Genomic DNA, 230,686 nt, shown 5'->3' on the forward strand with positions numbered 1-230,686 from the left:
AGGGAAAGCGAAGAAAGTGGTACTCACCGCCTGCATGCGCAAGTTGCTGACGATTCTCAATGCGATGCTGAAACATCGGACGCCCTGGCAAGAAGTGGGGGCACACCATGCCTAAATCTCAAGACAGTTGCTGACACCGTTTCTTCGCCTAGCTTATTTCTCCAGACAGCCACTTCTCCAGACCAGACAGACAAGACAGACCATTTCAACCTGCCTCCGTCGCACGCACGACTAATGATCCCCTCTTCAACGACCCTCTATTGGGCTGATTCACGGTCTTGGGTTTGGATGTTTGACGACCTATTTTGTTACGCAGGGAGAATCGTAAGGCTTGAAAAGTACCGGCGGAAGAATCCACGATCGCGGGTAAGGAGTCGATCAGCTTCATGAAAGGCATGTGCACCAATAAGAAAATCGGCCAAAATGCGCTGGCGCTTGCCACCAGCCTTGCGATAGGCCGCATGCGCAACCCCGGCTGTGTACGCATGGTCAGCTGTAAATGGAGAAACACGAATGCGGACCTGCTGTAGCCAGCCATCAAGCTCATCACGATTTCGAGCCTGAGGAACCAGCTCAGCATAGACTGCAGGAGAAATAATCAAGGAACCTTGCTGGTAGGCTTGAAGGAGTAGCGCTTCTGATCGATCGACATGTTTGGGATCGTTGGCCAGGACATCCAATAAGACACTGGTATCTAGGGCCGTGATCATCGCCCTCGTATGGAGTCGAGGTAGCGATCCACGTCGACGGGGTGCGCGGCAACGCCCCTCAGCTTGCGAAACGGGTTGGCCTGTTCCTTGTTCCGCGCTGCGGTCTTCAATCCAACGCGGCGGCGGGTAGGCGGAACTGTCGCTCGTTTTTTCTCAGCGCTCCGCATGGATAGCCCTTCTCCAATAGTGACTCTCCGAAAAGAGTATCTCGTACCACGCACCGAGTGTCAATCTTTCCCCAGCCGCCTCAACCTTCCTTATGCCTCCAACTTTCCTCCCCGCAACTTGAGCCCTGAACCTTGAAACCTGAAATGTGGAACATGAAACTCGCCACCCTATCCTCCAACATTCTTCTCCTCACTCACCACTTGCCACTGACCACTGACTACTCACCAATTTTGAGCCCTTCAGCCTGTACCCCTTACCCCCATATCCTCTACCCCTGCTACCCCCGACTTGCCTCCTCCGCCCTCCAACGTTCCTCCCGCTCCCCCCCCACTTCCTACTTCCTACTCACCACTTACTACTCTCAACCTCAACCTTCCCCAATCCACCTTCGGCCTTCAGCCTTCAGCCTTTCTCCATGCCTCACCCTCAACCTCAACCTCTCTTCCTGCCTCCCCCCTCAACCTTCCCCCAGTCGCCTCCAACCTCTAACCTCCAACATTCTGTCCCCCCACTCACCACCGCCCCTTACCCCTCACCCCTAACCCCTCACGTCTGCCCCCCTTCCCCGCTCAACCTTAACCTCAACCTCAACCTTTCTTCTTGCCTCCACCCTCCAACGCTCTTTGCCCCTCAACCGCAACCTGAACCTTGTGGGCTCATCCTTTCCGTCAACCAACAAGGATTACTCCTGGGCGCATGCCAAGATTCTCCGTTGCACGACCTTGCTGAGGTGAAAACCCAACCGTGATAATTCGTCAAGAACAGGTTTCACCGCAGGAAGATACCCCTCACTTTTAGCCCGTAAGAGGACACCTGCAGTTCCTGTCAATCGTATATTCCGCTGGATCGCGATCTCGCGCGCATAGCGATCATCCAGGATCACCAAGCTATCTGGCTCCTCAAGAGCCAGAGTTAGGACTTCTGTTTCACCAGAGCCTAGATCGGAAATCAGCGGGAGTACATTCTGGGTGCGAACGCGGTGAACTTCGATCCAATCGTATTGAGTAAGAACGGGCACATCTTCCCCCTGGTCGCGCCCCGCGAGTAACTCGGTGATCACAGCTTCCGGCACCAGGATACGGCGATACAGTTTTTGGAGGAGTGCGAGATGTCTGAGTCGGTGGAGGTAGAAGAGGGGAGACGTATCGCAAATGACCCGATCAGGCATGACGGAGGTCCTGCTTCAACTCCTCCTCTGTTTCATCGAACAGAGAGACGCCATAACGGGCGAGTGCTTGGAGGAAACTGACTCGGGAAACACCGGCGAGTTCAGCCGCTCGTCCAGAAGAAAGCTTGCCCAATTCATAGAGCTTAGCCGCCGCCGCCATTCGGATCTCACGGGAGAATTCCTCCGGCGTTTCCTTCAACGCCGCCAGCACTTCTTCCGGCATCTCGATAGAAATAGTCTTCATGGGGTGCCTCGCAGTCCTCGCTCATTTTTGGGAGCACAACGTGACTGTGAGCCTAGCAAGACAACTCCCGCTGGTCAAGTCGCGTGACATCACCAGTCCCGCCTCGAACCTCCAACCTCACACCTCTAACCTCCAACATTCCTCCCCCTCAACCTCAACCTTAGCCTCAACCTTTCCTCTAGCCTCCAACACTCTTTCCTCCCACCCCCTCCAACCTCGAACCTCCAGCCTCCAACACTCTTTGCCCCAAACACCCAATCAGTTGTGGAAACTGGCAGAATCAGATAAGTTTTCCCCATCTGGTTCATCTGGTTTCTTTCGTTTATTTGGTTTGTTTCGTTCATCTAGTTGGTCTGGTTTGACCTTCCCCCCGAAAACTAGGCCATTGGCTTGGAAGTGCCACTATGCTGAGATGGGGCCCACAGGAGGGGGCCATGACACGGAAACGGCACACGGAGGAACAGATTATTGCAGTGCTCAAGGATGCCCAGGCGGGCATTGGAGTCCAAGAGCTCTGTCGCAAGCACGGCATCTCGGATGCGACGTTCTATAAATGGCGAACGAAATATGCCGGGCTCGAAGTCAGCGACGTGAAGAAACTCCGCCAGCTGGAGGATGAAAACCGGCGCTTGAAGCAGATGGTGGCCGAGCAAGCGCTGGACATCCAGGCGCTGAAGGCCATTACCGCAAAAAACTGGTAAGGCCCAAGGCGAAGAGGGCGGCAGCTCAGGAGGTTGTCGCACGCTTTGGGCTCAGTCAACGACGGGTGTGCCAGTTGGTGGACGTCGATCGGAATACGCTACGCTACCAGAGCCGCCGATCAGACGACCAGAAACTTCGGGCGAGGGTGCGAGAGATGGCCGAGGCCAAGCGCCGATATGGCTGTCCACGGATCTATGTGTGGCTACGCCGGGAGGGGTGGCCCGTCAATCACAAGAAGGTCGAGCGGCTCTATCGGGAAGAAGGGCTCTCGCTGCGGCGCCGGGCGCGAAAGAAAGCCACGGCGGTCCCCCGCATCGAGCGCCCGCTGCCCACCGAGCCGGGACGCTGGTATGCGATGGACTTTGTGCATGACCGGCTCGTCAATGGTCGGCGCTTCAAATGTTTGACGATGACCGATCCGTACTCGAAAGAGGTGCCGGTGATTGAAGTGGATATCTCCATTGGGGGTGCCCGGGTGTGTCGGGTTCTGGATCGGCTGTTTCTCACGCGACCATTGCCGGAGACCGTGATGCTCGACAACGGCCCTGAATTCGCTGGCACCGCCTTGGCTGCGTGGGCCACTCAGCACGGCGTGCACCTGCAGTTCATCCAGCCGGGAAAGCCGGTGCAGAATGCATTTATCGAGAGCTTCAACGGTAAGTTTCGGGATGAATGTTTGAACGAGCACTGGTTTCTGACGCTGCAGGAAGCCCAGCTCGTGATTGAAGCCTGGCGACAGGAATACAATGAAGAGCGGACGCACAGCTCCATCGGGGATGTAACGCCCATGGAATTCATCAACCACCATCATAACCGGCCCCAGGCAGTACAGGAGTCAACTTCGTTGGCCGTGGTGTAACAAACGGGGGAAGGTCAGGTTCAACTAAACAAACGAGACAAACCAAATAAACCAAACAAACAAGCTTGGACAAGACCAGAGCATTTCCAAGGAAGACCCCTTTCGGTCTTCTTGGTTAAGATTTTACAGGGCGAGTGAGTAATAGGGGAGGGTTGGTATGCGGGTTCAACTGTCTGCTGGGAGAACGCATATTGAATCATTCGTAAAACGTGCGGCGGTCTCGATCACACCCAAGGCACGGATACTCGATGCGGGAGCGGGAGACTCTCCTTACAGGAGCCTATTCTCGCATTGCGTCTATGAAGCCACTGACCATTGCTTGAGGACAGAGAAAGCCTACGATAACGTGACGATAAGATGCGACATCTCCTCTATTCCTGTCGAGGATGATCGTTACGACGCTGTCTTATGCACCCAGGTTCTCGAGCATGTTCCGGAACCACTGAAGGCGCTTAAGGAACTGCATCGCGTGCTCATCCCAGGCGGAACTCTCTGGCTTAGCACACCATTCTATTTTGAGGAGCATGAAACGCCCCACGATTATTTCCGTTATACACAGTTCGGTCTACGATACTTGCTTGAGCAAGCTGGATTTCAAGAATGCCGAATTGAGTGGTTGGGGGGATATTACGGCACACTCTCTCATCAGTTGAATCTTGCACGCCACTTTTTATCACTCAAACCAAGAGATTATGGCGGAGGTGTGGTTGGGATGGCCTTCGCGCTATTGGCATTCTTGCTTAAGCCGATCTTCTTGTTTCTGGCAGTGATGTTCACGGCCTTGGACTCCCGTTACCAGTACACCGATGGTGGGCACTGCATTGACTATTCCGTGGTGGCTAAGAAACCATGCCTTGGATAGCCAGTAGCGGAGGTGGTCTACTCTATAGATGGGGTAAGGGAAGTGGATCGGTCAGAGAAACCCAAGTCCGAGACCACCATTCACGCACGCGAAGTTGCAATGCTTTGCAAGGGCGACGACGGCTATGGTGTTGCCGCTGTACTGAAACAGTATGCACAGAATGTCCCAGAATTCCACTTTGTGTGCCTTGGTCCAGGAGCCATGTATGACTGGCTTAAACAAAACGGGAATCATGTCCATCTTGTTGAGGGGCTTGCCGGCTTCACTGCAACGAGCTCTATTCAAACCCTTAGCCGATTCCCTCGTGCCATGTTTCTTGCGCGCCGAGACGCGTTGCGGCTTCACAGGCTGCTTCAAAGCCTAGGCGTAAGAATTATCCATGCTCACTGGTTGCCACAACACATGATAGCCGGTCATATGCGTAGACTAGGCTATTCATCTGTCTGGCATATCCATGGAAACATGACTTCCAGCCGGTTGTTCGGGTATGGCGTTAAGTTGAATCATTCTCTTGCACGATGGGGTGCCGACCTCCTGATTCCAGTCAGCGATTTTATTGCATCAAACTGGCGTGGGGCAGGCGTTCCGATACATACGATTCATAATGCTGCAAATGTGATTTTCGACGGGCCGAATGACCTGGAACTTAATCCGATTCGATGCGTCATCGCCGGACGCTTAATCGAAGATAAAGGTCACCATTTGGCGGTGCAAGCTGTGCTTTCGGCTAGAGCGGCAGGACATGATGTGCAGTTAGATGTATTTGGAGGACCGCTGGACAATAATTCGTACTTCGATCGGCTGAGAACATTAGCCGAACAATCCAGGCCACAAGAGTGTATCCGTTTCATGGGTTTTTCTAAAGACCTCCGGCTGCTTCACCAGTCTTATGCCCTGGGTCTTCAATGCCGAATCAGCCCCGAACCTTGCAGCGTATGGGTGTGCGAAACGCTTCTGGACGGTCTTCCATTGATTGCGTCAGATTCCGGCGGAACGTCCGAACTGGTCGAGGAGGGCATCACCGGTTTCATGTTTCGGAGTGGCGATGTAGAAGATTTGACCTCCAAGCTTATCAAAATGGCTGCTGACCTGAGTGGCCTAAAAGCGATGAGGCGGCATGCGTATGCCCGTGGTCAAAAACATTTCAGGCTTAACCGCTTTCTTGCGCAAACGTTTGAGGCGTATGAGACCTTAAGAGCAAGCCCTACGGTTGGGACAATTATGCGAATCGGCAACCACAAAGAGTCCTTACATCAGTGAAGTAAGTTAAGGGCGCTGTTTTTCCACAGTCATCAGAGTACAGATTGAGAACAGTCACGGCCTGAAGCAATAGAGCTGGATTTGGTCGATCACCGATTCCAAGAAAAAGCTACGTCAATCTCATGATCTCTTACAATACTCCTATAGAACAGTCCGACACGAAACCTTCTATACGCCTGGGCAAGGTGGCCGCAGGGGGAATGCTGTGGTCGCTTCTCGGGGCGGCAATAAGTAAAGGAGCAAGCTTTGGAGCGCAGCTGGTCCTTGGATGGCTGCTCTCGAAAGAAGACTTTGCGCTGTATGCGATCACCATTTCTTGGTCAACCGTTGTCATGGCATTGAGAAATGGCGGGACTCAGCGTCTCTTAATTCAAAAAGGCGCTCAATATGCCGATCTCGCGGCGATCTACCTGAAAATCGCTCTCATCTTTAACCTAGTCGGTTTCATGCTTCTGGCCATAGCCGCTCCGTTTCTGTCATCGTTCTATCAAAGTCCTCCCCTGACTCAAATGGTCTGGATCCTTGCTCTCACCCTCCCCCTTGGATCGGCATCGATGATTTTTCAGGCTAAGCTCTCTTCAAGCCTCGAGTTTGCCAAGATCGCGAAGCTGGCGATGTCTTCTGCAGCCCTTCGTTATACCGCGATGGTCGGATTTGCTTTGGCAGGTTTTGGCCCGATCAGCTTCGTGCTTCCGATGATTCTCGTTGCAGTATTTGAAACGGGTCTCGGATGGTATTGGGCGGGTGGATTGCCGGCTAGTCAGGCACTCACCTGGCCGATCATCCGTGGCATCTTGCGAGACGCTCGGTGGATAATGCTGACTGCATTAGCCGGCGCATTAGCTCTGAACGGGGACTACCTTGCGATAAGCCTTCTGCAGAGCAAAGAAGTTCTTGGTGTATACTTTTTTGGATTCCAGCTTAGCTTGGCACTGGTGGCACTGATTACCAGCAGCCTCGATGCAGTCCTGTTGCCCTCGTTCTCGCTCCTCAGTGGGAATTCTGTACGGCAAGAAGCCATCTTTCATAGGGGAGTCCGGTTGATGACAATCGGTGCTACGTTTGCCTGCTTTGCTCTCCTAATCGGTGCGGAGCCGCTCATTCATTATCTGTGGGCAGGGAAATGGGATAGCGCCATTCCAGTCGTTCAACTTCTTTCTTTGACCATGCCGGTCCGATTAATTATTCCCATATGCAGATCCATCTTGGAGGCACGAGGAGAGTGGAGAGTAGTGTCGTTGCTGTTCATGTCGGATGGAATAGGGATAATCGTAGCTGGGGCAGTCGGTGCATGGTGGGGCAGCCTGTTTTCAATTGCCGCGGTCGTCAGCGGCTATAATTTGATCTTCACATTGTTCTACTGCGGATCTGCTGCATTCCGGCTTAGGACTCCAATAAAGAATGTCTTTGCGCCGATCGGGCAAACTTTTGGAATTGGGCTCATAGCGGTGATGATGTGTTTCATGCTTGGGAGCTTGGGAAGGTTCGACATGACGAATCCATGGCAGGGGGCCTTGCTGCTGGCCGTCTATTGCGTTGTGTATGCGGGACTTACACGATTGTTTCTGCGAGAGAGCTTTTCAGATCTCATCAGCTTAGCCAGTGGACGTATTTCTGAGTCGCTCCATTAAGTGGATAAGCAGCTATGATCGGGTTGATTAGTTATTTAGCCATTGTGGGGAGCCTGCTTCTTGCTCTCTGGAAGTATCCCGCAGTTGCATTGGCAGGAGTACTGTGCATGTTCGGCCTAGAGCAATGGGGTCAAGCAACGCATCCTTTTTTTGCACAGAATCAGACATTTACAAATTATGCGGTAGGGGGGATTCTCCTCCTTGCGCTAACCTTCAAGCTTCTTAAGGGGCAGAATTTATTTGCAAATTACACGGCGGCTGGTTGGCTCGTGCTCGGCCTATTCAGTTATACCTTTGTCACAGCGATTTGGGCACCCCGAGCAGATTTGAGTCTGAACGTCTTGTTAAGCCGATGGCCCTACGTTTTCACAATTGTCGTCTTAACCCCAGTGATTATTTCCTCTAGAAATGATCTCCAAACATCGTTCAAAGCATTTATTCTTACGGGTTCTTTATTGACTCTGCTATTACTGATCTTCGTCCCTTGGGAGGCCCGCACGATCGTGCTCGAATACGGGCGGGGTAACCCTCTAGCAGTCTCAGGAATGGCCGGTATGGTGGCCCTGTCAGCAATACTAGCGGACCCATGGCCCTCTTCACGTATCTGGAAAATTACGAAGTGGATCGTTGCTGCACTCTGCGTGATCCTTGTTATTCGATCAGGTTCTCGGGGTCAACTATTGGGGCTGATTTGTCTTTCTGCATTGTGTTGGCCTATTAGTCGCAGAATGAAGGATGTCAAACAGTTTGTCTTTTGGATCGCCCTGGTCTTGTTCCTGACTATCATCACTACCTGGGCGCTACAAGAATTCTGGGCCAAGCAAGAAAGATACTACGCCGGAGGAAATCGATGGAGCGAGCAGGCAATGGAAGGCGCACTGTCCGGCCGTTTTGACCAGGGTTTATATCTCGTCCGTCTATGGTTCAACTCGCCTGAAACTGTTGTTTTCGGGCTCGGAAATTCAGCGTCTTATGATCCCCGTATCTTGGGGATCTATCCGCATTTTGTCCCCTTGGAAATATTGGCAGAAGAAGGGCTGATCGGATTCGCCATTTTTTTGGCGATTCTCTATGTGGCGGCACGGAATGCACTCCAATGTTCTCGGCTTGTACGCCTTGATCCCAAAGAGCGATCAATCTTTGCCGCACTTTTGGCGATGTTTCTGTATACGTTATTGCTCGCGTTTAAACAGGGCAGTTTGTTGGGGAATCTTGAGCCGTTCATGTTTGCGATCATACTGGGGAAATACGCTAAATTATGTTTATCGGACACGTCACAGGTGTATACAACCGAATTTGCAGAAGAATCTTCTCCTCAAACATTCGGCAAGTATCCAGTCCTGAGATAATGGACTGTTAACCAATATCCAGTGAACACATAGGTCGACAGCGTTTGCCCGAATCAGAGAGACAAAACACGCGCGAGGAACCAAGGGTGCTGAACATTCAAATAATCCAGCCGCTCGTTCCTGAGTACCGCGTGCCGTTCTTTGAAGCGCTCGCGCGGGACGGCCGTTACGACATCCAGGTATTCGCCAGCGCAACACTTCCTGGAACACAGAGTTTGCGATCGGCTCATATCCACCATTCATTTATTCATTTAAATCATCCCTGCAAGGCCTTCTTCGGAGATCGCGCCTTATGGCAAAAAGGGCTGATACTAGAAAGTCGCTTGACCGCGGGTGATGTATTGGTAGTGTGCGGGAATCCAAGATTCTTGAGCAACTACCCCTTGCTCTGGAATGCCAAACGCCGTGGAGTTGCAACAGTCTGGTGGGGAATCGGAACGATGCCGGGGCAGAGTTCTCTCAATGGGGTCCTGCGCCGGCAAATAATGAAATGGGCGGATGTTGTGTTGCTCTATACGGACCGAGAACGAGACGAATTCTTAAATATAGGGTTTCCTGGCAAACGTCTATTTGCCATCAATAATGCGATCGATCAAGAACCGATTCAAGGAGCGATAAAACAGTGGACGACCGAGCGCTTGCGTGAATTTCAATGGCAGGAAAATCTCCTGGATAAACGTGTGTTCCTATTCTGCGGGAGAGTCACGCCCAAAGCGCGCGTCGATTTGGCCATCCAAGCCCTCTCGCTCCTTCTGCGTGAGAACACCAAGACTCTTTTAATCATAATTGGAGATGGAGAAGAGCGATTCCACCTACAAGAACTCGCAAGACAATTGGGCGTTACAGAGTCTATCCGTTGGCTCGGTACTCTATACGATCAATCTGTGATAGCGCCATGGTTTCTTACCGCCAAGGCTTTCGTGTATCCCGGCTATATCGGGTTAAGTAATATGCATGCCATGGGGTATGGCCTACCCGTTATCACTCATCGAAACATGTCGAACCAGTCTCCCGAAGTGGCTGCACTACATGAAGGTATGAACGGTCTGCTATTTGAGGAAGGCAACGCTGAACACCTGGCAAGAATGATGCATAGGCTAGGTTCATGCGAAGAGGTGCGATTGTCAATGTCCAGACAGGCAAGTCAAACGGTGGCTGTTGAATTTACCTTGCATGAAATGGTGCGACGATTTTTGTCAGCACTAGAGGCTGCGAGTGAGAAAGTAAAATCGGGGGGTGCTTAAGAATTTTCGGTGCCATGTAGCTCTGTACTCAGGCAGGTATCATCGTGACCTAGTGATGGGGAGATTAGGAGAAGATTAGTCGCCCCTTTACGTGAATCGGAAATTGCCAGAGTTATCAAATGAAACTAGGGGTCCTTACAACTTCTGTGTCAAACAATGCTGGAGGCATTTTTGGAGCTATGGTTGGGCAGAATAAAGCTTTGCAGAGTCTCTTCGGTATGAACATTGAAGTATTCGGCCTAGAAGATGACCTTTCTGAGCGAGACGTCGTCGACTGGTATCCCGTATCGGTAAAAACCTGCATGGTAAAAGGTCCCAAGAGCTTCGGGTACGCGCCAAAACTTGTTGATACTTTGCGAGAAGCTAAACTTGATCTTGTACATGCCCACGGTTTGTGGATGTATCCGTCGGTTGCTTGCAGCAGGTGGGCTCGATTCCATCACAAGCCCTATGTTTTGACAACTCATGGCATGCTGGCTGCTTGGGCGGTAGACAAAGGACGAGCAAAAAAGTGGCTGGCTGGATGGCTTTACCAGAATGCCCAACTTCGTGACGCAGCTTGCTTTCAGGCCGTCACGATGTCGGAAGTGCGAGCAATTCGGGCCTACGGACTCTGGAACCCAATCTGCTTGATCCCGCATGGAGTAGAAGTGCCGAGCGAATCAAGCCATCTCGCAGAGCATATGGGCAGGCCGAAAGAACTTCTCTACCTGGGAAGGCTTCACCCACACAAAGGTCTTGTAAATCTTCTTCGAGGTTGGCATGCCCTTCGCAAATCAGAGAGCTCACATCTTAAAGATTGGATTTTGACCATTGCCGGATGGGGCCAGGATGGTCATGAAATCGAGTTACGAACACTTTCTAGTGATTTGGGAATTCAGGAGAACGTGCGGTTCATTGGCCCTAAGTTCGGAAGCGAGAAGACAGAAACCTTCTGCTCGGCAGATGCTTTCATCCTGCCTTCCCTTGGAGAAGCTCTTCCTGTTGCAGCATTGGAGGCATGGGCATATAAGCTCCCGGCCCTGCTCACCCCTGAATGTAATATTCCGGAAGGATATGAGACTGGAGCTGCCATACGCATCGGAACAGACCCACAGACGATTGCAGCAGGGATCGGGCAACTTATCACCATGAGCCAGACAGAGCGGCAGTCAATGGGGCTGCGCGGAAGGGACCTGGTGGAGAAAAGGTTTTCATGGCCCACGATTGCAGGACAAATCTATTCCGTTTATCGATGGGTGCTTGGAGGGGGAGTGAAGCCCGATTGTATAGTTGACTGATTAAGAGTGGTCCACTGCCGGACTCAAAGACATCCAGTTAGGTCTATGAATGAAACCGGTTCGTCACACCAGCGAACTGATCCTCCGCAAATGGGGTGGTGTTGAAGTTGTCCTGCTCCTCTCGAAATTAAGACCACCACTAAGACATTTGGACCTAAGAGATGGACATGGCAGCCACTCCACTGAGGACGGCTGAGTGATAAGACCAGGAGCCGCTTGAAAGCGTTTCGAGGGAGAACTTGCAAACCTCCATGGTTCACGGTAATGAATAAACCAAGGATAAAATAGGCCTTTTATGATGAACCGCTCCTCCGCGAAGCTAATGGAAGATCTTGAGAGAGAGTCATACCGCACCACGTAACTACGCTGAAGAACTGTATCTGCTTCTCACTGGGCACTATGTCAGATGAGCTTTCTTGTAACCAATCCAAACGCCTGCAAGCGCAAGCCATATCCACCATGGACCTATGTTGTCCGTGGTGTCTGGAACATGATTCAGACTACTGTCTGGAGGCTAGCGTGGCAAAGAATCACGTTTCTGCGACCAGGGATTCTGAAAATGTTTGGCGCGAAACTTCCATGGAGATGTCAGATTGCCGGATCTGTACGGGTTTATTTTCCCTGGGCCTTATGTGTTGGCAAACATGTTGCCATCAGCCATGGAGTCGTCTTGTACAATCTTGGCGGAATCAGCATAGGTAGTCGTGTCGTTATCTCACAGGATGTTTATTTTTGCGGTGGGACACACGACTACACCAATCCAACCTTTCCTCTAGTTCAAATGCCGATAGTCATTGGGGATGATGTATGGATTGGCGCCGGAGCATTTATAGGTCCTGGGGTGACGGTGGGCCAAGGAGCAGTAGTTGGGGCAAGGGCAGTGGTTACAAAGGATGTATTGCCTTGGAAGGTGGTTGCTGGAAACCCGGCATCAATAATCAAGGATCGACTTATTCCTCACCCTCAGAATGATTTGTCATGATCTCGGTGCTCCACATTTGCACAGATTTTTGGCCAAGCACAGGCGGGATAGAGGAGTTTGTTCTACAGTTGGCCAAGCGCTCGGACTCAGTAGGCATTAAAGCGTCAGTCTTGTGTTTTAACAGAATGAGAGGACATCATGAAAATTTGCCTGTAAAGGAAACGATCCAAGGTGTGCCCATAACAAGAATCCCTTTTCTCAACTTTAAGTATTACAAACCGACGCTGCTACCGTTGAAGCTACTCAAGGAATGCAACCTCCTCCATGTACACGGTATAGGGGCGCCATTGGATTACGTGGGTATGACAAAGTGGCTCCACAAGAAACCAATAATTCTCTCTACTCATGGTGGAATATTTCACACCAATTCCCTTCTTAGTATAAAGCGAATCTATTTTCATGGAATTGAGTCATTTATCCTCAATGGAGTAAACGTTGTAGTGGCGTGCAGCGAAAGTGATAGGGCCCTATTTAAACAGATATCTGAACGGGTTATTCTTCTGGAAAATGCTGCCGATGTCACTGTCCTACTTCAATTGTGCATGGATGCCAAAGAAAATGGGCGCTGCCTATATGTTGGGAGACTTTCAGAGAATAAGGGTATCCCCGCCCTCTTGAACGCCTTTGCCGTCGCTAAGAACCTGGGAGCCCAGTTCAGTTTGCGATTAGCAGGACCGGATGAGAATGGTCATGGTAGGAAATTTGGCGAATTAGCTCACACACTTGGAATCTCCGAAAATGTTGTATTCCTTGGTAAGGTGAACCAGGATGAACTATTAGAAGAATACCATCTTGCGGAGAATTTTGTCTCAGCTTCAAATTATGAAGGTTTTGGCATTTCGGCTATTGAAGCGAAAGCCGCTGGATGTCGGTTAATCCTAAACAGCAATGATGCATTCAGAAGTCTTTTCCAACATGACCCAGCGGCTGACCTCGTAGATTTTTCCGATTTTAGCACGACAGGAAAGAAAATATCTTTGGCCCTGTCAAATAGGCCTAATCCTGTGGTGATCAGCAAAAGAAATGATGCTATGAGGTTTTCTTGGGAAACTAAAATTATGGAATGGAGAGACCTGTATTTCAAATACCATCAATAAGTCGAAGAGTCATGTGAAACGTTCCATGGGGGACAAAACGGCCGCTAAGCAAAAAGACTGAACCGACCAAGACATAAAGGTATATATGATCACAAGTATGCAGGAAGTAATAGCAAGGCCTCCTGGGATGAGCAGGTTCCCGTTCTATGTTCATAAGGAAAATGACGTTTTTATCTCTGAAAAGATCCGTCGGTCCGGTATGTGGGAGCCGTTCGAGACCATTCTTATTCTCTCATTGCTATCCCCAGGTGACCAGTTTATCGATATTGGCGCAAATATCGGATGGTACACGATTCTAGCAGCATTACGAGTCGGTGAGCGAGGTCATGTATTTGCTTTTGAACCTGACAAGGCGAACTTTGAGATCCTCTGTGCCAATGTTAGGGGCCAACAACTTAATTGCGTATCCCCTGAAAATAGAGCTCTAGGTAGGAATATCGGGAGGGGGATGATAATACGATCAGCGATTAACCAGGGAGATCATAGAATTAGGGAATTCGCGAGTTTCGGTGCGGGAAAGAACTCGGTAGAGGAAGTCGGCATTGTTCCTTTGGATGACTATCTTGCCCAGGCAAATATTTTCAACATTGCGAGACTTCGGGTAGTAAAGTTAGACGTTCAAGGTTTCGAGCATGAAGTATTAGCTGGAGGAAGACAATTGTTCTCAAACCTACCTCATCGCACACTTTGTTTTATCGAATTCGACCCGGTACTCCTTTCTGATCATTGTTCGGGCAGCTGTTCCGAGTTTGTTGAAATGCTGGAAAACATGCAACGTGATATTTTTGCGATTCGCCGTCCGCTGTGGCGGCTACAAAAGCTTTCCATCAAAGATTTGCATCAAGAATGTTTGAAAACCAATTCAAAGAGCCAGGATTTGCTCATTGCCCATCGAGATTGCGCGTCAGACTTGCACAGGGCTCTACCATTAATTCCCAGATTTCTAACATGGTGGAATTACTAGCCTGCAGATCGCTCTGAGACGGTTCGTGTGTCTCATAAACATCGGCAGTTCGTTCTGGCAGGATTCTACATTTCGCTAAGTCGATTATTGTGCGCTCGCAGGGAAGGGTGACGGATGAGTGTTTCGGTCATGATTCTTACGTACAACGAAGAAATGAACCTGCCCTTATGTCTTTCTTCGCTTGAATGGAGTGACGATATCGTTGTCATCGATTCATTTAGCACTGACCAAACTGAGCACATCGTAAAGGAGGCTGGTGCCCGCTTTTACCAAAACAGATTTGACAGTTTTGCCAGCCAAAGGAATTATGGATTGCAAGAGATTTTCTACAAACACCCCTGGGTACTCATGATCGATGCAGATGAGTTTGTGCCCAATAACTTGGCAGAAGAAATTAGGTCAAAGGTTTCGCAGTGCGATGCTACAACCCATCTCTTCAAAATGCGTCGCAAGGATTACTTGCTAGGGAAATGGATCAAGCGGAGCAGCGGCTACCCTACCTGGTTTGAACGACTAGCAAGAATAGGACACGTTTCAGGGGTCCGACGAGGTCATGGAGAGGAATATTATACGGATGGGACTGTGGGCTTTCTAGATAACTGTCTTCACCATTACCCATTCAATAAAGGCTTTCATTCATGGATGGAAAAACATAATCGCTATTCCACTGCTGAAGCGGAATTGGCAATTAAGAATGGGCCTTCGAATTGGAGACTCTCGGACCTCGTAGCTTCCGATGCCGTTCAAAAGAGGAAAGCATTGAAAGCATTGGCCTATTCTCTGCCCGCCAGACCTCTATTTATATTTAGTGCGTTGTACTTTGTTCGCGGGGGTATCCTTGAGGGGCGTGCGGGGTTAACGTTTTGTTTGCTGCGAGCCTTCTACGAGTTCATGATTGATTGCAAATATTATGAACTTAGACGTCGACAGCAATGCCTTCCACTCTAGCCGCAACAAAATCCAACCGTGACCAAACTCATTTTCACCAATAGGTTTTTTTACCCTGATCATTCGGCCACCAGCCAACTGTTGAGCGATCTTGCTTTTTATTTAGCCAAGACCGGGATAGCAGTTCACGTGATTACAAGCAGACAGGTCCACGACGATCCTAATGTAACTCTCCCAAGCCAAGACTTTGTTCACGGGGTGCAAGTCACACGCCTGTGGGCCACACAGTTTGGGCGTCAGAACTTGCCTGGACGCACCTTGGATTATCTGACTTTTTATCTCAGTGCTGCCTGGAGCCTGTTCACCTTGGTCAAGTCGGGAGACGTGGTCGTTGTCAAAACTGATCCGCCGTTGATCTCAGTCGTGGCAACCGTAGTCGTAAAAATTCATAGAGCGAAGTTGATCAATTGGATCCAGGACCTGTTCCCTGAAGTCGCCCGAGCGTTTGGGGTAGGGGGATTAAATGGGCTTGAGGGCCTGTTGCAGTCTTTACGGAATTGGTCTCTTCGAGCAGCCTATAAGAATGTGGTCATTGGCGATGGAATGGCGGGCAAGCTGACTGAGGAGGGCATTGAACCTAATACCATACAGGTCATCCATAATTGGGCCGATGGCTCTGGGATTCGACCAGTTGATCGAGAGAAGAATGACCTCAGAAAAGCCTGGAATCTTGGGAACAGATTTGTTGTAGGCTATTCGGGAAACATGGGGCGCGTACATGAATTTGGCACGATTCTTGATGCTGCCGAGCGACTAAACCCGTTAGCCAACGTCCTGTTCCTTTTTATTGGGGATGGTGCACAGCGACATCGGCTAGAGGAGGAGACAAGGCGGAGGGGGCTTAGGAATATGATGTTCAAAGCCTATCAGCCAAGGGAGCTACTGGGGCTCAGTCTTACGGTACCAGACATTCACCTCATCTCGCTGGAACCCTCGATGGAAGGGTTAATTGTCCCTAGCAAGTTCTATGGCATCGCAGCGGCAGGGCGGCCGACTATCTTTATTGGCAGCAAGAACGGTGAAATCCCGCGTATACTTGAACAAGGACAATGTGGCTTTTCAGTTAAGAAGGGGCAAGCTGAAGAACTCAGTCACGTTATCCGCGATCTTGCCGATCACCTTGATAGATGTGTGAGTCTAGGTGAACGTGCACGTACTCTGTTTGATCAACGGTTTGATATGAGACATGCCATGTCCGCGTGGGAAGCCGTTCTTGATGGAGTAACAAGGCCTGTATCGGCACGACCGTAATCTACTGACGATGAAGTAACAGGAGTGACGAATATGCGACCATTCACGATAGGCTTCTCTATAGCAGGTGTAGTGATAGGTTTTGCATTAACTGCTTCGATTGCTTTGGGTCAGTCTCCTCCTAACTCCAAGCCCTTTGTTATATTCGATGCTATGGGCTATTTGAATAAACCGGATCTCTCAGTCTATGGGATTAAACCCATCACACTCCACGGCGGAGCCTCGCTCGGACCTGACTGGTATAAACAGGCTGACCGTCTTCCACTTATTGAGTTCGTGCAGGCTGCGGCACAAAGAGCCCACCAGAAAGGTGCTCCCGTCGTCCTCGATATTGAGCATTGGCCGCTCCAGGGCCCACCGGATATCGTGCAATCCAGTCTCCAGAAATATATGACTGTACTGACATGGTTTCAGAATGCGGCGCCTGGCTTATCAGTCGGCTACTACGGAGCACCACCAATCAGGGACTATTGGCGCGCCGTCAAGGGACTAACCAGCCCAGAGTATCAGGCTTGGATGGGTGAAAACGATCAGCTCCGCCCTCTCGCTAACGCAGTGCATGTGCTCTACCCCTCCCTCTATACGTTTTATCCAGATCGAGCAGGCTGGAGAACCTACGCTATAGCCCAGATTGCGGAGGCGCGGCGCTATGCAGGAGGGAAGCCAGTCTATGTCTTTCTATGGCCGCAATACCACGACTCCAATGCGACACTTAGAGGCACTTATTTGCCGGCGGCTTATTGGTTGCTTGAGTTACAAACAGCCAAGCAATATGCTGACGGCATAGTCATCTGGGGTGGATGGCAGATGAATTGGGATGAAGAAGCTGAGTGGTGGAGGATCACGAAAGATTTTATGACGGCTGCACCTAATGCACAGCCTGCTGCACCGCTTTCGCCTGTAGTACGCTGAGCCTGTAGGCGGGGCCGTTGGAGGTGTGAGGTTCGAGGTTCGAGGTTGGAGGCATGGGGAAGGTTGAGGCTAAGGTTAAGGTTGAGCAGGGAGGGGGATGAAGAAGGTTGGAGGTGGGAGGTTGGAGGTGGGAGGCGGTTTGGGAAGGTTGAGGTTGAGGTCGCGAGTGGCAAGTGGTGAGTAGTCAGTGGTGAGTGGTCATAAATTAGTGAGTGGTAAGTTGTGAGTAGCGAGTGGGGGGCTGGAAGAAAGGTTGAGGTTAAGGTTGAGGGGGGAAGAATATTGGAGGTGGACAATTGCGATGGAGGTGATGCGGCTAGAATCCCAGCGCGAAGAGGCACGCGGAGCGAAGCTCCGACATCTTTCGCGGACTCAAGGTGGTAATCACTGGACCAATTTTGCCCTTGGGGACCGTTTGGATGTGATCGAGGTTTACCGCGCAGTCACGAGACATGCCATCCGCCTCGGTTAAGAGGACCTCGCCTGCTCTTCTTCCCAGACGCTGAACTCCCCTTTCACGACGGGCTTTCGCCTATATCCCTCCCGGTGTTTCTTTTCCATTTCTTTCACCTGAACCTTTCCGAGGGCGGCTCGAAGCGCTTCTCGGGCGAACGCTGACCGGGTGGTTCCTCCCAAGTCATAGCTATTACAATAGTCATTATCCTATACATGCAGAGAAGATGCAATTAATGGTGAGTGGCCAGTGGTGAGTAGGGGGGGGACGTGAGGGGTTAGGCGTGAGGCGTAAGGGGGCAGTAGTCAGTGGAAAGTAGGAAGTGGGAAGTGGGGGGAAGGGGGTTGGGGGAGGTTCTGAGTTATGGGTTGGAAATTAGGAATTAGGAATGTGGAATTATGAATGAGGGGTTGGAGGATGAAGAGCGGAGTTTCAAGTTGAGGCTAGTGCTACATAAACCGGACAAGTTAACTTGTTATCGACAGCCACGTGGTTAACACACACCCGAAAAGCCTGGATATACAGCGTCAGGGGTTTGCAGATGGAGGGAGTGTTCCACGAATCACTTGGCGGACCTTCTCCGCTATGAGAACGGCCTCTCGTGCCGTCGGCTGAGGTGGCCAGAACTCTGCATCGTATCGGAGCTCAACGGCGTAGGCCGTCAGCTCTGTGAGATCGAGCATGGATAATTCAGGCATGGACTCCATTCCCACACAGAGACGCTGGAGTTCTTCAAGGTCGTGCGTACGCGGGATGGCCTGCTCATGCCAGGCTAGATACGCTTTCAAGTATTTTTCGCAAGCCTGCTGCGCATGGAAACACGCAGTGTCATAAGGTCCTTCGCTCACGAGTGTGCGCCGGGCATCGGCCAGATCACTATCACCTTTTCGGATCAAGCCTTGGACCAGCGTCGCTCTATCTTTCATAGAGAACTTTACCTTCAGCGAGCGCGGACGAAATAAACGCATTGGGCACAGCCTTCCATTCCCGCACTTCCTCAGGAGTCCAGACGACGATGTCTTTCGCAGGGAAAAGCCCACACAAGGCGCGACGGTATCGAGCTGACCTCGCATACCGCGGAAGATCGGAGTCTTCGACGATCAGAAGGTCGAGGTCGCTGTCCGGCCGAGCCGTGCCTTTCGCACGGGAACCAAAGAGCACAATTTTTTGAGGGAAGCCTACTGAAAGAATGCGCTGGACCACGACTGTCAGCAATGCTTCAGTGACAGGGGGGAATGCAAGGCTCGGCGGCATGCCTCTCAAGCTAGCATAGCCACGCACGGGTCACAAGCGGAAGATCAGGCGCGGGATGTAGATCGGCTAGGAGTTCCACAGGCTGAAGGGCTCAAAATTGATGAGTGGTAAGTGGGCAGTGGTGAGTAGCGAGTGGGGGAAAGAAAGTTGGAGGCGGCATGCGCGCGAGACGGGCGGGACAAGCGAGAAAGGCGCGACGCGAGGGAGTCCGGTTGGAGGTTTGAGGTGGGAGACGCTCGGGAAAATACCGGCCTCCGACCTGTCATCAAGCTGAAACCAGGGTTTCCGTTACGCGTTTGACCTTGATGGTTCCAGCCTTTTTCTCCATCTGCGCCAGATCATACGCGGCCTGTAATCGCAACCATGTCTCGGCTCCACCGCCAAAGGCTTTATCCAGCCGGATCGCCATTTCTGCTGAAATGGCAGCACTGCCCCTGACGAGGTTATTAAGAGCCTGGCGGGTTACGCCCAAGGCTTTCGCTCCTGCGGCTACCGACAGGCCGAGAGGCTCCAGGCAGTCATGCAACACCGAACGCCCAGGATGAGGGGGATTTTTCATACGCATCGGGTATCTCCTGCTAGTGATAATCAATCAAATCCACGTCATATGCCATGCCCATTTCAAACCTGAAAATGATCCGCCAGTTTCCCGACACAGTGACCGACCAACACCCAGCGAGGTTCCCTTTCAGGGGATGCAGTCTATATCCCGGCAGGGCCATGTCCTGTACAGTCATGGCTTCATTTAGCCGCGCCAGTATTCGAACTACCTTAAAGATTGAGGAGGAAAGTTTCGGGTTGGGTAGGTGAACATCGAGGCATGGCTTCGATTGTGATAAGAGTTACTGGGACTCGATCGGGAGTCCCTCGATGAGTTCAAAGTGTCGGCGATTATTTGTGAGGACGGTCAGACCATGGCGTAAACCGGTCGCGCCAATAAGCAGATCGAAATCACCCACCATTTTCCCCTTGGCCCGAAGACGACCACGGTGCTGACCGAAAATCTTGCAGGTCTCTGCATCGATTCCCAAAACGCTCGCGCCGCGAAGAAAATCGTCGAGGGCCTGCTCGTTGCCCGTCGGATTGGATGAAAAATATACACCTTCATAAAGCTCCGCGAGTGAGACAACGGACAAGGCGCATCCCTGTTCAGTCAGACTGTTGAGGCGCACAACGATTGAGGGATGGCCGTTTAGGTAATGAATGACCCAATCTGTGTCGATGAGATAGCGGAGGGTCATAGAGCAGGAGCGGGGCGATTGGAAAGTAAGCGATTAGTATAAATGTTACGAATGAGCGTGTCGGCATCCACGGTGCCCTGCCACCGACCCGCACTCTTTCGAAAGGTTTCTGAGTCCTGATCTGAGGGGGAAGTGACAATTGTGACCATGATGTCCTGACCGTCCGGCAAGTCTATCTGCTCTAGGAGTTCGATCTTTCCATCTTTTATACGGGCACGTATTGTTGCGCTCATTGCGTCACTCCCGCAAGCAACATGGGGGATGAATGGCTAGCGGTCTTCATGATATCGCCCCCTATTCTCAGTCTATTCATGCCCATACGATAACCTGTACCTAAATGGCTGTCAACGGAAGAGGTACCCGTATCGAAGATGGGGTTACGAATTAGGAATGTGGAATGATGAATGAGATGGGGGGGGGGCGAGGAAACATACTGGCGATGAAGATCAAGAGGGGCGGGGACGATGAGGGCTAGAATCCCAGCGCCTGCGCTTCTTCCCAGACGCTGAACTCCCCTTTCACGACGGGCTTTCGCCTATATCCCTCCCGGTGTTTCTTTTCCATTTCTTTCACCTGAACCTTTCCGAGGGCGGCTCGAAGCGCTTCTCGGGCGAACGCTGACCGGGTGGTTCCTATACATGCAGAGAAGATGCAATTAATGGTGAGTGGTCATAAATTAGTGAGTGGTCAGTGGTTAGTAGGAAGTGGGGGGGAGTCCGGGCAGAAGTTCTGAGTTTTGAGTTCTGAGTGTTGAGTTAGAAATTGTGAATGAGGAATCGGGATTGGAGGCGAGAAAACAGGTCGAGGTTCAGGTTGAGACTGAAGGGGGAATAGGCTGAAGGCAGATAGCCGCGTGTGATAGGCGAGACAGGAGCCGAGTTGCAGATTGCAACGAAATTCCCTATGCCGTGCGACGCACCATCTTCATGGTAGGGAGCGTCCGAATGATTTTCTCTGCTTTATACTGCGCAAGTTTCACATCGTATAATCCCTGGAGATTCATCCAGAATTGCGAACTCGTGCCGAAGAAGTGTGCGAGACGCAAAGCAGTATCCCCGGAGATTGCGCGACGACCGTTCAGAATTTGTGTAATGCGGCTGGCAGGCACCTGCAAATGACGAGCAAAGGCCGCGGCAGTCATCTCCAACTCACGCAGTTCTTCAGCCAAGTGTTCGCCTGGATGAATGGGTCTCGATGTCATCATCTTGCCCCTTCAGTGGTAATCGACAATTTCCACATTGACGGGACCTGTTGACCCTTTGGGCCACTGGAAGCAGATCCGCCACTGGTCGTTAATCCGAATGCTGTACTGCCCCTTACGATCACCCTTCAGGGCTTCAAAGCGGTTGCCTGGCAAAACGGCAAGATCGTGCAGGCTCATGGCTACTTCAAGCCGATCTAATTTAAGTCGGGCCGCATGTTCAAACCTTGTAAATGCCTTGACCCATTTCCCTTGTGCAAAGTCTGCGGTACGGCGATCGGCGTAACTCAGAATCACGCTGTATTGTAAGAACTGCTATGTGTGGCGTCAATAAGAGAAGCTCCGGTGGCGGGAGGGGAAGAATGTTGGAGGAGGAGGGAGGGTGGGGGTGGAGGCTGAAAATTGGTGAGTAGTAAGTGGCGAGTGGCAAGTGGGGAAGATAGGTTGAGGTTAAGGGGGGAGTGATCACTTGTAAGTGGTAAGTAGGAAGTGGTGAGTGGGCAGTGGGGGAAAGAAGGTTGGAGGTTGGAGGCGGGCATGCTCGCGAGACTGGCGGGACGAGCGAGAAAGGCGCGACAGGCGAGACAGGTAGCAAGTTTCAAGTTGCAAGGTTCAGGTTGAGACTGAAGGGGGAATAGGCTGAAGGAAGGTTGATGCGTAAAGTTTCGAGTCTCGAGTTTCAGGTTTCGAGTTGGGAGGGCTTGGGGGTTCTGAGCTGGAATGAGGAATTAGGTCTGCCGGTCACTGTTACACATGCTTCAGCTTGACGAGATCTCCAAGAACCTTGAATTCGGGATCGCTGGTGAGCAGCGTGGCGTGCGCGGCTATAGCGAGCGCTGCGGCGAAACAATCAGCATAGGACATGGGATACCGGGCTTTTAACTCCACGGCGCGCCAGAACAGGTCTTCCGAGAAGGGGATCACGGTGAGAGGCAGAAGACTGATTTCGCTTCGTGTGCGGAGCGCGTACTCCCAGCCACGAGCTTTCCCGATGGTGTAGATAACCTCACCCAGGTTGACAATATGGATGAGTGCGCGAGCATGTCCTGTCTGTGCGTCACGCAGGACGCGGTCGACGTCTTCGGCGCCTGGTTCATCCTGGAGCAACCGGAGGAGCGCGCAGGCATCGAGCACGACTTCACGCACGTCGTCGCGCACGCCTCACGTCCTCCCGATGTTCGGTCATGAGTTGCTTTGCCAGGGAGGGACCGCCCTTGAGAGACCCTCGAATCGCAGCAATTGGATCATCTGGGAGCGTTCGAAGTTGAAGGTGTCCCTGCTCGGGGATCAGTTCGATAGTCGTGCCCGGTTTGATCCCCAGTCGGTCACGCAGTGGCTTCGGGATCACGATCTGTCCCTTGATGGAAGTTTTAGCAGTGTACATGTGGTATCCCATTTATGAGTTGTACTGGTATGCGACAAGTATAACTGAATGACGTGAGTAAGACAATTTAACATGGCTGGGGTTCAGCTCGTGAGTGGTTAGTAGCAAGTAGGAAGTGGGGAGTGGGGTGGGACTGTTGGAGGTTAGAGGCGGTACCAAGAGAGGTTGAGGCTGCAACTAGCAAGTGGTGAGTAGTCAGTGGTGAGTGGTCATAAATTAGTGAGTGGTAAGTTGTGAGTAGCGAGTGGGGGGCTGGAAGAAAGGTTAAGGTTAAGGTTGAGGTTGAGTGGGGGAACGAAGAAGGTTGAGGCTAAGGTTCAGGTTGAGACTGAAGGGGGAATAGGCTGAAGGCTGAAGGGGGATCGGGAAAGGTTGGAGGGGGGAGCGAGCGTTCGCTTGAATGATCCGTTATACCTTGACCGCTATTCGCAAATATGAGAACATACTGCGCGGACAAACGGAGAGGCTGCATGCGGAGGACGCTCGTTGTCTTTTACAAGGATCGTAAGGGCAACGTGCCGGCTCTGGAATGGATGGACGCGCTTCCGGCGAAGGTGCAGGACAAATGCGTGGTGAAGATCGAGCGGCTCCGCGAGCTTGGGCATGCACTCAGGCGGCCTGAAGCCGATCTGCTCAGGAATGGGATCTACGAATTGCGGGTTGGGTGGGAAGGAATGAACTACAGGATTCTGTATTTCTTTTATGGCCAGGTGGCCGCAGTGCTTGCCCACGGCATCGTCAAAGAACGGGAAGTCCCGGCAAAAGATATTGAACGGGCGCTGGAACGTAAACGGCTCTTCGAGCAAGACCCTGAGGGGCACACGTATCGGGAGGGATAGTTATGGCCAAACGTCAGAAGCGGAGGACGGCCGATGCGGTCCAGATTCTTTATCGTCGCTATTATGAGGGGAGGCCAGGACGCGTCCGAGGACTGGAGGAAGCTCGGGCGAACGACAGCGTCGCCCGCAAGTTGACCGCTCTGCGTCTGCAAGCGGGTATGACTCAGCGACAACTGGCAAAACTAGTGGGGACGACCGCCTCGGCAATCTGCCGGTTGGAAAATGCGGACTACGAAGGGCACTCTCTCGCCATGTTGAATCGCATCGCTGCGGCGCTGGACCAACGGGTGGAACTTCAGTTTGTGCCGCTCGCTGGGTGACTGATCGCTGAACTCTCCTGTAAGTGGTGAGTGGGGCTGAGTTAGTAGTTCTGAGTTTTGAGTTATGAGTTCTGAGTTAGGGGTTCTGAGTTGGAATGCTGAATAAGAAATGTGGAATGAGGAATTAGATGGTGGGGGATGAAGCGCAAGTGGCAAGGTTCAGGTTAAGGTTGAGACTGAATGGGGAATAGGCTGCAGGGCTCAAAATTGGTGAGTAGTAAGTGGTGAGTGGTCAGTGGCAAGTGGTGAAGATAGGTTGAGGAGAAGGCTGAAGGGGACTAGGCTGAAGGCTGAAGGTAGGAGGGTGGAGGCGGGTCGGAAGGATAAGAAGGTTGAGGTTGAGCGAAGAAGGAAAGGTTGAGGTGCTAGGGTCATTGCTCTTTTGCCGAGGCTCTGGCCTGGAGGACGGTAACTCCGACCAGTTCTTGGCCATCATAGTGGTAGATGCAGCGGCCTTCCATTTCGCTGTCAGTCGCGTGTTGAGGTTTTCTTAGGCTGATATAGAGGACATCGGCTTCCTCATCGTAATCAAGCCAGAGATGCCTGGACCTGAGATTCAGAGCCGGTGGTACCAAACTCAGGATGTCGATGACCTCTGCCATTGGAGCCCTCTCTTTGTCACCTTCTCGGCTTTGGATGTCATGAACGCGGTCACAATGAATCCATCCGCGTGGCTTTCCCGATACACGACCACAACATGTTTCCGACCGAGCGCTGTGTCCGGGTACAACTTTAATGTTATGAGTTCGTCCCTTATTCCTGACGCGATACAATCCGGATCGGCCAGGGTGTCTACGACCAGATCGAGATAGCCGGCCATATAGTCGTGCGATTCGACGATGTGGCTCCACCGTTCGTGAGTGAGCCGCACCGGAATACCTTCTCGAGAGTTGACTGTAGCAAGAATAGCCACATCTACTGGTCGCGGGAGCATTGTCCTTGAATTACCCGCCGCTGCCGATCAATACACAGTATCGGCAGCATATTACGTTGGTCCGTGGAGCATTACAAGCCAATGTCACGGGGAAAAGATTAAGAGAGGTTGAGGCTGCAACTAGCAAGTGGTGAGTGGTCATAAATTAGTGAGTGGTAAGTTGTGAGTAGCGAGTGGGGTGGGACTGTTGGAGGTTAGAGGTGTAAGGTTGGAGGCGGGCATGCGCGCGAGACTGGCGGGACGAGCGAGAAAGGCGCGACGCGGGGGAGTCCGGTTGGAGGTGTGAGGCTTGAGGTCGGAGGCGGTCTGAAGAGATGTTGAGGTTGAGGTTAAGGCTAAGGTTGAGCGGGGATGGGCGTGGGTGTTCTGAGTTTTGAGTTCTGGGTTCTGAGTTAGGAATGTGGAATTAGATGGTGGAGGACGGTTGATGCGCGAAGTTTCTAGTTTCACGTTTCGAGTTGGGGAATGGAGCAAGGGCAAAGGTGCAGGTTGCAAGGGTCAGGGTTCAGATGTGAACCGGGCGGCCACGGCCTTTGCAAAGGTACGGAAATCGCCAAGGTTGTCTCTGCAGATGTGGAATACAATCTTCCAATCGATGTCCTGGTAGCTATGGACGGCGATATTACGGAACCCCACCGCTTTGGTTAGACGTGCGGCTAGCTCGGCACTGATCACCTTGAGGTCTTTCAATATCTCGAAGTTCTCCGCCATGGTCGAAGGCGCTCTGACTTCCGTGTCAGCGATGACATGGGCAGCCAGGTCGACGCACAATTGAATGGCGCGCTGGAGATTCAGCGCGATGATATCCTGCAAATCTGGTTCTTGGCTGAGTGGTTCAACCGAGGACGGTGTTTTGGCTGCGATCCGGTCGATGCATCGCCGCAGCGACTCGAGTTTGCTCTCGACTATGTCCCGATCCATGCGTTCCTTCTGGCGGTAAGGATTCTTCGATAGTACGGCATGACATCGGCTTCCTCAGCAAGCATGCGCAGGATGAGTTCGGCATACTGCGTGCGATCTTTGCAGAGGATCAGTTTTCCCTGCGTCAGGATCCGATGCAGGAGTGGGCCATGGAGGCAGTTGAGATCGATCAGGTCAACTGGCCGGCCAAACATCAATGCCAGATCTTCGACCAGGTGAATCCGAGCCTGCCTGTCAAGCGGCGTTGTCCCGGCTACAGCAAGATCGAGGTCACTCTCGAATCGGGCGGCACCTTCGGCCAGTGAGCCAAAAAGGATCGCCAAGGTCACAGCAGGGTGGCCAGCGAGAACCTCTTGGAGTTTCTGCTGGACATTGGCGGAGTCTCGATCGATTGCGTCTCTCATGACCAGAGCCTTTGGATGTCACTTATCATGATTCGCATGATGGTGCAAGGACACGACGGGAAAATCAGGTTGAGGCTGAGTGGGGAAGGGGAACGTTGGAGGTTGGAGGCGCAAGTCGGGGGTAGCGAGGATAGAGGGATATGGGGGTAAGGGGGTAGTAGGAAGTGGCGAGTGGCCAGTGGTGAGTAGCGAGTGGGGAAGACTGTTGGAGGGGTGAGGGTGGAGGCGCTCGGGAAAATACAGGCCTCCGACCTGTCTTCAAGCTGAAACCAGGGTTTCCGTCACGCGTTTGACCTTGATGGTTCCAGCCTTTTTCTCCATCTGTGCCAGATCATACGCGGCCTGTAATCGCAACCAGGTCTCGGCTCCACCGCCAAAGGCTTTATCCAGCCGGATCGCCATTTCTGCTGAAATGGCAGCACTGCCCCTCACGAGGTTATTAAGAGCCTGGCGGGTTACGCCCAAGGCTTTCGCTCCTGCGGCTACCGACAGGCCGAGAGGCTCCAGGCAGTCATGCAACACCGAACGCCCAGGATGAGGGGGATTTTTCATACGCATCAGGTATCTCCTGCTAGTGATAATCAATCAAATCCACGTCATATGCCATACCCATTTCAAACCTGAAAATGATCCGCCAGTTTCCCGACACAGTGACCGACCAACACCCAGCGAGGTTCCCTTTCAGGGGATGCAGTTTATATCCCGGCAGGGCCATGTCCTGTACAGTCATGGCTTCATTCAGCCGCGCCAGTATCCGGACTATCTTGTCGGCCTGCGAAGCAGGTACCTTATACATTTATCTTCGCTGTAAAGTGAAGCTTTACGATGTCGAGGTCGCGAGGGGTGAGTGGGGAAGACTGTTAGAGGGGGGAGGCGGGCAATTGCACGCGAGACTGGCGGGACGAGCGAGAAAGGCGCGACAGGTGGCAAGTTTAAAGGGTCAGGGTTCAAGTTTGGGGTCTAGAATGTCCTATTTGACCTGTTTGGTCAGATTGGCTACAATGTCCATCATGAAGAAATACCAAACAGCTCACTCTTTGAATACGGTCACGGCAACCAAAGCGAAAGCCAGCTTCTCAGCCGTGTTGGCTCAAGCCGGCTATCAAGGGCAGCGGATCATCGTCAAAAAGGGGAGGCGCCCGACTGCCGTGATCCTCGGGTACGAAGATTTCCAGCGCCTTGCTGATCTCGAAGATCGGTACGAGTCAGCGCTTCTTACCAAGAGTCTGAAGGACGATCGATTCCTCCCTCTCGATGAAGTAATCCCCCGTCTCGGCCTGTGAGTTATTCACTCGAATTCTCAGAGGCGGTCTTCGACACACTGGAAGATCTCGGACATACAGATGCGAAACGCCTTCGCCAAGTCTTTCTCAAGATCATAAGCCTTCGCCGTACTCCTCGCCCCTCAGACTCTGAACAGCTTTCTCATTTCACCTACCGGGGTCTTACCGGCTTTCGTGTTACACAGGGCGAATATCGCATTGTCTATGCGATCGACGAGAAGGCCAAAGTGGTGAAGCTTGCGCGGATTCTGCACCGTGATCGAGACTATCGTGAACTGGACCAGATCTAGGAGCCTGTCGGTTGAGGTTAAGGTTGAGCGGGGAGGGGAGTCCTGAATTCGGAATGTGGAATGAGGAATTATGAATGAGGGAGAGGGAGGGCTGAAGACTGGTGAGTAGTCAGTGGTCAGTGGCAAGTGGTAAAGAGAGAGGGATCAGGCACCATTTGCTGATCCTGTTATGAGTGTGTATATTAGGCGACAGTATACACCTGACTGAAAGGGCATTCATCATGCGGACCAACATTGTCATCAACGACAGGCTCATGCGCCAAGCGATGAAGGCGTCGGGCTTGCGGACCAAGCGGGAGACGGTGGAGGCGGGGCTAAAGCTACTCGTGCAGATTCAGGCGCAGACTGTCATTCGTCGCCTCAAGGGCGCCGTTCGATGGGAGGGGAACCTTGAGGAATCTCGAACAAGCCGGGTTCCACTTGCCTCATGACGGTGGTCGACACCACCGTGTAACGACCGAAACTTAGATAACCTCTTCAGGCCTCCTACCTTCAGCCTTCTCCTTAACCTCAACCTCTCTTCCCCACTTGCCACTTACTACTCACGAATTTTTACGACTCACCAATTTTGAGCCCTTCAGCCTTCGCCTCAACGTTCCGATAAGACTCAGTGATCCCCCCCCCTTCGGGGGGCTTGATTATCTTATGGGGGATTGGTCATAAGTGTGCGCGAGAAGGTCTGTCTCGTCTGTCTGGTTTATGTGGTTTGTTAGTTTATTTAGTTTGTTTCGTTCATCTGATCGGGCTTGTTCAACCAAATGAACCAAACAAACCAAACAAACAAACAAAATGAACCAAACAAACCCTCTGTCGCGCTACTCCCGTAGCCTCGGATTCACCGCTGCCCTTCTGCTCTGTGCCGGCATCGCCACGGCGCCGGCCATGGCGTCATCCGTTCCGATCACGTTCACATTCACCGGAAAGGTGACCGAGGTCGGTTACGAAATGGGTGAACACTTCGGTGGGCCCTTCAGGCTCGACAAGCCAGTGACCGGCTCCTATACATTTAATCCGGATACCCCCAATACCGGATCAGGCTCCATCGGACAATATAACGGTGCTCTCAATGACCCCCTCAACAATTACCCATCCACGAACCTGCATGTTGAAATAGAGACCTATAATGGAACCTATGTGGCGTCGCTGGGCTCTGGTGACAATAAGATTGTCGTGAAGAACCCGGATAACTTTAATTATGAATCGTATCAGGTGAAAGGAGCATTTTCAGGTGATCCAGTGACCGGGCATAATCCCGAATCCTTTGCACTTGAATTAGCGCATCCTGGCTCTAATCAGTTCGATAATGTGTCGTTACCCACTACTCCCCCGACCATCTCCGGATTTGCTGTGAAGGAATTCCGTCTGGTGTTCGCACATAGTGCATCCCCCGACCGCCATACCGTCGTCGTGACGTTGGAGACGCTGACGGCAGTGCCTTTGCCACCAGCCGTAATTCTCTTCGGCGCCGGGCTCGTAGCCCTGATCGGTCTTGGAGTGAGAAGAAAGGTTAAGGTTGAGGCTAAGGTTGAGTAGAACCCAAGCGGTCAGGCACCATTTGTCGCGGGGTCAGACACCCTTCCAATACCGCTGCGGGTGGTGTCTGACCCCTTGCAGGGAAGGGGTCAGGTCCCACGCGAAGCGCGAATAAGGGGGCCAGACCCCTGGCGCTGCGCGCAGATAGTGGCTGACTCGCGCTCAACCTAAATTTTTCCTAAAACCGCTCTTTTCCCTACTTTAGAGGAATAGAAGGGCTCGATCCCCCCAGTGTAAGGTGTGTCCTCAACCCGCAAGGAACATTGAGCTTTCGGCAGAAGTGCCGTCAGTCAAACCGTGATTGGGTCATTAACAAGGAGCGAGCACCATGCAACATATCCATTCCGGTTTTCTGAAGCTGGCTTTGACGGCAAGCATCCTGCTTGGCGCAGGCCTCGCGGTCACTCCGGTCATGGCTGCGTCAACGACGTTCCAATTTACGGGATTAGTGGATACCACTGTTGGAATAGTGTCTCAAACAGCTCAAACCAGTGTTTCCAACATCGGCAGCAATCTTCTCGACGACGGCAATCCCATTAATGGCACATCGCCCTTTGGCAGTAGCGGCCTTACGCCTATCGGTAATCCATTCTTGCTGTCAGGGTCCTTTACGTTTAGCGATGCCACCCCAAATTCGGGCAACTCGACAATCGGAGTTTACAACAATACGCTTTCACAACTGACTTTTAATCTTAGTAATTCGTCCGGTGTTATCTACACTGGTACCTATAACAATCCACCGGGCCTAAGCACTCCCAATTCCATTGTCGTCTTCAACGACTTTCTCGCAACGCCTCCTCCTTTTTTCTCTCCTGGATTAGATGGGTTATCCTTGACTACGCCCATCTTAGGACCACAAGTGAACGGACTCGGCCCTCTCACCTTTGAGTTAGAACTTTTAAGCCCCTTTGCCCCATTTACGAATAATTCATTGCCGACAACGACACTGCTTTCTCCACCGAGCGTGAACCCCTTTTTATCACCGAACTTTCGTGTTGTGTTCGCTGGTGGAGGAACGCCGAACACACTTCGCGGCGATCTTACCTCTTTGACGGCAGTGCCCTTGCCGCCGGCGGTGATTCTCTTCGGCGCAGGGCTGGTGGCGTTGATCGGTCTAGGAGCCAGGAACTGGCAGCGGGCTAGAACGGAAGGTTAAGGTTGAGGCTAAGGTTGAGCGGGGAAGAATGCTGGAGGTGTTTAGAGGCGAACGGAGAGAATAGCGGTCTGTTTGGTCTATCTGGTCTATTCGGTCTGTCTGGTCTGTCTTGTTTGTTGAGTCGAACGAGACAGACCAGATTTTTTTGTCTCTAATCTCTATCTCCCACCATCTTTCCCCTTAGCCTTAGCCTCTCTTCAGACCTCACACGTCCAACACTCTTCCACACTCAACCTCAACCTTAACCTCAGCCTCTCCTAAGACTGCCTCCAACATTCCCATCCCTGCTCAACCTTAACCTTTCTTTCCGCCTCCAACATCTAATTCTTCATTCCTAATTCCTAATTCAACGTTCCAACTCAGAGCCCAGAACTTACCCCCCCCCTTACCCCTCACCCCTAACCCCTCACGTCTGCCCCCCTTTCCCTCAACCTCAACCTTCTTCATTCCACTCCCTGCTCAACCTTAACCTTAACCTCAACCTCTCCGGGAACCCCCTCCTTCGAACTATAGACGCCCCTTAAGACCGATAGACGACCTACATCAGTACAGTGATAGGGTGTGTCCACGATCATGAACGGAATTCGGTGTCTTGAGGATTGTCTTCAGACAAATGTACTTGCCATAGGATGGGAAAGCAGCATGTATAACATCCACTCCGGCTTTCTGAAGCTGGCTTTCACGGTAAGCCTATTGCTCTGCACAAGCATCGCAGTCAATCCAGCCAACGCTTCGCTGGTGGATTTTAACTTTGCGGGCTCGGTGGCTTCATTCAGTTCAGGGCTGCCAAACTTCAGTGTGGGCCAAGCGATGTCGGGTCTAATTAGGTACGACGATACGACTTCTGACAGCAATGGCCTTGACGGTATTGGACAGTACACCGCCGCAATCACGGGTGGATCTATTCAGTTCAATGGTGTTGGTGGGTACAGCGCAACGCTAGATTCCACAGGCAGCTTTATAAATATTGAGCAAGTCGGGACTATGGATGTGTATAAGTTGCATGCCCCTGTCGCTGGGTCGCTATCCGATTACTTTGAAATTACGATTATCCACTCCCCAAGCGCCTTCACAAACACATTGTTTCCACCGAGTCTCGGTATGATAGCTTCTGCTCAGTTTCGCCTTGTGTTCGGGGATGGCGGCCCCAAAGAAGTCAAGGGCCCTTTGACAGCAGTGCCCTTGCCACCGGCCATGATTCTCTTCGGGGCGGGACTTGTGGCGTTGATCGGTCTCGGAGCCAGGAACTGGCAGCGGGCGCAAGCAGAAGGTTAAGGTTGAGGCTAAGGTTGAGTGGGGAAGAATGCTGGAGGTGTGAGGCTGGAGGTTAGAGGCGAACGGAGAGAAGCTGAAGGTTTGAGGTACGAGGTTGGAGGCAGGAATGGCTTCCAACCTCGAACTTTTTCTGGGCTCTATTAGAAGTCCTGCAATATCATCATTCTTTCCTCCCTGTAATTCATAATTCCAAATTCATCATTCTTAATTCCTAACCCAAAACCTCCCTGCTCAACCTTAGCCTTAACCTCAGCCTCTCTTCAGACCTCAACCTCTCCTCGGAGCCCCCCCTAAAGAGGGGGTAGACACACTACTTATGTGGGTTGTACACTGCGGCGCAAGATTATAAACGGGCTTCTCTGATTTGAAAATCTATTTTGGAAAAATTGCACTTTAGCTAGTAAATCTTTGGGAATTGGGGAGGTGTATTATGCAACGTATCCGTAAGAGTTTCCTCACACTTGCTGTCACGGCAAGTGTGCTGCTTGGAGCAAGCATCGCGGTCACTCCCGCAAGCGCTGCAACTATAAACTTCAGCTTCACCGGCACTGCGCTGGTGACAAACGTTCTATTGTCGTCCCAAGGAATTAGCGGGGGGGGTGGATCAGCCTCTGGCTCATTCAATTACGACAGCATCACGGGTCTTATTTCGGCTCCGTCACTCTCCATTTCCATCCCTGCCATTGCTCCATCCCCTAGCCCCTATGTGTTGACAGGCGTCCCCAGTGCATCGAATCTCGTGCAAATTTTTAATGATCAAGTCATTGGGCCAAATGTCAGAGATCGATGGTTGGCTGCGAGCGACGTCACTGGTGCTCTGCTCCCCAACGGATACCAAGCGTATCGCTTTGACCTTAATTTGGATCAGTTGGTAGCATCTCCATCGGTACCGAACCTTTTTCCCCCAACCAGCCCGCTCAATCCACCGAGCTTAAGTGATATATCGAAGCCGATCACAACGAAGCAATGGCGTGTTCTCTTTCAGAATGCCACGGGTGATACGGTCTCTGTTGTAGGGGCTGTGTCAAGCATAACAGCCGTGCCACTGCCGCCAGCCGTCATCTTATTCGGAGCTGGCCTCGTAGCGTTGATTGGGCTTGGAGCGAGGAACTGGCAGCGGGCGCAAGCATAAGGTTGAGGTTAAGGTTGAGCGGGGAGGGGAGATAGCCGCGCGCGACTAGCGGGACAGGCGAGACCAGCAAGTTGCTTGAGGTTTGAGGTACGAGGTTGGAGGCGGGAAGGCTTCCAACCTCGAACTTTTTTCAGGCTCTCTTAGAAGTTCTGTCCCCCTGTCTTTCCCTCCGACACCTCCAGCAGACGCCGGGCCATCAAGCCCCCATACTCTCTTGCTTTAAGTTGTGCTGAACAAAAGCTTCAGCTATAGTCGCGCCATCCTACCTGATGAAAACGCTAGACGACATTCGCCGACTGCTATCCACGATTCTGACCTGCTGAAGATCATTACGGTCTATGAGCCGGACCCAGCAGAGTGGTATGATTACGCCAGACGGAGGTAGCTATGTTTCGCTGTCATGTGTGCGGGAAAACGGAGAGCCGTCAACAACTGGTCAGCGAGGTCTTCGATATCGAGGGTAAACCCGTGCAGGTTGAGCAGATTCCCGCGATGGTCTGCATTCACTGTGGAGAGCCAGTATTCAGCCGCGAGACAACCGAGCGAGTTCGGCGCATGGTGCATGGGGAAGCGAAGCCAATCAAGTCGATTCAGATGGACGTGTTTGCCTACCGGTAGTCCTTCTTCCTCTCCCGATCAACCTCTCCTAGGACTGCCTCCAACCTCTAACCCCCAACCTTCTTCCCTCTCCCCCCACTTACCCCTTGCCCCTCACCCCTAACCCCTCACGTCTGCCCCCCTTCCCCGCTCAACCTCAACCTCTCTTCAGACCTCCCACCTCCAACATTATTCTTTCCCGCTCAACCTTAACCTCAACCTTAACCTCTCTCTATCCGCCTCAACCTTCCTCCCAGGTAGGGCTGCAAACTTCGTCTGTAGGGTTGATCAAGCCTACTTAGTAGGGCATGATCTATGCCACGACCATGGATACAACCACGCGATTGACGCTATCCGACGGGCCCAGCCGGATGCTGTGGGGTTTGCTCACCACCGGCATCGCTATCGCCCTTCTGGGATACATCTATGCCGACAGCCTCCCCAGATTGTTCGGCCACTGGATCACCAGCGAAGATTATGGCTATGGGTTATTTGTCCCACCGATCAGCCTGCTCTTAATCTGGCAGGCCCGCCATCGCATCGCTGCAGCCGGTAGTGGGAACTCATGGTGGGGCATCGTTGTTGTTTTAGCCGGACTCTTACTTTATGTGATTGGTGAGTTCGCCACTTTGTTCGTCCTGCAGCATCTGTCGCTCTGGATGGTCATTGTCGGGCTGGTCGTTGCACTAATCGGAGTACCCGGGGCAAAGGCGATTGGCTTCCCGGTCGCCTATTTATTGACCAGCATCCCATTGCCGGCTTTTTTGTATGCAAGTCTGTCCAGTAAATTACAATTGTGGTCCTCGGCTCTCGGAGTAGGCAGCTTACAGCTTGTCGGGGTGACTGCCTTCCGTGAAGGCAATGTGATCGATCTGGGGCCAGTTCAACTTCAAGTGGTCGAGGCCTGCAGCGGCATCAGATATTTGTTTCCGCTCACCTCCCTTGCTCTGCTCTGCGCCTATCTCTTCAAGGATCGGATGTGGAAACGAGTGCTGCTCGTTCTTTCGTCGATTCCGATCTCCGTTCTCGTGAACGGTTTTCGCATCGGGATGATCGGCGTGCTAGTCGAATGGTACGGACAGGAGGCATCCGAGGGTTTCTCCCATCTCTTCGAAGGCTGGGTCCTCTTCATGGCAAGCCTAGGTCTCCTGATTCTAGAGATGTGGCTCTTAGCCAAAATCGGCCCGAGTCAGGACCGATCCTCCTTTCTCAGCAAATTCACCTGGTCCGATCCCGACCCCAACCTTCCTCATCCCACTCAACCTCAGCCTCAACCTTCTTCGTTCCCTCGCTCAACCTCAACCTTAACCTCAACCTTCCCCCCCCCCGCCTACCTCCTCGGCGTCGCTCTTCTCGTTCCTGTCGCCTTCGCTTCGACATTCATGGTCGAGCGCGAAGAGGTTCCACCGGAGCGAGCCATCTTTGTCGATTTCCCCATGCAGTTCGAAGGATGGGCCGGTACATCGAGCACATTAGAAACAAAGTACATCGATGCACTGCGTTTCGACGATTATCTGTTGGCCGACTATCGTTCAGAAGATGGGCATCCAGTCAATTTGTACGCAGCCTACTATCGATCACAAAGAAAGGGACAATCGGCCCACTCTCCGCAAAGTTGTCTTCCAGGCGGTGGCTGGGAAATCTCCTCATTAGATACGGTGGATTTATCGGCTGACTCAGGCATGGCTCGATCGCTGCACGTCAATCGGGCCTTGATTCAAAAAGGCGGCCAGAAACAAATCGTGCTGTACTGGTTCAAACAGCGTGAGCGGATCATCAGCAATGAATATCTCGTCAAATTATTTTTGTTCTGGGATGGCCTGACGCGAGGGCGGACCGATGGGGCACTTGTGCGAATCGCCTCAATCGTCGGCCCGGGGGAAACCGAGGATGTTGTGGACGAACGGCTCCGCAAGTTTGTGGCAACGATTGAGCCGGAGTTGCTCAGGTATGTCCCAGATTAGTGGTGAGTAGGAAGTAGTGAGTAGTAAGTGAGCAGTGGCAAGTGGGGACGAAGAATGTTGGAGGGTGGAGGCGTTCCAGAAGGTTGAGCGGAAAGCAACTGGGTAAGGGCGGGATTGAGGCGGAGATGGAGTCAAAAGATTCGGGGCAAAGAGGGTAGTGTTTCTATGTTCTTTGTCCGCCCCTCAACCTTAACCTCAACCTCAACCTTCCTTTGAGTCCAAGACCATGGCTAACGAGATCTTCTACAGTTTCATGACGGCGCTGCTCATTTGTATGGCGTTGGTGCAGCCGTTGCGCCTGCTGGCTGGTCGATTCCACGTCATGATGGACCAACCGGGGGAACGCAAAGTCCACCAGTCTCCTATCCCGAAGGTCGGAGGCATTGCGTTCGGGGTTGGAGCCTTGGCCAGCATTCTCTGGTGGGCTCCCAAAGACGGGAGCACGATCGCGATCCTTGTTGGCGGGGCAATAATCCTCGGATTCGGCCTGTGGGACGATCGTGTCAACCTCAACTACCGGATCAAGTTACTCGGGCAGGTTTTGGCCGCCCTTGCGGTCGTGGTCGTTGGAGGAATCAGGTTCGAAAGCATTCCATTCCTACCGACTGCTGATCTACCTGTGTGGATCGGAATTCCCGTCACTGTGTTCTTCCTTGTGGCAGCTTCGAATGCGGTGAACCTCTCCGATGGCCTCGACGGCCTGGCAGGCGGGCTTTCCTTCTTGACCCTTTGCGGGATTGGCTACCTGGCGTACCTCTCCGACAATCAAGCTCTCCTGTTGCTGACGGTCCCGTTCCTGGGTGGCCTGTTGGGATTCTTGCGCTATAACACCTATCCGGCCAGGATTTTCATGGGAGACAGTGGCAGTCAGTTACTTGGCCTCATCATGGGGATACTGGCCATCCTCCTGACCGATTCGACCAGAGGGCCCTATAGCCCGGCCTTGTCTCTTTTCCTATTAGGGCTGCCATTCCTGGATACGCTTGGCGTGGCAGGACAAAGGCTGGCCGAAGGCCATTCTCCCTTTACCGGAGATCGCAAACATTTCCACCACAAACTGATGACCGCCGGCTTGTCCCACTATGAAGCAGTCACAGTGATTTATACGATTCAAGCAGGGATGGTGGGGCTGGCTTTCCTGCTTCAATGGCGGTCTGATACGCTGATTGTACCCCTCTATCTCATTCTCGCCTGCACGGTCCTCGCCCTCTTTATCGCAGCAGGGCAGGGGCTGATTGCGAATCCTATCCCGCAAGCTGTGAGGCTCCGTTCGAACAAGTGGCTTTCGAACATTCGTAATGGCCCCTGGCTGTCCGACCTGCCGATCAGATTCCTGGCCGTGGTAGTCCCCCTCTTTCTGATTGCCTCGGTCTTTCTTCCTGCCTCCATCCCGGATGATGTCAGATACATCTCCATCGCCCTGTTCGCCGCTGTGCTATTCGGCCTGACAGTTCTGCCAAAGCTGGCTCCCTACTTCGTGCGTGGCGGGCTCTATATAGGCAGCACGTTTCTCTTGTATGCAAGTGATGCCTCCTGGATGCAAGCGGTGGCTCCAATCCCCATGACCTACCATGTCTTGTTCGGCATACTGGCTATTATGGTTTTGCTCTGCATGAGATTCGATCGTCAGAACCGGTTTCAGACGACGCCGCTGGACTATCTGATGGTCTGTCTGGCCGTCATCTTCCCGTTCCTTCCGGAAGTGAGTACAGACATCTCATCACTCGGTCTCTTTGCCGCCAAGCTGATCGTCTTGTTCCTCTCATTCGAACTGCTGATGCAGGAGTTCTCAAATCGCATGAGGCAACTAGGACTGGTTTCCCTCTGGGTCCTGCTGGGGCTGGCAGTCCGAGGATGGCTCTAAGGCTGGTGAGTAGTAAGTGGCCAGATGGGAAGTGGTTAGTCGTGAGTGGGGAGTAGCGAGTAGGAAGTAGTAAGTGGTGAGTGGAAAGTAGGAAGTAGGGAATAGGGAGTGGCTAATGGGAAGTGGTCAGTGGCAAGTCGAAAGGATCTAAGACGGATGGGAAAGGTTCTGAGTTTTGCCCCCTAACTCACCCACTTCCTACTCACTACTGACCACTCACAACTTACCCCTTCCAAGTTCGCCACTCCCTACTTACTACTGACCACTCACCACTTACTACTCACCACTTCCTACTTACTACATTTCGCTGGCATGATCCTCGCTCGGCTGTTACTGTAACCGCATGAAATTTCAGAACATCATTATAATGGTGGTGGTGTTTTCGCTTTTTGCCTGTGGAGGGCCGGAGGAGCGGAAGGCTACGTACCTCGCGCGGGCGAAAGAGTTCATTGAAGCAGGCAACTATCCAAAAGCCCGGGTCTCCCTACGTAATGTCCTCAAGATTGATCCGAAGGATGCGAATGCCCATTTTCTGTTTGCTCAAGTAGAAGAAAAGGAAAAAAACTGGCGGAACGCCGTCGCTCTGTATCAGGAGGTCGTCTCGATCAATCCTGATCACACCGGCGCTCAGATCATGTTGGCGAAGTATTACCTTGAAGCCAGACTGACCGAACATGTCGTCTCAGCGGCGGACAAGGTGCTGGCAAAAGATCCTCAGCAGCCCCAAGCGCAGGCCCTCAAAATTGCGGTGCTGGCTGTGGAGGGAAACCTCTCTGATGCCAGAACCAAAGCCGAGGCTTTGAGGTCGCAATTTCCAACCGAGCCTGATGTAGCCATCTTACTGGCCACGCTCTACAGCCAGGAGCAGCACTATCGCGACGCGGAGGCGACGCTGCAGCAGGCGCTGGAGGCCCATCCGAAAGACATGGATCTCCTGAACAATCTGAATCAGATCCTGATCCAGGCCAAAGATATGGCAGGTGCGGAGAGAGTCGCGCGCCGTATGATTGAAGCGGAACCGACCCTATTTGATCACCGGCTCAGGCTGGCCCGGTTCTTCAATGAGCAGGGGGCCCATGACAAGGCAGAGGCAGTATTGCGCGAAGCCATCGCCCTCGATCCGAATAGCGAGGAACGCCGTCTCCTGTTGGCAGATTTTTTCAGTGGGAGGAAAGATCATCGTGCCGCTGAACAGGCGCTCCTGGAAGCAGCAAATAAATTGTCCCATTCGACAAAGATCCAATTCGCCCTTGCAGCTCTGTATCTTAAGAGTGGACAGGATGCCAAGGCACGTGAGCTCTATGCTTCAATGGTCAAGGAGCACAAGGAGAAGCCACCGGGCCTCGAAGCCAAGGTGAAATTAGCGGAGCTGGATCTTCTTGCAGGCAAACAGGCTGAGGCAGAACGGCAAGTAGCAGAAGTCTTAAAGGAAAATCCCCGTTCGTCCGACGGGCTGGTGCTCTCAGGCCGGATAGCCCTCGCGAGAAGGAACGGGAAAGAGGCGGTCCAGGCCTTTCGAACCGTGTTGCATGACCAGCCGGAGCTGGCGACGGTACATTTTCTGCTCGGCCAGGCCTATGTCCTGACCGGGGAGAGCAGTCTGGCGAAAGAAAGTTTCGAGCGAGCCGTGGCGCTCTATCCCGGACAAATCGATGCGAGGCGGGCACTGGTCGCATTGGAGAGCCAGAGCGGTCAGTACCAGAAGGCCCGTGCCAGACTCGACGATTTGTTGAAGCAGCGGCCGGATGATGTGGCAGCGCTCGAGATGTTGATGCGGGTGGATCTCATCACAAAAAATTGGGTGGAAGCAGAGCAGACACTGGAGCGTCTCCGTACCGCATCGAAGAATAGTGTCGTCGCCATCATGGCTGAGGGACGGTTGCGGCAGGCGCAGGGGCAACTCGACAAGGCTGTCATTGCTTATGACCGTGCCGTGACCCTCGCTCCGAACGATCCTGAACCCCTGGTCACTCTGGTGAAGCTTGATGTTGCCCAAGGCCATGCGGATCGCGCGAGGACTCGCCTCGATGCATTGCTCGCTACGAAGCCGGACCATCCATTCGGCCATGGGCTCCTGGGTGAGGTGCTGGCTCTTACCGGTCATCCGCAGGAAGCCGATATCCAGTTTCGAGAGGCTACCAGGGTGAACCCCAAATGGCTCACGCCTTGGCTCGATTGGGGAGAATTGTGGATCGGGCAGAAACGGCCGGAGCAGGCCTTGCAAGTCATTCAGGCAGGCCTGAAGGCCAACCCCGAGAGCGAGGAATTGCAGATGCTTCTGGCATCGGTGTATTCCACGCAAGGCCAAATTGATCAAGCCATCACAGCCTATGAGGGAGCCCTGCGACTGAATCCCCGTAACGTGCTGGTGGCGAACAATCTTGCGGTCCTGCTCGTCGATTACAAAGGAGATCCCCAGAGTTTACAAAAAGCCTTTGCCTTGAGCCGCGACTTCGAGAAGGAGGCGCCACATCCGCTCTTTCTGGATACGTTGGGATGGGTCCAGTTCAAGATGGGGCAACAGGAAGAGGCCCTTCGTCTCATGAAGGGGGCCGTGGCCAAATTGCCAGAAGCCCCCACGTTGAACTATCATCTTGGCATGGCCTTCTATCAGTCAGGAAAGACCGCTGAGGCCAAAGTCTATCTTTCCAAGGCTCTGAAAAGTCCGGAAACCTTTGAAGGGCGTCAGGAAGCGGCGAAAATTTTGGCGCAGCTCAAAGGATAGTAAGTGGTGAGTAGGGAGTAGTGAGTGGGGGTGAGTGGGGAGGTGAGGGGTAAAACTGGTAAGTGGCGAGTGGTGAGTAGCGAGTAGCAAGTGGGGGTACGGGGTGAGTAGGGAGCGTTGGAGGCCTGAGGTTTGAGGTTGGAGGCAGGAAGAAAGGTTGAGGCTGAGGTTAAGGTTAAGTCGGGAAGGCATGAAGAGGGGATGCAACTGATATGAGGAAATTCAAATCTTCGCTCAACCTTAACCTTAACCTCAACCTTCCCTGCCTGGCCTTGTTTTTTGCCTTGATGGCAGGTGGCGGGGTGGCATGTAGTTCCAATGTGATAGGAGCAACTGCGACGACGCCGGCGGTTGATGCCGGCTATCGACTTGGAGCGGAAGATGTCATGTCGATTTCCGTGTGGAAGGACGAGCAGCTTACCAAGGAAGTCGTCGTACGACCGGACGGGATGGTGTCCTTCCCCCTGGTTGGCGACATACAGGCGGAAGATCGCACGGTTGAGGAGATTCGTGTCGACATCGTCAAGAGGCTGAATAAATACATCCCCAATCCCAATGTCTCGGTGGCAGTCTTGAAGGTGCTGAGCTACAAGGTCTATATCGTCGGCCGAGTCAACAAACCGGGAGAGTACTTGATCGGCCACTATACAGACGTGCTCCAGGCCTTGAGTTTAGCCGGAGGCTTAACACCCTTTGCCGCAGAGAATGACATTAAGGTGATCCGGCGCGTGAAAGGCCAGCAGCAGGTCTTTCCCTTCAGATATGGTGACGTCCGAAAGGGGCAGGATCTGGATAAGAACATTCTATTGCAGCGCGGCGATGTGGTGATGGTCCCCTAGAGAAAGGTTGAGGTTAAGGTTAAGGTTGAGTGGGGAGGGAAGGAAGAAGGTTAAGGTTAAGGTTGAGCACGGAGAATTAAGAAGGTTGAGGTGAGCGGGCTCAAGAGAGGTTGAGGTTCAGGTTAAGGTTGAGTGGGGAAGATTTAGGTTAAGGACACAAGACTTGGTATTTTCTTCACTTAACCTTAACCTCAACCTCAACCTTCTGAGCAGGGCTCTTTGTCTAGCCCTGCTACTCGGAGGAATGCCGCTCTCCCTCGTTTGGGCTGCTGAGTGGACGGTCCTGCCGTCGATTGGAGTGACCGGCATGTACAACGATAACTTACTTATGACCACGCAGCCGCACGATGCGACCTATGGGTTCTGGGTGTCACCAGCAGCAGAGCTTACGGGAAAAACAGAAAACCTACGTGTAAGTAGTCAGGCCAAAGTCTCCTTTGCGTCATACTATGGAGGGGACCCGTTCAATTTTACCAATTATTTCCTGCCATTATCTGTTCGCTATCAGACCGAGAAGGATCTGCTGGCCTTTACCGGCGGATATATCCGTGACAATACCCTGTTGGGAGAACTGCTGGACACAGGCTTAGTTGTGCGCTTCACCCAGAGGAACCAATGGACTGCCAATCCGACCTGGACCAGGAAAATCACTGAAAAACTGTCGTCGCAAGCAGGTTTTCGGTTCAATGATACCAGCTATGAGGACGCCTCGAATACTGGCCTGCGGGACTATCAACTCTATGGTGGATCAGGCGGGCTGCTCTATCAAGTGACCGAGAAGGACCAACTCCAGCTATCGGGCACATACATGAATTTTCACACAATAAACTCTCCAACGCCGGTCCGCTCCAGCATTCCAGGTGTCAACCTGGCCTTGACCCATGCCTTCACAGAAACTCTGACTGGAACGGTATATGGCGGACCCAGTTTTGTCAGTTCGACGGCCAACACTGCCAGTGGTAACGTAACAGCTCACAATACAGTCTGGCTTTTCGGCGCCAATATCACAAAAAAGTTTGAGCAAACTTCTGTCCAACTTGAAGTGGGGCGGAGTATCGTACCGAGCGGAGTGGGTTTGCTGGTTCAAGTAGACCGTGCAGGCATGACAGTTTCCCATAATCTGACCGAAGCTCTGACTGCCTCTTTCAACGGTTTCGCTAATAAAACCTCAGCCATCTCGTCGCAGGCATCAGCCCAATTCCCTGAGCAACATTTCTTGTCTGCCACGCCTGCGATCACCTGGAAATTTGCCGAGTGGTGGAAGGTAGAGCTGTCCTATAGCTATCGGTATCGTGAGGTAGACGGGGTCGCAGGCATAAGCACAGGCACAGCCACATCCAATAGCACGATGTTCACGCTCTCCTACAACTACTGGTAAGTCGCGATGCAGTACGTACATTCTAGTACTCAATGATGGTGAAATAGGTTAAGCTTCTGTCGATGGCTACCCAACAAACATCACGAGATTCTGAGTCCAGCTACGGGCTGCAGGACTATCTGGCGATATTCCGTCGTCGCCGTACGCTGATTCTCCTGGCGGGGGGGAGTCTGTTGATCCTCAGCCTTGCTGTCGCGTTCCTCTGGCCTGCGACCTATAAATCCATGGCGACCATTCTGATCGAGGAACAAGAGGTTCCGACCGATCTGGTGCGGTCGACGATTACCAGTTACGCCGACCAGCGAATCGAAACGATCAAACAACAGGTCATGAGCCGCACGACCCTGTGGAAGGTTGTGGAACAATACGATCTCTATCCCGACCTGCGCCGAAGCGATCCGGCTGAAGTCGTCTTGAAACGGTTCGCCAACGATATCGAAGTTTCCGTGATCAGCGCCGACGTGGTGAACAAACGCACGAATACCCAGATGAAGGCCACCATCGCCTTTACGGTCTCATACCAGAGCGAACAGCCTATCCTGGCGCAGAAGGTGGCGAACGAGCTGACCAGCCTGTTCCTGGGGCAGAATCTAAAGAGCCGGGAGAGGCAGGCGCAGGAGGCGACGACGTTTCTCCAACAGGAGGCGGAAAGCCTTTCCGCTCACATCAACGAGGTGGACGACAAGATTGCAGCTTTTAAACAGAAGGCAAACGGTGCCTTGCCGGAACTGATGTCTCTCAATTTGTCACTCTTGAATCAGACCGATCGAGAACTGATGGACATCGATCAGCAGATCCGATCCCTCGAAGAACGGAGAACCTATCTTGAGGGTGAACTGGCCACGATCAAACCGAATACTCCGATCATGTCCGTGACAGGAGAACGGATCCTGGACTCAGCAGAACGTTTACGCTCCCTGCGCGCAGAATATGCCGGAGCCTCTGCCAATCTGGCCCCCGATCATCCGGACATTGTGAAGATGAGGCAGGAGATCAAGGCCCTGGAGAAGGAAACAGGACAGGCTCCCGAGGTCGAGGAAGCTACGAAGCAGCTTATCAAGGCCAAGGCCGAACTTGCCACTGCCTCAAAACGGTTAGGCAGCGACCACCCGGACGTCGTGAAGTCCCGCCGGACTATTCAAGCATTGGAACAGGAAGTCCGGCGGCTCGGCCCTGCCACCCTCAGAAAACCCATGCTGAGGCCGGAAAACCCCTCCTACATCAATATCCAGGCTCAGCTCAATTCTGTGAATTCTTCCCTGGACTCCCTGAAGACCAGCCGCAAATCTGTGAAGGAGCGGCTCCTGGACTACACAACACGCCTCGAACGGACCCCGGAGTTGGAGCCTGACTATCTGGCCCTGACCCGCGATCGCGACACCTCAGGGCAGAAGTACCAGGACATCCGCTCACGGCTGTTGGAGGCCAAGGTCTCGGAAGGATTAGAGGTCCAGCGAAAGGGCGAGCGGTTCTCTCTTATCGATCCGCCAAGCTTGCCCGGGAAGCCGGATAAGCCCAACCGGCCTGCCATTGTCCTTTTAGGATGTATTTTAGCCCTCGCCGGTGGAATCGGCGCGGGAGCCGCAGCGGAAACGCTCGACCGTTCGATCAGGTCACCGGAACAGATTGTACAACTGACACAGTTGCTCCCTCTGGCGGTGATTCCCTTCATGCCGAACGAGCGGGATCTTTCACGGGCCGTGAGACGCCGTCTCCTCCTGAAAGGAGCAGGAGTCGGCGCACTCGTGACAATCTTCGCCTTGCTCCATGTGTTCGTGACGCCGTTAGATGTACTGTGGTATGCAGCCCTCCGGCGGTTCGGGCTTTGAAGAGAGGTTGAGGTTAAGGTCGCGAGTGGCAAGTAGTGAGTAGTAAGTGGTGAGTGGGGGAGCGAGAAGAACGTTCGAGGTTTGAGGAATGGGTTGATTCGATGATTACCTTCAGCCTTTAGCCTTCAGCCTAGGGTTCTGCTCACCCTTCAGGGAGAAGACATGGACCGTTTCCGGGCTGCGTTGCAGCTTCATAAGAATAAACAGCAGAGCCGGCAGGGTCATGCTGCTATCAGGTCACAGGGCAGCAGGCCGGCAGCGGCCATGCCTGTCGACACCCAACCTGTGCCTCTTGACCCCATCGTCTATACGAGGACGAGGTCTCTGGAAATTCCACTCTCCTGGCTTCGTGAGCAGCGAGTCATGACGGCTTATGACAAGGGACCGTTTGTCGATGCCTTTAAGATTTTGCGGACCCAGGTCATGCATCGTCTGCGAGAGAACGCGTGGAATGTGATAGGCATCACCAGTCCGGATGAGGGTGAAGGCAAGACATTGACCGCCGTGAACCTGGCGGTAAGTCTTGCGATGGAGACAACCCAGACGGTGCTTCTCGTTGACGCGAATCTCATGAGGCCGGCGGTGCACGAAGTCTTCGGCCTCGGCGACGATTGCCCCGGCCTCACGGACTATCTGTTGGATGACGAGCCGCTCGAAGATCTCTTGCTGCATCCGGGGATCGATCGCCTTGTCTTCCTGCCGGGAGGAGTGGCTGTGTCCAATTCGACAGAACTGCTGACGTCACCCAAAATGGTGACCTTAGTCCAAGAGATGAGGCATCGCTACCGTTCAAGGATTGTAGTATTTGACCTTCCCCCGCTGCTGCACACAGCAGACGTGCTGGCGTTTGCTCCCTATACGGACGCGCTGCTCCTTGTCGTGGAGGAGGGGAAAACCACGGCTGAAGAGGTGAAGAGCGCCATGTCGCTGGTCACAAAATCCCATCCCCTGTTGGGAACGGTATTGAATAAAGCCGGGCACTTGTCTGCGACGCCGAGAAGCATGAGAAAGATGCTCTCGAACGAAGTGGAGGAGTAGTAAGTAGTGAGTAGTGAGTGGTAAGTGGGAGGGTGGAGGCGGGAAGAAAGGTTAAGGTTGAGGTTAAGGTTGAGCTAGGAGGGGAATGAAGAAGGTTGAGATCATGGTTGGGTAGAGAGAGATTGAGAATTCGCAATTCTGAATTAGGAATTTCGAAGCTCGAACTCAACCTTAACCTCAACCTTAACCTTCCGATCTGATATGTACGAGACTTTCTACGGACTCAAGACTAAACCATTCGCGCTGCTGCCGGATCACGACTTTTTGTATCCCGGCTCGACGCATCGTGCTGCCTACAGCCTCCTGGAGTATGGCCTGATCAATGAAGCGCCGTTTATGGTCTTCACCGGCGATCCGGGGATGGGCAAGACGTCCCTCTTACAGAAACTTGTAGCCGAGCATGGGACAAAGCATACGATCGGCCTCGTCACAAATGCCCGCTACGATGTTGAGCACCTCCTGCCCTGGATTCTCTTGTCTCTCGGATTGAGCAAGCACAAACTTGATCCGGTCGAGGCCTATCATGTCTTTTCTGAGTTTCTGACCCACGAGTCGAAACAGAACCGGCGGGTCATTCTGATCATCGATGAAGCCCAGAGCCTTGGCTCAGACTTGCTCGAAGAATTGCGGCTTTTGTCCAATTTGAACGATGGAAAAACGTTGAAGCTGCAGATCATCCTGTCCGGCCAGCCGGACCTCCATACCCTGCTCCGGCGCATCGACATGACCCAGCTTGCCCAACGGATTGTCGTGGACTACCACTTGGACCCGCTTTCGGAAGAGGAAACAGGGATGTGCATCCGTCACCGGATACAGGTTGCCGGCGGGCATCCCTCACTGTTCACGGATAAAGCCTGTGCGCTGGTGCATCGTTTGACGCGAGGCAATCCTCGCCTGATCAATCAGGTCTGCGATGTCGCCTTGACCTATGGGTACGCGGAGCAGGCGAGGGTGATCACCTCCAAGCTGGTCGCACAAGCCGCGTTCGATCGAAGCAAGGGTGGGATTCTCCCGATCGCGACGCTCGAAGATCTCTGCGCGTTGGCCTGCGCTCCGGAAGATCCTACCGAGATCGATGCAGCTCCTCCGCAGCCGGGCTCATCACAGCCGAGGCAGGCCAGTGCATCCCGGGATTTTACAGACACCCCTTCGATCGGCGCCCCTGAACCCTTCTATGAAAAGGGAGTCGCCATGAGGCGGGAAGGCCGGTTCAGAGAGGCGATCAATATGCTCGAGATGGCCGAGATGCTCGAGCAGTCGGGGAAGGCCCCGTCCATGGGGCTGAAGGCCCAGGCACAGATCGGCCTCTGCCACAGGTCGACGGGAGACTATCAGGCGGCGATTCAGGCCTTCCGCTCTGCGTTGAAGGATGAGTCGGCGACTCCCCAGGAAACGATGGACGTCCAGTATTTTCTCGCGCGGACGCTGGAATCAGCGGGGGAAAAAGCAGAAGCGGCGCCCATTTACCGCCGGATCGCTCAGGCGAACCCTCGTTATAAGGACGCGGCCCAGCGGGCCAGGGATCTGTCCTCAAAGCAGAAACATTCCAGTAATGGCAACGGGAATGGCCACGGCAAACGAGAGGATGATAGCGACCGGTCCTGGCTCGGCAAAGCGATCGCGCGGCTGATATCGACAAGAGACTAGGCTGGTTTGTTTAGTTTGTTTAGTTCATTTGGTTTATTTGGTTCATCGAACGGGCCTTCTTCAACCAAATAACCAAACAGACCAAATAAACCTCTTCTACATCTTCTGGGCAAGAGACTAGAACTGTTTATTTGGTTTATTTAGTTCATTTGGTTTGTTTAGTTCATCAAGCGGGCCTTCTACCTGATTCGTCCGAATCAACCAAACAAACTAAACAAACCAAACAAACCTCCTCTACATTTCCTCCCTCATCTTTTCGTACACCTTCCTTACCTCCCGGAGAGGCTCCCATCCCATGACCGCCATCGAATCTTCTGCGTAGGCAGGGGAGCGCATGCCGTTCAACACGCAGGTCACGCCGGGCGTGCTCGTCAGGATCCACAGGGCTTTACGGGACAGAGATTCTCCTCGCCTTGCTTCCGGCAAGAGGGGATTGAGGGTCGCCGACAACGAGGCAGTTTTGGCACGACTGCGTTCTGTCGCTTCTCTGCGGAGCCCGCGCAACAGCGTGAGTAGCTGCGGCACATAGCGATCCCGCCAGGCCTCCCATTGCTCAGCAGCAGTTCCGGTCAGATGCCGGGACAAGGCCTGCAGCACTTGATTCACATGCGGCGCGATCATCTGTTGTTCGATCTGCTCCCAATGTTCCAATCCCTGGATCTGCTGGCGCACGCGCGTAAGCTCGGCGGCCCAGTTGAAGAAGTCGGAGGGGGCCATGCCTTGCGCGCTGAGTTGGACGGATGGGGCGATGGACTTTCGATATTCTTCTTCAAGTTCTGCGACCATGGCACATTGCTTGTCGAAGTCCACCGGATCGCCGTAGAGCGGAAAATCCGCCAGCCGGACGACACCGGTCTGTTTTGTCGGCATGGCATTGAGCGGGCGATTGACCAGGACCGCGATGCCTTCCCGTTGCGCCACCTCTAATACCGTCGCTTGCTGACCTAAACCCGTGTTGGGCATCACCAGCGCGCCTGCTTCATGGAGATTCATGGGGCATTGCAGCACCGCAAAGTGGTGGCGGTCTAGGCCCTGTGCTTTCGCGGCAACTCGCGCCGCATCGCAGAGACGGGAGAGGGACGTCGCTTCTGCATTCGAAGGCTCGGCCGTGACCGTATTCGACGATACACCATAAGACCGGATCCGTCCGGCAGCGACCTGCGACTCAAAAAATGTGAAGGCCTGTTCAATCCGGCGGTAAAAGGTCTCCCGCGCTTTCTCAAGATCTCTCCCCCCATGATGGGCTGCCTCCGACAGGAAATATTCAGGGTTATGCAGGAGACAGACATCGAGGGTGGCCAGCCCTAGACGGTCCAATGACAGGGTGAGTTGATCGGCCAGATACTCAGGGTGGATACAGTGCCAGATGCCGTCCCCATATTTGACCATCTCTGGATAGGGGCGCCCGGCCTTTTCCCGTTTCTCCGCCTGTTTCAAGTTGTCCCCTTGGACATAGCCGATCTTCGAGACAACGATGACTTCTTCACGGGTCAGCTCACCGCCCTTGATCAAGTCGCGCAAGACAGAACCGACGAGGCGCTCACTGTCGCCATCCATATAATTCGTCGACGTATCGATCAGGTTGACGCCTTCCCGTAGGGCCTTCGTGAGTGCGTCTCGATGCTCGGCGTCTCTGGTGTCGACACGATAGGTCCCGAACCCCAATCGTGATGTCGTCAAGGGACTGTTGCCGAACCGGCTATAGCCATGCTCCATACGGAGATTCTGGCGTGATCGGCTCAGGATGCGCGCGGCATATCTCGCTGTCCCCTCTGCGCTGGCAGATCCGGGAAGGGCCGTTCCTTGCAGAAGTGTCTGTCTGGTTGACTGCTCCTTTCGCTGCGATTCTGACAGCAGCGCTTCAGTCACCTCTTTCGGATCGGTGAGGGGACGCTGACAGGAAAAGTTCCGGCAGATGTAGAGGGCCGCCTTCCCCTCCACCAACCCCTTCCCGGCCAGCAGGGGATGGCTGGACTGGGTGCCGGTCCCATCGCTGGAGGCGATGACCCGATTGGGGAGGAATACCTCGCGTACGGCGAGCTGCAATCCCTCTAGTCCCGGGTCGCCGGCGGCTCCGATCAACGCCAATTCAATCGGTCCTTCCGCCAGCAAATCGACGGCAGCAAGGCTCTTGGCAAAGGCCCTCGGATAGCGGGCCATCTGCCGTCCGTAGGAACGAATCCCGCCGATCGCCGCTTCACGCAAGTCATGGCGATCGAAGTGAAACGAGAGTCTCGCCAGGGCTGAGACTGCGACGGCATTTCCACTGGGCGTCGCGCCATCTGCCCCTTCGCGCGCCCGGATGATCAAGGGTTCATGCGTTTCCGCTGTGGTGTAGAACCCTCCCTGCTCCTTATCGTGAAACGAGCCCACCATCCGCTCGCCCAGTTGAAGCGCGGCAGTGAGATACCGTTCCTGCCCGCAGGCTTCGTAGAGATCGATCAACCCCTCCGCCAGATAGGCGTAGTCCTCCAGCACCGCGTCGAGGTGGGCACGGCCCTGCCGGGATGTGCGGAGCAGATTCCCCTCGGGAGTCCGGTGCAAGGCGAGGAGGAAGTCTGCCGCCTTCATCGCTCCTTCGGTAAAACGTGTGATGCCCAATACCCGGCCGGCCTCGGCCATGGCTGACATCATCATGCCGTTCCAGGCCGTAATGATCTTGTCGTCGAGTGCGGGCGGGATGCGCTGTTGACGGGCGCGATAGAGGAGGGGACGGACACGTTGGACCGTCTCGTTGAGCTCATCAACTGTGAGGTTCAATTCCTTGGCTACGGCTTCCATGGGACGCAGCCGGTTCGGGATGCTCCGATGTTCCCAATTCCCCGGCTCGGTAATATCGTAGCAGGCACAGAAGCGGCGGGTATCTTCCTCATTCTGCAGCGCGGCCTGGATTTCCGCCGGCGTCCAGACGAAGAATTTTCCTTCGACCCCTTCCGAATCCGCATCCGTCGCGGAGTAGAATCCTCCGGACGGATCGGTCATTTCCCGGAGAATATAGTCGAGCACGTCCATCGTGACCTGGCGGTAGGAGGCCCGCTTGGTGACTTGATAGGCTTCCAGGTACGTCCGGGCCAGAAGCGCATTGTCGTAGAGCATCTTCTCGAAATGGGGAACCAGCCAGCGCTGGTCGGTGGAGTAGCGCGCGAACCCTCCGCCGATATGGTCGTAGATCCCCCCGTCCGCCATCGCATCGAGCGTGCTTGTGACCATCTGCAGCGTGCGGCTGTCCCCTGTTCGCCGGTAGCAACGGAGGAGCAGGGAGAGCCCTGCCGAGGGGGGAAATTTCGGCGCGTTGCCGAATCCGCCGTGGCGCTCATCGAAATCCTCACGGAATTGCGTCACCGCTTCATCGAGCAGGGAGACACTGACGGAGATAGGGGAGGCCGATTTGACTTCACTTTTCAATCGTTCGGTCAATTGACGCGCTTGATTTGTGAGGTCGGCGGAGTCTGTCGCCCAGGCTTCGGCGATCTTCTTGAGCAGGCTGGGGAACCCCGGGCGGCCCCAGCGGTCGTCCGGAGGGAAATAGGTGCCGGCAAAGAACGGCTGCTGATCCGGCGTGAGGAACACAGTCATGGGCCATCCACCCTGTCCATGATTGAGGGTGACGGTCGCCTGCATGTAGATCTCATCGAGATCCGGGCGTTCTTCCCGGTCGACTTTGATGCAGACAAAATGCTGGTTCATGAGCGAAGCAATGGTCTCGTTCTCGAACGATTCCCGCTCCATGACGTGACACCAATGGCAGGCAGAATATCCGATCGAGAGCAGGATGGGACGGTTCTGTGATTTCGCTGCCTGAAGCGCCTCCGGCCCCCAGGGATACCAGTCGACCGGGTTCGAGGCATGCTGGAGGAGATAGGGACTGGTTTCGTGGACGAGACGATTGGACCTTGCTGCTTCCGGTGACGTAGACATGGCGCTACGGTAGCATCGTGGTCGGAGAAGGGTCAATCAGTGAGGGGTCAGTTCTTGACTTTGCACTTGGCAAAGAGCCGCGCTTGCGGCGGAGTGAGCGCCGCAGCTTCTAGCGCGGTTTGAATTTTCGAAACCCGAGAAGGCGAAATGCGAAAACGCATGGCCACGGTCTGCAAGGGTTCGTTCGCGGCGCGCCGCAGCAAGTATACGGCTGTTTGATACGCCTCGCGGTGGGAACGATTGAGCAGGGCGCCCGGGTGAAGTCGATAGGCCACAGCGACGTGCTGGATGACATCTTCGGGAGTCAGACGAGTCGGACGGGTCTGAACGGTCGGCACATTCGTCACAGGCTTCCCGCGCACGAGTTGTTCGATCCGCTCGAGGAAATCCGGACCTCCAAGAAAAATTTGGCCCGTCACATCTTTCCACGGTGAAGGCTGGTGGATCCCCTCCGTGACGAAGCGTTGGTATGCCATTCGAGCATTCGCCATGTTGCTCTCGAAGAGTGAGAGTACGGTCGCAGTGTCGAGCCAATCTGGTGCTGCGTGTGTTCCTACGGTGGCTCGATAGCTGCTCCACGCCCACGCTCCCACTGTGTTCACCATGCCGGCTCGAACCGGATTTAGCACGACATAACGACACAGTTCTTGCAAATAGTTTTCCTTTTCCACAAGGAGGCTCTTAAATCGGCCCTGCAGCACGTGCCCAACACGGTGGTGACGGCGATTGAACCATTGTGTGTAGGTGCCGTGGAGTCGTTTCAGGCCTCGACTGAGATTGGGCTCTGGCGTTTCGATCACAAGATGATAGTGATTGCCCATCAAGCAATAGGTGTAGCATCGCCAATGTTGCTGCGAAATTTCCCGACCGAGCAAGCGGATAAACTGCTGCCGATCTGTGTCATCCACGAAGATGGACTGCTGCGCGTTGCCCCGGGCGGTGATGTGGTAGAGCGCGCCAGGGAATTCGAGACGGAGTGGGCGAGCCATGAGGCGATACGATAGAAGTGACGTAGTGCAAAGTCAAGAACCGACCCCATCTTCCCAACTGGTTGATTTGGTTGATTTAGCAGGCTGTTGACAAAGTCCGCCAGCGGCGTTCTCGCGGCGCTCAGAGGCTCAACGTACTGCAGAGAGTACGCTTCGCCTCGTCGCTTGCTGCGGCCTTGCTGGACGGCCTTTCTGAACAGCCTGCGATGGCTTCTGAATGAACCAAACAAACAACTACCGTTCTGCTCCAGCTCTTGATCGCTGTTGTGGTAATCTAACGGAGCAACGGAGCGAAGCCGGTTTATTTGGTTTGTTTGGTTTATTTTGTTGTTCGGACCAACCGCACTAAATAACGAAACAAACCAAATAAACCAAACAGACCCACCAGGGGATTAGCCATGAATGACAACGGGCCGTATTCGAACTACCGCCTGACTGTTCGCATGGAACTCGCCAACATACCAGGCATGTTTGCCAAGGTTGCTGCGATTCTGGCTGAGGAAGGCGCGAACTTGTGCGCGGTGGATATTGCTTCTGCCACGGCCGACCGCATGGTGCCGGACGTGACCTTCGATGTCCACAACGAAGCCCATGGAGAGAAGGTGCTCGCTCGGATCGCCGCATTACCGGACGTGAAGGTACTCTCGGCTTCCGATCGGATTTTTCTTCTCCATCTCGGTGGAAAGATTCACATCCAATGCAAGTTCCCCATCACAACCAGAAACCTCTTGTCGATGGTCTATACGCCGGGAGTCGGGCGCGTCTCGCAGGCGATCGCGAAGGACAAGACGAAGGTCCATGTCTTTACCAGCAAAGGCAACTCCGTTGCCGTCGTCACAGACGGGTCGGCAGTGTTGGGGCTCGGCAATCTCGGCCCTGAAGCTGCGTTACCGGTGATGGAAGGGAAAGCCATGCTGTTCAAAGAGCTGGCGGACATCGATGCATGGCCCATCTGCCTCAATACCCAGGATCCCGATGAGATCGTGCGTACCGTTCAGGCCATCGCCCCCGGGTTCGGCGCCATCAATCTGGAAGATATCAGTTCGCCTCGTTGTTTCGAGATCGAACGCCGGTTGAAAAGTACGCTGGATATTCCCGTCATGCATGACGATCAGCACGGCACAGCCGTGGTCATCCTCGCCGCCTTGACCAATGCGCTCAAGGTCGTCGGGAAACGGATGGAAGACATCCACGTCGTGGTCAACGGCCTTGGCGCAGCTGGAACCGCCTGCTGCAGAATGCTACTGGCTGCCGGTCTCTCTCACTTAATCGGGTGCGAGCCGAATGGTATCGTCTTGCGAGGAGACGGCGAGCAGCTGAGAGCCTGCCGGACAGATCTCACCCCCTGTATGACCAAAGACCGTCCTCAGGGCACCCTCAGGGATGCGCTGAAGGGAGCCGATGTCTTTATCGGATTATCCGTCGGCCATATCCTCACTGCAGAAGATCTGGATCTGATGGCGGTAGATCGCATCGTCTTTGCGATGGCCAATCCTGACCCGGAAGTCGCTCCTGAGCTTGCCGCGTCGCACTGCCGGATTTTCGCGACGGGGCGCTCGGATTATCCGAATCAAATCAACAACGCGCTCGCGTTTCCCGGCATCTTTCGAGGCGCGCTCGACGTGCAGGCACGCGACATCAATGAAGCCATGAAACTCGCCGCGGCAAAAGCTCTCGCTGAGACCATTCCCACTGCGGCACTCGGAGCGGACTACATCGTTCCAAGCGTCTTCGATAAGACTGTTGTCCCGCGCGTGGCAAAAGCCGTGGCAGCAGCTGCGCGCGAGACAGGCCTGGCACGCCGCCGCAGTAAGCCAGGCAACGACATCCCGTCGGCCTGACCGGCAATTCTCCCATTTTCTTCCCTATTTTCAGCACTTCAGGCACGGGGCTAGCCTATGCTAGAATGCGCCCCAATGGGAGAAGGTTGAGCGCAGAGGTAAAAGAGAAGTTGATGTTCTAATCAAGGGTTAGGAGCGGGGAAGCTGATTATAATTCTGTGTCCATTCTCCGAACTCAACCTTAACCTCAACCTCAACCTTTCGTCTACGAGCTATGCCTTTTTCACAACGTAAATTTATCAAGTTTCAGAATGGCATGAGACGGCGGATCGAGTCCTTGCGTCCGAAGGCCGAAGATAGTCTTGAGGTTGCCGTCGACACCATGATGCTGGAGCGGGTCGACAGTTTCTTCCGTATTGAAGAAGGGCTGGAGGAAATCCTCAAGTCGCTGGCCCAGATTGAAGATGAAATCGGGGAGATCCGGGATCTCGCCGGTGCGATGCGTTTGGAATCCCGTCTGGAGTTTGTGGAAGATCGATGGGATGATTTCGACAGTGAGATTCGAGAGCGTCCCCGTCGCCGGCGCAGGAAAGTCAGCCTGGCCGATATGTTGAAAGCGGCTGGTGGAGGAGGAGGGGACTTTTCGCAAGGGTCGAGCAACATCAACAACGCCATGGACGCCTATGCCGCGATGGGAGTAGAATTCGGCAGTTCGCTCGCCGATGTCACAGCGGCATTTCGTCAAAAGGCGAAGCAATTCCATCCGGATTCGAATAACGGCGACCGGAGTGCTGAACCGGAGTTGCGCCGCATGTTGGAGGCGTATCAATTCCTCAAGGAATACTTGAGCCTCAGCAATGTGGAGCCACCGCGGCCCCCGGACGCCGCCTACCGCCCTACAGAATGAACCCCACGTGACAGCTCATCCACCGGCCCAATATGTGACCGACCAGCCTGCGCTTGAATCTCTCTGCAAGGTCTTGAGGCAAAGCCCGCGGTTGGCTCTGGATACCGAGTTCGTCGGTGAAGACACCTTCATCCCGCGACTCGAGCTGATTCAAGTCGCCACTGCCGGCACCGCTGCCGTGATCGACTTTCCCGCCGTGCAAGCCAGCGGCTCGCTCGACATATTCTGGGAACTCATCTGCGATCCCAAGGTCGCCAAGATCGTGCACGCCGGGCGGCAAGATCTCGATCTCTTTGCCACCCATGCAGGGCAGATCCCCAAGCCGTTTTTCGATACGCAGATCGCCGCAGCCATGGTCGGATACGGAGCCCAAATCGCCTATGCCAACCTGGTTCAACGTCTCCACGGCACGAAGCTGGCCAAAGCCCATACCTTTACCAACTGGAGCGCACGCCCCCTTTCGGACGACCAGATTTCGTATGCGCTGGAAGACGTCGAATTCCTGCTGTCAATCCATACACATCTGCAGGATCGTCTGAATACGCTCGGCCGTTCGGAGTGGGTCGACGAGGAATTTGCCCGACTCGAAACGGCGGTGGGGGAAAAGAGCCGGGAGCCGCAGGAACGCTACCAAAGAATTAGAGGCTGGGAAACGCTCAAGCCCAAAGGGGCTGCGATACTTCGTGAGTTGGCTGCCTGGAGGGAAGCGGAAGCCCGACGCCGGAATGTGCCCCGCGGGCGGGTCATGCGAGACGAGGTGCTTCTCCAACTGGCTCGCCATCCACCCAAATCGCTCAATGACCTCCGTGGTCTCCGCGGCGTCCATTCCTCTGAGGTCGATCGCCATGGGGGACAACTGCTGGCCTCTATCACATCGGCACTGGCACTCCCCCCATCTGCATGGCCGGCGGTCCCGAGCGAGAGAAAACCGGACCCTGAGTCAACCGGCGTCGTCGAGCTGCTGCAGGCTGTCCTGAAGGCCCGCGCAGCAGAGGAGGGGATCGCCCCCACCATGATTGCTACCAGCGCCGACCTGCAAACACTCTTGGAGGGCAAACAGAACCGAGCCACTCTCGATGTTCCGATCCTCCGTGGCTGGCGACGACAATTAGTCGGCAATCTAATGCTACAAGTCTTGGAGGGAGCGGTCACGATCAGCGTGGATAAGAATTCGGGTTCGCTGCGGCTGACCCGGGGAGGGTTATAGGAACGTTTGTTTGGTTTGTCTTGTTTGTTTGGTTGCTTTAGTTGATCTCGTTAAACCAAATAACTAAACAAACCAAACAAACCAGTTCTGACTTCCCTTTCCCACAACAATCTTCCAGTACTGTTCAAAAACGCCCCTGCCTCGCCCCCAACCTTCACTGCTTCCGACTGCCTGATCGGAAGAGCCAAATTTCGCCCCGCAAAGCCATGGTTTTTCAGTCATGTCGCCTTGTCGGTTTCTGTGGACTCCATTCCTAGATCGATGGTGGCCGGGTACGGATCTGGCACCAAACGAGCGAGATGCGGTTCATTTGGTTCATTTAGTTTCTTTGGTTTCTTTTGTGCTTCGGACCGAACCAACCAAACAAACCAGCTGGACCAAACAAACAAAACAAACCAATGCTAAGTCTGCTCTCGAAACCTCTCCTTGCCCTGTTCTTCCCCGGAGGACTGATTTTTCTCATCGCGATCGGATTTCTTCGCCCCCAGGGGCTCCCCATGTGGCTGCAGCCGCCGATCGGCGCTCTACCGTATATCGTTCTCACATTCGGGCTCATCTTTGGCTGGTACTTTTCCAGCAGCCGCATGATCCTGTCCCTCCTTGTGCTGACACTGGCCGATCAGGCTACGACACTGCAGACCCTTGTCGGCGTGACGGCTTTTCTCGTTCCTCTTAATCTCTTGGCCTTTTCGATCATCAAGGAGGATTCCCTCTCGACGCTTCGTGGCATAACTAGAATTGTACTCGTCCTGATCCAGCCATTGCTGCTCTGGCTCTGCCTTCCAGACCAGCTAGACCTGGCCTCCGCTTTCACACGCGAGTACATCCCCGCTCAGTACACAGATTGGACGCCGATTCCACAGGCGGCGCTCTGTGCCTTTGCCATTGCGCTGCTCCTGCATTTTGTACGATTCATCCTTCACCGTGATCCATTGGAGGGAGGGGCTATCTGGGCATTGTGTGCCGTGTTCACGGCCTATCACGCCAGCCGGTATGGATGGCAATCGGCAAATTTTTTCATGACGGCCGGCTTGATTCTCTTTGTCACCCTGCTTCAATCTTTGTATCAACGGACCTACCGGGATGAACTCACCGGTATCCCGGGCCGCCTGGCCTACGACGAAGCGATCGGGCAACTCGGAAAACGTTTTTCCGTCGCAGTCGTCAGCATCGACCAACTGACTCAGTATGCCAACACCCACGGAAAATCTGTCAGCGAGCAGATATTGAAACTGGTTGCACCCAGAGTTCAGGCCGCTTGCACTGATGGCCAGATCTTCCGTGCGACTGGAGAAGAACTGACCCTGCTGTTTCCGGGAAAATCGACCACAGAAACTTTGCATATCCTGGAGACGATCCGGAAAACAGCGGAAGCGATCAGTCTGTTCCTCCGGGGATCAGATCGGGTATGGGAAGCGCATCGAGGGACCACAAAAGCCGGGGGACGCGATCGAGAGCTTCCGATCACTCTCAGTATCGGCGTGGCGGAAAAACTGACCGACAGTGCGACGCTGAGCCTGGTGATTAAATCGGCCTACCTTGCGCTCTATGAGGCCAAGGGGACAGGAGGGAATGTCGTGAAACGTGGATCAACCGCGAGTATCCCGGCACGGCGTTCGCGAAAGCTTGAGGCTAAGGTTGAGGTTGAGTAGGAAAGCGGAGGGTAACCCTCTCCCTCAAACCTCTAACCGTTTGCCTCCCCCCTCAACCTTAACCTCAACCTCAACCTTCCGTCGTCCTACAGCAGTGTCTTCACAGACTCCGCCGGTCTGGCCAAGATCGCCTTCTCACCCTTTTCGACAATCGGACGTTGAATGAGGTCTGGATGGGCCACCAACACATCGAGCCACTCATCGTCCGACAGTGTCTTTTTCGCCAAGCCGAGATCCCTGTAGATGTCCTCTTTCGTTCTTAAAATGTCCTTCGGTGAAAGGCCGGCTTTCTTCAAAAGGTTTTTCAGTTGTGCCTTCGTAAACGGCCTCTCGTAGTAATTGATGGCCTTGAAGGGCTTGCCGCTGTCTTTTAGCAACTGCACCGCCTGACGGCATGTGCTGCAGGTTGGTTTCTGGTAAATCGTGACCTCACCCATACCTCTACTCCTTCCTCAGCGTCTTGCCTGCCTTGACGCCATTTTTATCTATGTGATAGAGAAAACCGGAGACACACATGATGCCGACTCCAATCTTCGGAACCAGCTCGACTGGACAGTTTTCCTGCGCCACAGATACCCAACACAGCCTACGAGACCTCCGAACGAAGCGCAAGGGGCAACCGGTGTTCGTCCTCGGCCATGTCCTGGCCAGGAAAGGGCAGGAAGGAACCTTTGAGGTCTTTAACGATCGTTTGGCCCTCATCAAATTTTCTGACGGCGGAATAATCGGATATGACCCGCTGGAGCTGCTCTTGCCCACTGACATCGATGACAAGGGCATCGCCTACTTCGAAATTCGTCCCTGCCAACAGTGCGAACATCTCTTCCCCTTGACCTCAGCAGATTGTGAGGCAGCAGAAGAACCAACCTCCTGCCTGGAATGCCGGCAAGCGTAACAAGCGCGTATCGCGCTTGTTACGCTCGTTTATTTGGTTTGTCTCGTTTGTTTGGTTGGTTTGGTTCGAAGAATGAGAGAAGCCATTCGCACCAAACAAACGAAATAAACCAAAGAAACCAAACAAACCAAATCAACCAAACTAGTCTACCAGCGGCACGATCTCGATCGCTTTTTTGATCAAACAGTCACCGGCGAATGACTGCAAAGACATCGGCAGCATGCCGGCGTCGATCACGTGCACTGTGACGACCTGGAAGCCTTCAGCCGCTTTAAATCCGTGAAGCTTCATTGCGTGACAGATCTCGAGTTTTTTCCAGATTAGATTATTCAGTATCGTCTCCGACGCAAGCAGCTTCATATCCGACACTGCGTCATGTATGGAGACCTTTGCCGCTACCCGCGCCTTATCTTTTGGCGCCTCGCTCACGACCGCAAAGGCAAGAATTTCGCCGTCGGCCTGAACCGTGGATGCTGTCCCCAGCATCAGGAAACCGAACAGCAGCAGGAGGGGAGACGAGCGCGAAGTCATCTTTGTCTCGTTTATTTGGTTTGTTTGGTTCATTTCGTGCTTCGAATCGGACCAACTAAACAAACCACATGAACCAAACAAACATTTTTTGCCGTCTGCGGCTCTCAAGTCAGTATGCCAACCGATAGGGACCATTTCAAGATCCTCCGGCTTGTTCATTTGGTTCATTTGGTTCATTTAGTTTGTTTGGTTTGTTTCGTTTATTTGGTTAGCTGGTTCGTTTGGTTTCTTTCGTGCTTCGAACCAAACCAACTAAACAAACCACATGAACCAAATAAACCAGCTAGACGTGCAGCCCACGCTACATATATCCTGATAGACAGATGAAGGATACGGACCATGCCACATGATTTCATGCCGGGGCTCGCCGGCGTCCCTGCAGCCAAATCGTCGATCAGCGATGTGGACGGACAGCGAGGCGTATTGGAATATCGCGGCATCCGCGTCGAAGAACTTTGCCTGCGATCATCCTATCTTGAAACCGCCTATCTGTTGTTATTTGGACACCTTCCGACTCAACCGCAGTTTGCCAAATGGCACGAGGACGTCGTCCACCACCGTCGCATCAAGTTCAAGATTGTCGATTTGTTGAAATGCCTTCCGGAGCAGGGACATCCCATGGACGCCTTGCAAGCCGCCGTCGCCGCCTTGGGCATGTTTTACCCAGGCCGTCATGTCAAAGACGCCGACAACAACTACTGGTCAGCCGTCCGTCTCGTAGCCAAACTGCCGACCATCGTCGCGGCCTGGGCGCGGCTGCGGCACGGGGATGAGTATATTCCCCCGCGCGACGATCTTGGGTTTTCGGAAAACTTTCTCTACATGCTGACGGAAACAGAGCCGCTTGCCCTCTGGGGTAATATTTTTGACGACAGCTTGATTCTCCATGCCGAGCACACGATGAATGCCTCAACCTTCACCGGCATGATCACTGCCTCGACGTTGGCGGATCCCTACACGGTCGTCGCTTCCTCGATCGGCGCCTTGAAGGGGCCGCTGCATGGTGGAGCCAACGAAGAAGTCGTGCAGATGTTGAAGGAGATCGGAGAGCCGAAGCGCGTCCGCTCCTATCTCGAAGCACAGGTCCGCGCAAAAAAGAAGCTGATGGGCTTCGGCCACCGGGTCTACAAAGTCAAGGATCCTCGTGCGACGATTCTACAGGGCCTCTGCGAGCAGCTCTTCACGGAATGTGGCAGTTCGCCATTGTATGAGGTCGCCTTAGAGGTGGAGTTGGTTGCAGCAGAGTTACTGAAGGGGAAGGAGATCTATCCCAACGTCGATTTCTACTCCGGGATTGTCTACCAGAAGATGGGCATCGAGACCGATCTGTTCACACCGCTATTCGCGATGGCTCGAGTGTCCGGATGGCTGGCTCACTGGCTGGAGCAGCTTCACGAAAACAAACTGTTCCGGCCGGACCAAATCTATTCCGGTGAACATGGCAGGCGGTATGTACCCATCGAGCAACGGTAAGCAGGCTGCTGAAGGGGTCGAGGAAGGTTAAGGTTGAGGTTAAGGTTGAGCGAAGACCGGAATTGCCTCATTTCAGCCTCATCCTCTCTTCTCGCCTTCCCACTCAACCTCAGCCTCAACCTCAACCTTTCTTCCAGCCTCCAACCTCATACCTCCAACAATCCTCTCCTCCTCAACCTTAACCTCAACCTCAACCTTTCTTCTGCCCCCTTGACTCTGCCGCAGGCCGAATTATCTCTTCAATCAGACAGAGTACTCGGCGCGCGTCAGGAAGAGACAATCTAGCACATCATATTAATAATCAGAGGGAGGTCTACTATGACACTCGTACGGTGGGATCCGTTTCGGGAGCTTGAAGACGTGTCGGACCGCTTGAATCAGATGTTTCATCGCTCCACGCCGGCTCGGACGAACGGCAAGGAGACAATGGTCGTGGCTGATTGGGTACCCTCGGTAGATGTCAGCGAGACAGAGGGGGAGTATCAGATCAAGGCGGAGATCCCTGATGTGAAGAAAGAGGATGTGAAGGTGACACTCGAAGACGGCGTCCTCACGATCCAGGGTGAGCGGAAGCAGGAGAAGGAAGTGAAGGGCAAACGGTACCATCGGGTGGAGCGTTCGTATGGCCGCTTCGTCCGGAGCTTTACACTGCCCGATGTCATCGATGAGGAAAAAGTAAAGGCGGAATTCAAAGACGGGATTCTCAACCTTGCACTTCCCAAATCCGAGAAGGCAAAGCCGAAAGCGATCGAAGTCACAGTCGGCTAATCAACACATACCGAATCCAGTCTGAACAGAGGCCCGCTCCGGCGGGCCTCTTCCCCTCAAATTTGGTGAGTAGTAAGTGGTGAGTAGGTAGTGGGGTGACCGCGAGACTGGCCCCTCAACCTGTCTTCTCGCCTCCAACCTCTAACATTCATCTTCCCTGCTCAACCTCACCTCTTACCGGAAGGTTGAAGGTTAAGGTTGAGGTTAAGTGAAGAAAATACCAAACCTTGCGTCCGGAACCTAAGGCCTTCGCCTGCTCAACCTTAACCTCAACCTCAACCTATCTTTTCTGACCGGCCTGAGTTTATCATGACGCCCGCGGCGAGTAAGAACCCTTACCATGGAGTGCGCGCATGAAGAACAAGCAAACCGGTACAACGACGACGTCGGTTGGTGCTACCAGAGTTGAGCGGGACACAATGGGAGAGTTAGCCGTGCCGGCTGACGCCTATTATGGAGTGCAAACCGCCCGCGCGATCGAAAACTTTCCGATCAGTTCGTTGCGGTTTCCCCGATCCATGATCCGGGCGATGGGGCTGATCAAACGCGCTGCCGCAACCGTCAACCAGTCGCTGGGCCTTCTGGACAAGAAACAGGCGGATGCGATCAAACAGGCCGCGACAGAAGTGGTCAAGGGTACGCTCGATGCCGAGTTCCCCGTGGACATTTTCCAAACCGGCTCAGGCACCTCGACCAACATGAATACCAACGAGGTGATTTCCAACCGTGCGACCGAGTTGCTCGGTGGAGCCAGGGGCAGCAAGCTCGTACATCCGAACGATCACGTGAACCTCGGCCAATCCAGCAACGACGTAATTCCCACGGCGATTCATATTGCGTCCGGGGAAATGATGCAACAGCAGCTCATTCCGGCGCTGACGTTGTTACAGAAAGCGCTCGCGCGCAAAGCCAAGGAGTTCGACAAGGTCGTCAAGATCGGTCGCACTCACTTGCAAGATGCGACGCCAGTCCGATTGGGCCAGGAGTTTGGCGGGTACGCGCGTCAGATCGAATTAGGCATTCAACGCGTCAAACGAGCACAAGCGGCGCTCGGTGAAGTCGCACTCGGAGGAACCGCCGTCGGCACAGGACTCAATCGCCACCCGAAATTCCCTGCCAAGGTACTGGCTATCATCTCGAAAGAGACCGGCTGTACATTCATCGAAGCGAAGAACCACTTTGAAGCCCAGTCCACACAAGATTCATTGGTCGAAGCGAGCGGCGAGTTGAAGACGATCGCCGTGAGTCTCATGAAAATTGCCAACGACATTCGCTGGCTTGGCTCCGGCCCTCGCTGTGGACTGGGAGAGATCAACCTCCCGGAGACCCAGCCTGGCTCGTCGATCATGCCGGGCAAAGTCAACCCGGTGATCGCCGAGTCGGTGACGATGGTCTGTGCCCAGGTCATCGGCAACGATATGACCGTCACAGTGGGAGGGCAGGCGGCTAACTTCGAGCTGATCGTCATGCTGCCGGTGATGGCCTATAACCTCTTGCAGTCCATCGAGCTCCTCTCGACAGCCTCAACCAATTTCGCCGTCAAGTGCATCAACGGCATCAAGGCCAACGAGGAACGTTGCAAGAGCTTGATTGAAGAGAGTCTGGCCATGTGTACCGCCCTGGCGCCGGAGATCGGGTATGAAGCTGCCGCGAAACTGGCTAAGGAAGCATACAAATCCGGCAAGACCGTCCGCCAGATGGCAAAGGAGCAGAAAATCCTCTCAGAAAAACGTCTCACCGAACTACTCGACCCCTGGCGCATGACCGAGCCAGGCGGGCCTGTGGGAAGTGCGGGAGGATAGAAGGTAGACGGGGACGCCATGTTGGGCAGTACGCTGTACGGAACTGATCTGGCAAGCTTAGACCGATATTTCTTCCATTTCGCAGTAGCAGCACGGGCTAACCGATGAACGTCTTCACCGACTTCTCAGTTCTCGCCAATCAGCTTTGACAGCGCAAAATCCCCTATGCTAAAGTCCGCGGAACTGTTGGGGTTCTCGTCACTTCTCCGTTCACCTTTTCTAGGAACCAATACATGAGCAATACGAATTCGCATGTAATTCTTCTGGTCGGAGCCGGACCAGCCGGGATGGCAGTCGCGAGCACGTTGGCTAAGGCCGGCCATGAAATTATCATTCTGAACCGGGATATCAAATTCGGCGGATTAGCTGAATATGGGATTTTTCCCGCAAAACTGAAGCTCCGCGGCGGTCTCAAGAAGCAGTACTGGGAGTTGCTCAATAAACCGAACGTCCACTATTTCGGCAATGTCTCAATCGGCAACGGCAAAGACCTCACAGTCGACGAGGTCCGAAACCTTGGCGCCAGCGCGGTCGTGTTTTCGATCGGCGCGCAAGGGACCAAGGCCATCGGCGTAGAAGGGGATTCAGCCAAGGGAGTCTTTCACGCGAAAGACGTGGTCTACCATTTCAATCGCCTGCCCGGTTTCGGCGATCGCCCCTTTGAGATGGGCAAGCACGTGGCCATCATCGGGGCCGGCGATGTGATGGTTGATATTTCCCATTGGCTGGTTCGCTACAAGAAAATCGAACGGGTCACCGCGGTTGTGCGGCGCGGGCCGGCCGAGAGAAAGTACAATCCAAAGGAAATTCGTGCGGTCTGCGCCAACATGGATGTGGCAGGCATTACCACTGAAGTGGCGCGTATTAAGGATCGCCTTGCCGCGGTCGGACAGAATGCCGACGAGGTCTTGAAGGGACTGACGGACGAATTTATTAAATGTGAGCCGGCAGTCAGCAACACGAAAATGGGGTTCAAGTTTCTCGCTTCCCCCAAGCGCATCCTGGTCGACAGCAACAATCGCGTGCGCGGGTTGGAGATGGAGGAGAACAAGCTGGAGCCCAAGGGAAACGACACGGCCGCCGTCGGGCTGAAACAGTACTATGAATTCCCCTGCGACTCTGTGGTTTTTGCCGTCGGTGATAAAGTCGATGAAACCGTAGGACTCCCGTACAAGAGTGGCATGTTTGTCACGAATCCCACTAAGACCGGGAACGATCCGGATGATTCGCTCTTCCAAGCCTATGACGACACGACAGGCAAAATTCTTGACGGAGTGTTTCTCGCAGGCTGGGCTCGCAAAGCGAGCGAAGGATTAGTGGGTGTCGCCAAGCGGGACGGGGATTGGTGCGCAGAGGTCGTAAGCCGGTATCTGGCAACCAAGCAGCCTGGCAACCCCTCAAAGACCGTTCTCGATAATTTGAAGACGACCCTCAAAAATCGAAAGAGCCATCCGGTGGACGTGAAGCGTCTACGAGCCCTGGAAGCGGCGGAGAAGGCACATAAGAGTGAGGTCGATTGTATCGGAGAGTTTAAGTACGCCAGCAACCAGGAGATGATTGGGTTGATCGAGTCTACCTATCCCCCCATTTGAGCTTTTCTCTGAGTACGTCGTAGTAGTTGCTCTCCGGGAACCGGATCAATTTGGTCCGATGCTCCGAAGTCTGGATCACAACCGTATCTCCCTGCGTTATCGCTACTCCCACCTGTCCGTCGAGGGTCGCCATCGAGCCGTCATCTTTACTGGTCAGTGTAACCTCGATCTCGGCGTTGCTAGGCACGATCAATGGCCGATGTGTCAGGGTATGGGGGCAAATTGGCGTGAGGATCAATGACTGCACTGCCGGATCGATAATCGGACCTCCGGCTGAAAGCGAATAGGCGGTCGATCCCGTCGGGCTGCTGACAATCAATCCGTCGCCACGCAAGTTGGTCACGAACCGTCCCTGAATTGCAATCTTCAATCCAATCATACGGGCAACCGTGCCCTTGCTGATCACGACGTCGTTCAACACGATCCCTTGCGCGACCGTCTCTCCGCGCCGATGGATACGTGTCCGTAGCATGAGCCGTTCATCGAGGACAAAATCATTGGCAAATACCCGTTCGAGCGAGGGATAGAGATTCTCCGGCCTGACTTCCGTCAAGAAGCCCAGCCCACCCATGTTGACCCCCAGGATGGGAATACCTCGTTCCCCGGCAAGTCGCGCGGCATTGAGCATGGTCCCATCACCGCCTAAGACCAGAAGTACGTCCGCTTTGCTCGCCAGCAGATTTTCCTGCGAGCCCCCTTGTTCACCAAGGAGGTGCGCCGATGTCGTATCCATCATCACATCGATGCTTCGAGCCCGGAGCCACGTGACAACATTGTGCAATGTGTTCTTGACTTCTGAGAACTTCGGCTTAGTCAGAATCCCGATGCTCTTGCTTTTCATTGGCAAAACCCTGTCAGCGCGCTCGTGAAATGCCGATAAAAATCTTCGGGATTGTATCGGGGGGGGTCTTTTGAAGTCAACGAATCACCCGTATGAGTCATGACGGTTTTGCCGCGAGGCGAATACGCGGATGCGACATCCTTAGACCTTCGCAAAATACGCTTCACGTTTCACGAGGAACGCGTTCTGTGCGATTGTCGGGTAGCCTTGACACATAAAACCCTTCTAGTTAGAATTAGGCAGATTTTTGATAGGTTTGCGTGTATGGAACCCGTTATAGGCCCACCTAGAAGGAGGCAGGATGTTCGAGCGATTCACGGATAAGGGTCGGAAGATCATCATCCTTGCACGGGAAGAGGCAGAGCGTCATCAAAACGACTACCTCGGAACCGAGCATCTTGTCTTAGCCATTCTCCGTGAATCAGACGGGATTGCCCTGATGATCCTGAAAAAAATGGGGCTCTCCACTGAACAAATCCGTTTGGAAATTGAACGGAATTTGCCGGGAGGGGGCACGACGATGACTTTTGGGGAGATCCCCTTCAGCCCCCGGGTCAAGAAGGTCATTGAATACGGGGTCGAAGAAGCCCGTCTCCTCGGACACAATCATATCGGCAGCGAGCATCTTTTGTTGGGCCTCCTCCGGGAAGAGGAGGGGATCGGCGGGAAGATTCTCCGCAGCTTAGGCGCCAATCTCCTCACCGCCCGACAATTAACCGTGACATTCCTGCGCAAGTCCGCTCCGCGCGAGCGTGACCGAAAGAGCAATACCCCCGCGCTTGATGAGTTCGGTCGTGACCTGACACAGCTTGCCCAGGCAGGACAACTGGATCCCGTCATCGGCCGGGCCGACGAAATCGAGCGGGTGCTTCAGATCCTGAGCCGCCGTTCAAAAAACAACCCCGTTCTTATCGGGGAAGCCGGTGTCGGCAAGACCGCCATCGTCGAAGGTCTTGCCCAACGGATAGTCCAGTCCGAAGTGCCGGATAATCTTCTCTCACGGCGCGTGATTGCGCTCGACCTCGGTTCGTTGGTTGCTGGAACGAAATATCGTGGCCAGTTTGAGGAACGGCTGAAGGTCGTGATGAAGGAAATCACGCAGGCAGGAAATATCATCATCTTCATCGATGAGCTCCATACCCTGGTGGGAGCGGGGGCGGCAGAAGGATCGATCGATGCCTCGAACATGCTCAAGCCCGCGTTATCGCGCGGCGAAATTCAATGTATCGGCGCCACGACTCTCGATGAATACCGGAAGCATATTGAGAAAGATGGAGCCCTGAAGCGACGGTTCCAACCGATTCACGTTCAGCCGCCGAGCAACGATGAAACCGTCCTGATCATCCAAGGGCTTCGCGATCGTTATGAAGAACACCATGGTGTTGAAATCTCAGAAGAGGCCATCCTCGAAGCGGTCAAGTTGTCCGATCGGTACATTAGCGACCGTTTCCTCCCTGACAAGGCCATCGATTTGATCGATGAGACGGGGTCACGGGCAAAACTGCAGACGTACGCCCTGCCATCCGACCTGAAAGCGATGGAACAAGAGCTGAAAAAGGTCTCTCGCGAAAAGGAACTGGCCATCTCGATGCAGAACTTTGAGGAAGCCGTTCGCCATCGCGAGGAAGAAGAGCGGCTGCGCAAGCTCCTCGATGAGTCCAAACGAGAGTGGAAGAAGAACCAGGAAAAGAACAAGCCGACGATTGGAAAAGAGGATGTCGCCTATGTCGTCTCCAAGATGACGGGTATTCCGCTCTTCAAGCTCGAAGAGGAAGAATCCAACAAACTGCTCCGCATGGAGGAATTCCTCCATAAACGCGTCGTTGGACAGAACGAAGCGATCTCCGCTGTGGCCCGGGCCATCAGGCGATCACGCGCAGGGCTCAAGGAAGCACGAAAGCCTATCGGCTCCTTTATCTTCCTGGGACCGACCGGGGTAGGGAAAACCGAGCTGGCGAGGACGTTAGCCGAGTTCCTGTTCAACAGTGAGGACTCGCTTATCCGCATCGACATGTCGGAGTATCAGGAAAAGTTCACCAGTTCTCGACTATTCGGAGCCCCGCCCGGGTATGTGGGATATGAAGAAGGCGGCCAGTTGACCGAACGGGTCAGGCGCAGGCCCTATTCAGTGGTTCTGTTCGATGAGATCGAAAAGGCCCATCCCGATGTGTTCAATATCCTCTTACAAGTATTGGACGACGGAGTACTGACGGACAGTCTCGGACGAAAGGTCGACTTTAAGAATTGCGTCATCATCATGACCTCCAATATCGGGACCAAGATGATTCAGAAGGGTGTCTCGCTCGGATTCCAGAGCACGGAAGGCGATCAGGAGCGCCATAAGAAGGAAGAGGTGTTGGGAGAGTTGCGCCGCTCGTTCAGCCCGGAGTTCTTGAACCGCATTGACGAAGTGGTGGTCTTCCATCAACTCGACAAGACCCATCTCTATAGTATCCTCGACATTCTCTTGGCTGAACTCAACCTTCGTCTCCTCGAAAAAGGCGTGGAGATCGAAGTCGAGGATGACGTCAAGCAGTGGTTGATCAAAGAAGGCTATGAGCCGCTCTACGGAGCCAGACCGATGCGCCGGACGATTCAGCGGGCGATCGGCGATCCGCTCTCGGAGGAAATGATTAGGGGACGATTCAAGGAATGCCGGAAAATCCGTGTGGTGCTTCGCGACGGTGCTCCGGTATTTATCGAGCAGGAGGCGATGGCTGGCGTCTAATGGTCCAGCCCAACACCTGCCCGCGACGTAATCGCATAGAGTTCGACACAGCCCTTGTGGCGCCGGCAGGCCGCAAGGGCTGTGTCATTTCCAAACTCCGCACATAGCCATGGGATCTCCCCAGTCTGCCCTGCTGTGAACATTTGACCATGACAACCATTTCACCATCGACCTCAACCTGGATATCGGGACCAATCCTGGGTATCGAGACGTCCTGCGATGAGACAGCCGCAGCGGTGCTTGCTGCAGACGGCGCAGTTCTTTCGAATGTGATTACGTCGCAACACGATGTCCACCAGCGATTTGGCGGCGTCGTTCCCGAACTTGCCTCCCGCGCCCATATTGAATCGATTGAAGCGGTCTCCGCTGAGGCGATAGGACAGGCGGGTCTCGCATGGACGGAACTTACCGGGATAGCCGTCACCCAGGGACCGGGCCTAGCCGGGGCCCTTCTGGTCGGAGTCAGTTATGCAAAGGCTCTTGGCTATGCCTTGAACATTCCGGTCGTAGGTGTCAGCCATCTTGAAGGTCACATCGCTTCTGCCTGGTTGAAGGATCCAGCGTTTCCATTACCCAGCGTGGTACTGGTTGTCTCGGGTGGTCATACCCATCTCTATTACAAACAGGCTGATGGTCATTGCCGACTTCTGGGCGCTACCAGAGACGATGCGGCAGGGGAGGCCTTTGACAAGGGCGCTCAATTGCTCCAATTGGGATACCCGGGGGGGCCAGCGATCGATCGTTTAGCCAGGCAAGGAAATCCTGAAGCCATCGCCTTTCCGCGTTCCCATCTCAAGAAGGGGAGTCTTGATTTCAGTTTCAGTGGTTTAAAGACATCTTTGCTCTATACACTTCAAGTAATGTCTGAGCTATCTCGCGCGGAGCAAGCTGCCGATCTCGCAGCCAGCTACCAGGAGGCTATCGTCACAATTCTGGTTGAAAAAGCTTTTGCTGCCGTTCGATCAACCGGGGTTCATGCCTTGGCAGTCGTCGGAGGGGTATCCGCCAATTCCCGTTTTCGTACGTTGCTCGAGCAACGAGCCGCATCAGAATCCGTAGACTTGAGCCTGCCCCCCCTGGCTTATTGTACGGACAATGCTGCGATGATTGCGGCAGCCGGGAGGCATTCGCTTCAGGCAGGGCTCAGGGGCACACTGGAAATCGATGCGCACGTCTCACTATCTGGTTGATGAGGTCCATCAGGTCTATCTGATCTGTCTCGTATGTTTGGTCTGACGAAAACTAACCAGATGAACCAGACAGACTAGACAGACCAGACAGACCGAATAGACCAGATAGACCGGGCTTCCATCAACGATAAGGAAACGACGCCCATTCCAGACATCCATGGACAGGTCCTTGGTCTCCGAGCCGGCCAGCTCGCCATGCTTGAGCGGCTCTATCGTCGGCGCATGCCTGTGGATCAAGTCCTCTCACTTGAAGCGGCAAGAACCCTCGCACAGTTTACGCATGAGATACGCCGTCCCATCGGACTAGTCATTAACCGGCGTGGGGCAGTGCAGGATGTTCTGGTGGGCGCAGGCGCCGAACCTTCACCGACTATCCTGGCTGCCTACCGGGCAAGCCCGCGATCGTTGCGGGGCCTCAGACTGATCCGCTCACAGGTGAAGGAACAGGCAATCAGCCAAGAAGATCTCACCCTGCTGGGCCTCCTCCGGCTCGATATGATCGGAACCCTGGCAGTGACGCCCCAGGGCGAACCGGGGTTGCTTTCTCTCGCCCATCTCAATCCACCCAGCCCTCAGGGGCAGCTGTACACGGTGCTGAAGCCTACATTGACGCATCAATGCCCGGTGAGTTTCGAAACGTTCATCCATGAGCTGGAGGCAGACCTCCAACGGCAGGGTGGGTCGCACCGGATGGCTCAGGGCCAGACAGCCATACTCGTGAGCGCATCACCCAAGAGCAAGAACGAACAGGAAGAGCACCTCGCCGAATTGGCGGAACTGGCTTCTTCCGCAGATCTCACCGTGATTGACCGTTTAGTGCAACGCACACAGAGCGGCCATGCCAGATTTCAATTGGGCAGCGGCAAGCTTAAAGATGTGCTGGTGCAGGCCATGCAAAAGGGAGCAGATCTCTTGATCTTCGATCAAGATTTGGCTCCGGCGCAGGTGCGCGCGATTGCAGAGATCACCGACCTCACGGTCATCGACCGGACTCAGTTGATTCTCGATATTTTTGCGCAGCGGGCGCATAGCCGGGAGGGTAAGGTGCAGGTTGAATTAGCCCAACTTCGTTATCTGCTCCCCCGACTCTCCGGCCAGGGAACGAGTCTCTCACGCTTGGGCGGCGGTATCGGCAGCAGAGGTCCGGGAGAAACAAAGCTCGAAACGGATCGCCGCCGCATCAGAGAACGTATCGACCATCTGGAACGGGAGGTCGAGAGCTTTGCGCGCCATCAAGACCAACGGAGATCCCGCCGCACCCGGCAAGAATTCCCGATCCTGTCCATGGTGGGTTATACGAATGCCGGCAAGTCAACATTGCTCAATATACTGACGAAGAGTCAGGTGAGTACGGCTCCACGCGTCTTTGAGACACTCGACACGACAAGCCGCAGATTGCGCTTTCCCCAGGGCCGTGAGGTCATCCTCACCGATACGGTGGGGTTTATTCGCGATCTACCGAAAGATCTCCTTGCAGCCTTCCGGACGACATTGGGCGAACTGCGCGATGCCGACCTCCTTCTCCATGTCGTCGATGCCGGGACAAAAGATCTGGACGCCCATATCGCATCCGTCGACGCCGTGCTTCAAAGTCTCACGCTCGATCTGCTCCCACGGGTCCTGGTATTCAACAAATGTGACCAACTTCCGCCCGGGCAGGCGGAAATCCTCTGTCGGCGCTACGGTGCAATCGGGATTTCGTCTCTCCATCCTGAGACCTTGCCCCCGCTGATCCAGCATCTTGAAGAACGGTTGGCTGTGCTCGTCCCGTCCACCTCCCTTGCATCTCGCCCTTAACCGGTTGCACAATCACGCCATTTGGTACCAGCAATGACGACGAAAGCCCTATCATCACCCGATCATCAAAAACGCCTCCGGGAGATTGCCAAGGCGCTTCAACGTGCGATGAAAAACCCGAAGATGGAGCTCGACCATCGTTCTCCTTGGGAACTACTCGTCGCCACGATCCTCTCCGCCCAATGTACCGACCAGCGAGTCAATCAGGTGACTCCTGCACTCTTTCGGCAATATCGACAGCCGGCAGACCTCGCAGCGGCCAAGCTCCCTGAACTCGAAGCGATCATTCGTTCCACCGGTTTCTTTAAGAGTAAAGCGAAGCATCTTGTGGCCTGCGGCAAAACCGTTACCGAGTGCTTCGGTGAACAGGTCCCGCAGACGATGGATGAGTTGATCGCCTTACCGGGAGTCGGTAGGAAGACTGCCAACGTGATCCTCGGAAACGCCTTCGGCCAGCCTAGTATCGTTGTCGATACCCATGTGAAACGGGTGGCGAAACGGCTCGGCCTGACCCAATCGGACGATCCAGACCTGGTCGAGCAGGACCTGCAGCAACTCATACCGCGCCCCCAGTGGACAGCCTTTTCACAGCGCTTGTTGTTACATGGTCGCTATGTCTGCCTCGCCAGAAAACCTCAGTGCCGTACCTGTCCGATCTACCGGCACTGTACATGGAAGGAGAAAGGCTCCCAATGATTCGTAGCATGACCGGATTCGGCCGCCGACAAGCTCCCTGGCAAGACGGGTCCGTGACAGTTGAAATACGATCTGTCAACCATCGTTTTCTGGAGATCGGCTGCCGCCTTCCCCGACCGTTGAGTCACCTGGAAGACTCCTTCAAGAAGGCGATCCAACAACGCTGTGCCCGTGGGCGCATCGACATCACGGTGTCCCTTCAAGGCGGCAAAGGCCGAGCAGGAAGTGTCAACCTTGACCAAGCCCTCGCGAAACAGTACTATCAAGTCCTCCGCACCCTCAAGAACTCGCTGAAGCTGAGCGGTTCCATTGACCTTGCGCTCATATCCGGACTCCGTGACGTCGTATCGGTTTCGGATCAGCCAGCGGAAGATCCGAAGCTGGCCAAAGTTGTTCAACGGTTGGCCAGCCAGGCCCTGACTGACCTCGCTGCGATGCGGACAGGCGAAGGGAAGGTGTTGGCAGAGGACATGCGCGCGCGGATTGAAACGATCAGGAGATATAAGACTCTCGTTGCCGGGCGAAGCCCGTTGCTTGCCCAGGAGACGTATAACCGGATGAAGCTTCGGGTGGAGAAGCTGCTGGTATCGGAAATTCCCGACCTCCCGCGACTCTATCAAGAGTTGGCCGTGTATGCGGATCGAGGTGATATTACGGAAGAAATAGTCAGGCTGGACTCGCATATGATACAGTTTGAGCAGACGCTCAACAGCACAGAACCAGTCGGCAAAACCCTTGATTTCCTGCTCCAGGAAATTGGGCGCGAAGTCAATACGATCGGCTCAAAAGCCAACGATGCTGAGATCGCCGGTCAGGTAGTTCAGATGAAGGCCGAACTCGAACGTATCCGCGAACAGGTCCAAAACGTCGAATGAGCTCAAGCAGTACGACAAGTTCCACGGCGCCGGCAGCAGCCCACCCTGACTCCTCGGTGGATCGGCGGGGAATTCTCTTTATTATTTCCGCACCTTCTGGAACGGGAAAAACCACGCTCTGCAAACAGCTTGCAGCGAACCTCCCCGGATTGTGGCATTCAATCTCCTATACGACAAGGAAACCGCGGCCAGGGGAAAGGCATGGACGTGAATACTATTTCGTCGAAGAAGGCATATTTCGGGACATGATCGGCCGAAATGAATTCGTTGAATGGGCCCAGGTCTATGGACAACTCTATGGCACACCGCTGAAATCGTTGACCGAAAAAATCTCCCAAGGGATTGACGTATTACTGGAAATCGACGTCCAAGGGGCCATGCAGGTTAAGAAACGATTCGAGGATTCTGTGCCGATTTTTATTCTTCCTCCCTCCATGACCGTCCTCCGGTCGCGACTGCAAACCAGGGCATCCGATTCACCGGAAGAGATTCAACGGCGACTGCACAAAGTGAGAGAGGAGGTGTGGAGCTACCGGGAGTACGCCTACATCGTCCGAAACCATGACCTCGACCAGTCGCTTGGCGATCTCGAAAGTATCTTCAGATCGGAACGCTTGAAGACGAAACGATTGAACATGACCTGGCTCGAGAACAATTTCATTTTCGACGATGACCAGAAACCAGAAGATCGCAAGGATCTTCCCTTACCCAAAGGAGTACCGCTTCCATGATCGACATGTTGAGACTCTTGCCCCAATACACCGCAGAGGAGTTTGACTCACGGCATAGGCTGGCAATCGTTGCAGCCCAGCGGACGAAGCACATTTTACAGGGATCACGTCATGCCCCATCACGCTTCACCAAGGAGACAACCATCGCCCTGGACGAGGTTCTCCGGGGACAAGTCAAGTATCTCGTCGGTCAAGAAGCGCGGGATGCCACGAAGGAGTCGAAGCGCAGCAGAGAAGGTGAAATGGAGCGCGTCGCTTCTATGAGTGGAGACGATGCAAAGGAAATCAAGAAAGAACTGAGCGTGTATGTCGACGACACCCCTCCGACAGTGGTGAGTGAGAACGAGGAATAAAAGGAGGACAAGGTGGAAAGCTCCGGGCCCATAGGCCAGACGTTGGTCGGGAAGCGGATCGTGCTGGGCGTAACCGGCAGCATCGCAGCCTACAAGGCCGTCCTGCTGCTCAGGGCCTTGCTTCGTGAAGGGGCGAGCGTGCATGTCGTGATGACGCAATCTGCCGTGAAGTTTGTCACCCCCCTGACGTTTGAAGTGCTCTCCGGCCACCCGGTTTCGACAGATCTGTTTGCCGCACATCAGGAGATGAAACACCTATCATTACCCGAACAGGCAGACGCCATCGTCATTGCCCCGGCCACGGCCAATTGTCTTGCCAAGTCAGCGCTCGGGCTGGGCGACGACTTGCTGTCGACTATGCTCCTTACGGCACAATGCCCGTTGATTATGGCCCCGGCAATGGATGGAGGAATGTGGACCCATCCAACTGTCAGAGAGCATGTGGAGACCCTGCGTGCCAGGGGAACCGTCGTGGTGGATCCCACTATGGGATTGCTGGCTTCCGGACAAATCGGCCAAGGACGTTTGGCAGATGAAGGTGTGATTCTAGAGGCACTTCAGACAGCGCTGGCTCCACGACAAGATTGGCGGGGACAACGTATTCTGGTTTCGGCAGGTCCCACGCAAGAGCCCATTGATCCGGTTCGCTTCATCTCTAACCGGTCCTCCGGAAAGATGGGCTATGCCATCGCCGAAGCCGCTCAGGCAAGAGGAGCCCAGGTCATCCTCGTCACCGGCCCCACAGCCCTCCCATCTCCGAAAGGTGTCGAAGTTGTTTCAATCTCCACTGCTGAAGAAATGACGAACGCCCTGTCCACGCGTCTTGCATGGTCCACGGTGTTGATCATGGCAGCCGCCGTGGCGGATTTTCGCCCCAAACATCCTGTCTCGCATAAGATCACCAAACAAGGGCCCTCAGACCGAACGCTTGATCTCCAACGCACCACTGACATCCTAAGCTTGCTATCTGCCCAACGGACCACGCAGCTTATGGTCGGCTTTGCAGCGGAGACGACCGATTTGATCGCCCATGCAAAAGACAAACTGACAGCGAAAGGGCTCGACCTCATCGTTGCAAACGATGTCACGACCGCGGGGGCCGGATTCGGCAGCGATCAGAACGCCGCCACTTTAATCGACCGGCAGGGGAACACGACTGAACTCCCGTTGATGCCGAAACGAGCACTCGCGGATGCCATTCTGAGCCATGCACAAGCACTACTCCGCAGCAGAGAATCCGGTCTGAGCTCCCATGCGGCTAATATGGGAAGAGGCTAGCAGTTATGGCTCAAAATCCGATCACCACTGTCAATGCCATGGAACTCGATCGACTGGCTACCCAATTAGCCAAAGACCCCCATTCCAAAGCGTTCATGCCATTGGCCGAAGAGTATGGGAAGGTCGGCATGTGGCAGGAAGCCGCCGCCGTCCTCGAAGATGGTTTAAAACTGTACCCCGGCTTCATCACGGCCATGGTCGCGCTGGGACGTGCCTACGATCACCTGGGTCAGGTCACGAAAGCTAAGGCGATTCTAGAAGAATCCGTCAAGTTGAGCCCGGAAAACCTGCGCGCGCATCGGACCCTGATCAAGATTTATCAGAGCGAGGGACTCAACGAGTCGGCGCTGCAATCCTGTGCCGTCATTCTGGCAGCCAATCCACGTGATGAGGAAGCTCGTTCGATTCAATCAGCATTAGGTGGGCCTCTGAGAGAACACAAGGGACCGGCAACGCTGAAGCCGCCGGCTCCGGCCACGAGCAACCTCTCGACCCAGCAGGCTGCCCGATCGCCCGTTGCTGACGAGATCACAGCTTCCGCCATCCAAACTCCTTCCACCATGACAGATCCAGCGGTCGGAGCAACGGAACTGGGTGCGAGCGCGCTCCCCGAACAGGATCAGGCAAAGGAACCGGCCGCGGTGCCTGAACTGGATCTTCACTCCCTCGACAGGGCAGGGACTCCCCCTCCTTCGCCTCACGCTGATGTCGTGGCTCAGCTTGAAGCCTGGCTTCGCGCCATCGAGTCACGTCGTCACGATCGAGACGACACGCCCCCATCGGACCCCAAGTTTTCCTGACTTCTTCATACGTTTGACCGGTCTGAGGCAGACTGCTACAATGCCGCTCTGCTGGACTCTCTCGCGAGAAATCATCCTCATGTATCCAGCCTATGAATAGACTGACATGCTACGAATACTGGTCTTACACGGTCCGAATCTGAATCTCCTCGGGACCAGGGAACAATCAATTTACGGCACCCTGTCCCTCGAAGTTCTGAACAGGGCTATCACAAAACTGGCGAAGGAGTTGCCTGTTGAGGTGAAGCAGTGTCAGTCAAATAGCGAGGGGGAGCTGGTTACCTGGATTCAAGAAGCTCGGACGAGATACGACGGAATTATCATTAACCCGGCCGCTTATACCCACACGAGCGTCGCAATCCGTGATGCGATCGCGGCTGTCGGTCTGCCGACAGTGGAAGTGCATCTTTCCAATATCCATCAGCGGGAAAAATTCCGTCATCGGTCGTTTATTGCAGGAGTCGCTCTTGGGCAGGTCACCGGCCTGGGCCCAACCGGGTATCTCCTTGCGCTCCGTGGGCTACATGACCATTTAATCGCATCCAGACTCCAAAAAATGGCGCCCCCGCCGGTAGCTTCGCAGCGGAGGGCCAAAGGGACAAGACCCTCGCGGAGCCGATTCAATGACCGAACAGAGTCTGAAGGGAGTATCGAGTGATTTCCACAACCGATTTTCGCGGTGGCGTGCGCCTGATGGTTGATAACCAGCCGTACTATATCGTCGAGTTTCAGCATGTCAAACCAGGCAAGGGTGGGGCATTCGTGCGGACGAAGCTGAAGAGCTACCTTTCAGGCAATGTATTGGATCGGACCTTCCGCTCCGGAGAGCGGTTCGAGGAACCGAATCTCGAAGAGCGGACCATGCAATTCCTGTATGCGACCGGCGACGCCTACACCTTTATGGACACAGAAACCTTCGAACAGCTGACGTTCGACAAGGGCAAGCTCGGACAAAACGCAGACCTCTTGAAAGAAAACATGATCGTGAAGATCCTTGTGTACGAGCATCGCCCAATCGACGTCGAACTACCCAACTTTATCGAACTGAAAGTCAGCGATACTGAACCAGGATTTCGCGGAGACACAGCCACAGGCGGCACGAAGCTCGCAACCGTTGAAACCGGAGCCACGATCAAGGTCCCCCTCTACCTGGAAAGCGGGACTGTCATTCGGATCGATACCCGTACGAGAGAGTATGTGGAGCGTGTTCGGTGAGCACTCCAAAGTCGAGTAAGTCGAAGAAGGGCAGAGCTCCGGCTATCCTGCCCCAGGCTTTGACTGAACCACCGAGTGGGCAGGGCATACGCCCCTTGTCAGGGGAACAGACTAGGCATATCCAAGAACTGATCGATCTGCTCAAGAAGAACAATCTGACCGAACTGGAGCTGGAACGCGAAGGCCTCAGGATCCGTGTGCGCAACGAAGTGGGGGTCAAGGCTGTTACAGCCAATGTCCTCGACCAAGCCACGCCAGGCCCGGCAGCGGCATCGCAACCGTCCGCCACAATCAATACACAGGCCGAAGTTACGCCCGGCATGATTACCGTTCCATCACCGATCGTCGGAACGTTCTACCGCTCCCCCTCGCCCGATGCTGATCCCTATGTTGAAGAAGGCGATTACGTGAAGAAGGGGCAGGTCCTCTGCATTGTCGAAGCAATGAAGTTGATGAATGAAATCGAGTCGGAGGTCAATGGGCGGGTCACGAAAATTTTGGCCGAAAGCACCAAGCCGGTGGAATATGGCCAGGCGCTCTTCCTTATTGATTCGACAGCCACGCCTTAGCAGGCTGCAGAAAAACTCAGTCTATACGTAACAGCACCGCTGAAACCTCACAGAATGGCGCTGATGTTACAATAGCTCAGGATGCTCAAAAAGACCGTCCAGCAAGGCCGCAGCGAGTGAAGAAGGCTTAGGGCGAGGTTACGGTTAAGCGTCGAGCCGATTCTGGCTTGCTCAACCTTAACCTCAACCTTAACCTTCCGATAACGCCGGCGAACTTTTTCAGCATCCTGTTAGGAGCCCGTCCCTCTTCCTGTGATCCACATCGGAGTATCTGCGTGTTCAAGAAAGTCTTGGTAGCCAATCGCGGGGAGATCGCGTTTCGGATCATTCGAGCCTGTAAGGAACTCGGCATTAAGACCGTGGCGATCTTTTCCGAAGCCGACGCAGCAAGCGTCCATGTCCGGGCCGCTGACGAGAAGGTCTGTGTCGGACCTTCAGATGCCGCCCTCAGCTACCGGAATATTCCTAATGTCCTGAGCGCCGCCGAGATCACTGGAGCGGATGCCATCCATCCCGGCTATGGGTTCCTCTCAGAAAACGCCCACTTCGCCGAAGTCTGCGAGTCCATTGGCATTAAATTCATTGGCCCCACGTCCGAACACATCGCACTCCTGGGCGACAAAGCCAAAGCACGAGAAATTGTTGCCCACCGGGGCCTCCCTGTCACACCTGGCAGCCCCGGTGAGTTGAAAAGTGAACAGGGAGCCCTCGACGCAGCCGGGAAGATCGGTTACCCCGTCATTATCAAAGCCTCAGCCGGTGGGGGAGGCCGCGGCATGCGCGTGGTCAATAAGGCTGAGGATCTTGCGCGTGCGTTTCAAGCCGCACAGGCTGAGGCAAAGACTACATTCGGCAACGACGCTGTCTACCTCGAACGGTATTTTCTCGAGCCCCGCCATATTGAAGTGCAAATTGCCGCCGACCATCGTGGGCATGTGGTGCATTTCGGTGAACGCGACTGTTCAATTCAACGGCGACATCAAAAGTTGGTTGAAGAAACCCCCTCGCCAGCCGTCGACGAAAAACTTCGCCGGGAAATCTGCCGCGTCGCGATCGAAGCCGTCAAGGCCGTGCACTACAGGAATGTCGGCACTGTCGAATTTTTACTCGACAAGGATCGCAACTTCTTTTTCATGGAGGTCAATACCCGCATCCAAGTCGAGCATGCCATCACGGAAATGGTGACCGGTCTTGACCTCATCAAGGAGCAAATCAGGCTTGCTGATGGGCAATCCCTTTCCGTCAAGCAGCAAGACATCAAGCTGAATGGACATAGCCTAGAATGCCGCATCAATGCCGAAGACCCTGAAAAGTTCACTCCTTCCCCAGGGATGATCACCCGATATAACGCGCCGGGCGGATTCGGTGTGCGCGTTGACTCGGCCATGGAATCGAACATGATGGTCGCCCCGTTCTACGATTCGTTGATCGCCAAAGTGATTACCCATGGAAGGGATCGGCAGGAATCCATCGCTCGCATGCGCCGCGCCCTCGACGAATTTGCAATCGAGGGTATCAAGACAACGATCCCACTGCACAAACGCATTCTCGCCGACCCCGATTTCCAAAAAGGGCATGTCTCGACGACGTTCCTTGAGCGGTTCCTAGCCGGTTAGGACTCTATTCTACTGCTTCTGTTTCCCTGCCTCTTGAGATGACGATTTCCCCGAACCCTGCTCTGTGATCTTCTTGAATGCGCTCCCAATCGCAGATCCCATCTTGGGAATCTCTTTCTCTATGTTCTGAGCCGCACTCTTGATTCCTCTCCCGAGGTCGTCCACCGTGATGCCTTTACTCCCTTCGGTGTTCTGTCTGTCGGCAGAACTCGACGGAACCGTCGTGATTGCTTCGATAAACCCGATCACGAATAGTGCCGCAATGATCATGACCATCCGGTGCATAACAGCCCCCCGCCTGTGCTCCAAACTATTGGAGAGAAGAGATGCTCATTGCAGAAGGATTGCAGAAAAGCGAACGATCGGTCAGAGAGACAGCAGGTAACTCATGAGCAAGTCTCATTCATCTCTTTGCGGACCAGTTCCTCAGCTTTCAGCCAGTCTTCCACGTCGCGTTCCACCTGTCGCCCACGCCGCTCATAGAGTTCATAGGCTTTTTTCGCAATCCGCTCTCTCACCTCATCCGAATACTTCTGCATGGATTCAGGTTCATGTGCCACACGCTCGACGCCGGGACTTTTCGTCTTCATGGACATCACTCCATAGGACGACTGAGTCTTCATCCTAGGAACAAGGAAGCAACCTGTCAAGCTGCATAGACTTGTGCACCGACCTTGCATCCTCGATCTCAGCACACCTACAATAGATGGTTCTGCGAGGCCCCTATGCCCTTCACAGTTGGTCTCTTCTTTCGCTTCCTTGCCCCATGTTCTAGGGCTTCGACTGCAGGTTCATCCCTAACACTGTCACAGGTGTACTTGCTGGGCTTCTGTGTATGGATCACGATCCTGATCCCGAATGGCGGGCCAGTGCATGCTGGATGGGAGTTGGCGAGTGGCAACGACGCGTCGAAACTGACCGTGTATGTCGACCGAGACACTATTCAACGCAGCGGGAAACTGGTGAAGATGTGGCAATTGTTCGACTATCAGACAGTCCAAACTGTCGCAGGCGATTCGCTGCTCTCTTACCAGCGGTACAACGAATACGACTGCGCAGGAGAGCGTACGCGTGTGCTTGCTTATACCTGGTTTTCGAGCAATATGGGGCGCGGGCGGGTGGTGTATAAAACCACAGAAGCACAACTGTGGGCATCGATTGTCCCACGAAGCATCGATCACACTCTCTGGAAAGTGGCCTGCAGTAAACAGTGAGAGGGAGTGGCCAGGTGCCCTTTTTGCTCGCAGAACGCGCACGCTCAGAAGGTGCTCGTTCGATGCGCGCAGTGAAGGGCAGCCTGGCCACTCCCTCCAAAAATGGTATGGGAAGTAGAAGCGCAAGAAGAGGGCGGGCACCCTGTCCTTCACTGCGCGCCTCGAGCAACCATCACCCATTCAATTGATCCCTCCAAGCTTGCTCGTTTCTCTCTCAGGGATGGGGGCTGATGGATCTTCTACTGCGCGCGTCCAACGAGGCCCTCTTAATTCTTCGCCTTCTCAAGAGGGGGGCAGGCAAACCGTCCTTCACTGCGCGCATCGAGCGACCACTGCTTCATCGTGGGGGCTCTGCGAGCAAGAAGGATGGTTGGCTGCCCCCCTCGCATTCCTTCCCCTGCTGGCGGACTCGGCCAACGGCCTGCTAGAGTGAGTGATGGCAACCGTCATATTCAAAACTCTTTCCAGCCGGAAGCGCGGTGGCATGACTATAGGAGAGGCCATCCGACGTCTAACGTTAGGGGAGATGTTCCAAGGTGCGGCAGAATTGGTCGCTCTACTCAGCCTGTTCGTTGCGATCATCATCTGGCTTATGGTCCGGTTCCAACCACATCCGGACGTCCATATTGGCGTTGCCTTGTACTCATACGAGCGCGGTTTTACTGTGGAAGAAACTACCAAAACCACTCTCTCGCAGATGCAGGACCTTGTTTCCAACTGTACACTTTGGCGATTTCCACCGACCCTACAAGACCACCGTGCCAAGACCACCGATCTCCACTCATGGGTATTGAGCAAGATCCGACTGGACAACCCGTCAGATCAAAGCCTGACCAATCTCCGTATGGGGGTGGTCAGCCGCCTCCATAATGCGTCCACAGCGTTGACTGCGACTCCGCACGTCGACGCCACAGGTAGGCTTGAGTCAACGTCTCAAGAAGGCCTCCACAAGTATGTCATCTCTATCGCAGGCCTTGCACCTTATTCATCGGTGATTCTCAGTCTGCAGACTCCCATGAACGACAATTTACGGCGTGTCTTGTCTCAGGAACATATCACCGTTCGTCTACCGGCGGTGTTCCTCTCAGCAGACCAGGCATGGAATTTCCACCCGACTGTGACACCCATTAATGCCTCAACCATGCTGAAAGCAGAGGCTGAAATCCGCACAGGTCAGCGAGGAGCAGCAGTGACTGAGAAGGTTGAAAAGATGATTCTGGAATCCTCTGATCGAGACCTGTCAGCCGAAGACCTGTCCAATCGACTCCTTCCATCTGCGCCTCATTGCCAAGAAGGAACAGGAGGCCGCCTGGTAGAATTTGTCGGCACAAATGAATAGCTCCCACTAGCATCCTTCGATAAATATTCTCCCCTTCTGGAATCTTCTCCATCATTCCGCCTAGAATACCAATGTATGCCGACTGTACGTTCTGACAGGTCACTTTCAGGGTTATATATCATTCTCGATCCATCCATGTGTCCTGATCGTTCCCTCACCGGTGTTCTGAAGGAAGCCGCCACGGCAGGGGCACGACTGTTTCAGTATCGGAATAAATCTGCCTCGATGAAGGAAGCCTATGCCGAGGCCTTGGTTCTACGACAGGTTGCGTTGGAGGCCGGTGTGACGTTCATTGTCAACGATCGTTGTGATTTGGCCTTGGCCGTGGATGCCGATGGCGTCCATCTGGGGCAGGGGGACCTGGCGCTCAATTTGGCGCGGAAAGTAATGGGTCTGGAGAAGCTGATCGGAGTCTCCACACACAACCCCGACCAGGTGCGTGAAGCCACCGCAGGGCAACCGGATTATCTTGGCTTTGGCCCGATCTTCACACCTGGTTCCAAACAGGACCACGACCCGGTGGTCGGGCTCGAGGGATTACGTGGGATACGCAGCCTGACATCACTGCCAGTCTTTGGAATCGGAGGGATCCACATCGATCAAGCAGGGGAAGTGATGCGCGCCGGCGCGAACGGCATTGCGGTCATTTCTGCGATCCTTAAAGCTCCGGATATCGGTCGTGCCGTGGAATCGTTCCTCGTGCAGATGCGAGGGCCAACCTCATCAGCTTCGTGATTGCTGCCGTTTTCGACAATCTTCTGACTTCGTAGTGAAAATTCTGTTCGAGCCCAACACGATAGGGGAGCGGCCCAACGACCGGCACCCCAGCCTGTTGCCTAAGCACTTTCACAGTCGAGCACTCCTCTGCTCGTGCTGTGGCAGTCTCCGGCGGAAGAGACCGATTGAGGACCAGTGCTAGGACCCGTATGTTACGCCTGCGCAGGGCGTCGAGCGTCAATAACGCATGGTTGATCCCACCAAGGCTAACCCGTCCAACCACGATGGCGTCATACTTCATCCGATAGATGAGATCTGCGATGTTGGACGATGACGTGACCGGCACATACAAGCCCCCCACACCCTCTACAATCAATATCTCATGTCGTGATTGAAGCCTATGGATGGCCCGCATGATGGTCGAGACTGTGATCCTTCTTTTCTCAAGGCGGGCTGCTTCGAGTGGAGCAAGTGGGAGGCGAAAGGCATAGGGCCTGACCTCAGTGAGCGTATCGCTGCTTCTTGCTGCTGTCCCAAGTCGTGCGGCATCGGACCGACTGTCCTCGGATGAGGTCACCCCTGTTTCGATGGGCTTCATCACCCCAACGTTGTACCCACTTGTGCGCAAGGCGACAGCCAGCGCCGCTGTCACCACCGTCTTTCCAACACCCGTATCAGTTCCGGTAATAAAAACTCCTCGGGAGCTGGAATCGAAAGATTGTCGTTTGGTTCGTGTCATCGCTTGAATTATAAACAGGAAGCTGGAAAAAATCTGTCAGACCAGAACTTCGTTGGTCTGCACGTCACGGCAACAGGAACATACCGTACCGGACGCTCAAAACGTTCGTCCAGCAAGGCCGCAGCCGAAGAAAGCACCGGAGACGTAGCCTCTGGGCTACGTTGAGGATGCTTTCGAGGTGAGAACGAAGCTGGCGAGCGTTTTCAGCGTCCGGTTAAAGGCTTCGGCTGTCACAGTTCCAAACCTGTCCTGAGATCCCCGTGAGTCCCGCCAGATGGACGATGGTGGTTGCCACTTCTTCGATCGCCGGAGGACGGCGTAGTGCGTGATCCATCCAGCCCTCGCCATCAGGGAACACCCCCTCGGTCAAGGCTGTTTTGTGCCATCCCGGCAGCACGAGATTTACTTGGATATTCTGCGATCCCCACTCGAGCGCCGCTGTCTTGACCAGTCCGATCAGTCCGGCTTTCGACGTCGCGTAGGCAGCTTGGCCGGTAGCCCCATGAAATCCCGTATGGGAACCGAGCACAATAATGGCGCCACCTCCGCGGGCCAGCAATGGAGGTGCCATGGCGCGGACACAGTGAAATGTACCGGTCAGGTTCGTGGCCACTATCTCAGCCCATTCCTGTTCCCGCTCTTTGAGTACGAGGCTGCCTCCCCCGATCCCCGCATTGCAGACAAACACCGATGGAGCCGGTCTGAGCCGGGAGGAAGCTTCCACCATCTGTTGCACGTCAGAGAACTCGCGAATATCCGCCTGGTAGAGTGCCCCAGCTCCACCCGCAGACACGACTTGCGTCAGCGTCTCCTCAGCCCCTGACTTGTTTCGATAGTAATGGATCCCGATAGACCAGCCGGCCACAGCAAAGGCCAGACTGATCGCACGACCAATCCCCCCGGACGCGCCGGTCACAAGGACGGCCTGTTTCTGGTTGATTTGGTTCATTTTGTTTGTTTGGTTCATCTAGTTGGCCCGGTATATCTCGTTTGTCTTGTGACTTCACTCCAAGAAACCAAATAAACTAAGGAAGGTCTGATTAATTCATGTTTGCACGAAGAACTCTGTTCCTGGGTGGATCAACGGGGGCAAACAGGTGGGAATCCGCTGGTCCGAGCGCGTCTTTCTCGGGGTTAGCCCGCTGTCGGGCCGCCCGGAACCTCGCTGCTGCTTGTAGGAAGCATCTGGTCCATGCCTGTTGCAGCGGAAGATGCCGGTATCATCGCCCAGTCCGCAGACTATTTTCCCGATCAGGTCGGGAACGAATGGCGCTATCGCGGCCAGATTACCGAAGGGCCTCTGCAAACGGTCGAGCATAAGTTTTTCTCCAATGTGTCCTCCGTCACCGGAACGAAAGCTCTCAAGGGTGTGACGGTCACCGTATACCACGATACCAATCCTGGTAACCATGGGCCTTCGGACAGCTTCTACCGCCGCGACACGGCCGGCATCGTCTATTACGGCTCTGAACCGGGCACACCGTTCGAAAAACAGCTCGTGCCTTATCAGATCGTTCGCTTTCCGATGAAGATTGCGTCTTCCTTTGCGCAATTCAACCGCAAGGGAGTGGACTTCGGTACCGACCTGAATCAGGACGGTATCAACGAAAAGGCCGACGCTCAGGGTGACTCAACGGTGGTGGGACAGGAATCAGTTACTGTGCCCGCCGGTGAGTTTAAGGATGCGGTGAAGGTGGAGGCGCGTATGCAGATGCAGATCCATCTCTCCGGCTCAAAGAAGACCGTTCTCGGGACCGATGTGATGACTGCCTGGTTTGTGAAGGGAGTGGGCCTAGTCAAGTATGTCGAACGGCAGGATCTGTCGCCATTGGATGATCGAGGCATGGTCACAGACATTATGGAAGAATTGGAATCGTACGAGGTCAAGCCGCCGAAGGCATCACTCGGGAGGGGTGAATCCCCGACGGAGGGTTTGTTCACTGACAACCCGAGCCACGACGAATTGCGTCAGGTACTCCTCACCTCCGGCTTTCGCTCCGACTCCGGAAAGCCGATGGCCCCCGAACGGTTGCCGACCGACTAATGCTCCGGTGATCGGACGATTGAGATAGAGATTCCCGACATCAAATGTTTCCTGAGCCAGTTCAAGATTCGCGGGGCTTCGTGAGTAGACACCCCCGGTCAGTGCGTAGGCCGTCGAGTTAGCCAGTGTCAGCGCATCTTGGTAGGACGCGGCTTGCATGACCGCAAGGATCGGCCCGAAGATTTCCTCTTGAGCAATCCTATGTGTCGGCAGCACATCAACAAAAACCGTTGGAGCTATGTACCAGCCGGGGCCTGTCACTGACCCTTCCACCAATACACGTGCTTCCTTTTTTCCTATTTCGACATATTCTTGAATCTTGGACTGCGCCCGGCCGTCAATCACCGGCCCGACCTGTGTGCCGGGCGCATCAGGACTTCCAACCTTCAGGCTCAACACCGCTTCTTTAAGCCGATTGAGGAAATTGTCGTAGATCGTAGCGTGGACAATCGCACGCGAGCAGGCAGAGCATTTCTGCCCTCCATAGCCGGTAAACGATGAGAGGACGCCGGCGATCGCATCATCGAGGTCCGCTGTCTCGTCCACGATAATTGCATTTTTTCCTCCCATCTCTGCCAAGACACGCTTGACCATCTGTTGCCCTGGCATCAGAGTAGCAGCCTCCTTCAGGATGCTCAGGCCCACGTCTTTCGAGCCGGTAAAGGCCACCGTCGCGATATCGGGATGGCATACTAACGCACGCCCGATGTCAGGCCCGCCCGGCAGACAACACACTACCTCTTCGGGGACACCGGCTCTCCGTAAGATTTCCGTAAGCCAGTACCCCATCATGGACGAACGCTCTGAGGGTTTAAACACGACGGCGTTCCCGGTCACGAGTGCAGCCGATACCATCCCGGTTGGGATGGCCAATGGAAAATTCCATGGGGCGACGACAGCCGTCACTCCTCGCGGACTATACAGCCGCTGGTTCAGTTCGCCAGGTTCCTGTCCCAGTCGTTTCGGGACAGCGAGTCTCTGCCAGTTCGCCGCATAAAACTCCAGAAAGTCTATCGCCTCTGCGAGGTCCGCATCTGCTTCTCGCCAGGGCTTTCCACATTCCAATATCTCCCATGCGGCCAACTCATCGCGCCTGGCTCTCATGAGCGCTGCAGCAGTACGCAGGATTTCTACGCGCTGTTCCGTTGGCGTATCACGCCAGGATTTCCCAGCCTGAACTGCCCGGCGCACCGCCTCTTCAACATCCTCAACACGTGCGCTAGGCACCTGGCCCACAAGTTCATTCGGGCGTCCCGGGTTGCGAGACTCGATGGGAGGCCCGCTCAGAGCTACCCCTCCGGACGACGGCGTCCACTGCCGGCCCAATTGGGACCGCACATGCGCCAGCGCATTCTGCATCGCTGTTCGGCTCTCGGCCCGAGAAAAATCATGCTGCGGTTCATTGTGAAAGTGCTGTACTTCGGCTTCGTGGGATCGCTGTTTCTGACTCAACCCCTCCAACACAGGCGGAGCCAGCAATGTGCTCAGGGGCTGCGATTCCACATACTCTTTCCTCAAGAATGACTCGTTTGAGGTATTTTCCAGCAATCGCCGCACGAGATACGCCATACCTGGAAGCAGATCGCCCACCGGGGTATAGAGTCGCAACCGCCGCCCAAGCTGTGTGACGGCCTGCTGAAATGGTTCGGCCATTCCAAAGATCATCTGGTATTCCCATGTCTCTCGAGAAAGCCCGAACGACTCAGCAGTCGCTTCGATGTAAGCCAACGTCCGGAGATTATGTGTCCCGAAGGCAGGGCGAATCAGTGACGTCTGAGACAACAGAAGCTGCGTGAGCGATTCATAGTTCGCATCCGTTTCACCCTTCTGTTCAAAGAGAGGAACAACCCAGCCTCGTTGCCTGTAGCGAATCGTATCCGAATCCCAGTAGGCCCCTTTCACCAATCGAATCGTGATGGGAACTCCACGCTGACGGACCCAGGCCAAGAGCCTGTCAATATCCTCGGCTGTCTCCCGATGGTATGCCTGTAATGCGAGACCCGCGTATGGAAAGGTCCTATAAGAAGGTTCCGTGAAAAGCCTGGTGAAGATCTCCACCAACAAGGTTTTTGTTTCGGCCTGTTCCATATCAAAAATCAACGAAGCGGGGAGGCGCATCGCGAGATCAAGAATGGGCCGAAGCCGTGCCGTCACCGAGAGATAACTCCCTTCTGGATCGATTGGGTCAAGGTGCGGCGAGAGGGCGGAAATCTTGATGGAGAGCTGGACCTTCGGTATTGGCCCGAGATGGTCCTGCTCCAGTAAGGAGATCGCCGGCCAGACAGCCGTTTCTTGCGCGAGCAGGTTGAGGGCTTCCAGACAACGATCGCGGTACCGATCAGCCTCACAATCGCTCATGGTTGTCTCGCCCAATAAGTCGACCGACCAGGCCCGCCCATGCTGCCAAAGATCTCTCAATCTGGGCGCTGCCTCCTTGAGGGTGGCTCCGGCAATGAAGGTGCGCCCCATATGCTCAACCTGTCCTCTGATCGCTTTGCCGCTGAGTTTGGCCCCCAGGCTGGTGGCGGACATGGCTTTGAGCCCCCAGTGGCTGCCGAAGAGCGCTGTGTCTCCATCGCCCAAATACTCGCGAGCCAAGGTGACCACCTGTTCGTCGTCTATAATTGAGGGGAGGACATCGATGAAGCGAAACAGCTGTGCCTTGAAGCGGCTGTCCTGCATCGCCAGGTTGAGAGCCTGGTTCGACCACCAGCGTCCCTCGAAGAGAGTCGGAGTTCGACCAGCAGAAAGGCGAGCAAGCCGTTCACCAAAGCGGTAAATCGCAGGTTCGAGAGGGGAAGGTAGTAATGGCATCGTTACCTGACTGGCGGTGAGACAGAGAGGTTTTAGTATACACTGACAGCATTCTATTGATACATCCGTGAAAAGTCTGTATGATGCGTAACGTATTATTCCTTCCCCTCGAACAGGCCCATTGTAGCATCGGCTGAATACTCTAAGGAGAGGTTATGCCCGCAACGACGAACGAAGCCACGAGTGAAATTACACGGACCGAAGACGTATTTGAGCCGTTAAACTTTGTGCTCTTCTTAGCCATCGTTGTCGCCACGCTCGTCGGCATTCCGCTCTATGGGTATTACGTCGGGTTCAGCCTCTTTGACTGGGTCTTATCCGCAGTCATGTATATCGTCACAGGCATGGGCATCACCGTCGGCTATCACCGGCTGGTCTCACACCAGAGTTTCGAATGCCCGGATTGGGTTAAGGCTACGATCCTTGTGGCCGGTGGGTGGGCCATGCAGAACTCTGCGCTGAAGTGGGGCGCCGACCATATCCGCCATCACGCCAAGACCGATGAGGATGAGGATCCCTACAACGCTACAAGAGGATTCTGGCATAGCCACTGTGGCTGGCTCTTTTACGACACCCCCTATCGCGCACAGAAGTACGAGATTCGTCTGCGCCGTGACCCGGTCGTGATCTGGCAAGATCGCTACTACTGGCCGATCGTAGTGACGGGTTTGCTGCTTCCCTTTCTCCTTGGTGTCTGGCATGGAGGGTGGCAAGGTGGCATCGGCGCTTTCCTATTGGGCGGGCTCTTCCGAATGTTCATGGTGTTGAACTCCACCTTCACGATCAATTCACTCTGTCACATGGTCGGTTCACAGCCCCACAGCACGAAGGACAGCAGCCGCGACAGCTGGCTGGTCTCCTTCGTCAGTTTCGGCGAGGGATATCATAACTTTCATCACACCTATGCGCGCGATTTCCGTAATGGACCGAAATGGTACAATTTCGACCCCTCGAAATGGATTATTTACACCCTCTCCCTGCTCGGACTCGCGAGCAATCTGCGCCGCAACGATCCCAGCGTCGGATAAGCCTCGCCGCCCTCTTCCCCCATTGAGCCACCACCCGTAGCGCAATAGACCCATTTTCTTTCCGGCCCTCCTTCGCTTATGATGGAGTAGCTAGCCGTCCTCGCCGTTCGTGAAGCGTGAAACGTCCGAATCCGAAAACGAACGACGCTTCACGCGATACGCTTCACGGGTTTCGAGAACGCCGCTGGATGACTTTTTTAAGATCCTGCTAGAAGAGGAGCGCTTCATGGCTGATACACATCCCGCTGGGCCCCAGACGAGTCAAGGGAAAGAGAGCATCATTCCCGATGTTAAATACGTCATCGCTGTCAGCAGCGGTAAGGGAGGGGTCGGCAAATCCACCGTCGCTGTCAATCTCGCAGTCGCCATGGCACTCACCGGCGCCAAGGTTGGACTGCTCGACGCAGATATCTATGGTCCGAACATTCCGATGATGATGGGCGTGACCAAGCCCCCGGAGCAGAGAGACGGCAAGATCGCCCCGGCAGAAAGTCATGGAATCAAACTCATTTCCATGGGCTTCTTTGTACCGGAGGAAACGGCCGTCGTGTGGCGAGGCCCGATGGTTCACACCGCCATTCAGCAACTGTTCCGCGACGTGCTCTGGGGCGAACTCGATTACTTGATCATCGACCTGCCCCCAGGCACCGGAGACGCACAGCTCACCTTGACCCAGTTGGTTCCCTTGACCGGAGCCGTCACCGTCACGACGCCGCAGGAAGTCGCCCTCCACGATGTGCGCAAGGGCATGATGATGTTTCAGAAAGTCAATGTGCCACTTCTCGGTATTGTCGAAAACATGAGCTACTTCCTCTGCGGCCACTGCGGTGAACGTACCGAGATCTTCTCCCATGGGGGCGGGGAACGGGCTGCAGCCAAGCTGGGCGTTCCCTTTCTTGGTCGTATCCCGATTGATCCGGCCATTCGCGACGGCGGCGACTCTGGCATGCCGATCGTCGTAGCCGATCCGGCTTCTCCACAATCGGCAGCATTCAGGGACATTGCTCACAAGATTATCGCGGAAATCAGCGGCTCCGGGAAGGGCAGCCCGTCGATTGAAAGTCTGCTGAGTAAAATCAAGAAGCCGTTTGCATCCTAGATGGGACCTTCCCTTCCATCGACAATACTTGTGTTCACCGAAACGGACCGCTCGATGAGGGGGATGTCGAGGGTTGAGTCAACACTCAGCAACCATGCATAATGACTAGCATGGACAGAGCTGATCTCTTCTCACTTTTTCGCCAAATGCTGCTGATCCGCCGGTTCGAAGAAAAATCGGCAGAGATGTATGCCCTCGCGAAAATTGCCGGGTTTCTTCATCTCTATATCGGTGAAGAGGCCATTGCGGTCGGGGCCATCGCCGCGCTTCGACCGGATGACTATGCAATCAGCGCCTACCGCGACCACGGCCACTGCCTCGCCCGCGGTTCCGACCCAGGCCTAGTCATGGCTGAGCTGTTCGGCAAAGCGACGGGCCTCTGCCAGGGCAAAGGCGGCTCTATGCACCTGGTAGATGCCCCGCGTCGGTTCATGGGTGGCTATGCCATTGTTGGAGGCCATCTTCCACTTGCCACAGGCTTCGCTTTCGCAACCAAGTATCGAACACTCGACCTGGTGACCGCCTGTTTCTTCGGTGAAGGGGCAGTCCCAAGCGGCCAAGCACACGAAGCGTTCAATCTGGCCGCCCTGTGGAAACTCCCTGTGATCTTCATCTGCGAGAATAATCGGTACGGCATGGGAACCCCGGTTAAACGGGCGATCGCACTGTACGAGGATGTTGCGGAGACCGCCCGCTCCTACGGTATTAGGGCTGAGCGCGTGGATGGCATGGATGTGCTCGCGGTGCGCAATTTAATGAATACAGTTGTCGAGCAGGTACGAGGGGGGCAGGGTCCGTTTTTCATCGAAGCGATGACCTACAGATTCATGGGCCACTCGATGTCCGACCCGGCACATGGCCATTACAGAACCAAAGAGGAAGTCGATGACCAACGTAGGCGGGATCCGCTTACCATCTTGAAACAGACCATCCTCAACAACAAGCTGGGAATTGAAAACGACTTCACACAGCTTGAGCAGGAAATCGGCGAGGTCGTAATGGCTGCGGTCAAATTTGCAGATGAGAGTCCTTTCCCCGCGCCATCGGAGCTTTACAATCATGTTCTGGCTGAGTAACAGGCTGCTTAAACAGCGTACTAGTCTCACCCGTCTACCCCGGCGGCTATTTCACCCGCCCACCCTGAGGCTGCCAAGACAGCCTCTTTACCCAGGGCCGCGCCTTTCCGCAGGCAAGACCGCAGCGAACTATCGCTTAATAAGGGGTGGCTGGGATGATCCCAACTGCGCGCGTCCACCGAGCACTGCTTCATCGTGCGGGGTGCGCGAGCACAGGGATCGTCCCAGCTACCCCGCCCCCTGTTTCAGCAGCCGTCAGGTCGTCGCATGGTGATGTCTTATCGGGAAGCGCTAAACCAGGCCATGCGGGAGGAGATGCGTCGGGATTCCCGCATCTTTCTGATCGGGGAGGAGGTCGGTTACTACCAGGGAGCCTTCAAGGTCAGTAAAGGGTTTGTCGAGGAATTCGGCCCACAACGGGTCGTGGATACGCCCATTACGGAAGCAGGCTTCACCGGCCTGGCAATCGGCGCCGCTATGGCGGGATTGCATCCTATTGTCGAGCTCATGACCATGAATTTTGGGATAGTGGCATTGGATCAGATCGTCAACAACGCCGCAAAAATTCGGTATATGTCGGGAGGCCAGCTGTCGGTGCCACTTGTGATTCGCGGACCGGGCAGTGCAGCCCATCAGTTAGGCGCGCAACATTCCCAGAGTCTGGAGGCCTGGTTCTGTCACGTGCCGGGATTGAAAGTGATCGCTCCCGCGACGCCTCATGACGCGAAGGGTCTGCTGAAGAGCGCGATCCGGGACAAGGACCCTGTCATCTTTATCGAAGCGCAACTGCTGTATGGAACGAAGGGGAATGTCGGAGATGGTGAGTACACGATCCCTATCGGAGTCGCCGACATTAAACGTGTCGGACGCGACGCCACGATCGTCGCCTATTCGAAGATGCTCTTGCTGGCACTCGAGGCGGCCGATCAGCTGAGTCGAGAGGGCATCAACGTCGAGGTCATCGACCCTCGTACCCTCAAGCCATTGGACCTCGCCACAATCGTCACCTCGGTCAAAAAGACGGGGCGGCTCGTGATCGTCGAAGAGGGGTGGCGGTTTTGCGGGCTGGGTGCGCAGATTGCCGAAAGTGTGTATACGGCGGCGTTCGATTTCCTGGACGCCCCCATCAAGCGGGTCACCGGCGAAGATGTGCCGATGCCCTACAGCCGCCCATTGGAAGATGCCGCCATTCCTGACAAGGGGCGCATCATCGAGGCCATCAAAGCGGTGTGCGGCGCTCCCTAACCATAGGAGGCACGATTACCATGTCGTCACAGCCCGAGGCTCTCAGTCATATCGAGATCACGGAAACACTCGTTCGCCTCTATGTATTCCTGACGCAGTATCTCGATCGCTGCCTGGATGAGGGAGCCAGAAGAGCATACCCGGATGAGGAACTGCACGCGCATCTCGCCAAGACACGCGCGACGATGGCCGACATCCTCGCGGTGAATCCCGTGGTCAAAAGCAAAGTCGAGAAGGAGTGTCAAGAGGTGCTCGCCCTCGGCACTGCGATCTTAAAAGGCGGTCATGAACAAACTTCGGCAATGGAGCCAATGCAGGCGCGGCGCGCAATCCTCAGAAACAAGACCATCGCATTGAGCGATCTGCTGGCGGTGTTCAGAGCGCTCTGAAAGAAGGGCCCATGGTTTGTTTGGTTTATTTAGTTTGTTTGGTTGCTCTGGATCAAACAACTACACAAACCAGATAAACCAGATGGACCATATGAACTGGGCCAGACAGTCATGTCAGACCAGATACAGGAGAAACATCAATTAGCCGGCTTCGATACACGAGAACGGGGTTTCAGTAGGCCGGTCCTATTTGAACGAACCGACGGGGGATATCAAGCGATTCTACGCTATGAGACGACGCATGTCGTGACCGTCGCACGAGCCACACCGGTTGCTGCGTTAGAGGAATTAATCGGCATGCTCCAAGAACAGGGCTACACGCAACTCCGCAGTCAACTGAGTGTCAAAGAAGGCACCTATCTTGGTTCTCAGGAGCCTTGGGTCGAGTACCCAGACCCCGAGCAGCAGCCTGATATGCCAGGTGGATTGATCGGCAAGTTCTTCGCATTGTTTCGCCGCTCTAATATTTAGTTAAATGGTACCGTTGATTGAAAGACAATTCCAAATCTTAAGGATGCTCAAAAAGGCCATCAGTCACACCCGCCTAACCAGAGGCGTGCCAAGACGCGCCTCTGTCCCGGGCGAGGCCGCATCAAACAATCACTTTATAAGGGGTGGCTGGGATGATACCAACTGCGCGCGTCCAACGAGGGCCTTCTCAGGCCGCGCGTTGCGCGAGCACAGGGATCGTCCCAGCCACCCCGCTCATTTTTTTCAGCATCCGTGAGGGCCTTTTATGGCTAGTCGCGTCGTAATGCCAAAATTGACCGACACGATGGAAGAGGGCGTCCTTCTTGCGTGGAAAAAACGCGAAGGAGATCCGGTGGAAGCAGGGGATGTGCTCGCTGAAATCGAAACCGATAAGGCCATCATGGATCTCGAAGCCTTCGCATCCGGCATCCTGCGCAAGGTCCTGGTACAGGAGGGCGCAACCGTGATGTCCGGTACGTTGATCGGCGTCATCGCTGGAGCGGATGAGGACATCAATCCGGCATTGACCGATGCAATCACTGCCGCGCCATCGGTGGGTGGAGGAACGAAGACCAGCGTGCCGTCTGCTGCCGGCCCAACACCCACCTCACCCAGGAGCAGCCAAGAAACTCGTGTGCCTGCATCGCCCCGCGCCAAGGCTGTGGCTGCCGACAGAGGCATCGATCTTTCCACCATCACCGGGACCGGTCCTGGTGGGCGAATCGTGGAGGAGGATGTCATGAAAGCCCAGGTAGCGATAACGCGGAGTCTGTCAGCCGGAACAGACCAACCGCTGAGCCAGATGCGGAAAGCCATCGTACGAGCCACGACACAGAGCAAAGCACCGATACCGCACTTCTATTTGACAAGCGAGATCAATATGGAGCGTGCAGAGCAGTTCCGCAATCAGTATAAATCCGACCGAGTGATGCATCCATCCATCACCGACCTGCTGATCAAAGCCGCAGCGATCGCCCTCACCCGCCATCCGGAAATCAATGTATCATTCATTGGTCATGCCATCAGGCGACATGAGCGCGTCGACATCGGCATCGCCGTCGGCATCGATGATGGTTTGATCACACCGGTCATTCGCAATTGCAGTGTGAAGTCGCTAGGTGACATCTCGAACGAATCGAAGACACTGATCGATCGAGCCAGAAACCAACATTTGCAGCCACAGGAATATACGGACGCCACCTTCTCGATCTCAAATTTGGGAATGTTCGACGTAGAAAACTTCATTGCGGTCCTCATCCCCCCTCAGGCCGCATCCATTGCTGTCGGCTCCATCCGGGATGTCCCTGTCGTCAAAGAGGGCAGGATCGAGGCTGGTCGGCGCATGAAGGTGACATTATCCTGCGACCACCGGGCTCTGGATGGTGTGCAGGGGGCTGGCTTCCTGAAAGAGTTCAAACACATCCTTGAACATCCCTCGGAGTTGCTCCCATCGAAGGAAACTCCATGAGCTTTATCCCTCTTGATCAACTTCGATCTTCTCGTACTGATTCCTCTGCCGCTATCAGCCTTCAGCCTTCAGCCTGGACCCGACCCCGTCTCCCGCCCTGGTTCAAAATTGAAGCTAAGACCGGTCCCGACTATCTCGATATCAAACGGACCATGGACCGGCTCAAGCTCCATACCATCTGTGAAGAAGCGCGATGCCCGAATCGATGGGAATGTTGGAATGCACGCACTGCGACATTCCTTATCTTGGGCGATATCTGTACAAGACGCTGTCACTACTGCTCAGTCGAAACAGGCCGACCACTCGCGGTAGATCACGAAGAACCTAGGCGAGTCGCAGCAGCAGTCCAGGCATTGGGCCTTCGCCATGTCGTGATCACATCGGTAAACCGGGATGAACTGGAAGATGGAGGCGCCGCGGTCTTTGCCCTAACAATCAAGCAGGTCAGATGGTTCAGCCCACACTGTACGATTGAAGTCTTGATTCCGGATTTTGAAGGGAACGGCGCGGCAATTGTGAGGGTTTGCAACGAAAAGCCCGATATTCTGAATCACAACATCGAAACTGTGCGGCGGTTATTCCCGGCGATCAGGCCACAAGGGAAGTATGATCGGTCGATCCATTTACTCGATAGGGCGAAGCAGCAGGGAATGACGACAAAGTCCGGTTTGATTCTTGGAATGGGGGAAACATTGGACGAGGCCCGCGAAGTGATGCGCAACCTCCGCTCCGTCGGCTGCGACATCATGACCATCGGCCAATATCTCCAACCGACAAGAGAGCATCTGCCCGTTGCACGATTTTACGACCCCAGCGAGTTTGCATTGTTAAAAGAGGAGGGGATAGCCATGGGCTTCCGCCACGTCGAATCAGGCCCGTTGGTGCGCAGTTCCTACCACGCCGAACAGCAGACAGCCCACGAAATCTAGAAGTCATGCAATTAGCGGGGAGCCACGACAACATCGTCATCATCAGCGCCCATCCGGATGATATGGAAATCGGTATGGGCGGGACGGTCGCCAAACTGGTGGAGTCCATGGCTGCGATCACGTCTGTCGTCGTGACGAACGGTGGCCGGTCATCGAATCCCTTCGCATTGACGGAGCAGCGAATGGCCGAACTAAGAAGGGAGGAAGCCCTCCGTAGCAGCGGCGTATTGGGAGTGACAAACGTGGTTTTTTGTGACGCACCGGATGCGGCAGAAGAGATCAATACGACGGATGTCAAACGAAGACTCGTCGAGTTGCTCGATCGCTTACAGCCAACCGAAGTCTATACGCTGGACGAGGAACGGGACCGGCATCCGGCCCACCGTCTCGCCGGTAAGCTGGCAAGGGAAAGCGTCCTTGAAGCCGGTATCGTCTTAAGAGGTGGCATCTGGGCGTATGAAATCTGGGGGCCTTTCGCGACCTGGGACCGTCTTGAGTACATTGACCACTATGTGGCTAAGAAGATGGCCGCCATCGCCGAGCATCGGAGTCAGATAGCCACGATCCCATATGGGGAAGGAGTCCTGGGATTGAATCGATGGCGAGCCGTCTTCGCCGATCCCAAGGCAAACGCCCCGGCAGGTCAGTATGCGGAAGTCTTTCGACGGATCACGATCGCTCCTCTTTCTACATAAACTCCATTTGCCGCCCTGTCTCTAAACCTTGTCCGAATGTGAGGAGAAGGCCAGCGTTAGATTAGGAGGTCAACGGAGGACGTAGGCAGATAATCGGCAATTGCCTCAAATCTCTTGTGTTTTCGCGTAAGATACATACTCTCATCAACTCCATCATAGAGCACGTGATAAAGTTTGACGCAGGGTAATCCGCTATACCGAAAATAATACGAAGGGTTCTTGCTACGGGTCGATTTATGAATGGTCCTATCGGGCAATCCAAGATCAACTAAATGGTGCACGAGCTGTTCAATGAAATCCTTTGAGCCACTTACGTAACTTGCGCATGGCTTGTAGATGTCATTCTCCTCCAAATAAACCGATCCATCACCGTCCCAGCAGCCTCGGATAAAATGCCTGATTAGCCCAGATGGGATTTTGGGAAACCTTAACGTGAGACTCTTGTTCTCCGTGAGACCGAGAGCTTGGAGGTCCCGGTAAATATCTAGGTTATCTATGACCATCGTATGAAGTGCTCCGGCAATCCCATGAGCAGGGCGATAACGTATTAATGCGTTACTTCCCATGAGTGCCCGCACTTTCTCCAATAATTCTGGTTCTTTCTGACAAATCGTGACACGAAACTTGACTGGGCCATTCGGTTTAACAAGACAGCCATCCGTATAGATAACGCCGAGGACATAGGCCATTGCAGGCGTCCAAGTCCTGAAAAACAATTCACTTACAAACCTTTTTCCGTGAGTGATTGTGGAGCCAAGGGAATAAACTTCTGAGTTGTATGAAATCTTTCCCTGCTGAAGAGCAAGACCCCTTGCGTCACTTTTCGTTCTAACGGCAAGTGCGTACTTTCTCAATAGTTTGTATACGTACTGACGGGTGCAATCGTATTGCCGAGCAATGTCGTTGAGTGATAGGCCGGATTTGTACTTCTGTTCTAAATCTTCTTTAGTAATAGGAATTGGTAAATGACTTCCTATTCTCCGCGTGACATGTGATTTATGTCGCTTCTCCGCCGCAGCATCGTAACAGGAACCGCAGAGTCCTCTGGCTTTGTGATAATGTTCATTGGTGCCACAGGACTTACATTTGTCGTGGCCTTTTGCCCAGCTCATCACTGCCTCACTTCAGTGGTATGAGACAAGACATTGCACAGCGAAGCGGTGCAAGGGACAAGCATAGAGACCTGCAGGGAGGCTCATTGTATGGAAAGGGATGAGCAAATCGCAAGGCGGTCGTGAAGAAGAAATGTTAGTGTTTCTCAGTGTTGACTTCTAATATACACGGGTCCATTGAAATCTTTGAGCCACGAGGGTAGGGTGGTGGAGTGAGGAACCTGTAGCTGTGGTGGGATTAACACAAGAGTTAACATAATCGTTCTTATCAGACATAAGAGAATTTCCATTTATGTCGCTTGAACTACTCGGTCGCATCCAACAGGAACTGTCGATCACCGGAAGCGCCATCTACGAAACCGTCATGGCGCTGGCAGAACGAACCAACCGCAAGGTACAAGTCCTCAGATTACACAGCCAGGCGTCAGCCCTCATCAATCAGATCGAACAGGTTCATGGCGATCTCGGACGTCAGATCGCCACGCTCTGCGCCAAGCGCCCCCTCGAAAGCGGATTGTCACTTCCTCCATCCGATGAATTAGACCATGCGCTCGGCCAGGCTAGCGGTCGCGTTCAGCAGCTCAAACAAACCCTGTTCACCGTTGACAGCCAAATACGTGAGCTCAAGCTGGAAACGATTCACCAGGAGCTTCTCACCCTGCAACAGGACCTGAGTCTTCGCGCAGCTGCTATCGAACGGGTTACTATCGTCCGGGGATCGCCGTTTATTGGAAGGGCACTCGCTGAGGTGACACTACCCGCCTCGATTCGTCTCGTCACTGTCCTCCGGGGACCATTTCTGATACCGCCTGATACTGGCCTTGTGCTTCGGGCTGACGACATTCTGGTCATCATCGGACTACAAGCTGACCTCGAGCAGGTTGCCTCAGAGTTCATTCCAGCTCGAAGCGCGACGCTGGTATAAACCATTTGGCTCGCGCGCTCTTGCCAGTCTCAATCATGAGGGCTGGTAGCCCGCATTATTCATGGCTCTCCTGAGTACGCCTCAGGTCCTCCGGGCTCCGCGCGCCGGTCTCACGACGCGGCGTGGCATTTTCCCTACGAACAGTCATGAGTAATGCGGGCTAGGCTTCACCCTCATCCATGATGTACAATTTGATGAAGTATTGCACTATGCGATTGCCACACATTCTCATCTGCCTCCTCTGTGTCGCCTGGGTCAATACTCGTTCGATTGCCGTCGCTGACGCTGCTACCCCACCGACTGACTCTCCGGGCCTCCTCCTCCTCGAAGAAATTCAAACCGTCATTACGAATCTGGCCGAATCGACAAAACCCTCCGTGGTAAATCTCATCCCCCTCTCTGGAACTGGCCGTGGACGCGAGCTGCCAGCTGAGCGGGCTCCTAATGCTTCAGGATCAGGGTCCGGTGTCATTATCGATGCTGAAGGACACATCATCACGAATAATCATGTCATCGGCGATGCAACAGAACTTGAGGTGCGCCTTTCCGATAGAACTAAGCTGATTGCCCGGGTCGTCGGGAAGGATCCGGATACGGACCTGGCTGTCCTTAAGGTGACGGCCGACCGTCCTCTTCCCAGCGCAAAATTTGGGGATTCCTCAACCGTGCGCGTCGGCCAATGGGTGCTTGCCGTCGGGAATCCCTTCGGGCTGGACCGAACCGTCACCCTCGGCGTCGTGAGCGGAATCGGGCGAGAAAACATCAACCTCTCGCGATACGAAAATTTCATTCAAACGGACGCGTCGATCAATCCGGGCAACTCGGGAGGCCCTCTCTTCAATCTGCGCGGCGAAATCATCGGCATCAATACCGCCATCATTAACTTCGCCCAAGGCATTGGCTTTGCCATTCCCTCCAACATGGCCAAGCAAGTTCTTCAGCAATTGCTCGCTCAGGGGCGGGTGACGCGAGGCTGGCTCGGCGTCGGAATCCAACCGCTCACGGTGGAGTTGGCCCGAAAGTTCGAGGTCACCGAAGGCGCAGGGGTGTTGGTCAACGAAGTATTCGAAACGAGCCCGGCTGCGGCAGCAGGCATCAAACCCGGCGACATTCTAACCCGAATCGACGACACCGTGATCGACACACCGAACCGGCTCTCCCGCGTCGTGGCAGGATTACTTCCTGGCACGACGACCAAGGTTGAAATTGTCCGCGACCAGCAGCGACTGGTGCTGGACGTCTCTCTGATTGAACGTCGAGACCAGGTCGTGGCCGCCTCTCTTTCGCAATCACAGGCTCAAGCTCCCCAGGCACGCGCCGACAGCATTCTTGGTCTCGACGTGCAAGATCTGACGCCAAGCCTTGCTGATACATTCAAACTGCAGGAAAGCCGAGGGGTGCTCATCGCGAAAGTCGCACCCAATAGTCTCGCCCAGGCTGAAGGGCTCCACGAGGGAGATCTCATCAAGGAAGTGAACCGTGTTGAGGTGAGGTCGGTCGGAGAATTCAACGGCGAAGTCTCCAAGATCCGGCCAGGCGAAACGGTCCTGCTCCGCCTGCTGAGAGAAGGGCGTGCCTTTTACGTCGTGCTCAAGCCGACCAACTAGCCTGGTTTGTTTGGTCTATCTGGTTTGTCTGGTTTTTGGGTTGGACGAACCCAACCAGATAAACCAAATCAACCGACAAACAAAACAACCCATCTGTTAGGTCAGTGTGCAGCCGCGTGAGTCTCCACCTTGTGTGCCTCAACAATCCGAGCCACAAGCTCGCGAGGCACTTCGTCATAGCGCGCAAATTCCATCGCGTAACTGCCCTGTCCCGCCGTTAAGGAATTCAGCGCCGTGGCATACGGGAGCAACTCTGCCATTGGGACGAGCGCTGTGATCTGTTCCGTCTGGCCTTTTGACTCCACATGGAGAATCCGCCCTCTCCGAGCGTTCAAGTCCCCGATGACACTCCCGATGTGATCCGCTGGAGCCTCAACCTCCACCGTCATGATCGGCTCTAACAAGACGGGATGCGCTGTCTCTAATGCCTTCTTGAACCCCATCGACGCGGCGATCTTGAAGGCCATCTCTGACGAGTCGACTGCATGGTATGATCCATCATACACTGCGACCCGGCAATCGACGACAGGAAACCCCGCCAAACTGCCGTGATACATGGCTTCAACCACCCCCTTCTCGACCGCAGGAATAAAGTTGCGCGGGATGGCGCCGCCGACCACCTTGTTCTCAAATTTGAATCCTTCCCCGCGCGACAGGGGTGTGACCTCCAGCCAGCAATCACCGTACTGACCATGTCCTCCGGTTTGTTTTTTATATTTCCCCTGGGCCTGTGCCATGGCGCGGATGGTTTCGCGATAGGGAATCTTCGGCATATGAAGCACCACTTCTGCACCGTATTTCCTGCGCAGCTTTTCGAGCGCAAGATCAATGTGCAATTGGCTCATCCCACTTAACACCATTTCCTTTGTGTCGGGATGTCGCACAAATTCAAGCGTCGGATCCTCTTCGATCAATTTATGCAACCCAAGACTGATCTTTTCAATGTCGGCATTCGACTTAGGCTCGATTGCAAAGGACAGGACAGCGCGTGGAAGCACCGGTTTCGGATAACAAATGGGAGCATGTTCATCACAGAGCGTATCGCCAGTCTGCGTGTCTTTGAGTTTGCCGATGGCCACGATATCCCCTGCCCCGGCCGAAGGGACGATCGTATGTTTCTTCCCCAGCAAGGTGTAGAGGTGTCCGCTCTTCTCTTTGCTGCCTCGAGAACTGTTGAAGACCGTCGAGTCTGCGTGAAGAGCCCCAGACAAGATTCGCAGATACGACAACCGACCGACAAATGGGTCGATTAAGGTCTTGAAAACGACCCCTGAAAACGGATCCTCCTGAATGGCACGGCGGGTTACCGTCGCTCCGGTATTTGGATGCAGGCCTTCCCATGGAGTTCTTACCGTCCGGTCCATCGGCGAAGGCAACAATCCAACAATCGCATTGAGGAGAGGAATAATCCCGATGTTCCTGATCGCAGATCCAGCAAAGAGCGGGATGATCGTGCCTCCCTGGACACCAAGTCGAAGCCCTTTGATCATGTCCTCCTGCGCCAACTCACCTGCAGCAATGTACTGTTCCAATAATCGATCATCACACTCCGCTGCCCCCTCCTGAACCAGCCTCCGTGCCTCCCCCATCATGATCTTTGCGTTTTCTGGAATCGGCAACGGCTGAGCGACAGGGACTTCCTTGGACGAAGCGATGACACTCGGTTGAAGTAGATCCAACACCCCTTCCAGCTGAATGCCACTTCCAAGAGGCAAGGACATCGGCAAGGGTGTGATCCCAAGGTCGCGCTGGCACAGGGCAACAATCTCCTCGATGGAAGCGCTATCTTTGTCCAATTCGTTGAGGAACATGAGGCAAGGTAAGCCCAGCCCCTTGATGCGAGACCACACTCTGATGAGCTCGCTCCGCACCCCCGATGCAGCACCCACGACCAGAATGACCGCGTCCACCGCTCGCAACGCCATAATGGTCTCCCCAATAAAGCTCAGCGCGCCTGGAGGGTCAACGAGATTGATGGTGGTGTGATTCCAGGAACAACGGAGGAGACTGGTACTGACTGAGCTGCGCCGGTGAAGTTCTTCTGGCTCGAAGTCCGAGATGGTCGTACCTTGTGCAACCGACCCAAGGTGAGGGATAGCGCCGGTGGTAAAGAGCATGGCCTCAGCCAACGAAGTTTTCCCGACACCGACACTGGAGATCATGGCCACATTTCTGAGTGACTCGGCAGGTAGCTGACTCATGGGGCCCTCCTTGTTGTTCATTTGGTCTGTTTTGTTTGTCTCGTTTGTTTGGTTAAACGAAAAAACCAGATAAACCAAACAAACCAAACAAACCAGACTTGTTACATTGTTGCAATTCTCCCTTCGCTCAAGTGTTTGTACCCTGGTTGGGTAGCCAGCCTTGGTCCGCAAAGCTGACATAGCGTCCATCACCCACCACGAGATGATCAAGAACCCGAATACCGAGTATGTCCCCGGCTGACACCAGGCGCGCGGTCAGAACACGGTCTTCCTGGCTCGGCGTAGGATCCCCGCTGGGGTGGTTGTGTAGAAAGATGACTGCCGCCGCTGATTCTCGCACCGCGAGCGTGAAGACTTCCCGTGGATGCACAATGCTGAGTGTCAGGCTGCCTTCCGATACTGTCACATCACGCATCATGGCATGCTTCGCATCCAGTAAAATAACTTTGAAGATTTCGTGACGCAGATCGCGCAGGGCCGGGTGGAAATGCGCGAAGAGGTCACGGCTGGAGGTAATCTTTGTCCCTTTGGTCAACGGACAAGCGAGGGCACGCTTTCCCAATTCAAGAGCCGCTTTCAGTTGGGCTGCCTTGGCCTCCCCCACACCTGGGACTGCACAAAGTTCTTCAATTCCACATTGCGCGAGGCCTCCGACACCTCCGAGCCGATCCAGAACATCCATCCCAACCTTCACAGCTGAAGACCCTTGACGGCCCACTCGGAGGAGAATGGCCAAAAGTTGAGCATTGGTGAGTGTCTGTGGGCCCTGAGCCAGTAGCCTCTCGCGCGGCCGTTCTGTTTCAGGCCATTGCGTGATGCCCTGGCCCCCTTTCTTGCTGGCCATTCATACCCCCGAACAAAAAATTGACACTCTGAACGTTTTGGTACTAGACATCCCCCCTTCGGTAGCCGCCTGCTAACAAATACGTACCCCTAAACTGTTGAAATTACGTACAGCCAACAAATGGTGCAGTAATTGCTTTTGAACGCCTGCAGCAACTCACAGCAACCCTGGGAGGATTCGATGGAATGCCCGAAGTGTAAAGGCCTCATGATGCTCGAGCGGTTCTCCGACTTCTTTTTAATATTTTACGCCTGGAAGTGCATCAACTGCGGAGCGATCATTGATCGCACCATTTCAAATAATCGGCGAAAGAGCTTGGCCGCTCGGAAGCCCCAGGCGGTAGCGACCCCCTAGCATAATTGCCATTCGTCTCATTGGAGTATGTGGCCATCTCGATCAGGACGAATGGCCGACCCCCTTTCGCTCATGCATCGCTGCTGCCCTTGACAGGCAAATGACCCTCGGCATTATAGGGACAAGTACGAAAGTCGTCAAAACCCTTCCATTGCCATTCTTCCACCTGCCCTGGCACCGCATCAGTACCACCACACACTAGGCACCTCGCTCATTCGGTTATCTTGACCCCTTCAAAAACGCTATGTTAGAGTCAATTGCTCCAGGGATGTTGCTCACCTAAAATATGCGTGTTATTGCCGGATCTCACCGAGGTCGCCGCTTGAGCGGGCCAGAAGGAACTGAGCTGCGTCCCACATCCGACAAGGTTCGCCAGGCCATTTTTTCAATTCTTGGGACCCAGATAGTAGGAGCTCGCTTTCTTGATTTGTACGCTGGTACCGGTGCCGTCGGGATCGAAGCACTGAGCCGCGGAGCTTCAGCCGTCACCTTTGTTGAATCAGATCCCAAGGTCACGCAACTGTTACAGAACAATCTACGGACCTGTCAGTTGCTCGGCCGAGCCCAGGTTCATCTAGGACAAACCGCAGCATTCCTCGATCAGCAAGACTCCTGGGATAGCCCCTATGATGTACTGTTTGCAGATCCGCCCTATGCGGCTCTGGATGAGTTAGAAGTTATGATGCATTCCTGGAGGCCCGGACTGCTCTCGGAGCATGCCACAATGATTTTCGAACACGATTCTCGGACGGAATTGCCCGCGACAATAAACCATGCCTCCCTTCTACGGCGATATGTCTATGGCGATACGGCACTCTATCTCTACGGTTTGTCGACCGCACAATCGAGCGCTTCATGAAAATTGGTATCTATCCAGGAACGTTCGATCCCATTACCCACGGACACACCGACATCATCACCCGTAGTTTGCGGGTATTTGACAAGGTGGTCGTGGCTGTTGCACCCAATCAATCCAAGCACCCGCTCTTCACCCTGACAGAACGACTGGACATGATTCGCATCGTCATGGAGAAGATGAAACAGGTCGAAGTGACCCATTTCGATGGCCTCCTTGTGGACTTTGTCCGGCGATACGGTGGTCATGCGATCATTCGTGGCCTGCGGGCGATCTCGGACTTCGAACACGAATTTCAGATGGCGCTCATGAATCGCAAGATTGCCAAACAGGTTGAGACCGTATTCCTCATGCCCAGCGAAGAGTATTCATATTTATCCTCAACCATCATTAAAGAGGTGGCCAACCACGGGGGAGCGCTCACGGAGTTTCTGCATCCCGAAGTTGCGCGCCAACTGCAAAACCGGATTAGGAGCTTGAAAACATGAAGCTTGCTGCACGAGCGGGGCGAATTACCCCCTCCCCCACCTTAGCCATGGCCGCAACCGCAAAGGCAATGGTCGCACGCGGGATTGACGTCGCCGATTTTTCGTCTGGAGAGCCTGACTTCGACACACCGGAACCGGTCAAAGCCGCAGCAGAAGCCGCAATTCGCGCGGGGTTTACGAAATACACGCCCTCATCAGGCATCGACGAACTGCGGCAAGCGATTATCGACAAACTTCAGGCCGAGCAGGGAATCCGGTACGAAAAGTCTCAAGTACTCGTCTCGTGTGGCGCCAAACATTCACTCTACAACCTTGCCGAAGCGCTCCTTGAAGCGGGCGACGAAGTCATCCTTCCCGTTCCCTATTGGGTCTCCTATGCCGACCAAACCCTCCTGAACGACGCGACGCCGGTGTTCTTTCCGACCCGTGAGGAAGACGGGTACGCCATTGATGTCCATGATTTGGAACGGTTCATTACAGTCCGCACCAAGGCCATTATCATCAATAGCCCCTGCAATCCAACAGGGGCAACCTACGATCGGAAGACACTTGAACGCCTCGCTGAGCTGGCACTCCGTCGGGATCTTCTTCTTATTTCAGACGAGATTTACGAAAAGGTCATTTACGACGGCGTGACACACACGAGCATTGCTTCATTAGGACCGGAGATCGCAGCCCGTACCGTCCTGATCAATGGTGTCTCCAAAGCCTATGCGATGACTGGATGGCGGATCGGCTATGCCGCTGGTCCTAAAGACCTCCTGAACGCCATGGCAAACATTCAGAGTCAGAGCACGTCCAATCCCTGTTCGATTTCACAGAAAGCTGCTGTCGTCGCCTTGCGTGAAGGTGGTGCGTTTACAGAAAAAATGGTGTTAGAGTTTGATCGACGGCGACGTACCATAGTCGAGCGTCTGAATGCGATGCCCGGCGTTCGCTGTCGAATGCCTACCGGTGCATTTTATGCGTTTCCCAATGTGGGTGGGCTGCTCGGACGACAAAGCCCAACCGGAACAGTCGCAACGCCGACCGATCTGGCAAACTACTTGCTTCAAGAATCCAGGGTCGCCGTGGTGCCTGGTGAGCCATTTGGGAGCACCCAGCATATTCGACTGTCCTATGCCACCAGTATGGACACGATCGTCCGAGGAATGGATCGTCTCGACGCGGCGTTCAAACAGCTGACTTAACGGAAGAAGACCGTTATTTCGTTTATTTGGTTTGTCTCGTTTGTTTGGTTGACTGAGACTAACTGGACAAACCAAATCAACCAAATAAACAAAACAAACCCGGCCAGTTGGAGGAAAGGAAACGTGCCTATCTACGAGTACCAGTGTGAGGCCTGTGCGGAAAGGTTCGAAATCAAACAAGGTATGAAGGACGACCCGCTCACCGTCTGTCCACAATGCGGGAAGCGTGTGCAGCGACTGATTTCATCGCCCGCCATCATGTTTAAGGGGAGCGGATGGTACGTCACTGATTATTCGGACAAACTGAAGCCGTCACCGGGCAATGAAGCACCGGCGCCGACAGCCGGAGAAAAGAAAGAGGCAACGCCAAGCGCATCAGAAAAGACGACAGCGACAAGTCCCGCGACGCCAGCTCCTTCCTCCACGCCCGCTCCCGCAAGCACCCCAGGAAGCACGACTTCCGGCCCGTCAAACACAGCAACAGCCGCGCCATCCTCCCCTACAACCAAATAGCTTGTACAGGAAAGGCCCCGTTAGCGCGCGCGCGTATCCTTGGCTGGGGCTGGCGCTTTCTTCTTGGTAGCGGGAGCCTTCGGCTTGGTCTTCGTCGTGGGCTTGACGGCAGGAGCTTTCGGTGCTGCTACTTTTGCCGACTTCGCCAGCCGTCCCTGCGAAGCGGTCAAACTATTTTGCAAGCTGTTGATCATCACCGACTTATCACGACTCGCCCGAGAGAGGTCATCGACTTGGGCCTGCAAATCATCTTTCGCCTTCGTAATGGATGCAAGTTGATTCTGCAATTGCGTCTTTTCCATGGTCACCATCTGCAGTTCAGAGCGCAGCTGCTCGATTTGTGTTTGAAGGGCCGGGGGCCAGTAATCGCACCCGGATAAACCCATCGAGACTACCGTCACAGCCACCACCGCAACGAGATTACGGACCATCATTGTTTGAGTCATCTCATTCTCCTTTCCACGAGAACGGTACCGCCGACTTCATAGGCACTCTGCTTCCAGATGCAGGCCGGAGACAGCCAACTGTGATGCGATGGCCTCTCGTCCGATTAGCCCATTGCGAATAATTCTGATCGAGCCTTGAACATCGATAACTGTGGACGGTTGCCCCCCAGGAGTCGGCCCGCCATCAATGATCAGATCAAGCACTTCCCCAAGGCAGTCCTGGACTTCTTCAGCTGTCCTGGGAGGCGGCATACCTTCACGATTCGCACTGGTACCGGTCACTGGCCCGACGCGACGCAAGAGATCCACCAAAGGCTCACACCCACTGAGGCGGATGCCGACTGAGCCAGTTCCCGCAGTCACCGCATGGGAGAGTCCCGGTGCGGCAGGAAAGACGATGGTGAGCGGTCCTGGCCAGAAGGCATCCATCAGTGCTTGTGCTGCTCGTGGAATGGTCTGAACGAACGGGGCCAATTGATGCCTCTCCCCAATCAGCACGAGAATCGGTTTGCCCTCCGACCGGCCCTTGACCGCCCACAACCTGGCAAGTGCCTGCTCATCGAACGGCGCCGCAGCAAGGCCGTAGAAACTTTCCGTTGGCAGAGAAATCAGCCCGCTCTCACCAAGGACACAACGAACCCGATCAGCAAGCACAGGAACGGTGGCCGCCACGTAGCGCTCAATCTTTGCCATGGCAGGAACCATCAGGCCGATATTGCATTACGCATGGCGCACAAATGCGCGATGCGCAATATCCGTCCGATAGTGGGCATCTTGAAATGAAATCATCCGGGTCACGCGATAGGCTTCCGCTTGTGCCTCTGCCAGGGTCTTTCCACATCCCGTGATCCCCAAGACCCTGCCCCCGGCCGTCACGATCTCGCTGCCGGTACGTCCTGTACCAGCATGAAACACCATCGACTCCTTATTGGTCTCAGCGGGCAGTCCGTGAATCGTACGACCAACCTCGTACGCACCAGGATAGCCTCCCGATGTCATCACGACGCATACCGCCGTCTCATTATGCCAGTCCACGACCAGCTGATCGAGCCGATGTTCGACCACAGCCTCGACGATCTCCAGGAAATCAGTCTTGAGTAAGGGCAGTAGGACCTGTGTCTCCGGGTCCCCCATTCGAGCGTTAAACTCTAGAACGTACGGTATCCCTTGCACGACCATGAGACCGGCATACAAGACGCCATGAAACGGACAACCCATGCGCGAGAGAGCTTGGACGGCAGGATAGAGAACCCGCTTGGCCACCTCTTCGCACAAAGCCACAGTGCCTAGAGGCGCAGGACAATAAGCCCCCATGCCTCCGGTATTGGGCCCGGCATCGCCATCGCCTAGTCGCTTATGGTCTTGCGCCGGCAACATCGGCACCACCGTCCGGCCGTCCGTGAAGGCCATGATCGTCAGTTCCTCGCCGTCCAGAAACTGTTCGATCAACACCCGCTGACCAGCCTGACCAAACACGGCATACTCCATCGAGTCGCGGACGGCCTGTCTCGCCTCTTCATGCGTCGTTGCAACCACCACCCCCTTCCCTTGCGCCAATCCATCAGCCTTCACCACCACGGGAAGTTCATGCTGATCGAGATAGGCCAAGGCAGAGGCAACCCGATCGAAACTTTGCGCCCTCGCCGTGAGAATTCTCGCGCTGGCCATCACCTCTTTAGAAAAGGCTTTGCTCGCTTCGATCCGTGCTGCGCCTTTCGTCGGGCCGAATATTTTCAGCCTTGACTGGCGAAATTCATCGACAATGCCCAACGCGAGCGGAGCTTCGGGTCCCACGACCGTCAGATCGATTTTCTCTGACTGGGCGAACGTCTTCAGCCCGGCAACGTCATCTGCCTTAATCGGCACACAGGTTGCGAGCGATTCAATTCCTGCATTGCCTGGCGCAGCGTATAAGGTAGGTTTGCGGGGACTGCGCGCGAGCGCCCACACCATCGCGTGTTCGCGTCCGCCACTGCCGACGACAAGAATTTTCACTGGATAGCCTTCAGCGTGAAGTCTTTCTTCGGAGGATGTTCAAACGGCTTTCCAGCAAGGCCGCAGGCGAAGGTAAAACCGGAAGCGTAGCCTCAGGGCTACGTTGAGGATTTTGCCGAGCCGAGAACGACGCTGGAGAGTCGTTTCAACATCCGTTAGTGGCGGAAGTGGCGCATGCCCGTGAGGATCATCGCGAGCCCATGTTCATCCGCGGCCTTGATGATCTCAGCATCACGGATCGAACCCCCAGGCTGTATGACCGCCGTAATCCCGGCTTGCGCTGCCGCATCCAGTCCATCACGGAAGGGAAAGAAGGCATCCGATGCCATCACGCAGCCCTTCACCGGCATTTGCGCCTTCATTGCCGCGAGCTTGACGGAATCGACCCGGCTCATCTGGCCGGCACCGATCCCGATCGTCTGGCCCGGCTTGGCATAGATAATCGCGTTCGACTTGACATGCTTGCAGACCTTCCAGGCGAAGGCACAGGCTGCGTATTCCTCATCCGTCGGTTTACGCATCGTCGGGACTTGCAAGGCGCGTATATCCGTCAGCACACCCAAATCCCGACCCTGCACAATCAACCCGCCGACGAGTTTCTTCAGATCGAGGCCCTCCTGCTTCACTTTCGTGAGCGGGCCGACATCCAGCAGTCTCAGATCTTTCTTCCGCTTCAGCTCTGCCAGCGCATCATCTGAAAAACCAGGCGCAATGACGACCTCGACAAACGTAGAGGTAATCTCTTTGGCAGCCGCCAGATCTACCGCCCGATTAAAGGCAATCACGCCTCCAAATGCAGAGATCGGATCGGTCTCGCGAGCCTTCACATAGGCTTCCATCGGCGTGGTCCCAAGCGCAGCGCCACAGGGATTGTTGTGCTTGATGATCGCCACGGCACAGTCGTCATACTCTTTGGCGAGTTCGAGCGCCGAGTTCGCATCGAGAAAATTGTTGTACGACATGGCTTTGCCATGCAGGATTTTCCCCCGCGAGACCGACGGTTCGTTGGAATTCAGTTCGCGGTAGAACGCACCCAACTGGTGCGGATTCTCGCCATAGCGAAGTGTCTCCGCCAACTCGAATTGCAGCGACAATATTTTCGGGAACTTGGTTTCGCTACCCTGAACCTGCTTTTCGAGATAGGCGGCAATGAGACTGTCGTAGCGGGCCGTATGTTGAAACACCTTCATCGCCAGCTCGCGCCGTAGTTCGTGCGACACAGTCCCGCCCTTTGCCGCATCGAGCACACGCTGGTAATCGGCCGGGGCCACGACCACCAGAACATCTTCGTGGTTTTTGGCGGCGGACCGCAACATCGATGGGCCGCCGATGTCGATATTCTCAATGGCCTCTTCAAATGAACAATTCGGTTTCGCGATCGTCGCCTCGAAGGGATAGAGATTGACCACGACGACGTCGATTGGGCCAATCCCCTGCTGCTCCATCTGCTCAACATGCGCCGGAACTGTCCGCCGACCGAGCAGCCCCCCATGGATCTTCGGATGGAGCGTCTTCACCCGGCCATCGAGAATCTCCGGCGAACCAGTGTACGCTGCCACATCCGTAACCTTCACACCGGCATCGCGCAGAGCCTTCGCGGTTCCGCCGGTTGAAAGAATTTCAGCACCAAGCGCTTCCAGTCCCTTGGCCATCTCGACAACACCGGTCTTATCTGAAACACTTATCAATGCCCGCTTGATGCCGGCCATGGTTCAACTCCTTCGATCGACCCAAAATGGAGAGTAAAATTCGACTCGCGATGGGCCGGCGCAGGATAACAAATGGGTCCCCGAAGTTCAAGGAGACGCGTAGCAGCCCCCTTTCACTCAGTGAACCAGTGTCGCGTGCCTACCTAACAGAACCTTGCGCAAGAAATCTGAAATGAGGGACAATCTCGTCTGGCATGAGCCGACGCAGTATGGTAGGGTCTCAACTATTGAGAAGTCTGTCCTCGAGCTGACTCATGATGCGTGCAGCGATTCTTGCCGCAGGCGCTGTTGCACTGACCATCCTTGCCTTCCTCTGTCTTCCACGCGACCTTCCCCCACCTGCAGCATCGACCTCCCCTGTCCCTGCCAGTTTCCATGCGCAATTAGAACAGGGAACCCTGACTCTCCGTGGCTCGCTCCCCACTCAGCGCAGTAAGGCAGCAATCCTTCAGCGCGCGAAAGAACTCTATGGAGCAACTCCTGGCCGTGTCGTCGATAAGTTATCAGTGGATACGGGAGTAGGTCCCGCAGCCTGGGTCGACAATGTTCCCAAGGCTCTCCCCATATTAGGCCACATGACAGAACGTGGTTCTATCATCATCGATGGGCGCTCGGTCGTCCTCAGTGGCCGAGTGAACAGTGACCGTGCCAAAGCCACCCTGCTCCGGGATGTGGCTCCTCTGACACAGACAGGACTCACGCTGGAAGATCATACTCTGGCGGTTCAAGGACCGGTACAGGCTCCGGTCCAGACCCCCGCCTCATCGCTCCAAAAGAAGTTGAACGAGGTTCTCTCTCATGCCTCAATAGAGTTTGATTCAAATACCGCAACCATAACCCCCCGCAGCCGCGCCACATTGGACCAGTTGGTCACGCTCTTACGCCGGGCCCCCCATACCACGATTGAGATTGGAGGCCATACAGACCGCTACGGGCAGGCGGACTATAATCTTCATCTCAGCCGACTTCGCGCCGAGGCCGTGCGTCGTTACTTCATCAGCCACGGCCTCACCAATCAGTTTACATCCGTCGGCTATGGCGCCTCACGACCATTATCGGCAGCAGAAACGCGGGCCGGCCTTCAACACAATCGTCGCATCGAATTGCGAGTAAAAGGAGTTGGCGACCTATGACGATACTCTTCGGCCAGATCCTGGGGTGTCTCTTCATCGCAGCAGGCATCGGCGGTGTGATCGGATGGCTGCTGCAATACTTGTCTGCCCGGCAAACGACGCAGCAGTTCAGAGACGTAAGCGCAACCCTGCGGCTCAAAGAACAGCGGCTCGAAAAGGCTCAGTACGAATTGAAAGTTCAAGCCGCATCGATGCACATGCTCGAAAGCAAGGTCATGGACTCGGAGGCGCTCGTTCAGTCGAGCAGTCAGAAACTCTCGGAACAAAACGACCGCCTCCGGGCACTTGAAGAGGAATTGGCTGTTCGCACGCAGAAGTTGGCATCCCTGGAAGTGGGAGAATCCTCGATTCGCCGTCGTACAACCGAGTCTGACGAGGCCGCCGCCAGACAGGCGGAAACAATCCAGCAATTCAACCTCGCACGGCAGAACGCTGAGCAGGCCCTGGAATTGAATACACAGGAACGGCACGAACTTCAGCATCGGGTCACGGAGTTGGAAGCAGCCGTCCAAGAGGTTGCGCTGCTACGCGCACGCGTGGAAGAGCTTGAACCGGCTCAAGGACGCGTCCATTGGCTTGAAGTCCAACTGTGCGATCGAGACACTGAGCATCGAGCAGCACTGCACCAGCTCGACAACCAATTGGCTGAACGAGACAGGCGAATCAGCGAACTCGAACGTCTCCAGCCCCTATTGAAAGAGCAAGAGACGGCACTGGCCCAGTGGGAAACACAATATGCCCAGACCCTCACCCAGCACGAAGCCCAGATCGCCCAGCTGCAACAACAGTTCGCGGCACAAGACCACCTCACCGCCCAGCTTCAGCTTAATGAAGAGGCCCTGCATGAACGAGACACACGGATTGACAACCTCCAGCGACAAGTTCAAGAACTCGAATCACAGAAGCTAGACCTGGTCGGCCAGGCAAAGATGGTGGGAGAAAAGGAAGAAGAAATCGCCCGCCTCCGAAAACGCCTCGTCGAAGTGCGGGCCGCCCTCCGCATCAAAGCCGATGGTGGCACCACGGCTCCCCGCCAAACCCGTCAGAGTGGAAGTCAACTGAGTCTACAGATGGAGCAGGCGCAAGCAGCCATAGCCCAACAGAAAGACGATCTGAGTAAGATTCACGGCATCGGTCCTGCCTTCGCCAAGACGTTGAACAAGATGGGATTGCACACCTATATCCAAATCGCACGCTGGAAGCCGGAGGACATCGACAAAGTCGCCAAGAAACTCTACACAGCCCCCGAACGGATTAAACGGGATAGGTGGATCGAGGAAGCCAAGAAGGAACATTACCGCAAGTACGGCGAGCGTCTCTGACAGGATGCTGAAAAAGTCCGCCAGCATCGTTCTCGCATCGTTCAGACCTTCAACGTACCCAGAGGGTACGCCTCGGGCCTTCACTCGCTGCGGCCTTGCTGGACGGCCTTTTTGAGCATCCCGCTAAAACAATTTCCCCTTCATCAGCGCGATCACGCTCCTCATCGTCACCTGGTCGTCGTCGAATCCGCCGTGAGTCGTGCTCTTTGTCTCCTTGCCTGGCGCCGCCCAACTATAAACATTTGCCAACTGCTTCGATGCCATCATATCGTTGAAATATTTTTCCAAGCCCAATATCGGCGTTGTCCGTCCCTGTTCGAGCGACTGCGAAACAAGATAGAGCAGTGAACGGCTGTAGCCAAGGATCGGTTTGCACGTCGGGTCTTTTTGTTCCATATCGTCGGAGAGATGGAACTGATTGAACCGCTTGACCTTGCCGGCTTTAATGGCTGAAAGGACTGTCTCCTCGAAGAGGTCGACTCGCACCGCCGGAGCCATGAAGTTCACAGTCTCGAACGTCCAACCCTGCTCTCCCATTCGATGGACCACATGACTGTGCAAGATAGAACCAGCCGAATGGCCGATGAGATGCAGGCGCACCTTGGACAGATCGGCAAAGTAGGGCGATTGTTGGCAGGCCCTGTAGAGCTTCATGCCTCCACTGTCGGCTGTACTGGAGATGACATCCGCATTTTGTTTCATCTCATTCCAGATCGCCGTCCCTGGCCTGGCCAGTAGTTTTTCGAGCCGCTCATTCCACCAACTCTTGGCGCCGTCGAAGAATCCGCCGGTCGGACGCTCCTGGCCCTTGAGGACATCCTCAAGGCGTGCCTTGAGCGTGGACCAGAGGTCCGTCTCCCACATCATAAAGATGGGGAAGATCTTCTGTTCATACAGAGCGGGAATCCATTTTCCTGCGGTTTCCCCCGCATCATCTTCGGACGTGAGACCGCCATGCGCGTAAATCGCAATGTCGACGGCGTCGTTCTTGCCCAACCCCCATGCTGCTCGAGCCATGCCGAGATGGTCCGTGACCAGCGCCGTGAGGTCGGATTCCTGTGTGCGAAAATCACCGGTGTTACTGAGACGGCCATTGTTCTCCATATCGATGATAAAGGGGCTAATCTCGCGTTTGCGTAACGAAGGCTCGCCGGCCAGCTGCACCCTACCGGCATCCAGACGCAGGGTGGGCGAGTGTGCAATCATCAGATGCAACTCAGTCACTACCCCAAGTTGGGCCACCCAACAGTCCATGGCATGGTCGAGCCAGTCTTCATACGATAATACGGCGCGACCCTCCGTTCCCCAAGCAGTCCCCCACGAGTTATGGATAATGAACCCGTCTTGGTTATAGCCGACGATCGCAAAGGCATGGCCGCCGTCACTGGGGCTTGCCTTGCGATCTGGAATCATCCAGTACCCGGCTTTGGAATGTGCTGTCTGCTTGAATCCCTCTTCCCAACCTGAATGACACACGGCACTGGCATAGAGAATACCGATCTCGTTGAGTGCGACGTGCATATCGGTAACCGATCGCGTGTCGACGCGGTAGTAGGCCCCGAGCGGACGTTGCACGGCATCGAGCCACCAATCGTCCGAGCATTTTGTGACATGGGGACTCGGCATGGTCTCCGAGGGCCACAGCTTGTCCGAGCAGGCCCCGTGTTTGTACCAACCTTTCATCGCCCCGCGCAGGCTCGATCCTGTGTCGATATCCGGCGCCCCGGGAAATTCATCGTAACGCCGCGCCATCGAATACAACATGAAGGGTGAGACGCAACAATCCTTCCGCTTACGTTTGGCTGCTTGCTGGAGGTGACAGACAACCGTGGCTAGTGCGAATCCCGTACAGGCGTTGGTATGTCCCTGATCAAGCACCGGGATGTCGGTCTTTGGCTCGAACGCCAAGTCCGGCACAACCGCAACCGGCGGCATATAGAGTCTGTCACGTAGATCAAGCCGGTCGGGGACCACGTTGCGTATCGGGATACCTGCAGCGGAGGGCTTCCTCGGCTTTCCAGCTGTCGCTTTGCCCCTTGCCATGAGAAACTCCTTTCAGGATCTGTATAGACACCGATCCAGAGTCTGCTCGTTAAAATTTGTGCTGAAGAGAACGTCATCCGTATTATTGAAGCATTCCCTCACCCCGTCAAACATCATTCAACTATCATTCTCCCTCTCTCAGGGACCGGAGCTGGGGGAGTGGCCCAGGCTGCCCTTCACTGCGCGCATCGAACGATATGTATGCTACCTCCAAGCGTGCTCGTTTTCTCTCTAGGGATGGGGGCTGATTGATCTTCCGCTGCGCGCGTCCAACGAGGGGAGTCCTCGACCGCGCGTTGCGCGAGCATAGAAGATCATCAGGCTCCATCCCGTCCTCTGTTCTGCGAGCAAGAAGGGCACCTGGCTGCTCCCCGCTTCTTCGTTTGACATCCCCTCCCAGCACTCCTAGAATCCGGCATGGCTTCGTCCTTTGTGCATCTCCATCTCCATACCCAGTTCAGTCTTTTAGACGGTGCGAATCAGATCGAGCCGCTCGTGCAACAGATCAAGGCCTTTGGCCAGCCGGCTGTCGCCATGACCGATCATGGCAATATGTTCGGCGCCATCGAGTTCTACCGGAAAGCCACAGATGCGGGCATAAAGCCCATCATCGGCTGCGAAGCCTACATGGCGCTGGGTAGCCGGCATGCGAAGAAAGACAGCGGGCTCGCCCACAATGACTACTACCACCTGATTCTCCTTGCTCGAAACCTCACCGGCTATCAGAATTTGATCAAACTAGTAAGCAAAGCATACCTTGAAGGATTCTACTATAAGCCGCGGATGGACAAGGAGATTCTAAAAGAGCACCATGAAGGACTGATCGCTTTGTCCGGCTGCTTGAGCGGCGAGATTCCTTACCTGATCGGCCAGAAAGACATGGTCGGCGCGATGGCTGTGGCTAGTGAGTTTCAGGAAATATTCGGCAAGGAGCACTTCTATCTCGAAGTACAGGCGAACGGGCTGGAACACCAACGAGTGGCAAATACCGGCTTGCTCGAGATTGCCAAGAAGATGGATATCCCTCTGGCCGGCACGAACGATTGTCACTATCTCAAAAAAGAAGACTGCCGCCCGCATGAGCTGATGCTGTGTCTCCAAACCGGCAAGACCATCAGCGACAAGACGCGCATGAGGTTCGATACGGATCAGCTCTATGTGAAATCGACAGAAGAAGTGACGGCTGCCTTTATCGAATTCCCCAATGCCGTTGCCAATACCTGCCGGATTGCAGACAACTGCGACCTTCAACTCGCGCTGAATACCACACATCTTCCGCAGTACACAGTTCCCGAAGGCTTCACGCGAGAAACCTATTTGGAGCACCTGGCGCTGAAGGGGTTGGCGGCCAGATTGCAAGAACGATCCAGCCAGATCCTGCCGGTCACCTATGAGCTTCGCCTGCGTGAGGAACTGACGATCATCTGCTCGATGGGATTTGCCGGCTATTTTCTCATCGTATGGGACATCATCAAGTTTGCACGCTCACGCAATATTCCGGTCGGCCCAGGGCGCGGGTCCGCCGCCGGGAGCCTCGTCGCTTACGCGCTGCGCATCACGGACCTCGACCCCCTTGTGTATGCGCTTCTCTTCGAACGGTTCCTGAATCCCGAGCGTGTCTCGCTTCCGGATATCGACATGGACTTCTGCATGGAACGCCGGGGCGAGGTCATCAATTATGTGGTCGACAAGTATGGCAAAGATCATGTCGCCCAGATCATTACCTTCGGGACGCTTGGAGCAAAAGCCGCAATCCGTGATGTGGGGCGTGTGCTGGAAATCCCTTATGCCGAAGTCGATCGCGTGGCCAAACTCGTGCCGAATCAGCTCAACATGACGCTCCAGCAGGCACTGGACCAAGAACCGAAGCTGCTCGAGCTCGTTGAGACCGACACAAGGGTCAAAGAACTGATGGGCATTGCCCGTTCACTCGAAGGGCTGGCCAGACATGCCTCGACTCACGCCGCCGGCGTGGTGATTTCTGAAGGTCCCCTCACGGACCACGTGCCGCTCTATAAAGGAGCCAACGATGAAATTGTCACCCAATATTCGATGGGAGACGTCGAAAAAATCGGGCTCGTCAAATTCGACTTTCTGGGCCTCAAGACTCTGACTATGATCAAACGGGCCGAGACGTTGATCAATGAACGGCATTCCGGACAGCCACCGTTGGTCATGGAACAGATACCATTCGACGACTCCAAGACCTTTGCCCTCCTTTCCTCGGGAAAAACAATCGGTCTCTTTCAGCTGGAAAGCTCCGGGATGCGAGACCTGCTGACCGGCCTGAAGCCGGACCGCTTCGAGGACATCATCGCCATTATCGCGCTCTATCGTCCCGGCCCAATGGACTTGATTCCTGACTTCATCAAACGCAAGCAGGGCAAGATTCCAATCGTCTACGAGGTGCCGGAACTCGAACCGATCTTGAAGGACACCTACGGGGTCATCGTCTATCAAGAACAGGTGATGGCGATCGCCAACAAGGTGGCGGGCTTCTCGCTGGGCCAAGCCGACATCCTCCGACGCGCGATGGGCAAGAAGAAGCCGGAGGAGATGGAGAGGCTGCGCGCCCAGTTCCTCGCCGGCGCCAAAACGAACAAGATCCCGGAAAAGAAGGCGGACAAGCTCTACGAACTGATCCAGAAATTCGCCGGCTACGGCTTCAACAAATCGCACGCCGCCGCCTATGCCGTCATCTGCTATCAAACCGGCTATTTGAAAGCGCACTATCCGACCGAGTTCATGGCTGCCCTCATGACCACCGACATGGGCAACGCCGACAAACTCGTCGCCTACTTCACGGAATGCCGTGACCTCAACATCAAGGTCCTGCCTCCTGACGTCAACGAAAGCTATAAGAACTTCACCGTGGCGGAGCATGCCATCCGGTTCGGCTTGGCAGCCATCAAGAATGTCGGCGAGGGCGCTGTCGAATCAATCATCGCGATTCGGAATCAAGCGGGCCCCTTCAGATCTTTCTTCGACTTCTGCCGACGCGTCGATCTCCACAAAGTCAACAAGAGGATGCTGGAAGGGTTGATCAAGACCGGCGCCTTCGATTCGACCGGCGCGAAACGTTCTCAATTGGCTGCGGTCCTGGATCAAGCTGTCGAAGACGGTGCGGCAGCACAGCGGGAACGGGAGCTGGGGCAGACGAACATTTTCGGGGATGAGCTGGGAGGGCGAGACTCGGCCGAGCATCCAGCCATGCCGCCTCTGCCCAACATTCCTGAATGGGACCAATCCGAGCGACTGAAACAGGAGCGGGAGTTGACCGGTTTCTATATTTCGTCCCACCCTCTGGCTCGCTATGAGGCTACCATCCAGGCACTCGCGACCGCCTCGACCATGAACCTGCCGGAATTGCCGGACGGTCGGGAGGTAAAACTCTGCGGTATTATCACGACCGTAAAGAGCATGCTGACCAAGAAGGGCGACCGGATGGCCTATCTGACCCTGGAAGACCTCCAAGGCGTGGTTGAAATCATCGTCTTTCCGGATCTCTATAAACATGCCGCAGACTTGCTTGTCCCGGAACGACTCGTGCGCATCACCGGCACAGTAGACCGGGGAGAGAAAGGCACGAAGATTCGAGGGAGTAAAATTGAACCCCTCGTTGAGCTGCAGACCCAAACCATCAAGCGAGTCCATATACGACTGGTGGATCACCCCAATATGACAGAACAGTTGCCGCGCCTCCGCGAGGTCATTGGGCGTCACCCTGGAAATACGACCGTTTCGCTCACGTTCCTGATGGATTCAGCGCTGGAAGCCGAAACGGCCCCCCTCCCCCGTCTCACGGTCACCCCCAGTGAACGATTTGTGGAAGATGTTGAAGAAGTGCTAGGCAAAGGTGCCATTTTTCTGCTATCGTAGTCTCTAACTCAAGACTGTTATTTGGTTTGTTTAGTTTATTTGGTTCATCAGGTTCGTTTCTTTCAACCAAAAAACCAAACAAACCAGATCAACAAAACAAACCACTTAGACGCCTATGCACGATTATCTCGAATTTGAAAAGCCGATTCGCGAGATCGAAGAAAAGATCGAAAAACTGGCAACCGCTCCTGCCGGAAAATCGCAGGATGAAATCCGTAAGCTGCGGATCAAACTGGCTCAGGTCGAGCATAGCCTTTATAGCAAACTGACTCCCTGGCAGCGAACGCAACTCGCCCGTCACCCCCAACGACCCAGTACCCTCGATTACATCGGTTTTCTATTTAGGGATTTCCTTGAACTCCATGGCGACCGTTCATTCGGCGATGATCGTGCCATTGTCGGAGGCTTTGCCACATACAACGATCGGTCGATCATGGTTATCGGCCATCAAAAAGGGAAGACCCTCAAAGAACGGATGCAACGAAACTTTGGAATGCCGAACCCCGAGGGCTATCGAAAAGCCTTACGCCTGATGAAGATGGCCGAAAAGTTTGGGCGCCCGATCGTGACCTTTATCGACACGCCTGGCGCCTACCCTGGCATCGGGGCAGAAGAGCGCGGCCAAGCTGAAGCCATCGCCCGCAATTTATTTGTAATGTCCCGTCTCGCAGTCCCGATTATTTCCATCGTGATCGGCGAAGGAGGCAGCGGCGGAGCACTGGCATTAGGCGTTTCTGATCGTATCCTGATGTTGGAACATGGTGTCTATTCAGTTATCTCGCCGGAAGGCTGTGCCGCCATATTGTGGGATGACCCGGCGAAAGTTCCCGATGCCGCCTCTGCCCTGAAGATGACAGCGAAAGATCTCGTCGATCTCCATATCGTCGATGAAGTGATTCCGGAACCCCTCGGGGGAGCCCATCGGGATCTCAATGCCATCACCGAACGTATCGCCAAGTCCCTCAGCAACCAGCTTGCCCAACTCAATGACCTTCCTCTCCCTCAACTGCTGGCACAACGTGACCAGAAATACCGATCCATCGGAACTGTCAACGGACTCGCTGCCGCTGTTCGATAAACGCTGCAGCCGCGGCGCCCGCAACCAGCCCACTGGCTAAGCAGGCAGTCAATAAGTACCCTCCCGTCGGCGCTTCCCAATCCAACATTTCACCGGCGCAAAACAGGCCCGGACACGCACGGATCATCAGCTGATCATTAAGCGCCTCGAAAACAACCCCGCCGGCCGTGCTGATCGCTTCCTCCAGCGGGCGCGCTGCCACGAGTCGCAGCGGTAAGCACTTAATGACCGAGGCCAGACGCGCCGGGTCCTTGAGATCTTCTTTCGCGATCACTTCACGAAGCAGCCCCGCTTTCACACCTTCGATATGGGCCTGCCGTTGAAGATGGGTCGCCATTGTGCGTTTGCCGCGAGGCTTCGATAAGTCGTGGGTCAGGTCGTGGACATCGCGATCGGGTGCCAGATCGAGATACAAGGTGGCCGTGCCCTTTACCAGAATTTCGTCGCGTAGAGCGGTAGCCACGGTATAGATCACCCCGCCTTCCACTCCGGTCTCCGTGATCACAAATTCTCCCCGGTGCCGGGATTCAGCGCCGTCATCATTCCGCACGACAACCGCCACAGATTTGACCGGGTGCCTGGCAAACCTTTTCAGGAAATGCTCGCTCCAGCCCACGTCGAAACCACAGTTCGCCGGTAGCAACGGCGCAATGTGAAGTCCTCGTTTCGCCAGCAGCGGCACCCATGAAGCGTCGGACCCGAGTTTTGGCCAACTGCCTCCTCCGAGCGCGAGTACCACCGCGCCGGCCTGGACAGACCGGTGTTCCTTCGGCGTGGCAAAACGCAGAGCCCCCTGCTCGTCCCAGCCAATCCACCGATGACGCATGTGAAATCGAACACCAGCCTGGCGCAACCGGCGCAGCCACGCGCGCAGCAACGGCGCTGCTTTGAGATCAGTGGGAAACACGCGCCCGGAAGAGCCGACAAACGTTTCGATGCCGAGGCCACGGGCCCAGATCCGAACCGCATTAGGTCCGAACGACGAGAGCAGCGGCGCGATTTCCGCATGCCGAGCCCCATAGCGCGAGAGAAACCTGTGAGAGGGCTCCGAGTGCGTCAGATTCAGGCCGCCTTTACCAGCCAGGAGAAACTTTCGACCGACCGATGCCATGGTGTCATAGAGATCGACCGGCACCCCGGCAGCACTCGCCGCCTCCGCAGCCATGAGCCCGGCCGGCCCTCCTCCGATAATAGCAATGCTCTTGTTTGAAGACTCACGTGGCATTGAATCGATCATATCTCGGGCACTACGCATGAACAACGTGAGCCGAGCCACCGACACCTATACAGAGCAAGACCCTACGCTGAGAGCTGGAAGGGGTCAAGAGAGGCAGGAGCAGCAGAAGGAATTATGGCGATTCCACTCTTCCAAGAAGCTATAATCGCTAACAACGATGGATGAGCAAGAGCCAGTACAAGTGGTCGAGCTTCGAGTCAGCTACCGCTATGCCACCGCTCACCCTTGGGTGGTGCAGGCCATTGGAGGATTCTTATCCGCATATTTCATGGAATACCCGGGATTTCGCGTGCAACGACATTTCGAAGACCTGGAGTCAGGCACATACCTATGGATATGCGAGGTGCCGACGGCCATGAAGGTTCTCAGGCTCTTGAAGCGGCTGAAGGAAGATCTTCCCCCCTGCCATACCCAAGAAATCGCCACCGACCCGCCCACGCGACCTCGCTATCTCATCGATTGCCCCGAGTGAGACAGGTTGGTCTGGCTTATTTGGTTCATCTGGTTAGTTTTGTTCGACCAAACAAACGAGACAAACCAAATACCCCTCTGCGCGTCGAGGGGTCAGCTTGTATACCCGTTGGGATTGCCGCTTTGCCAGCGCCAGGCATCGGCACACATCGAGTTGAGCCCGCGCTCCGCCCGCCAGCCCAATAACTCCAATGCACGTTGCGGTTCGGCATAGCAAGCGGCAACGTCGCCGGAACGTCGGGGTGCCATTTTGTAAGGCACCGGCTGCCCGCTTGCCTGTTCAAATGCCCGTACAATATCCAACACACTGTAACCAATACCTGTACCCAAATTCACGGTCAGACATCCGGTCAGCTCTCGTGATCGCTCCAGAGCCGTCAGTGCTTTGAGGTGACCCAAGGCCAAATCCACCACATGGATATAATCCCGCACCCCGGTCCCATCCGGAGTGGGGTAATCATGACCCCACACGCTAAGATAGGCCCGTCGCCCCACCGCCACCTGCCCGACAAAGGGCAACAAATTATTGGGAATGCCCTGAGGGTCTTCCCCGATCAATCCACTGGTGTGGGCGCCAGCCGGGTTGAAATATCGCAGTATGCCGATTCGCCAGGATGCGTCGCTGCCGTGCAGATCGCGCAAGATCTCCTCGATTATCAACTTCGTACGGCCATAGGGATTGGTGGCAGAGAGCGGGTGATCTTCCGTAATCGGCAATCGAATCGGGTCACCATAGACGGTGGCGGAGGAACTAAACACCAGAGTCTTCACCCCGCACTCCCCCATCCCTTCCAGGAGGCGGAGGGTACCGACTACGTTGTTGTCGTAGTAGGCCAGCGGCTGTGCCACCGACTCCCCCACAGCCTTGAGCCCGGCGAAGTGAATCACCGCGCTGGCCCCGCTCTCGCGCAGCGCTCCCACGAGCACAGAGCGGTCTCGGATGTCGCCTCGAACCAGGCGGAGCTTTTTCCCGGTGATCCGTTCCACCCGAACTAATGCTTCGGGATGACTGTTGGAGAAGTTGTCGAACACTGTGACGTCGTAGCCTGCAGCAAGCAGCTCCACGCAGGTATGTGATCCGATATAGCCGGCACCACCGGTGACAAAAATCATAGGCACCTATTTCACGGAGAAATGATAGGAGCCTATCGAGGTAGAGGCCCAAGGTCAAGAATCGATTGGAATCAAGCCGAAGAGTCATTCCTGTGGTCTGTCTGCCCTCCCTGAACAAGCCAGTGCAGCATGGCTCAGGTCAACAAGCATAACAGCCCTGATAGACTCCATCCCGGCATGCTCAGTTCTGAGGCTTCGCTGATGCTGTCGGCGCGGATTCGTCGGAAAATTTCTTTCGGAGAAGTTTCCGTCCGAGTATCGTAATCCCCAACGCGAGACCCAGCGAGACGGGAACGAACAAGGCCGCTGCAATATCCGCACTACCGAGCCACCCCATCTCATAAAGTCCTTTGAAGATATAGGCCATGAGTCCGCTAAGATAATAGGCGATTACAATAACCGACAACCCTTCGACCGTATACTGGAGGATCGCTTGGCTCTTCATTGTCTTATCAACACTGGCCAAGAGTGTCAGATTCTGGGATTGGAGCATGAGATCAACGCGAGCGCGAATGATGGAAATGACTCCTTCAAAACCGCTGCGAAGGGTTTCAATACGCTTCAGAAGCTGTTGATAGCCCTCCGCCACCCCCGTAATTCCGCTCAGAACATAGTCCGACACCGGGCGATACGGTGAGAGTGTGCGTTCCTCGAGCGACGCCAGCGTCCGGTGGACGATCTTGTCGTAGGGAACAGAGGAAGACAGCTCGAAATGCAACCTGCCGGCTAACCGGGTCGTTTTCAACAAATCTTGCGTCAGCCCGTTGAGCCACCGCTGCAGCGTCAGGGAATCGGCATGGGCGATATGTCCGGTGATGATTTCACGCTGCTTCAAATGCACCTGCTCAAATTTGTAGGCCTGATCGATAGCGGCCATAAACAACGGCTTTTGCATGAGTAACAGATGGTAGTAGGTTTCAATTCTGACAATCGCATCGACAATGTCTTTCAGGTGAGACCTGCTGGACCTGCCGGACCCGACACTGACCCAATAACGTTCTCGTCCATGTTCATCCGGCGTGAAGCTGGTAACCAGCGCAGTCTCCTCATCGAGAATATGGCTGCCGTACAGGACCGGGCCTGGAAACTGCGGACGCAATACCTCACTGGCCGGCAACGGCTCGGTTATGAGCAGGATATCCAGGTGGCACACTTCCGCACCGAGCGGAGTAATTGGAAACCGATACTGCGGAAACGCCATCGGGCCGCAGGTTATCTTCCCAGTCTGGTCGGAAGGAATGTGCCAGATTTGATAGCTGTAGTACTCTGTGTGCGCCTCCCAGATCACGATCAGCCGATCACCGGTCTCCGCCGCCTTCACACCATACCCAAACTCATCACGAACGAGCGTCACATCCGGAGGGATATTGTAGGCCTCCAGAAGATATCTGAACTCATTCCGACTCGCCGGTCGTTGCATCGGCGGGTCGTTCATGCGAAACGCGATATAGTGCACATGCGCAGGGGCTCGCAGCCACTCAGCTAAGGGCATCTGCGGCCGTTCGTGCAGCTTCCGCATCAATTCACCGGTATCCGGCTTAGTCGTCTCAGGCTCGGCCATATGAGCACCCTACGAGGTGGATAAGGGATAGAAAACGGCGTCAGGCTACTGTCTTGTCGGCAGCTCTGTCAATCGATTGAGAGTGAATCTCTAACGACTTCAGCCGCCGACCGAGCTTCAGAACCAATTGATGTCGTGATGGCCCTTTATCCCTTCGGTCGTGGATAGACACTCGCGCGGCCTCATCCATGACAATCGGCTTATGACCGCGCCATTTCCGGCCTGCTGAAAACTTTGAGCCAGAGAAATCCACCGGCTCCCGCTGTCACAGAAGCGACCAGAACAGCCATCTTTGCAGCGTTTATTACATCCGCATTTCCGGTAAAAGCAAGATTGGCAATGAAAATTGACATCGTAAATCCGATACCGCCGAGGATTCCCGCTCCTGAGATATGCCGCCAATTCAAATCGGACGGCAAGCGGGATAGGCCGCTTGCCACAGCAAGAAAACACAAGAACGTCACACCCAAGGGTTTACCCAGAAGTAAACCGACGATAATGCCGATGCTGTTCGTGCTCGCCAGGTTGGACATCCAGTCCGTACCGACAACGACGCCCGTATTTGCCAATGCGAAAATCGGCAAGATAACGAACGCAACGGGCTTGTGCAAGAAACCTTCGAGCTGGTGGGAAGGTGACTTCAGGTCGTTATCGTTGTGAGAGAATGGGATTGCAAAGGCAAGCAGCACGCCGGCAATCGTCGCGTGAATGCCTGACTCCAGCATCAGGAACCACATCAACGCGCCGCCAAGCACATACGGGACGAGGGACATGACCCGGAAAAGCCGATTCAACACAACCAGCAGGATCCAAATCCCCAGAGCGCCGACAAGATACCAAACTGACAGTTGCGTCGTGTAGAAGGCGGCGATAACAACGATCGCACCCAAATCGTCTATGACAGCGAAGGCCACGACAAACACTTTCAGCGACGCGGGAACACGGTTTCCGAGAATGGCCAGGACGCCAAGTGTAAACGCAATGTCCGTAGCCATCGGAATTCCAAATCCGGCTTGCGTTGATGTTCCTGCATTGATCGACAAATGGATCAGTGCTGGGGCAACCATCCCGCCGGTCGCCGCAACGATCGGTAGCAGTGCGTTCCTGAACTGTGCCAGTTCCCCGTTATACAATTCGCGTTCGAGTTCCAATCCGATGAATAGAAAGAAAATCGCCATCAGCCCGTCGTTGACCCAATGCTCAAGGCTAAGCCCTCCGACATACACGTGCCAGACACTCACATATGTTGCGCCGACTGAGGAGTTTGTCACCAAGAGCGAGGACAGGGTGCAAATAATCAGCAGAATGCCGCTCGACTTTTCCGAGTCGAAAAATTTATTGAACGTATCCGATAACCGTTGTTGGACAATATCCATAGCTGTAACCCCGATGAGGGACCCGCAATCAACTGGTGCGGAGTAGACACGACAATACCATAGATCGGAGGGTCTCTCAGTCCAAGGCACACTCGGATTATCAGGCGACGCTGCTTACGTGTCCTTGCCGAACAAAAAGAATGGTCGTGGGTATTCCCCTCCATCCTTCTGGGCCGCGTGTGGGACGACCACACAAGCAGGCTCCAGCCCCTCCCGATCATGCAGGTTCCTCGATCAGGAGGATGACCTGGCACCTATAGTTTTCTCCGGTGCCAGGTGTTAAAACATTGCCGGATACTTCTGGTACTCCGGTGAGCAAGCAAAGGAAGACCTATGTCTCTGCCGATTGAGAAATCGACATCGGATGGGTTGGCTAGAGAAGCGGCCAGACGGCGCACGTTTGCCATTATCTCGCACCCGGACGCGGGAAAAACCACGTTGACCGAGAAGCTCCTCCTCTACGCAGGCGCAGTGCACCTAGCTGGAGCGGTGCAAGCGCGGTCGCACCAGCGTGCGGCAAAATCCGACTGGATGGAATTGGAACAGGCGCGCGGAATTTCGATCACATCTACCGCGTTGCAATTCGATTACCAGGGTGTACGGGTCAATCTGCTCGACACGCCAGGCCACCAGGACTTCAGCGAAGACACCTACCGCACTCTCATGGCAGTGGATAGCGCAGTGATGGTGCTTGATAGTGCCAAAGGCATCGAGCCGCAGACGAAAAAGCTCTTCGCTGTCTGTCGCAAACGCCATATCCCGATCATGACCTTTATCAATAAACTGGATCAGCCTGGACGCCATCCGTTCGAGCTACTGGAGGAGATCGAACAGATATTGGGCATGGCGGCAGTCCCGTTCAATTGGCCCATCGGAGAAGGATCAGGGTTTCAAGGGCTCTACGATCTTCGCCAGCCTCAAGTTCTGTTCTTTCAACGGACACTGCATAACCAACGCCGGGCGCCGATGAGGGTGGAAACCTTCCCTCATCCAAGTCTCGCAGCGATGCTCGGAGAGGCATACGATCCCCTACAGGAAGAAATCACCCTCTTGACCGGCGCCGGCACAAAGTTCGATCGCGACCGTTTTCTCGCCGGCCAACTCACCCCGGTCTTCTTCGGAAGCGCCCTCACGAACTTTGGCGTCGAACCATTTCTGAACGCATTCCTGCAGCTCGCACCGCCACCGGGGCCCCGCACGAGTTCTGAAGGCTTAGTGCAGCCAACGGATGACAAGTTTTCGGGCTTTGTATTCAAGATCCAGGCGAATATGGACCCTCAACACCGCGATCGAATGGCATTTCTGCGTATCGTGTCTGGTCGTTTTGAGAAAGACATGATGGTGTACCATGCCAGGCTGGACCGGAAGATCCGGATGACGCGGCCGCATCGGCTCTTTGGCCGTGACCGTGAAACGATTGAAGAGGCCTACCCGGGCGATGTCGTCGGTCTCGTGAATCCCGGCCTCTTTTCCATCGGTGACACACTCTGCTCCGGTAGTCCCCTCGTCTTTGACGCGATTCCGCAATTCCCCCCAGAATGTTTCGGCGTACTGAGAAGCCAGGACCTCACGAAACAAAAGCAGTTCCAAAAGGGGCTCCAACAGCTCGAAGAAGAAGGAGTCATGCAGGTGTTCTATTCACCGGATCACGTGCGCCGCGAGCCGATCCTAGCCGCCGTGGGGGAACTCCAATTCGATGTTGTCGCCTCACGCCTTGAAACTGAATACGGGGTTAAGACCCTCGTCGAGCGGATGCCTTTTGTTCTGGCCCGCTGGATAAGCGGCGATCCCGACGTGCTCGCAGGCATCTACTGGCCGCAGGACACGCGCCGACTCGTCGATCGTGACGGTTCGATGGTCATGCTCTTCGGCTCTGAACGACTGCTCACCTACTGCATGAGAGAATATCCTTCTCTTAAGTTTCAGTTGCGGGAAGAAGCCAAGATGACAGAACCTTAGCCCGCATTATTCATGACTCTTCTGCTGCAATCGCCGATCCGCTGTTGCGACAAGCCGGCGGCCGGCGGGCTCGCCCCTCGGACCCTCTCCGTAGTGCACGCGTACGCCTCAGGCCCTCCGGGCTCCGCGCACCGGTCTCACGACGCGGCTTGGCGATTTCGCCACGAACAGTCATGAATAATGCCGGCTAGCCTGCGCAGTGAACTGATTTTGCTCATCTGCCTTCTCTGGTTGATGTAGAGTCTCCGCTCATTTTTCCCTGTCCTATCTGTAGGCCCACGGCTACATCATCTATCTTCTTATAAATGCTATGATTTGCTCAGCATCGCTGCCAATCTCGAACAGCATTTCCTGAGCTCCATCGGTATTCCTCTCGCTGCAGCTGATTTTCTTGATTTTCCACCTGATTTTCTTGCTCCTCGACGGCATGTACCTTGCTAGTTAAGGGAACAAATGGTGCGAAAGGGTCACTGGCTCATCATCTTCGACCTCTGCTCGGATGACCCGGTCAGTGGAGAATTTCATATAGACACCTGCACCAGAGCAGCTACCGACTCGGGAATCGGTGTGGCTGCTGCCGAAAAATCTGTTAGGGGAGCATGAGCTTGAACTGGGTAAGAACCATCGCCGCCGTTCTTGTGTTGTGGTCGAGTACCGTGTGGGGTGCCACGTTGACCTGGACCGCCAATACTGAACCGGATCTGGCAGGATATCGCGTCTATCAATGCAGTCAACAACCCTGCACGCTCACGTCCGGCACGGCGACAATCCTCATCACGCTGGGAAAGGTGACAAGTTTCAATATCGGAACGCCGACAGTGATTCAGTATTATTTCGTTACGGCCTATGATCAGGCCAATAATGAGTCCGGCGGCAGCAACCTCGCAACCTTCACCCCTACCGAAGCACCACCTCCGGTCACGCAACCGGCTATCGGGGCAAGCCCGACGAGCTTTTCCTTTACTGCAACGCAGGGCGGGGCGAACCCTACAACCCAGACCCTGAGCATCAGCAACACAGGGAGCGGTACGCTCAGCTGGACCACAACCGATAATGTCCCATGGATGACGCTGAGTCGGGCATCCGGCACAAACAACGGCGTTGTAATCGTGAGTGTGATAACTGGCGCCACAAGCCCCGGTACCCATAATGGCATGATCACGCTCAGTGCCACCGGGGCCTCGTTGGTCAGCGTGCCGGTGACATTCACGGTTACTACTGCCCCCGCACCACCCCCGCCTCCTCCTTTGACAGTGCCTCCCGTTCCGAACGGCCTACGCATCACTATTGCGCAGTAAGACCCGGACCTGGTCTATCTAGCCAGTACTGCACCCGGCTTATCCAATTTGTTTCGGTCAGTCACACAAACGCAACTGACCGAACAACCGGACAGAACCAGGGTCGATCAAAGCCTTTGCTCACGTATTCACAGCGACAAGCCACCGTTGAGTCGTGTCTTGTACGAACCTAGCAGGAGATGCCCTCACCTTATCGGCACCCCCCACAATAGGCAACCCTGTCGATGCATTGATAATCAGTAGGGTATAATACTCCACTCTCTCTGTCGGTCATTAGATTTTCAACAGACCCCCCAAAAGTCTTGGGTCTACTCCTGCATTCGTACTGTGCGGCAATGGAGACTCCGCAAAATGCGCCAACAGGCCGTAGAAGCCCCTTTTGCTCCCCATTTTGCCCCCCCTGGTTCCCCTTTCATCATATTGTTTTCAGAGACAATATCAGGCCTTTACTCGCGCAATAATCGGCACTTTTCTTGCCTCGCTGGGTATTTACTCTATGATGAGTCCATCCACCGCAGAGCGGCCTGGAACAAAGCAAGACTTGAATGGAAAGCCAAAGCCAAACCGCCCCGACCCCCAACCTCTCCAAGGATTCGTCTTCTGCTGTGAGTAGACCGGGTCACGTTTCATTCAAGGTAGACCGATTCCCTGCATGGATGAACCGTCATCAGACATGGATTGGTTCCATGGTAGCCCTCTGTGGGCTGCTTACGCTCCTCTTGCTGGGATGGGCCGCATACACGGTCCAAGATCGTTTGATTCAATCTAGCGGCCACAGCCTGGTGCAAGCGGCCACGGATGCCGCCAGTAAATTGGACATGATGATCCTGGAGCGATACAGCGACATTCAACTGCTCTCCAACGCTCCATTCACCCGAGACCAGAACCCGGAGGCGCTGACACAATATCTCCGCGACAAGGCGCAGGCTCATCCAGCCTATCAGTGGATTGGCATTACAGACTCCCACGGGAGAATCGTCGCGGCTACCGATACCTCAAAGACCTCTCTCGATCGGAGTCAAAGCCACTGGTTCCAACTGGCACGCACCATCACCGGTGTCAGAATTCTAGATCCGCGGGTCGACGAGGAGTTCGGAAGCACCTCCGCGTTTACGGTAATCGCTCCCCTGCGTAGTCCCGATGGAAGATTTATCGGAGCGATCGCGGCCGTCGTAGGCGTCCCTTCACTGATGCAGATCCTCGACGACACGATGCAAGTACTTAAGAATGTCGAGTGGACAGACGCATCGCATCTTGAATATCAGCTCCTCAACGAAAAGGGCAACTTGATCGGCGACTCGACGCAACGAGGAGAAGGTCACCTCGATTTGAAACCAGTCGGATATCCTTCTGCAACTCTGGTGAGAAATCAGGAGCGGGGGTTCATCCAAGAGACCCACCTTCAACGCGGATCTTCCCTCCTCACAGCCTATGCGCAAGTCAACATCGCCCGTGCTGACCCGCCATTACGGTGGGGCATCTTGATACATGTGGACAGGGATAGTCTCCTGACCCCCATTCACTCATTCCTCGGAGAATTGTCGTTCCTCGCCATTCTCATTCTTCTCCCCTTATTTGGTCTTGTGCTGGGAATGATGAAAGCGCTTCACGGAGAATGGGACATCGCGAAACGCGAATCTCGTAGGGCCACCGAGGCAGAAGCGGCGCTCACGAAACGAACGGAGACTCTCCATACGTTAGTCGTCGCTGCCCAGACATTATCCGCGCAGCAAGATCTCGACGGACTGCTGCACCACATCCTTCATCTCGCAAAAGAAAACAGCGGCGCACGTTATGCGGCCTTGGAGGTCTACCACGACAACATGCACAAGACGACCAGCTTCCTGACCTCTGGAATCGATGAACCAGCGGCCCATACCATTCAGACCATTCTGCTTAAACAGGCTGTGGGGGGATCCCTAGCACACGAAGACGGAGTTATCCGTCTGGACCATCTCACGAAACACTGGGCTGCCCACGGAATTCCTGCGGACTATGCATCACTGACCTCATTCCTCGGCGTATCAATACGATGCCAAAGCCGATTCTTCGGCCGACTGTTTCTCGCGAATAAAGTCATCGAACAGGGACTCGCAGACAGGTTCAGCGAGCTGGACGAGCAGACGGTACTGACCCTTGCCGGCCAGGCCGGTACCGCGATTCAGAATCTGCTACTGCTTCACGATTCCAAGGAACAGGCTCGACACGATTCGCTGACCGGATTGCTGAATCACTCCACGACGCTTACGATCTTGGGCCAGGAACTGTCGCGGGCTCAACGTAGTCATGAACCGGTGGCAGTCCTCATCGCCGACCTGGATCACTTCAAGAAAGTGAACGATACCTACGGACATCCCGTGGGCGATCTCGTCCTTCAAGAAGCCGCACGGCGCTTTCGCGAAACTGCCCGACGCTCCGACCACGTCGGACGCGTCGGGGGAGAAGAATTCTTGATTGTGGCCCCCAATTGTGACTTGAACGTCCTACAGGAGTGCGCCGAACGTTTTCGGAGTGCCATCGGCGACAGGCCCTTCGATACCACAAGCGGGGCGCTCCCCATTACGGTAAGCATCGGGGCGACAATCTGGTCCGCCGATCACCCGTTGAGTTCTGAACACATACGCAAGATGGCCGACTACGCCCTCTATCGTGTCAAAAGCCGCGGCAGGAACGGGGTCAATATCGTCCCCCATCCCGACACAGTTTCGAGTGAGCAGCTGAAGAAAACAGGCTAGCAGGATGCGTGCTCTTTACCCCTCTGAAACACTGTTCACTCAAGCCACATAGACGAGGCCTTTTCGTACTACTTGCAAAACTTCACGTTGCATTTTCCACGCGAAGAGAATATACAGACGAGCTATGAACGCCGAGCAGATGGAAGAACTCAAGCGGCACTTTGGCGTTATCACCGAATCACTTCGAAGCGATATCCGACAGATTGCCGAAGGCCATGCAACCATTCAGCAGGAACTTCATGATCACCGCGAGGAGATGCGGGATGAGTTCAAAGAAATGCGGGCTATCCTGCGGCTCTCATTCTCCCAGCTCGATCAACGCATCCGCACCCTCGAATCGGACGTGACCCTGCTTAAGACCCGCATGGAACGGCTTGAAACAGGCCGAGCCTAACCCCCCAGCAGGCCTCCTACTACGAGAACATTGTTCGCGAAGCGCATTCCAGTGCTTTACCACACTTGCGGCAAGGCTCCTTCCCTGTGACCATCGTTGACATGCTGCGATATGAGCTTGGTTCGCGCTGCAACTACCAACGCTGCGGCTTCTATCTTTCAAGATGACTACTGCTCCCCGCACGCGATCTTCCTATAGGCCTCGTCTACACTCCCTCTGGTGATCTGACGCCATGGATCATTGGGATAATTATTGCCCCACACATACACACCTTTTCCCATGTGGTCAGCATGGGCGATCACAGAATGTGTCCGAACCTTCTCTTTCTTGCAGTCATATTCTTCGCGCGTTCGAACGGAAAGAAAGGGCTTCCCATCAAGCGTCTTTTGAGGAACTTTATAGTCATCGAGGACCCACATCTTGGCAAAGTGATCTGTTTTGTTAATGCTGCCAGGATCTACATAATGATTGAACAGCTCCGCGGTGCCAACCTCTTGCCATCCCGCGTACACAATGTTCACGATCCCTAGGCCCAGCAGAATGGTGATGACGAACAGTCGAGTGATCATTCCGTCTCCTTAGAAGAACAATGGGTCGCTCCATCAAGACAGTACGCTAAATGGAATCTGGAATCTATCCGAAAGATCCCTGTCGCTCATCCGGACCAGCGAGCAGGCTGTTGAGAAAGTCCGCCAGCGGCGTTCCTTGCCGCGGCCTTGCCCGCGGCAACGGCGCGTCTCGGCGCGGGCGGGGTTGGGCGGGTGAGAAAGTGGCCTTTCTGAACAGCCTGCGATGGCTTCTGAACGGGTCTGCGCGTATCCAGGCCTTGCGCGGCTGTTCTGCTCAAGTCGTTTGTCAACACACTGCTAGCTGTTTTCAGGTAGGTCTTTATTAGGCCGTACGCGACATATGGGAAATACACGATCACAAGCAAACGTTCAAGGGTGGCAGTCTGGCTTGCGAGACCGAGACAATTTTCTGACTCCCTGATATACTTTCACTTGAAACATTCATCAGGAGTAGGTATGGCTACGAAAGGCTATCCTGGACTCGTAGTAGTGCCTCCCAGCGCTCGTTGGATCCTCAGGCGTCAACTGGCCCATTGGACTTTTATTGTTTTCGCGGTCGTATGGAGTGTGTCGCCGAGTAAGGTATGGGTTCCGTCCTTCGACAAGAATGGTGACTGTCAATCTGATATCGGACAAGGAGCTTCTGCAGGTGGCCTGAGGGAATGTGGCCAGCAGGGACGATCCTTCTCTGAGGAGACACAATTCCGTCTGGGAGAGTTCGCCGCCGCGGAAGCTTCGCCGGGTGGAAGCCTGGCTGGATCACACAATCGGATACCTTCCTCCTATTCTGCCCAACTCGTGACCCAGCACTATGGCAACCACACATCACTGGGCAATGTCTATGGTCCAGCAGGCCGCTCTTCGAACCGTGCGATATCAACCTCCTCTGGGAAAGTATTAAATACGAGCTCGACGATCCAAAAGGAGGCCTCCAGCCCGAGTCACGACGAGCGCTTAGCCCGACAGGGGGATGCCTTTGCCCAGTATCGTCTCGGCCGCTTTTACTCGCAGCTCGGCGGGCCAAGAGCACCCGAGTCTGTGAGTTGGTACGTAAAGGCCTCTGACGGACTTCAGCGCCTGGCTGAGGCCGGCAATGGACAAGCGATGTACGTGCTGGGAGTCATGTACGCCTATGGGCGCGGAGTGGCGAGGGATGAAGAACAAGCTCGACTTTGGCTGATGCAGGCCGCTGACCAACAAGTTCCAGCAGCTCACATGGTACTCGCAAGATTAGACGGGCATCGGAGTGCCGACTCCAGGTAATCGATCCCTTCCCATTCTCTCTTCCTTCTTCATACGACATCGCATTCGCGCATCACTATTATCCAATCTCTAAGGGAGGGTATAGCCAGGCTGCCCTTTACTGTGCGCATCGAACGAGCACCTTCTGAGCGTGCGCGTTCTGCGAGCAAGAAGGGCACCTGGCTATGCCCTCCCTCTACCCTGTTCCAGAAACAACCTCACTCCCACCTTCTGCCCTTTGACTCTGGTCCGGCTGAGCGCCTCGATGATCTCCCGGGCCAACACCTCCGGCACCTCCACCAGCGAAAAACGATCCATCACCTCGACCGCGCCGATCACATTCGAATTGAGCCCGGCCTCGTTGGCAATCGCCCCGACGAGATCGCCAGGCCTGATGCCTGCCTCCCTGCCTGCCCCGATATACACCTTGGCCATGCCCGCCGTTCGTCTGCCACGGCCAGGCCCGCTGAACGATCTACCCTGCCCCTCTCGTTGCATCATGCCAGAGGCCCGTGGTTGTGAATTTACTATAGGCCGCCGCCCCATCGATGGCCGCTCCGGCTGCCTGCTTGGTATAGCCGGAATATCCTGTTCCTTCCGCTCTCCTCCCTGCAGGCGGAAGACGAGTTTCAACGCTGCCGCCGCAACCTCCGTTGGATCTCCATCTGTAGCGATCGACGCGACCAGGGCGCGAAACAGATCCAGATCACCGGACGTCAGCACCTCTTCGACTGCGCTCTTGGTTCGCGCAAGCCGCTTCGTGCGAAGGTCGGCCACAGATGGTACCGGAGTGACCACGATTTTTGCTTTCGTGAGCTGCTCGATATTCCACAACAACCGCTGCTCGCGCGGGTCGATGACGGTGATCGCTGCCCCTTCACGCCCTGCCCGCCCGGTTCGTCCGATCCTATGAACATAGCTTTCCGGGGAGGTGGGTAGATCGTAGTTCACCACATGCGAGACGGACGGAATATCCAACCCCCGCGCTGCCACATCAGTCGCGACGAGGAGTTCCGTTTGCCCGGACCGGAACGAATTCATCACGCGATCCCGCTGAGACTGATTCATCCCGCCATGGATCGCTTCAGCTCTATGCCCACGATCTGTCAACATGGCCGTGAGTTCATCGACTTCGATACGCGTGCGGCAGAACACGAGGGCCGACTTCGGCGCCTCCATATCCAGAATTCGGGCCAGGGCCGCCTCCTTGTGCGGTCGAGCGACGATGTAAGCCGTTTGGTGGACGCGCGGAGCAGCGCCTGCCTTGAGCGGCTCCTTGGCAATCCTGATCTCGACCGGCTCCTTAAGATGGCGTTTCGCAATGGAAGCGATCCGAGGCGGCATGGTGGCAGAAAACAACGCAGTCTGCCGTTCTTTGGGTGTCTGTTCAAGAATGGCGTCCAGATCATCGGCAAACCCCATGTCAAGCATCTCATCGGCCTCGTCCAGCACAACCGTCTGAACTGTCTTGAGTTGCAGTGTCTTTCGCTGGATATGGTCCAGGGCTCGTCCAGGTGTCGCGACGACAACATCGACCCCACGTTTCAGTGCGAAGAGCTGGGGACCGATGGCCTGTCCTCCATAGACCGGCAGTACGGAGATTTTTAATTCTTTGCCGTAACGCGCGACGGACTGGGCGACCTGAATGGCCAACTCTCTGGTCGGCACCAGAACGAGTACGGAAGGACAGCGCCGCGCAGCATGGGCGACACGCTGAAGCAGCGGCAGCGTGAAGGCTGCCGTCTTGCCGGTCCCGGTTGCAGCTTGACCCAAGAGATCACGGCCTGCCAGCAGCGGAGGAATCGCTTCCCGCTGAATCGGTGTCGGCTCTTCATAGCCCAGCTGATCGAGAGTAGCGAGCAGAGCGGCCTCCAGACCCAGCGCTGCAAAGCTGGGCGAAAAACCCTTTGCCGGTGTTTCTGCAGATGCATGTGGAGTTTCGTGTTTCATAGTTAGTCTGTCTCGTTTATCTGATTGATCTGCTTAGTCCATGCCTTCTATCAATACTCCCTCTAAGCTTACTTGTCTCTGCCCTTTCCAAGGGGTATCCAACTGCACCCCTGTTCGGGCAGAGGACCCTTGGGATGGTTTCTATTGCGGCCGTCGAACGAGCACATTCCTATCGTGCGCGTTCCGGGAGCAGGGAAACCATCCCAAGGGTCCTCCGCCCCTCTTATTCTTCAGGCAGTTGGATCGGCCCCGCCCACTCCCCTTTGGCCAGCATCACTTCCTGAAATCCGCCGTCCGGCCATTGAAATTGGCCGATCTCGTCCACCTGCACAACAAAGGGATCTGCTTCATGTGCCAAGCCTCGAAACCAATACCAGCCCGCGACAGTGGGTTTATTGATGGTCCATTGATACTCGGCCATGTCTCTGTTTCCTTTTCGCCGCGCTTCTGAGTCTGATACAGTCTGACAGGGTGTTGATGGAGCCCTGCGGGAGAAAGTCGTGGACAGTTTCACCATTCAATGCAGGCTGTTCAAAAAGACCGTTCACCAAGGCCGCAGCAAGGGAGCAAAGATAGATCTTCTACGCTCGCTCGTTTACGGGATCCAAAGGATGACCCCGATGGGTCCCCCACTGCGCGCGTCCAACGAGGGCCTGCTGAGGCCGCGCGTTGCGCGAGCACAGGGGACTCACCGCGCCATCCCCCCCTGCTGGCGGGCTTTTTCAACAAGCTGATAGCTACTCAACCTATCATGTCCAGACTCCCAATAGAAGATGTCCTACCCGCTCTTTGCCTCACACTGTCGGAGGGGCGGAATGCCATACTGATTGCCGCGCCTGGCGCCGGTAAAACGACGCGAGTCCCGCTGGCGCTACTCGATACCCCCTGGCTCGGAGGAAAGAGGCTGCTCATGTTGGAGCCGCGCCGGCTGGCAGCCAGGGCCGCAGCCCATCGCATGGCGTCCACCCTGGGAGAATCGGTCGGGGGAACAGTCGGCTATCGCATGAGGCTCGACACAAGGGTGGGGACCATGACCAGAATCGAAGTGGTCACAGAAGGCATCCTTGCTCGCTTGCTCCAGCAAGACCCTGCACTGAGCAATTACGCGATCGTCATCTTGGATGAATTCCATGAACGCAGCCTACAGGCTGACACAGGCCTGGCCCTCTGCCTGGAATCGCAACGGCTTTTCCGCCCAGACCTCCGCCTACTCGTCATGTCTGCCACATTGGACTGTGGGCCGATCTCAGAACTCTTGGGCCAAGCGCCGGCGATCACCTGCGAAGGTCGCCTCTTTCCAGTAGAGACACGCTACCTCGACCAGCCGCTTTCAGGCCGTCTCGATGCGGCAGTCATCCAATCGATCCGACGGTCACTCACCCAGGAGCAGGGCAGCCTCCTGGTCTTTTTACCTGGCATGGCAGAGATTCGCCTGGTCGAACGAAAACTTTTGGATATGAATCTTGGCTCCAATGTTCTCATCACCCCGCTCCATGGCGACCTACCACAAGAAACACAGGACCGTGCAATCGCCTCCTCACAACCTGGCACAAGAAAAATTGTCCTGGCCACTTCGATCGCCGAAACCAGTTTGACGATTGACGGAATTCGGATTGTCATCGATGCCGGCTTGCTGCGCGTGCCTCGATTCGATCCACGCTCCGGACTTACGAGGCTTGAAACCATCCGCGTCACTCAGGACTCAGCTGAACAACGCCGTGGTCGGGCAGGTCGCCTTGAACCGGGCATCTGTTCCCGCCTGTGGACTGCTGCGGAACACCGATCGTTAGCCCCTCGTCGCCCGCCCGAAATGCTCGATGCTGACCTCGGGCCACTGCTGCTCGAATTGGCCCTCTGGGGCACGCCCGACCCAGCTGACTTATCCTGGCTCACTCCCCCACCGGTCGGAGCCGTCGCTCAAGCGAGAGTGCTGCTGACCAACCTGGGAGCACTCGATATAGAGGGACAGATCACTCCCCATGGGAGACAGATGGCAGACCTGCCATTGCATCCACGTCTCTCTCACATGCTGCTCAAGTCTGGGCCATTGAATCTCACCGGCTTGGCTAGTGAACTCGCGGCTCTTCTCAGTGAACGGGATATCCTGCGAGGCCCATCCGGCTGGCGGAATGCCGATCTGCGACTCCGATTGGATGCCTTGCATGGGAAGCACAATCAGGCTGCCGGTACAACCGTCAACCGCACCGTCTGCCAGCGAGTGAGGCGTACTGCCGACTTGTGGCAGCGACAACTTTCCCAACAGAGAGACAAGAAACAGGCTGACAAACACGACGACCTCTATCCTGTCGGCCTCCTGCTCGCCCTTGCCTACCCGGATCGCATTGCCCAACGCCAACAGGGAAATGACGCACGCTATCTCATGACCAATGGCCGTGGCGCCCTCTTTGTGAATCCTGATCCACTCGGTTCAGAAGACTATCTGGTCATTGCCGACCTCGACGGGGGCGCACAGTGGGCCAGGATCGATCTGGCCGCGCCGGTACAGCTCAGTGATGTTGAATCCCTGTACGAAAACAGGATTCAAGTGATGGATGAAGTATCATGGGATGATCAGGCACAGGTGGTTCGTGCGACCAGACAACGGCGATTGGGCTCTCTCATATTAGCTGAGCAGGGACTCTCGGAGCCTGATCCTGCCCGCATCGTCGCTGCCTTGGTACAGGGTATCCGTCGAGCGGGACTCGACAAGCTCGCCTGGACTTCAGAGCTTCGTCACTGGCGGGCGCGAGTGGCCTTTCTACGGAGGATCGAAGGTCCAGAGTCTCAATGGCCTGATCTGTCGGACGACGCCCTGCTGCAGACACTCAATAACTGGCTTGGCCCCTATCTCTTCGGACAGACGACACTTGACCGAGTCAGACGGCTCGATTTCAGCCAACCCTTGCACGCACTCCTCTCCCGGGAACAGCAACGCCAGCTCGAACGGTTGGCCCCCACTCACCTGACCGTCCCAAGCGGATCGACCATTCGAGTAGATTATGAGACGGCTGATCTACCAATCCTAGCTGTGCGGTTGCAGGAAATGTTTGGCTGCAAGGACACGCCCCGTCTCGTCGGCGGGAAGATTCCCGTCATGCTGCACCTCCTCTCACCGGCACGCAGGCCCGTCCAGGTCACGAAGGATCTTTCCAGTTTCTGGAGGTCCACCTATCTCGAGGTCAGAAAAGAACTCCGTGGCCGCTATCCCAAACACTCCTGGCCCGACGATCCGCTCACTGCCCTGCCGACTGCCAAAACGAAACGACGGCCACGCTAGTGGTCTGTCTGGTTCATCTGGTCTATTTGGTTTGTTTTGTTTATCTGGTTACCACAAACTGACCGACATAACGCCCAGACTACCTAACCGACCATGATTGCTCTACAATCTTTCAATCCTCGCCCGCTCTTTCGAGCGGGCGCTACGCGCTCGCGGGGAACATGGATCACCCTTCCGCACATTGGGAGGGCAAGTCGGTTCATCCCCGCGCTCGCGGGGAACATGCAGGTCCCCGCCTCAGTTGGCCTGCTAGTTGCCGGTTCATCCCCGCGCTCGCGGGGAACATTCCTGGCCCACAATGACGCCTTGGGCAAGATGCGGTTCATCCCCGCGCTCGCGGGGAACATTCCTGGCCCACAATGACGCCTTGGGCAAGATGCGGTTCATCCCCGCGCTCGCGGGGAACATAGCTTTTCCCCTTCGCCCACCTTGGCGAACTTCGGTTCATCCCCGCGCTCGCGGGGAACATGCCGACCTTCTTCGGATACATCCGCCAAAATTCGGTTCATCCCCGCGCTCGCGGGGAACATCTAGGCTCCCGGCATAAGGGGATACCGGGAGACGGTTCATCCCCGCGCTCGCGGGGAACATAACTCGGGATACTTTCCCTTTAAACGTTGGTCCGGTTCATCCCCGCGCTCGCGGGGAACATACTGTTACATCTTCGATTAAGGACTGGGGCATCCGGTTCATCCCCGCGCTCGCGGGGAACATGGTCTCCTCAAACGATCGGCACTCACACAGAGCGGTTCATCCCCGCGCTCGCGGGGAACATTGCCTGACAAACTGATTTCCGCCGCCTTTTGTCGGTTCATCCCCGCGCTCGCGGGGAACATAGCAGCACCTATACGTGGATTGCCACACATTGCGGTTCATCCCCGCGCTCGCGGGGAACATAACATCTCGGGCAGTTATACCGCGCAGTACACCGGTTCATCCCCGCGCTCGCGGGGAACATCGTGGCTCGGGCACAAACTCATCGCCGCGTGGCGGTTCATCCCCGCGCTCGCGGGGGACATACCCATCTCACGCATACGGTCGCCTAAGCCTCCGGTTCATCCCCGCGCTCGCGGGGAACATAAATTCTGCATCGCTATGGCGAGATTCGGATACGGTTCATCCCCGCGCTCGCGGGGAACATCCAATGGCGCCACGCGCCCAGTCGTCAGGATGCGGTTCATCCCCGCGCTCTCGGGGAACATAACTTCTGCATCGCTGTGGCGAGATTCGGATACGGTTCATCCCCGCGCTCGCGGGGAACATACTCGTGGCATTGGCCGCTACGGACAGATTTCCGGTTCATCCCCGCGCTCGCGGGGAACATAAATAATACTGCGACAACTTCACAGGGGGCGACGGTTCATCCCCGCGCTCGCGGGGAACATAGAATGGTTAACCGCTTACTGTTACGATGATAGCGGTTCATCCCCGCGCTCGCGGGGAACATTGCACAGTCGGAGACCTTGAGCGGTTTTCCGCCGGTTCATCCCCGCGCTCGCGGGGAACATCGGGCTTCCCGTAACACTCTCCGATAATGTAACGGTTCATCCCCGCGCTCGCGGGGAACATGCCAGGGTCTTTGACACCCACCGATCATAGAGGCGGTTCATCCCCGCGCTCGCGGGGAACATCAGAGTGACGCCGCGCACGCCTTGCATAACGGCGGTTCATCCCCGCGCTCGCGGGGAACATGCAAGACGAGGAAATCGCAGGGCACAGTACTCCAGGTTCATCCCCGCGCTCGCGGGGAACATACCATCAAGATTCATGGTGGCACGAATAGTAGCGGTTCATCCCCGCGCTCGCGGGGAACATACAGGTGCTGGAGCACAAGGGTCACTCGGTACCGGTTCATCCCCGCGCTCGCGGGGAACATGTTCGTTTGGTCCGCGCCTGCGCCTAACGTGCCGGTTCATCCCCGCGCTCGCGGGGAACATACCGACAATGAACGAGAGAACAAACGTTACAACGGTTCATCCCCGCGCTCGCGGGGAACATAGCACAACAATGGTCGTCGCATTCCTCACAGGCGGTTCATCCCCGCGCTCGCGGGGAACATCAATGCGGGCCTTGAACGTGCGCCAGTCGATGGCGGTTCATCCCCGCGCTCGCGGGGAACATAATCACCAGGGCGCTCACAACTCACCGGCACCCGGTTCATCCCCGCGCTCGCGGGGAACATCTCGCCCCCGCCTATCGAGGGGGCCGCAATGCCGGTTCATCCCCGCGCTCGCGGGGAACATGTGGCACGGACCAGCGGCAGGGCCAACAGCGCCGGTTCATCCCCGCGCTCGCGGGGAACATTGATGTACAACATCCCATCCGATGGAATTTGGCGGTTCATCCCCGCGCTCGCGGGGAACATGAACTGCTGTGCCACATACCGCTTCGTGATACCGGTTCATCCCCGCGCTCGCGGGGAACATTTCGGCGCGATGCTGCTCCATCTTGGCCAAGGCGGTTCATCCCCGCGCTCGCGGGGAACATAGGGGCACCTTCACCCGCTCGCCCCCGTCCTGCGGTTCATCCCCGCGCTCGCGGGGAACATCTGATTTCGATGGTCCCCACATTGAGCGGCTGCGGTTCATCCCCGCGCTCGCGGGGAACATCTGATTTCGATGGTCCCCACATTGAGCGGCTGCGGTTCATCCCCGCGCTCGCGGGGAACATTACTGTGCCCGTCATGCTGCCGGTCCAATTGCTGGTTCATCCCCGCGCTCGCGGGGAACATACTTCTTTTATCCTATTGTTCTACCAAGCAAATCTATCGCCCTTAAATTCCACCGAATTTCTCTGAGGCATGACACCCGTCATGATGGCTGTGGGGTAAGAGCGCTTGCATCACCTTCTGGAAGAAAGCTGACCAGCTTGGCGCCGTCTATTTCTACCGGTATACGGCGGTTGGTCCCCAGAGTCTCGAAGTCGAACCCCGCCTCGTTATTGGTGCGCCAGGCCATGACGGCGTTCCCTTCGCTGAGGCCGGCCTTGACGTGCTCCCAAATATGATCCCGCACTTTGGCTGAGTAGTTCCCGACATAGACACCGGCGCGGATTTCCAGCAGCCAGATGGCAAGCCGCCCACGGAGTCTTGGCGGAGCGTTTTCAAGCACGATGACCAGCATCGCCGATGTTCTCCTCATTGGGTATGGCTGGGAGGACTTGCTCTTCGAAGGCTTTTGGCCGTGGGATTTCGCCAGCTGCCAGCATGTCCTCTATGCCGGGGATGATGCGCTCTAACAATCGGGTTTCGCGGAAGCTGTCGCGGCAAGCCAGACGGACTTGTTGTTCAGGATTCACAGGACTACGCCCGGCAATACGAAAAGCCAAAGGAACAACCGTCTCGAATTTGTAGACATCGGCCACGTCGTAGACGAAGGAGAGCGGCTTGCCGGTATGGATGAAGCCGATGGCCGGCGCATACCCAGCGGCTAGGACAGCGGCTTCGGTGACGCCATATAAGCAGGCAGTGGCAGCGGACAAGCAACGGTTCGGCAAGTCGCCCTGGTCCCATTCACTGGTGTCATAGTTCCGGGCTTTCCATTCCACGCCATATTTTGCGGCAATGCGTTTATAGGTCTCACGTACCCGTGCGCCTTCGATGCCGCGCAATTGATCCACAGAACGGCGTTGCGGGGGCTCTTCGCCGAACCGCAACGCATACATTTTGCGCACGACTTTCAACCGTAATTCATCGTCGAGTGCCAGCTTGGCTTGGTACAGGAGTCGGTCAGCCCGGGCACCCCCAGGTTGTCCAGCCGAATAGAGCCGAACACCGGCCTCCCCTATCCACACTAGCAACGTGCCCGCACGGGCAGCCAGAGCGCAGGCGGCGTGAGACACCCGTGTACCAGGCTCCAACATCAAACACACGACACCTCCAACGGGGATATGCGTGCGCACACCGTTTTTATCCACGACCACAAAGGCCCCGTCCAGGACATCAAGTTGTCCATATTCAATATAGAGGACTGAAAGCCGCTCCTTGATGGGAATGGGTTTCAGCGGGGGAAGGATATCAGCCATTCAAAGGCTCCACGCCGTTATACACGTCGAACCAACAGCAAGCCGCAGCCAAAGCCTTTGGCGGGACCGACGCCTTTGAGTAATGCATCTGCGAAACGTGCGGGGTCAGCTATGGTCAAGCTGCCCTCGAAATCCAGCATGGATAGCTCAATGCTCTTGGCACTATGTTTTCGCCAGGTGCGATAACCGTCCGCACGCACTGTGGCATCATCAAACCTGCACCCTAAACGTTCCGCACGCGCCCGCAGCCAGGTTTCACCCGCTTTCTGAGCTAGATAAGCCAGTGTTGGGCGTTGATCTTCTGGCAAGTGTTTCCAATTCATCTGACGTTTGGCATCCATCACTACGTCATGACGCTTGCTGTGACTGCCCACTCCCCCTGCACGTGTCACAACAGGACTCACCCGCAATTTGAACGCTAGGCGATCGCCGACCTGAATATCAGGACGATAGGGCCTGGATTCGATATGCCACAGCCCTGCATGGTCGCGAGGCTGGCGCTGGGATAAAAGGTAAAACGCTGGCAAGCGGTTTTTGCTCTCAGTGCGGAACAGAAATTCAGCTCGATCTGTGCGGTCCTCCTTCGCCACGTCAAATAACTTCCACAATGCCTGATGCTGTCCATAGGGATCGAGCACACCTAAATCAACAAGCTGGCAATAGGTAATGTCGGGCCTAGGTGTGACACGGGAGAGCCAATGGGGTTCGCCATTCATAGCTGCCCTCCTTGTCCGAGGTGGGCCTGGTGTTCGTCACGCACCGTGAACTGCCAACTGCGGCGTGAGAGTGTCGCATCGCGGCGGATAATGGTTTGCTCTGGCAACAGGCGAGTTTCAGCGTCACCATCCCACAGCAACAAGGGCGCGCTGGGCTGGAAACGCGTATAAAGTTTAGTCCACCCGGCATCACCGCCCGCTTCTGCCACTCGCGCTAGAATACCTTCGAGGTGCATGCTGGCCAACGCATCTTCCACAGCTTCTGCGCTCTTCACCTCCGGTTGTAGCGGCAGCGCCAGTGGGCAAGATTTCCGGCCAAGATACAGCATGAAGCAGGGTTCCAGTAGTGCTCGACGCAACTCATGCAGAGTATATGGCGAGTTGCCTCGTGCCCATATTGCAACGGCGTAGAAAGCATCTTGGCGATACTCGCGGCGGGAAAGAATGGTGTTGAGATCAGACTTGTGACCATGGGTCAGTTCACCCCGTCGAGTGGAAAAGACTTTGCGGTTTTTCCCGGTACCGGACGAAGGCACTTGAGCCGTGTGGTAGTCAGTCAACGGCAAACCTAAAGCCTCTATTCTTACTGCCATGCCATAGCCCTCAGCCAAGGCGATATGGCGTGACTCCCATTCGGCACGTTCCGCTTCCGTGCGCGCAGTATCCGGACGACGCAACCCCAAGGCTGCCGCCACTAGTCCTAGCACCGCTGATTTGGTCGGTGTCATCGCCGATGGTCGCGTCTCCCCCACCGCAATGTCGCCCCACGCGGCCAACGGCCCATAAAGCTGAAAGACGAGGTAGTCGCGCATTACACACCTCCGCTCCCTGTGGCAAAGTCCAGGAGCTTCTGGAAGTCGCCTTCACCAGTCAGCGCGTTGATACTCTCACTCGGTAATGGTTGGCCACTGTGATACACCTTATCCAGATTAGTGCGCATGGTATCGAGCGCTGTCATGGCATTTACGATCATGCCTTCACCATATTCGTTGACCGGCTTCATGAATGCCAGAGAGAGCCCACGCGGCTGGCGGCTGCCTTTTTCGGCCAGCACGTATGGCGCCCATGCCCGGTTGGCGAAGCTATTCTGCTTGCCGGTGGGGGCGACAGTGGCGGCAGCTTCAACCAACGCCTTAATTGTCTTTCCAGTCAACTCAGCATCGCCGCCTAAATTTTCTTTCAGCAGATCGCAGTCTATGCACACGTAGCTATAAAATAGCCCCGCCCCGAATCCCTGCTCACCCATATGCGCGGAACCGGCATCTACCTCGCGAGTATTGAGGTCATCCACGGCAGTGAAGAAGTCATCCTCCACAGCAGCACGATGAACGGTGATGGCATGGGCAACCTGGCACGCGGCGTCAACATTGAAATCCGGGCTTGATGCAAGCATCCGCCCAAACAAAGCTAAATCTGCAGATCCGTTCGCCTCTTTCACTTTGAGGACTCTGAGTTGCTCGGCAGTCGGTGGCCTGCCGCTCTCGCGCAAACTCTGAATCAGGGTGCCCAAAACCTCGATCTCCTTTTGCGAATAGAAGACAATCTGTTCGCTCTTGAGCGTTTCCTTGCTGACATTTGGCTTCTTGACCTTTTTCTTACTTTTGCCCTCAGGTTCCTCACCTTCAGTTTCTTCCTCACCATCTTTGGTTTTCTTGTCCACGAACTCCCCGGCAATCATCCATGCCCACTTTGTGGCATTCTCATCAGATACCTTGCCATCAGGCTCAGCTTGTAATGTTCCAGGCTTCAACAGATCGGCCAAGGCGACCCCGTTCAATAAGGCATCCCTCATACGACGCCCAAGCTCTTTGGATCGTATGCCCATCTGATCGCTGACCTTTTCGTGGAAGGTGTCAGAGATACGCCACGCACGTTTCAAACTCTGCGACGAGACACGCAGTCTCGGCACCCCGCCCATAACAGCAGTCTTGGGGCGATTCAGATCGTCGCGGTTGAGGCAGGCAGGTGGATAGCTGGTAAGTAGGTGCAATTGCAAAAAAGTGGTCATGGTTTGGTTTCTCCTAAAAATGTAGTAGGTCAATTAAAGTGGCGCTGCAGCGTAATAGTCGTATGCCATTCGGCGGCGTGGATCGTTCGAACGTTTTTCGTCCATCGGTGACCAGTGCCAAAGTGTCGCCGCGAGGTCTGCCAAGTTCGCTTGGTCGCCCAGTAAGGCAAGTGCCCGTCGCAACAAGGTATACAGCTCCTCTACGTCATCACAGGCGAGCACACGGCGCACCCGCAAGTCAGACATGGCGGCCTTGTCTCCTCCGCTCTTAGGACTACCCATGCGGGTGGCAAGCGTCTCGGATGTTTCCGTCTTGACTCGCGCCGCCAATCCGGCGATGGCGGCGAGCTTTGGATAACGATAGTCCGCCATGCCGTAGCCTGCTCGCCGTAACGAATTGAGCAGTCGGTGAAAGGCCGGACTCAGCATCACCTCGGTAAGACTGGCCGCTCGGCGTAGCGCGGCACGTTCACCCCGGTCCGATTCCAATTTCTGCCACCATGTTCTCAGCACATCGAAGGACGGATGGTCGGGCTTGCCCTGAGGAAAGGGGTTGTCCGGTCTGGTTTTGTCACTCATGAAAATCTCCTTATAAAGTCAAGCCGTTTTGCGGACGAGTTGAGGCAGACCGAGCAGATCTTGTAGCTTCTTGCCAACAAGCAACTTCCCCAGATCATTACGAGCCACCGCCACCCGACGGGGATCGGCAGCATCAAAATCTCCTGTCTGAGCGTAGTGGTCAAACACAGAGAAGGCGGCCAAACGGAGAGTGGCGAGCCAGCTTTCCGTCACACTCAAGTCGCCACTCGGCGTAGACAAAGTGGCCCGCAAACGCCGAACGTGTTCGTAAAAGCCAGCTTCCGTAGCACCCCAGAAATGGTTCTGAATGAAGGACAGATCGCCACGATTATTCTCTTTGTCAAGCAAGACATCCTTGATTCGCCAGCGCAGTATCTGGGCAACCCAACTAGCGCCACGAACCATGTGTTCCACCTGTCCCTTGAAGCTCACCTCTATTTCTCTTGGCACAATAATGATAGGCATCGTGGCCTCATACCAACAACGCGCCTTCATCTTGTCCATATCGAACCCGAACGCCCATAGCCGTGCGTCTTCCCGTGCTACAGATCGAAACTGCTCGATTACCTTGGCTGGTCGGCGCTCACGGTTGCCGTCTATGCTGCTTTCAACTAGCCCAAGCCAATGCCGATAACCAATGCCACCTGGTTGTGGATGCACCGAGCTGGCAACACCGTCTTCGACATAATGTGGACTCAAGGGGTGCTCAAAACCCTCGTAGCTCACACCATAATTTTTTGTGACAAAATGACGGCACACACAGCTAACCTCTGCCCCACAAAGATCGCAACATGCCATCTTCTCACCCTTTTCGAAGTGCAATCGGATGCGTCTGGGCATAGTCCAGAATTGCTGATCAGGATGAACATCGACGAGTCCAGTAATTTCCGTTGGCGAATTGGGTTCGCTTGTGCGAGTGCGAGCCGACCAAGGAAAACGATCAACATCGTCAAACTTGTCAAGATCGGCGGTTGCAAGATAACGGGCTTTCGTTAAAACATTTCGCCAACAAGTTTCCCAAAGCGTTTCCCCAAGCACTAGTGTGCTTAACGGTCCCCCGCCACGCAGACCGGTGCGATGCCCCTGGCCACCAGAAGGCGCATTAGTCTGGAGGGTAAATAAAGCAGTTGCTGCGCATGGCGGGCAAAGCTGATTGACTCGCCCTCGCTTGATAAAGTGATCCGTGTTGTCTTTGAGAGTTTTTTCGCCTGGCGCCTCAAGCAAGAGAGCAGAAATGCTCTCTTGCTTACTCAAGTCAGAAGGTGAGAAATCCTGCATAAATGCTCTCTCGCCTTCCAACTCAAAAGCTCTTGCTACCGAAACAAAGCGCTTTCGTAACGTCTCCGGCGGTGGCGGATTTTCACGCCACTCCCACCAGCCGCTTTCGTTAGGTGTGCATGTGGTTTGCAGCAACCCGATAACAAACTGGATAAGTGCGCCGTCAAAGTCAGGGCGCGGCGAGGCAATGGCAACAATAGGACTCCTGCCATCGGTAAAATCTGTGATGCGCCAAGGTTCAACCTTTTCTTGTGTCCCGTCTGCCCTCCGGATGGGAATCCAGGGCTCATTGATCAGATTCATCTTTCACTCCTTTTTCGACAGTCAGTCCCATGACAGATGAATATGCGACACAGACTTCCTCGTCGCGTGTGCTTTTGGCATGTCCGCGCCATATGTCGCCGTCCGCTTGTAACCCGACGATGATGACGTAGCGACCTTCATCAGGCATGGTGGTTCTAACCGCCGCTAGCGCCGTTGGCATGCGTTCACTTTCCTTGGCGATCAGGCGATAGGGGACGGTGAGTTCGGATAGTGCCCATTCCATTCCGGTCATGGTTTGTGCCCAGGGGTGAAAAACGCCATCCACCAGGCGAGCTAGCCGTAGACGTACTGTTTTTTCACCAAGACGGGTGGGAGCTTCTCCTTCGTCCTGCCATTGCAGGCTGGTGGGGCTGTAGCCTTCGTCAAAAGCGAGCAGGTTGCCGCGCGCCACCCCTTGGTCGGCATGGCAAGCGCCCTCGGCTTTCAGCGCTATTTCTTTGAGTCCCTCTGGCAAGCTGTCGAAAGCTGCATCGTCGTATACGGCCTCTATCATGTCTCGCGCTTGCCGCGGCAAATCGAACCCGCCGTTTTTGGAAAGCCAGCGAGCGGTCAGCCAAAGTTTTCCGTGATCGGGATAAACCATCCCTCCCCTCGGTAGTAAATCAGTCATCCAGCGCTTGCCTGAGTCTTCTACGGGCATGGGCATGAGCACAGCCAGCCGTGCGCCGCCGCGTCCATCGGCAATATTGAGATCTTGCAGCCGGTTACCGTCGGCATCTCGCTTGTGACGTTGCAACCGCCCGGTACGCTGGACCACCAAATCAATCGGAGCGAGGTCGGTCACCATGTCGTCGAAGTCCACGTCCAGCGATTGCTCGATGACCTGGGTCGCGATGACCAGCTTTCCGCGTCTGGTGACGGGTGTGCTGTCGGGGCCGAAGGCAGCCTCAATTTTTTCCTTGCCAATACGCAAGCGATCAACTAAGGCAAAGCGAGCATGAAAGAGCGTCGCCGGATATTCGGGATAGGAGGCATTCCAGACTTTCAAAGTTTCCACTGCGTCCGCCACGCTATTGCGTATCCACACAACGCAACGGCCTTGCGCGAGTAAATTTTGCAAGCGTTCCCGTACTTCCCTTTCCTCGTGCAGCGCTTGCACGTCAACATGACGGGCAGATTCTGCGCGAGTTTCAAGCGGCTGCTCGGCAAGCCCATTGGTAGAAAAATGGCTTGCCAGTGGATAACCAACTTCCATCGGGCGCGCCACCGTCAACTCCGCACCCTCGGCGAAGGCTTTGATATAGCGGGCGCGTTGAGTCAGCGGTAGCGTTGCTGACAGCAGAATGACCGAGCCGCCCAGAGCGGCATGAAAACGCAACAACCTAGCCAGCAGCTCACCCATATAGGAGTCGCAGGCATGGACCTCATCCACCACCAACACCTTGTTGGCCAGCCCCAACAACCGCAGCGACTGATGTCGTACTGGCAGCACCGCAAGGAGCGCTTGATCTAGGGTCCCAACGCCGAAATCCGCCAACAGGGCTTTCTTGCGGTTGTCTGCAAGCCAGGCTGTGCAGTTTCTGGAGGCTGATTCTTCCTCGGTCGTACCATAGCCAGCATCTCCGCGATTAGCTTCTTCCAGGCGGAATTTGAGACGATCCGCCGAATGAGCCAAGGCAAGCTGCGCCTCTCCACCGGCGAAGAATCGCCGCCAACCATTATCCCGGCGCACCCGGTCGAACATGGCATCCGCCGTCGCCATTGTAGGCAGCGCCAGATAGAGACCCCGCCCCTGGCCCCCCGCCATGAGGCGGGCGGCTAACGTTAGTGCAACTTCGGTTTTGCCGGCACCGGTAAGTTCTTCCAGCACGAAGAGTTGCGGGTTGTTCGTGATGTGGATCGCCTCGGCCCAGGCTTGTAAGGGTGTGGGAGCCTTGATCCGCGGAAACAGTTTTTCAAATCCAGGAAAGATGGGCGTGGTAGGCGCCAGTCCGCTCTCAGCAACGGCTCGATGTGCTTGGGGGAGCGCCGTATCCCACCAGTATTTTGCAAGTCCGACTTCTGGTTTTCGATAGGGAAACCAGAGAGTGTTAGAACCTAGCCAGTCCGCCGTCACGGCAAGTCCTGAAAGCAGCCAAGAGGCTTGCCAATAGCGTTCCGCCTGCCCGTCCTGGTGTGTAGGCAATGGATGTCCATCGGGCATCAACAACTCAGTCGCTTCGAGAACAAACTGTCTGGTATCCTCCAGAACTTGAGCGGGAAAGTGATCCCGCAGCAGCCTTGCCGAATCCCCTGCGGAGAGATTTCTCGGCGGTTTCCCATGGTGACCGGTCACAGCCGCCAACCAAGGGCGCATCTGTTGCCCACCACGTCGGGCCAGCTCTGGGCGGTTCAGCCATTGAGGCAAGGTCTTCATCAGTAGTTCATAACCTAGGGTGTCATGACGCTCCCCTGGTCTGGTGTCCTCCGTCCGGCTCTGAAGTGTCTGCCACAAGTCGGACCGCAAGCTTTGGAAACCATCACCGAACTTGCCTGAATCGTGAAGTGCCAAGAGGAACGTTACCCAACCAGGCAACACATCCAAAGAAATTCCTGACAACCGGCCCAAACTCCCTAACCATGATGGCTGCGCATTCAGCAGCACTTGCCCGCACGCCGCCACATCCAAACAGTGATACGCCAGCGGATGCCAGCTTGTTGCACCGACATATTTCTCGTCGGCTTTGCCCCAGTACTGAAAATAATGATTCGGCATGATGAGAACACTACACACGCATCAACTGCTATGCGTCAACGTGCCTTCCGTGTCCTACTACCTCCATCCAACAGCGCAAACGGCACGCTGGGGCTATACTCGTTCACCTGCTCAGGGTTCGTGGGCGCATGTGACCATCGAGGTTGCTTACGTGTTGACATGAATTGTACATGGCTGTACCTTTCAGATATATTCAATCGGAGGCCGTCATGAAACTTTCGATCAGTGAAGCGCGCAAGCGGTTGCCGGCGTTGGTCCGCCGGATCCGTCGAGATGCGGGTGCCCGTGTGGAAATTACGGTTCACAACGAGGTTGTTGCGGAGCTTCGCGCCGTGCAGCCCGAACCTGAGCCTGGAGCGGCCGCTCAAAGCTTGCTCCGCCTGATGATGAAGCTGCCGAAGCGGCGCGGGCGGAAGATCCCGATCTCTTCCCGCGTTAGGACCCATCTCTACGGCCGGCGTGGCGCGATCCGCTGATGACCCTCCCTGCTCTGGTGTTTTGCGATACATCATTCTTCTATGCCTGCCTTGATCCGAAAGACGTCAACCACGCGCGGGCGCGTATCCTTGTGGCGGAATCGGCTTCTGCCGGAACGACGTGGTGCACCACCTGGGACATTGTCAGTGAAACGGTGACGCTGCTGCGATACCGGCGTCATTTTCGGGCCGCGCTTGCGTTTCTCAGCGAGGTCAAGCCCCAGCTTCAGATTGTCCCCTACGGCGATCGCGTGAGAACGGAGGCAGAACAGGTTTTTACGTCGTATGGCCGCGATCATCGCTTGTCTTTCTGCGATGCCATCTCGTTCGTTGTCGTGACATCGCTGCTCAATCATGTTCCCTGCTTCACGTTCGATGAAGACTTCCGACACCTTGGCTTGACCGTTCTTCCTTGACCACTCATCGTCTTACCTTCCCGCTCCCTCCATCCAGCGGCGCAAACGGCACGTTGGGATTATATCGGTTCGCCGGGTTCAGTGGATTCTCTGGATGATACCGATTCACCGGATTAAATGGATTGTTCGGACTGTACTTATTGACCGGGTTGGCTGGATTACCTGGATCGTAGCGGTTGACGGGATTGAACGCGCTATCCAGGTCATATTTGTTGGCCGGATTGAGCGGATTGTCCGGTTGATACTGCGTGGCCGGGTTGAAGATGTTGTAGTCCCTCTCATAGCGCTCATCGAAACTCATATCGGCGTGGCTTAGCGTGCCCCGTAGGAGCAGTAGCATTGCCGTTGCGATCGTGTTGCACATGACCGCCTCCTTGTGTGATGGGGTGGTGGTGCGCCCAGTTTCACACAACGATATGACATCCGAGGTCCAGTCCTGTCTAATTCTGCTCCCGGCCTCCCCTGCTTATTTACCACAGGTTTACCGGCTCTCAGCAGTACCCATCCAAGCCACGCGTGACACCCGGGGTCACTGCGACTCCAGAATCTTCCTGACTTCCTGCTGAACTGCTCTGCGTAACGAGTCCGGCTGCACCACCTTTACCCCGCTGCCGAAACTGAGAATCCACCCGACAAGTTCGCGCGTGTCCGCAATGGACAATGTCATCCGCAATCGCCCTCGCCTCAGGCGTGTCAGCCGTTGGCTGGGATGCCATACGCGGTCTTTAACCCAGGCCGCTGTCGGCTTATCGAACGCCAACTCGACATCGATGCGCCGTCCGCGCATGACGGTGAGCGAGTCCTCCACAAATGCGTCGAAATCGAAGTGCAACGGGATCTGATACGGATGGTCGGTCTGCGTGACAGACTTGATCCGCTCGACGGCGAACATTCTCGGCTCCTTGCGCAGGTGGCAGTAGCCGACAAGATAGAGGCCGCCCGATGCGTACCAGAGTCGGTAGGGATTGATCTCGCGCCTGGTCATCCGCGTGCGGGAGGCGGAGAAGTACCGCACTTGAACGGTGCGCTGCTTATCGATGGCCTGAGTGAGCCGGTCAATCGACTCTCGATGTGTCCGGTATGTCTTGTGCGGGCCCAGCCCGACCGCAAACACGCTTTGAATGCGCTGGACATAGTCGAGCGATGCCGGGGGCAGGAGTCCCGATGCTTTCGTCATGGCCGACTCTATTGCCGCCTGGATCTGTGTCCCGGCCAATGGCTTGAGGAGAGCCCGGCTCATGACCAACGCCATGAGCTCGGTGGGAGAAAACGAGAGGGCGGGGACGTGGCGAAACCCGTCCATCAACCGCCAGTGGATGCGCCCGTCTCTTCGTTCGTTCAGGATGGGGAATCCCGCCGCCTCGAGGGCTTCCAAATCTCGCCGCACGGTTCGGGGATGTCTGAGATAGTCGGTCGGGAGCCGTTCGTTCAGTTCATCGAGCGTCATGCCATGTGACGATTCCAATAGGCGCAAGAGGTGCCACTGGCGCGTGACTTGGTCGTTGCGCGGCATCGATAGACCTCAATCATGGGCCGACAAGCAGATGCAGGCTACACTAATGGTCTGTATGGTTCATCTGGTTTGTTTTGTTTATTTGGTTTCCCCGGTTCAACCGCTTAATCTGGTTCAACCAAACAGACCAAATAAACAAGAGAAACAAGGCAATTCTCGCGCGTCACGCAGCCTAAACGGGGATATGTCGCGTCCCGTCATACGACGCTCCAGACTGGTGGGATAACTTGACGATGTCCCCGTCCTTCACGACAGTATCTTCGGCGCTCACTTTCTTGTTTACCGCAATCATCACTTCTCGATTCGCCAGGAACTGCAACAGAGACCCCATACGATCCTGGTTCGATTCAAGAAGCTTTCTCACAGTGGTGGGTCCGGAAATCACGAGATCGAATTCCGTTTCTCCGACCGCATCGCGAAGCGTCAATCCAAAGATCAGCACTGTGACCATTGAAACCTCGTTGGTTGGTTCTTTTGGTTTGTTTAGTCTATTTGGTTGCTTTAGTTCATCCGGTTAGTGTTGCCCAACCAAAAACCAAACAAACCAAATAAACGAAACAAACCTACGGTCGGTCTGCTGCCTCGTAGGCTTCCTGAATCAGTTGGGCCACGTGCTTCACTTCTGCTGTGCCCTGCAATCCAGTTCGCAATTGAATCATGCAGGCCGGGCAACTGGTCGCCACCACCTCGGCACCACTCTGCTCGACAGCCTGCCGTTTGCGCAGGACAATCCGCTGCGATGTCTCAAAATCCTTTACGAGATACGTCCCGGCTCCTCCCGCACAGCGATCAGCATCCGGCATCTCGACATAATCAAAGCCGGGCATGCCTCCCAGAATCGCCCGAGGCTCCTTCGTCACTCCCGCTGCTCGCAGGTGACAGGAAGAATGATAGGCTACCTTGCATGTTCTAGGCTGCGGACTCGCCATGGCCGGCTTCACCGACGATTGTGAGACAAACTCTGAAATGTGCGTGACCCGCTTGGCCAAGGCCTCGGCTGACCCTTGCTCAGGCTCGCCGGCAAATAAGGTGGGATAGTCCTTCAGCATGAGGGTACAGGAGGCACAACCGGTCACCACTTTCTCATAGCCAGCCATGGAGGCCAGATTGACCCGTGCCCCTTCTTTGGCCAATGTGCGATGCCCATAGGTTTCGATCGGCGTCCCGGAACAGCGTTGTGGTGGTAGATCCGGCTCGACTCCATGTTTTCGCAACACGGCGATGACGGCATCCCCTACCCCATCGTCGAAATAGTTGGCTGCGCAGCCATGGAAGTACGCTACTGGGGAACGAGTCGCCTGCCCTGTGTCAGGAATCAGTTCCGGGTAACGGTCACGAAGATGTTGTCGGGCGAGTCGCGGCAGCACCAAGCGTGGCGACAATCGTGCGGTCTCGGCAAGACGATGCAGGAACGGCTTGGTCAGACGATCGAGTAACCGTCGAATCAAGGGCCGATCCCATATCGGCTGATACCTCGCGAGAAACTTTAACAATCGTTCAAATCGTGCGGTCTGCGCATGGAAACGAAAGATGGATCCAGCCATTTCGTTTGGATTCTCGGCGCGCCGGTCCAGGATGAGCTGAGATACATCGACACCTGCCGGACAGGCTGTGCGGCAAGACTTACAGTTCAGACAGGCCTCCACCACGCGCTTGGAATTGAGATAGCTATAATTCTTATCCGTGACGATTTCGAACCAGCCCCGCGAACTCATGTCTTCCGACCGAAATACATCGTAGACCGGGCAGACAGCGTTGCACTTGGCGCAGGTCGCACAGGACTTTGACAGTCGCTCATAGTCGATATGGTCCGTGAATGGCCGGTCGCTGATCTTGATACCGGGATTAAAGACCCCAGTTGGGTCAAAACTCTGCTTTACCCGCACAAACAGATCGTACAGCTCCGGACCGAACATCGTCTTCACATATTCGGCGCGCACCCGACCATCTCCGTGCTCCCCACAGATCGAACCACCGAATCGATCCAACACTGTTTGGTGAATCTCGGAATACCCCCGCACCATCTTCTGGAAATCGTCTTGGTTGTTCACATCGAGCAGGGGAATGATATGGGCATTCCCATTCCCGATATGCCCAAAGATCGCTACTGGAACGCGCTGTTCTTCGAAGAACTCTTCCAAATATCGGATGAGTTCACTGATCCGCTCAGCCGGCACCACAACGTCGTCGACGAAATTGATGGGCTTCTTCCGGGGGTCGAATCGGTAGAGCGTGGGATAGAGTGCTTTGCGGGCCTTCCACAGTTGCTCCCGTTGCTCAGGCTCAAGGGCGAGCAGGGGATCGGACGTGAGGCGAAAACGTCGACAGATCTCCAGCATGCGATTGGCCTGTGCCCAGAGATCGATACCCCTTGCATCGTCATCCAGCTCAACCAACAGAGTGGCCGCCGCATCGGCAGGAATGCCGTGCTTCGCCCGCCCGATCAAGTTGAGCGTATTTGCATCCATCACTTCTAACGCGCTCGGATATAACTCCAGTAGCTTCGGCACAGCCTCACCCACATCCTCCAGGCGATAGAAATGGACGAGGGCCGTGAGGGTTGCGCGGGGCACCTCAACCAGCCGAATCGTCGCTTCACTGAAGAGACCGAGCGTGCCCTCACTGCCGATAAAGAGCTTGGGAAGATCGAAGCAGCCTCGCGCAAGTCCATCGGCGATGCCAAAAAGGTTGTAGCCACAACTATTCTTGCTGACGATCGGGCGTTTCCGCGCAATCAGTTCGGCATTGTCCTGGACCAACGATCGCAGGTCTCGAAGGGGGCCTTGTGCCTTCAACAGATCGGCACAGGCCGGATCGTCGAGCCAATAGGCCCTAGCATCCAGCCACTCACCGGTCTGTAGGCATACACGAAGTGCCCCCACGTTATCCTTGACCGCGCCGTACCGCAGCGTGTGGGGACCGGATGAGTTGTTCGCCAACATCCCTCCGAGTTTGCACATGTCCCCGCTGGAAGGGTCTGGTCCGAACAACAGACCCTGGCGGCTCAGTTGCTTGTTCAATTCGGCGAGCACGATCCCCGGCTGCACTCTGGCCCATTGCTCATCCCGATTCACTTCGAGAATCCGGTTCAAGCGTGAGACGTCGAGAATGATGCCGGAGCCGATCGCTGAGCCCGTCAGGTTCGTCCCAGCAGCCCGCGGCGTCAGGGGAATCCCTCGTTGTACGGCGTAGCGTACCGTAGCGGCAATGTCTTCCTCAGACTCGACAAGCACGACGGCTTTTGGCGTCATCCGATACATACTCGCATCCACCGCATAGGCAATGAGGGTCGAGTAGTCGTCCCTTACCTTGTCACCGCCGAGCGTGGCACGAAGGTCAGAGGCAATGGCGTGGGAACGTTCAGGCAAAATGAGCGTTGGTGAGGTCATAGTTTAAGATCTCGACCATTCTAGACGGACCCCTGAGACCAGCACAAGTCTGGTTCATCAGGTTTGTTTGGTTGATCCGGTTTATTTAGTTTGTTTTGTTTATTCGTTCCTCTGGATCAGTTTCGCTCAACCAAAAAAACCAAACAAACCAAATAAACCATCTTCTCACCCTAACATCCTGCTAAGATGGCGCGCTGAACGGAGTAGCCCTGTGACCGACTCACGCCCCACCCTCTATCTTTCTCGACTCCTCCCAGATCCTGTGATGGCCATCATACGGAATCGCTTCCAGCTGGTGCAGGATCCTCATAATACATTGCCGACCGCACCTGTCCTTCGTGAGGGACTCTGCCGGGCCGATGCCGGGATCGTGACTCTGGGAGATCGCATCGACGCCGAAACCATTCATGCCGCCACCAGGCTCAAAATTCTGGCGAACTATGCCGTCGGATACAACAACATCGATCTTGCCGCCGCGAAACAGTGTGGCCTGATCGTCACCAATACGCCGGACGTCTTGACCGATGCGACCGCTGATCTGACCTGGGCCTTGCTCCTGGCGACGGCACGTCGCATCGTTGAAGGCGACGGCCTCGTTCGATCCGGACACTGGACCGGATGGAGTCCCACACAACTTTTGGGAGCGGAGATTTCCGGCAAGACACTGGGGATTATCGGAATGGGGCGCATCGGGCAGGCGGTAGCCAGACGCGCTATAGGGTTTCGCATGTCGGTGCTCTATCACACCCGACAAGCCATGGCCATCTCATCGCTCCCCCGTGAGTGGGAATATCGGTCATTGAGAGAGCTCCTTGAGGAAGCCGACCTTGTGACAATCCATGTGCCCCTGACTCCAGCCACTCACCATCTGATCGGAACGTGCGAATTGGGCTGGATGCGCCCCACTGCTTTTCTCATCAATACGGCTCGTGGTCCGATTGTCGATGAAGCAGCGTTGGTCGAAGCCCTCAAGAGAGGAACCATCGCCGGCGCAGGACTCGACGTCTATGAAGAGGAACCAACTCTCCATCCAGACCTAGCTCAGTTGAGGCAGGTGGTGCTGCTCCCCCATCTAGGCTCAGCCACGATGCAGGCAAGGACTCAAATGGGACTGGTCTGTCTGAAGAATATTCAATCAGTGTTAGACGGCCGCCCCGCCCCAAACCAGGTCCAATAGAAAAGGGATGGTCAGCACGCCTATCACAATGGGAGAAAATCCTGCAGGATGCTCAAAAAGTTCGCCCAGCAAGGCCGCAGCCGATGAAAGCACCGGAGGCGTAGCCTCTGGGCTACGTTGAGGATGCTTTCAAGGTGAGAACGCCGCTGGCGGGCTTTTTCAGCATCCTGCTGCTAGTTTCTGTAGCGAAAGGCTATGGGCTCAGTTGTGGCTCGCCTGTGCGCGCGGGCCAATTCAAGCCGTTGGGAGACGTCGTGGAAGGTCGGAATCAATTCGTAAATTGCGGCAGCCTGGTCCCACTGCTCTTGAGTTTCGTAGAGTAATCCCAGTTCATAGCGAATGGCTTGCCCCTTGGCCCCCTGGCACTGAGGGTCCTTCAGCAGCGCCTCGAGCTGGGCGATCGCCGACTGCCATTCGCCCTGCTCTTTCGAACAGACTGCGACCATGAGACAGGAGTCCAAGAAAAAGTCGTGGCTCTTCATCGAGAGGGAAAATTCTTCTTTCGCTTCGTTCAGCAGCCCCATATTCTTGTAAGCCACTCCCAGCATGTAGTGAGTTTCTGGATCAATCTCTATCCCAGGTGGAGCCGATAGCACCGGCTCTGCAGCAGCCACCGATGCTTGCTGGTTCAGCGCAAATGTCGCAGCCCATTTGGCCAGCAAGGGGCTGGCCGGAGCTAATTCTTTGACTTTTGCATAGAGGCTCGCCTGTCGAGTCGGACTCTCATTATTCTGGCCCGCCAGGATCAATTCGAGGGCACGGGAGTATTGCAAAGCTGCGCCGGCTGTATCGCCCTTGGCTTCGAGCAGGGAGCCGAACAGTTCCCGCGCCTCTGCATGATCCGGCTGCTCTGTGACCAATCGGCTAAGCCAATCCTCAGCCTCAGCCTGCTGGCCAGCCTTCACATAGGTCTGGAACTGCTCGCTGGTCGAAAGGACAGGCGGAGGAGGATCGTCTGCACCTGCCTCTTCCGGCAACGCCCCCCATAGCTGATCCGGCGCAACATTCTCCCACAATGATCCACTACCAGGCGTAGCCGGTTCCGACTCCCTTGACCGTGCTAGCTCCCACGGGTTTGCTGCTGGTTCCGGCACAACCACTGAAGACTGCCTATCTTGTAATGGGGCAAGCTTGGAGGGCAGACTCCAGGGAGGGTCGTCTGGTGCAGCATTGGCTATCGAAAATGTGTCTGCCTGCACAGAGTCGGCTGGGATTGCAGCTATCGAAGGCGCAGGGGTCTCTGATCGAGGCGAACCAAGCGGTTCGTTCACTGCAGTGCCGTGCATGAGCGCAGTCAACCTCTTCACCGTTGGGCTATCCGGCGCCATCGCAGTGACCTTCTCAAACAGTTCCTCATGCAACGTCGGCATCCCTGGTTCGGGATGTTCCAGCAACAGCTCAATGGCCTTTCCATACTGGATCACCGCGTTGGCGGGGTCACCTTTTTCTCCATAGAGCTCTCCGTAGAGTTCCAGCATCGCAACCGACTGCGGTTCGACCTCAAGAAAATCTGTAATCAGCTTTTCAGCCTTCGGATAGTCCTGCACCCGCAATGCCGCCCCGGCAAGATAGCGATATTCGCCGAGGGCGATCTGAAGATCACCACGTTGCAGATGCAGCTTTGCGAGCAACTGGCAGACGTCAGGATTTCCAGGCTCTTTCGTCAACATTTGGTTGAGAATGGCCTCGGCCCCGGCAAATTGTTTTGCGTCAATCCGGCGTGTCGCTTCAGACAGGAGATCGAGCGGCTCGGCACTCTTGGGTGATTCAGCTTTAGAGCCGGCTGCTTTCTTGGTTGCGGGGCTAGAGCCCCCGCCGACTTTGGTGAAATGTTCGATGAACTGAGCCGCCTCACTATTGGCAGGAGCGATCCGCAAGACGGCTTGATAGGCATCCTTTGCCTCAGCATAACGCTGTTGGGCTGACCGCTCACGCCCCAACTGCAAATAAACCTTCGTAGCCTCCTCCTGCATATTTTCTTGCAGGCATAATTCCGCCACACGCTGCTGAGCATCCAAGTTCGAGGGATCCTGGCTGACGATCTTCTTATAGATATCCAGCGCGTCTTTGGTTTTTCCCGATTTGAGATAGTGTTTCCCGAGCGTGAGATAATCTTGAACCGCGCTACTGAGCAAACCACGTTCAGCGTTGAGATCCCCGAGATGCCTGAATACATCGTATCGGGAAGGATCAAGCTTCAGTATCTTCTTGTATGTTGCGATCGCCTTGAGGGTGGCCCCTTCGGCGCGGAAGGCGGCGGCCGCCTGCGCAAAAGCTGCGACGGCATCGGCGGTGGCTTGACGTTTGAGGTGCAACTCCCCGATTGAATTGAAGATACTCCCATCGCCCGGCGCCTCGATGGAAAGTTTCTTCCATTCACTGATAGCGGCGTCGAATTGACCCCGCGAGGCAAAGAGTTGCGCACTATGCAATACCGTACTGCGGTCGATCGCCAAGTCAGACCTCCCTCACCCGCATGATTCATGAAACTTCTGCTGCAAGCGCGGATACGCGGCTGCGACGGGCAGTCTCGCCGTTCAGCCCTTCGACATACTGCGCGAGTATGCCTCAGGGCTTCACATCTCCGAGTGCCCGTCTCGCTTCGCGTCTGCACGCTTTCGCGACGAACCTTCATGAATCATGCGGGCTAACGATCAAACGCTAACAGTGTCTTTGGGTATTGTCAACGAATTGGAGGGTTTGGATGGGAATGTCTCAGCATTACTACGAAGGCCTGCCTTGAAAGGCAGGCCTTCACGCGCAAATCTAGTAAAATCTAACGGTCAAGACTCGGTAATGGCCATCTTCAAGACGTTCGAAGCCTGCGGCCCCTTTGCGCCTTGCACGACTTCGAACTCGACACTCTCCCCCTCTTTCAAGGTTTTGAATCCTTCTCCCTGCAACGCCGAATAATGGACGAAAACATCATCCCCGCCCTCAAGACGAATGAACCCAAATCCCTTGCGATCGTTGAACCATTTGACGGTACCTTTTGTCTTCACGGAAATACTCCTTTCCTCAACGACCACGACTCATGACGTGGCCGGTCCCGAAACTCTGCTGGCGATACCCATGATGATGAAGAGAAAAAGAAAGAAGAGACATAGGTTGGAATGATGGGTTCATGTGGAGCGACAAAATATTATTCGTGAGACCCATCTCGGTTCAAGCTTCGGAGCATGTATCATGAGGTTTCAAATCTTGTCAAGCCATTCTTTGGCCTCATGGCTTCCGGCCAGACAGTTGACAGTATGGTAGACAAGCCCTGCCTGCTCACTTATAGTGTTAAATTCTGCGAGGGGCGGATTCTTCGAATGTTTCTACGAACGCTGCTGGATCGCTACATCTTCACCGAACTTCTTTCCCCCTTCAGTGTCAGCCTCGGCGCACTGTGTTTTGTGATGCTGACGCGGGAACTCTTGCGTTTGGTAGAACTGTTGGTCTCCAAAGGCGTCGGAATCCTGGCGATTTTGCAAGTGTTTGTCCATCTGATGCCTTCGTTCCTCGTGTTAACCCTCCCGATCGCCGGGATCATTGCCTCGATCACTGCGTTCGGGCGATTGTCCTTCGACAAGGAACTGGTGGCAATGCAGACTGCGGGCCTGAGCCTCATGCGTTTGGCTCGGCCCGTGCTGCTCTTTGCCCTGCTCGTGTTCGGGTTGACCCTGTGGCTGGCACAGTGGGGGCAACCCTGGAGCTCACTGAATCTCAAGAAAGTCGCGCTGAATCTCCTGCGAGATCAGCTAGTCCTGGCATTGGAGCGGGGAACATTTAACGAGCCCATCCCCAAGATGATGATCTATGTTCCGGACGGGGATCCGACTCAAGCCACAACCGGTATCTTCGTCTCCGATGAGCGAAATCCAGATGATCCCCGCATCATCGTCGCCCAGCAGTTCGAGGTCTTTATGGATGCCTCCACCAATCAGGTGGCCCTACGTTTACACCATGGAGTCATTCATAGCCGACCGAACCAGGCAGATCAGTATGAACAAGCGTCCTTCGCCAATTATGATTTGAAACTTTCGCTCAATCAGAGCGGCTATTCAGCCACGGAAGAGCGTCCGTCGTATGACGCCATTATCGGCCAGCTCACACAATCCCAATGGCGCGATCCTGGCGCACTCCGGCGATTAATGGAGTATTATAAAGATCTGGCCTTCCCGACCGCATCGCTGGTATTTTGCCTGCTGGGCGTCCCGGTCGGTATCGCGTCCAGAAGATCCGGCCGAATAGGCGGATTTGCGGTCGGTGTGTTAGTCATCATCATCTACTACGTGCTGAACGTCGCGTGCGAATTCCTGGTCACGACAGCGCATCTGCCGCCTTTTGCCGGAGCCTGGCTACCGAACGGCATTTTTCTTTTCATCACCATTGGGTGGTTTTACAATATGAGTCGCCGCTAACCCCATGACCATTCTCTTCCGCTATCTCCTTCGCGAATACGGAAAAATCTTCACGATGTGTTTTAGCGGGTTGATGACGATCTACCTCGTCATCGACTTCTTCGAGAAAGTACGCCGTTTTCTGCGCTATGACGCCGACTGGCTCGACATCCTGGCGTATTTTCTTCTCAAAGCTCCCGCGATTTCATACCAGATCGCGCCACTGGCCATTCTGATGGCGACATTGCTCACTTTTGGATTGCTCTCCCGCAGCCACGAAATTACCGCCATGCGCAGTTGCGGTATCAGTTTACGATGGATCATCACCCCCTTTATCGTCTTTGCCGCAGGAGTCACCCTTGTCCTCTTACTCTTCAGTTCTGCTGTCATCCCGCTGGCTGCCGGCAAGTCCGAAGAGATTCGGGCCACACGCATCGAAAAAAAATCTCCCGCCTCAACCGTGCTGCTCAAGCAGCCCTGGACAAGAGTAGGGACCGACAGCCTCATGCAGGTCACGAGCGTCTCCGTCGGCGGGGAACTCTTGGGCGGGGTGCGGCTCTTTCAGTTCGACCACAACTTCCAATTGGCTGACATGACCGAAGCCGACGAAGCCCGCTACGCTGACTCGACATGGACGCTGTATCAAGGACGGCGCCGACAATTTTCTTCCGACGGAACCGTCGCGACTACCGTATTCGACCACCAAGCCATCGCGATGACTCTCATCCCCGATGACTTCACCACGTGGCTCGCTGGCGACTCCGAGTTGATGACATTCCACGATATCCGGGCCTATTCCAGACGTCGGCCGCAACAAGGCTCTCAGGTCGCGAGGCTGCAAACAGACTATTACAGCCGGATCGCGTTCCCGTTCGTCACCGTGATCATGGTCCTAATCGGTATTGCGCTGAGTCTCCGCCGGAGTGGCGCAAGAGGTGGGGGCATGGCGATAGGAATCGGGCAGGCACTTGCCGTCGGCTTCTGCTATTGGACGGCACATTCCATCGCGATTGCACTCGGCCGTGGCGGAGCTTTGACACCTCTGATCGCCGGCTGGATGGCGAACGTTCTTTTCTTCAGTTTTGGCCTCTATCTGATCCTCAAGGTGCGGTACTAACAAGATGCGAAAAACGTTATTTGGTTCATTTAATTCGTTTGGTTTTTTTGGTTGAAGGAAACTAACCAAATGAACCAAATAAACAAAACAAACCAAACCAACCAGCCTCCCGCCTTGTTGACTGCCATCGGCGCATCCGGTAAGTAGAAGCAAGCCCGTTAAGGAGATTATCGAAACGATGCGCTCGCGTGTGGTCGTGACTGGACTGGGTATTGTTTCCCCTATCGGTATCGGGGTCAGTGACTTCTGGAAAGCCGCCCTAGCCGGCCAATCCGGCATCTCAGCCATCACCTCTTTCGATCCGTTTCCTGTGGAGGGCTACCGCTCCAAGGTCGCTGGCCAAGTGCGCGGCTTCGCGGTCGAACGGTTCCTCGACTCAGCCCATGGCGAACGTGTGGACCGTTATGCCCAGTTTGCACTCGTGTCGGCAAAAGAAGCGTTGGCCGACTCCGGCCTTCAGATGGCGAAGGAAAATCCTCACCGTGTCGGGGTGATTGTGGGTGCCGGCATGGGTGGAATGGTGATGGGCGAGCGTGAAATCACGCAGCTCCACCAGCAGCAGAAGCCTCATCGCGTCCATCCGAATTTTATTCCAGCCATCACCCTCAATTCAGCTTCGGGTATCCTTGCCATGGCCCATGGCGCCAAAGGCCCCAATCTCACCATCTCAACCGCCTGCTCCTCCAGCGCCCATGCGCTCGGGCAAGCGCTCCACTGTATCCGTGAAGGCCGTGCCGATGTCGTGATCACCGTGGGAGCCGATGCCAGCATTACCCCGCTCGTCTTTGCAGGATTTTGCTCCCTGCGCGCACTTTCCTCGAAATTCAACGACCACCCGGAGAAGGCCTCTCGACCCTTCGATCTGATGCGCGATGGCTTCATCATGGGAGAAGGCGCCGGCACACTCATCTTGGAATCGGCCACGCATGCCAAGAAGCGCAAGGCGAGAGTCTATGCTGAAGTCGCAGGTTATGCAGCCACCAGCGAGGCTTACCATATGGTTATCCCCCGTGAAGATGGCATCGAAGTGGCCCACACCATGCGGCTGGCTATCGCAGATGCCGGCATGACCCCAACCCAGGTGGATTACATCAATGCCCACGCAACGTCGACGACCATCGGCGACGCCGTGGAGTCCAAAGCCATCAGGCTTCTGTTCAAGAGACGGGCTGACGCCATTGCCGTCAACGCCACGAAATCGCTGATCGGCCACACACTGGGGGCCGCCGGCGCCATCGGAGGGATCGCTTCGGTGCTGGCCCTCCATACCGGCAAGATCCATCCAACCGCTAACTACGATGACCCAGATCCTGCTTGCGCGCTGGCAGGGCTATCCCGATCGGCGCAGGAGCGTCGTGTGAAAGTGGCATTGCTGAATGCCTTTGGATTTGGCAGCAACAACGCCGCTGTGGTATTCAAACAGGCAACGACTGAAGGCCGAAGGTTGAAAGCCTGAAGGTTAGAGATGGAGAGATGACGGCAGACACTACCATATCACTGAAAATCCGCACCGCCTTGGGTGAGTACCTGAAACGCGATCCGGCCACGATACTCCCGACACAGCATCTACGCGACGATTTAGGCCTTGACTCTATGGCAGTGATCGAACTGCTGTACCGCATCGAGGAGGCCTTCGATCTCCAGATTCCCGACCAGGACCTGGCGGGGCTGACGAATGTCGGCCACGTCGTCACGTATGTTGAGAAGCGGCTGGGAAAAAACGGTTCAGCGGCCCCGATCGAGAAGCGAGTGAAGCCTCCCAACTTAAAGAGAAAAAAGAAGTCCTGACCTCTATGGCGACGAGCACGCGTACTCCTATTTCTCTAGCGCAGATCCATGACCTTGTCGGGGGAGAGATTGTGGGCTCCCCGCTGGCTACCGTGACAGGCCTATCAAGCCTAGAGGAAGCAGGCCCAAACGATTTGACCTTTGTCACAGGGGATCGGGTGCTCAAGACACATGGATCCACCGCTGCTGGGGCACTCCTTGCCCACCGGCGGCTTGATGAGTTCGTCACGCCTCACATCATCATCGCCAATCCGACATTGGCTTTTGCGAAGGTGGCTCGGACGTTCTTCTGTCCCATCTCACCTCCCCGCGGTATTGACAAGACTGTCGTCCGAGGCCTTGATACTCAAATCGGTTCCGATCCCTCGATTTGGCCGGGAGTCACCCTGGGAGACCGGGTGACGATTGGCGCGCGAGTCACACTCTATCCAGGTGTCTTTGTAGGTAACGATACCACGATTGGAGACGATACGCTGCTCTATCCCAACGTCGTGGTCAGGGAGGGCTGCACAATTGGAGCCCGCGTCATCATTCATAGCGGCACGGTGATCGGAAGCGACGGATTCGGCTATGTGCAGGACCAGGGGCGGCATTACAAAATTCCTCAGCTCGGGGGGGTTACCATCGAGGATGACGTAGAGCTGGGGGCCAATGTGACAGTCGATCGCGCCACACTCGGTCAAACGATCATCAAGCAAGGCACCAAGGTCGATAACCTGGTTCAGATTGCTCACAACGTCACGATCGGCGCCCACTCTATCCTGGTGGCTCAGGTGGGGATCGCCGGAAGCACTCGCGTAGGGCATCACGTCATGATCGGCGGACAGGCAGGGCTGGCAGACCATATCGCGATCGGAGATCAGGTCATGATCGCCGCTCGCGCAGGAGTGAACCGCAGCATCGAGCCCAACCAGATCGTGTCAGGGGCTCCCGCGATGCCGCATGAGGTGTGGGTGAAAGCGCAAGCCGTGATTCCACGGCTCCCTGAACTCCGACAGGTCGTGCGTACCTTGGAGGACCGGGTGAAACAACTCGAAGCATCGCACTCGGCTTCTCAAGCCTCCAAGGCCAAAGCCACGACGAGAAAACGTAAGGGGTAAGAGGGATGGTCAATGGTAGATGGTTGACGTTCGGAAATGACCAAATCAAATCCTGCTCCGAACATTGCCCATTCACCATTGACCATTCCTTAGGCCCATGAATTCCGCTATTCTATGACTCCGCGCCAAATAAATAACTTCGCCCAGTAGAATCCTGCCCATGGCATCAGAAAAGCCGGTAACGGATCGAGATCGCCTCGTAGTATGGCCGCAGCCGAAGCGCCAAAGATCAGTAGCGCCCCGGCAACAGAAATCGCCGTGACGAAGCCTCGCCCGGGGTGTTCGATCGAGGGCGCATCCGGCTCAGCCTTGGCCTTCCTGCTGCGTTGAGCCACAGCGCTGCGCATCTTTGCCGCATACACCTCTGGAAAATTGGCGAAGAGATAGCAATGATAGCGTGCTTTTCCCCACCCGTATAACCCTCCGACCACGAACAAAACTGTGCTGGTGAGAAGCGTCAGCCAACTGTACGTATGGCTGAATATGAGTTGATACGCGAGCGAGCCCACCCCACCGATCAGACAGATCAATCCTATCGTTCCTGCAGGGAAGAGGACATAGGACCGGACATACATGCGTGCTTGCTCGTCAATTTTCTCTGGTCGCAACACCGTCACAAGTTTCGGCATCGATACATTCTCCTATCCAGCAGGCTGAGGTCGAGGTCAAGGTTGAGCGAAGATCTGACACGCTCATCTTAGCCTCAACCTTAACCTTAACCTTCTCCGAGTTGGCGGCGGGATCATACCACCCTTCCACCACTTGTTGCATAGACGAGAAACAGGGGATTGAGCATCTGTGCCTGAGCGGCCTGAACAATACGCGTAATCCCCAAGACTGGATGAGCAATTGTGGATGACCCACCGCCAACAGCACGCGACAGGCCCAGTTTTTACGCGCTGAACACCTATCTCCTCAATCCATAGGACTCAGGCAGGCCTCGACACCTGAACTCCTCTTGCAGAAAGACTTTTCACCGTAATCCACTCGCTGCCCCGCAAAGGAAACGGCGGCAGTTCGGTACGGCAAGGACAGCCCGACTCACGGTGTCCACAAAAGATGTGGATGGATTGTGGACAACCATGTGGACGAGCGGGCAATACCAGGCAGTACCAAAGCATCTTGCACATTGCCCAATTGATAGGCAGAACAATCCGTGCAATTTCACCGAGATGTGTTTTGTCAGCGGTGGGACTTAGGGGATGGGAGCGCAGAGCGACAGGAGATGCGAGACTCGCGTGACCAGCAGGGCAAACCTTCTTTAGACCGGCAGGATGTCACTAATGGCTGATCGTTCAACACGCCCTATGTTGCTCCATTGCTCTGCCATCGGGATCAATGCGTGAACCCTGGTCTCGACCGTTCCCAGTCGCTGCGCCAACGACGAGGTTTTTCTGTAGGCCGAGACCATGAGGAAAGATCGCAGCCCTTGCAAAAACATCGTGATCATCGTCGCCTGCACACGACTGGCCAGATCGTAGAGGGCCTCGACCTGTTCAAGAACAGGATCGAGTTGCGCGGCCGTCACGAAATCCGTTGCCCCGCTCGCTCGCAAACTTGCAAGAGTCGAACTGATGATCGGAACCCGCCGACGGACCTCTTGAAGAAATTCTTCGTCGAGTTTGTCAAGTTGAGTCAAAATACGCTCGACACCGGCAACGTCAAGACGATCGCCTTCCCGCTCAGCTCGCTGGATCACCGCCTCCAGCACATCACGGGCAGGCTGCATCGACCTGGCGCGAGCCTGCTGGAGAGCCCGAAGGGCCTGTATGAGCGGCACATTGGAACTCACGGCGATGGGAGGCTGCGCATCAATAGATTTAGGGGGTTCCGCGATGACGGTAGGAAGAACCTCCTGAGGCTCGCTGACCGTTTTTACTAGGACATCATCGGTTCTAATTCGTCGACCCTCTTGCTCTCCTGCTAAACGATGCACAGCCAGACTGATCCGATCCAACCCCTCCTGAAGCGACTGAAGGGCTGCCGTTACCTTACGCGGTTCTTGTTGCTCCACATCGTGGAGAATCGACAGCAGATTCGAGGCCATCTGTTCTATCGTCTTGAGCTGCGCCGTCGACGCAGATTTTGCAAGATTCGTAATGCCGTGTAAGAGAATGCCGTAGAGCTTCGGTCGCACCGTCCCATTGGCCCCCCCAGCGATCTGTTTCACCGCCATCTGAATTTGAGCCAGCCATTGATGGGCTTCAAGAGCGAATAGACCGATGACCTCCTTTTCAAAACTGGCATCCGAGAGATCTTGCGCACTCCTCTCTTCAGGTAGAGGAGTCCTGGACTCGACGGCGCCTTGTATTGAGCTTGCAAGAGCGTCCAAGCCTTCCAAAAGCAGCGTAAACCGATCGGATGCCGTGGGCACAACATCAGCTGCCTTCGCGCGCACCTCCTGTGAGGGAAACGTGACACGCGCAACGTCAGGAGGCTTAAGTGTTTCGATGATGGACACCAGCGGGGCAAGACGCAGATCGATCTGCCGTTCCTCCTGGCCGGAGACCGCATCGCCTTCGACTAATACCACGGGGCGGAGCGGATAGCGCATATTGATGCGCATGACCGACCCGACTTCTCCGGTGCTCAACCGCACCAAGGTACCAAGCGGATATGCCGATAGCTGTTGGACCAGCGCTTTGACGATTTCACGAGGAAACGCTGTCCGTTCCACAGCCAACAATTCACGCACCGCTTCATGCGGAAAGAATCGGCGGCGGTACCCGCGCGGGCTCACGAGGGCATCGAAAATATCCACCACGCCGATGATCTGGGCAAACTCGCTGACTTGCCGCCCCTTCAGTTTTTTTGGATAGCCCTGTCCATTCCACCGTTCATGCGCCTGGCTCACCACCTGAGCCAACCAGTCATATTTCTCACCGGCCTTCTGAATCGTTTGATAGCCGAGTTCAGGATGTCGTTCAATGAGCGCCCGCTCCTCCATGGTCAACCGACCAGACTTTGTGATCAACGATTGCGGGACGGCAAAGAGCCCAATGTCATGCAGGAGCCCTGCGAAGGTCAGTCGTTCCAGCTCTTTCCCATGATAGCCCAACCCCGCACCGACCTTGGTCGCCAGAATCCCGACATTCACGAGGTTCGTAATCAGAGGAGGACCTACCAGCCCACTCATCGCCTGAACGAGCAATTGGTCATTTTTTTTGACCGCCTCTGCAATCCCTGTGGCTAGGGCAGACAAGGCCTCCATGTTGAGTGGCTCTTGCTGCTGGACCGCAAGAGCCACCCCCGTCAGCTGTTCCTGCGCAAGGCGATACCAATCCGTCATACTGGGCTCGCTCACCACAAACTGTTGCCCCCGCGAAATATTCGTCCGTCCACCGATGACCTACCAAGCCAACTGAACAAGCAGCTCGGCCATCTGACTCTGTTCGTAGAGACCTGGTAACGTCTCTCTTGTAACCACATTGGCCTACCGCTTGGCGATTCTTACCCGTTTCGCACTATACCAGGGTTACGGCATTCCCGTTTCGCTCTGCAGGGGAGAGATTAATATTGTCTCTCGTGCGACGACCCACCGATAGGCATCTACTTTATTGTCGCCCACTCGCGTACTTTGATATAACTTCACGATATGATCCGATCCCGTTGAGGTCCTTCGCGGCACTCTTCTCCACGGCCATGGGCGTATTCGTGACCGGCCCGACCCGCTGAACGAGCCGGTCATCGATCTGTGTGACCTGTTCGATAGCTCCGGCAAAGAGACATTGATCACAGAGCGTATTAATGACCCTTCCGATCCCCTGGCTCTGCTCAAAAATGCTTGCGATCGCCTCTTTCGTAAATACGTCCGTCCGATCGGTCACCGCCTCCATGCGTGCCCCGATATACGCCGTCGTCTCCTCTGCCGTGAACGGGCCCAGATGGGCTCGGACCGCAATCCGCTGGTTCAATTGCGGGATATCCGCAACAAGGCCACGCAATTCCGGCTGGCCGATCAGCACAACAGTCAAGAGATATCGATCGTTGAGCTGGAAATTCGTCAACAATCGGAGTTCTTCAAATCCGTTAAGGCTTTCAATCGCTTGCGCCTCATCCACCACCAGCACAGAGCTGACCCCTCGCTGCTCATTGAGTTGCAGACGTTCATTGAGCATCTGTAATCGCGCAGCCTTTGATTGCACCAGTTCGAGTCCGAACTGAGCTAACACTTCATCCAACAATTCGGAGGGGGACAACGCGGGATTGGCGACGAGCGCGACATCATATTGAGCAGGCGACAGCCCGACGATCAGTCGACGGCTCAACAACGTTTTCCCACACCCGATATCGCCTGTGAGGAGGAGTATCCCCTTGCGGGCCTGAATCCCGTAATTCAGCCATCTGTGTGCCGCATCATGCTGAACGCAGGGGACATAAAATCGCGGGTCCGGCACATTGTCGAACGGAAGGCCCCGCAGCCCCCAGTAGCTCGTATAGTCATCTTCAAATTTCATGGGGCCGGCACCAGTCGGAGGGGACAACTCCACCACAAGCTTGGATGAACATCTGTGCGGAATTCCAATACGACCATTACGAATGGCTGACAGGGAGCAACTGACCGATTGCAGCACGCTGGGCCCGCCCATGCTCCACCCATTGTCTGACGGCTTTACCCATTTCATGTAGTCGCGTCTTCACGGATTCAACCCGCGGGGCAGCCACACGCACTCGACGTTGAGCCGCCACAGTCAGCAGACTCTGCAAACCTGTGAAAAACAACACGGCCGATGCCGCATTCACCTGCTGCGCCTCTTCGCGAAGACGTGCGACGTCTTGAAGCGAGTCTTCGAGTGCTCCCTTCTGGGAGGAAGCCTCCTCCCCCTCCATCTTGAGGGCGTTCACTTTCTCGAAGATATCGGGGACTCGCTCGTCAATCGTCTTCAGAAACAACTCTTCCGCTTCAGCCACCCGTGCAAGATATCCATGGATGACTGCGACATCGATACGCTCGACTCTGGCCTGCACGTGTTTCTCCATCTCCTCAATCAGATTGCGGATATGATTACGACCTGAGTCAATACCGGAAGACTGGTTTCTTAGAAGTTCCTGAAGCGCCAGCACAAACTTTTCGGGTGAGAGGCCTGCGGACCCCGCCGCTCCATCCGCACTGCTCCTACCCCCTTCAGAGGAAAGACTGGTTGCGCGGGTTAACGCAGTCTGGATCTGTCCCAGCTGCCTACAGACTGCAAAGAACTCCTGAACAGAAGACGCCTTCAGGGGATCTTTGAGAACTTCTATCAAAGGAAACGCTGCAAGACAGGCATCCATAATGTCGCGCAGATTAATCGTGGCGGCAGACTCACCGAGGTTTGTCACTCCAACCAACATCATGTCGATCAGTTCTGCATACCGCTCAGGCGCCGGCCCCTGTTCGAGCTCGTCAAGCGCAACATGAAGGTTCTGGAGCCATTCATGGGCTTCCTCAACAAATAGATCGACCAGTTCTTTCTGAAAATCGTCCGTCGTGCCGGCAGCCATGACATCAGTCCTTCATGACAAGGGTTGTCTCTTTCCACTCCCCAGCTGAGAAGCCCATCCTGCGATCTCGCCAAGCTTGGCCGCCACCTCTTCAAATCGCTTGGTGGCAAGCCCGGACGCCTGTTCAGCTTCAAATACGCGCCTCGCCAAGAGGCTATTGCGTTCCCGTTCCGCGAGAAGGAGCGTTTCAATTTCCTGGACTTTCTGCGAGGCACGCTGGGCCTCGGTGAGACGAACGTTAAGATCCTTATTTCTTTCCTGTTCAGCAGCGAGACCTTGTGACAATTCCTGAGTCCTGGCAACCTCGCCTTCCAGCTCAGTCATGTGCTGCGCCAATTGCAAACCTGTCTGCCGCTCGGTATACAGAGCAGCCTCCAGCTCAGGAACACGATTCACATTCATCTGCAGGTCGGCCAGACGCGTCGCCTGTTGCACTGCACTTTCGCGTTCTTTCTGAAGGGCTGCCTCCAGTTCCCACACCCGCCTGCCCAGGGCTTCCGCTGTGGATGCTTGATTCTTGGCCTCGATCGTCCGCTCTCGTTCGATCTGGATGAGGGATTCAAGTTCCGCAAGTTTCTTTTTGAGCTCCGCAACCTGCTCTCGCTCCAAGGCCGCCATCGACTCAAGTTCCTTGACACGAGCTACCGGTCCTTCGAGTGGTATGACCCGCTGAGTACCCTCTGTCGCTTGATCTCTTTCAAGCCGGGGTTCTCCCTCCAATGGACTCAGCCGCGGGATTGTCTGTCGGTAGGCGTCCGTCTGCTCATCGCTTACACGCGACCGTTGAAAGAGCTCGATGGACTTGACCGCTTTGTCCAGGTTCGTCGGCTTGGGCACAGCCGTACCTTGACGCTTTGCCAACAACTCGAGCGCGCGATCCTTGAGAGCCGTGCCCTGAAACGGCTTTTTCAAAACCCCATCCGCATGACAGGATTCAGCCTGCTTCGTCACCTCGTCATTGACAATGCCGGAGATCAAGAGCACCGGCGTGTTCGCGAGCGTGCTCTGTGCACGCACAAACGCGCAGACCTCATAGCCGCTTTTATCCGGCATGATCACGTCGGTCACGACTAAATCAGGCGTCTCTTTGGCCAGATAGGCCAAGGCCTCCTCGCCGTTCGCTGCTAGCGTGACTCCGAATCCTGCCTCAGTCAGCAACCGTTCGGCAACCTTCCGGACTGCAATACTGTCGTCGGCAATCAAGACATTTGGCATAGCAAATTCCTTCCCCCAGCGCCCTTAACGACTGACGGCATCCTGTCTCGATTGCCCAAGCCGTTGTAAGGCTATGATATCCTCACCTTCTCCACCTGCTGTGATCGTACCCGGTATTTTGGCAGCCTCTTTACCGAGGGATGCGACCCCATGGCTCACCCCCTTGTGGCAACCTTCGATCAGCTGAAGCTCTGCATAGGTATTCCTCTTCGCCTCAGATCTCCATCATGTCGCGAAGCATTTCCATGGCTCTGTCGTTGCGCGAATTTGAGTGTAGCCATTCATTCGCTATTAGCAAGCAAATCAACAATTTCGACAACTCTTTCTCTCTTTACGCCACGGACGCTTGGGGCTCGCGAGCAGGGTATCATCAACCAGGAGACACAACGCCCCTGCATACCTCCGGTACAAATACTTGAAGAGAGGACCTATGAAACCCAGGTGGGGGGTGGGTGCTGCAGAGATTGACTGCTCAAAGGGAACGGGATATCCGAGACTCGCGGCATTCCTTGGAACACCGGCAACATAAAGAAACTTTGAAGGAGAAACCCTCTAGCTATTCGGATCCCGCTGCCATAAGAACTCCGGTTGATTTTGCTGCTTAGCCATCCAACGGGCCAAGACAAACAAGACGTCGCTGAGGCGATTGAGAAACACTGGGAAATGAACTCTCAGGAATTTGCTACAGGGGACTTCTTCGACCTTCACATGCAGGATAGATCAAATCCATGCTCAGATATTTTTCAAGATGATCAGCCCAGCGATCCAGTTCAGCGCCCAATTGCGTTGTGACCAGTTCAGACTCATGGAGTGAAATAGGTGAAAGTCCCTTCCGGCCGCGCACACGGTTCAGCCAACTCCTGCGGAACTCTGCCTGATCGAATAAACCATGGATGCTGGTACCCCAGACACGACCATTCTCACTTGCCGCGCCTTCGTCACCCGTTGCGTCGCCTTCTCGAATTTCAGATGCTTCGGTCTGAAAACAGGGGTTGGCAGTTCCACGACTCGTATGTCCCATGTGGATTTCATAACCTCGGACCGGCACATCCTGTTCCATATTGTGAAGCAGCGACCTGGCCCGGACTTGTCGGCAGATCTTTGGCGCATCGAGCTCCGTCACCACGTCAAGAAACCCTAACCCTCTTGACGTTCCTCCACCCTCTAAACCCTTGGGATCAGCGACCTCTTGCCCAAGCATCTGGTACCCCCCGCAGATCCCGACTAGCTCACCTCCTCTCTCCATGTGCAATTGTAAGGCAGACGGGAATCCAGCGGACACAAGATACTCGAGATCTTCGAGCGTGTTCTTGCTCCCAGGAAGGATCACCACGTCGGCTCCGCTGAGATCATCCCGGGAAGCAGCAAACCGGAGCGCCACATCCTTCTCAGCCGACAACGCATTAAAGTCGGTGAAATTGCTCATGCGAGGGAGCAAGACTACGACTACATTTGTGAGATCAGGCTTAAACTGAACCGCTCGTGAATGAGTCAGATCCAGGCTATCCTCTTGATCTAATAGAAGATCGCGCAAATAAGGAACGACTCCCAAGACTGGCAAACCTGTACGTGCCTCAAGGATACGGACACCGTCTTCAAACAGTCGGCGATCTCCGCGGAACTTATTCACGATCACACCGCGCACATGGTGGCGTTCATGAGGTGCCAATAAGTCAAGCGTTCCGATGATCTGCGCGAAGACTCCGCCTCGATCGATATCCGCTACCAACAGGACTGATGCGTCGGCCAACTTGACAACCGGCCAATTTACGATGTCCCGGTCCCGGAGATTGATCTCCGCAGCACTCCCTGCCCCCTCGATGACGACGCACTCGTACTCGCCCGCCAATCGCGAATAACATTCTCGAACAATGTTGAACAGCGTCTCCTTTCTCTCAAAGTATGCAAGCGCATCCAAGCCATCGTAGACTTTTCCTTTCACCACCACCTGTGATCGTGAATCGGACTCGGGCTTTAACAGAATCGGATTCATGTCCACCGTCGGCTCGATCCCACAGGCCTGAGCCTGCAACGCTTGCGCTCTGCCGATCTCCCCGCCATCGAGCGTGGCGAAAGAATTCAGTGCCATGTTCTGCGCTTTGAATGGTGCAACCCGCAGGCCCTTTCTGAAGAGAAGCCGGCAGAGCCCGACAACGATGAGGCTTTTCCCCACATCGGAGCCAGTTCCAAGCACGGCAAGAGCGTTAGTTCGGGCTCTATCAACCATCATAGACCTCTCATGCGGCGAGATGAGGTACTGCGGGCATGCCAACGTTTGTACCGAGCCAGCCCTTCTGTAACGGCGGTCTCAATCACTTGTCCGACAAGTTCACCGAGAATCGTATGGGTACCGCTGTATCGCTGAGAAGGTCCCTCTCCACTCACCACCACTACCGCATCTGTTCCCGTTCCCGTCGCCCCCGAGCGGCCAGTCCAACTCTTCACCTTGGCCTGTAACAGGGCAGCCGTCTTGGCTTCGGTCGCAACCTGCACCATCCCGACCATTGCCGAAGCGGATAGGCGCGCATTGGTCACAAGAATCACGTTGATCGTGCCGGGATGAGCCCGCCCGTTGGTGAGCGAACTCGATGTTGCCGATTCCCCTGCCCGCACGGCATTGGCTGTTCCGACTGTCACAAATCCTTCAACCCATATGTGATCCGAGGCAGCTCGGATGGCAACCAACTCTGCGAGCGACACGGCTGTCATGAGACCGACGAATTTCTCTCGTATACCAAGGGAGGAGGCCAGCTTGCCCAATGTTCTGGAAGGATCGGCGCATCTCGCAAATGCACCCGCACCACAAGCATCCCTACTAATTGGGTTGTTCGCCACTTGATGGTTCAAGATATACCTGGCCCGCGTGATCCCCCCGGCCCTGGGAGCAGAGGAGAGAACGGACCGGAGATTCCCCAGATCGACGATGAGCGTTTTTTGTCTGACACTGAAGGCGGTCTGCATCGCAGGCTTAGTAAACAGCTTCATGGCTACCTTACCTTCAAGCAGGCGCCAAGGGCTGTGAGTAATCGGTGATTCTCCTTGGAAGTCCTGATTGCGACACGAATCATCTGCGTCGTCAGGCCCGGCAATGTCGAACAGTCGCGGACGAGCAGACGCCAGGAAGCCAGTCGGTCAGTCACCTCGCCGGAGTTCGTCCAGGCAGGAAGACCGATCAGAATAAAATTCGCGGCTGATGAGTAGACTTGTAGACCGGGCAAGGAGCGAAGCCCGCGCACGAAACAGGACCGTTCATTCTCCATGAATACACGACTTTTGTTCGCATAGATCTGATCCTGTAATACCGCGCAAGAAGCCTCTTGAGCCAAAGAGTTGACCGACCAGGGCGGCTGACGATCTTTCAGAAGATCCACCACCTTGCTTGGCCCAATTAGGTAACCGATCCGAAGCCCCGGCATGGCATAAAATTTTGTCAAACTGCGCAGCACCACCATCCGGGGATGCTCTTTCAACATAGAAACGACAGACTGTTCATGACAATAGTCGATAAAAGCTTCGTCGACGATCAACCAGCCCTGTTGCCGCTCGACAGATTCAGCAAGCTCACACATAGCCTGCCGATTCATGAGTTGACCGGTTGGATTATTGGGATTGCATAGAAATACGGCATCGAATTTTGATCGTTTGGTAGAAAGCCGTGCCAGAACGTCTTGTAACGGAGGGCGGAAGCGCTGCTGTCGCTTTGCATGAACGTATTGGACCACGCTCCCTGCGCCCAGCAGCGCACAGGCATACTCTTCAAATGTGGGACCGATAATGAGCGCAGACTTGATCGCAAGCGCGCGGGGCAATAGATGAATCAATTCACTCGAGCCGTTTCCGACCAGAATCATGTCTGGATCCACGCCGCACCGTAGCGCCAATTTTTGTCTAAGCTGCCGGCAATCGGGGTCCGGATAGTGCACGATCTGCTTGAGTGCCGAGCGGATCGCGCGGAGACCGGCCATAGAGAAACCCAGCGGGTTGATGCTGGCGCTAAAATCAATGATCTGCTCGACGGGAACTCGTTGTTCCTGAGCAGCCTTGTGGACATTCCCACCGTGAAAGGGTTGCGTCATCTCTTCACCATAGAAGCCACCCTACACCAAGCAGAACTCCTGTGAGACTTGTCCAGAGCATGAGGGTAATCGCCATGCCAATGTGAACCCTCGCCAGCGACTGATGAGGATTGCCAAGGCATGGACGGTCAATTGGAAGACCGTCATAGCGATTGATTCCGCCCAGCTGGACTCCGAGCGCCCCGGCCATCGCGGCTTCTGGACGCCCGCTGTTCGGACTAGGATGCCGTCCCCCGTCACGAAGCAGAATCTGCCAGGTACGTTGCATTGCGGACCACGATCGAGAAACAATTCCTGCTGAGAAAACCAGTAGGAGCGCAGTGATACGGGCCGGAATAAAATTTGCCGCATCATCCATCCGTGCCGAGGCCCAACCGAACCAGCGGTATCGATCGTCCAAATGGCCGATCATCGAATCCAATGTGCTGATGGCCTTATATGCCAACGCCAATGGGGCTCCTCCGAGGACCAGATAGAACAACGGCGCCATAATTCCGTCAGCCGTACTTTCCGCAATCGTTTCCACCGTTGCACGGACGATATCAGACTCATCCATCTCCTCCGTATCGCGTCCAACAATCTTAGCGACCGCCGTTCGCGCCTCTGCCAAGGAGACAGATTGAAGCGCCTTTTGCACAGCGACGACATGGTCGATGAGATCGCGCGCCGCGAGAGTGGTCCAGGCCAACAGCACCGTGGCGGCACTTCCCCAGAAGGGATCAACCGAGCTGCCGAACCAGATCAGCATCGTGGCCGCTACATAGGCTCCCGCCGGCAAGACGACAGCCAAGAGCACCCCTGCCATGCGTTGCTGAGCAGGCGATAAAAGGAGGCGGTAGACGCAACGGTCGCACCAATCGACGAGGCATCCCATCCAACGCACCGGATGTGGAAACCACCGAGGGTCTCCGACCACAGCATCCAATAGACAGGCCACTGCTAATTCGCCTCCGGTCATCGAAAGAGCACCACAGGAACGATCATCACAAACAGAATCTCTGCGACCTCGTTGGTCGCCCCTAGCAAGTCACCCGTGACGCCGCCGAACATACGATGAAACCAGGCCGTCAAGAGGCGAATGAGAGCTGCGCCGATGAGAAGTGCGCCCAACGCCGCCCATGGGCCCAACAACAGCGCCAACGCCAGCCCTGCTGTGATAGTTGCCACACACACGTGTTGCCAGGACATATGCGAGAGGAACGGTTGGGCCAGTCCTCCTTCAGGCCGTGCATAGGTTACATGGAACGCCCCCACGACCATCGCCCATCGCCCGACCACCGGCATACTTATCAGTATCCCGATATGCTCGCCAGCCGGTACAGCGTTGAGCCCTGCGTAGCGCAAGCCAAGGGCGAGAAACAGCCCTGTCGCACCGATTGCGCCAATGTGCGCATCCTTCATAATCGCCAGGCGCGCGTGAACGGTTCGCCCGCCTGCCAGACCGTCTACCATATCGGCAAGGCCGTCCTGATGAAGGCCACGGGTAATGGCGACAAGAAGAATGATCAATACGATATTCGTAATCTGAGAAGAGAAGACCTGAACCAAGGCCATATCCGCTGCGGCCAGCAAGGCCCCAAGCAGACAGCCGACCACGGGATACCAGCTCATGGAGGAGGCCAACTCCTCGGGCTTGGCGTCGTGCGTCGAACGGCTGAGTGGAATGGCCGTCAGGAACTGCCAGGCGAAAATGAATGGACGTGCCATCGCTAGATGGGGATAACGAGATAGAGGGATAACGGGATAATAAGACCACCTCTCGTCTTCCCCTATACCCCTTCCCCCTTTATCCCCGTACCCCTTCCCCAGTGCGCCCTGACACGCCTGCCTCGTCGAATGTCGCCATCTCCGTGAGAATCTTGATCGCGCCAAAGACCAAACTCATGCCCAGACAGGCGCCAGTGCCTTCCCCCAGACGGAGATCGAGATCGAACAGCGGCTTCAAGCCAAGGTGGTCCAGTATCGCCTGATGGCCTCGTTCGACTGACTGATGTGACGCAATGAGATAGTCTTTGCAGTAAGGTTGCAGACTCGCGGCAATCAAGGCTGCGGCCCCAGCGATAAACCCATCTAACACGATTGGAATGCGAGCTGCCGCTGCGCCAAGTATCAGTCCAGCCAGCCCACCGATTTCCAGCCCGCCCACTGTGGCAAGCACCTCCATCGCATTCGTTGAATCCGGCCGATGGAGAGCGAGCGCACGCTGAACCACGTCGATCTTGCGCGCATGACTGGCGTCGTCAATTCCCGTTCCTCGACCAGTCACCTCGGAAACCGACCGCCTGGTCATCACGGCTGCAATCGCCGAACTGGCAGTCGTGTTGCCGATCCCCATCTCCCCGGTTCCAATTAACCCGATTCCCTCTTGAGCCGCCTCAGCAGCTAACTCCATCCCAACTGCCAGTGCTTGCTCCGCCTGTGCGAGACCCATTGCCGGTTCCACCAGCAAATTCTTCGTGCCAGGCATGATTTTTTTGTGAATGAGTCCTGGAGCCGCCTCAAAGTCAAAATTCACCCCGATGTCTACAACGCGAACCTCGACACCGGCATGCCGCGCCAGCACATTGACACCGGCCCCTCCACGCAAGAAGTTCAAGACCATCTGAGGCGTCACTGCAGAGGGATAGGCACTCACCCCTTCGACCGTTACTCCATGATCGGCGGCAAAGGTAAAGACCGCTCCTCGCGGGACCTTCGGTTTCATCTCACCCGTGATCATGACGTAGCGCGCAGCCAATTCTTCCAGTCGCCCCAGACTGCCAATGGGTTTCGTCAATCGATCAAGCCGCGCCTGCGCTTGCGTCAAGAGTCGGAGGTCGGTCGGCTGAATCTGGTCAATGGTTTTGCGAATTAACATCGCGAATAATCCTCTTACTTCACACGCATGGGAATACCGCTGACCGTCAGATAGACCTCATCGGCTTCTGCTGCCACCTGTTGATTGACCCGTCCTGCCAGATCGCGAAACGCACGGACAGTTTTCGTCACCGGCACGAGCCCCAGCCCCAATTCATTACTCACAATCACGACACGAGCCTTCGTCCTTCGAATCGCCCGGAGTAGACCTGCCGTCGCATCAGACATAGTTGAATCTCGCAGGCGTTGCCCGCCCATATTGTTCAACCATAAAGTGAGACAGTCGAGTACAACCGATTGATAATTATTTCCATTGGCAGCAAACCATTTCTCGATTTCTATAGGGACTTCCGCCGTCTCCCAGTCAGATGAACGTGTGGCCTGGTGTCGTTCGATCCGGGCTTTCATTTCGCGATCGAAGGCCTGCCCCGTCGCCACAAATGCTCTCGGGCCTCTCTGACCAGCCAGATCAAGCGCAGCCTGACTCTTGCCTGACGCTGCGCCCCCGAGTACAAGAATCAGCTTCGCTCGTTGCCTGTGCGCCCTCTTCATACGATCAACCCGCCGCCTTCTTCACGTCACGTTCCCACAGAAATTCCGGTTCCCCCTGAGTCTTAGCGGCCCAACGGGCCAGAACAAACAAGGCATCGCTCAGACGATTCACAAACTTGACATTCACCGCATCGACCGGCTCCTCACGCGAAAGATGCACGCATACACGCTCCGCCCTGCGGCACACCGTCCTCGCCTGATGCAAAAAACCTGATACCTTTCCCCCTCCAGGCAGAATAAACTCTTTGAGCGGAGTCAAGTCCTTTTGACAACGGTCAATGGTCTTTTCCAGCTTAGTCACATCTTTCTCCGTCACCTGAGGCATGTTCTTGAATTCTTGGCCAGGGGCAGTCGCAAGAATCCCTCCAAGATCGAACAGCTTATTTTGTATCCACTGAAGATCCTCTTCAAGCTGTTCTGCCTCTGCATGGCGCCCCACCATCTCAGCATTCATCACCCGCACGACCCCGACCACCGCGTTCAGTTCATCGAGAGTGCCGTAGGCCTCGACTCGCAGACTGTTCTTCCACACCTGCTGTCCCCCGGCTAGCCTTGTTTTTCCCGCGTCCCCGGTTCTTGTATAGACCTTCGTGATGCGCATCGCCGTTTCTCCTATTACCCTGTACCTTTATTCCCCATGACTCGTAGTGAATGAGTTCCTCAATCGGGATCCTGTCTCGCCACCCTGCCGTTTCCAGCTCCGGCTTTATCGCAAAATCTGACACGTAGCCAAGACAGAGGTATGCCAGGACTTTAACCGGCCTGGGAATACCGAGCGCCTGCTTCAAGGCTCCATGGTCTAGAATGCTCACCCACCCGACCCCAATACCTTCAGCACGTGCAGCCAACCAGAGATTTTGAATGGCGCAACAGGTGCTGTATAGATCCGTCTCACGCACCGTGGAGCGACCCAACACATGTCTGCCGCCACGTTGACGAGTACAGGTTACGCAGAGATTGATCGGAGCTTCCTCGATCCCTTCGAGCTTCAGGCTCCGGTACAGCGTGGCACGGATACCGGCGTAATGCTTGGCTGCTTCCGTATTCGCCTGAGCAAAGAGCTGCTTGACGGCGTGCTTTGTCGAGCGTTCGCGGATAATGACAAAATCCCACGGCTGCATAAACCCGACCGACCCGGCATGATGTGCGGCGGTCAAGATTTTCGCAAGGACGTCGTCGGCAATCGGCTTCCGCACAAAATTTCTCCGGACATCCCGCCGCTCGAAAATCACACGGTAGACCGCCGCCCGCTCATCGTCTGAAAATCTTCCCTTGTCGGCGCTTCTGATGCCCTGACGCGCACTCATGCGGGCTCCTTATACTCGGCATGTGGCGGAGCAGCAAGTTTCAAAGGAACCAACCCTACATCGCCTGCTCCGACCTTCTTCAAACATGCCGGACATAAACAATCTTGAAACCGAGCGGCGATCCAATCCATTTGCAGCTCTGTAATGCCGATCTTTCCGCACCAGCATTGGTATCCAACGCACTCGAACGCACTCCCACAGGCCTCACAAGTCTTTGTGGCCGGACCTCTCAAAACTCCACCCCCGCTTGTGCCTTGATGCCCTTCCGAAATGGATGTTTGGTCTGCTTCATCTCTGTAACGAGATCCGCCTCTTCGATCAACTCCTCCATGGCACCACGGCCGGTAATCACGACATGCTGCATGAGAGGCCTGGCACGAAGAACCGGCAATACGTCTTCAACTCGTACATAGTCATGCTGGAGAGCGATATTGAACTCGTCAAGAATGACCATGGCATAGGACTCATCCTTCAGAAATTCGCACGCCGTCGTCCAAGCTTTTTGTGCAAACGTTGTATCGCGCTCCCGATCCTGTGTTTCCCAGGTGTACCCTTCACCCATGCGGAGAAAGGTGACACGCTCGCCAAAAGACTTGAGTGCCCGTTCCTCTGCCGTATCGATCGCCCCCTTGATGAATTGCACCACCGCCACCTTCATGCCATGACCAAGACATCGCAAGGCCATCCCCAGCGCCGCGGTTGTCTTCCCCTTACCGGCTCCAGTATAGACAATCAACAATCCTTTCTCTTCTTGCGCCGCCTCGATCCGTCGATCTACCGACGCTTTCAACCGCTCCATCTTGGTCTTATGCTCGGCCTGCCCGGTCACGTTATACCTCCGGAACTCACAGATAAAACGCTATTTGTTCGGCGGGCAGAGGCGATCAACGAGATCGCTACCTGTGGCTGACTGGCAAAATGCAGATGGGTGTATAACGCCATCGTATTGCCGACACTGAGCCCATCCTGCCCCTTCGAATTTCCCTGCGCATCACGGAGTACACAGGCATAGCTGGGTATTCCCTTTAGAACCATCGTGGAGTAATGAAACTCATGCCCGCGCACGGTGGTGCCAGATGCACCGAGTACGCAGTCCCGCGAGAGTTCCACTGTCCTATACCCCAGAGTCAGATCCGACTTCTGCATGACCGTTTCAGCAGGAAACAACCCGACCATGTCATACGATGTACCAGCGAAGTCGCGGATGGCTTGCGTGAGATACATCATCCCTCCGCATTCCGAATAGATCGTCCCACCCCGCTCAGCGAACTGCCGGATTGTGGCCCGCATACTTACATTATCAGCCAGCGCCTTGCCATGCAGTTCCGGATAGCCCCCGCCGAGGTACAACATATCCACGTCAGGCAGCACCTGATCGTTCAAGGGAGAAAATTTCACCAATTCCGCCCCTGCTGCTTCAAGCAACTCTAGATTGTCGGGATAGTAAAAGCAAAATGCCTGATCCTGCGCGACACCGATTCGAACCATACGATCCTGGTGTTTCTTTGCGGGCTGGGACATCGTCACCGTCAACTCTCCAGACGAACGGGCCAGTGCCTCGATTCGATCCAGATCGATCGTCTCTACCGCTGCCTTACCCAACCGGCGATAGAGTTCGCCCTTCCCCTGTTCCATGGCCATCACAAGTCCCAGATGGCGATCGGTGATCGTCACCGCCGGGTCTGGCCGAAGATATCCTACGACCGCCACATCAGTTTCTTGCTCCACCGCTTCCTTGAGCAGCCTGTAATGTCCATCACTGCTGATCCGATTGAACAGTACGCCGGCAACACGAAGTGCCGAGTCGAACTTCGCATACCCCGACACCATGGCTGCAGCAGAGCGGGCCATGGCACTTCCATCGATGACGAGTAGCACCGGTGCATCCAGCTGCTTTGCCAATTCAGCCGTACTGCTGACTTCGCTCACCGGTGAACTGCCGTCGAACAAGCCCATCATCCCTTCGATGATGGAAAGGTCTGCATCAGTTGCGGCTCGCGTGAAAATGCCCCGATTGACGTCCGCCTCTAACATCCAGCCATCCAGATTCCGCGACGGACGGCCGGTGACGGCAGCGTGATGGCTCGGATCGATGAAGTCCGGTCCCACCTTGAATGACTGGACACGACGGCCCCGAACTCTCAGGGCCGCCAAGATCGCCAAAGTCACAGTTGTCTTGCCGACTCCGCTATGGGTGCCGGCAATGACCAAACGGGAGAACCTCATGCTCCTCATTCATGCCTTAGTAGGTAAGCTTCACGCCGCCATACACCGACCGGATGGGCATGCCAAAGTAAAGGATTTCCTCATACTTTTCGTTCAAGAGGTTGTCGACCCGCCCAAAGACCTGCCAGTTATTTGTAACATCATAGGTCCCTGAAACATTGATGACTCCAAAGGACCCTTGCCGTTGACTCGGCGTGTTAGCGGCATCGTTGTTGCGTGCCCCCACGAATCGATAATCCACGTTGATTCGGACAGGATCGATCGGCTGGTAGGTCATGCCAAGGGTCGCCTGATCATAGGGCCATCGCGGAAGCCTAGTGTTTTCTGGACGGCCTGGCAGGCCATACGCTCTTGTCACCGTCATCGTATACTGTCCACGAAAATCAAGCCCCTTGATGAGTTCATACTTAAAACTTATTTCCCATCCTTCCGTCTTTGCCGATGCGATATTGGTGGGACAGAATCCGAAAGAAGATGATGGGCAATCGGGACTAGGGACCGACAGAAACGTGATTAGATTATCAAAGTGATTCCAGAAATACCCGACACTCAGCTTCAGCTTGTCCCGAAACAGGCTCTGATCGACTCCCACATCAGCACTCTTGCTCTTTTCCGCCTGGAGATTCGGATTCCCAAACCCTTGGAAGAAGAGATCATTCAGCGTGGGTGCCTTGAAGCCAGTCCCATAACTCGCACGAATCTTTGTGCCAGTTTCTTTGTGCAAGTAACCGCCAGTCAGGCGATAGGTTGTCGCATCTCCAAAAACATTATAACTATCCTGGCGAACTCCTCCCGTAAACAAGACGCGATCGAACAGATTGACTTGCGCTTGAGCGAAGCCAGCATTCGATGTGAGCAGCCTATTGGGTGACGCAGAGCCATAAAATCCAGAGGCATCGCCTTGCTCTTGACGAAATTGATAGCCAGCCGTGAGAAGCACCTCCTTCCTTACTTGAAAATTGTGCTGCCATTCCAGCCGCTGGTTAAGGATGTCTAGATTTGTCGAAAATGGGGTGAAGCACGTATCGAAATTAGGAAAACAGGACGTGGGGCTGGCGGTGATGTTCTGCCCTGTATTAACATTGTATCCGGCGGTCCCACTGTTGGCGGTTAATTGTTCATTCGCCTGTGCGAGTGTGAGCTTCTGGTTCCACCACGACGTAATCGGCTGGTCATAGGTTGCACTGAGAATCAGGTTCCGATTCGTCTGTTTTGCTCCAAATACGTCTGCCGGCGCACCACTGTCTGCAAACCCGTCGAAGTTGAGATCAGAGTTATACCAGCGAATATTGAACTCCAGGCGCCCATCCCTCGGCAACGAAATGCCGAGCTTTCCTGAGGCTTGCCAGTTACGGAATCCGTCTCGCTCATATGCTCCACGTCGATAATTGATCGCGGAAAAGCTGCTGGTGTCCCAGCGAGAGAGCGAGGCAGAAATGTCAACGATCCCTTTACTACCGGACGCCTGGACACCTTCACGGATGGAGGCAAATGAACCATATTCAACGAAGGCACTTGATGTGAACTTGTCAGTTCCCCTCTTGGTATAGATATTGATGACTCCGCCGATCGCATCTGACCCGTACAACATACTCTGGGCTCCGCGAAGGATTTCAATTCGATCGATATTCTCCGTCGTCAGATTCGCAAAGTCATAGACACCGGTCGTCGGACTGTTCACGATCACACCATCGATCAACACCATAGTATGTTTGGCAGCAGCTCCGCGCATTTTCACAGAGGCTTCCGTGCCAGGACCGCCGCTTGATGTGGCGAACAGACCCTCTGCAAGGCGCAACGCATCGATAACGGTCTTGATTTTTTTTCGTTCAAGTTCTTCTCCCTTAATGACCTCAACCGCGCTGGTCACATGAGAGACTGACATCGGAGTCTTGGTCGCGCTGACCACAACCTCGCGGGTTTCGATGACATCCGTTTGTTCAGCTGATGCCACTTCGATCTCCGGGGCAGCATGGGCGGGATAGCACAATGCAAACAGAGGAAGTAGACACCACCAGGCACGACAAGAACGAACCAACCACGGCATGACGAACCTCCCTTGTGCTCGAAGGGTTGAGTCGAATCAACCGCGGGATGGGTCTCCTGACTTGCGGATCGTTGTTCCCCTGCGCCTTCCCATGTGCTGATGCACACAGTGGCACGATGCAGAGTTACTCCCCGCTTACAGTGGCGGCACCGTGATGGACTTGCACCATCTTCCCCGTCACCCGCGTTGCTTCTTCAAAACGCCCTTTCTGAAAAGTTGACCGCCCCCTTAACGCAGCACAGCCGGACCGGGGACATGACCCTGGCTGCCAATTTTCTTCACGCCTCTTGACCGATACCAATGAGAAGGGCTGTCTCTTGCGCCTGTTGCAGACAGCTCGCTGCATTATCTTGCTTTCACGTACTCTGCCTGAAAGCCGGCGGATCGCGGCTTCATGCTGCTGAAATCCCAGTCAACCGTCAGAATGACCGACTGGTCCGAGGTATGAGACAAGACTCGCTCCCCATTTGCAACTACGAGGCTTGGAGCCTTCCAAAACTCGAGTGTGCGCTCGGCCCCAGTTCGATTGCAGACGATCAGAGGAAGGCCGGTTTCGTGCGTGCGAGCCTCCCACTCCCCGTTCGGACCGTGGATGCCCGGCCCCCATGAGGCTGGCGATACATAGATCTGTGCCCCGCCAAATCTCAACGCCCTGGCGATGTTTTGCGTATAAGCATCGCTACACACGAGAATCCCGACTTTGATGCCATCGCACTCAATTGGGACGGCGTCGTCCCCTGGACTGGACCACGACAAGGAGTCGCTCGCGACATTGAGCTTGCGATGGCGGCCGATGATTTCCCCATGAGTGTTGATCACGAATACCGAATTGTAGAGTCGACTCCCATCGCGCTCAGGACATCCGATGAACAATGTGCATTGCAGCTCTTTCACTAACCGGCACATGCGTTGCATCCATGGATCCGGCTGGGGCTTGATCCAGTCGACCCCAATCAATCGAGGGAACTGGAGGCCGCATACGGCCAGTTCCGGTGTGACGATCCACCTCGCCCTGACGGCGGCGGCTCGCTTGATCGCTTCGACAATCACGTATTGATTGTGCTCGACGGCTCCAGGAATCGTCTCAAGATGCAAGAGCGCAATTCTGCCAGTCCTCATATCACACCATGTTCATCGGCATTGTCACACGCGGCCGGCCTGTCTGGGGATGGGCATCTACAACCACGTCGCACCCGTACACTATCCGAAGCACCTCCGGGCGAATGGTCTCTTCAGGCGAACCAATACGGCAGAGCTGGCCTTCCTTGAGCATCAGCACACGATCACAATACTGGCTTGCGACATTCAGATCGTGCGACACCAAGACGACTGTCAATTGCCGTTCAGCCCTTAGTCTTGCGACGAGCGAACAAATCTCAATCTGGTGGTTGATGTCGAGAAAGGCCGTCGGTTCATCGAGCAACAGAATTTTCGGCTCCTGAGCCAGCGCTCTGGCAATCACGACTCGCTGCCGTTCGCCCCCGGATAAGTCGGACACCAACCGATCGGCCAGCGACACAACATCGGTATCGACCATGGCTTGGTGTGCAGAAGCAAGATCGCTCGCAGTCTCAACTCCGATTCCCATGCTCCACCAACGGACCGTCCGATGCGGAAACCGTCCCATTAACACAGTCTCAGCCACGGTAAACGGAAAGACTTGCGCATATTCTTGCGGTACCACCGCAACCAACCGGGCAATGTCGGCCTGGCTCCGTTTCTGAAGCGAAGTCCCACCCAGCAGGACATCCCCTTCCCCGACCGGCAGGAGTCCGGACAGAATTTTCAACAACGACGACTTCCCTGACCCGTTCGGCCCCACGATACCGAGGATTTCTCCGGCATCGACATGGAAGGAGAGATGGTCCAGCGTCCACATTCTCCCTCGACCTTCCATAGTGGAATAGCGGAACGACAGACCTTCAACTTCGATGGCAGGGCCGTCTACTGGCAACAAGGGACTTGTTCTTCCCATCGTATGGGTCGTCACTTCACAGCATCCGATCTTTTCGCCACAGGAGGAGATAGAGGAAGAACGGACCACCAACGAGCGCCGTCACAATCCCCACAGGGATTTCAGCCGGCGCCATGATCGTTCGGGCTATCGTGTCGGCCAAAGCGAGAAACATGCCCCCGACGAGCGCCGAAGCGGGAAGCAGCAACCGGTGGTCCGATCCGATGAGCAGGCGCACCGCATGAGGAACGACCATGCCGACGAATCCGATCATGCCGCTCACCGACACAATCGCGCCGGTCAGAAGCGCCGTCAGAGCGAAGAGATGTTTCTTGACCCCCTCAGTCTCCACACCGAGAGAACGGGCAGTTTCCTCTCCCAGGGTCAACACATTTAAGAGCTGCGCTTTATGCATCAGGACCGCGAGCACGAACAGGACGTACAGGAGAAATATGCCCAGCGCCGGATAGCCAGGTGCGGTCAGCGACCCCATTAACCATGCCATCAATCCCGCCGATCGATTCGGTTCCATGATCGAGGTGATGAACATGATGAACGCCGTCAAAATGGCATTCAGAATGACACCAGCCAGCAATAAGCTATGAATCGGCAGGCGGCTTTTCGACTGCGCCAAGCGATAGATCAGGATAAGCGCCAGGAGGCCCCCGGCAAACCCGAACAGCGGCAGCAGAGGGAAGAGCAGGAAGGTGGAGCCGATCCCGAACAGCATGGCCATTGAGACACCGAGCGCAGAGCCGCTCGATACGCCCAGCACATAGGGATCGGCGAGAGGATTTCTTAGCAACGCTTGAAGCGTCACACCAACCGCCGCCAAACTCCCTCCCACGAGAAAACCCATGAGCACTCGGGGAAACCGAATTTGTACCAGAATGATCTCGGATGTCTCTGAGCCCGGTGAACCGGCCAGATCTCCACGAAACAGATGCATGATTGCCGGCACAACGTTGCCGATATTCACTGACGTCGCACCAAACTGCAGACAGAGCACCAGGACAGCCATACAGGCCAGCAGCAGCCCGCCGACCACCGTGATCCATCGATGGAGGGTCAGCACCGAACCGGCATGGGTCCATGATGAAACGATATGTGCCATAGGCTGATCGGGTTATCGTTCGGATCGGCTATCGGGCGAACTGTCGGAGTGTAAAATATTTGCGAGCGATTCAAGTCCCTTGGCGATGCGCGGACCAGGCCGGTTGAGCCAATCGGCAGAGATCTGATGAAGCCTGCCACGCTTGACCGCCGTCATCGTTGACCACTGACGCCAGGTCTGTTGCTCACTTTCTGAGATGCCTTCCGCCTTGCCGACAGGAAACACCAGTACTTCCGGATCCTCCCGGAGCACAGCCTCCAGGCTGAGTCGTGGATAGGGGGTTGTGCTCTTTGCGGCAATATTAATTCCTCCAGCCATCCCAATCAGCTGATCGATAAAGCTTCCTGGCCCGACAGTGATCAAGGGCTGGCTATTCAACACATAGAGCACCCGCACCCGGGGCATTCCTTGAATGCGCTGTTGGATCGCCGCTACCTGCTGCCTGAGCTGCATGGCCACTGCATCGGCTTTTGACGATCGCCCGACGATACGTCCTAGTGTCTGGATGTGGACAAAGATCCCCTCGACATTCTTATCCCCCAAAATAAACACCGGTATGTTCAGCTGTTCGAGTTTGGCAATGATATCAGGCTTAAGGAAATCGTTAGGCGCCACCACCAGATCCGGTTGGAGTGCCACCAACATTTCCATATTTGGATTGGAGTAACCCAGCTTCGGCTTCTCACCGGCCTCCGGCGGATAGTCGCAAAAGTCTGTGACTCCGACAAGCTGATCTCCAGCTTCCATCGCAAACAACATCTCGGTAATGCTGGGCGCCAGTGAGACGATCCTGGCGGGAGGCCTGGCAAAATACATGCGTCGACCGGCATCATCGACATAGGCCTGCGCCGATACGTGCGCCATGAAGGGCATGCCGGTCAAAATTCCCTGTTGCCGTCGTTTCATGTTCGACATCTCATCATCATGGGCAGCCGGCGCAGGCTGTATTGGAAGCAGCACGATGGCTCCGAGCAGGAACCCCATCCATCGGCTCGTGAGGAAGATGCCGGAGGCCATAAAAAAATCCTCAAGGCCTGGGAAGACCCTGAGGATTGCTCCCGCAATTCATCCTCGCCAATTCCCCAGCCCACGAGGGAATATCGTTCAATTCTCCGGGGAGGTGTTCTGGCTCATGGCTCGTCCTACTCCCCGCGCCTTCCCATCCGAAGCGTGAAGCGTCGCTCGTCGTTCGTGAAGCGTCGCCGGAAACAGAGACCTTACGATATACGCTTCACGAGATACGTTTCACGCCCACTGGACAGTGGCATTCGCGGGTTTCGTCCCCATTTACAGCGGCGGGACCGCGAGGGACTTGCACCCTCTTCCCACACCCAGGAGTCACAATGTTGGGAGCACTCTAGGAGACCGCGAAGAAGCTTGTCAAGTTCATTAATGTCCGTCTCCTTCACAGCCTGCACAGGTTCTGCCAGGCCACGTCCGTATCCATCGGGAAAGGAGCGAAAGACAGAGGTTTTTCAGGCGACCTCACGGCATAGGCTTTGCTCAAACACAGCCGAATGCCGCAACGTCTCTTTACCGATCTATGAAACATCTGGTCATCGGCATCGTCCTCATCTGGGCCATTTTTCAGCTTTCGAGCTTCATCTGGTCCTCTAAGGGGCAATCCCCCAGTCCTCTCTTTACCAGCCTGCTGGAACCTCCTCAGTATCGTCTTACCAACCCCTATGAAAACGGCTATTTCTACCTGCTTGGCTTTGCTGCGGAGGTTACGCTGGATCCAGCCAAGGTGGGTCATGAAATGTGGCTGGAAATCAACTCGGCTCACGGCTCAATCGATTTCGATTATGACAAGCCAGGTCGTTCGAGTTTACAGATTGAGGTTCCGACAGAGCAGATTCTTCCTTCCTGGAATTCCGAAAATCCGGTAGGCGGGTTCCACAATATGCACGCGCTCCAGACGCTGGGCAGTTACGATCATGTCCTATTAACGCGATATGAACGTTGGCTCGCCATGCCTTTCGAGGATATGGGGTTCGGACACCGGGGTACACCCCGTTTTGTGGAGGTGTTCGTTGCGCACCGGCTCTACATCGCCGACGGGTTTTCTCGCCAGACAACTCTGGGCATGCAGCGGCTCAAGCAGGATATGCAGGTGTGGCGGAACATCCTTCGCGATGCGACAACCGTCAGCACAAAAGTCATGGCGCAAATCGTGATCACCGACAATCTCCATTTTCTTTCAAATCTGCTATCACAGCGTACTGTTAACCAAGCTGTCTTGGCGATGGCCCCCAACATTGCCCCTCCCCTCACGACAGCAGAGGCATCACTCCAATGGCCGCTTCGGCATCAATTCTCACTCGGCGTCCATGACAATGAGTCCCGTACATTCGCCACGGAGAAGCAGACTCACTCCCTCAGTCCACAAGAACAGTGGCTGGCGCATACGGCTCGTCTACCAGAACAGGCCTTTCGCTTGATCTCGCATCCGCACAGACGCTCATTCCTTGGAATCCCGCTACAGACGCGGGAAACCTGGGAAATGTATGCCACCTACTATGATGCGATGATCCATGCCACGGAAGCAGGCCAGAGCACCCTGCCAACGATTCACGAACTTGCGGGGACCTCACGCAATGGAATCCTGGAAAACTTCGTCAGCCCAAACTCCTTCGAACCGGACTGGGATCCCTTCCAATATCAGTTGAGAGAAACCGATGCCAGGCTGCGACTCGCTTCGCTGCAGGCTGTCCTGCAACGCCCAAGCCCGCAGTCCACGGTACCGAATCGACTCGCTCAAGTTGGTTCGGGCTACTACGATCCCTTTAGTGGATTACCGATGTTGTGGAGCCAGACGCAACAAAAGATCTATAGCGTGGGAAAAGATCGATACGACGATGGGGGCGATCCGACTTTCGATATCAGCGTACCAGCGATTGTCTCTCACAAGCCCGCGCCGAAAGAATCGCCAGCATCTGCCGCAACCCGCAGAACAACCCTCCGCTAGCCCGGCCCCGTTGTTCGTGAAACGTGAAGCGTGAAACGTCCTAGTCCAAAAACGAACGACGCTTCACGAAATACGCTTCACGGATTTCGAGCACGCTGGCGGACTTTTTTAGCATCCTGTTAGGACCTCCGCTCCTATGCCGAGCCCCAATCCTGCTTGTGTGGGCCAATGTCCTTATGCTACAGTTCGAAGTTGAAAAAGCGTACACCACGCAGGATGCTCAAAAAGGCCGTCCAGCAAGGCCGCAGCGAGCATCTATTCACCAGGGGAGGCTGGGGTGATCCCAACTGCGCGCGTCCAACGAGGGGAGTCTGCGACCGCGCGTTGTGCGAGCAAAGGGATTACCCCAGCCTCCCCGCCCAATTTTTCAGCATCCTGCTAGATGAAGGAGTATCCCCGTGGCATATACATGCGATCTCTGCAGCAAGCGTCGCCAGTCCGGCCATAACGTCAGTCACGCCAATAACAAGACCAAACGAATCTTCAAACCCAACCTCCAACCAGTCCGGGCACTAGTCGACGGTCAGACCAAGCGCATCAGGGTCTGTACTCGCTGTCTCCGTAGCGGCAAAGTCCAAAAATCCGTATAGCAGGCTGCTGAACCGTTATTTGGTTTTTTGGTCTGTTTCGTTTGTTTGGTTTACCAGATGAACCAAATCAACCAAATACACCAAACAAACCAGTTTGAGCCTCCCGCTAAAACTCGCCTGCTCCTTTACGGGGCTGACCAGAGAACGCGGCCACTTTCATCGGACAACTTAACGGCCAATCGGTCATCAGGAGAGAGGGAGAGTTTTCGGTTTCCATCGCGGCTCACCATCACGAGCCCCACCTCGCTGTTCTTGTCCAGTCCCAATCCAGCCCGCGCTTTGCCGGTCGTATCCAATAGGAGAAACTCCTCCGCATTCATCCCGTTGGCCTTCTGCGCTATAACGAGTGAGGGAGCCAACCACCATCCACTTAACGCCCCTCCTACAATGCTTCCAATCAAAGTCACCATGACTAAGAACCCATAATGCCATCGGCTCACAACTCCTCCTTCCTGTACCAGGCCGCCTATCCCTGTGCTGACGAACGAGCCACAAAAAATAAAAGGACTTGGAAGCGCATGCCTCTCAAGTCCTCCACCTCGCACATGTACCACTTCACGCCTAACGTTTCACGCTTCACGTCTTCTTTGGAGCGGGCGAGGGGATTTGAACCCCTGACAACTAGCTTGGGAAGCTAGGACTCTACCACTGAGCTACGCCCGCTCGCTGCCTGGCATCCTACGTGGGACATCTGCTTCAAGTCAAGAAATCCAGCATCTAGCCACAGCCTCAGCCACAACCTGACGTTGGATAAAGGGGATCGGGGAGTCTTTGTTGAGGCCCCACGGCATACGAGGAGAGCGCTACGGGCGGAATTCGACCAGCGCGAACTTTCGGCGGCCGACCTTCAGACGATAAGCTCTTCCTGGCACAATCGATAACAGGGCATTTGCGTCGCTCTGCTTCTGTTCATCGACCTCCAGGCCCCCCTGAATAATCAACCGCCGAGCCTCGCTCTTACTCGGCACAAGCTTCGTCTTCGCCACCAGATCGACAAGGCTGATCGTTCGCCCCTCGCGTAGATCGGTCTGGGTCAAGATCACGCGCGCATCCGGCTCGCTTGGAAATTCCCGCTCCTGAAATTTCTGTTGAAAAGCCGCCCTGGCCTGCCGGCCCGCTTCAGCCCCATGGTATTGCGCGACAATCAGCGCTGCGAGCGTCTGCTTCGCGTCCATGGGATGAGCAGCCTTGACGCCTACCATATCCTCCGTCGTCAGCAGCTCATAGTACCGGATCATCAATGTGTCGCTGATCGACATCAGCTTACCGAACATCTCGTTAGGTGTGTCTTCCAGTGCGATATAGTTCCCGACACTCTTGCTCATCTTCCTCACACCATCCGTGCCTTCGAGCAATGGCATCGTGATCACCACTTGAGGCTCCTGGCCATACACCCGCTGCAGATCTCGACCCACCAGCAGATTGAACTTCTGATCCGTGCCGCCCAATTCGATATCGGACGTGAGTGCGACGGAATCGTAGCCCTGAACGAGAGGATACATGAACTCATGGATACTGATCGGTTTCTGTTCCGCGTAACGCTTACGAAAATCGTCCCGCTCGAGCATCCGCGCGACATTGTAATGGGCGCTCAAATGGATCAAGCCTTCTGCGGTCATCGTACCCATCCAGCGACTGTTGAATTCCACAAGGGTCTTCGCAGGATCGAGAATTTTGAAGATCTGCCCCTCATAGGTCTTGGCATTTTCCAACACCTTCTCTTTCGACAGAGCCACACGCGTCTCCGATTGACCGGTCGGGTCGCCGATCATCCCGGTAAAATCGCCGATCAAGAAAATGACTTGATGGCCGAGTTCCTGGAAATGCTTCAGCTTGTGGATTAAGACTGTATGGCCCAGATGGAGATCCGGCGCCGTCGGATCGAAGCCTGCTTTCACGCGCAACGGCCTGTTCTCCTTCAAAGACCGAGTCAGTTTCGATTCCAGCTCAGCCTGCTGAATCACCTCCACGACTCCGCGCAGAATCAAATCCAATTGTCTGGAAAGTTCGCTCATGTCCTCTTCTTCCCTCTACTGGCTGATTCGCTATCCGGCATGACCGTAATCAATGGACGGATCCGTTCAAACTTCTTGCCTCCAATCCCCTTCACCTGCCGCAATTCATCAGGCGAGTGAAAGGCGCCAACTGATTGCCGATACGCGATAATCCGCTCCGCTAACCGGGCACCGATTCCTGGCAGCGCATCAAAGTCCTGTTCCGTCGCCCGGTTCAGATCGAGAAGATGCTTGTGAGATTGTGTTGGAGTAGCGGCAGTAGAAGGCTGCGGTACGAAAGCGACAGGGGCTGGACTCACCTCCGCTGCGGGTTCTCCGCTTGAAACATCGTCAAATTGCCCACCCTCAAGCGGTTGGGCTGTCAGGTCCTGGGCACGGTCGAACGAACCCGGTAAGGTCCACCCGATCCAGAAAACCACACTCAAGGTCGCGGCGAACATCCCGAGTTTAAGCAGGAGTGACTGCCACATTATTGCGTCCTCTTTCGCGCTTGGTGAATCGCCTTCCCTTCAACATCTTCAGCCGCTTCCATCAGGCCTTCGGCCAACGTCGGATGGGCATGGATCATCTCCGCCATCTCGGTCACCGTTGCGCCGACTTGCATCGCCATTGCCGCTTCATGCACGAGATCTGCTGCGTGGGCCCCGACGATATGCACCCCCAGAATCTTACCGCTCGGTGACTCGGCAATGACCTTGAAAAACCCCGTCGTATCCCCTGTTGCTTGTGCCTTCCCTACCCCGGCATAGCGAAAACGTCCGACTTTCACCGCCACGTCGGGATTCTGTCCGACAGCCTGCATTCGTTCGCGCGCTTGCTGTTCTGTCATGCCGACGCGACCGATTTCCGGCAGGGTAAAAATTCCGGCAGGGATGACATCGTAGCGGATCGACGTTTCATGCCCCATAATATTCTCGACCGCAACCTTGCCCTGAGCCGAGGCCACATGGGCCAACATCATCTTGCCGACGACATCCCCAATCGCATAGACCCCCGGCACGGTGGTTTCCATCCGTTCGTTGACGAGAATTTCTCCTCGCCGTCCCACTTGCACACCAACCCTCTCCAAACCAATGCCGCTGCTGTTCAATCCTCGCCCGACAGACACCAGGAGTTTTTCAGCTGCGATTTCTCCGCCTTCCTTAAGATGCGCCGTGATGGTCGCCGCCGACCGCTCCAATCTCTCGACGGTGGTCCCAGTCAGGACCGTCACGCCTCGTTTTTTCAGTTCCCGTCCCATCGTCGAAGAAATCTCTTCATCCTCCAGAGGAAGAACTCGCGGCATCAATTCAATAATTGTAACTGCTGTCCCGAGCCCATTATAGAGCGCCGCAAACTCGCAGCCTTCGACACCTCCCCCAACGATCAGGAGACTGGCAGGAATGATGTCGAGGTCCAGGAGGTGCTGGCTGGTCAGAATCTGCGCGCCATCAATCGGAAACTGTGGCAGATTCGGCCAGGATGACCCGGTAGCAATCACGATCGCGTCGGCCTGAATATCCCGCACCGTGCCGTCCTCCGCGGTCACCGTGACTGTCTGCCGATCCCGCAGCGATCCGGTCCCCTGCACATGTTCAATATTCCAGGCCTTAAATAGCGTTGCAATCCCCTTCACGAGCGTTGCCACCACCTTGTTTTTCCGCGCAACCATCCGAGCGAGATCGTAGGTCACGGGCCCTTGGACGAGTAGCCCCATGTCTTCTGATTTCTTCACCTTGTCGCCGAGCTCGACGACCGAGAGAAGGGCCTTACTCGGAATGCAACCCCAATTCAAGCAGACACCGCCGAGGGCATGAGATTCGATGACGGTCACGCTGGCGCCAAGCTGGGCAGCCCGGATCGCCGCGACATAACCGCCAGGTCCCGCGCCGAGGATGGCGATGTGCTTTTGAGCTGGCATAGGAAGGTAGGGATTCAGGCTGATGTCGAGCGTAGAAAGTGGCCTATGCCTTGGCTTCAGCCTTTCTTCTGGCTGGCAAGGAAGGCCTCATACTCCGCTGCAGCCATCAGCTTGTCCACTTCGTTCGTACTCGACAGATCAATCACCACCATCCAACCCTTGCCATAGGGATCCGAGTTCACGACTTCGGGATGATCTTTCAAGTCGCTATTGATCTTGCTAATAGTCCCACTCACAGGCGTGTAGATCGTGGACGTGGTCTTGGTCGATTCGACCTCACCGATCTGCTGCCCAGCCTTCACGACAGCGCCGGGCTTCGGCATGTCGATGAACACGATGTCGCCCAACGCATCCTGGGCAAAGTGACTGATGCCGACTGTGGCCTGCGTGCCGCTCACACGCACCCATTCATGCTCTTGGTGGTACCGGAGGTCCTTTGGAATCATATGTGCTCCTGCCCCTATCCGACCAGATCCATCTCAGCGAAAAAATATCCAATCTCAAACTTGGCGGTCTCAGGAGAATCGGAGCCGTGCACTGCGTTAAACTCGATATTGGTCCCATGGGCTTTACGAATCGTCCCAGGCTCTGCCTTGGCCGGATCGGTCGCACCCATCAGTTCCCGATTCTTCTTGATCGCATTGTCTCCTTGCAGCACCAGCACCACGGCAGGACCGGACGACATAAAGCTGCAGAGGCTCTGAAAAAACGGACGGGCCTTATGCACGGCATAAAATCCCTCCGCTGTCGATGTTGAGAACTGCATCATACGGATGGCCACCGGCTTCAGGCCGGCCTTTTCATAACGCGCAATAATATCGCCGATCGCCTGCTTCTTCACGGCATCCGGCTTGATAATGGCTAATGTTCGTTCACTCATTGCTTGATATCTTCCTCCGTCTAATTGGAAAATCTGGCAAAATGACCAGAGGCATTATAAGGGTGGGGTGTATACCTTGCAAGGGAGCACATGCCTTAGGAGGAGAATTGCGCGGCCAAATCCTGTGGGGAAAATATACCCCGCTCTGTAATGATCCCTGATATCAACTCCGCTGGCGTCACGTCGAAGGCTGGATTGTAGACCTGGACTCCATGTGGTGCGACTGGATGGCTCCCGTGTATGGTGGTGACTTCTGCAGGATTCCGCTGTTCGATCGGAATGTCCGTTCCTGTTTTGGTCTTCAAGTCGATCGTGGAATAGGGCGCGGCGACATAGAAGGGAATGCCGTGGGCTTTCGCCAACACTGCGACTGAGTAGGTCCCTATCTTATTTGCCACATCTCCGTTAGCGGCGATCCGGTCGGCCCCCACGATACAGAGGTGAATTTTCCCCTGCCGCATCAGGGAACCAGCCATGTTGTCTGTGATGAGGGTCACAGGAATCTTATCTTGCATCAACTCCCAGGCCGTAAGCCTCGCTCCTTGCAGAACCGGTCTGGTTTCATCCGCGATGACTTGGATCTGCTTTCCCTGTTCCCAGGCCGAGCGAATGACGCCCAATGCCGTGCCATAGCCGGCAGTGGCCAAGGCTCCGGCATTACAATGGGTCAGAACCGTTTGACCGCTCGCAATCAGTTCCGCTCCATGCCGCCCCATCGCCTTACAGAGCGCGACATCTTCATCGAGAATCACTTGTGATTCCTTCAACAGCGCAGCTTTGATGGATGCAATGGCCTGCGCGCGTAATGAGGCAAGCAATCGTTTCATCCGTTCGATGGCCCAAAATAGATTGACCGCCGTCGGCCTCGTCGCTGCGAGGTGATCGCAGATCACCAGCAACGATTTGGCGAAGGACTCGTAGTCGGATGCAGCGATGGTCTGGGCACCAAGGGCGACCCCCATCGCCGCCGTCACACCGATAGCCGGTGCACCCCTTACTTTAAGGTTGCGAATGGCGTCGGCTACAGTCTGGTAGTCCTTGCAGTCCAGAAATTCGACGTGCTCGGGGAGCCGGCTCTGGTCGAGCAGCCGCACTGCGCCATTTTTCCATTCAACGGTAGGAACCATGCGGACTCTTGTAGCGGGAACTGCGGCACAGTGCAAGCCCTTGGTTTTTACCACGGATATATTGGAACCAATTGACTCACCCTTCGGGTCTCGCTAGTATCTACACAATAGATACTCACGGAGGCCTTCATCATGAGAACCACCGCTCAGAAATGGGGCAATAGCCTGGCCGTCAGAGTCCCCAAGGGCATCGCTCAACAGGCAGGCCTCAAGGTTAACGATGATTTGGACATCGAAGTCAAAAAAGGCGCGCTCATACTGAAACCTCATCTTCGACGCGTGTATCGGCTTGAGGACTTACTCAAACGTATGACCCCTCAGAATGTCCACGAGGAAATGGGGTTCGGTGGCCCCGTAGGCCATGAGGCCCTCTGATGGCAAGTCGCAGATATATCCCTGATCGCGGCGATATCGTCTGGCTTCAATTCACCCCTCAAGCCGGGCATGAACAAGCGGGGCATCGCCCGGCCCTTGTTCTCTCGCCGGCAAGCTATAATCGGCGGAGCGGATTGATGCTCTGCTGCCCGATCACCACTCGTGTAAAGGGCTACCCATTCGAAGTGTGATTGGGAGAAGGACAGGATCTGGCAGGCGTTGTTCTTGCGGATCAGGTCAAGAGTCTTGACTGGAAGGTCCGGCGGGCCAGCAAGAAAGGACGAGCATCTTCGCTGGTGATGACGGAGACCTTGAGCAAACTACAGACACTCCTCTAATCGGGTCTAGTCCCTCGCATCCCCATCGTTGTTTCCCCCTCGATTTGCAGGTAGCTCACAGTGAATCCTGCTGGAATGTAGGCGAGGGTCAGCGTTTCTGGCGACCGCTCCACTCGAGTATCGTGATCATGACCGCAATCAGGCAAGCCTGCACAAGTAAGAGCACCGCCTCAGCCGCTCCGGCATGCCGGAGGGCCAGGGCCGCCAAGCCAAGGCAGATCGTCATGAGACAGATCATCGCGACACTCGCCTGGCGAGACCCCAACGCACGTTCCAGCCGGTGATGGAGATGATCTTTGCCCGCGTAGGTGAGCCATTCCTTCACGGAACGCACTTTCCCTGTCGCGACCCGTTCTACAGTGATGTGGATCATATCGTAGATCAGCACGCCGAAGATCAGGAGGGGATTACTGAAGGAGACGATCGGGCTCTGGTCGGCCCAATTCCCCTTGACGGCAAGACAGGCCAGGGTGAAACCGAGAAAAGTCGCCCCTCCGTCTCCAAGAAAAATGACGGCAGGTTTACGGCCTCGAAAGTTATAGGGAAGAAATCCGACTCCTGCCCCAATGATGGCGATGGCAAGCCAGCCCAACCCAGGCTGGTTCGTCTCAAACGCCACAGCCCCCATAAATCCAGCAATGAGAATCGCCAGCCCTGTCGCCAGACCGTCCATGCCGTCGAAAAAGTTGAACGCGTTCGTGATCCCGACGATCCAGAACAGGGTCAGCAGAATATTTGCCACATCGCCGATCGGACCGCTCGGAAACAATGTCAGCACCTTGCCTGTGGCAATGACGATCCCGGCAGCCACAAGTTGGGCTGCAAGCTTTGACACAGCGGGCAAATCCCATACATCATCGATGACACCGACGATCAATAATAGCGATCCTGCTGCCAGCGTTGCGATCATCCAGTCCGGCAGGATCGAATTCAACAGCACCGAGCCAAGGAACCCGAGATAGACGGCGACGCCACCGAGCCTGGGAGTCGGCTGTGTGTGGATTTTCCGGTCCGACGGTTGATCGACCAACCCCCACTGATGACTGAGGTGAACAATGAGTGGCGTCAATGCGCCGACGCCGAGAAACGCGAACAGGAGGATGTAGAGCCACCGAAGACCTTCGAAGACAAAGAGTTCACGAATGGTGGGAACCGCCAAGGCCACTACCCCCAACAGGGCCCCCATGGCAGCCGGCGTCAGCCAGCGCCAGCTGCTGCGTAGGGCGAAGGGCGACACTTCGACATCTATGGCTTTCACGAGAGGACCTCAGCCAACGATTGACGAATCTGCCGCACTTCTTCGTCTGCTAGATCGGGATAGAGCGGAATCGACAGGACCGTCCGATCCGCCTCGTCACTGTTGGGGAAACCGGATTGATCCAGATACCGGTGGAGTGGCCGAAAGACCGGCTTGCGGCAGGAAACCCCCTGCTGTTCCAAGGTTCTGATGAGCCCATGCAGTGCGTCAGGGTCGGTCTTGAAGTGCGGAATTCTAACTGTAAACCGATAGTAGCCATGCGTCCTGCCCGGAGGCACGCTCGGCATGAAGAGAGCTTTACCGGACAGGGCTTCCCGATAGGTGGCCGCGAGGACACATCGTCGTTCCTGAAAGGACTCGAATCGTCCCAACTGGGAAAGTCCGAGCGCTGCTTGCAAATCTGTCAGCTTCAGGTTGAACGACGAAGGATCCAACTTCGTTGCCCCATCATATTCACGCAATGATCTGACTCGATCGAGCAACGCGCAGTCATTCGAAAGCACCATCCCTCCCTCACCTGCGCACAATAGCTTCGTCGCATAGAAAGAACAGACGGTGAGCCGCCCGACTGTGCCGACCGGCCGGCCGGATTCCGTCACCCCTAATGTCTGGGCACAGTCTTCAATCAACGGAACCCCCAGCCGCTCAAATGCCGTCAGGTCAGCCGGGAGACCGAACAGATGCGGAACAATGATCGCGCGAGTCTTACTGGTCACAGCCCGGCCGGCCGCAACCGGATCGATGTTGAACGTCTGCAGGTCGATGTCGACGAGCCTGGCCTCTGCCCCGACCCGTTGGGTCGCCAGCCATGGAGCCGAACAGACATAACTCGGCATAATGACTTCGTCACAGGGACCAATCCTGAGTGCCCGCAGAGCCAGCTCAAGCGCTGCAGTCCCTGAGCTGACCGCCACCCCGCCCTGCAGACCGAGGAATCCCGCCATCGCTTGTTCGAATCTCTCGACATAGGGCCCTTGGGCAACCTGCCCTGAACGCAATACCTCGGCCGTCGCTCGCAGATCTTCCTCGTCGATCGAAGGTCGCGAATGGGGAATCGTAGTTGCCACAGTCGTCATATGCCGATATTAATAAACAATCGAAGGGGAACAAAGCCTTCTGCATTTTTCACCCGGCCCTGGATGCCGCGAAAATGGGCCCCGGCCCGGATGACGTCTACGATACTTAGCCCCTCGATGTTGGTCTTTTTCACCTGCGAGGCGTGGGCCTCGATCGATTTGACCTTCTCTTCAAGCACCTGATCGATATCGACAAAGACAGTCGGTGAGAAGTTCTGAGTCGTCGGCCCCTCATAGAACAACACGTTTTGCGTATAGCGAGTCGCTGTGATCGTACTCATTGCCAGATGCCGATGGTCCTGATGGGTATCGTCGTGGAAATGCGAAAAGATGAAGTGCGGCTGCACTTCCTTCACCACCTGTTCGATCTCCTGAATCAATTCGCGTCCCATCGGAACAGCTGTGTCCTCATATCCACCCCAGAAAATTCTCTCGACTCGGAGTTGTTTTGCCGATTGCTCCTGCTCCCACTTGCGGACATCGCTCGAGCCACCCTTATCACCGGCCGTCATCACCATGAGAAAGATGCGATGCCCCTTTTGCGCATACTTGAGCAAGGTCCCGCCACACCCGGCTTCGATATCGTCCGGATGCGCGCCAATGGCCAGGATCCGCATCGGCACTCTGCGTTCAGTCGCCATCATTTCCCCCCTCGACCTTGTCCATTTGGTCTGTCTGGTCAGTTCCGTTCGACGAGACAGACCGAATAGACCAGACAGACCAGATAGACCGCTTTAGCGCTACGCCGCTGTGACCATACTCTGTCCCGCCCTTGCATCGCGCAATCGAGTCAGTGCAGCAGGACCATGACAGAACAACAAATCGATTGCCGACATGGCCGGCATGAACGGATCGTAGACTTGCTGATAGACCGGGTGTTGGAACCGTTGAATCTCCAACCGCACCCCAGACGATTCAAACCGCACGCGGTCCAGATAGTGCTCCCCGCCAGGGCCGGACAGATAATCTGTCGCGCCAACGGCATGGCAGAGATCGATCAACCGGTCGGTCGGCCCTTCCCGTACCTCCCATTCCGATGCGCAGCGAACAGGCGTCGTAATGCCAAAAGCCCTGAGCAGCCAACGAATCACCGCCATATTCAGATCGTGCAACCGTTCCCATGGTGTTTCATAGAGGCTGTGTAACTCGGGCAGATACCGATCGCGGAATGGCGCCCGCGCATAGTGCATCTCGATGGCGCGGAGATGCTGGCTACGCCAGGTCACAGCCTGATTGATCCGAACTTCTTTTACCAATTGTCCAAAGTGATGGAGGACCGGCACGGTGATCCATTGGCAGCCGTCGGCGGTTCTGATCCGATTGCGATTTTGCCACTCGTTTTTCTTGAACTGCACAGAATCCAATGCGATAAAAAGATCCGCTTGATCGATCTTATCCAGATACCCAAGCCAAGGCAAAAACTGTGGTTGATGAATCGTGACACGCATGCGCGAGCTTTCAGCCATCAGCTGTCAGGTTTCAGTTTCGGAGTTGACATTTTTCCTGAGCTGAGCGCCGACGGCTGAGAGCTGACAGCGATCGTTTCAAGAATCGGCCCCACGACAATCGGATTACTCAACAGTTCGCCGCTACCTGTGACCTCCACCCTGTAGGTCATCGATTCTGCCGTCGGAACCCCGTCGTCGAGCCAGTCGACGTGAAACGGTGTTTCCCCTGTCCAGTGAGCCACCACTTGGCCGGAACGAATCACCCGCACCTTCACAGGGTGGCGCCCGCCGTCGCGCGCCTTGATAGAGAGGAGGACCGTGAGATCCCTTGCTGCGCCAGGGTCGAGCCTGTCACCGATCGATGCAGACTTGGCCCCACCCTGAGAGACCACCCGGAATTCATCCAGTCGCAGCTGGACATGATGATGGCTATCTCCCACCGCATAGGAATGACCGGATTGAAGCGCCTCCAGCACACCAACCTTCGTCCGTTCTTTGACCCAGAGCGATGTGACAAGACGATGCAGATCTTTATCGGCATCGTTCAATCCATGAAGCGCCAGTTCTCCAATGAGTACCGGGGCTGGTCGCTGCTCAACCATAGACACGTGCAGCAAACGGTCCCACAGTTCACCGGGATTGATGCTCGTTCTTCCTTCCTGATAGAGCCCGCCGAAACCTGTGTACCCTGTCGTCATCAGCATCGCCTCGGGGTGCGGCTCTGTCTTGATTCTGACAGTTCCCAGCAGCCCGGCATCAATTTCATGAAAATCACGCGCTTCTGCCAACGACCAAAAGACAAGCCCGCCCTTCTCCTTTACATCATCGATGAGGGCCTGGTAGGGTCGATACCCCAGCTGGTCGTCGTACGAGCTGAATGCCGACTGACTCAGCGGCCAAGCATTCGCCACCAGTGCCACCGCCAAGACAACCAGCACACAGGCGACAGACCGTCGGAGGGATCGTCGATCGGAAGCAGGCCGGCGCGGCCTCCACAGCAAGAGAGCAGGAACAACCAATAAGATTGGCGCCCCATTGACTGCCCCGCGCCAATCCAACGTATAGGACCCAGGGTTCCCACTCGCAGGTAGAGAACGATAGTCTTCCGGCTTGGTCAGCCCGAACACCAGCAGATTGCGTTGGGCGTTGTGCATCATCAAGTTCCGTTCTACCAACGACCCGGTCCAGTAGTAATAGGGAGCGACTTCGACGCCAGGGAGGATGATCAGCTTCGGATGGCGGCTTTGCGCTGCCGCGATTTCATTCAGATACCGTTCAATGCCATATTCCAGCACCGAGGGAAAACGAACCTGTCGTTTCAAGATGCCACGCAACGGCCAGAGTCCATACTCATAACGGAGAGAGAAGTTATCGGTCAAAATCAGCACATCCAGGCCAAGCTGCTCCGCCCGCTGGGCCAATGCTTCAATGGTCAATTCACCGGTGCTGGCAGTGCTATGGACGTGGATCGTGGCCAGCAGTTGCTCACGATGATCCGGCCCCTGCGCTTGTGCAATCGAGCCAGCCAGGCATGACAACACCAACATGCATACCTGGATCAGTCGCCGCTTCCATCCCATCTGCCCGCCCATCTGCCAGTCTCGCTTATGCATGAGCAGTGAGTGCCTCTGCAAAAATCGATTCGATTGCGTCGACCATTGAGACCGCCCCATAGCGGCTGTCCACGCTGCGGCTTGCTGCGGCTCCTAACTGAGCAGCCCATTCCGGCTGGTCGAGCAGCCGACGCAACGCCGCTGCCAAGGCGCCGGCATCGCCTGGAGGAACCAGTAAGCCTGTCAGCTCGTGGCGCACGACGGCTGGAATACCGCCGACGCGGGAGGCAATCACCGGAAGTCCCGCTGCCATCGCTTCGATGAGCGCACGCCCCATCCCTTCGTTGAGCGAAGGCAAGACGAATAGATCCATGCCGGAAAGACAGGCCTCGACATCCTCCCTGTGACCCAACAGATGCATGGCATTGCTGAGACCGGCCGACCCCGCTTGCTGCACAAGTACCTCATGCCGATCTCCGCTCCCGACGATCACCAGATGGAGGGCAGGAAAGTCTCGCTTCAACTTAGCAATTGCCTCGATCAGGTATGCATGACCCTTTATGTCCGTCAGCCACCCGACCGATCCGACAACCAGTGCGTCCGGTGGACAGCCAAACCAATCAGGCTGTTGTTTGCCATGAATTCTCGCCCTTCTGAACCGTTCACGATCAATGCCGCTGGGCACCACAGCGAACTGGTCGGACCGGCCGACGGAACGATCGAGATGATCCTGCCGTTCCGCCTCTGTCAGAGCGATCAGCCGATGGGTGATTCTACTCAGCACTCGTTCAATCTGGAGAAACAACCACGATTGGAATGGGCCGAAGTGTCCGTAGAACACATGGCCGTGCGGCGTATGCACCACCACAGGCACCTTGGCAATCCAAGCCGCAATACGACCAAGGACACCAGCTTTCGATGTGTGGGTATGGACCACTGAGGGGCGTTCACGGCGGAAGAGCCGGATGAGCGTCCCCAAGGTCCTCATATCGTCAAGCAGCGAAATAGACCGAACCATTGTTGGAATCACCACCGATTGGATCCCCTCTTTCTCCAACAGACGCACATTTTCCTCTGTCGCCCCTTGGCCTCCCTGGGCATCCCAGCGGCCGGGAAGGCCCATGACAACAAGGGGCCTAAAACGTTCTCGATCGTGACCGAGTGCGGTCAACATCGTGTTCTGGGCCGATCCTCCATGGTCTAACCGCGTGATGACATGAATAACTGTTTTGGGAGGCATCACGCGCTACCCTTTGAAGAATGATTCACAGAGCTCCCTATGCAGCCAACGCCTGAACCGGCAGGCCTTCCTGAAATACTCCTTCGAGTTCACGGCAATGTTGTCTCCAGTTGTAGCAATCTGTTACCAGCCGTCGGCCAGCTTCGCCCAGGCGACGCCGCCAATCCGGATCCTGCGCAAAGCGATCGAGGATGTGCTCAAGACTTCTGGCAAGGGCGGCCCCATCTGTCCCCTCTGCGAGCAGCAACGGATCCAGCCGGTTGATGATCTCCGGCAACGCACCGATCGGCGTCGCCATTACTGGAGCCCCACAGGCCATCGCCTCGACAGTCACCAGGCCGAACCCTTCCAATTGCCTTGTTGGAATCACCACGAGATCCGCAGCTTGATAATATCTTGTGAGGTCCTGCTCGGGAACGAAACCGATCAATTGGACGGAGCCCCCGAGTTGGTACCTGTAGATCAGGTCTTGGAGCTTGCCCCGGAGTTGACCTTCCCCACCAATCAGCACCAACAGTCCCTTGTTCCTCTCGCCAAGCCGTGCGATGGCTTCGATAAAATGCTCCAAGCCCATCCGGGGCACCAGGTTGCGGACGGTGAAGAGAACGGTCCGGTCCTCTGGAAGCTTGAGCGAGGCCCGCACGGCGGCTCGGTCAAGCGGAGGGTGAAAGGCCTGTTCATCGACGGCACCAGGAATCAAGCAGAGCTTCTGTTCAGGAATGTGATGAAACTCCACTACACGATCCCACATGAAGCGGCTGAGTACGATGACCCGCTCGCACCGGCTCATGACCAGCCGTTCGATACGACGCCGCGCCATCCCGTTCAACTTCCAGCGAAGCTGCCTCGCACCAGAGGAACCTGGCTTGACCCGCGTCATATACTCCTCATGGGCAAGCGACAAACACATGTAGAACCAATGAGAGACCTGTTCTCTCCGTCGCAGCAACGGTCCCAATCCCGCCAGGGACTGATGGATCAGCCCCACATCGAGCCGTTGGCCCCGACAGGACCGGTCAAACGCCTCGACCGATTGATCGAGCGTGGAGGATACAAATGCCAACTCGTTCGTGCGGGACACCAGGTACCGGTGTTCCTCCACAGCCTCAACTGTCATCATTGTCCGTTCATCGCCTGGGACCGATCTCGTAACGACGCGGACCTGATGGCCTGACCTGCCGAGGCCCAGGGCCTGCTCTCGCAGGACACGCTCTGCCCCGCCGATCACTCGGTCAATCGACACTTCTGAAAACATGGCCATGTTCATCGCCGGCTGTTCCTTCTGAGACCTAGCAGTCTGTGGAAAAACTCGGTTTATACACAAAACACTGTGAGAACGCGTTCACGTGGAACTGACGTTCAAGTAGTACAGGATGCTCAAAAAGGCCACTGGTCTCACCCGCCCTGCCCCGGCGCGCCGAGACGCGCCGCTCCACAGGCAAGGCCGCAGCGAGCGACCAAAGATAGTTCTTCCAAGCTCGCTCGTTTACGGTATCCAAAGGATGACCCGGATGAGTCCCCCACTGCGCGCGTCGAACGAGCACATTCCTATCGTGCGCGTTCCGCGAGCACAGGGGACTCACCGGGCCATCCCCCCCCCTGCTGGCGGTCTTTTTCAGCATACTGCTAGTAAGCCTGTTGCCGTTGCCACAATTCTAATACGGCCAGTGCGTAGATCTGATCCGCATGGTTCCGTCTCCCAGAATCATGCTCGCGAAGCAGATTCTGGACATAGGCAGGTTTGACATACCCTCGCCGCCTGATCACGGACTCTGACAGAAGGTCTGCGACCATCGGTTTCAAGTCCTGCCTGAGCCATCGGGCCAATGGAATATGAAACCCCATCTTAGGCCCCTCAAGTACCGCTGGCGGGAGCAGTCCCTCCAGAGAACTCTTCAAGAATGACTTGAGCTTCCACCCATTAAGATGCTGTGTTGATGGAATACTTTTAGCAAGCCCAATAAGAAAGTGGTCGCAAAACGGCACACGCAGTTCGAGTGAATGCTTCATGCTGATCCGATCCCCCATCCGCAGCAGGTCGTCAGGAAGATAGGTCTGCATATCCAGTCCCATCACGCGATCCACTGGATCGTCTGATGGCCAGGTCTTCAAGAGATGTTCACGCATTGCATGGCGATCGATCACCGCACAGGCCGCCAGCAGATCGGGCGTCAATGCGGAGCGGGCTCTCTCCTCAGATAGAAAGGACGTCCACATTAGATACTGCTGTTCGATCGAACGGTGGCTATCTCGCAGGAACCGCTTGGCACGACCGGCATAATCTCGTCCGCCGACCCCCTCCCGCATCGCGCCTGCTGCCATAGAGGCAACCGCTGAGCGGAGGGCCGAGGGAACTTGGCCATAGAGCGACGCGGTCTTTATCCCGAGATATCTCGGATAGCCGCCAAAGAACTCGTCTCCACCGATGCCTGACAACGCCACCGTAACCGTACGCCTGGCCACTTCAGACAGCAAATACGTGGGAATGGCGGAGGAATCGGCGAAGGGCTCCGCCATGGCCTCTACCACCTTCGGCAGCAACGATGCCGCATCCGGTTGCAGTCGGGCCTCCACATGGTCCGTCTGAAAATAGCTCGCCACCTGCCTGGCAGAGGTCAGCTCATCGAAGGACTGATCCTCCTGTGCCTCATACCCAATCGAAAAGGTCTTGATCGGGCCTGTGATTTCACGGCGCATGAAGGCCAGAAGTGCACCGGAGTCGACTCCGCCGGACAAGAAGAGGCCCAAGGGAACGTCGCTCACGATGTGGCTCTGCACTGTGTCGCGCAGCTGCGCATGCAGATGCTCGATCATTTCCTCCTTGGTCTGCCAGATCCTGGTGATCGCGCTTTCTTGGGGTCTCCAGTATCGCTCGAATTTCACCGAGCCGTCCTGCATCAGAAGCAGCTCGCCCGGACGAAGCTCATAGATCCCTTCATAGACAGTTTCCGGCCCCGGCACGTACAGAAGCGACAGGTAGTCTGCTATCGCACCGGGACGGAGCGACGGAGTAGGGATTGCGGCCAACAGCGCTGGTAATTCCGAAGCAAACAGAACCTTCGACTCCTCCCCGAAACCAGACTGAACCGTATAGTAGAGGGGCTTGATCCCCAATCGGTCACGAGCGAGCAAAAGGGATTGTTGCACCTGATCCCAGAGCGCGAAGGCAAACATTCCGCGTAGCCGATGGACCATCCCTTCGCCATCTTCCTCATACAGATGGACCAACACCTCCGTGTCGCATTGAGACACAAACCGATGGCCCTTGTTGATCAATTCCTCACGCAGCTCACGATAATTGTAGATCTCTCCGTTCATCACGGCACAGACTGTCGAGGTCTCATTCATCACCGGCTGTTTGCCGCCCTCAGGATCGATCACACGGAGGCGATGGATACCAAGAGCTACACCAGGCTCCCGATAACGCCCGATCTCATCCGGCCCTCGGTGAACGAGCCGGACGAGCATGCGCTCTAACAGTTCCGGCTCGCCTTGCCCGCTATGTCCGCAAATACCGCACATCGTAGGTTCCTCAGCGATTGATCCCGCGACCGTCGAGCACAGACCGTTCGCGCTCTCCGTCGAAAGGACGATACTCACTTGGGTTATAGCTGTAGTACGTTCTCAGAAAAATAGCCAGGCCGAGCGCGACCAGCGCAGAGATGATCGCCAGGATCACAGTCGCCTCACTGACCCGGAATTTGGCTTTCCAGCGACGAGATATCATCTACTGCTCCTTGGCGATCGTCAGCGGCTTTCTCGCCAGGGCCTCGACCGAGAGCCCCCAGCCCCATTGATCCATCCCTGTCCGGTTCATCACACTGTAGACAGTCTGGTCCAATCGCTTGGCCCAGTGACGGATACACGAGCGCCCCTTCCCGTCGACTCCATACGCATCTGATTGGCTGGGAGGTGATGTGCGCACCTCTACAGCCTCGAACCCAAGCCTGGTGAGGTGATAGGAAAGCGCACGCCGGCCGAACCCGTACAGATGCATGACCGTCAGGTGAGCGAGACCACAACCGGACAACAGGCGGGACAACTGATCGTGCAGCGGTCCGTTCGGCACTCTGATGTATATCTGCCCGCCCGGACGTAACACGCGCCACGCTTCTTTCAAGGCATCGAACGGGTTGATCAGATGATCCAGCACATTCACGAACGTCACCGCATCGGCTGAATCGTCATCCAGTGGACAGGGCAACCAGCTCTGCTCACGGACTTCGAGCCCCCTGGATCGAGCACGATTGACTGCGGCCTTGGACAGTTCAAATCCAATCCCACGCCACCCACAGTCCACGCCTTGCATGAGCAGGGCGCCTCCCCCACAACCGACATCGACCAATGTGCCGTGGCTCGGACGGTTCATGAGAATCATGTCCATGACGTGTCGGCACAGGTTCTCCCGCGCCGTCCCCTGCTGTTCCACGCCAAACTGCTGCCAATAGTGGTCTCTGTACCACTGCGCCGCTTCTTCGTCCGACGGCATGGTCCCACGCCATAGCAGCCCGCATTGCCGACAATAGAGCCGCTCGCGGACGACCCCGTCAATCGCATAGGCCTCTGCTGAGGCCCCGCAGAGACATCTATTGGCATTCTCTTGCACCATATCCTAGGCAGCCTCCTCAGCCACCCGCTCAAGGAGATCCACGACCAAGCCCGACGTATGACGAAGGGAAAATTCGCGCGCGCGCGCGACCCCCTTCGCCCTCAGTTGATCCCGCAACCCTACTTCCGTCAGCCCTCTCACCATGACCATAGTTATGTCGCCGACCTGCTCCGGATTGAACAGCAGAGCCGCCTGATCGACAACTTCGGGAATGGCAGCACGGTTGGCTGCAGCCACCGCCGCACCACAGGCCATGGCTTCGAGCGCTGGAAGACCAAACCCCTCATAGAGGGAGGGAAGTACGAACAATGCGCAGCCCGTATAGAGGGCGGACAAGTCCTCATCGGCAATAAGCCCGGGAAAGACCACTCGATCACCGATGCGAAGACGGTCAGCCAATTGCTGCAACTGCGGTCGATGCTCCTGGTCGGAACCGGCTAAGACCAGTTGATAGATTGCCCTCAGGGATGGCGGCAAAGCGGCATAGGCTTCTACGAGGCGTGGCACATTCTTATGCGGCTTGAAATTGCCCACATACAGAATATACCGAGACGTCAGACCATAGGTTGCACAGGCCTTCACCGTCAATGGCTGCGGGCTGAAATGTTTCCCCAGTGCAACAGGAATCACCGTCACCTTGTCCGCAGAGATCCCCAACTGAGCCATGATCGACTGCTTCGAGTATTGTGAGTCGGCGATGATGGCGGAGGCGCGATTGGCATAGAGCCGGCCCAAGCCGGTCATCACTGCATCGTAGGCGGGCCTCCGTCGCCCAGGGTATCCAATAAAGAATAGATCGTGAATCGTCAAGACAACTGGACAGCCTGCCAGCACCGGCCCCTTATAGTAGGGAGAGAGAAATACGGTGATCCGGTCTTCTGCTAACTGACGTGGGAGGCGGACCTGATCCCACCACTGGGTCCAGACGGAGGGAACCGGTTTGTACGTGATGCCGGAAGGCAACCCCTGCAGATCTGCGTTGGACGGAGCATAGACCACGCAGTCCCATCCCTTGCTCGATACAGCATGCAACACCTCACGGACATAGTGTCCGATCCCCGTCCTTACGCCCTGCTGGAGTTCGCGTCCATCGACACCGACACGCATCAGCCTCTCCCTCATGCGCAGAGCCGCTCCGCGGTAGACGATGCCGGCTTCCTGGCGATCAACTCAAGACCGATTCCCCAATTCAAACCGGTCAAACGATACCATCCGTAGGCCAGCTGGTTGACGAGTCGTTTGCTCGATACAGCCGCCGCTCCTCGGTCGAACCCGATTTGGACGTCAGTGAATCCGACGGACTGGACCAGCTTCGACAGGGTCGTATCAGAAAAGTGAAAGAGATGCAGTTCTCGCTCGTCCTCTTCGTACAATGAGGGCCAATGCCCCCGCCCGGCAAGATACCCAAGGCGAAAGATATAGTCATGGACATTCGGGGTGGCCAACACCACCCAGCCTCCCGGTCGCACAAGACGAAACAATTCCGCAACCATCCGCTTCGGGTCGGACGCATGTTCAATCACGTGCCAACTCGTGACCACGTCGAACCTGTCCCCCGGCAATTTGACCTCCCATACTTCCCCACGCCGCACATCGAGATCCGCCGCCTGCGCCACGGCGGCAGCAGACAGCTCAGTCCCGGAGACCTGCCATCCCTCTTGTCGCGCCAGCCGGAGAAAGGTCGCGTCGCCGCAGCCGACATCCAAAAGACGCCTGCCCCGTCCGCTAAGCTGCTGCAGGGTTCGCAATCGTCTCGTCCAAATATGGCGACGCCCGGCCTCCTGTTGTTTCCACGGCTCGTAGTAGTCATCCTGATAGGTCTTCTCGATCTCACCCCTCGATGGAATCGGCGTGACAAACATGAGCTGACAGGCGCACCGGACGACCCGGACAGCGCCGTGATCTTCGACCACTGTAAACTCCGTCCCTCCACAGAGATTGCACCTATTCACAACAGACTCCAGTGAGATGAAGATAGAGCGATTGAACCTGATCCGCATGCCCTTGGAGACTAAACCGCTCCTCGACGACACGACGCCCGGCTAGACCAAATTGGCTGGATCGATCGCTATGCGCCAGAGCCTCTTGCACCGATTCTGCAAGACGATCCGGTTGACCTGGCGCGACGAGACAACCGGTTACACCATGCCTGACGATCTCCGGCACCCCTCCCGCAGCAGTCGCTACCACTACTCTGCCCATCGCCATCGCTTCGATAAGGACACGGCCGAAATGTTCGCCGTGCGATGGCAATACGAACACATCTGCCAAGGCAAGCATGTCCCGTACATCGTTCAACCAACCAGTAAAATGCACCACCTGATGTAGACCGAGTTCGTCTGCCAGTCTGCCCAGGTCGGAACGAAGCTCCCCGTCACCAACCAGCACCCAATGCACCGCCGCGTCCTGCCGATGGATGATAGCCGCGGCATGGAGGAGATCATCATAGCCCTTATAGGCCACGAACCGGCCCACACTCACTACCACTCGGTCGCCGGCACTCAGACCCAGTGCGGCACGCTGGACGGGTGACGGAGGCCCTGGAGCAAACCGTAGGGTATCGACCCCATTATAGATACGATGAATCCGGTCAGCCGCCCCCCATGAAAATCGACGACTCACTGCATCTGAATTGACGATGACTCCCGCTGAGAGCTTGTACAGCGCACGGTCCAGCAAGCCATCTGAGTCGGCGACACGCACATGCCAGACAGCCTGGCAACGAGCAATCTTTGCCGCCAACCCTCCGTAGATCATGGCACGTGTACCGTTGGCGTGAACGATCTGTGCGGCTTGCTGTCGAATCAGCCGTGTGAGAGCCCGTATACTGGTCAGGCTTGCCGTACTCGTACCGGTGACCGCAGGCATCGGGACCACATACGTGGGGATATTAGCCTGGGCTGCCTGTTCTGCCACAGCTCCCTCATGCGGTACCACCAGGACCGGACGCCACTGTGAATGATCGAGCGCGCCAAGCAACTGGAGCAGGCTGATTTCTCCTCCCCCTACGATATCGCCATGATTCGAGATGAAGAGCACCGATTGTGGCTCACTCATAAGACCGGCCTCGCCATCGCGTATTTCCACCGACCGAGTTCGTTGCCGACGTCCATCGTCAATTTCACAAGGGGAACCACCCACCATGCCGCACGATGGGTCGGATAGTCTCTCGCAAACCGATATCGCCACAACATCACCAGGTAATAGAGCGAGAAACCAAGCGGCACAAGCGCGGCAACAGGAGGAACCCAGGCAGCGATGAGGAGTATGACTCCCACCCGCAACGTCCACGAACTTCTGATGACATACGTGAGAAACAGGCTCTTCCCCACACGATGTTGGATGGACGCCATTTCGCTGTACCCGCGTCGCATAAACCAGCTTGCCACGGTCGACAAACGGTCTCGCGTCCGGTGATAGACCACAGCATGGGGTGTGTAACAACAGCGCCCCAGCCGAGCGACACGCTCTGCAATGAGCGAGTCTTCACTACCGACCCGTGCCTCTTCCGGAAAGCCTCCCGCGAGTTGCAGGGCGCTTCTTCGATAGGCACAGTTGCAGGTTGAGAGGTGCTCCGTCGGCACCGTGTGCCCCTGCGCTTGATGCGCATAGCGCAACCCTCCGCCGGGAAATCCGAGAATATTTTCCGCATACCCGATCAGGCCGCATTCGTGCACCGCAACCGCCCCTGCAACTCCGAGGACATCGGGATTTTCTTCGAACGGAGCGAGTAAGGCTTCCCCCCACCCCTCGTTCGCTTCACAATCGTCGTCAATAAACAAGAGGATGGCGCCGGTTGCGGCTTGCACCGCGGTATTTCTCGCGTAGCCGAAACCGCGATGGTGACGAGGAATCGCCACGTACTTTACGTCTGCAATCGGCTCGGGCCGATCCGTTTCTTCGACCACCACGATCTCCGCGGCGGCGCAGGCTGGGCCGGACTTCCGGACTGTCAGTACGGCTTGCTCCAAGTCACGGCGCCGGTCTTTCGAGCAGATGATGATGGATACGGACTCACTCATGGCAATCGCACTCCATACCCTCTGACGGGCCGCTCGGTCTCCGGGTTCGACAATCTACAAACATAACGCACCGTATCTCACCGACCCCCACCATCGGCCTGCCGTCATCGCGCCTGCCTTCACGATCAGGAGCCACGCCAGATTGAACGAACGAGACAGCGAAACTGGAGCACCAGCTGCGCGAGCCCGCGCACTCGCTTGATGAATCAGCCACAGCAAATACAACGGGAACAGCCAGAGACTCGGCCGATAGAAACAACCCATCGCAAGCAGGGCCAGTGCCTTCTTGTCCGGTGACGCGACGTCCACCCACCCTCGCATGGGAAGCGCGGTCCATTGGACCAAGCGGCGAGGCAATTCAAGCCATAATCCCTGGGGATGATGCCGCTGCAATAGATATGCATGGCTTCTGCCAAACCCGAAAGCCTGTCGAATTAATCCCCGCAGGGTGGTCCGGTGGTGATGCATCACACAGGCAGTCGGTGTGTAAACAATCGCCGCCTGCTGTTCGTAGAGTCTGGCGCAAAGGTCGTAGTCCTCTCCATAAATCTTCACCGTCTCGTCAAACCCGTCCAGTTGCTCCAAGAGCCGGCGCCGCACCGCAAGATTGGCCGTCGGAAATCCACCGGACCAAGGAGTCCATTCCCGGTGCGTCGTCGTTTCCCCGGCCGATTGAAGCGTGTAGAGGGAGCAGAACATTTCGCACAGTGTGCGATCGAAGACTCCGGCGATACGACCTGCGACAGCCCCTGTGTCCGCATCGTCAAATGGGGCCAACAGATGGCTCAACCAGTCCGATTGTGGGACACAGTCGCTATCGGTAAAGGCAACGATATCGCCACGCGCCGCTCGGATGCCTGTATTTCTCGCTGCAGATGCTCCCGGTTTCGCCTCCCGCAACAGGCGGACGTTGATACCCTTGGTTTGCTCGGTCCAAGCCTGAAGCAGTGCGAGAGACCCATCGGTCGACCCATTATCGATCACAAACACTTCGGCCGGCGCTGGATTGAGGCAGTCGAGCGCATGCAAACAGGCAGGTAAGGTCCTGGCGGAATTCTTGATCGGGATCACGAGACTGACCGTCAACATGCCAGGGCCTCCGGTAAGGCGATGTCCCGATAGATCGATTCCAACGGGCCGAGACAGCGATTCCAATCGTAGCGCGCTTCCGCCAATTGACGCGCGGCCAGGCCGAACCGCCGACGATCGTCGGCGCTGGCCAGCAGCGTAAGCAGTGACTCGATCATGTCCTTCGCCGAATCGGCTATCAAGGCATCACGACCCGGCTGAACGTCGATCCCTTCGATTCCTACGGTTGTGGTGACGATGGGGAGTCCTGCTGCCATCGCCTCCAGGAGTTTTGTCCTCGTGCCCGCGCCGGTGAAATGCGGCGCGACATAGACCGTGGCCTCATGCAGATGCGGAAGCATGTCCGGCACAGCACCAGCCACGACGATCCCTGTCCGCACCAAGGCCTGAATACGGGGGTCTGGATTGCGTCCGACGAATCGTAGCTCAACTTCAGGAAGTTCACGGCGGATCTCGGGAAATACCTCATTGGCAAGAAACAATGCCGCATCGATGTTTGGCTGAAAGCTCATATCCCCCGTAAAGAGCAGCAGCGGTTTCGAACCTTCGTAGGATGATTTTGCCGTCACGGTCGAACAATCCACCCCGTTCGGAACCACCACAGTGCGTCGCCGCAGTCTGGCCCGCTCAGACCGAGCCAGATCATCGTGCGACACCACTAACAGCGAATGGAGGCTCGGCCAGCAAAACGCGTCGAAGAGGCCAAAGCGGGCCAGGCGAATGAGATTCCGTGCTCGAACAAATCCACCCTGTTCATGTTTTACCGCCCGCCAGGGACCGCTGAGGCCATAGGCCCAGACGTCTAACACGATCGGCAGATGACAGCCGTCCGGCAGGTAGGGCAACATGGCCGGCTTTTCCACCTGAATCGCTTGATATTGTCGCGATCCTAGTCGATGACGCACAGCCTCACGCAAGAGTGGGTCAGTACGATAGGGGCCCACATGGGAGATACGGGTCAGCCAGGATGGAGTTTGCACCTGAACAAACTCCATTTCAGCACAGATACCGCCCAATAGACGTTCTGCTTCTGGTTGGCCCTCAAGCGCCGGAGCGATCAGATCGACCTCGAAGCGCTTCCCTAGAAACCGCACAAGATGCAGCATGCGTAACGCCCCGCCCCCATGACGGTCTGACGGAGGCGCCGGTGCCAGAAAAAGCAATCGCATGAATCAGTTCCCCTCGCCCGCATTATTCACGAAGGCTTCTCCTGCAACCGCCGATACGCTGTTCCGACGGGCGTGCTCGCCACTCAGTCGGTCAACATACTGTTCAAGTATGCTTCCTTCCTTCCCGGCTGCGCTTGCCCGTCTCACAACGCGTCTCAGCGGTTTCGTCACGAACCCTCGTGAATAATGCGGGCTAGGCCGCTTTAGAAGCCACCACGAGCGCCACGGCACGAGAAGGCCCGTTCCAATCGATTGCCGCCGCTTCACCCTCCTCTGCAGGCATCCAGAGACCCGTGCGGCTGACCGCATACTCCACTTGATCGGTTGCCAAGGCGGCCGTCAGCTGCGCCAGCCGTGGTTGATCATAGACCCTCATCCAGTCGTTCGTATGGGTGCGCCCATACGGAACCGTGATCAGCGCTTTGCCACCAGGTTTCAGAATGCGCGCAATCTCTCGAACCGCAACTCGATCTCCGATATCTGCTTCCGGCTCGCCGTAATGGCCGATGCCGATATGCTCAATGACCGACACAGCCAGCACAGCGGAAAAGGTGCCTGCTGCGAAGGGAATCTTCATGATGTCGCCCCGTAACGCACGGAGACCGGGATGGCGATAGGGATAGGGATTGAAGTCCATCCCCACCACCTCGAATCCACGGGAGGCCAACGCGAGCGGCAGTCGACTGTGGCAACAACCAAGATCGAGGACCGGGCCGACAACGCCGTTCAGATGCTGAAACACGAACGGATATTCGATGACACGCTCAGTCGTGACCATTCCCGGCTCGAAGATCTGCTTCAATAGGCCTCGGGCCGAGGATGCCAGCCATTCCTTCAATCGGGGGAACGGATCCAACAGTCGAGCCCCCGCGCGCCACCGAAGATGATATTGGGACTTGTACGTCCCAGCCGGCTCTATGTGATCCTGCACCGCCATCAGCCACTGCTCCTTACGATGGTTTTATACCCCAGGCAAAATAATAAAATCCGAGCCATTCGGCGACCCACGTTCGATCCAACCCTCGCCACAGACGTTGTGTTTTCTCCACCCACGATACTTGAATGTCTCTCAGACGCTCCGATCGATAGAGCAGGGGCACATACGGCGGCACCACACCGGCTGGAAATACCGTGATGTCCGTCAGTCCACCTTCCCGGAGGAGCGTACGGATCTGCCCAGAGGTAAAGGCCCGTTCGTAGTAGCCTTCCTGCGATTGCCGGGAGCCGATCACGCTACGCTTCAGGCTCCCCAGCCAATCGAGCGAACGAAAGAGCGAGAATTTGTTAGGCACGATATCGGAATAGAATAGACCCCCCGGTTTCAGTACCCGTACCATTTCACGGACAATCGGAGTCGGGTCATGAAAGTGCTCCAGCAATCCTGTCGAGAGCACGACATCGAGGCTCTGATCCTGCACCGGCAAGGCAAATCCATCCCCCGCCAAGAATCCTCCGGTCACCGTGGCGCTGTGATAATTCAATTGGGCAGCCTTCAACGCATTGGGCGAAAAATCCATGCAGACCGTTCGATAACCGCCTTGCGCCAACCAACAGGACAACCGTCCGGAGCCGGCCCCGACCTCAAGACAGCGGCCTGACGTCGGCAAGATGTTTCGCAAATATCCGAGCTTAATGCGATCAAGAATCTGCGTCATGGTTCTCGCGGTCACCGTAATACCCTGGTCGACCCAGTAGGCGTCCCAGAACTTCTGTGCCTGATCTTCCATTACGCTCTCACCAGCATGAACTTGTAATCGGCCGGCGTGCCAATAACCGCCCATTCCCGGAACCGTCTGACAACGGCCTTCGCCTGATCTGTACCAGAGCTCAACCCCGCGACATCCGTCTCATAAACCCGCTTCCAGGAGAATCCCACCCGCCGAAAAATGGCAGTCCAATAGGCCAACGGCTGCACGTTGATGTGTGAGGGGTCTCGCGTAGCGTTTGGATGACGAGGATGGCAGATCTTCAAATAGACCTTTCCATCCTTGTGCAACACCCTGAAGATTTCCCGAAGCGCCGGGACGGGATCGGCCAGATGTTCGAAGAGATCCATGGCTGTCACCACGTCACAAGTCCCTGTCGCCACCGGAAGCCCCTCGGTCAGATTACCCACGAGCAAGCGCCCGCGCATGGACGGCTCCCCGTGGGATACCGCATAGAAGCTCACGTCGATACCCATGGCTTGCGCCACCCCCTCTGCCCGAAACGCTTCGACCAAATAGCCCTTGGCGCATCCGATATCCAACACACGGGCCGGAGCCGACTGTCGGCACAGGAATCGCGCTGTCCGCTCAGCCATGGGATAGATGAGGCCCCGTGAATGAGGCGGACTATGGCGAGACTTCCCTTCAAAATATTCTTCGTTGTAGAACGCATCCGTCGTCACGATCACCCTCTCCCAGCGGTACGTGCCATAAGGCAAGCTAACGCCGTCGCACTGGCCTCCCAGGAAAACTTCTCCGCCTGAGCCAGGCTCGCTTGCTCCATGGATTCACGGTGACTTGTATCTTCCAGGACATGGGCTATCGCCTCTGCGAAGGCATCAATATCATCGGGATCCACGCTGATCCCGGCACTCCCCGACACCTCCGGCAACGCGCCACCCCTCGAGACAACAATAGCTTTTCCATAGGCCATCGCTTCCAAGACGGGAAGCCCGAACCCTTCGTAGAGAGACGGGAAGACAAAGAGGTCCGCCCCTGTATAGAGAGCCGGCAACTCTTCGTCCGGGACAAAACCGGTGACGATGACATCCTGTCTGACAGAGAGCGATTCCAACAGGTCGAGCGTCTTCCCGCCCCATTCGGTGCCTCCAGCCAAAACCAATGAGGCAGACAACCTGTTCGCTTGTCGGGCCTGCTCATAGGCACGCAACAGGGTTGCGACATTCTTGTGTGTCCCCATTGACCCCACGTAGAGGATATAGGCCCCCTTAATCGCGTACCGCTCCATTACCGCCGCTACCTGATCAGGTCGAGGCCGCTGAACATCTTGAAGGCGCCCGGGATATACGACATGAACACGATCAGGTTCGATATCCATCAGGTCAATGAGGTCCCGCTTGGTACAGTCGGAAATCGCGATGAGCGCAGACGACCGTTCGCAGACACGCCGGATCTGTTCCCGGAACATTGCATGATCCGGAAACAACGCCGGTAGTCGTAGCGGGATCAGATCATAGATGATCGAGAGCACTTCACCTCGCGAGAGCACAGGACTCATCAACGAGGTACTGAGATAACAGTCAAAACTTCCCCAGAGCCGAGGGGGCAACGGAAGACTGTACCCGGTACAGTCCCACCAGCCAGTCAATGCCCGGTCCGGCATTGAAAGTCTGGTGACAGGCGCCAACAGCTCCAGTTGTTCCACACCCGGCGCCTGCTGCCACCCGCGGCGCACGATGAGTCGGATGTCGAGGGCACTCGCTGAGGTAATCAACGCTCGAACTAACGGCCCGACATAGCGGCTGATCCCTCCACGTCCGATCATCGGACCGGCATCGACTCCTATCGTCAGCGTATGTGTCATTGAGGAGCCCATATGCCTCCGCAGCTCCCTCAGGCGCGCGCATGACCCTGCGCGGTCTCTCGAAACCGTCCGACCAGTTTATGCATATCCGATGCTGTCACCACTCGAAACAGCCATAGCACGGCCGCATACAGAACGAGCGATGCAAGTGCAGAGACCATTGCGCCTGCGTCATGGACTCCGACAAACGTCACTAGTCCGGCGAGCGTCGCCCCGACACAAGCTGGAACAGCCGGGATCGACAGCGCTGTCCCGAAAGCCCGTCGCATCATGACAGCACAAATACAAAGGAGCAGCCCTTCGCAGAGCAACGTGCTCGCAGCAGCGCCCAATCCGCCCCAGCGAGGAATCGCCCACAGGTTGAGCGCGGTGTTGACCAGCAATGCTGCCGCAAGCACAGCCATCCAGGCACGTTCGTACCCGCGTGCTTGCAGCGCCAATCCAATCGGGGCATACAGCCAGTTGGCGGCCGCCGACCAGGCAAGCACCGTCAGCATAATTGCCGCCGGGGCGTACTCCACGCCGAACAGCAACTCGACCATCACTTGCGCACACCCACCGATCAGGAACGCCATGGCAGGGGCCACCACCATCACCAGCTTGAACACTCGTTCAAACGATCCGGATGACACAGTGCGGGCCTCCTGCACCAGGTACGGAAACAACGTGCCGGATGCCGACGCGCCGAAACTCAGCAGCATGTTCACAGGTTTATAGGCGGCGCTATAGAGACCAACCATTGCTGGTGTCGACAACTGTCCCAACAACAATACATCGATACGCGTATACAGGTTTTGAACAATGCTCGCCGCCCCAAACGGTATCCCTTCCCGAAGCAACCCAACCATCGAGCAGGGTGTCCCGGAACTGCCGGGTAGATACTTCTTCGCAACCGATCGGGCGATCACGATCGATCCGACCGCATTGACGATCTGCGCCGCCAGGAAATCCGTCAACCCGCCTTGATAGGCCGCAACAACCAGGAAGGAGGCCGTGCCAAGACATGCGACCGAAAGCTCCACGACCGCGGCAAGATCGTACCGGGCGCGCCCGGCCAACACCGCTAGGTACGGGATGCTGAGTGATCCCAGCACGAGCTGTGCACCAGCCAAAGCGATATCCGAAACCGACACGATATGCTGAGGTAACGCCATAGCCACGGCCATGATCGCGGCAAAGACACCCATGCCCAACAGGACTTGCGTTCTCTGCGCCATCGAAAAGAGCTGTCCGTTATGATCTGGGTCCAGCGCGATCGCCCGAGTAATGACCGTGCTAAGGCCTGAGTTCGGGACGAGCCCGAACAGTGCGACCAATCCCATGGCATAGGCATACTCACCGAGCGCTGTCACCCCCAGAACACGCGCAAGCACGACAGCGTTGATCAGGCCGAAGGCGACCCCGAGCAGCCGCCCCGACAACAAGATGCTCGTCACCCTTGTCAGAGAAACCCTTTGACGGTCCGCGAACCCGGCTATTTGTCCCTCAGCCATACGTCCTCTGTGTTACAGCGCCCTGCCTGGAAACGACTGTTGACTTGGAACTGAAGGCCCAAACGACCTTCTGTTCTGAAGCGGGCTAGCTGCTTGCAGACTCGGCTCACCGGTTGACTCACGTTCTTGCTGGTCCATAAGAAAGCTCTTTACCAGTAGTCCTACCACCAGCCAGAAGGGCTCCATGATGCGGACGATGATAAACGTGTTTGAGCCAAGCGCATGGACCAGAAGGCCGAAAAAACCGAAGAGAAAACCCCAAGCCAAGCCTCGCATGTACGGATCCTCGAAATGGGTGCTACTGATCTTCCCGGTGCGAAACAGTGCATATAAAAGGGCTGCGAATGCACAGGCGCCGAGAAGGCCAACCTCGACAAAGACCCGTGGATACATCGCATCCATAAAAGGCCCCCCGGTAACGCCATGTCCCCAGAGGGGGGAGGTCTTCCAGATCTCGAACGATTGGCTCCACGATTGAATCCGCTCAGATGTCGAGGTATCCACGTGAAGCGATCCGACTTGAATCTGCCCCTTCTCTTCCGGTTGACCGAAGGTATAGGTCATCCGCTCGACAACGGCTCGAGGAGCAAGGAAGGCCATGACGATACATCCGGCCAGCACCAAGGCAACAAGGCCTGGACTTCGTCGGAGCAATAACAGGACAAACCCCATCAGTACGACTCCCGCTGCGAGGAACGAGGCACGAGATAACGTCGCTTGCAATGCGAATCCTGCCACAGCCAACAAGGCCCAGAGCAGCCATTTCATCTGCACCGCCCCTGGCGTAACCAGAAGTCCCCCGATCAACGCCATCGTAAATACCAGATACCCGCCCAGTGTGTTGGGCTCTCCATCCTGCCCTTCGAATGGAGCCGACACACGTATGCCGCTCGGAATTTGTGAAATGGCGTAGAGCGATACCAGGAAACAGGTCACGAGACTGGCTGTGACCAGATGTTTCACCTGTTCTTTCGTCTTCACCAGATTGACGGTCATGAAAAACAGGAAAAAATACTCGTAGTACTTCAGAAGGAAAAACAGCCCTCCCATCGGGCGCACACGTCCAGCCAGGATGCCGATCAGCGTCGCAAATACGCAGGCTGCCGTATAGAGCATGATCGGCCGGTTGAGCGGCGTTCGCACGAACACCTTGCCATGCTCTGAAACGGCCACTCGCGCCAACCATCCGATCCCCACCAACATGAGCAGAAAATCATCAAATCGTAAGGTCACGCCACGACCAAGCGTGTTCCCGCTCCCAATCCCTCCTACCAGAAATTCAGGACCCAACAGCATGGAGAAGACGAGGAGATACAGACCACTCATTGGCGACACAAAGGCGATTAACAAAGGTACTGCAGCGAGAGCGGCCAGCAGGCTGGTGGAGGGCTGGGTCTGACTGATGAACAGGGCAAACGGGACGGCGATCAGAACAGGGAGGAGGCTAAGGGACCATGACGCTCTGCTCTCTATGAAACGCACGATATCGACCTCGTTGGGCTCGCACTGTAGAACTCCCCGGGATAGGGTGTAACAAGGAACAGAGGGCTTCTCGATCCCTCGCTACGGGACCCCTCATCGATACTCATAGCGGTAGACACCGGAGTCCGACGCGACTTCGGATTTCACATTCGTCAACACGATGCCCATCACATTGGCCTGCGCATGGTCCAGGAGGAACTTCGCCCGCTTGAGGGCATTCCGGCCGATCCGCCCGACCTGATAGACCACGATCGTTCCATCGACGCGTGAGCTGAACGCCACCGCATCCGTAACCGGTAGAATGGGCGGAGTATCGAAGAGCACGAGATCGTATTCCTCATTCATTTCATTCACGAGTGCCTTGATTTTTGTCATGTTCAGAAACTCGTTCGGATTGCCCACCGCCGACCCGCTGGTCAAAATATGCAGGTTGTCCAGTCCCGGTGTGCTCATCACTCGATCCGCCCCCATTGGTCCGAGCATCAGATCGGTGGCAGACCGCACATGGCTGCGCCATGACGTGCTCCCCACAAGGGAATCAGCCAGGCCCGGGATCCGATCGAGACCCAACCTCTGGTGGACAATCGGTCTCCGAAGATCTGCGTCGACGAGCAATACTCGTTGCCCCTCTTGGGCAAGGGTAATCGCCAGATTGGTGACACAGGTGCTTTTGCCTTCCCCAAGGCCCGCGCTGGTGAAGAGGATCGATTTCACTTTCCGGTCCATGCTGGCAAATTGAATATTCGTCCGCAGCGACCGCAGGCTTTCTGACAGTGGTGATTTCGGATCGATCAAGCAAATCAGCTTCGAAAAGTTTTCCACGTCCAGGGCAGAGGAATGGGCCGGGAGTGCCGCACGAGCTGCTTCCTCCATCTCCTTTACGTCGAACTGCGGGATGACACCGAGAACCGGCACCTTGAGAAACTCCTCGACCCCTTCGATGGTACCGATCGACGTATCGAATGATTCACGGGCAAACGCCAATACGATCCCGAGAAAGATCCCCATGAGAGAGCCGACCATGAGATTCATTTCCGTCGCAGGGGCATTGATCGGCGCACCGGGCACGATCGCCGGCGCCACGATCGTGACCTCTTCGATCTGTTCTGCGCTTTTGATCTGCAGTTCTTGATGTTTGGCCTTGAGTGTCGCCAACAAGTCCGCGTTGACTTTCACCTCGCGTTCGAGTCGACTCATCTGAATCGCGGCTCGGGGAAACTGCAAATACCGCTCCCGATAGCGATCGCGCTGACTCAGGAGTGTCGCTTCCCGGTCTTGCATGGTCTTGAGTTTGGCTCGGAGTTCGAGAAGCATCTCAGCCCTGACGTTGTCGATCTTCTGCTGTTGCTCTCGGACCTGAGGGTGATCCGTTGTGTAATTGATCAAGAGCGTGTTCCTCTCTTGAAGGAGATCAAGCAGACGCTGGTTCAGAATCGTGAGCAACGCACTATGCTCCTCCGTGAAGATCCGGCCGGCTTGGTCTCCAAGCACCGCTTCGGTTTGATTGAGTACGGCGATCTGCCGCTCCCCCTCCGCCCGCTTTCGCATGACTTCATTGTGCTGCTCTTCCAGCTTCGTGTAGGATTCCAATGCGGCGCGAGCTTCATCGGTCAAAAAGACCTGCCCTTCCCGTTCTCTGAACGTTCGCAGTGCCTCCTCCGCATCGTTTAACTGTTTTTCAAGCCCAGCGACCTGCTCTTCAACAAACCGCCGTGACTCCATGACAAGGCGATTTCTGGTCATGATATTTTCCAGCCGATAGGCATTGGCCGCTGAATTGGCCGTTTTCTCCGCCATTTCCGGTTGATCCGAGGTGGCGGTGATGCGGATGATGTTCGTATCGCCTTCCCGTTGCGTCTTGATCTCCTGACCGAGGTTATACACCGTGTTGAGGTAGGTAGCCGATCGTTTCTCCTCTTGCGGTGTATTGGCCGGCACGCGGCCTAATTCCACCGCCACTCGCTCCATCACGGGGAATCCCCGGATTACCTCAGTCTGGGAGTTGAGGTCGTTGGCATTGGAGAAAGACATGGTCTCGATCAATTGCTGGGCCACTGTGCTTGTCCGGTCGAACTTTACCCTGGCAGATGCTTCATACAGCGGGCTCGGTTTGAACATTTCTGTAAAGAGGAACGTAAATAACACTACGAGCCCCGCCGCCAGCAGAATGAGATACTTTCGCTTCTTGATGATCAGCCAGTAATCGATGACGTTGAGTTCGTATTGGGCCATAGGGTCAGCGTCCTATTCTCGTCCCGATTGTGCTTATCAGTCTTAATAATTGGCCAGCGCCGGAATAATAAAGAGCGGGTAGAAGGGTGCTATCCCGGCCTGGACGATCGGCATAATCTTTTTCGCAGCTTCCTGGGCATCGCCCAGATGTTCGCGCGGTACAAATATGATATCGTTTTCCTCCAGCGCGAGGTTCCTCGTCATATCGCCATAGGTAAACACGCGCGCGAGATCGGCCATAAGAATATGGGGTCTTGCAAGGTCGCCGCCTCGAATCACCCGGACTTCCTCCATCAAGGCGGTTTCGTGGTACATATCCGCAGTGGCAATGGCTTGGAGCACCGTCATATTCCTCGGCATGGGAACCATTCCCGGTTTCTTTACGTCCCCAAAGACGAAGACGCGTTTGACCTTCAGCACTTTCTTCTTCAGCAGGACCTGCACACGCGGCTGGCGCATATAGGGCTCCGCGGCCTCCTGGAGTCGGTATTCCGCCACAGCAGCAGTGGCCCCCCCGACTTCCACCTCCATAAACCCGACCGAAATCTTTCCGTTCTCTCGCACGACACTGGAGAACTTCTCCTCGCCGGCGCCGCGACGAATCATCACCTCGAGCGTGTCACCTGTTTCGATAGGAGTTTCCGGGGTCGGGACTGTTTCATCGGCATAGATATCTCCCTTCGGCAGCGGCGGGGCCGCCATCCCTGGTGGGCTGATTGCCGACGGTGGCAAAGTCGAACTAGCCGGATTGCGGCACCCGAGAAACCCCAGCGTGAGAATCGCGCCAACGCCCAGAAGACCAACGAGATATCGAAGTATTAGTTGCCGCACAACTTTCGCTCCTCTTCTCCGAATCTCGGATTACCCGATTGGCACCACTTCCACAATGTGTAGGGACGTCTCGGCACGCAAGTCCACCGTTTTCGATGCCGGTCCGTGAGACAACCCAGCCTGTTGCGAGACTTGCAAGATCGGGCGCAGCGCGTACTGCCGATTCAATTGAGACACGACTCCTGTCTCGCCTGTGTTCAAACGAACAGTCGTCCCCAATGGATAGATCGAGAACTGGTCAATCAAGGCCTTCAGAATATGATGGGGAAACATTGTCTTTCCGTTCGCGATCAGGGTACAGATCGCCCGATGGGGCGACATGCCTCGTCGATAAGGCCGTGGGCCCATCAAGGCGTCAAAGACATCTGCCAGCCCGACGACGAAGGCCATCTCATCAATTTGGTCACCGGTCAGCCTGTTTGGGTAACCGCTCCCATCCCATCGTTCATGTTCTTGAAGGATCGCTCTTCCCACCGCTGGATGAGCTGTCCCCAATTCTTTGAACAGGCGTGCGCCGTGCTGTGGGTGTTCTCTCAAGAACTGGAGTTCTCCCTCTGTCAACGACCCGGTCTTGTATACGAGAGTGTCCGGCAGGGCGAACATGCCGATGTCATGCAGGAATCCTGCTAATGCGACTTGTTCGAGCTTTGCCGAATCGTATCGGAGTATCTCCGCAATTTTCACACTCACAATTGCGACATTCACAGCATTGTTGATGAGATAGTCTTTGCCGTTGCGTTCCAATACCGCATGAACCAGCCTGTCATTTGCTCCCAGAGAGGCCACGACACCGGCGGCAATCCTGGTCAACTCGTCAAGCTTCCAGGATTGCCCTGCCTGGACCGCCTGCTTGATTCCTTGAATCGCATGACCTGCACGCTGATACCAGTCGGTCTCGACGACGGACGGCGAAGGAGTGGAAGGTAGATTGGGAAGACCTATCACATCTGGATTTCCATCCTTCTGAGTCGCCTGTTCTCGAATAAGATCGGTTAATCGCGCCACAGCCCCCTCCAGCTATTCCCTAACAATCAGGCACATTCCACGCTGCTATCGGCTATTCATCCGTTTGCCGACTGGAAAGGGGGGCGCAGGTTTCTCCTCCAATTTGGCAAACTCCCGTTCCAACATGGCCCTGATAAAGCCACTAGCCGTGTACCCTTGCTGTTTCAGGTTATCGAGCTGGGTTTTGAGATCGACTGGTAACTGAATCACGATTCGTACAAGGTTTGGCATACCCTAGCTCCCTGTAATGATGCATAGACACGTGCAGACCCTGCGCAGATGAATGCATGTGCTATGCCTTGATAGCATGTGATGAAAGATGAATGAAATTGCTGTGTTAGGATATGAAACCTTGACGGATGGTGAAAGCAGCGCCGAAATTCGTCTTCCCTAGGCGTGAAATGTGCGCCCCCATTTATTCCTACTAACCGAGGAGTGAGCGCACGGGCTCTATACCGTAGATCCACGGCATGCGGCCACAGCCGTGATCAATAACGGGCCTGCCATTGCTTCCAAACCCGGTTCCAGTTCGCCTGTTCGCAGGCCCACAAGCATGAAGATCCGTTCGTAGGCTGCCATACCAGGTCTCTTGCTCGGTGCACATGGAACCGCGCCTCGGAAACTCCGCCGGTAAACCACACCCCGCCGTCACGATCCGTTCGTAACAGGGTACTGCCTTCCAACCGGTATGCATCGAGCACGGCCGCAGCTGGGTGTCCGTAGCGATTATGCCGGCCGGCAGAAAATACAGCATAGTGAGGATACAAGGATGCCAACCATTCACGATTCAACGAACTGACCGCACCGTGATGAGGCACCTTGAGGACATCGATCGGCCCCTGCGACGCTGACGGCATCATCCGTGACAACCCATCTCGCTCAACGTCCGCAGCAAAGAGCATCGTATGGATGCCGCAAGTAAGGCGCGTCACCACCGAGCGATTGTTCAGCCGGTGTCCATCCAGATGGCTCTCTTGGACGGGCCCATCAAGATTCTCGCCGACCGGCGGATTCAGAACCACCATTCGACAGGGGCCGGATGACACAATCTCCTGTCCTTCTCTGGCCACCAATTCTTGCAGTCCCTGGGCAACCAGTGACTGTTGCAGTCGTCGATAGAAGAGTTCTTCGCGGGCTTCTCCAGACCCCCAGTACCTCTTCACGGTAAAATGACGGACCACCCAGGCAAGACCTCCGACATGATCGAGTTGAGGATGTGTACCAATCACCTGATCGATGGTGCGGATTCCACGATTCCAGAGAAACGGGGCGACCACGCCCCGCCCCATGTCGAATCGCTCATACGTCGCCCCCCCATCGATCAAGACCACCTGTCCGTCAGGCAACTCAACCACCGCGCTATCACCTTGCCCGACATCCAAAAACGTGACCCTGAAATGATCTCCATCAAGGAACGTCCTTGGGGACCAGGCCCACCACAGCAACAGCAAGAGCACCCCAACGCCTGCTGCCAACCGGCATATCCAGCCACCGACTTTCACCCAGAGCAATAACAGAGCGCCATAAAACAACACCATGGTGGGAATCGAAGGAGCCGCCACATGCCATTCTCCTCCCGGGACTGTCGACACCAGGCGGATCGCAGCCACAAAGTGATCGAGCAGCCACTGATTCACCGAAGCCAGTGGCAGCATGGCTCCTCCAATGACAACCTGCCAAATCCCTGCGACAAGCCCGATCGGAACCAGCACGATCCCCATCGCGGGGACGGCCACTACATTAGTAAATAGCCCTAGCCATGGCAATTGATTGAAATAGTAGGCGACAAGAGGAAGCGTCACCAGGGTGATCACTCCACTCATGACCACCGCGTCCCTTCCCCAACGAGCACAGGTTCTCAGGAACGATGGTTCGTTCGGCAGTTTCTCTAGCTCGGTATCACTCAGCCAGAGGAGCCAGCCAGCTAAGGCAAAGACGGACAAAAAAGAGAGCTGGAAGGAGATATCGAACAAGGCCTGAGGATCATGCAGCAAGATTCCCATTGCAGCGGCTGAGAGGGCATGGAAGAGACGGCGCTCCTGGCCAAGCCAGATCGCACTCAGCCCCACAGCCACCATCAACAACGACCTCATCGTGGCCAGTTCTGCCCCCGCCAGGCAGGCATAGCCTGCGACAGGAAGTAACGTGCAAACCGCGGCAATCCGAGTCGGCGTGATTCGCCGAGACAACGCAAGAAACCAATTCACCGGCAGGAGCATGGTCGACCATCTGACGGCCGTGAAGATGAGTACAGCAACAAGGCCCAAATGGCTCCCCGAGATAGACAGCAGATGAACCGTCCCGGTTGCCATGAACTGATCCCGCAGATCAGGATCCAAGTACCCCCGATCACCGATGATGATGCCGACATAGAGGCCCAGTGCAGGTTGTGGAATGGCTTGAAGCGCGGCGAGACGTATGCTGCTTCTCCATCGATCGAATTGATTCCAGATCGCCCACCAGGCATGCGCGCGCCCAGACTCAAGAAACGTCACACCTTCTGACCCGGTCACTGTGGCGATCGCATCGATCCCTTGCCGCTCAAGATACGCCCCGTAGTCGAATCCTCCAGGGTTCAATGACCCGCTGGGACTGCGCAGCATCGACCGAAATACGACTCGATCGCCTTGAAAGACTAGCCTCTCCGGTGTGCGCCAGGTCAGGCGAACTCGCCTGATCGATCCCGACGCATCAATGTGATCGTCCGACCTGATGATCATCACTAAGCGATCCGGTGCCTGTTGCACCGGCGCCACGATACGGCCAGTCACCTCGGTCACGGCCTCCGACGAGTACTCGACCATCGAGCCATGGGAAGCCAGATTGACAACCACACTCCAGTAGGCGACTCCTGCCAGGAGAACTCCGTAGAGACAAGTCGCCTGTCGGGCGGAGAACAGATTACGACGTTCGAGAGCGACAGCGCCTAGCGCAGAAAGAAGGAGCAGCGATGAAGTGGATAGGGGAAGATAGGGGATCTGTGATCCGAGGAGGAGCCCGGCGACAAAACACACGGTGAGGGTCGGCAGCATAAGCCTCCCTCATGGAGGGCAACAACGCTAACCCAAATGAGTCTTGATGACATCGACAAGGTGGTTCGCTACTTCACGAATCTGATCATCACGCTCCCCTTCAACCATCACTCTCAAGAGCGGTTCAGTT

At 55.5% G+C, this 230,686-nt stretch carries 211 protein-coding genes, 1 tRNA gene, 1 pseudogene, 1 CRISPR repeat array and 2 riboswitches (1 of these 216 cut by a window edge); of the genes and pseudogenes, 95 read left to right on the plus strand and 118 right to left on the minus strand.

The features are described 5' to 3' along the window. A partial coding sequence (locus HZB34_09190) for an IS110 family transposase (GenBank protein ID MBI5316132.1) occupies positions 1-115 on the plus strand: 115 nt, incomplete at its 5' end. Positions 116-308: 193 nt separating this feature from the next. Here HZB34_09190 and HZB34_09195 read toward each other — a convergent pair. From HZB34_09195 to HZB34_09205, 3 genes are all read right to left on the minus strand, one after another. After that, positions 309-710: a PIN domain-containing protein gene (locus HZB34_09195; protein MBI5316133.1), complete on the minus strand. Its 402-nt coding sequence runs from the start codon at positions 708-710 to the stop codon at positions 309-311. Between the two features lie 850 nt (positions 711-1,560). Beyond that, entirely contained in the window at positions 1,561-2,046 is a 486-nt protein-coding gene (locus tag HZB34_09200; protein MBI5316134.1) for a DUF3368 domain-containing protein, read from the minus strand. Beyond that, positions 2,039-2,290 carry a UPF0175 family protein gene (locus HZB34_09205; protein MBI5316135.1) on the minus strand — a complete coding sequence of 84 codons (252 nt, stop codon included), beginning with the start codon at positions 2,288-2,290 and terminating at the stop codon, positions 2,039-2,041. The genes HZB34_09200 and HZB34_09205 overlap by 8 nt, the downstream gene beginning before the upstream one ends. A 434-nt stretch (positions 2,291-2,724) precedes the next feature. Between HZB34_09205 and HZB34_09210 the strand changes: the two genes are divergently transcribed. From HZB34_09210 to HZB34_09270, 13 genes are all read left to right on the plus strand, one after another. Next, positions 2,725-3,851 (plus strand): IS3 family transposase gene (locus tag HZB34_09210; protein MBI5316136.1). Its coding sequence is split into 2 segments (ribosomal slippage): positions 2,725-2,977 and positions 2,977-3,851, totalling 1,128 coding nucleotides; the frame shifts between segments, so codons are not numbered across the junction. A 157-nt stretch (positions 3,852-4,008) separates the two neighbouring features. Beyond that, positions 4,009-4,713 carry a class I SAM-dependent methyltransferase gene (locus tag HZB34_09215; GenBank protein MBI5316137.1) on the plus strand — a complete coding sequence of 235 codons (705 nt, stop codon included), beginning with the start codon at positions 4,009-4,011 and terminating at the stop codon, positions 4,711-4,713. A 42-nt stretch (positions 4,714-4,755) separates the two neighbouring features. After that, entirely contained in the window at positions 4,756-5,973 is a 1,218-nt protein-coding gene (locus HZB34_09220) for a glycosyltransferase family 4 protein (protein ID MBI5316138.1), read from the plus strand. A 200-nt stretch (positions 5,974-6,173) separates the two neighbouring features. After that, positions 6,174-7,604, plus strand: a complete 1,431-nt coding sequence (locus HZB34_09225) for an oligosaccharide flippase family protein (protein ID MBI5316139.1) — start codon at positions 6,174-6,176, stop codon at positions 7,602-7,604. Between the two features lie 14 nt (positions 7,605-7,618). Continuing rightward, the gene (locus HZB34_09230) at positions 7,619-8,953 is read left to right on the plus strand and encodes a hypothetical protein (GenBank protein MBI5316140.1); all 1,335 of its coding nucleotides are present in this window, start codon (positions 7,619-7,621) and stop codon (positions 8,951-8,953) included. 86 nt (positions 8,954-9,039) lie between these two features. Then, positions 9,040-10,197: a glycosyltransferase family 4 protein gene (locus tag HZB34_09235; protein MBI5316141.1), complete on the plus strand. Its 1,158-nt coding sequence runs from the start codon at positions 9,040-9,042 to the stop codon at positions 10,195-10,197. Positions 10,198-10,376: 179 nt separating this feature from the next. Beyond that, on the plus strand, positions 10,377-11,477 hold the full coding sequence (locus HZB34_09240) for a glycosyltransferase (protein ID MBI5316142.1): 1,101 nt from the start codon (positions 10,377-10,379) through the stop codon (positions 11,475-11,477). 559 nt (positions 11,478-12,036) lie between these two features. After that, the gene (locus tag HZB34_09245) at positions 12,037-12,459 is read left to right on the plus strand and encodes a putative colanic acid biosynthesis acetyltransferase (protein ID MBI5316143.1); all 423 of its coding nucleotides are present in this window, start codon (positions 12,037-12,039) and stop codon (positions 12,457-12,459) included. Continuing rightward, positions 12,456-13,556 (plus strand): glycosyltransferase family 4 protein, encoded by a 1,101-nt coding sequence (locus HZB34_09250; GenBank protein ID MBI5316144.1) that lies wholly within the window; start codon positions 12,456-12,458, stop codon positions 13,554-13,556. Before HZB34_09245 ends, HZB34_09250 begins: the two co-directional genes overlap by 4 nt. 97 nt (positions 13,557-13,653) lie before the next feature. Further along, a complete protein-coding gene (locus HZB34_09255) occupies positions 13,654-14,520 on the plus strand; it encodes an FkbM family methyltransferase (protein MBI5316145.1) in 867 nt (288 codons plus the stop codon). Positions 14,521-14,634: 114 nt separating this feature from the next. Then, positions 14,635-15,468 carry a glycosyltransferase family 2 protein gene (locus tag HZB34_09260; GenBank protein ID MBI5316146.1) on the plus strand — a complete coding sequence of 278 codons (834 nt, stop codon included), beginning with the start codon at positions 14,635-14,637 and terminating at the stop codon, positions 15,466-15,468. A gap of 18 nt (positions 15,469-15,486) precedes the next feature. Next, a complete protein-coding gene (locus HZB34_09265; GenBank protein ID MBI5316147.1) occupies positions 15,487-16,719 on the plus strand; it encodes a glycosyltransferase family 4 protein in 1,233 nt (410 codons plus the stop codon). Positions 16,720-16,872: 153 nt separating this feature from the next. Further along, positions 16,873-17,631 (plus strand): hypothetical protein, encoded by a 759-nt coding sequence (locus tag HZB34_09270; GenBank protein MBI5316148.1) that lies wholly within the window; start codon positions 16,873-16,875, stop codon positions 17,629-17,631. Between the two features lie 981 nt (positions 17,632-18,612). On the opposite strand, the gene HZB34_09275 is transcribed toward HZB34_09270, so the two are convergent. The 11 genes from HZB34_09275 to HZB34_09325 form a co-directional block, all read right to left on the minus strand. Next, positions 18,613-19,011: a HEPN domain-containing protein gene (locus HZB34_09275; GenBank protein ID MBI5316149.1), complete on the minus strand. Its 399-nt coding sequence runs from the start codon at positions 19,009-19,011 to the stop codon at positions 18,613-18,615. Then, positions 19,001-19,339: a nucleotidyltransferase domain-containing protein gene (locus HZB34_09280; protein MBI5316150.1), complete on the minus strand. Its 339-nt coding sequence runs from the start codon at positions 19,337-19,339 to the stop codon at positions 19,001-19,003. The genes HZB34_09275 and HZB34_09280 overlap by 11 nt, the downstream gene beginning before the upstream one ends. 265 nt (positions 19,340-19,604) lie before the next feature. Continuing rightward, the gene (locus HZB34_09285; GenBank protein MBI5316151.1) at positions 19,605-19,904 is read right to left on the minus strand and encodes a HigA family addiction module antidote protein; all 300 of its coding nucleotides are present in this window, start codon (positions 19,902-19,904) and stop codon (positions 19,605-19,607) included. A gap of 13 nt (positions 19,905-19,917) precedes the next feature. Continuing rightward, positions 19,918-20,118 carry a type II toxin-antitoxin system RelE/ParE family toxin gene (locus HZB34_09290; protein MBI5316152.1) on the minus strand — a complete coding sequence of 67 codons (201 nt, stop codon included), beginning with the start codon at positions 20,116-20,118 and terminating at the stop codon, positions 19,918-19,920. 63 nt (positions 20,119-20,181) lie between these two features. After that, the gene (locus tag HZB34_09295) at positions 20,182-20,580 is read right to left on the minus strand and encodes a type II toxin-antitoxin system VapC family toxin (protein MBI5316153.1); all 399 of its coding nucleotides are present in this window, start codon (positions 20,578-20,580) and stop codon (positions 20,182-20,184) included. Continuing rightward, positions 20,577-20,813 carry an antitoxin family protein gene (locus HZB34_09300; protein ID MBI5316154.1) on the minus strand — a complete coding sequence of 79 codons (237 nt, stop codon included), beginning with the start codon at positions 20,811-20,813 and terminating at the stop codon, positions 20,577-20,579. The genes HZB34_09295 and HZB34_09300 overlap by 4 nt, the downstream gene beginning before the upstream one ends. 238 nt (positions 20,814-21,051) lie before the next feature. Then, positions 21,052-21,240, minus strand: a complete 189-nt coding sequence (locus HZB34_09305; GenBank protein ID MBI5316155.1) for a hypothetical protein — start codon at positions 21,238-21,240, stop codon at positions 21,052-21,054. Positions 21,241-21,481: 241 nt separating this feature from the next. After that, on the minus strand, positions 21,482-21,781 hold the full coding sequence (locus HZB34_09310; GenBank protein MBI5316156.1) for a HigA family addiction module antidote protein: 300 nt from the start codon (positions 21,779-21,781) through the stop codon (positions 21,482-21,484). A 12-nt stretch (positions 21,782-21,793) separates the two neighbouring features. Continuing rightward, a complete protein-coding gene (locus HZB34_09315) occupies positions 21,794-22,078 on the minus strand; it encodes a type II toxin-antitoxin system RelE/ParE family toxin (GenBank protein ID MBI5316157.1) in 285 nt (94 codons plus the stop codon). Positions 22,079-22,528: 450 nt separating this feature from the next. After that, the gene (locus HZB34_09320; GenBank protein MBI5316158.1) at positions 22,529-22,939 is read right to left on the minus strand and encodes a type II toxin-antitoxin system VapC family toxin; all 411 of its coding nucleotides are present in this window, start codon (positions 22,937-22,939) and stop codon (positions 22,529-22,531) included. Beyond that, entirely contained in the window at positions 22,920-23,165 is a 246-nt protein-coding gene (locus HZB34_09325; GenBank protein MBI5316159.1) for an AbrB/MazE/SpoVT family DNA-binding domain-containing protein, read from the minus strand. The genes HZB34_09320 and HZB34_09325 overlap by 20 nt, the downstream gene beginning before the upstream one ends. A 470-nt stretch (positions 23,166-23,635) precedes the next feature. Here HZB34_09325 and HZB34_09330 point away from each other — a divergent pair, with 470 nt between their 5' ends. Both HZB34_09330 and HZB34_09335 read left to right on the plus strand, forming a co-directional pair. Further along, the gene (locus HZB34_09330; protein MBI5316160.1) at positions 23,636-24,004 is read left to right on the plus strand and encodes a type II toxin-antitoxin system RelE/ParE family toxin; all 369 of its coding nucleotides are present in this window, start codon (positions 23,636-23,638) and stop codon (positions 24,002-24,004) included. A 2-nt stretch (positions 24,005-24,006) separates the two neighbouring features. Beyond that, on the plus strand, positions 24,007-24,324 hold the full coding sequence (locus HZB34_09335; GenBank protein MBI5316161.1) for a helix-turn-helix transcriptional regulator: 318 nt from the start codon (positions 24,007-24,009) through the stop codon (positions 24,322-24,324). 371 nt (positions 24,325-24,695) lie between these two features. Here HZB34_09335 and HZB34_09340 read toward each other — a convergent pair whose 3' ends face one another. The 6 genes from HZB34_09340 to HZB34_09365 form a co-directional block, all read right to left on the minus strand. Beyond that, a complete protein-coding gene (locus HZB34_09340; GenBank protein MBI5316162.1) occupies positions 24,696-24,926 on the minus strand; it encodes a DUF2283 domain-containing protein in 231 nt (76 codons plus the stop codon). Then, a complete protein-coding gene (locus HZB34_09345) occupies positions 24,902-25,237 on the minus strand; it encodes a hypothetical protein (GenBank protein MBI5316163.1) in 336 nt (111 codons plus the stop codon). The genes HZB34_09340 and HZB34_09345 overlap by 25 nt, the downstream gene beginning before the upstream one ends. 519 nt (positions 25,238-25,756) lie before the next feature. Continuing rightward, positions 25,757-26,179, minus strand: coding sequence for a DUF86 domain-containing protein (locus HZB34_09350; protein ID MBI5316164.1), 423 nt, complete (start codon positions 26,177-26,179; stop codon positions 25,757-25,759). Beyond that, positions 26,164-26,583 carry a nucleotidyltransferase domain-containing protein gene (locus HZB34_09355; protein MBI5316165.1) on the minus strand — a complete coding sequence of 140 codons (420 nt, stop codon included), beginning with the start codon at positions 26,581-26,583 and terminating at the stop codon, positions 26,164-26,166. Before HZB34_09355 ends, HZB34_09350 begins: the two co-directional genes overlap by 16 nt. A 258-nt stretch (positions 26,584-26,841) precedes the next feature. Continuing rightward, positions 26,842-27,141, minus strand: a complete 300-nt coding sequence (locus HZB34_09360) for a HigA family addiction module antidote protein (protein MBI5316166.1) — start codon at positions 27,139-27,141, stop codon at positions 26,842-26,844. Positions 27,142-27,154: 13 nt separating this feature from the next. After that, on the minus strand, positions 27,155-27,379 hold the full coding sequence (locus HZB34_09365) for a type II toxin-antitoxin system RelE/ParE family toxin (GenBank protein MBI5316167.1): 225 nt from the start codon (positions 27,377-27,379) through the stop codon (positions 27,155-27,157). 214 nt (positions 27,380-27,593) lie between these two features. On the opposite strand from HZB34_09365, the gene HZB34_09370 reads away from it, so the two are divergent. From HZB34_09370 to HZB34_09445, 16 genes are all read left to right on the plus strand, one after another. Next, the gene (locus HZB34_09370; protein MBI5316168.1) at positions 27,594-27,866 is read left to right on the plus strand and encodes a type II toxin-antitoxin system Phd/YefM family antitoxin; all 273 of its coding nucleotides are present in this window, start codon (positions 27,594-27,596) and stop codon (positions 27,864-27,866) included. Then, positions 27,863-28,156, plus strand: coding sequence for a type II toxin-antitoxin system RelE/ParE family toxin (locus HZB34_09375; GenBank protein MBI5316169.1), 294 nt, complete (start codon positions 27,863-27,865; stop codon positions 28,154-28,156). The genes HZB34_09370 and HZB34_09375 overlap by 4 nt, the downstream gene beginning before the upstream one ends. Before the next feature lie 221 nt (positions 28,157-28,377). After that, complete coding sequence (locus HZB34_09380) at positions 28,378-28,587, plus strand: type II toxin-antitoxin system VapB family antitoxin (protein ID MBI5316170.1); 210 nt, start codon at positions 28,378-28,380, stop codon at positions 28,585-28,587. Between the two features lie 358 nt (positions 28,588-28,945). Further along, entirely contained in the window at positions 28,946-29,689 is a 744-nt protein-coding gene (locus HZB34_09385) for a hypothetical protein (GenBank protein ID MBI5316171.1), read from the plus strand. A gap of 328 nt (positions 29,690-30,017) precedes the next feature. Further along, positions 30,018-30,845 carry a hypothetical protein gene (locus HZB34_09390; protein ID MBI5316172.1) on the plus strand — a complete coding sequence of 276 codons (828 nt, stop codon included), beginning with the start codon at positions 30,018-30,020 and terminating at the stop codon, positions 30,843-30,845. 642 nt (positions 30,846-31,487) lie between these two features. After that, positions 31,488-32,120 (plus strand): hypothetical protein, encoded by a 633-nt coding sequence (locus HZB34_09395; GenBank protein ID MBI5316173.1) that lies wholly within the window; start codon positions 31,488-31,490, stop codon positions 32,118-32,120. 430 nt (positions 32,121-32,550) lie between these two features. Further along, entirely contained in the window at positions 32,551-33,252 is a 702-nt protein-coding gene (locus tag HZB34_09400) for a hypothetical protein (GenBank protein MBI5316174.1), read from the plus strand. A 387-nt stretch (positions 33,253-33,639) separates the two neighbouring features. After that, the gene (locus HZB34_09405; GenBank protein MBI5316175.1) at positions 33,640-33,870 is read left to right on the plus strand and encodes a YgiT-type zinc finger protein; all 231 of its coding nucleotides are present in this window, start codon (positions 33,640-33,642) and stop codon (positions 33,868-33,870) included. Between the two features lie 287 nt (positions 33,871-34,157). Continuing rightward, positions 34,158-35,813 (plus strand): VPLPA-CTERM-specific exosortase XrtD, encoded by a 1,656-nt coding sequence (xrtD, locus tag HZB34_09410; protein ID MBI5316176.1) that lies wholly within the window; start codon positions 34,158-34,160, stop codon positions 35,811-35,813. Positions 35,814-36,039: 226 nt separating this feature from the next. After that, a complete protein-coding gene (locus HZB34_09415) occupies positions 36,040-37,677 on the plus strand; it encodes an undecaprenyl/decaprenyl-phosphate alpha-N-acetylglucosaminyl 1-phosphate transferase (protein ID MBI5316177.1) in 1,638 nt (545 codons plus the stop codon). Positions 37,678-38,020: 343 nt separating this feature from the next. Next, entirely contained in the window at positions 38,021-40,402 is a 2,382-nt protein-coding gene (locus tag HZB34_09420) for a tetratricopeptide repeat protein (protein MBI5316178.1), read from the plus strand. A 287-nt stretch (positions 40,403-40,689) separates the two neighbouring features. Next, positions 40,690-41,241, plus strand: coding sequence for a polysaccharide biosynthesis/export family protein (locus tag HZB34_09425; protein ID MBI5316179.1), 552 nt, complete (start codon positions 40,690-40,692; stop codon positions 41,239-41,241). 244 nt (positions 41,242-41,485) lie between these two features. Beyond that, the gene (locus HZB34_09430; protein ID MBI5316180.1) at positions 41,486-42,619 is read left to right on the plus strand and encodes an outer membrane beta-barrel protein; all 1,134 of its coding nucleotides are present in this window, start codon (positions 41,486-41,488) and stop codon (positions 42,617-42,619) included. A 62-nt stretch (positions 42,620-42,681) separates the two neighbouring features. Then, positions 42,682-44,448: a lipopolysaccharide biosynthesis protein gene (locus HZB34_09435; GenBank protein ID MBI5316181.1), complete on the plus strand. Its 1,767-nt coding sequence runs from the start codon at positions 42,682-42,684 to the stop codon at positions 44,446-44,448. 162 nt (positions 44,449-44,610) lie between these two features. Beyond that, the gene (locus HZB34_09440; protein ID MBI5316182.1) at positions 44,611-45,486 is read left to right on the plus strand and encodes a CpsD/CapB family tyrosine-protein kinase; all 876 of its coding nucleotides are present in this window, start codon (positions 44,611-44,613) and stop codon (positions 45,484-45,486) included. Between the two features lie 201 nt (positions 45,487-45,687). After that, the gene (locus HZB34_09445) at positions 45,688-47,133 is read left to right on the plus strand and encodes an AAA family ATPase (GenBank protein MBI5316183.1); all 1,446 of its coding nucleotides are present in this window, start codon (positions 45,688-45,690) and stop codon (positions 47,131-47,133) included. A gap of 234 nt (positions 47,134-47,367) precedes the next feature. Here the strand turns inward: HZB34_09445 and HZB34_09450 are convergent, their stop codons facing one another. Together HZB34_09450 and HZB34_09455 are read right to left on the minus strand one after the other, a co-directional pair. Continuing rightward, entirely contained in the window at positions 47,368-51,051 is a 3,684-nt protein-coding gene (locus HZB34_09450) for a DUF255 domain-containing protein (GenBank protein MBI5316184.1), read from the minus strand. A 47-nt stretch (positions 51,052-51,098) separates the two neighbouring features. Then, entirely contained in the window at positions 51,099-52,040 is a 942-nt protein-coding gene (locus tag HZB34_09455; protein ID MBI5316185.1) for a transposase, read from the minus strand. 398 nt (positions 52,041-52,438) lie between these two features. Between HZB34_09455 and HZB34_09460 the strand changes: the two genes are divergently transcribed. The 4 genes from HZB34_09460 to HZB34_09475 all read left to right on the plus strand — a co-directional run bounded on the left by HZB34_09460 (position 52,439) and on the right by HZB34_09475 (position 57,587). Further along, positions 52,439-53,881 carry an NAD-dependent malic enzyme gene (locus HZB34_09460; protein MBI5316186.1) on the plus strand — a complete coding sequence of 481 codons (1,443 nt, stop codon included), beginning with the start codon at positions 52,439-52,441 and terminating at the stop codon, positions 53,879-53,881. Between the two features lie 214 nt (positions 53,882-54,095). Then, positions 54,096-54,728 carry a J domain-containing protein gene (locus HZB34_09465; protein MBI5316187.1) on the plus strand — a complete coding sequence of 211 codons (633 nt, stop codon included), beginning with the start codon at positions 54,096-54,098 and terminating at the stop codon, positions 54,726-54,728. 7 nt (positions 54,729-54,735) lie between these two features. Then, positions 54,736-55,935 carry a ribonuclease D gene (gene rnd / locus HZB34_09470; GenBank protein MBI5316188.1) on the plus strand — a complete coding sequence of 400 codons (1,200 nt, stop codon included), beginning with the start codon at positions 54,736-54,738 and terminating at the stop codon, positions 55,933-55,935. A 398-nt stretch (positions 55,936-56,333) separates the two neighbouring features. After that, positions 56,334-57,587, plus strand: a complete 1,254-nt coding sequence (locus HZB34_09475; protein MBI5316189.1) for a GGDEF domain-containing protein — start codon at positions 56,334-56,336, stop codon at positions 57,585-57,587. 86 nt (positions 57,588-57,673) lie between these two features. Here HZB34_09475 and arsC read toward each other — a convergent pair whose 3' ends face one another. Continuing rightward, a complete protein-coding gene (gene arsC, locus HZB34_09480) occupies positions 57,674-58,024 on the minus strand; it encodes an arsenate reductase (glutaredoxin) (GenBank protein MBI5316190.1) in 351 nt (116 codons plus the stop codon). Between the two features lie 77 nt (positions 58,025-58,101). Between arsC and HZB34_09485 the strand changes: the two genes are divergently transcribed. After that, positions 58,102-58,482 carry a hypothetical protein gene (locus HZB34_09485; GenBank protein ID MBI5316191.1) on the plus strand — a complete coding sequence of 127 codons (381 nt, stop codon included), beginning with the start codon at positions 58,102-58,104 and terminating at the stop codon, positions 58,480-58,482. Between the two features lie 141 nt (positions 58,483-58,623). Here the strand turns inward: HZB34_09485 and HZB34_09490 are convergent, their stop codons facing one another. Beyond that, positions 58,624-59,172 carry a hypothetical protein gene (locus HZB34_09490; protein MBI5316192.1) on the minus strand — a complete coding sequence of 183 codons (549 nt, stop codon included), beginning with the start codon at positions 59,170-59,172 and terminating at the stop codon, positions 58,624-58,626. 180 nt (positions 59,173-59,352) lie between these two features. Between HZB34_09490 and HZB34_09495 the strand changes: the two genes are divergently transcribed. The 4 genes from HZB34_09495 to HZB34_09510 all read left to right on the plus strand — a co-directional run bounded on the left by HZB34_09495 (position 59,353) and on the right by HZB34_09510 (position 64,648). After that, positions 59,353-60,486: a citrate synthase gene (locus HZB34_09495; GenBank protein ID MBI5316193.1), complete on the plus strand. Its 1,134-nt coding sequence runs from the start codon at positions 59,353-59,355 to the stop codon at positions 60,484-60,486. 318 nt (positions 60,487-60,804) lie between these two features. Then, positions 60,805-61,254, plus strand: coding sequence for an Hsp20/alpha crystallin family protein (locus HZB34_09500; GenBank protein MBI5316194.1), 450 nt, complete (start codon positions 60,805-60,807; stop codon positions 61,252-61,254). Positions 61,255-61,607: 353 nt separating this feature from the next. Next, positions 61,608-63,056 (plus strand): class II fumarate hydratase, encoded by a 1,449-nt coding sequence (locus HZB34_09505; GenBank protein ID MBI5316195.1) that lies wholly within the window; start codon positions 61,608-61,610, stop codon positions 63,054-63,056. A 233-nt stretch (positions 63,057-63,289) separates the two neighbouring features. Further along, complete coding sequence (locus HZB34_09510; GenBank protein ID MBI5316196.1) at positions 63,290-64,648, plus strand: FAD-dependent oxidoreductase; 1,359 nt, start codon at positions 63,290-63,292, stop codon at positions 64,646-64,648. Here HZB34_09510 and HZB34_09515 read toward each other — a convergent pair. Continuing rightward, positions 64,629-65,489, minus strand: coding sequence for an NAD(+)/NADH kinase (locus HZB34_09515; protein MBI5316197.1), 861 nt, complete (start codon positions 65,487-65,489; stop codon positions 64,629-64,631). The two genes, HZB34_09510 and HZB34_09515, sit on opposite strands and share 20 nt — an antisense overlap. Positions 65,490-65,790: 301 nt before the next feature. Between HZB34_09515 and HZB34_09520 the strand changes: the two genes are divergently transcribed. Next, the gene (locus HZB34_09520; GenBank protein MBI5316198.1) at positions 65,791-68,217 is read left to right on the plus strand and encodes an ATP-dependent Clp protease ATP-binding subunit; all 2,427 of its coding nucleotides are present in this window, start codon (positions 65,791-65,793) and stop codon (positions 68,215-68,217) included. 149 nt (positions 68,218-68,366) lie between these two features. Beyond that, entirely contained in the window at positions 68,367-69,407 is a 1,041-nt protein-coding gene (tsaD, locus tag HZB34_09525) for a tRNA (adenosine(37)-N6)-threonylcarbamoyltransferase complex transferase subunit TsaD (GenBank protein MBI5316199.1), read from the plus strand. 15 nt (positions 69,408-69,422) lie between these two features. Here tsaD and HZB34_09530 read toward each other — a convergent pair whose 3' ends face one another. After that, complete coding sequence (locus tag HZB34_09530; GenBank protein MBI5316200.1) at positions 69,423-69,566, minus strand: hypothetical protein; 144 nt, start codon at positions 69,564-69,566, stop codon at positions 69,423-69,425. A 63-nt stretch (positions 69,567-69,629) separates the two neighbouring features. Between HZB34_09530 and hflX the strand changes: the two genes are divergently transcribed. From hflX to accC, 11 genes are all read left to right on the plus strand, one after another. Further along, a complete protein-coding gene (gene hflX, locus HZB34_09535) occupies positions 69,630-71,204 on the plus strand; it encodes a GTPase HflX (GenBank protein ID MBI5316201.1) in 1,575 nt (524 codons plus the stop codon). 33 nt (positions 71,205-71,237) lie between these two features. Continuing rightward, positions 71,238-71,900 carry an endonuclease III gene (gene nth / locus HZB34_09540; protein ID MBI5316202.1) on the plus strand — a complete coding sequence of 221 codons (663 nt, stop codon included), beginning with the start codon at positions 71,238-71,240 and terminating at the stop codon, positions 71,898-71,900. After that, positions 71,897-72,775: a YicC family protein gene (locus HZB34_09545; GenBank protein ID MBI5316203.1), complete on the plus strand. Its 879-nt coding sequence runs from the start codon at positions 71,897-71,899 to the stop codon at positions 72,773-72,775. The genes nth and HZB34_09545 overlap by 4 nt, the downstream gene beginning before the upstream one ends. A gap of 56 nt (positions 72,776-72,831) precedes the next feature. Next, positions 72,832-73,506 (plus strand): guanylate kinase, encoded by a 675-nt coding sequence (gene gmk, locus HZB34_09550; protein MBI5316204.1) that lies wholly within the window; start codon positions 72,832-72,834, stop codon positions 73,504-73,506. Further along, a complete protein-coding gene (locus HZB34_09555) occupies positions 73,503-73,859 on the plus strand; it encodes a DNA-directed RNA polymerase subunit omega (protein MBI5316205.1) in 357 nt (118 codons plus the stop codon). Before gmk ends, HZB34_09555 begins: the two co-directional genes overlap by 4 nt. A 12-nt stretch (positions 73,860-73,871) precedes the next feature. Then, positions 73,872-75,137: a bifunctional phosphopantothenoylcysteine decarboxylase/phosphopantothenate--cysteine ligase CoaBC gene (coaBC, locus tag HZB34_09560; GenBank protein MBI5316206.1), complete on the plus strand. Its 1,266-nt coding sequence runs from the start codon at positions 73,872-73,874 to the stop codon at positions 75,135-75,137. A gap of 5 nt (positions 75,138-75,142) precedes the next feature. Then, positions 75,143-75,937 carry a tetratricopeptide repeat protein gene (locus HZB34_09565; protein ID MBI5316207.1) on the plus strand — a complete coding sequence of 265 codons (795 nt, stop codon included), beginning with the start codon at positions 75,143-75,145 and terminating at the stop codon, positions 75,935-75,937. A 106-nt stretch (positions 75,938-76,043) separates the two neighbouring features. Then, positions 76,044-76,595 carry a type II 3-dehydroquinate dehydratase gene (aroQ, locus tag HZB34_09570; protein MBI5316208.1) on the plus strand — a complete coding sequence of 184 codons (552 nt, stop codon included), beginning with the start codon at positions 76,044-76,046 and terminating at the stop codon, positions 76,593-76,595. Then, on the plus strand, positions 76,592-77,152 hold the full coding sequence (efp, locus tag HZB34_09575) for an elongation factor P (GenBank protein MBI5316209.1): 561 nt from the start codon (positions 76,592-76,594) through the stop codon (positions 77,150-77,152). The genes aroQ and efp overlap by 4 nt, the downstream gene beginning before the upstream one ends. 86 nt (positions 77,153-77,238) lie before the next feature. Next, positions 77,239-77,721, plus strand: coding sequence for an acetyl-CoA carboxylase biotin carboxyl carrier protein (gene accB, locus HZB34_09580; GenBank protein ID MBI5316210.1), 483 nt, complete (start codon positions 77,239-77,241; stop codon positions 77,719-77,721). Between the two features lie 275 nt (positions 77,722-77,996). Continuing rightward, on the plus strand, positions 77,997-79,337 hold the full coding sequence (gene accC, locus HZB34_09585; protein ID MBI5316211.1) for an acetyl-CoA carboxylase biotin carboxylase subunit: 1,341 nt from the start codon (positions 77,997-77,999) through the stop codon (positions 79,335-79,337). Between the two features lie 9 nt (positions 79,338-79,346). Here the strand turns inward: accC and HZB34_09590 are convergent, their stop codons facing one another. Together HZB34_09590 and HZB34_09595 are read right to left on the minus strand one after the other, a co-directional pair. Then, positions 79,347-79,622, minus strand: a complete 276-nt coding sequence (locus HZB34_09590) for a hypothetical protein (protein ID MBI5316212.1) — start codon at positions 79,620-79,622, stop codon at positions 79,347-79,349. Positions 79,623-79,723: 101 nt separating this feature from the next. Then, complete coding sequence (locus HZB34_09595) at positions 79,724-79,927, minus strand: DUF2934 domain-containing protein (GenBank protein MBI5316213.1); 204 nt, start codon at positions 79,925-79,927, stop codon at positions 79,724-79,726. Positions 79,928-80,206: 279 nt separating this feature from the next. Here HZB34_09595 and HZB34_09600 point away from each other — a divergent pair, with 279 nt between their 5' ends. The 3 genes from HZB34_09600 to thiE all read left to right on the plus strand — a co-directional run bounded on the left by HZB34_09600 (position 80,207) and on the right by thiE (position 82,625). Next, on the plus strand, positions 80,207-80,551 hold the full coding sequence (locus tag HZB34_09600; protein ID MBI5316214.1) for a hypothetical protein: 345 nt from the start codon (positions 80,207-80,209) through the stop codon (positions 80,549-80,551). 436 nt (positions 80,552-80,987) lie between these two features. After that, on the plus strand, positions 80,988-81,890 hold the full coding sequence (locus tag HZB34_09605; protein ID MBI5316215.1) for a hypothetical protein: 903 nt from the start codon (positions 80,988-80,990) through the stop codon (positions 81,888-81,890). Positions 81,891-82,010: 120 nt separating this feature from the next. Further along, the gene (thiE, locus tag HZB34_09610; protein MBI5316216.1) at positions 82,011-82,625 is read left to right on the plus strand and encodes a thiamine phosphate synthase; all 615 of its coding nucleotides are present in this window, start codon (positions 82,011-82,013) and stop codon (positions 82,623-82,625) included. On the opposite strand, the gene bioD is transcribed toward thiE, so the two are convergent. The 3 genes from bioD to HZB34_09625 form a co-directional block, all read right to left on the minus strand. Beyond that, entirely contained in the window at positions 82,549-83,346 is a 798-nt protein-coding gene (gene bioD / locus HZB34_09615) for a dethiobiotin synthase (protein ID MBI5316217.1), read from the minus strand. The genes thiE and bioD overlap by 77 nt on opposite strands. A gap of 214 nt (positions 83,347-83,560) precedes the next feature. Continuing rightward, the gene (locus tag HZB34_09620; GenBank protein ID MBI5316218.1) at positions 83,561-84,313 is read right to left on the minus strand and encodes an SDR family oxidoreductase; all 753 of its coding nucleotides are present in this window, start codon (positions 84,311-84,313) and stop codon (positions 83,561-83,563) included. Positions 84,314-85,246: 933 nt separating this feature from the next. Then, positions 85,247-88,204: a bifunctional proline dehydrogenase/L-glutamate gamma-semialdehyde dehydrogenase gene (locus HZB34_09625; protein ID MBI5316219.1), complete on the minus strand. Its 2,958-nt coding sequence runs from the start codon at positions 88,202-88,204 to the stop codon at positions 85,247-85,249. Between the two features lie 155 nt (positions 88,205-88,359). Between HZB34_09625 and HZB34_09630 the strand changes: the two genes are divergently transcribed. The 9 genes from HZB34_09630 (at position 88,360) to HZB34_09670 (ending at position 96,604) form a co-directional block, all read left to right on the plus strand. After that, on the plus strand, positions 88,360-89,232 hold the full coding sequence (locus HZB34_09630) for a fatty acid desaturase (GenBank protein ID MBI5316220.1): 873 nt from the start codon (positions 88,360-88,362) through the stop codon (positions 89,230-89,232). A 226-nt stretch (positions 89,233-89,458) separates the two neighbouring features. After that, positions 89,459-90,331, plus strand: a complete 873-nt coding sequence (locus tag HZB34_09635; protein ID MBI5316221.1) for an Mrp/NBP35 family ATP-binding protein — start codon at positions 89,459-89,461, stop codon at positions 90,329-90,331. Between the two features lie 101 nt (positions 90,332-90,432). Further along, entirely contained in the window at positions 90,433-91,407 is a 975-nt protein-coding gene (gene pdhA, locus HZB34_09640) for a pyruvate dehydrogenase (acetyl-transferring) E1 component subunit alpha (GenBank protein MBI5316222.1), read from the plus strand. Positions 91,408-91,674: 267 nt separating this feature from the next. Then, a complete protein-coding gene (locus HZB34_09645) occupies positions 91,675-92,652 on the plus strand; it encodes a pyruvate dehydrogenase complex E1 component subunit beta (GenBank protein MBI5316223.1) in 978 nt (325 codons plus the stop codon). Positions 92,653-92,672: 20 nt separating this feature from the next. Beyond that, positions 92,673-93,041, plus strand: coding sequence for a hypothetical protein (locus HZB34_09650; GenBank protein ID MBI5316224.1), 369 nt, complete (start codon positions 92,673-92,675; stop codon positions 93,039-93,041). Positions 93,042-93,152: 111 nt separating this feature from the next. After that, positions 93,153-93,512: a hypothetical protein gene (locus HZB34_09655; protein MBI5316225.1), complete on the plus strand. Its 360-nt coding sequence runs from the start codon at positions 93,153-93,155 to the stop codon at positions 93,510-93,512. A 265-nt stretch (positions 93,513-93,777) separates the two neighbouring features. Next, positions 93,778-94,980 (plus strand): 2-oxo acid dehydrogenase subunit E2, encoded by a 1,203-nt coding sequence (locus tag HZB34_09660; GenBank protein MBI5316226.1) that lies wholly within the window; start codon positions 93,778-93,780, stop codon positions 94,978-94,980. Then, positions 94,977-95,909, plus strand: coding sequence for a lipoyl synthase (lipA, locus tag HZB34_09665; GenBank protein ID MBI5316227.1), 933 nt, complete (start codon positions 94,977-94,979; stop codon positions 95,907-95,909). The genes HZB34_09660 and lipA overlap by 4 nt, the downstream gene beginning before the upstream one ends. A 5-nt stretch (positions 95,910-95,914) precedes the next feature. After that, positions 95,915-96,604 carry a PIG-L family deacetylase gene (locus HZB34_09670; protein MBI5316228.1) on the plus strand — a complete coding sequence of 230 codons (690 nt, stop codon included), beginning with the start codon at positions 95,915-95,917 and terminating at the stop codon, positions 96,602-96,604. Positions 96,605-96,660: 56 nt separating this feature from the next. On the opposite strand, the gene HZB34_09675 is transcribed toward HZB34_09670, so the two are convergent. Further along, positions 96,661-97,716, minus strand: coding sequence for a hypothetical protein (locus HZB34_09675; protein MBI5316229.1), 1,056 nt, complete (start codon positions 97,714-97,716; stop codon positions 96,661-96,663). A gap of 292 nt (positions 97,717-98,008) precedes the next feature. On the opposite strand from HZB34_09675, the gene HZB34_09680 reads away from it, so the two are divergent. Then, positions 98,009-98,641 carry a TrkA C-terminal domain-containing protein gene (locus tag HZB34_09680; protein MBI5316230.1) on the plus strand — a complete coding sequence of 211 codons (633 nt, stop codon included), beginning with the start codon at positions 98,009-98,011 and terminating at the stop codon, positions 98,639-98,641. 194 nt (positions 98,642-98,835) lie between these two features. Continuing rightward, positions 98,836-100,248, plus strand: a complete 1,413-nt coding sequence (locus HZB34_09685; protein ID MBI5316231.1) for a trypsin-like peptidase domain-containing protein — start codon at positions 98,836-98,838, stop codon at positions 100,246-100,248. Positions 100,249-100,349: 101 nt separating this feature from the next. Here HZB34_09685 and HZB34_09690 read toward each other — a convergent pair whose 3' ends face one another. Continuing rightward, on the minus strand, positions 100,350-102,449 hold the full coding sequence (locus HZB34_09690) for an elongation factor G (GenBank protein ID MBI5316232.1): 2,100 nt from the start codon (positions 102,447-102,449) through the stop codon (positions 100,350-100,352). A 127-nt stretch (positions 102,450-102,576) separates the two neighbouring features. Beyond that, the gene (radC, locus tag HZB34_09695; protein ID MBI5316233.1) at positions 102,577-103,293 is read right to left on the minus strand and encodes a DNA repair protein RadC; all 717 of its coding nucleotides are present in this window, start codon (positions 103,291-103,293) and stop codon (positions 102,577-102,579) included. Between the two features lie 676 nt (positions 103,294-103,969). On the opposite strand from radC, the gene rsmD reads away from it, so the two are divergent. The 4 genes from rsmD (at position 103,970) to HZB34_09715 (ending at position 106,694) form a co-directional block, all read left to right on the plus strand. Then, a complete protein-coding gene (gene rsmD, locus HZB34_09700) occupies positions 103,970-104,506 on the plus strand; it encodes a 16S rRNA (guanine(966)-N(2))-methyltransferase RsmD (GenBank protein ID MBI5316234.1) in 537 nt (178 codons plus the stop codon). Next, positions 104,503-104,991: a pantetheine-phosphate adenylyltransferase gene (gene coaD, locus HZB34_09705; protein ID MBI5316235.1), complete on the plus strand. Its 489-nt coding sequence runs from the start codon at positions 104,503-104,505 to the stop codon at positions 104,989-104,991. Before rsmD ends, coaD begins: the two co-directional genes overlap by 4 nt. Next, positions 104,988-106,181 (plus strand): pyridoxal phosphate-dependent aminotransferase, encoded by a 1,194-nt coding sequence (locus HZB34_09710; protein ID MBI5316236.1) that lies wholly within the window; start codon positions 104,988-104,990, stop codon positions 106,179-106,181. Before coaD ends, HZB34_09710 begins: the two co-directional genes overlap by 4 nt. A 123-nt stretch (positions 106,182-106,304) precedes the next feature. After that, a complete protein-coding gene (locus HZB34_09715; protein ID MBI5316237.1) occupies positions 106,305-106,694 on the plus strand; it encodes a hypothetical protein in 390 nt (129 codons plus the stop codon). 20 nt (positions 106,695-106,714) lie between these two features. On the opposite strand, the gene HZB34_09720 is transcribed toward HZB34_09715, so the two are convergent. The 4 genes from HZB34_09720 to purH all read right to left on the minus strand — a co-directional run bounded on the left by HZB34_09720 (position 106,715) and on the right by purH (position 110,844). Next, entirely contained in the window at positions 106,715-107,140 is a 426-nt protein-coding gene (locus HZB34_09720) for a hypothetical protein (GenBank protein ID MBI5316238.1), read from the minus strand. Positions 107,141-107,176: 36 nt separating this feature from the next. Further along, positions 107,177-107,833 (minus strand): threonylcarbamoyl-AMP synthase, encoded by a 657-nt coding sequence (locus tag HZB34_09725; GenBank protein ID MBI5316239.1) that lies wholly within the window; start codon positions 107,831-107,833, stop codon positions 107,177-107,179. 27 nt (positions 107,834-107,860) lie between these two features. Further along, positions 107,861-109,135, minus strand: a complete 1,275-nt coding sequence (gene purD, locus HZB34_09730) for a phosphoribosylamine--glycine ligase (GenBank protein ID MBI5316240.1) — start codon at positions 109,133-109,135, stop codon at positions 107,861-107,863. Positions 109,136-109,290: 155 nt separating this feature from the next. After that, entirely contained in the window at positions 109,291-110,844 is a 1,554-nt protein-coding gene (gene purH / locus HZB34_09735) for a bifunctional phosphoribosylaminoimidazolecarboxamide formyltransferase/IMP cyclohydrolase (protein MBI5316241.1), read from the minus strand. A 254-nt stretch (positions 110,845-111,098) separates the two neighbouring features. Between purH and HZB34_09740 the strand changes: the two genes are divergently transcribed. Beyond that, on the plus strand, positions 111,099-111,977 hold the full coding sequence (locus HZB34_09740; protein ID MBI5316242.1) for an OmpA family protein: 879 nt from the start codon (positions 111,099-111,101) through the stop codon (positions 111,975-111,977). Continuing rightward, positions 111,974-113,299, plus strand: coding sequence for a hypothetical protein (locus tag HZB34_09745; GenBank protein ID MBI5316243.1), 1,326 nt, complete (start codon positions 111,974-111,976; stop codon positions 113,297-113,299). The genes HZB34_09740 and HZB34_09745 overlap by 4 nt, the downstream gene beginning before the upstream one ends. A gap of 123 nt (positions 113,300-113,422) precedes the next feature. Here HZB34_09745 and HZB34_09750 read toward each other — a convergent pair whose 3' ends face one another. Next, positions 113,423-115,342, minus strand: a complete 1,920-nt coding sequence (locus HZB34_09750) for a C1 family peptidase (protein ID MBI5316244.1) — start codon at positions 115,340-115,342, stop codon at positions 113,423-113,425. A gap of 417 nt (positions 115,343-115,759) precedes the next feature. Between HZB34_09750 and HZB34_09755 the strand changes: the two genes are divergently transcribed. Beyond that, complete coding sequence (locus HZB34_09755; GenBank protein ID MBI5316245.1) at positions 115,760-119,221, plus strand: DNA polymerase III subunit alpha; 3,462 nt, start codon at positions 115,760-115,762, stop codon at positions 119,219-119,221. 115 nt (positions 119,222-119,336) lie between these two features. Then, the gene (locus tag HZB34_09760) at positions 119,337-120,299 is read left to right on the plus strand and encodes an acetyl-CoA carboxylase carboxyltransferase subunit alpha (GenBank protein ID MBI5316246.1); all 963 of its coding nucleotides are present in this window, start codon (positions 119,337-119,339) and stop codon (positions 120,297-120,299) included. On the opposite strand, the gene HZB34_09765 is transcribed toward HZB34_09760, so the two are convergent. Next, on the minus strand, positions 120,271-121,524 hold the full coding sequence (locus HZB34_09765; protein MBI5316247.1) for a TIGR03862 family flavoprotein: 1,254 nt from the start codon (positions 121,522-121,524) through the stop codon (positions 120,271-120,273). The two genes, HZB34_09760 and HZB34_09765, sit on opposite strands and share 29 nt — an antisense overlap. Before the next feature lie 169 nt (positions 121,525-121,693). On the opposite strand from HZB34_09765, the gene HZB34_09770 reads away from it, so the two are divergent. Next, positions 121,694-122,008: a hypothetical protein gene (locus tag HZB34_09770; protein MBI5316248.1), complete on the plus strand. Its 315-nt coding sequence runs from the start codon at positions 121,694-121,696 to the stop codon at positions 122,006-122,008. Between the two features lie 92 nt (positions 122,009-122,100). Here HZB34_09770 and galE read toward each other — a convergent pair whose 3' ends face one another. The 3 genes from galE to nhaA form a co-directional block, all read right to left on the minus strand. Next, complete coding sequence (gene galE, locus HZB34_09775) at positions 122,101-123,120, minus strand: UDP-glucose 4-epimerase GalE (GenBank protein ID MBI5316249.1); 1,020 nt, start codon at positions 123,118-123,120, stop codon at positions 122,101-122,103. Positions 123,121-123,301: 181 nt separating this feature from the next. After that, positions 123,302-124,681, minus strand: coding sequence for a DUF3422 family protein (locus tag HZB34_09780; GenBank protein MBI5316250.1), 1,380 nt, complete (start codon positions 124,679-124,681; stop codon positions 123,302-123,304). 200 nt (positions 124,682-124,881) lie between these two features. Continuing rightward, on the minus strand, positions 124,882-126,057 hold the full coding sequence (nhaA, locus tag HZB34_09785) for a Na+/H+ antiporter NhaA (GenBank protein ID MBI5316251.1): 1,176 nt from the start codon (positions 126,055-126,057) through the stop codon (positions 124,882-124,884). A 333-nt stretch (positions 126,058-126,390) separates the two neighbouring features. On the opposite strand from nhaA, the gene HZB34_09790 reads away from it, so the two are divergent. From HZB34_09790 to HZB34_09805, 4 genes are all read left to right on the plus strand, one after another. After that, on the plus strand, positions 126,391-128,016 hold the full coding sequence (locus HZB34_09790; protein ID MBI5316252.1) for a peptide chain release factor 3: 1,626 nt from the start codon (positions 126,391-126,393) through the stop codon (positions 128,014-128,016). A gap of 605 nt (positions 128,017-128,621) precedes the next feature. Beyond that, positions 128,622-129,314, plus strand: a complete 693-nt coding sequence (locus tag HZB34_09795) for a BACON domain-containing protein (protein ID MBI5316253.1) — start codon at positions 128,622-128,624, stop codon at positions 129,312-129,314. Positions 129,315-130,000: 686 nt separating this feature from the next. Next, positions 130,001-132,049, plus strand: a complete 2,049-nt coding sequence (locus HZB34_09800) for a diguanylate cyclase (GenBank protein ID MBI5316254.1) — start codon at positions 130,001-130,003, stop codon at positions 132,047-132,049. 124 nt (positions 132,050-132,173) lie between these two features. Further along, the gene (locus tag HZB34_09805; GenBank protein MBI5316255.1) at positions 132,174-132,443 is read left to right on the plus strand and encodes a hypothetical protein; all 270 of its coding nucleotides are present in this window, start codon (positions 132,174-132,176) and stop codon (positions 132,441-132,443) included. A 167-nt stretch (positions 132,444-132,610) separates the two neighbouring features. Here HZB34_09805 and HZB34_09810 read toward each other — a convergent pair whose 3' ends face one another. Beyond that, entirely contained in the window at positions 132,611-133,012 is a 402-nt protein-coding gene (locus HZB34_09810; protein MBI5316256.1) for a hypothetical protein, read from the minus strand. Positions 133,013-133,468: 456 nt separating this feature from the next. Between HZB34_09810 and HZB34_09815 the strand changes: the two genes are divergently transcribed. After that, positions 133,469-134,275 (plus strand): sel1 repeat family protein, encoded by an 807-nt coding sequence (locus HZB34_09815; GenBank protein ID MBI5316257.1) that lies wholly within the window; start codon positions 133,469-133,471, stop codon positions 134,273-134,275. A gap of 162 nt (positions 134,276-134,437) precedes the next feature. Here the strand turns inward: HZB34_09815 and HZB34_09820 are convergent, their stop codons facing one another. Further along, the gene (locus HZB34_09820) at positions 134,438-136,204 is read right to left on the minus strand and encodes a DEAD/DEAH box helicase (protein ID MBI5316258.1); all 1,767 of its coding nucleotides are present in this window, start codon (positions 136,202-136,204) and stop codon (positions 134,438-134,440) included. A 223-nt stretch (positions 136,205-136,427) separates the two neighbouring features. Continuing rightward, positions 136,428-136,625: a hypothetical protein gene (locus HZB34_09825; GenBank protein MBI5316259.1), complete on the minus strand. Its 198-nt coding sequence runs from the start codon at positions 136,623-136,625 to the stop codon at positions 136,428-136,430. A gap of 330 nt (positions 136,626-136,955) precedes the next feature. On the opposite strand from HZB34_09825, the gene hrpB reads away from it, so the two are divergent. Beyond that, a complete protein-coding gene (gene hrpB, locus HZB34_09830) occupies positions 136,956-139,481 on the plus strand; it encodes an ATP-dependent helicase HrpB (GenBank protein MBI5316260.1) in 2,526 nt (841 codons plus the stop codon). Between the two features lie 134 nt (positions 139,482-139,615). Beyond that, positions 139,616-142,212: a CRISPR direct-repeat array (repeat unit 29 nt; unit sequence CGGTTCATCCCCGCGCTCGCGGGGAACAT). A 79-nt stretch (positions 142,213-142,291) separates the two neighbouring features. Here the strand turns inward: hrpB and cas2 are convergent. From cas2 to cas3, 8 genes are read right to left on the minus strand one after another with little or no spacing between them, the layout of a single operon-like run. Then, a complete protein-coding gene (gene cas2 / locus HZB34_09835; protein MBI5316261.1) occupies positions 142,292-142,603 on the minus strand; it encodes a type I-E CRISPR-associated endoribonuclease Cas2 in 312 nt (103 codons plus the stop codon). After that, positions 142,584-143,504 carry a type I-E CRISPR-associated endonuclease Cas1 gene (cas1e, locus tag HZB34_09840; protein MBI5316262.1) on the minus strand — a complete coding sequence of 307 codons (921 nt, stop codon included), beginning with the start codon at positions 143,502-143,504 and terminating at the stop codon, positions 142,584-142,586. Before cas1e ends, cas2 begins: the two co-directional genes overlap by 20 nt. A 17-nt stretch (positions 143,505-143,521) precedes the next feature. Continuing rightward, positions 143,522-144,220, minus strand: a complete 699-nt coding sequence (gene cas6e, locus HZB34_09845) for a type I-E CRISPR-associated protein Cas6/Cse3/CasE (GenBank protein ID MBI5316263.1) — start codon at positions 144,218-144,220, stop codon at positions 143,522-143,524. After that, positions 144,217-145,032: a type I-E CRISPR-associated protein Cas5/CasD gene (cas5e, locus tag HZB34_09850; GenBank protein ID MBI5316264.1), complete on the minus strand. Its 816-nt coding sequence runs from the start codon at positions 145,030-145,032 to the stop codon at positions 144,217-144,219. Before cas5e ends, cas6e begins: the two co-directional genes overlap by 4 nt. After that, complete coding sequence (gene cas7e, locus HZB34_09855; protein ID MBI5316265.1) at positions 145,032-146,228, minus strand: type I-E CRISPR-associated protein Cas7/Cse4/CasC; 1,197 nt, start codon at positions 146,226-146,228, stop codon at positions 145,032-145,034. The genes cas5e and cas7e overlap by 1 nt, the downstream gene beginning before the upstream one ends. 33 nt (positions 146,229-146,261) lie before the next feature. Further along, on the minus strand, positions 146,262-146,807 hold the full coding sequence (gene casB / locus HZB34_09860; protein ID MBI5316266.1) for a type I-E CRISPR-associated protein Cse2/CasB: 546 nt from the start codon (positions 146,805-146,807) through the stop codon (positions 146,262-146,264). 18 nt (positions 146,808-146,825) lie between these two features. After that, entirely contained in the window at positions 146,826-148,388 is a 1,563-nt protein-coding gene (gene casA / locus HZB34_09865) for a type I-E CRISPR-associated protein Cse1/CasA (protein ID MBI5316267.1), read from the minus strand. After that, complete coding sequence (gene cas3, locus HZB34_09870; GenBank protein ID MBI5316268.1) at positions 148,372-151,104, minus strand: CRISPR-associated helicase Cas3'; 2,733 nt, start codon at positions 151,102-151,104, stop codon at positions 148,372-148,374. Before cas3 ends, casA begins: the two co-directional genes overlap by 17 nt. A gap of 209 nt (positions 151,105-151,313) precedes the next feature. Between cas3 and HZB34_09875 the strand changes: the two genes are divergently transcribed. Continuing rightward, positions 151,314-151,580, plus strand: a complete 267-nt coding sequence (locus tag HZB34_09875) for a hypothetical protein (GenBank protein ID MBI5316269.1) — start codon at positions 151,314-151,316, stop codon at positions 151,578-151,580. Next, positions 151,580-151,996, plus strand: coding sequence for a type II toxin-antitoxin system VapC family toxin (locus tag HZB34_09880; GenBank protein ID MBI5316270.1), 417 nt, complete (start codon positions 151,580-151,582; stop codon positions 151,994-151,996). The genes HZB34_09875 and HZB34_09880 overlap by 1 nt, the downstream gene beginning before the upstream one ends. A 4-nt stretch (positions 151,997-152,000) precedes the next feature. Here HZB34_09880 and HZB34_09885 read toward each other — a convergent pair whose 3' ends face one another. The 4 genes from HZB34_09885 to HZB34_09900 form a co-directional block, all read right to left on the minus strand. Next, a complete protein-coding gene (locus tag HZB34_09885) occupies positions 152,001-152,198 on the minus strand; it encodes a hypothetical protein (GenBank protein ID MBI5316271.1) in 198 nt (65 codons plus the stop codon). Between the two features lie 327 nt (positions 152,199-152,525). Continuing rightward, complete coding sequence (locus tag HZB34_09890; protein ID MBI5316272.1) at positions 152,526-153,509, minus strand: WYL domain-containing transcriptional regulator; 984 nt, start codon at positions 153,507-153,509, stop codon at positions 152,526-152,528. Between the two features lie 172 nt (positions 153,510-153,681). Beyond that, positions 153,682-153,960, minus strand: coding sequence for a MoaD/ThiS family protein (locus tag HZB34_09895; protein MBI5316273.1), 279 nt, complete (start codon positions 153,958-153,960; stop codon positions 153,682-153,684). Between the two features lie 112 nt (positions 153,961-154,072). Continuing rightward, positions 154,073-156,898 carry an FAD-binding oxidoreductase gene (locus tag HZB34_09900; protein ID MBI5316274.1) on the minus strand — a complete coding sequence of 942 codons (2,826 nt, stop codon included), beginning with the start codon at positions 156,896-156,898 and terminating at the stop codon, positions 154,073-154,075. Positions 156,899-157,163: 265 nt separating this feature from the next. On the opposite strand from HZB34_09900, the gene HZB34_09905 reads away from it, so the two are divergent. Then, positions 157,164-158,075, plus strand: a complete 912-nt coding sequence (locus HZB34_09905) for a D-glycerate dehydrogenase (protein ID MBI5316275.1) — start codon at positions 157,164-157,166, stop codon at positions 158,073-158,075. Positions 158,076-158,248: 173 nt separating this feature from the next. Here HZB34_09905 and HZB34_09910 read toward each other — a convergent pair whose 3' ends face one another. Together HZB34_09910 and HZB34_09915 are read right to left on the minus strand one after the other, a co-directional pair. After that, positions 158,249-160,531, minus strand: coding sequence for a tetratricopeptide repeat protein (locus tag HZB34_09910; protein ID MBI5316276.1), 2,283 nt, complete (start codon positions 160,529-160,531; stop codon positions 158,249-158,251). 327 nt (positions 160,532-160,858) lie between these two features. Further along, positions 160,859-161,077: a cold shock domain-containing protein gene (locus HZB34_09915; GenBank protein MBI5316277.1), complete on the minus strand. Its 219-nt coding sequence runs from the start codon at positions 161,075-161,077 to the stop codon at positions 160,859-160,861. Positions 161,078-161,389: 312 nt separating this feature from the next. Between HZB34_09915 and lptF the strand changes: the two genes are divergently transcribed. From lptF to lpxD, 5 genes are all read left to right on the plus strand, one after another. After that, positions 161,390-162,481, plus strand: coding sequence for an LPS export ABC transporter permease LptF (lptF, locus tag HZB34_09920; protein ID MBI5316278.1), 1,092 nt, complete (start codon positions 161,390-161,392; stop codon positions 162,479-162,481). A 4-nt stretch (positions 162,482-162,485) separates the two neighbouring features. Next, entirely contained in the window at positions 162,486-163,577 is a 1,092-nt protein-coding gene (lptG, locus tag HZB34_09925; GenBank protein MBI5316279.1) for an LPS export ABC transporter permease LptG, read from the plus strand. Between the two features lie 178 nt (positions 163,578-163,755). Then, positions 163,756-165,033: a beta-ketoacyl-ACP synthase II gene (gene fabF / locus HZB34_09930; GenBank protein MBI5316280.1), complete on the plus strand. Its 1,278-nt coding sequence runs from the start codon at positions 163,756-163,758 to the stop codon at positions 165,031-165,033. 17 nt (positions 165,034-165,050) lie between these two features. Next, entirely contained in the window at positions 165,051-165,365 is a 315-nt protein-coding gene (locus HZB34_09935; protein MBI5316281.1) for an acyl carrier protein, read from the plus strand. 5 nt (positions 165,366-165,370) lie between these two features. Further along, positions 165,371-166,465 (plus strand): UDP-3-O-(3-hydroxymyristoyl)glucosamine N-acyltransferase, encoded by a 1,095-nt coding sequence (lpxD, locus tag HZB34_09940; GenBank protein ID MBI5316282.1) that lies wholly within the window; start codon positions 165,371-165,373, stop codon positions 166,463-166,465. Positions 166,466-166,572: 107 nt separating this feature from the next. Here lpxD and HZB34_09945 read toward each other — a convergent pair whose 3' ends face one another. From HZB34_09945 to HZB34_10050, 22 genes are all read right to left on the minus strand, one after another. Further along, a complete protein-coding gene (locus HZB34_09945) occupies positions 166,573-167,094 on the minus strand; it encodes a hypothetical protein (protein ID MBI5316283.1) in 522 nt (173 codons plus the stop codon). A gap of 632 nt (positions 167,095-167,726) precedes the next feature. Next, positions 167,727-169,754 (minus strand): HD-GYP domain-containing protein, encoded by a 2,028-nt coding sequence (locus tag HZB34_09950; GenBank protein ID MBI5316284.1) that lies wholly within the window; start codon positions 169,752-169,754, stop codon positions 167,727-167,729. A 265-nt stretch (positions 169,755-170,019) separates the two neighbouring features. Then, on the minus strand, positions 170,020-170,922 hold the full coding sequence (locus HZB34_09955) for an AAA family ATPase (protein ID MBI5316285.1): 903 nt from the start codon (positions 170,920-170,922) through the stop codon (positions 170,020-170,022). 76 nt (positions 170,923-170,998) lie between these two features. Beyond that, positions 170,999-171,946, minus strand: coding sequence for a hypothetical protein (locus HZB34_09960; GenBank protein MBI5316286.1), 948 nt, complete (start codon positions 171,944-171,946; stop codon positions 170,999-171,001). A gap of 12 nt (positions 171,947-171,958) precedes the next feature. Next, positions 171,959-173,161, minus strand: coding sequence for a response regulator (locus HZB34_09965; protein MBI5316287.1), 1,203 nt, complete (start codon positions 173,159-173,161; stop codon positions 171,959-171,961). A 682-nt stretch (positions 173,162-173,843) separates the two neighbouring features. After that, positions 173,844-175,388 carry a cobyric acid synthase gene (locus HZB34_09970; protein MBI5316288.1) on the minus strand — a complete coding sequence of 515 codons (1,545 nt, stop codon included), beginning with the start codon at positions 175,386-175,388 and terminating at the stop codon, positions 173,844-173,846. Beyond that, entirely contained in the window at positions 175,388-176,146 is a 759-nt protein-coding gene (locus HZB34_09975) for an adenosylcobinamide amidohydrolase (protein MBI5316289.1), read from the minus strand. Before HZB34_09975 ends, HZB34_09970 begins: the two co-directional genes overlap by 1 nt. Before the next feature lie 2 nt (positions 176,147-176,148). Continuing rightward, positions 176,149-177,237: a threonine-phosphate decarboxylase gene (locus HZB34_09980; protein ID MBI5316290.1), complete on the minus strand. Its 1,089-nt coding sequence runs from the start codon at positions 177,235-177,237 to the stop codon at positions 176,149-176,151. A gap of 4 nt (positions 177,238-177,241) precedes the next feature. After that, positions 177,242-178,195 carry a cobalamin biosynthesis protein CobD gene (gene cobD / locus HZB34_09985; protein ID MBI5316291.1) on the minus strand — a complete coding sequence of 318 codons (954 nt, stop codon included), beginning with the start codon at positions 178,193-178,195 and terminating at the stop codon, positions 177,242-177,244. After that, positions 178,192-178,944 (minus strand): adenosylcobinamide-GDP ribazoletransferase, encoded by a 753-nt coding sequence (gene cobS / locus HZB34_09990; GenBank protein MBI5316292.1) that lies wholly within the window; start codon positions 178,942-178,944, stop codon positions 178,192-178,194. The genes cobD and cobS overlap by 4 nt, the downstream gene beginning before the upstream one ends. Positions 178,945-179,023: 79 nt before the next feature. Beyond that, positions 179,024-180,094, minus strand: coding sequence for a nicotinate-nucleotide--dimethylbenzimidazole phosphoribosyltransferase (gene cobT / locus HZB34_09995; protein MBI5316293.1), 1,071 nt, complete (start codon positions 180,092-180,094; stop codon positions 179,024-179,026). Positions 180,095-180,108: 14 nt separating this feature from the next. Continuing rightward, positions 180,109-180,645, minus strand: a complete 537-nt coding sequence (cobU, locus tag HZB34_10000; protein MBI5316294.1) for a bifunctional adenosylcobinamide kinase/adenosylcobinamide-phosphate guanylyltransferase — start codon at positions 180,643-180,645, stop codon at positions 180,109-180,111. Between the two features lie 4 nt (positions 180,646-180,649). Further along, positions 180,650-181,246, minus strand: a complete 597-nt coding sequence (locus tag HZB34_10005) for a cob(I)yrinic acid a,c-diamide adenosyltransferase (protein ID MBI5316295.1) — start codon at positions 181,244-181,246, stop codon at positions 180,650-180,652. Then, positions 181,131-181,952, minus strand: a complete 822-nt coding sequence (bluB, locus tag HZB34_10010; GenBank protein ID MBI5316296.1) for a 5,6-dimethylbenzimidazole synthase — start codon at positions 181,950-181,952, stop codon at positions 181,131-181,133. Before bluB ends, HZB34_10005 begins: the two co-directional genes overlap by 116 nt. Continuing rightward, positions 181,949-182,185: a cysteine-rich CWC family protein gene (locus HZB34_10015; GenBank protein ID MBI5316297.1), complete on the minus strand. Its 237-nt coding sequence runs from the start codon at positions 182,183-182,185 to the stop codon at positions 181,949-181,951. The genes bluB and HZB34_10015 overlap by 4 nt, the downstream gene beginning before the upstream one ends. Next, positions 182,182-182,781 carry a cob(I)yrinic acid a,c-diamide adenosyltransferase gene (gene cobO, locus HZB34_10020; protein ID MBI5316298.1) on the minus strand — a complete coding sequence of 200 codons (600 nt, stop codon included), beginning with the start codon at positions 182,779-182,781 and terminating at the stop codon, positions 182,182-182,184. Before cobO ends, HZB34_10015 begins: the two co-directional genes overlap by 4 nt. Further along, the gene (locus HZB34_10025; protein ID MBI5316299.1) at positions 182,778-184,178 is read right to left on the minus strand and encodes a cobyrinate a,c-diamide synthase; all 1,401 of its coding nucleotides are present in this window, start codon (positions 184,176-184,178) and stop codon (positions 182,778-182,780) included. Before HZB34_10025 ends, cobO begins: the two co-directional genes overlap by 4 nt. A 16-nt stretch (positions 184,179-184,194) precedes the next feature. Next, positions 184,195-186,225, minus strand: a complete 2,031-nt coding sequence (locus HZB34_10030; protein ID MBI5316300.1) for a TonB-dependent receptor — start codon at positions 186,223-186,225, stop codon at positions 184,195-184,197. 28 nt (positions 186,226-186,253) lie between these two features. Continuing rightward, positions 186,254-186,446, minus strand: a riboswitch (cobalamin riboswitch). Positions 186,447-186,570: 124 nt separating this feature from the next. Continuing rightward, the gene (locus tag HZB34_10035; protein MBI5316301.1) at positions 186,571-187,344 is read right to left on the minus strand and encodes a carbon-nitrogen hydrolase family protein; all 774 of its coding nucleotides are present in this window, start codon (positions 187,342-187,344) and stop codon (positions 186,571-186,573) included. A 1-nt stretch (position 187,345) separates the two neighbouring features. Further along, the gene (locus HZB34_10040; GenBank protein ID MBI5316302.1) at positions 187,346-188,200 is read right to left on the minus strand and encodes an ABC transporter ATP-binding protein; all 855 of its coding nucleotides are present in this window, start codon (positions 188,198-188,200) and stop codon (positions 187,346-187,348) included. A gap of 16 nt (positions 188,201-188,216) precedes the next feature. Further along, positions 188,217-189,293, minus strand: coding sequence for an iron ABC transporter permease (locus HZB34_10045; GenBank protein ID MBI5316303.1), 1,077 nt, complete (start codon positions 189,291-189,293; stop codon positions 188,217-188,219). A 12-nt stretch (positions 189,294-189,305) separates the two neighbouring features. Continuing rightward, positions 189,306-190,199 (minus strand): cobalamin-binding protein, encoded by an 894-nt coding sequence (locus HZB34_10050; protein ID MBI5316304.1) that lies wholly within the window; start codon positions 190,197-190,199, stop codon positions 189,306-189,308. A 191-nt stretch (positions 190,200-190,390) separates the two neighbouring features. Further along, a riboswitch (cobalamin riboswitch) is annotated at positions 190,391-190,644 on the minus strand. 192 nt (positions 190,645-190,836) lie between these two features. Here HZB34_10050 and HZB34_10055 point away from each other — a divergent pair. Both HZB34_10055 and HZB34_10060 read left to right on the plus strand, forming a co-directional pair. After that, positions 190,837-192,261, plus strand: a complete 1,425-nt coding sequence (locus tag HZB34_10055; GenBank protein ID MBI5316305.1) for a hypothetical protein — start codon at positions 190,837-190,839, stop codon at positions 192,259-192,261. Positions 192,262-192,659: 398 nt separating this feature from the next. Beyond that, entirely contained in the window at positions 192,660-192,851 is a 192-nt protein-coding gene (locus HZB34_10060; protein ID MBI5316306.1) for a 50S ribosomal protein L28, read from the plus strand. Between the two features lie 125 nt (positions 192,852-192,976). Here HZB34_10060 and HZB34_10065 read toward each other — a convergent pair whose 3' ends face one another. From HZB34_10065 to mtnA, 8 genes are all read right to left on the minus strand, one after another. After that, on the minus strand, positions 192,977-193,291 hold the full coding sequence (locus tag HZB34_10065) for a hypothetical protein (GenBank protein MBI5316307.1): 315 nt from the start codon (positions 193,289-193,291) through the stop codon (positions 192,977-192,979). Between the two features lie 148 nt (positions 193,292-193,439). Beyond that, positions 193,440-193,514, minus strand: a tRNA-Gly gene (locus HZB34_10070). Between the two features lie 140 nt (positions 193,515-193,654). Continuing rightward, positions 193,655-194,866: a tyrosine--tRNA ligase gene (locus HZB34_10075; protein MBI5316308.1), complete on the minus strand. Its 1,212-nt coding sequence runs from the start codon at positions 194,864-194,866 to the stop codon at positions 193,655-193,657. Then, positions 194,863-195,336, minus strand: coding sequence for a helix-hairpin-helix domain-containing protein (locus HZB34_10080; GenBank protein ID MBI5316309.1), 474 nt, complete (start codon positions 195,334-195,336; stop codon positions 194,863-194,865). The genes HZB34_10075 and HZB34_10080 overlap by 4 nt, the downstream gene beginning before the upstream one ends. After that, complete coding sequence (gene lpdA / locus HZB34_10085; GenBank protein ID MBI5316310.1) at positions 195,336-196,766, minus strand: dihydrolipoyl dehydrogenase; 1,431 nt, start codon at positions 196,764-196,766, stop codon at positions 195,336-195,338. The genes HZB34_10080 and lpdA overlap by 1 nt, the downstream gene beginning before the upstream one ends. A 56-nt stretch (positions 196,767-196,822) precedes the next feature. After that, positions 196,823-197,212, minus strand: coding sequence for a glycine cleavage system protein GcvH (gene gcvH, locus HZB34_10090; GenBank protein ID MBI5316311.1), 390 nt, complete (start codon positions 197,210-197,212; stop codon positions 196,823-196,825). Positions 197,213-197,226: 14 nt separating this feature from the next. Next, positions 197,227-197,646 (minus strand): nucleoside-diphosphate kinase, encoded by a 420-nt coding sequence (gene ndk / locus HZB34_10095; GenBank protein ID MBI5316312.1) that lies wholly within the window; start codon positions 197,644-197,646, stop codon positions 197,227-197,229. 95 nt (positions 197,647-197,741) lie between these two features. Then, positions 197,742-198,773, minus strand: a complete 1,032-nt coding sequence (gene mtnA / locus HZB34_10100; GenBank protein ID MBI5316313.1) for an S-methyl-5-thioribose-1-phosphate isomerase — start codon at positions 198,771-198,773, stop codon at positions 197,742-197,744. 132 nt (positions 198,774-198,905) lie between these two features. Here mtnA and HZB34_10105 point away from each other — a divergent pair, with 132 nt between their 5' ends. Both HZB34_10105 and mazF read left to right on the plus strand, forming a co-directional pair. Further along, entirely contained in the window at positions 198,906-199,148 is a 243-nt protein-coding gene (locus HZB34_10105) for an AbrB/MazE/SpoVT family DNA-binding domain-containing protein (protein MBI5316314.1), read from the plus strand. Next, positions 199,148-199,486, plus strand: a pseudogene (gene mazF / locus HZB34_10110) (endoribonuclease MazF). Before HZB34_10105 ends, mazF begins: the two are co-directional and overlap by 1 nt. An 88-nt stretch (positions 199,487-199,574) precedes the next feature. Here the strand turns inward: mazF and HZB34_10115 are convergent. The 28 genes from HZB34_10115 to HZB34_10250 form a co-directional block, all read right to left on the minus strand. Then, a complete protein-coding gene (locus tag HZB34_10115; GenBank protein MBI5316315.1) occupies positions 199,575-200,744 on the minus strand; it encodes an undecaprenyl/decaprenyl-phosphate alpha-N-acetylglucosaminyl 1-phosphate transferase in 1,170 nt (389 codons plus the stop codon). Further along, on the minus strand, positions 200,741-201,820 hold the full coding sequence (locus tag HZB34_10120) for a DegT/DnrJ/EryC1/StrS aminotransferase family protein (GenBank protein MBI5316316.1): 1,080 nt from the start codon (positions 201,818-201,820) through the stop codon (positions 200,741-200,743). The genes HZB34_10115 and HZB34_10120 overlap by 4 nt, the downstream gene beginning before the upstream one ends. Further along, complete coding sequence (locus tag HZB34_10125; GenBank protein ID MBI5316317.1) at positions 201,817-202,464, minus strand: PIG-L family deacetylase; 648 nt, start codon at positions 202,462-202,464, stop codon at positions 201,817-201,819. Before HZB34_10125 ends, HZB34_10120 begins: the two co-directional genes overlap by 4 nt. 96 nt (positions 202,465-202,560) lie before the next feature. Beyond that, positions 202,561-203,286, minus strand: coding sequence for a WbqC family protein (locus HZB34_10130; protein ID MBI5316318.1), 726 nt, complete (start codon positions 203,284-203,286; stop codon positions 202,561-202,563). Beyond that, complete coding sequence (locus HZB34_10135; GenBank protein ID MBI5316319.1) at positions 203,286-204,860, minus strand: hypothetical protein; 1,575 nt, start codon at positions 204,858-204,860, stop codon at positions 203,286-203,288. The genes HZB34_10130 and HZB34_10135 overlap by 1 nt, the downstream gene beginning before the upstream one ends. A 13-nt stretch (positions 204,861-204,873) precedes the next feature. Further along, on the minus strand, positions 204,874-206,061 hold the full coding sequence (locus HZB34_10140) for a glycosyltransferase family 4 protein (GenBank protein MBI5316320.1): 1,188 nt from the start codon (positions 206,059-206,061) through the stop codon (positions 204,874-204,876). 37 nt (positions 206,062-206,098) lie between these two features. Next, complete coding sequence (locus HZB34_10145) at positions 206,099-207,328, minus strand: glycosyltransferase family 4 protein (GenBank protein MBI5316321.1); 1,230 nt, start codon at positions 207,326-207,328, stop codon at positions 206,099-206,101. 359 nt (positions 207,329-207,687) lie between these two features. Continuing rightward, the gene (asnB, locus tag HZB34_10150) at positions 207,688-209,583 is read right to left on the minus strand and encodes an asparagine synthase (glutamine-hydrolyzing) (protein MBI5316322.1); all 1,896 of its coding nucleotides are present in this window, start codon (positions 209,581-209,583) and stop codon (positions 207,688-207,690) included. A 10-nt stretch (positions 209,584-209,593) separates the two neighbouring features. Then, positions 209,594-209,788: a hypothetical protein gene (locus tag HZB34_10155; GenBank protein ID MBI5316323.1), complete on the minus strand. Its 195-nt coding sequence runs from the start codon at positions 209,786-209,788 to the stop codon at positions 209,594-209,596. Further along, on the minus strand, positions 209,789-210,670 hold the full coding sequence (locus HZB34_10160; GenBank protein MBI5316324.1) for a class I SAM-dependent methyltransferase: 882 nt from the start codon (positions 210,668-210,670) through the stop codon (positions 209,789-209,791). It lies immediately after the preceding gene. Positions 210,671-210,673: 3 nt separating this feature from the next. Continuing rightward, on the minus strand, positions 210,674-211,777 hold the full coding sequence (locus tag HZB34_10165; GenBank protein MBI5316325.1) for a glycosyltransferase family 4 protein: 1,104 nt from the start codon (positions 211,775-211,777) through the stop codon (positions 210,674-210,676). Between the two features lie 11 nt (positions 211,778-211,788). Further along, positions 211,789-212,622: a class I SAM-dependent methyltransferase gene (locus tag HZB34_10170; GenBank protein ID MBI5316326.1), complete on the minus strand. Its 834-nt coding sequence runs from the start codon at positions 212,620-212,622 to the stop codon at positions 211,789-211,791. Continuing rightward, positions 212,615-213,727 carry a glycosyltransferase family 4 protein gene (locus tag HZB34_10175; GenBank protein ID MBI5316327.1) on the minus strand — a complete coding sequence of 371 codons (1,113 nt, stop codon included), beginning with the start codon at positions 213,725-213,727 and terminating at the stop codon, positions 212,615-212,617. Before HZB34_10175 ends, HZB34_10170 begins: the two co-directional genes overlap by 8 nt. Further along, on the minus strand, positions 213,724-214,692 hold the full coding sequence (locus HZB34_10180; protein MBI5316328.1) for a glycosyltransferase: 969 nt from the start codon (positions 214,690-214,692) through the stop codon (positions 213,724-213,726). Before HZB34_10180 ends, HZB34_10175 begins: the two co-directional genes overlap by 4 nt. Positions 214,693-214,746: 54 nt before the next feature. Next, the gene (locus HZB34_10185) at positions 214,747-215,781 is read right to left on the minus strand and encodes a glycosyltransferase (protein MBI5316329.1); all 1,035 of its coding nucleotides are present in this window, start codon (positions 215,779-215,781) and stop codon (positions 214,747-214,749) included. Then, positions 215,775-216,950, minus strand: a complete 1,176-nt coding sequence (locus HZB34_10190; GenBank protein ID MBI5316330.1) for a glycosyltransferase — start codon at positions 216,948-216,950, stop codon at positions 215,775-215,777. The genes HZB34_10185 and HZB34_10190 overlap by 7 nt, the downstream gene beginning before the upstream one ends. Positions 216,951-217,143: 193 nt before the next feature. After that, a complete protein-coding gene (locus HZB34_10195; GenBank protein ID MBI5316331.1) occupies positions 217,144-217,887 on the minus strand; it encodes a class I SAM-dependent methyltransferase in 744 nt (247 codons plus the stop codon). 13 nt (positions 217,888-217,900) lie between these two features. Then, entirely contained in the window at positions 217,901-218,677 is a 777-nt protein-coding gene (locus HZB34_10200; protein ID MBI5316332.1) for a methyltransferase domain-containing protein, read from the minus strand. After that, the gene (locus HZB34_10205) at positions 218,677-219,339 is read right to left on the minus strand and encodes a class I SAM-dependent methyltransferase (protein MBI5316333.1); all 663 of its coding nucleotides are present in this window, start codon (positions 219,337-219,339) and stop codon (positions 218,677-218,679) included. Before HZB34_10205 ends, HZB34_10200 begins: the two co-directional genes overlap by 1 nt. Before the next feature lie 2 nt (positions 219,340-219,341). Further along, positions 219,342-220,481, minus strand: a complete 1,140-nt coding sequence (locus HZB34_10210; protein MBI5316334.1) for a glycosyltransferase family 4 protein — start codon at positions 220,479-220,481, stop codon at positions 219,342-219,344. Between the two features lie 29 nt (positions 220,482-220,510). After that, a complete protein-coding gene (locus HZB34_10215; GenBank protein MBI5316335.1) occupies positions 220,511-221,974 on the minus strand; it encodes a flippase in 1,464 nt (487 codons plus the stop codon). Between the two features lie 12 nt (positions 221,975-221,986). After that, positions 221,987-223,456: an O-antigen ligase family protein gene (locus HZB34_10220; protein ID MBI5316336.1), complete on the minus strand. Its 1,470-nt coding sequence runs from the start codon at positions 223,454-223,456 to the stop codon at positions 221,987-221,989. 93 nt (positions 223,457-223,549) lie between these two features. Next, on the minus strand, positions 223,550-225,688 hold the full coding sequence (locus tag HZB34_10225) for a polysaccharide biosynthesis tyrosine autokinase (GenBank protein MBI5316337.1): 2,139 nt from the start codon (positions 225,686-225,688) through the stop codon (positions 223,550-223,552). 42 nt (positions 225,689-225,730) lie between these two features. Next, on the minus strand, positions 225,731-226,519 hold the full coding sequence (locus HZB34_10230) for an SLBB domain-containing protein (protein ID MBI5316338.1): 789 nt from the start codon (positions 226,517-226,519) through the stop codon (positions 225,731-225,733). A gap of 30 nt (positions 226,520-226,549) precedes the next feature. Further along, positions 226,550-227,524, minus strand: a complete 975-nt coding sequence (locus HZB34_10235) for an HD domain-containing protein (GenBank protein ID MBI5316339.1) — start codon at positions 227,522-227,524, stop codon at positions 226,550-226,552. A 45-nt stretch (positions 227,525-227,569) separates the two neighbouring features. Next, complete coding sequence (locus tag HZB34_10240) at positions 227,570-227,755, minus strand: hypothetical protein (protein MBI5316340.1); 186 nt, start codon at positions 227,753-227,755, stop codon at positions 227,570-227,572. A gap of 257 nt (positions 227,756-228,012) precedes the next feature. Next, positions 228,013-230,556, minus strand: a complete 2,544-nt coding sequence (locus tag HZB34_10245) for a DNA internalization-related competence protein ComEC/Rec2 (GenBank protein MBI5316341.1) — start codon at positions 230,554-230,556, stop codon at positions 228,013-228,015. A 27-nt stretch (positions 230,557-230,583) separates the two neighbouring features. Further along, positions 230,584-230,686, minus strand: partial view of a phosphoglucosamine mutase gene (locus HZB34_10250; GenBank protein MBI5316342.1) — the 3' portion only. The gene runs 1,247 nt beyond the window's last position; only the last 103 of its 1,350 coding nucleotides appear in the window; its start codon lies off the right edge, out of view; its stop codon occupies positions 230,584-230,586.

The organism is Nitrospirota bacterium (assembly GCA_016219645.1).
Classification (GTDB): domain Bacteria; phylum Nitrospirota; class Nitrospiria; order Nitrospirales; family Nitrospiraceae; genus Palsa-1315.

What these genes read in the sequence shown, in the direction of transcription:
- HZB34_10245 (MBI5316341.1), bottom strand. Translation starts at nt 230,556, where the DNA reads ATGCTGCCGACCCTCACCGTGTGTTTTGTCGCCGGGCTCCTCCTCGGA.
- HZB34_09280 (MBI5316150.1), bottom strand. Translation starts at nt 19,339, where the DNA reads ATGCCGCCGAGCCTTGCATTCCCCCCTGTCACTGAAGCATTGCTGACA.
- HZB34_10185 (MBI5316329.1), bottom strand. Translation starts at nt 215,781, where the DNA reads ATGTTGACGGTCAGTCTCGTGATCCCGATCAAGAATTCCGCCAGGACC.
- HZB34_09310 (MBI5316156.1), bottom strand. Translation starts at nt 21,781, where the DNA reads ATGACATCGAGACCCATTCATCCAGGCGAACACTTGGCTGAAGAACTG.
- HZB34_09195 (MBI5316133.1), bottom strand. Translation starts at nt 710, where the DNA reads ATGATCACGGCCCTAGATACCAGTGTCTTATTGGATGTCCTGGCCAAC.
- HZB34_10190 (MBI5316330.1), bottom strand. Translation starts at nt 216,950, where the DNA reads ATGCGATTGCTTTTTCTGGCACCGGCGCCTCCGTCAGACCGTCATGGG.
- asnB (MBI5316322.1), bottom strand. Translation starts at nt 209,583, where the DNA reads ATGTGCGGTATTTGCGGACATAGCGGGCAAGGCGAGCCGGAACTGTTA.
- gcvH (MBI5316311.1), bottom strand. Translation starts at nt 197,212, where the DNA reads ATGATTCCAAAGGACCTCCGGTACCACCAAGAGCATGAATGGGTGCGT.
- cas1e (MBI5316262.1), bottom strand. Translation starts at nt 143,504, where the DNA reads ATGGCTGATATCCTTCCCCCGCTGAAACCCATTCCCATCAAGGAGCGG.
- casB (MBI5316266.1), bottom strand. Translation starts at nt 146,807, where the DNA reads ATGAGTGACAAAACCAGACCGGACAACCCCTTTCCTCAGGGCAAGCCC.
- HZB34_10165 (MBI5316325.1), bottom strand. Translation starts at nt 211,777, where the DNA reads ATGCGTGTCGGTGTCGATGGACGCGAACTCCAGCAGGGCGTAAGGACG.
- HZB34_09820 (MBI5316258.1), bottom strand. Translation starts at nt 136,204, where the DNA reads ATGAAACACGAAACTCCACATGCATCTGCAGAAACACCGGCAAAGGGT.
- HZB34_09405 (MBI5316175.1), top strand. Translation starts at nt 33,640, where the DNA reads ATGTTTCGCTGTCATGTGTGCGGGAAAACGGAGAGCCGTCAACAACTG.
- hflX (MBI5316201.1), top strand. Translation starts at nt 69,630, where the DNA reads ATGCCTGTGGATCAAGTCCTCTCACTTGAAGCGGCAAGAACCCTCGCA.
- HZB34_09225 (MBI5316139.1), top strand. Translation starts at nt 6,174, where the DNA reads ATGCTGTGGTCGCTTCTCGGGGCGGCAATAAGTAAAGGAGCAAGCTTT.
- HZB34_09955 (MBI5316285.1), bottom strand. Translation starts at nt 170,922, where the DNA reads ATGAAATTTGAAGATGACTATACGAGCTACTGGGGGCTGCGGGGCCTT.
- HZB34_09240 (MBI5316142.1), top strand. Translation starts at nt 10,377, where the DNA reads ATGGTTGGGCAGAATAAAGCTTTGCAGAGTCTCTTCGGTATGAACATT.
- HZB34_09905 (MBI5316275.1), top strand. Translation starts at nt 157,164, where the DNA reads ATGGCCATCATACGGAATCGCTTCCAGCTGGTGCAGGATCCTCATAAT.
- aroQ (MBI5316208.1), top strand. Translation starts at nt 76,044, where the DNA reads ATGCTACGAATACTGGTCTTACACGGTCCGAATCTGAATCTCCTCGGG.
- HZB34_09935 (MBI5316281.1), top strand. Translation starts at nt 165,051, where the DNA reads ATGACGGCAGACACTACCATATCACTGAAAATCCGCACCGCCTTGGGT.
- HZB34_09455 (MBI5316185.1), bottom strand. Translation starts at nt 52,040, where the DNA reads ATGGCTCGCCCACTCCGTCTCGAATTCCCTGGCGCGCTCTACCACATC.
- HZB34_09875 (MBI5316269.1), top strand. Translation starts at nt 151,314, where the DNA reads ATGAAACTTTCGATCAGTGAAGCGCGCAAGCGGTTGCCGGCGTTGGTC.
- HZB34_09435 (MBI5316181.1), top strand. Translation starts at nt 42,682, where the DNA reads ATGGCTACCCAACAAACATCACGAGATTCTGAGTCCAGCTACGGGCTG.
- HZB34_09960 (MBI5316286.1), bottom strand. Translation starts at nt 171,946, where the DNA reads ATGGCTGCCGGCACGACGGACGATTTTCAGAAAGAACTGGTCGATCTA.
- HZB34_10080 (MBI5316309.1), bottom strand. Translation starts at nt 195,336, where the DNA reads ATGTGGCAGTCACTCCTGCTTAAACTCGGGATGTTCGCCGCGACCTTG.
- HZB34_10130 (MBI5316318.1), bottom strand. Translation starts at nt 203,286, where the DNA reads ATGGCTGAAAGCTCGCGCATGCGTGTCACGATTCATCAACCACAGTTT.
- HZB34_09750 (MBI5316244.1), bottom strand. Translation starts at nt 115,342, where the DNA reads ATGGCAAGGGGCAAAGCGACAGCTGGAAAGCCGAGGAAGCCCTCCGCT.
- HZB34_09595 (MBI5316213.1), bottom strand. Translation starts at nt 79,927, where the DNA reads ATGAAGACGAAAAGTCCCGGCGTCGAGCGTGTGGCACATGAACCTGAA.
- HZB34_09515 (MBI5316197.1), bottom strand. Translation starts at nt 65,489, where the DNA reads ATGAAAAGCAAGAGCATCGGGATTCTGACTAAGCCGAAGTTCTCAGAA.
- HZB34_09445 (MBI5316183.1), top strand. Translation starts at nt 45,688, where the DNA reads ATGTACGAGACTTTCTACGGACTCAAGACTAAACCATTCGCGCTGCTG.
- HZB34_09495 (MBI5316193.1), top strand. Translation starts at nt 59,353, where the DNA reads ATGCCACATGATTTCATGCCGGGGCTCGCCGGCGTCCCTGCAGCCAAA.
- bioD (MBI5316217.1), bottom strand. Translation starts at nt 83,346, where the DNA reads ATGACACGAACCAAACGACAATCTTTCGATTCCAGCTCCCGAGGAGTT.
- HZB34_10055 (MBI5316305.1), top strand. Translation starts at nt 190,837, where the DNA reads ATGAAACATCTGGTCATCGGCATCGTCCTCATCTGGGCCATTTTTCAG.
- HZB34_09510 (MBI5316196.1), top strand. Translation starts at nt 63,290, where the DNA reads ATGAGCAATACGAATTCGCATGTAATTCTTCTGGTCGGAGCCGGACCA.
- HZB34_10240 (MBI5316340.1), bottom strand. Translation starts at nt 227,755, where the DNA reads ATGCCAAACCTTGTACGAATCGTGATTCAGTTACCAGTCGATCTCAAA.
- HZB34_09245 (MBI5316143.1), top strand. Translation starts at nt 12,037, where the DNA reads ATGTTTGGCGCGAAACTTCCATGGAGATGTCAGATTGCCGGATCTGTA.
- HZB34_09625 (MBI5316219.1), bottom strand. Translation starts at nt 88,204, where the DNA reads ATGCCATTACTACCTTCCCCTCTCGAACCTGCGATTTACCGCTTTGGT.
- mtnA (MBI5316313.1), bottom strand. Translation starts at nt 198,773, where the DNA reads ATGGTTCCTACCGTTGAATGGAAAAATGGCGCAGTGCGGCTGCTCGAC.
- HZB34_09620 (MBI5316218.1), bottom strand. Translation starts at nt 84,313, where the DNA reads ATGAACCAAACAAACAAAATGAACCAAATCAACCAGAAACAGGCCGTC.
- HZB34_09805 (MBI5316255.1), top strand. Translation starts at nt 132,174, where the DNA reads ATGAACGCCGAGCAGATGGAAGAACTCAAGCGGCACTTTGGCGTTATC.
- HZB34_09500 (MBI5316194.1), top strand. Translation starts at nt 60,805, where the DNA reads ATGACACTCGTACGGTGGGATCCGTTTCGGGAGCTTGAAGACGTGTCG.
- HZB34_09270 (MBI5316148.1), top strand. Translation starts at nt 16,873, where the DNA reads ATGGGCTATTTGAATAAACCGGATCTCTCAGTCTATGGGATTAAACCC.
- HZB34_09760 (MBI5316246.1), top strand. Translation starts at nt 119,337, where the DNA reads ATGCACGATTATCTCGAATTTGAAAAGCCGATTCGCGAGATCGAAGAA.
- HZB34_10025 (MBI5316299.1), bottom strand. Translation starts at nt 184,178, where the DNA reads ATGAGGTTCTCCCGTTTGGTCATTGCCGGCACCCATAGCGGAGTCGGC.
- HZB34_10140 (MBI5316320.1), bottom strand. Translation starts at nt 206,061, where the DNA reads ATGCCTCCCAAAACAGTTATTCATGTCATCACGCGGTTAGACCATGGA.
- HZB34_09645 (MBI5316223.1), top strand. Translation starts at nt 91,675, where the DNA reads ATGGTGATGTCTTATCGGGAAGCGCTAAACCAGGCCATGCGGGAGGAG.
- HZB34_09755 (MBI5316245.1), top strand. Translation starts at nt 115,760, where the DNA reads ATGGCTTCGTCCTTTGTGCATCTCCATCTCCATACCCAGTTCAGTCTT.
- xrtD (MBI5316176.1), top strand. Translation starts at nt 34,158, where the DNA reads ATGATCTATGCCACGACCATGGATACAACCACGCGATTGACGCTATCC.
- HZB34_09890 (MBI5316272.1), bottom strand. Translation starts at nt 153,509, where the DNA reads ATGCCGCGCAACGACCAAGTCACGCGCCAGTGGCACCTCTTGCGCCTA.
- cas5e (MBI5316264.1), bottom strand. Translation starts at nt 145,032, where the DNA reads ATGCGCGACTACCTCGTCTTTCAGCTTTATGGGCCGTTGGCCGCGTGG.
- HZB34_09425 (MBI5316179.1), top strand. Translation starts at nt 40,690, where the DNA reads ATGGCAGGTGGCGGGGTGGCATGTAGTTCCAATGTGATAGGAGCAACT.
- cobU (MBI5316294.1), bottom strand. Translation starts at nt 180,645, where the DNA reads ATGAAGAGGGCGCACAGGCAACGAGCGAAGCTGATTCTTGTACTCGGG.
- purH (MBI5316241.1), bottom strand. Translation starts at nt 110,844, where the DNA reads ATGGCCGGCATCAAGCGGGCATTGATAAGTGTTTCAGATAAGACCGGT.
- HZB34_09800 (MBI5316254.1), top strand. Translation starts at nt 130,001, where the DNA reads ATGGTAGCCCTCTGTGGGCTGCTTACGCTCCTCTTGCTGGGATGGGCC.
- HZB34_09555 (MBI5316205.1), top strand. Translation starts at nt 73,503, where the DNA reads ATGATCGACATGTTGAGACTCTTGCCCCAATACACCGCAGAGGAGTTT.
- HZB34_09340 (MBI5316162.1), bottom strand. Translation starts at nt 24,926, where the DNA reads ATGGCAGAGGTCATCGACATCCTGAGTTTGGTACCACCGGCTCTGAAT.
- HZB34_10175 (MBI5316327.1), bottom strand. Translation starts at nt 213,727, where the DNA reads ATGAGTGAGCCACAATCGGTGCTCTTCATCTCGAATCATGGCGATATC.
- HZB34_09900 (MBI5316274.1), bottom strand. Translation starts at nt 156,898, where the DNA reads ATGACCTCACCAACGCTCATTTTGCCTGAACGTTCCCACGCCATTGCC.
- HZB34_10030 (MBI5316300.1), bottom strand. Translation starts at nt 186,225, where the DNA reads ATGCCGTGGTTGGTTCGTTCTTGTCGTGCCTGGTGGTGTCTACTTCCT.
- HZB34_09490 (MBI5316192.1), bottom strand. Translation starts at nt 59,172, where the DNA reads ATGAACAAGCCGGAGGATCTTGAAATGGTCCCTATCGGTTGGCATACT.
- nth (MBI5316202.1), top strand. Translation starts at nt 71,238, where the DNA reads ATGACGACGAAAGCCCTATCATCACCCGATCATCAAAAACGCCTCCGG.
- HZB34_10125 (MBI5316317.1), bottom strand. Translation starts at nt 202,464, where the DNA reads ATGATGGCGACTGAACGCAGAGTGCCGATGCGGATCCTGGCCATTGGC.
- HZB34_09950 (MBI5316284.1), bottom strand. Translation starts at nt 169,754, where the DNA reads ATGACGGATTGGTATCGCCTTGCGCAGGAACAGCTGACGGGGGTGGCT.
- HZB34_09815 (MBI5316257.1), top strand. Translation starts at nt 133,469, where the DNA reads ATGGCTACGAAAGGCTATCCTGGACTCGTAGTAGTGCCTCCCAGCGCT.
- HZB34_09780 (MBI5316250.1), bottom strand. Translation starts at nt 124,681, where the DNA reads ATGGCCGAGCCTGAGACGACTAAGCCGGATACCGGTGAATTGATGCGG.
- HZB34_10210 (MBI5316334.1), bottom strand. Translation starts at nt 220,481, where the DNA reads ATGACACATACGCTGACGATAGGAGTCGATGCCGGTCCGATGATCGGA.
- HZB34_09680 (MBI5316230.1), top strand. Translation starts at nt 98,009, where the DNA reads ATGTCGCTTGAACTACTCGGTCGCATCCAACAGGAACTGTCGATCACC.
- HZB34_09880 (MBI5316270.1), top strand. Translation starts at nt 151,580, where the DNA reads ATGACCCTCCCTGCTCTGGTGTTTTGCGATACATCATTCTTCTATGCC.
- HZB34_10045 (MBI5316303.1), bottom strand. Translation starts at nt 189,293, where the DNA reads ATGGCACATATCGTTTCATCATGGACCCATGCCGGTTCGGTGCTGACC.
- HZB34_10120 (MBI5316316.1), bottom strand. Translation starts at nt 201,820, where the DNA reads ATGACGACTGTGGCAACTACGATTCCCCATTCGCGACCTTCGATCGAC.
- HZB34_09400 (MBI5316174.1), top strand. Translation starts at nt 32,551, where the DNA reads ATGCAACGTATCCGTAAGAGTTTCCTCACACTTGCTGTCACGGCAAGT.
- pdhA (MBI5316222.1), top strand. Translation starts at nt 90,433, where the DNA reads ATGACTAGCATGGACAGAGCTGATCTCTTCTCACTTTTTCGCCAAATG.
- HZB34_09545 (MBI5316203.1), top strand. Translation starts at nt 71,897, where the DNA reads ATGATTCGTAGCATGACCGGATTCGGCCGCCGACAAGCTCCCTGGCAA.
- HZB34_09355 (MBI5316165.1), bottom strand. Translation starts at nt 26,583, where the DNA reads ATGAGAGACGCAATCGATCGAGACTCCGCCAATGTCCAGCAGAAACTC.
- HZB34_09415 (MBI5316177.1), top strand. Translation starts at nt 36,040, where the DNA reads ATGGCTAACGAGATCTTCTACAGTTTCATGACGGCGCTGCTCATTTGT.
- HZB34_09440 (MBI5316182.1), top strand. Translation starts at nt 44,611, where the DNA reads ATGGACCGTTTCCGGGCTGCGTTGCAGCTTCATAAGAATAAACAGCAG.
- HZB34_09395 (MBI5316173.1), top strand. Translation starts at nt 31,488, where the DNA reads ATGTATAACATCCACTCCGGCTTTCTGAAGCTGGCTTTCACGGTAAGC.
- HZB34_09390 (MBI5316172.1), top strand. Translation starts at nt 30,018, where the DNA reads ATGCAACATATCCATTCCGGTTTTCTGAAGCTGGCTTTGACGGCAAGC.
- HZB34_10215 (MBI5316335.1), bottom strand. Translation starts at nt 221,974, where the DNA reads ATGGCTGAGGGACAAATAGCCGGGTTCGCGGACCGTCAAAGGGTTTCT.
- HZB34_10040 (MBI5316302.1), bottom strand. Translation starts at nt 188,200, where the DNA reads ATGGGAAGAACAAGTCCCTTGTTGCCAGTAGACGGCCCTGCCATCGAA.
- HZB34_09460 (MBI5316186.1), top strand. Translation starts at nt 52,439, where the DNA reads ATGAATGACAACGGGCCGTATTCGAACTACCGCCTGACTGTTCGCATG.
- coaD (MBI5316235.1), top strand. Translation starts at nt 104,503, where the DNA reads ATGAAAATTGGTATCTATCCAGGAACGTTCGATCCCATTACCCACGGA.
- HZB34_09635 (MBI5316221.1), top strand. Translation starts at nt 89,459, where the DNA reads ATGGCTGATACACATCCCGCTGGGCCCCAGACGAGTCAAGGGAAAGAG.
- HZB34_10035 (MBI5316301.1), bottom strand. Translation starts at nt 187,344, where the DNA reads ATGAGGACTGGCAGAATTGCGCTCTTGCATCTTGAGACGATTCCTGGA.
- HZB34_09465 (MBI5316187.1), top strand. Translation starts at nt 54,096, where the DNA reads ATGCCTTTTTCACAACGTAAATTTATCAAGTTTCAGAATGGCATGAGA.
- HZB34_10050 (MBI5316304.1), bottom strand. Translation starts at nt 190,199, where the DNA reads ATGAAACGACGGCAACAGGGAATTTTGACCGGCATGCCCTTCATGGCG.
- HZB34_09380 (MBI5316170.1), top strand. Translation starts at nt 28,378, where the DNA reads ATGCGGACCAACATTGTCATCAACGACAGGCTCATGCGCCAAGCGATG.
- HZB34_10225 (MBI5316337.1), bottom strand. Translation starts at nt 225,688, where the DNA reads ATGGCCCAATACGAACTCAACGTCATCGATTACTGGCTGATCATCAAG.
- HZB34_10105 (MBI5316314.1), top strand. Translation starts at nt 198,906, where the DNA reads ATGAGAACCACCGCTCAGAAATGGGGCAATAGCCTGGCCGTCAGAGTC.
- HZB34_09300 (MBI5316154.1), bottom strand. Translation starts at nt 20,813, where the DNA reads ATGAGCGCAACAATACGTGCCCGTATAAAAGATGGAAAGATCGAACTC.
- lptF (MBI5316278.1), top strand. Translation starts at nt 161,390, where the DNA reads ATGTTTCTACGAACGCTGCTGGATCGCTACATCTTCACCGAACTTCTT.
- casA (MBI5316267.1), bottom strand. Translation starts at nt 148,388, where the DNA reads ATGAATCTGATCAATGAGCCCTGGATTCCCATCCGGAGGGCAGACGGG.
- HZB34_09655 (MBI5316225.1), top strand. Translation starts at nt 93,153, where the DNA reads ATGTCAGACCAGATACAGGAGAAACATCAATTAGCCGGCTTCGATACA.
- bluB (MBI5316296.1), bottom strand. Translation starts at nt 181,952, where the DNA reads ATGAGTGCGCGTCAGGGCATCAGAAGCGCCGACAAGGGAAGATTTTCA.
- cobT (MBI5316293.1), bottom strand. Translation starts at nt 180,094, where the DNA reads ATGTTAATTCGCAAAACCATTGACCAGATTCAGCCGACCGACCTCCGA.
- HZB34_09630 (MBI5316220.1), top strand. Translation starts at nt 88,360, where the DNA reads ATGCCCGCAACGACGAACGAAGCCACGAGTGAAATTACACGGACCGAA.
- HZB34_09685 (MBI5316231.1), top strand. Translation starts at nt 98,836, where the DNA reads ATGAAGTATTGCACTATGCGATTGCCACACATTCTCATCTGCCTCCTC.
- cas3 (MBI5316268.1), bottom strand. Translation starts at nt 151,104, where the DNA reads ATGCCGAATCATTATTTTCAGTACTGGGGCAAAGCCGACGAGAAATAT.
- lipA (MBI5316227.1), top strand. Translation starts at nt 94,977, where the DNA reads ATGAGCTTTATCCCTCTTGATCAACTTCGATCTTCTCGTACTGATTCC.
- HZB34_09825 (MBI5316259.1), bottom strand. Translation starts at nt 136,625, where the DNA reads ATGGCCGAGTATCAATGGACCATCAATAAACCCACTGTCGCGGGCTGG.
- HZB34_09530 (MBI5316200.1), bottom strand. Translation starts at nt 69,566, where the DNA reads ATGGATGTCTGGAATGGGCGTCGTTTCCTTATCGTTGATGGAAGCCCG.
- radC (MBI5316233.1), bottom strand. Translation starts at nt 103,293, where the DNA reads ATGGCCAGCAAGAAAGGGGGCCAGGGCATCACGCAATGGCCTGAAACA.
- HZB34_09975 (MBI5316289.1), bottom strand. Translation starts at nt 176,146, where the DNA reads ATGAAGCTGTTTACTAAGCCTGCGATGCAGACCGCCTTCAGTGTCAGA.
- HZB34_09660 (MBI5316226.1), top strand. Translation starts at nt 93,778, where the DNA reads ATGGCTAGTCGCGTCGTAATGCCAAAATTGACCGACACGATGGAAGAG.
- HZB34_09430 (MBI5316180.1), top strand. Translation starts at nt 41,486, where the DNA reads ATGCCGCTCTCCCTCGTTTGGGCTGCTGAGTGGACGGTCCTGCCGTCG.
- HZB34_09790 (MBI5316252.1), top strand. Translation starts at nt 126,391, where the DNA reads ATGTCTCTGCCGATTGAGAAATCGACATCGGATGGGTTGGCTAGAGAA.
- HZB34_09505 (MBI5316195.1), top strand. Translation starts at nt 61,608, where the DNA reads ATGAAGAACAAGCAAACCGGTACAACGACGACGTCGGTTGGTGCTACC.
- HZB34_09520 (MBI5316198.1), top strand. Translation starts at nt 65,791, where the DNA reads ATGTTCGAGCGATTCACGGATAAGGGTCGGAAGATCATCATCCTTGCA.
- HZB34_09450 (MBI5316184.1), bottom strand. Translation starts at nt 51,051, where the DNA reads ATGTCTACGTCACCGGAAGCAGCAAGGTCCAATCGTCTCGTCCACGAA.
- HZB34_09980 (MBI5316290.1), bottom strand. Translation starts at nt 177,237, where the DNA reads ATGACGCAACCCTTTCACGGTGGGAATGTCCACAAGGCTGCTCAGGAA.
- HZB34_09285 (MBI5316151.1), bottom strand. Translation starts at nt 19,904, where the DNA reads ATGCGTATGAAAAATCCCCCTCATCCTGGGCGTTCGGTGTTGCATGAC.
- lptG (MBI5316279.1), top strand. Translation starts at nt 162,486, where the DNA reads ATGACCATTCTCTTCCGCTATCTCCTTCGCGAATACGGAAAAATCTTC.
- HZB34_09970 (MBI5316288.1), bottom strand. Translation starts at nt 175,388, where the DNA reads ATGGTTGATAGAGCCCGAACTAACGCTCTTGCCGTGCTTGGAACTGGC.
- cas7e (MBI5316265.1), bottom strand. Translation starts at nt 146,228, where the DNA reads ATGACCACTTTTTTGCAATTGCACCTACTTACCAGCTATCCACCTGCC.
- HZB34_09215 (MBI5316137.1), top strand. Translation starts at nt 4,009, where the DNA reads ATGCGGGTTCAACTGTCTGCTGGGAGAACGCATATTGAATCATTCGTA.
- HZB34_09485 (MBI5316191.1), top strand. Translation starts at nt 58,102, where the DNA reads ATGATGCCGACTCCAATCTTCGGAACCAGCTCGACTGGACAGTTTTCC.
- HZB34_09385 (MBI5316171.1), top strand. Translation starts at nt 28,946, where the DNA reads ATGAACCAAACAAACCCTCTGTCGCGCTACTCCCGTAGCCTCGGATTC.
- galE (MBI5316249.1), bottom strand. Translation starts at nt 123,120, where the DNA reads ATGATTTTTGTCACCGGTGGTGCCGGCTATATCGGATCACATACCTGC.
- lpdA (MBI5316310.1), bottom strand. Translation starts at nt 196,766, where the DNA reads ATGCCAGCTCAAAAGCACATCGCCATCCTCGGCGCGGGACCTGGCGGT.
- HZB34_09770 (MBI5316248.1), top strand. Translation starts at nt 121,694, where the DNA reads ATGGATGAGCAAGAGCCAGTACAAGTGGTCGAGCTTCGAGTCAGCTAC.
- HZB34_10005 (MBI5316295.1), bottom strand. Translation starts at nt 181,246, where the DNA reads ATGCGCATCACGAAGGTCTATACAAGAACCGGGGACGCGGGAAAAACA.
- HZB34_10155 (MBI5316323.1), bottom strand. Translation starts at nt 209,788, where the DNA reads ATGATATCTCGTCGCTGGAAAGCCAAATTCCGGGTCAGTGAGGCGACT.
- HZB34_09365 (MBI5316167.1), bottom strand. Translation starts at nt 27,379, where the DNA reads ATGTATAAGGTACCTGCTTCGCAGGCCGACAAGATAGTCCGGATACTG.
- HZB34_09895 (MBI5316273.1), bottom strand. Translation starts at nt 153,960, where the DNA reads ATGGTCACAGTGCTGATCTTTGGATTGACGCTTCGCGATGCGGTCGGA.
- HZB34_09605 (MBI5316215.1), top strand. Translation starts at nt 80,988, where the DNA reads ATGGCAACCGTCATATTCAAAACTCTTTCCAGCCGGAAGCGCGGTGGC.
- HZB34_10135 (MBI5316319.1), bottom strand. Translation starts at nt 204,860, where the DNA reads ATGGGCGGGCAGATGGGATGGAAGCGGCGACTGATCCAGGTATGCATG.
- HZB34_09675 (MBI5316229.1), bottom strand. Translation starts at nt 97,716, where the DNA reads ATGAGCTGGGCAAAAGGCCACGACAAATGTAAGTCCTGTGGCACCAAT.
- HZB34_09745 (MBI5316243.1), top strand. Translation starts at nt 111,974, where the DNA reads ATGACGATACTCTTCGGCCAGATCCTGGGGTGTCTCTTCATCGCAGCA.
- HZB34_09250 (MBI5316144.1), top strand. Translation starts at nt 12,456, where the DNA reads ATGATCTCGGTGCTCCACATTTGCACAGATTTTTGGCCAAGCACAGGC.
- HZB34_09200 (MBI5316134.1), bottom strand. Translation starts at nt 2,046, where the DNA reads ATGCCTGATCGGGTCATTTGCGATACGTCTCCCCTCTTCTACCTCCAC.
- HZB34_09230 (MBI5316140.1), top strand. Translation starts at nt 7,619, where the DNA reads ATGATCGGGTTGATTAGTTATTTAGCCATTGTGGGGAGCCTGCTTCTT.
- HZB34_10200 (MBI5316332.1), bottom strand. Translation starts at nt 218,677, where the DNA reads ATGGAAGATCAGGCACAGAAGTTCTGGGACGCCTACTGGGTCGACCAG.
- HZB34_09765 (MBI5316247.1), bottom strand. Translation starts at nt 121,524, where the DNA reads ATGCCACGTGAGTCTTCAAACAAGAGCATTGCTATTATCGGAGGAGGG.
- HZB34_09255 (MBI5316145.1), top strand. Translation starts at nt 13,654, where the DNA reads ATGCAGGAAGTAATAGCAAGGCCTCCTGGGATGAGCAGGTTCCCGTTC.
- cas6e (MBI5316263.1), bottom strand. Translation starts at nt 144,220, where the DNA reads ATGAATGGCGAACCCCATTGGCTCTCCCGTGTCACACCTAGGCCCGAC.
- HZB34_09565 (MBI5316207.1), top strand. Translation starts at nt 75,143, where the DNA reads ATGGCTCAAAATCCGATCACCACTGTCAATGCCATGGAACTCGATCGA.
- HZB34_10195 (MBI5316331.1), bottom strand. Translation starts at nt 217,887, where the DNA reads ATGGCGGTGCAGGATCACATAGAGCCGGCTGGGACGTACAAGTCCCAA.
- HZB34_09590 (MBI5316212.1), bottom strand. Translation starts at nt 79,622, where the DNA reads ATGCACCGGATGGTCATGATCATTGCGGCACTATTCGTGATCGGGTTT.
- hrpB (MBI5316260.1), top strand. Translation starts at nt 136,956, where the DNA reads ATGTCCAGACTCCCAATAGAAGATGTCCTACCCGCTCTTTGCCTCACA.
- HZB34_10075 (MBI5316308.1), bottom strand. Translation starts at nt 194,866, where the DNA reads ATGAGCGAACTTTCCAGACAATTGGATTTGATTCTGCGCGGAGTCGTG.
- HZB34_09720 (MBI5316238.1), bottom strand. Translation starts at nt 107,140, where the DNA reads ATGACTCAAACAATGATGGTCCGTAATCTCGTTGCGGTGGTGGCTGTG.
- HZB34_09810 (MBI5316256.1), bottom strand. Translation starts at nt 133,012, where the DNA reads ATGATCACTCGACTGTTCGTCATCACCATTCTGCTGGGCCTAGGGATC.
- HZB34_09650 (MBI5316224.1), top strand. Translation starts at nt 92,673, where the DNA reads ATGTCGTCACAGCCCGAGGCTCTCAGTCATATCGAGATCACGGAAACA.
- tsaD (MBI5316199.1), top strand. Translation starts at nt 68,367, where the DNA reads ATGACAACCATTTCACCATCGACCTCAACCTGGATATCGGGACCAATC.
- HZB34_09945 (MBI5316283.1), bottom strand. Translation starts at nt 167,094, where the DNA reads ATGCCGAAACTTGTGACGGTGTTGCGACCAGAGAAAATTGACGAGCAA.
- HZB34_09350 (MBI5316164.1), bottom strand. Translation starts at nt 26,179, where the DNA reads ATGGATCGGGACATAGTCGAGAGCAAACTCGAGTCGCTGCGGCGATGC.
- HZB34_09325 (MBI5316159.1), bottom strand. Translation starts at nt 23,165, where the DNA reads ATGTACACTGCTAAAACTTCCATCAAGGGACAGATCGTGATCCCGAAG.
- HZB34_09260 (MBI5316146.1), top strand. Translation starts at nt 14,635, where the DNA reads ATGAGTGTTTCGGTCATGATTCTTACGTACAACGAAGAAATGAACCTG.
- HZB34_10160 (MBI5316324.1), bottom strand. Translation starts at nt 210,670, where the DNA reads ATGGTGCAAGAGAATGCCAATAGATGTCTCTGCGGGGCCTCAGCAGAG.
- HZB34_09710 (MBI5316236.1), top strand. Translation starts at nt 104,988, where the DNA reads ATGAAGCTTGCTGCACGAGCGGGGCGAATTACCCCCTCCCCCACCTTA.
- HZB34_09330 (MBI5316160.1), top strand. Translation starts at nt 23,636, where the DNA reads ATGCGGAGGACGCTCGTTGTCTTTTACAAGGATCGTAAGGGCAACGTG.
- HZB34_09740 (MBI5316242.1), top strand. Translation starts at nt 111,099, where the DNA reads ATGATGCGTGCAGCGATTCTTGCCGCAGGCGCTGTTGCACTGACCATC.
- HZB34_09725 (MBI5316239.1), bottom strand. Translation starts at nt 107,833, where the DNA reads ATGGCAAAGATTGAGCGCTACGTGGCGGCCACCGTTCCTGTGCTTGCT.
- HZB34_10180 (MBI5316328.1), bottom strand. Translation starts at nt 214,692, where the DNA reads ATGAGTGAGTCCGTATCCATCATCATCTGCTCGAAAGACCGGCGCCGT.
- cobD (MBI5316291.1), bottom strand. Translation starts at nt 178,195, where the DNA reads ATGACCGGAGGCGAATTAGCAGTGGCCTGTCTATTGGATGCTGTGGTC.
- HZB34_09965 (MBI5316287.1), bottom strand. Translation starts at nt 173,161, where the DNA reads ATGCCAAATGTCTTGATTGCCGACGACAGTATTGCAGTCCGGAAGGTT.
- HZB34_09420 (MBI5316178.1), top strand. Translation starts at nt 38,021, where the DNA reads ATGAAATTTCAGAACATCATTATAATGGTGGTGGTGTTTTCGCTTTTT.
- ndk (MBI5316312.1), bottom strand. Translation starts at nt 197,646, where the DNA reads ATGAGTGAACGAACATTAGCCATTATCAAGCCGGATGCCGTGAAGAAG.
- HZB34_09670 (MBI5316228.1), top strand. Translation starts at nt 95,915, where the DNA reads ATGCAATTAGCGGGGAGCCACGACAACATCGTCATCATCAGCGCCCAT.
- HZB34_09275 (MBI5316149.1), bottom strand. Translation starts at nt 19,011, where the DNA reads ATGAAAGATAGAGCGACGCTGGTCCAAGGCTTGATCCGAAAAGGTGAT.
- HZB34_09360 (MBI5316166.1), bottom strand. Translation starts at nt 27,141, where the DNA reads ATGCGTATGAAAAATCCCCCTCATCCTGGGCGTTCGGTGTTGCATGAC.
- HZB34_10145 (MBI5316321.1), bottom strand. Translation starts at nt 207,328, where the DNA reads ATGAACATGGCCATGTTTTCAGAAGTGTCGATTGACCGAGTGATCGGC.
- lpxD (MBI5316282.1), top strand. Translation starts at nt 165,371, where the DNA reads ATGGCGACGAGCACGCGTACTCCTATTTCTCTAGCGCAGATCCATGAC.
- cobS (MBI5316292.1), bottom strand. Translation starts at nt 178,944, where the DNA reads ATGGCACGTCCATTCATTTTCGCCTGGCAGTTCCTGACGGCCATTCCA.
- HZB34_09475 (MBI5316189.1), top strand. Translation starts at nt 56,334, where the DNA reads ATGCTAAGTCTGCTCTCGAAACCTCTCCTTGCCCTGTTCTTCCCCGGA.
- nhaA (MBI5316251.1), bottom strand. Translation starts at nt 126,057, where the DNA reads ATGGATATTGTCCAACAACGGTTATCGGATACGTTCAATAAATTTTTC.
- HZB34_09205 (MBI5316135.1), bottom strand. Translation starts at nt 2,290, where the DNA reads ATGAAGACTATTTCTATCGAGATGCCGGAAGAAGTGCTGGCGGCGTTG.
- arsC (MBI5316190.1), bottom strand. Translation starts at nt 58,024, where the DNA reads ATGGGTGAGGTCACGATTTACCAGAAACCAACCTGCAGCACATGCCGT.
- cas2 (MBI5316261.1), bottom strand. Translation starts at nt 142,603, where the DNA reads ATGCTGGTCATCGTGCTTGAAAACGCTCCGCCAAGACTCCGTGGGCGG.
- HZB34_09370 (MBI5316168.1), top strand. Translation starts at nt 27,594, where the DNA reads ATGAAGAAATACCAAACAGCTCACTCTTTGAATACGGTCACGGCAACC.
- HZB34_09335 (MBI5316161.1), top strand. Translation starts at nt 24,007, where the DNA reads ATGGCCAAACGTCAGAAGCGGAGGACGGCCGATGCGGTCCAGATTCTT.
- HZB34_09295 (MBI5316153.1), bottom strand. Translation starts at nt 20,580, where the DNA reads ATGACCCTCCGCTATCTCATCGACACAGATTGGGTCATTCATTACCTA.
- HZB34_09690 (MBI5316232.1), bottom strand. Translation starts at nt 102,449, where the DNA reads ATGAGTCAGCTACCTGCCGAGTCACTCAGAAATGTGGCCATGATCTCC.
- fabF (MBI5316280.1), top strand. Translation starts at nt 163,756, where the DNA reads ATGCGCTCGCGTGTGGTCGTGACTGGACTGGGTATTGTTTCCCCTATC.